Here is a 230,686-nt window from a genome sequence, read left to right on the forward strand (position 1 = left end):
GTGTATATCATGATTATTCATGCAACAATAATTGAAAGCATTGGTTTTCATTATTTACTACATCAGTGGAATCCAGTAATAGCATGGATTTTACTTATTTTAAATGTATACGCGATGATTTATTTTATAGCTGAAATACAAGCGATGCGCAAAAATCCCCTTGTCGTAACAGAAGAACAAGTAGTCATTCAAATCGGATTAGGAAAGAAAATTGTTATGCCATTTACACAAATTGATAATATTGCGTTCTACAAGGGTGAATTGCTAACGGCAAAAGAAAGGAAACAGGTATTGGATGCAACTGTTATGGAGTTCATAAAAGAACCTGCTACTTTTGAAATAACATTAAAAGAGCCAGTGAAAGCGTAGTTGTTATACGGCTTTTCTAAAACAGTAAGTCGTGTTTACTTAAATGTTGATGAAGAACGAAAATTTTATGATGCGGTTAAGGAAAAGTTAAAACATGAGTAATAGTGCTGTTAGTTACATAAAAACAAATGAGCTTCCGTTAGAAGTGAAAAAATATGAAACATGGATAGTGAAAAACTCTTTCTAAATAAGAAGGAGTTTTTATTATATACTTTTATAAATCATTATATAAAAAACTATACACTTCTTTATCACTACATAAATGGATATAATTGAGGATAGAACTAGCATAAGGGGAAACAAAATAATGAATAAGTTACTTACATCGAAAATTGAAATTATAGAAAGAAAAATCCGGTATAACTCAACAATAGTAGATCACAATTGCTTATTACTTGAAAAGCAATCACAAAGTATCGTTTTATTTCACGAGGTGCAGTATTCATTTACAATGACTGCAAATGATACTAAGTTAACAATCCCAAAAGGAAGTTATACAATCGCATATTACTGGAAAGATCGTCCGTACAATTTATACGTATGGAGAGATATAAAAGGAAAGTATTTAGGTTCCTATTTTAATATTGTAAAAAACACACAAATAAAAGATGAAGTGGTTTCCTTTGAAGATTTAATCATCGATATTATGGTACTTCCAAATGGAGAATACTTCATATTGGATGAAGATGAATTACCAGAACCATTAGGGAATTTCGAAGGTGGTTATGTGAGGAAAGCTCTTTATGGATTAAAAGAAATCATTCAAAAAGAGCTGCCACCAATAGTTTTGGAGACAGCCAGGGTGCAGAGGAAATAAAATTTAATTACATAAATATTTTGAATGGGAATGAGTAGTCTCAAGTTATATGATCTAACTTTTTTAATAAATCTAAGGTTAGTAGCATATTTCTTGAAATTACTCTTTTTTTTGTAGAAATTTCGTCGCTTAGTTATTAAATCCCATCAAATGCATTTAGCGTGTGAGTTTTCTTATTGGTTACAGTGGATTAAAAATCAGAAAAAATAGTAAGTAAATGATATCGTTCAAATAAACAACAGTAAAAATATTCAAACGAATCATATGTATGTTTTGATAAAACCTAGTTGACTTATCGGAAATATTTGTATAATATGTACTTAATTCCATAACGTATTGCTGATTGGAGAAACCAAAGGCATTTTATCTGTTGATAAAATGCCTTTGGTTTTTTTATTGCACAAATACTGAATCTGTTCATTTATATGAATCATTTTAAGGAGGAGAAGAAATGACTGTTTCAATTGATGGGGTATCAAAATATTTTTTGAAACAAACTGGTACTGTTCAAGTATTAGAGAATATTAATTTTCAATTAGAGAAAGGGGATTTTGTTACAGTAATTGGTCCGAGTGGGTGCGGAAAAAGTACATTACTAAAAATTGTTGCCGGTCTAGATAATGATTTTGAAGGTGAAGTTGTTATTGACGGGGAGCCTATCTTAAAAACGAGCAAGAAACAAGGTTTTATTTTTCAAGAACATAGGCTTTTTCCATGGTTAACAGTTGAAGAAAATATAGCGGCAGATTTATCGTTAAAAGATAAGTATGTGAAAGATAAGGTAAGAGAATGGGTTGAAATCGTTCGGTTAGATGGCTTTGAAAAATCGTATCCGAAAGAAATTTCAGGCGGGATGTCACAACGTGTTGCGATAGCGAGAGCGTTATTAAGAGATCCAAATGTATTATTACTTGATGAACCTTTTGGAGCGCTGGATGCTTTTACTCGAAGTCATTTACAAGAAGTATTGCTAAATATTTGGGAGCAGAAGAAAACAACAATGATATTCGTTACACATGATATAGACGAAGCGATATATCTTTCAAACCGAATCATCATTATGAGTGCAAAACCAGGGAAAATACATAAAGTGATTGAAAATAATTTGCCTTATCCGCGAAATAAAACTTCTCAATCGTTCCAACAACTTCGAACGAAAGTATTACAGCAGTTTGAATATGGAGGGTTGATTCAAACAAGTATATAGGAAAAGGGTGATTTTATATGTATAAAAAATTAAAAATTCTTTCTTTTGCTTTAGCTATATCAGTATGTTTGTTAGGATGTGAAAAAAGTACAGCAAGTAGTAAGAAAGAAGATGTAACAATACAAATTGGTATACAACAAGGATTAAGCCCGCTATTACTATCAAAGAAAAAGGGATGGTTTGAAGAGGAGTTTAAAAAAGAAGGAGTTAAAGTGAAATGGACAGAGTTCCAAAGTGGACCTCCTTATTTTGAAGCAATCGCATCAAACCGGTTAGACTTTGGTGAAGTAGGGAATTCTCCAGTCATTTCAGCGCAAGCAGCAGGTATTGGATTTACCGAAATCGCCAATACAAGTTATGCGAGAAAAGGAACTGGAATTCTCGTTCAAAAAGATAGTAAGATTGCGAGTGTAAAAGATTTAAAAGGTAAAAAAATTGCAGTAGCAAAAGGAAGTAGTGCCTTTAATTTATTATATCGAGCACTTGATAAAGAAGGTATTGATGCAAAAGATGTAAATGTCATTCAATTACAACCAGATGAAGCGCAGCCTGCATTCGAATCAGGATCAGTAGATGCATGGGCGATTTGGGACCCTTTCATATCATTACATACGTTAAATAAAGGTGCGAAGGTGATTGCAGACGGTGAAACATTAAATGTCTCTTCACCAGAATTTTTAATTACGAGGACAAAATTTGCGAAAGAACATCCAGAATTAGTTGAGAAATTCCTCAAAGTTTATGAGAAAGCACGTGTATGGCAAGATGCTAACTTAGATGAAGCAATAAAAGTATACACTTCTGTAAAAAAGATAGATGCAGAGATTGTAAAAGAAGTGTTTAATCACGACAAACCAATTTTAGTTCCGGTAACTAAGGAAATAATAGCAGAACAACAAAAGACTGCGGATTTTCAATATAAGCTCGGTTCTATAAAGAAAGAAATTAAGACGGAAAAAGTTGTAGATAATTCTTTCGTAGAAAAAGCATTGAAAACGAAGTGAAAAGAGGTTTTGTAAAGTGGAAAATACGAAAGCTGTTATGAAACCAGCGAGTATAACGATTAAGAAAAATGGCATAAAGAAGGTACGAAAGTTAAATGTAAAAGTTTTAGTAAGGGCGATTACTATACCGGTTATTATATTAATAATTTGGCAGTTGGCTGGCGTATTCGGTCTTGTTTCTAAAACAGTTTTACCAACACCATTAGATATTTTTCTAGCTTTCCAAGAGCTTATTAAAACAGGAGAGTTATTCGGCCATTTAAGTATTAGTGTATTCAGGGCTGCGGCTGGTTTCTTTATTGGTGGGGGCTTAGGAATCATTTTAGGAACGATTGTTGGATTTTCAACGAGAAGTGAGCAATATTTAGACCCATCTGTGCAAATGTTAAGAACTGTACCTCATTTAGCTGTTGCGCCGCTTTTCGTATTATGGTTCGGTTTTGGTGAAACATCAAAAGTGTTATTAATTGCAGATGGTGCATTTTTTCCTTTATACGTAAACGCATTTTTAGGTATTAGAGGTGTGGATTCAAAGTTATTTGATGTTGCGAGAGTGTTAGAGTTTAGTAAAAGAAAATTAATCACGAAACTAATTTTACCAGCTGCATTGCCTAACCTTTTACTAGGAGCAAGGTTATCGTTAGGTGTTGCGTGGGTGAGTTTAGTAGTAGCAGAACTTATGGGATCTACAGAAGGTATTGGCTATATGATTATGGATGCAAGGCAATTTTCAAATACAGATATCGTATTTGTCGGCATAATTATATTTGCATTTGTTGGGAAGTTTTCTGACTCTCTAGTACGTTTACTAGAAGTGAAGTTTTTAAGATGGCGAGATAACTTTAAAGGTGAGACAGGGAATTAACATATAAATTATTAGGGGTAATTTATATAGAATGGGTTAGTATACGATTCAAAATAAATAAGGGGTGTGTAAAGGTATGGAATTATTATGGTTTATTCCGGCTTATGGAGATGGTCGATATTTAGGAACGACAAAACGAGGGAGAGCAGCTGAATATGGTTATTATAAGCAAGTTGCTGCGGCAGCTGATTATTTAGGATATACGGGTGTTTTACTTCCAACTGGTCAAGGATGTGAAGACCCTTGGGTGTTAGCTTCAGCTCTTGCTGCTGAAACAGAAAAACTAAAATTTTTAGTAGCAGTGAGACCAGGACTAATGTCCCCTACAGTTGCAGCGAGGATGGCATCTACATTTGATAGAATTTCACATGGGAGGCTGCTTATTAATGTAGTAGCTGGAGGAGATCCAGTTGAACTACAAGGAGATGGATTATATCTTGATCATGATGAAAGATATGAAGCAGCGGATGAATTTTTAAAAGTTTGGAAATCGACATTGCAAGGTGAAACGATCTCTTTAGAAGGAAAACATATTAAAGTTACAGATAGTAAAGTTGTATTCCCACCAGTTCAAACGCCATATCCTCCTATATATTTCGGAGGATCGTCAGCTGCTGGAAAAGAAGTAGCAGCTGAACATAGTGATGTATATTTAACGTGGGGAGAGCCGCCAGAGCAAGTGAAAGAGAAAATAGAAGAAGTAAGAAAACTTGCAGAAGAGAAGGGGCGTACAGTGCGATTTGGCATTAGATTACACGTAATTGTAAGAGAAACAGAAGAAGAAGCATGGGAAGAGGCAGAACGTTTAATTCAATATGTGGATAATGAAACAATTGAGCTTGCTCAAAAGACATTTGCAAGATATGATTCAGTTGGTCAAAAACGGATGACCCATTTAAATAAAGGTACGAGAGAGTCGTTAGAGATAAGCCCTAATTTATGGGCTGGAATCGGACTTGTAAGAGGTGGGGCAGGTACTGCACTTGTAGGCGATCCGCATACAGTAGCAGAAAGGATAAAAGAATATGAATCGTTAGGAATTGATACGTTTGTTTTATCAGGATATCCGCATTTAGAAGAAGCGTATGAAGTGGCAGAATTGTTATTCCCATTATTGAAAGACGAGAAGAAAGAAGAAAATAAAATTGTTGGTGAAATGATTGCTGATGCATATGCATTAAAAAAATAGTGAGAAATAAAGTTTCACTTATTTATTGCTTCATTTTGTTTACTGCCTGTTAACACGAGATAAAAAACCCGCAAGTTATTCGCTTGCGGGTTTTCATCGTAAATTATTAGAAAATATGGTAAAATTAAAGGGTAACTTAAGGTGCGGTTGGTTGTTCAATTATCACTTCTCCGAGTAGGAGGGGGGTGATAATACGTGAGTGAAATAGCGTTGCTACTGCAGGGTGGACTGTTTCTCGTTGCATTGTTAACGTTCGTCGTCGTTTTAATAGACAAGCTCAAAAAATAACAACCCACCTATGCCTATAGAATGTGGGTTGTTTTGTTTGTAAGAAACAAATAGGATAAATGAACAATCCAATCTGCTAAGTTACGTGGACTAGTGTGTAGCCGCACACTAGTTTTTTTTATTTATATACAATTTATAATTGGTTTATGTGATTGTATTGTTCTTTTCATACTCATTATAACACAGTGTCTTTTCATCAAGAAAGGAGACCGTATGTTCTGGTCTCTGTTATATAGTAGGTGCTTTTTCTTTAAACAGCCCATCCATATACTGTTTTAAACTTTGGACATAAAATTTTTGTGTATTCACATTATTTACACCGACAATGGGTGATGGAAGGTCAAATCTTTTTTCTGATAAATGAACGACAACATCAAAAATGTCAAACAAACGAATGAAGCAAAACAGACCGTCTTTATCGCTAAGTAAAATAAAGTAATGATTTTCACTACTTGTATTTAGCGTATTCCATAAAGAACTTTTGCTTAAATCACGTACAATGCTTTTTTCTTTTAGTTCCACGAAATCTGCATTTGAGAGAATGGTAGAGATATCAATCGCATCTTGATCTTCAAAGTAGCCATCAACTGTTTGTACAGCGAATGTATAAGCCATTTTTAATATACTCATTTTATATTTACGGTTATCCAAGAGCAATTCACGTTGAATAGAACTGGCTACTTTCGTTACACGTTCCTCTTTCCAAATTTCATTATGTAAGGAAATATCGTGCTTTTTACATAGTTTCATAATTAATGCATTAGAATAAAGAATTTCGTCGCTTACTTCGACAACATCAGTCTCAGCAGCCGCAAGTTCCTCACCGTGCTCATTCGTATAGAGTGGGGAATCAATTTGTCTTTTCATTTGTTCAATCTTAAATTGACTCAATTTATGCCTAATTAAAGGACGATCAATATTTGTTGTCATTTGTTCATGACAAGTATCACAAATTGAGTTTGTGAAATAATATCCACATAATATTTCTGGAATGACATATTGTTCACTAAGTTCTTTCGTATCTTTTCTGCAAATGATGCATTGTGTCATTTTTATCACCTTTACCTGCAAATTTGTATGTAATCTCATTGTAGTGTATTTATTGGTATTTTGGAATATTGTAAAGGAAAATATTATGTGAAATTCATACTTATTTTGGTACAATGAAGAGAAGTGCTAGTTTAAAGGAGGCCATTTTTTTGAAATCAAAAGTGCACTTTTGGACATTAGAAGTGCTAATGGTTGTAGGAATCATATTTATTTGCACAAAAATATCATTTTTATTTCAACCGATTGGTATCTTCATATCAACATTATTTTTCCCAATCTTAATCGCGCTTTTTTTATACTTCATATTTAATCCTGTATTAATCTTTTTGGAGAATAAAAAAGTACCTAGAAATTTAGCGATATTGCTGTTATATCTTTTTATCATAACATTAACTGCGGTTGGCGTTGGAGTAGTTGTTCCTACGATTTCACAACAGCTAATGGACTTGGTTAAAAATATGCCAGGCTACATAAAAGAGGGAAAAGTATACATACAAGAATTATCACATCATAGGTTGTTTGAATGGTTATCTACACAAAACTACGTTTCCATTGAAACAATTGAAAAAAATGCGATTGAATACTTAAAAGATATACCAAATACAATTACGTCGAGTGCAACGGCTTTATTTGGTATTATCACGAACGTTGCATTAGTTGTATTTACTGTACCGTTCATTTTATTTTACATGTTTAAAGATGGACATGCCTTTCCAGGAAAAGCGGTAAGTTTATTACCAGAGTCTTACCGTGAAGAGGGGCTTCGTATCATTAAGGAAACGAACGAAACATTATCTGCATATATTCAAGGGCAAGCGCTCGTTTGTATATTTGTAGGTGCGTTTACTTTTATCGGTTATTTAATTATCGATTTACCGTACGCTTTCGTTTTAGGAATTATTGCAGCATTTACAAACATCATTCCTAACTTAGGTCCATTTATCGGAGCAGCACCAGCTGTTATTGTAGGACTGTTCGTATCTCCGATGCAAGCCTTATACGTAATTATTATCGTAACAATTGTACAACAGTTTGAAAGTAATATTATTTCACCACGTATTATGAGCTCGAAATTAAACATCCACCCATTAACAATTATTATCCTAATTTTAGGGGTAGGTAACTTTGCTGGAATCATCGGAATGATTTTAGCAGTACCAGTTTATGCAGTAACAAAAACAGTTGTTTCGAACTTAGTGAGATTGTTTAAGACGAAGAGAAGTAATCGGAAATAGTAAAACCTGAGAAAGATACACCTCTTTTTAAGTGGTGTATCTTTTGTTTATAAAAAATAATTAAAAGCGGGTTGATTTGATTTTATTATATATTTTTTATACATCAAATTCAGTGATGAACTTGTGTGATATAAGCTCTATAAAGCTATGTGGAATCCCTCTGAACTATCCAAATCATTTCCTTACAGCGTGCTACCATCATCATAATCGACTCCTTTCAATTCTATATAGTTAAACGATTAAAGGTGAGTGTAGTACTTGCTTCTACGATCTCGAATTTCATCAATAACTTGTTTATATTGTCTTTCTTGTTTTAATTCATTTTGAGATATTGTTTCTTTTTGAATCGTAATCGTTAAAAAGAATAGGTGAAACTTCATATGTGAATTCCTCCTTTCGAATTGGAATTACAGATGACTACAGTAATGACTTTGTCTTTCTTTTACAGAATCCATAGCCTGATTAATTTGTCGTTCATGAAGCATTTCAGACTCAGAAAATTTATTTTTTTGAATGGTAATGGTTAAAAAGAATACTTTAAATTTCATAAAATAATTGCCCCTTTATAAGTGATTTAGAAAAAACGAGTGTAATAAGAAATTACAGGTGACTACAGTAATGACTTTGTCTTTCTTTTACAGAATCCATAGCCTGATTAATTTGTCGCTCATGAAGCATTTCAGACTCGGAAAATTTATTTTTTTGAATGGTAATGGTTAAAAAGAATACTTTAAATTTCATAAAATAATTGCCCCTTTATAAGTGTTTTAGAAAAGACGAGTGTAATAAGAAGATTGGCGTTCTTTTACTTCGTCCATAATATTTTGGATGTGTTGCTCACGTAAAATCTCTTTCTGTGAAAGTTTACGTTTTTGAATGGTGATTGTTAAAAAGAATGCTTTAAATTTCATGAATATATTACCCCTTTAAAATATATTTTTAATACATTTGAGTGTAGTATGAACTTTTAATGTCAGTTATTTTATCAGTCAGTTGTTTTAACTGTTGTTTACGATTGATTTCATTTTCAGATAAAGTATTTTTTTGAAGTACAGTCGTAAAAAAGAAAATATGAAAAGTCATAAATGAATTCCTCCTTTCGAAAAGGAATTACAGGTGATCACAGTAAAGTGCTTGGCGCTCCTTAACATCATTCATAGCTTTTTCAATTTGCTCATTATGAAGAATTTCATCTTTGGAAATTATATTTCTTTGAATCGTAATACTTAAAAACAATACGCTAATAGTCATTGAATGTTGCTCCTTTCTTAGAAAAATAATGTAAGAGACTAAAAAATCGCGCAAAAAAACCACAGGAAGATACAGTTCTCCTATGGCTGGGCGTGAAAAAGCCACAGGAAAGTATACGGCCTCCTGTGGCGAATTTATGAATTAAATGAAATAAAGTACGATTTTCAATTCTCCATTAGGGTGGTCGAATTCATATTTAATTGTCCAGAAAACACAGGTGCAGTTAACGCTAAAGTTAATGCATGTAATTGTAATTTCATCATTTCCTTCGACCTCCTTTTAGAATTTTTTTCTTACGTTAGTAAGTATATACAATTAATGGATAATTGTAAACATAAAAAATGAAAATTTTTAATTTTGATTAAAATGCGTATATTTAAAAGGGATTTGAAAGTAAATATTGTAATTAACGAAATATCGATAAAAATGGGGGATGCTAAATGAAATATATGCATCATAACATGATCGTTATGCTAACAATTTTTTTATTCATTGCGGCTTGTTCTAATGGAGAAAGAATAAAAGATATATATGATATTAGGTCAGATGATTTTAAGAAATATACTGGGACATACGTTGGTAATAATTCAGATGTGGTTGCAATTGTTAATCATTTACCCGGTGGTGGAACAGTTCAAAGTATAAGTTTAGAAAATGAAAATATAAAAGTGAACTATGGCGCAAAAGAAAGTGGGGCTCTTACAGAAGAAATGATTGAGACGTATTGGTTTGATGAGAAGGATACGATGAAGAAGAATTTTTTCTTTAATGCTATATATTTAGTGATTTTAGTGCCAAATGCAAAAAGTTATGAGTTTCAGGTAGAGAATAAAAACTTTAAGATAACGAGGGAAGAAATGTTATCAATTTTGCATAGAATATTCGATGATTTTCCAAAAGAAAAAGATATATGGGATAAAAATAAAGTTATAAAGTTCTTTAACGGCAATGAAGAAAAAATTAAAATGCTTGTGGAAGATAAAGATTTTCGGAAATCTTTATTTGCTAAATATCCAGTGAGCCAGTTGAAATAATGGAGGGGAGAAGATGGAGTTAGTATACAAAATTTCTTATCATAGAATACAGGACCTTTATTACAATTTTTGAAAGAAGACATTCCGTACATCCCGCATGTAACAGTCGGAAGAAAAGAAAGTGCCAAATTAGCTGCTGAAGTAGTGAAGGAGATTCCTAGTTTTCATGGGAAGTTAAATTGTGTGATTGATAGAATAAGCGTGGAGCGAATTGAAGAGAACGGGGAATCAATTATTGAATTTGAAGTGCCATTTTTAAAAAGCTGACAAAAGTCAGCTTTTTATTTCGTAGCATGAAGTAATGCACCAATTGCACCGCTATTACCACCATCTTGTAAAAAGATTGGTGTTTTATTTTGATATTCGGTGTAGCTACTTATAATATGTTGAAGTTGTACGTTATTACATAAAGTCGAACCAATATAAATAATATGTTTAATGTTTTTTGTTTCAGCGAATTGAAGGCTTAATGCAGTAACGACTTCACCGACAAGTCCTTGTACAGTAGCTAGTATATCGGAGCTACTATTATTTGATTCTGTAATGGCTGCTTTTCCGAAGTTGCTAGCAGTTAAGTTATTATCGATAGGGGAAAGAATACCACCATAAATATCTCCAACCGTAATATCTAGTTCTTTTCTAGATCCTACTTTTGTTAGAGGGATTACATCTTCAAAATGATCTATATTTGTTAACAAGTTTGAAAGTCCCATAATAGTCCCACCGCCAACTCCGGTTCCACCAGCGCGAATATATTGTTCATTATAAACATAATGGATAGAAGTACCTGTACCGATATTGGTTAAAATAAAATTGCGTATAGCATGTTTTTCTTCTTTTAATATGTATTGGACGCCTGCAAGAGTAGCCTCAAATTCGTTTAGCTCTATTATTTTATATGAACCTGTAAGCAGATGCTGTAATAATTTCGATTTACCACCCGTAATACATATTTGTTTTATACCATTGTTGTTTTTAATCCAATCTATTATTTTATGTTGTTCATGAGAATAAAATTTTTCAAAAGTTAATAGCTTTTTTTCGTTAAAATAAGCTATTTTCGTTAATGTGCCTCCAGCATCGATACCGATAGTACGTTCCATTTTCCTGCTCCTAACTACGTAATATGTTTTCCTATTTACTTAATTGGTTGAGAATAGATATTTCCAACTGATATAAGGAACACTTTAATCTGCTTGATATATTAATAGTTTTTCTATAGTTACAATAGGCTGGTCGTTTACAGTTGCAATACCTTTACCAAGAACAAAACCTCGGCGATTGCGCGTTAGCTCATAATGTAAATCAAGTTTATCACCGGGATATGCTTTTCCGTGGAATTCAACTCCATCTAAAGAGGAGAGAAATCCTAGTCCTTCAGAATCACTTGTATGTACAAATGCACTAAGCTGGGCAAGTGATTCTACAATTAACATATGAGGCATATGTTTTTGACTATCATTTATAAACCATTCGTTATTTGTAATGAGTTTATATCCTGTAACGGATTCACCTTGTTTTACATTTGTTACTTTATCAATCATTAAAAATGGATAACGATGGGGAAGCGTGTCTTTAATATGCATATGAAAGTACCTCCAATTAATAATACCCCTGCTAAAGTTAAGCAGGGGAGTGGGAACTAATTTTTAACTAATTCATCTACTTTTTCAAGGACGAAAATGCCGCTATTTCTAATATTTTCAACAACTTGTTGCAACACTTCTTTATCTTGAACGAGTGCAATACGTACGAAGCCTTCTCCATGAGGTCCAAATGCATGACCAGGTGTAACAACGACATTCGCACGATCCATTAATGCATAAGCGAAGTCTAGAGAAGTCCATCCTTGTGGAATTTCAGCCCAGACAAACATACTACCAGCTGGCTTATCGACATTCCAGCCAAATGTTCGGAATCCATCGACTAAAGTATCTCTCCGTTCTTGATAAATATCGCGGTTTTTCTCACAAAATGCAGCGCCATTTCTTAGTGCTGCAGATGCCGCTTTTTGAATTGGTAAAAATACACCGTAATCGGTATTAGATTTAAATTGAGTAAGTGCACGAACAATTTCTTCGTTTCCAATCATATATCCAATACGGCTACCTGCTAAACTATAACTTTTTGACAAAGAATTGATTTCTACACCAACTTCTTTAGCACCAGGTACAGAGAGAAAGCTAATTGGCTTATTACCATCGAAATAAAATTCAGCATAAGCAAAATCATGGACAACGATAATATTATGCTTTTTCGCGAATGCGATTACTTCTTTAAAGAAATCTTCATGAGCCATTGCTGGAACGGGATTCCCTGGGAAGTTTAAAATCATCATCTTCGCTTGATCGGCAATTTCTTCAGGGATGACTTCTAAGTCTGGTAAGAAATCATTCTCTTTCTTTAAAGGCATGTAGTAAGATGTTGCACCAGCCATTTGAATACCTGTTTCATAAGCTGTATATCCTGGATCAGGAACTAATATAATATCACCTGGATTTGCATAAACCATAGGTAAATGAACGAGCCCGTCTTGTGAACCCATTAATAATAAAACTTCTTTATCCGCATTTAATAAAACGTTATGAGTGTTGTTGTAATATTCAGTTACAGCTTCGTGAAATTCTTGAATACCTGATAATGTATACCCATAGCTCTCTTTTTCACTCGCTGTATGTACCATTGTTTTTCTTACAAAATCAGCGGGCGGCATATCAGGATTTCCGATGCTCAAATCAATCATGTTATGACCTGCTGCAATTTTTTCTTTTTTATAGGCTCCTAATTCACTAAATATAGAAGATTGGAATGCTTTCATTCTAGTTGCTAACGTGTAAGTCATCAAAACCCCTCCTAAAAACAGTGCTTTCATTCTGCGTTTTTAATTATTCTGAAAACACATGTTTACATTTTATCATTTTTTTATGAAAATTAAAACGATTGACAAATTTAGAGGGAGGATTAGCCTATTTTGAAAAGTAACGATGTAAATAGCGTAGATATATTAATTGAAATGTGTATTATATGATTCATTTTATATAACTTAAGGTATTTTCTAGCTTTTATTAAGTATATTTCTCATGTTTTGAATGAAAAAGAATACGAAAACAAGGGCTATTTTTGCGGACGATTTCTAAAGTGAAATAACGCAGAAAATATTTTCTGCGTCTCCTCTGAAATGTAATCATTTCTTTTTATATGTGCATAATTTTTCGGCTGTCAAAAAGTATACATTTAATGTACCGTCGGCAACTTTTAAAGTTTGGTCCGATGTAAATGAATTACCATAATCAATGTGATATACATTAGAATTTTTGACAAATGAGCCTTTATATAAATCGTCTTTATTCTTTGTTGTTTGCATTTCTACTAAATTTTGCACAATTTCCTCTTTATTTTCTTTTTTGACAACTGTTTCAAATTTATAATATACAGGGCATTCACCTTTTTTATTGTCAACGACTTCCCAAGAACCGTATATATCGTTATTACTGCATCCACTAAGTAGGATGATTAGTATAGGAATTGTAAGTAGAACCTTTTTCATTTTGTGCTCCTTTCTTTTAAATTTGAATAAACGTGCGAATACGATAGGGATATTATAATAAATAAAGTTTAAATTTTTTTAAAGAATTATTTAATTTCATATAAAAATTTAGGAGAAATTAAATAAGCATGAATCTAGTGTAAAGTCAGATTCATGCTAGTACTATAGCCTATGTTATGTCTTTTTTGAGGATAAATAAAGAGGAAAGCAGAATTACTATTCCATTTAATATATATACGCTTGCGATCATAAAGGCTAACGTACCTGCGCCAAATCCTGCTTTATCGAATATAGAAGCAAATGTTGCGATAGTCAAAAAGATAATGGGAGTCAGTAGTAAAAATATGAAACCTGCCACGATTCTTTTTTTAAAACTATGTCCAGATAAGGAAATGGCTAAAAAGTTTAGGATGCTAAACAGAGCAATTGCAAAGAGCAGGACAATAAATACTTCGATGCCATCAGACATTTTACCACTCCTTTTATAAAGAGTACTTTTTATAATCTATTCGAAATAAAAGGGGGATACTCCTTTAGGTAATTTCAATAAACGTAATAAATAGGCGTATTATAAAACAAAGAAGTATGGATTCAATATTAGACCCATACTTCTTTGTTTATTTTATAAATTTGCAGATTGCGAATGCTGTTTTTCATAATGTTTCTGCTTAGAAAGGGAAATAGAAATAATCAATAATGAAACGACTCCAAAGATGAGAACCATATATTGTAACCCAATTGTATCTAAGAAGAAGCCTGTGCCAAGTAAGATGATTTGGAACATAACCCTCTCAAACATATTACGGAATGAGAAGAGGCGACCGTGATAACTTTTTTCCACTTTCGTTTGGAAAATCGTCGACATAATAGGGAAGAAGCAGCCAACACTAAACCCAAACAAACCAAATGATGTAAGAGCCATCCATTTTATATCGCTAAAGAACAATGACAGATGTGCAAAAGCAGTACAAACTGCGAAGAAATATAGTAATTTTTCAGGTTTGAAATGATCAGATAGACGTTTAATTACGAAGGCACCTAACATAAATGCGACACCTTCAATTGTATATATGAACCCTTTAATCGTAGGATCATGTTGCATTTCGCTAATGTTAATAACCATTAAATTAAACCCAGCTATAAATAATAGAGGGATGATACTTAATATAAGTGCTGTAAAAGCAATAGGAATTCCTTTTAAAATACGAAATACTTCCATAAAGCTATTATCTTTTGCAGCTTGTTTACTTGGTGTTGTTGATTTCTTGTCTTCGAATTGTAGGAAGAAAGTCGAGAGGAATAATAAGGCGTATGCTGCCATTGAGAAGGCATACATGTACTGTAAACTCATCACAACTAAAAGAATTCCACCTAGTGAAGTGCCTGCAATACGAGCAATTGTACCAACATTCATATGTACACCGTTCATTTGTAATAACTCATGCTCACGTACGATGAGTGGAATTACAGATTGTAATGCAGGGAAATAAAATGCTGCTGAAATTTGAAGAGCAACCATAAATGCGATCATAAATGCGATACTTTCAAATTGAATAGCAAAAAACATGAAAATAACACTTAAAACTCGACCAAACCCAGCGTAAAGAAGAACTTTTTTCTTTTCATACTGATCGATGACACGGCCAGCCATAGGTCCAACTAGAACACCGGCTAATAGTCCGATAAATAATATAACTGATTTCATGAAATCAGAAGGGACATATTTTTGCATAAATTCAAGGTTGCCAAGAATACCAAGCCATAATCCTAGACCTGCAATAAACTCCCCAATTAGAACAATCCAAACATTTTTATTACGCCACATAACATAAAACCTCTCCGTCTTTTAAAAATGAAAAACTCGTATATAAAACCTCCTTATTTATGCACTATTTTCATACGAACTTTTTTAGAGTCAGAGTCTATATTACGTGTTTCATAATTGGATTTCAATCTTTTTGATTTGTCAAAAATTTGATGTGTTAATTGATGAAATAAGTGAATCAAAACGTAAAAAATTTATGATTAAAGCTAATAGAAAGTAAGGATACATATAAAAAAGCAAGAACGTATAACTACGCCTCGCTTTTCTCAAGTACAAAATTAAATATTAGATTCACTTAGCAACATTTACGCTCTTGTCCAATAGCTAAAGCGCTAAAAGATAATGGGCCAACAACTTCTGCGCTTGCACCACTAGTAAGGTTTTCTACAGTTAATGAATATTCGTGTGTTCCACTGCCAACGTTTTGATCTATAGCTTGAAATGTTTGTACGTAAAATTGTTCAGAACCTGTTGATTCAATACCTACTTGTGCATTAAAAATTTCAATGTTATCACGGAAAATTCGGAATAAAACTTGGGAAATCTCAGTTATACCTTCTACACCAACTGTAGCGATTAATTCTACTCGATTATTTCGTGAATCTCTACTTGAAATTCTCAATTTTAAATTTGCTAAAATTGCTTTATTTGGAGAAGCTGGGATTGCAAAAGTTGTTTCACCAGTTTTACTTATAGGCTGAGTAGCTTGGTAATCAATGATATGAGTCATATTCTTCACCTCCTCATATACTAGAATATGAAAATAGTGAAGAATTAGCTTGGACAAATACTGGATTATTTAATAGAGTCAACAATAATTATTGAAAAGAAGAAATTCACATAAAAGCATTAAGAATATATCACAATAAGATGATATTTTTCTTAATGCTTTTTGTAATTAAGCAGAATATTCTTCTTTACGTACTTCAAAAAATTCATTACGTCGCAAGTAATTATAAATTTTCTCTGAAACCTCTTCTTCTTCAGACACTAAGAAACGATGATCAAAAGCGTAGAAAGATTGACCTTTAATTAATTTTACGTAATACATATTAAACGCCTCCTGACACTAGATTATTACTTGCTTCATATTATGATGGCCTATATGTCTGCTAAAAATACTTGGAGTTTCAAAGGGGATAAGTAAAGGGATAAAAGAGCTTACAATTCTGTAAGGTTTATGTCACCTTTTTCGATAGTTTGTATTTACCAATTTCTTCTATAATGCAAATAGGTTACATAAAATAAGGGGGTAAAAAGATGGATGAAATACTTGGAGAAGTTGTAGCTGGTATTTGTGAATTTGTAGTGGAAGTAACAGCGGATGCTATAGGAAATTTAGTTTCTGGAAATGATGAGGAAAAAGAAACATTATAATAATTTGTAAAAGAATAAAGTTGATCAAATTATAAAGGCTGATTTCTAAAGGGAAATCAGCTTTTTTATTTTTTACATTATATTAACTTAATTTGAATATTCATTTGTTATCATATTTAAGAAGCCTATATAAGGAGGTGAATAAACAAATATGTCGAATTCAGGGCCTGATTTATCTGTTTCTCGTTTGATTGTGGTAAATATAGAAGAAAAAGAATATCATTTTATTGTTCGTGAACATCCGATTGTAGGGAAATTTATATCGCTATTTGAAAATGGGAAAGAATACGGTTTAATAGATAAACAAATCGCTAATAAAGATAAATTTATTACATCGGAGCTTACTAAGTTAGATTATTTTAATATAGATGTTTTATATCTTACACCTGGGTGGATATGGATTGGTATGGATCAATTTGGTTTACATGCTCGTGAGGCTACTTATAACGAAGTAGATGTTATTATGAAGTTGAAAGAGGATTTATATTATATAGATATATACGAAGAAATAAAAATGTAGTAAATATTTATTCAGGTTAGGGGGGAAGTTCCCATAGCCTCTTTTTTGTTTAATAATAAAATGCAAAATTATATTATTTTAATGAAAGGTAAATATGATAAGAAGTGAGATGAAAAGAGGATTTGAAAATACATTAAGAGAATTGTAATAATTATATGAGTCGTATATGTAAATAACAATAGAAAGAAGATGATAATATGAGTAAAGAAGAGCTTGTGAAAAAACAGTTTGGCAGCAATGCAGATAAATATATAAATAGTAAAATACATGCTAAAGGACTGGATTTACAATATGTAGTTCAACAAGTTGAGTCTCGTCATAATAATCGTCTTCTTGATGTTGCTACTGGTGGCGGGCATGTGGCAAATATGTTAGCACCTATGTTTGAAGAAGTAGTTGCACTTGATTTAACAGAACAGATGTTAGAAAAAGCAAAAGTTTTTATAAAGCAGAATGGTCATGAAAATGTATCTTTTGTAGCAGGAAATGCAGAGAATTTACCATTTGCAGACCATTTTTTTGATACAATTACATGCCGGATTGCAGCCCATCATTTTACGAGTCCGGCTCAATTTATTTATGAAGTAAATCGTACGTTGGAGAATAATGGATTATTCATCTTAATAGATAATGTTTCGCCAGAAAATAATGAATATGATACATTTTATAATTTTATAGAAAAAAAGCGTGACCCAAGTCATGAACGAGCTCTAAAAAAGACAGAATGGCTTACTTTATTAGAAAAAAACGGTTTGCAAATGCAGTCATGTCTTACTTTTGATAAGAAGTTTGATTTTGACTGGTGGTGTAATATGATGGATGTCCCTTTACAAAAGCGTGAAAAATTAACAGAATGTATGATGAAAGCACCAAACGAAATGAAGGGATATTTTAATATTCAATTTAAAAATAATAAAGTAGAATCGTTCTATACTGAAATGGCTATGTTTATATGTAAAAAAAGTACAACGTTAAAAAGATAAAGATAAATGTGTTGCAGTCTTTCTGAAGTACGATATACTTAGTACAGAGAAACTGAGAATTGAGGAATAGTTATAATGATTCGTGTACGCATTGAAGGTACTGAGGAAGAAATGCTTGAATTTATGGGGAAAATGCCAGACATTCCTGGATTTGAAAAGACACATATGAGAGAGCCGAGAAAAGGAAATAACCCGAAATACGATTCAAGTAAAAATGTACTTGCATATTTGTCTTATAAAAAGATTGAAGTCGCCAATAAATAGGCGGCTCTTTTAGTTTGCGCTGTTTCACCGCCTTGTCTTTTTCACATAATAATAATAGTAGATTATGCTCAAGAGGGGTGAGAATAGTTAATAAGAAAATTATCTTTTTTGGAGACTTTGGTATTGATGACGCCGTAGCGTTAATTTATGCAAATAAAACATGTAAATTAGATATTTTAGGTATTGTTGCTGAGTATGGGAATGTATCACGAGATATCGTTACGGAAAATGTTTATTTTTTAGAAAGGTATTATGCTACACAAGTGAAAATTATTGAAGGTGCGAGTAGACCGATGACAGCTGAAGAGCCTTTGTTTTTCCCTGAAATCCACGGGGATCACGGTTTAGGTCCTATTATTCCACCTGAGATGAGAATTTGTAAACGAGAAAATTTTTGTGAATTAATCAAATTAATCGAACCTTGTCCAGAAGATATTATAATTGTGGCGACAGGGAGACTAACGACGCTTGCTACGTTATTTTTATTGTATCCAAATATAATGGATCGTATTTGTTCGTATTATATAATGGGCGGCGCTTTCCTATTTCCAGGTAATGTTACACCAGTATCTGAAGCGAATTTTTATGGTGATCCAATTGCAGCAAATATTGTTATGAAATATGCGAAAAACGCTAGCATATACCCGTTAAATGTAACACAGGGCGCGCTTATAACACCTGAAATGGCCAATATAATAGATAAACAAGGAACTGGACAGGCGAAACTCATTAAACCAATGATTGATTTTTATTATGAGAACTTTTATAAAAAAGAATATCCGGGTATTGGTGGGAGTCCTATACACGATTTATTACCGTTTATCTCGTTTATAAATGACAGTATTTTCGAATATAAAAAATCGGCAGTGTGGATTAGTACGACAAATGATGTGACTAGGGGCCAAAGTGTAGCAGACTTTAGAAAAATAGCTGAGCCAACAAGGTTTGATGATCGGCCGATTCAAAGAATTGCTGTTGGTTTTAACTATGCAGCTTTTAAAGAAGAGTTTATGCGAACAATATTGAAGCCAGATTGTCCTTAATGTGTGTAATAACAAGTCGGATAAATCGTTAGTTCAAAAAAAGGTTTAATCTGTGTGTATTATTCTCAAAAATCTTAAAGTTGAACAACATGAATAACTTATGAAAAATGTCACATAACTAATGGTAAGCAATTGTTTCTAATTATATTTTGATTGGTGAAATGTAAAGGAGGTTATTATATGATTTGGTCTTTAATCGTCGGTGGTATATTAGGGTGGCTTGCGAGCTTAATTACTGGAAAGGACGTACCTGGTGGTGTAATAGGTAATATTATTGCTGGTATTATCGGTTCTTGGGTTGGTTCGAAATTACTTGGTAGTTTTGGTCCAGTCATTGGCGGATATGCAATTATTCCAGCTTTAATCGGTGCGATCATTTTAATTTTCATCGTAAGCTTCTTATTACGAGCAATGCGAAAATGAATGTAAGGACTGTTTACATTTGTAAGCAGTCCTTTTTATATGTTATGCTAGTATTATACAATCAGGAGGTGTCAGCATTGAAAACATTCACAGTAAATTTCCATCAAGAAGATAATGCTAAAGCGACAACAGTACATAAATTAAGTGAAGAGGACTTTAACAAAGCAACAGAAAAAGGCACTCGTCATCTATTTGATTTAGATACAAACGTTGGATTCTTCGTATTCTTTGACGCAGAAGATGCAGAAGGAAACGATCAATACTTAATGTTACAATACGAAGGTGATCATGAAGAGCCAACTGCGTGCTACGGATTTGATTTAAAACTATACTATCAATTTTTAGCACTGTACTTAAACGATCTTGAGTTCCAAGGTGAAACAGATGAGGAAGAGGAAGAATACGGTCCAATTCATCATTTAGCGCATTTACTTTATCATATTGTTGAAGATGGTAAATCAATCGAAGTGTAATATACATATTTGAAGCTGCCCTTTTTGGGCAGCTTTTTTATATGACATTGGAATGGTGTACTGTGAGCTAAATAAAGTGAAACTTTAATCAGTGGGGGGTGTTCATCCCCACTGATTATCAGCCCTCACCAATCGGGCTTTTACGGACAGTAGGGCCCCCACCTAACTTCTTTGTTTCCGCTGAATTTTGAGGTGGGGATCTTACTGCCCGGCAAATAGCGGGATAAATTAATAATAGAAATTTATTTATTACTTTCATGTTAGCATCGTAAAACACCTGTTATAATGATTGTAATTAAATTCATGGAGGCTAATTCTATGCTTGTAGATGTAAAAGCTTTTATTAAAGCTGCAGGTTTAACATGTATTTCATTATTAAGTGGAGATAACACGTTTGCTTATAATTTTGAAACTGTAAAAAATACTATCGCTACATTTTTTAAGAAGCTAAGATTTACCGTATAATTTTATTTCAATCAGTAGGAAAAGAGTAATCACTTCCTACTGTTTTTTTTCTGTTTCAAGGAGCTGTTGTGAGAGCATGTTTTAAGTTATAGATAGAGGATATTATCATTGAGAAGAGAAGGTTTAAATAAGGAGATGAAAATGGTTTCGTTTATCAAGAGGTAGTTACTTCGGATATAACAGACTTGGTTACTTTTTAGAAACAGCTTTTGTAATATGTTTTGTACAAGCTTTTGGAGAGAGTGAAGCACTGACTTTTTGGAACAAACATAATTTGAAAAGTAATGTAATGGGTTGGTTAACGAAATGAATAAGATGCAATAGGGGGTAAAAATGATGAAAATATATTTAAAAATAGTTATGTTATTTTTGGTGTTTACATGTATGTTTGCGCTAGTCGCATGTAAAGGGACAGACGAAAAAAAGGAAACAAATCCAACCTCGGAAAATAATAAAAATGAACAAAGTAATTTTTCAGAAGAACAGAAAAATCCTGAAGCAAAACCAAGCAATGAAAAAACAACAAAACCATCGCCTGACCCAGATTCGAAAAATAGAACACTTAATCAAAAATCAATTAACCACGTTAAAGATTTGTTTGAACTCGCAAAAGAAGGAAAAGTACCTAATGTACCATTTGGAGCCCATACAGGGGATATTGAAGAAATTGAAAAAGCGTGGGGGAAAGCAAATAAAACCGAATATGCAGGGAACGGAATGTACGCAACTTTTACAAATAAAAATATTGTTTTCGGATTTAATAAAGGGTCACAAGTTTTTGATGTACGCTCATATCATGCAGAACTAAAATTGATTACATTACAAGAAATTGAAAAAGCATTAGGAAAACCATCTTCAGTTAAAGAGAATGGTGAAGATAAAATATATGTATACAAAGTAAATAACCAGTATGAGCTGAAATTTGTCATTCCAAAATCGACTGGTAAGGTAGATCATATTTCTGTATTTTCACCAGAGGATAGTATTAATAAAATGGCAGGATAAGAAATTAAGTGATTTCAAAAACACCTCACTTTCCTTAAGTGAGGTGTTTTTAGTTGTAAATAAGGAACGTCTCCTGCCATATAAAACATACTTTCATACGCGAAATACTTCACTTTTGTTTTTTAATATTCATCCAATAAGAAATATTGATCTACTGAAAAAGTAGTAACCTATAAATTATGTGTAGGCTGGTTCATGATTTTTTTACGTTCTAAATTTTGAACAAACAGTGCTTGAACAATACCTCCAATTAATAAGAAACTAGCACAAATATAAAACAGCATACTTCCATTTAACTTACTTAATAAAACTGCACCCATAACTGGTCCGCACGTTCGAGATATATCCCAGTGTATACCGTAAATTGAAAAATATAAACCACGTTTATTGTGAGGTGCAATTTCTGAAACGAATCGTAATAAGTGGTTTAGAGCAATACTTTCTCCAATGACTAAAAAGAGTAAGGTGAAGAATAACGACAATATCGTCGTTGAAGAACTAAAGCCAACTGCAGCTATTGTATAGCAGGCGTAAGAAATAAGGATGATTTTCGCCATAGAAAATCGTTCAGACCATTTTACGAGGAAGATTTGTAGTATGATTTCCAAAATGGCTTTGCATGTTGAAATAAATGCGAGTATGAATAAGAGATTAGGAAATACATGTTCTGCAAAAATACGATAATTCGTCTCAGTTTGTGCATAAAAAAAGCTAATAGGAAGTGTAGAAACCATAAGACCGAATATGGCATAATGTTTAAAAATAAATTGCTTTGGTGAACTTGCCTCAACTGTTTGTTTCGACTTACTCATAGGTGGAACGGTTTCTGGGAGCTGGGTCCAAACAACAACGGCATATATCGTAAGGGTTACACTTTGCACGATAAATAAATATTCTGGGTGAGTATTATAAAAACATGCACCGATTAAAGGGCCGATTACGGATCCAATTGCTCCCATCGTTTGTAGGAGAGCAAAAATTTCTGCTTGCTGCTCTTGTTTTGTTAAATCAGCAATTTGTGCACGCTGAGCTGGAATGTATAAGGAACGGCCAATACCATTAATGACATATAACAGTGCAAATATAAAAACAGATTGAGCGAAAACGAAACTGCCGATTGCAACACCTTGTAGTAATAATCCGAGTAACATAATCTTTTTTCGGCCATATTTATCAGTAATTCCTCCAGCAATAAGTGTAAATAAAATGTCTGAAAGTGGCTGTAATCCGAAAATTAGCATAGTTATTATTACATTGCCGTTTAACATTTTATTGACGTAAATAATCATAATGAGAGCTAACATAGATTCAGTCGTTCGGGTTAATAATTCACCACACAATCTAATAAAAATAGGTTTATTGTAACGAAGTAAGAGATAATTCAATATTAATTCCTCCTTTCTATATTGAAATGATAAGATGAAAGGAGAGTTGGAAAAAGGGTAGAGACTATAGGGAGGATTTTTCACCTTTTAGGGGGAGTATGATGTTTATTTTAGATCAATACATTGAACTATGGATTGCTTATGGAAAAGGAAAAAAAGAGGGAGAACGATTGGAAGTAACAGTGCAAAATATATCTGGTACATTATTTTGTACAGAGCGCAATAGTAAATTAATTATAAAAAAATTAGATGAGTTAAATTGGATTAAGTGGTTTCCAGGTCGCGGCAGAGGAAATCGGTCTAAGTTAATATTTCAAAAGCACCCGATGTCTTTAATTTTAGATAGAGGAAAAGAAATAATGAAAAAAGGGGATGTGAAAAGCGGAAGTATATTTGTGGAACGCTATAGCTCACATTTTCCATCAGTAAAGGGAGAATATCATTCCTGGGTGGATTCAATATTTGGTCATAAGGTTGAAATGACATCTGAAGGGAGAAGAGATGTACTCCGGTTGCAAGTACAAATGAATTTAGATATCACATTAGATCCTGTATACGCTACAATGCGCTCAGAATGCCATATGGTAAAACATATATTCGACACACTCGTGTATGTAGACGGTAATACAAACATTATAGAGCCAAGACTTGCATTTCACTGGGAATATAATGACGCTGAAAAAATATGGACGTTTTACTTACGAAAAGGAGTTCACTTTCATAATGGAAAACAACTTACTGCACATGATGTTATATACTCGTTGAATAGATTTATAAAGCTGGAAAATAATGCACACGCATGGATGTTACAACACGTTGAAAGTATCCGTTCAGTGGATGACTACGTTTTCGAAATTCAATTACATACAGAAAATCGAATGTTTTTACATATGCTAAGTGCAGAACAGTGTTCTATCGTGAATGAAGTTGAAGCAGGAGGGCTAATTGGAACCGGGCCTTTTCAATTATATAAAAGTAATGAAAATCTGTTCATTTTAGAAGGACATCCTTTATATTTTCGTGAAAGACCTTTTTTAGATCGTGTTGAGTTGTGGAATGTAGAACAAGGTGTAGGTACATACGATGTTTTAGTAAAGGCGCAGTATAAAGATAAAGAAAAACATAATAAAGAATTGTCTCGGCTTGAGTCGAACGTGACATATATAACATGTAATCTTACGAAAGAAGGACCAATGCAAGATGAGTTATTTCGGAAAGCGTTATATAACATCATTCATGGTTATACAATCGTTCAAGAACTCGGCGGAGAACGTGGAGAAGTGGCAAAAAAACTAATATTAGCAGGTGAAAGCATTGTAGAGATTGAGGAAGATGTAGAAAGTTTAATTAAAAGGAGTACTTATCATAATGAAGTGCTACAACTCTACACATTTACAGGACGAGATCATGTTGAAGATGCACAGTGGATACAAAAAGAGTGTGCGAAATATGGGATTCGTGTAGAAAATAATTTTCTTGATATAGAAGAGCTATTGGAAGTAAGTACGATACAAAAGGCCGATATGATGCATGATAGTGCCACAATCAGTGAACGAATAGAAGATAGTCTATTATATATGTTTCTTACAAAAAATAGTTTTATTCATGGACAAAGCAGCATGGACTTTCATGAAAAGTTGTCTCCTTATTTTAGACAAGAAGAATTAGAGAAAAGAGTTGCACTGTTACGCGATATCGAGGATACTTTGTTACGTCAAATTCATATTATTCCTTTATATCGTAATAAACAAGAGGTAAGTACACATGAAAAAGTTCAAAATATAATGATTAATTCACAAGGTTGGATTGATTTTTATAATATTTGGTTTAAGTCTTGATATATAAGGGCTTTTGCACATTTTCATAAGGTGTGTAAGAGCCTTTTTTGTATGTAGGAATAGGTTTGTTTTACACATTGTTACGCTACTTGTGATAAAAGTCTATTTACAGCGTAACAGTGTTATGTTACATTGTTATCAGGAAGGAGTGTTATAGAGTTGAGTACAGATTTAATTTCAAAAAAAGATTTATTAGAACTAACTGGTATTTCATACGGACAGTTATATAGGTGGAAAAGAAAAAATTTAATTCCGGAAGATTGGTTTGTACGAAAATCAACGTTTACAGGTCAAGAGACATTTTTTCCGAAAGAAAAGATATTAGAGCGTATCGATAAAATCCAAACGATGAAAGAGGATTTATCACTTGATGAACTAGCGAACATGTTTTCGCCGAGTGTGAGAGAAATTCTTTTAACAAAGGAAGACATTTTATGCAAGGGGATTGCATCAGAACCAGTTTTACAATTTTTCATAGAACAAACGAATAAAAGAGCAGAGTTTCAATTTGTAGATATTCTTTATGTGTACATGTTAGAAGAATTACTGCAATCAGGAGAGATTAGTTTAGAAGAAGGAAAAATGGTCTTGCAAGTTTTACGTGAAAATTATGAAGCAATTAAACATAAAACTTGTGACTTAATTATTGTCCGAAAGTTAGGGATTTCTACATGTTTATTAGTCTCAAACGTGGACGATTTAATTTTTGAAAAAGGCACCAAAATCGTTTTACGCGAAGCGATTATGAAATATACCGAAGCATTAAAAACTAAATTGTTGTAGTGGAGGAGAAAGTATGCGTACAGATAATTTGATTATAAATGGTTACGGTTCATCGAATGGTGGCGAGTTTCATAAAGTGCAATTAAACGGAAAAGGAACTGTGAATGGAAATGTTGAATGTGAGCAATTTGAATGTAACGGTTACGGTGCAGTTACTGGCGATTTGAAAAGTAGCAGTGCACGAATTAGCGGATCTGGTAAAGTTGATGGCACAGTTCAAGCTGAAACGATGCGAATTGATGGAAAAGCAACAATTACGCAAAATGTAAAAGCAAACAGTTTGAAAATTGCAGGAAAAGGTACGATAGGTGGAAATGTCACTGGTGAAGAATTTAAAGTCAATGGTCAAGCTACAATTGACGGTAATTGTGAAGTGGATACTTTTTCTTCAGAAGGACAATTTACAATCGGTGGTTTATTAAGCGCAGATGAAATTAATATAAATATTCACGGTACATGTCGAGCGAAAGAAATTGGTGGTCAAACGATTAAAGTAAGACATAGATCAGGTACATTTAGTAGACTATTTAAAACAGTGTTTGGCTTGCAGTTAGAAGCTGAACTATTAGAAGGTGACAATATCGATATTGATTATGCTCACATAAGAACGGTAAGAGGAAACAATGTTACAGTAGGAGCAAACTGTGAGATTGAACTGATTGAATATACCGGTGTTCTTACTGTTGATAAAAATGCAAATGTAAAAGAAATTAAGCAGGTTTAACGGAAGGGAGAAATCAGTATGGAACATCCACATAGTCTCACAGTAAATGGTTCTGGTAATTCAGCAGGCGGAGATTATAATAAAGTGAAGATTCGCGGTGAAGGAACAATTACGAATGATATGAGTTGCAATGAGTTTAAAACGTACGGAACGAGTGATGTACGCGGTAATGTGAAAGTGAAAAACTATGTCGTGTATGGAGATAACGAAGTACAAGGAAATGTAGATGCGGAATATGTAAAAGTATATGGTAATACACAAATTCATGGTGATGCTCATATTGAAAAAACAAAAGTTAGAGGTATGATAGATATTGAAGGAAAGTTTTCAGGTGATTTCGTAGATGTAAAAGGTGCTTTAAATGTAAAGGGAGATATTGAAGTAGAAGATTTATCATTAACTGGTGGTCTTGAAAGTGATGGATTACTTAATGCTGAAAATATTCAAATCTCACTTCGTTATGAAGGCAGTAAGGTAAGAGAAATTGGTGGTAAAAAAATTACCGTTCGTAAAAAAGCGAGATTTATTCCTTTTACTAGTCATGCTGGAAACCTCCAAACTTCAATTGTTGAAGGAGATGATATCTATTTAGAACATACGATTGCTGAAGTTGTAAGAGGCAACAACGTCACAATTGGTCCTGGATGTGAAATTAGTGTTGTAGAATATCATACTAGTTTTAATCAAAAAGGTAATGCAGTCGTAAAAGAACATAAACAAATATAAGTAGTATGAGGGAGAGCAAGAGATATGGTTGAGAAGAATAATAAGCTCGGCTTTGTTGTGGCGGGCTTATTGCTAGGTATTTTAATGGCATCGATGGATAATACCATTGTCGTAACGGCGATGGGAACAATCGTTGGTGACTTAGGAGGCCTCGAAAACTTTGTATGGGTCGTTTCTGCCTATATGGTCGCAGAAATGGCAGGCATGCCTATTTTCGGTAAGCTATCAGATATGTATGGTAGAAAGAGATTCTTTATTTTCGGTTTAATTGTCTTTATGATTGGTTCGGCACTTTGTGGTACTGCTGAAAATATTACACAGTTAGGTATTTATCGTGCCATTCAAGGTATTGGCGGCGGGGCATTAGTGCCGATCGCGTTTACTATCGTTTTTGATATTTTTCCACCTGAAAAACGCGGGAAAATGGGTGGTTTATTCGGAGCTGTATTTGGATTATCTAGTATTTTCGGGCCATTACTTGGCGCATATATTACCGATTATATTAGCTGGCACTGGGTATTTTATATTAACTTACCACTTGGCATTTTAGCACTTATTTTTATTACATTCTTTTATAAAGAATCACGCGTTCATAGAAAGCAAAAGATTGATTGGTTTGGCGCAATTACTTTAGTTGGTGCAGTAGTTTCTTTAATGTTTGCGCTTGAACTAGGCGGACAAAAATATGATTGGGATTCTAGCTTTATTTTAAGTTTATTTGGTGGATTCGCTATTTTAATCATCGCATTCATTTTTATTGAACGAAAAGTAGAAGAACCAATTATTTCATTTGAGATGTTTAAGCAGCGCTTATTCGGAATGAGTACAATTATTGCATTATGTTACGGTGCTGCATTTATGTCAGCAACTGTTTACATTCCGTTATTCATTCAAGGTGTATACGGCGGGACTGCAACAAACTCAGGATTATTACTTTTACCTATGATGCTAGGATCAGTCGTAACAGCGCAGTTAGGTGGATTTTTAACGACTAAGCTGAGCTACCGAAACATTATGATTATTTCTGCTGTTATTATGTTAATCGGATTATTCTTATTAAGTACATTAACGCCAGAAACAAGTCGTGCATTATTAACGGTTTATATGATTATTATCGGATTTGGAGTAGGTTTCTCATTCTCTGTACTAAGTATGGCTTCAATTCATAACTTCGGTATGGAACAGCGTGGATCTGCGACTTCAACGAGTAACTTCATTCGTTCATTAGGAATGACACTAGGTATTACAATCTTCGGAATGATCCAAAGAACAGGTTTCCAAGATCAATTAGAAGAAGCATTTAAAGGGATGAGCGGGGGAATGAATACAAAATTAGGGGATTCAAGAGCCATTTTATCAGAATCGGCAAGATCTCAAATCCCTCCGCAAATATTAGATAAGATTATTGACGCTCTTTCTAGTTCAATTGTTCAAACATTCATGTGGGCATTGGTACCAGCTGGATTAGCATTCATATTCATTTTCTTTATGGGAAATGAGCGTATGGTAATTAAGAAAGAACAAATGAATAAAAAGAGTGAAACATCAAAAGCGTAATGAAAAATCTCCTTTCCAATTGGAAAGGAGATTTTTCGTATGTACGGTGTTAGATTAGCCTTCGATAATTTCGTATTCTTCGTCTGCAAGTAATAAAATTTGCGTTTTCTTGCCTTTGTTTTGAACTTCGATTACATCGTATGCGCCTAAGTCTCTTACTTTGCTTTGAGAAGCGTTAACCATAACTTCAATAGAATCAATTAAGATATCTTCTTCAATATATGATTCAGGCAATGCCATATCTTCAGTATCTAATACACACGCATATAGATTTTGTAAATTTTCAGTAGTTGGGTTTTGTTCCTCAACATCAATGATATTTTTTACTGCATCCATATTTTCTTCTTTTGCTTGGTACACTTTAATTTTAGCCATAATTTTAATCTCCTTTATAACGTAATCGTAGAGGCTACACCTCATTATAACGTTTTTTTTATGAAAGATGAAATTGTTATATGTATTTATAGTAAAAATTATGTGTCCTTACTCAAAATTGGTGTGATTTCCATATAAATGTACGAGTAGGTAACGATAATGTTACGTTAAAGTTATATTGTCCAAGCTTTTCTTATTTTCTTCCTATATATATGTAGTAGCAATTCTATATAGAGAAGGGATGGAGTGTAAGTGGGTTGTGAACCGAGAGTTTCTAGAGATTTTGTTCAAGTACCTGAACTGGTAGGTTTTCGATTACTTTTATCACATCCAGCTGGAGACCCTTTAAACTACGGATTATTATTTATTAATTTTCCTGATACGATTTTTATTTTTATATTGGCATCAAGCGGATACCTTGCCATTTCGAACTGTTTAAAAATAGAGGGCGGAACTGGTGATGCCGAAATAGAAGAGATGAAAAAATGATAGAGGATGACGATAATACGTACAAGTCAGTTGTTAAATTGACTAAAGTATATAAGAACGGTGAGACGGAATCTTTTATTTATAAAAATGAGTTATAATACATGTATTTAAATGAACCCTCAAACTATTGTTGAGGGTTGTTACATAATTAATTATGTTGATCCTTTAAGCCATTTGTTAACGAGTAAGAAATATATTTATTGTTGACTTATTTTATAGGTTGATCATTTCATAGTTAGTAGATGTTATAATCATTTTATGTTTACTGATATTTTATAAATATTCGAAGTTTCAATTTAATAGTCAATTGCTTTTATGATGAACAGGTGGGTGTGTATATGAATACGAATTATGGAGCGCTCATGAAAATGTTAAGAGTGGTTGATTCTAAAGAAGGCGGGAATGTAAATGATATATGAAGCGAATATACATACAAGAAAAAAACTAGTTTCTATGTTTGAGGATTTCAATAACGTTGTTTTACTTTCTTATTTACAAGGGCATATGGGTACTGCTTGGGTAAATGATCTTGAAAATCCAACAGTAGCACAAGTTACGGTAGGAATTTTTACATTTTACGCTGGAGACCCAAATACGAAAGAAACAGAAGAGTTATTACGTAATATTCCAGAAAGAATTTTAGTTATCGTAAATAGTGAAGAGTGGAAACAACGCTTAGAAACATTCCATGAAAGAAAAATAGATAAGTTTTTACGTTATAAATTCAAACGAAATCCAGAAGTTTTTAATCGTTCAAAATTACAATCTTTTATATCAGCACTTCCAAAAGAATATGAGTTAAGAAGAATAGATGAGCATATCGCAAATAGCCCCAAATTACATAAGATATCTGAAGATTTTACAAGTCAATTTCATTCGATAGAAGATTATATAAACCGTGGTATAGGTTATAGCATTTTATATAATGGAGAAGTTGTATGCGGTGCATCCTCCTATAGTATTTATAATGATGGGATTGAAATTGAAGTTGCGACTGATCACAATCATAGAAGAGAGGGCTTGGCAACTGTAGTTAGTGCAGCTATTATATTGGATTGCTTAGAAAATGGAAAGTATCCAAACTGGGACGCAGCGAATACTACATCTGCTAAACTAGCAGAAAAGTTAGGATATGAATTTGATAAGGCATATGATACTTATTTTGTAGATAATAGATGAGTGAAGGAGTTACATACTAAAAAATACATGCGCCCTAGTACGTAAGTCTAGGGCGCATGTATTAGTTGGTAAATATCTTCATAACAATTTTATCACATTTTATCTTTTGAATGTTTGGAATTAAAGATATTTATGTGACTTTTTGAAAAAATAAAAGAGCAGTTAGCAAAAGCTAACTGCTCTTCTCCAAGGGGGAATGGAGAAATACAATCATGTTACCTATAGTATTGACAGAACATTGAGTTTTAATCAGCCATTTATAAAAGGAGAGATAAAATATCTTTGATTAATCTTTAGCTCCCATTAGGAGTACTGATAGAAAAACGATTGAGAATATATTTTTTTATTACATTTACAATTTGAAGAGTAGAACGTGTTTATCGTAATTCTCCAAACACCAATTATATTTTTTTAGAATGATTGGATGGACTGCTTCTTTCGTAGTATCGACTTCAGTATATCCATATTTCTTATAAAAGTTTTCTAATTCCTCAAAAGGAAGACAATATACATTTTGTATTTGTGATTTTTTTGCAGTTTCTACTAAAAATGAAACAAGCTCACCAGCTAATTGTAGCCCTCTAAATTGAGGCAGAATAAAAATTCCGCCCATTTCTAAAGTATCTTCATCTATTTGGACTAATCGGCCAACGCCTGCATACTCGTTGTTATATGTAATAATTGCAACTTTATCTCTCTTTAAATCACTCCGTACAAATCCTATTGAGTCATATTGATTATTAACCCATTCTAAATCGTTAGATGTAGCCAATTGAATACTCATATACATCCTCCTTGGAAATACTAGCGCTCTCTTCATTATATAGAACATAAGATACTATATCAAAAGAACCTTGAGATAGCACATTTGTTTAAGTTATTAGTTAAAAGTGTGGGATTGCTGGCATTGAAATGATGGCTTCACCAAACATAGGATAATAATCTTGTGAATTTAGTGTTACATAGTCAAAATAAAAATTAGTTTATGTGTTCGGTAACGCAAGATTGTTTAAGTGTAGAGAAAATCATAGGGTTATTTTAATTAGTAGCTACTGTATTCATTGAAGCTATTAAGGAAACGTGGTAATCGCCAGCCCTAGTGATACAAATCATATTAGGATTTAGTAAAAAAAATTCTTCCTGAAAAAGAGGGGGATTAAAGATAAGAGCACTTCGAAAAGTGCCCTTCAGTAACGACTACTTATTCTAAAAAGAAAGGATGCAATATATCATATGAAGTTTAGTGTATTTAAGTATGGGTCTTTTATATAAATGTGAAATAAAAGAGGGTTGTCTTCTTATTAGAAGGCAGCTTTTTGTTATTACAAAAAAGAATTAGAAATAAAATATAAATTCAGTTACTTGTCCAAACAATTTTTTTGAAAATACATAAAATGCTAGTAGTTAGCCAATATTTTTATATTGTTAATTTTTTAGACTAAAAGGGGTGATTTTATGTGTGATTGTGAAGTTTGTAGAAGAAAGAAAAAACGTGATCCATTAAATCGGGGTTCTGAACCAAAAAAACAGGATTCCGAATCAGTAAATTCTTATTCATTTAGTAAAAATGCAAATTTTTTAGAAGAAGCTATACAAACAGATGAAATCGATCAAGTTTCTGAGGAATATATTGAAATAGTAGATTCAGCAGATGTACAAGTTACTACTACAGATACAAAAGCTGCACTATCTATCCAAGCCGCGTTACAAGCAGCTATTGTGGTTGTAGTAAGTATTTCTATAGCAGATAGTGAAAAGGCAGATAAAATAGCACAAGAATTGTTTCAAAAATCATCTATTAAACAAATTAATAAACAAGAAACTGTTATTAGAAATTCTAGAAATGTTACAGTTACGACTACAGATACAGACATAGCAGTAAATGTTCAAATTCTTCTCCAAATTTTATTAGCTTTACTAGTAAAATTAAATATTTTATAAAATGTTTAACCTTCTTTAGATATAGTGCATCTTACAGGTAAATATTCACTGTTTTAATTATAGTACAGGCTATAAATATTTATCATAACTGGATTAATATTCAACATCACCAAAGTATGAATGTAAACAAACAATGTGATGGAAAATAAAGTTTGGTTATTTTATGAAAATTGAAAAGCCATTTCCTTTATTGGATTTGGCTTTTCAATTTTAAACAGTATGAATTTGAAAAGATAATATTAAGCTAAAGAAGTAAAATATACTGATACAAAATACTTATAAAATTACTCGTGTTATAGAAAAATAATAAGAAAAAGGTGTTTAAAATAGAATCATTTTCATAAATAGTTCAAGTTTTGAAGAATAGTGCATACAATATAAAGTGTTTTCCTTTCTTCATTTAAGTTTTACGTATATAATTTAAAAGTACTATTTTTATTTTATTATTTTATATTTATAACAGAATAGAGGTTTAAAAATGAGTGTTAAAATCATTACGGATAGTGCGGCGGATTTACCAGTAGAATTGCTGCAAGCATATGATATTGATTTAATTCCACTCCGTGTATATGATGAAGCAGAAACAGAGTATTTAGATGGAGTAACATTAGAGTCAGTTACATTATTACAAAAAATGAGAGAAGGCGCTGTTTATAGAACATCATTGCCTTCACTTGAAACTTTCCAAGAAAAATTTGTTTCTTATGCAAAAGAAGGTAATCCTTGTATATATTTAGCTTTTTCATCTGAACTGTCTGGTACATATCAATCATCAGTTGTCATTAAAGAGGAAGTAAAAGAAACATATGCAGATTTAGATTTAGAAATTATTGATACAAAATGTGCTTCGCTTGGTCAAGGTCTTGTCGTTTTAGAAGCTGCTAAAATGGCAAAAGACGGCGCACCAAAAGAAGATATTTTAAACCGTGTCGCTTTTCTAATGAACCATATGGAGCACATCTTCACTGTAGCTGACTTACAGTACCTTGTTAGAGGTGGACGTTTAAGTAAAGTAGCTGGTTTTATCGGTGGTTTACTAAACATTAAGCCTATCTTAAACGTGGAAGAAGGAAAACTTGTACCACTTGAAAAGGTAAGAGGGAAAAAGAAAGTATTAAGCCGAATTGTTGATATTATGGAAGAGCGTGGTAAAGACCTTAAAGGTCAAACAATCGGTATCACTCATGGTGATGACTTAGAAACAGCGGAAGCATTAAAATCATTAATTACGGAAAGATTCGGTTGTGAAGTATTTATCGTAAATACAATTGGTGCAGCAATCGGAGCACATACAGGACCTGGCGTTATAACGTTATTTTTCTTAAATGAAGTAGAGTAAAGGATTGATCATTTGATCAATCCTTTTTTCTTTAATCTGTGATTACCGGTCGATATGGTATTGGTGAAGATAAAATCTTTGAAGTTTTCCTATATGAATTGCTCTCTTGTAGAGGGAGTATTTTTTATATGTGGAATGATACTTAATGGTAGAAGAAAAGAGTATAAATAAGAATGTATTTGTAGGAATTTAAATATTTGAAGATATCAAAATTTTGCCATTTCATATATAATTGTGTGGGGAGAAATATCTGTAACTATTTGTAAAAATAGGAGGCGACTATAAAAATGCAAGAAATTGCTAGATGGGATTTAAATCGCTTGTATTTGAATGAGGATATTCTATTTCCAATTTTGGAGTTGAAAGAGAAATATTTTGTAACAAAAGATGTAGAGGTTCTTTCAAAGCTAATACAAGCTATTGAGAAAACAGAATACTATTTGTACTGTAGATCAGTTGAAGAAAGTGTACCATCTGACCTTACTAAATTGACCGTGAAAGTGAAGGAACTAAAAAATGAATTACAGCAAGTAATAAAACATAATGAAGTGGAAACTTCAGATAATACTAAGTTAATAAAAGATGAGCTTAATGCTTGGGAAAATATGTACATACAATTACGGGATAGGATAGAAATAGAGCACAATAATAAACAATTATCCTTTGGACAAGCAAATACTATTGCAATGAATAGTGATAATGAAAAGGAAAGATTAGAAGTATTCGAGTTACTTACAAGTACTTTACATAAGGAAAAAGAAATCTTTGCTACTGTATTAAATCAAATAGGGAGATTGCGTAATGCAAAGAGTAATGAAATAGAAGATAGAGAGATTTTAACACAATCTTTTCATGCGAATGGCATTTCAGAAACTGTATTATTCCAAATGTGGAATGCGACAGAAGAAAACCTTGATAAATTAGTAAGTGCTTTAAACGTGTATAAGAAAGGAAAAGCTTCAATTACATGGCATGAACTTATGACGGTAAAGGAAAGTAATGAGATCATGATTCCTTTTTCAGTAGCAATACAAAACGTTTATGATGCATGTAAGAATATTGATGAAGAATTAGCAGAATTTGCACGTAATGCGATAGAAAGTGGTTGGGTAGATGCTGAACCGAGAGAGAATAAACCACCAGGTGGGTTTTGTGCTCCATTTTTCAGTGAGAAAGAATCGCGAATTTCCATTCGTTATGATGGGAGTATAGATAGTGTAAGAGTGCTCGCTCATGAATTAGGACATGCTTGGCATTTTTATAATATGAGTTTTGAACAATCTACATCTTTTTTAGATGATTATTTGCCAATGAGTACGGCTGAATCAGCATCTATTTTCTTTGAAACGGTACTCTTAAATTATCTAATTGAAACAACGGATAGTAAAGATATGAAAAAGTCATTACTTAGCTGGAAAATAAGAAATAGTTTTAATTATGTAATGGCAATACGAGCATCGTATCAGTTTGAAAAAACATTTTATGAAAAATGTAAAGAGGGTCCTTTAAGTGCTGATGAAATTGAGAAATTATCTATAATTGCACAAAAAGAAGCTTATGGAAAAGCTTTAAGTGAATACCAGCCGTTTGTATGGATGAAATATATTCAATTTTATATAGCAGATGTTCCTTTTTACAATTATCCATACACATTTGGATATTTAGTAAGTTTTAGCTTATTAGAAATAGCTCAAGAAGGTAAAAGTACTTTTCATTCGAAATATAAAGAGTTCTTACGAGAAACAGGAAAGGCTCCAGTAGAGGAGCTTATGAAAAAACATTTTGAAATAGATATAAGAAATTATGAATTTTGGAATAAAGCTTTTATTCAAATTTCTAAAGACATTGATGAATATTTGCAGCTTATGTAAGGGGAGAGTACAGTGGATCAGCAGTTTATAAAAGGTATACCTTTTTCAACTTTAGAATATGCAAAAGCTATAAGTTTATTAAAAGGTTGGCTACATGAACAACAAGAGAAACCAAGGTTTGTAGTAACTGCAAATCCTGAAATTGTTATGTCTGCAAAGGAAAATACGGAAAAATCAAAGGAGTTTAAAAAGATGTTACTATCTGCGGATTTAATAACAGCGGATGGGATTGGTGTCATAATTGGCTCGAAAATATTAAAAGGAACTTTGAAAGAACGTGTTACTGGGGCGGATTTAACTCACGATTTAATAAAATATTGTAACGACAATGAATATCGTGTCTTTCTTTTTGGAGCTGCGCCAGAAAGTAATAAAAAGGCATTAGAAAAATTAAATGAGCAGTTCCCAGGAGCACAATTTAAAGGACAGCATGGATTTGTAAATGGTGAAGAAATAGAAGAAATAAAAATGAAAATTAAGCAGTTCAAGCCGCATTTACTACTCGTAGGACTAGGTTCACCAAAACAAGAAGAGTTCATCTATGAAAACATACAAACATTAAACGTTCCGCTATCTATTGGTATCGGAGGCATGATTGATATAATATCTGGTACTGTAAAAAGAGCACCAAAAATAATGAGGGATACTGGAACTGAATGGCTGTATAGGTTACTCTCACAGCCGAAAAGATTAAAGAGACAACTTGTACTTCCGAAATTTTTATTATCGGTTATGTCTGAGCGGATTAAAGGGATTAATTAATAAAGGGGACTACATACATAAACAGAATCGGCATTATCGGAGCAATGCAAATTGAAATAGATTTACTTTTAAAAAAGCTAGTAATACAAGAAGAACAGACAATTGCGGGAATGCCATTTTATATTGGAGAATTCATGGGAACAGAAGTAATTATTACACGTTCTGGTGTAGGGAAAGTAAATGCTGCTGCATGTGTGCAAACATTAATTCATAAATTTAATGTAGACTCTATCATCAATACGGGCGTTGCTGGTGGATTACATCCAGGTGTAAAAGTTGGCGATTTAGTTATTTCAACTAACGTTACCCATCATGATTTTACATATATAAAAGAAAATAATTGTTCCATTTACATTGCTAGTAATGGTTTGAAAGAATATTTACGAGCAATCGTAACTTATTATGCTTTAGACAAGTGGGTGACAGAAACGTTTAGTATTGAACAAATACAATCGCTAAATAAAGGTGACTTAGTTAAAAGTATTATGAACCAATATGATATAAAAGAGGCAGCGGTAGTTGGTGACCGGCTATGTGATATAAATGCAGCGAAAGACAACGGTTTACTTGCAATTGGGTGCAATTTTGATTTTGCGCAAGAAGATGAACTTGCTCAGGCTGATGTAGTAATAGATGATTTAATGGAGTTGAAGGGGATATTACCTGCTGTACAGAGGTAAATAAAGTGTGTGCGTTTTTTGCCAAGTCCTATATGTCTTAGTTTATGGAGGGAATATGATTAAAAATAATTTTAAAATTAGTAATATTCCTGCGGTTTTATGGGGAGATAAGAGTGATAAAATTTTTATTGCAGTACATGGAAATATGTCAAATAAGGAAGATACAATTATTCAAATATTAGCTGAAGAAGCCAAACAAAAAGGTTATCAAGTATTAAGCTTTGATTTACCTGAGCATGGAGAAAGAAAAGATGATAATACGCCTTGCAAAGTACAGATTTGTGTTAGTGAATTATCTATAATTATGAATTATGCAAAAGAACATTGGAAAGAAATAAACGTGTTTGCATGTAGTATGGGAGCGTATTTTAGCCTTTTAGCTTATCAAAATGATGTGGTAGAAAAGGCATTATTTTTATCACCAGTAGTTAATATGGAACGAATTATCGAAAATATGATGAAATGGTTTAATGTAACACCAGAGCTTTTGCAAAAAGAAATGACTATAGAGACACCTATTGGTCAAAAGTTACATTGGGATTATTTATGCTATGTAAAAGAACATCCGATTAATACATGGAATATAGATACATATATTTTGTACGGAGCCAAGGATGAACTGTGTGAACTTGAAACTATTAACTATTTTACAGAAAAACATCGTTGTGAATTAGAAGTTATGGAGACGGGTGAACATTACTTTCATACCGAAGAACAGTTAAAGATATTTGAACAGTGGTTACACAAGCATATCGATTAACAAATTACAATTTATTTTGAACCTGTTAGAGAAGAATGAGAAATATATAAACTTATAGTATATTTGAGAGAATTTATAAATGGTGAATGTATACACTTAAACAAACACATGCTTTAATTCGATAAGAATTAAACAACTTTAAAGAGCCTTATCACACACTAGATTGTAGCAAGGCTCTTATATTTTCATAATAAAATTAATCAACTGTATTATCGATTTACATATGAAGTGAAGAATACGCACGCTATAAATTACATAAAGTAACAACCATAAAAATGCTCAGAATAAAAGATTCTCGAGCATTTTTATGTATTTTCATACTTAGGGGGAATGGACTTGAAAGATATACATATTCAACAAATAGAAAATTTAATGGAATATGAATTCAGTCATCTCGTTCAAGACAGTGAAGAAGAAGGTTTTAATTTCCTTATAAGGCTAATAAATGAATATAAAAACAAAATAAATGTATTCAATAAAACTGGAGAATGTTTATATGGTGTTTTCCAAGGTGATATGTTAATTGGAGTTGGAGGTTTAAATGAGGATCCGTACACAAAAGACAATAAGATTGGGCGGTTAAGGAGATTTTATATTTCAAGGGATTATCGGCGTATAGGGTTAGGGAACTTATTATTAAACCAACTATTATGTCATGCGGAAAAATATTTTGAAGTGATTGTTTTACATACTGACACGAAGCAAGGGGATGTGTTTTATACTGCGAATGGATTTGTAAAAGGGGGATTATATAAGGGATCGAGTCACTACAAACTATTATAGAGATTGCTATCCAAATAATAGCTACGAACAGGTTTTTTGTTGGTAAATCGATATATCTTAAAAATCGCTGATATATGAAGTTGCGATCCTTATATTAAAAGACAACTTTTATAATTTCATTTACTAAATTGTTATTATAAAAAAGAGCACCTTAGCTTTTAAAATTTAGCTTATAAGGTGACTCCTTTTCAGTCAATTACGTTTTAACGTTCATTTGTTTCAATAATAATCCTGGTTTACCTTTTACATAATAAAAATGCGGGTTATTTTCATCATCATAAAGCATAATATAAGGCTTTTCATTTAGTGGGAGCAGTATAAGTACTTCGTCTATTGTAGTGTGTAACCATTGATTAGTAATAGAAACCGGCTTAGATAATGGGATTTTTATCATATAGCCATCTTTTGGAACGACATTTAAGTTTTTAAATGGACCAGTAATTGCTTTAGCGTATTGAACTGCTTCTTTTTGGACTATTGGATCTAAAGATTGTTTTTGAATGACCATTTCTTTTTGACAATCAAATACTTCAATTTGTTGATTTGTATTTGCGAACGCATTTGTTGATAATAGAAATAGAAGAAGAGAAATGACCCCGATTTTTTTTATCATAGTACAACACCTCACCATTACTATCCCCTCAAAAGCTTTAAATATTTTTCTGTCACATTCATGTAACAAAGATGTTGTATGATACAATTGGTTTTTGTTTAAAAGCAATGGAGGAAAAAATATGAAAGTTTTAATTGCAGATGACGAACAAGATATGTTAAGGATTTTAAAAGCTTATTTTGAAAAAGAAGGCTTTGAAGTATTATTAGCGAAAGACGGAGAGGAAGCACTTCAAATATTTTATGATGAAAAAATTGATTTAGCTATTTTGGATTGGATGATGCCGAAACATAGTGGTATTACTGTCTGTCAGGAAATAAAAAAGAATTCAAGCGTAAAAGTATTAATGCTTACGGCGAAAAGTGAAAGTGAAGATGAATTAGCAGCGCTTCAAAGTGGGGCAGATGAGTACGTAAAAAAACCATTTCATCCAGGAGTACTAATTACACGAGCGAAAAAACTTATTCAGCATGATGATATTATTCAAGTACAAGATGTAAAGATAAATTTCGCCAAAAATAAAGTATATAAAAATGATATAGAGTTAGAAATTACAAAAACAGAGCTCGAATTAATAAAATGCTTTTTAAATCATAAAGGAACTATTTTAACTCGTAAAAAATTGTTAGACATTGTATGGGGATTTGACTATTTTGGAGAAGAGAGAACGGTTGATACACATGTAAGAAGGCTGCGTAAAAAAATTGGAGAAAATATTATTAAGACGCATCGTGGGCTGGGTTATAGTTTGGAGGAACAAAGTGAATAAACTTGGGAAAAAGCTATTTCTCAGCATTTCTTTAACCGTTATTCTTATATTTACAATTTCTTTATTATTAATTAACTTTCTCTTGCCGAAATATAATATTTATAAAACACGTGAAAACTTAAATGAATTTACAACTCAAATACAAAATGCGCCAGTCAATGATTTAGAAGATATTATTCATACAATTGAAAGTGAAAATAATGTTACAATTGCGTATACGCCAATTAATCAGTCAGAAGATGCTATGAACGACGCGTTACGCATGCAACTTACGAAAAAGAAAGTGACGTTAAATAAGCTTTGGATTACGAAAGACGAAGTTATGAAAGTGAAGACGGAAGGGCAATCGAATAAACTGTACGATCAAGGAAAGGTAAAAGCGAGTTTTTTTGCTAAATATATTGCGAAAGATGATACGATAATTTTAATTGGAACTTCCATTGCGAATTCAAATGAAATTATAAATACGTTAAATACATTTTACTTATACATCGTATGTTTCTCGCTGCTTCTTATTATTTTACTTGTGTGGATACTTTCAAAAATAATAACGACGCCACTGAAAGAGCTAAGTGATGTGGCTCAGGATATTTCACATTTGCAGTTTAAAAGAACGAAAGTGAAAACGAATGATGAAATAGGAGAGTTGGCCAATAGTATTAATATCATGAGTGAAAAACTACATGAAGCACATCAAGACTTAACTGATCGTAATGAACATTTAAAACGATTTATGGGTGATGTAACGCATGAATTAAAGACACCGATCGCATTAGTAAAAGCATACTCTATGGGGATTAAAGATGGATTAGATGATGGGACTTATGTAGATACAATTATTAAACAAACAGATCAAATATCAAACTTAATTGAAGAACTATTACGATTTTCTAAACTAGAAAGAGATATTTTACAAAAAGAAGAATTCCCCATTGAACCACTGGTCCAGAGTATATTAGATAAGCATCAGATTGAACTGGATTCGAAAGAAATTAACTTGCAAGTAAATTGTAATGCGGGCGATACAATCGTTTATGCAGATTTAAATAAAATGAGAATGGTGTTTCAAAATTTAATTTCTAATGCGATAAAATATACAGCAAATCAAAACATAATAATTACATTAGAAGATAGAAATAAAAGTATATATTTCCAAATAAAAAATGGCATTCCTACGGATAAAATTAAGGATATCGAGAAAATTTGGGAGCCTTTTTATGTACTAGAATCTTCTCGTAGTAAAGAAAAATCAGGTACAGGATTAGGTCTAGCGATAGTGAAAAGTATTTTAGAAAGGCATGGTTTTGAATATGGAGTTTCCTCTATAGATGGAGAAATTCAATTTTATATAAATGTGAAAAAGGACTAATGAAAATATTAGTCCTTTTTGCAGCTTTAGAGATTAGCGATACAGGATGAATCACCATAATTTTCAAAATTGATGTATTAAATGGAGAATTAGCAAATGTTCTACTTTCATTAAATTCACGTGAAGTTCACAGGGAAACGTTATATTTACATAGTTATATTTGAATTTAATGAAGTGAGGTATTCAGATTTGAAAAGAAAGAAATTAGTAATTGGTAGCATTTTAATGGGTATGACGTTATCTTTATCTGCATGTGGTTCATCAGATAATATTGTAACGACAAAATCAGGAAGCATTTCAGAAAGTGATTTTAACAAAAAATTAAAAGAAAACTACGGTAAACAGAATTTATCTGAAATGGTAGTAGAAAAAGTATTAAATGATAAATATAAAGTTACGGATGAAGAGGTAACGAAACAACTAAAAGAATTAAAAGACAAGATGGGCGATAATTTTAATACATATATGGAATCTAATGGTGTGAAAAATGAAGATCAGTTGAAAGAGAAATTAAAGCTTACTTTTGCTTTTGAAAAAGCTATTAAAGCAACCGTAACGGAAAAAGATATTAAAGATCATTATAAGCCAAAGCTTCAAGTTAGCCATATTTTAGTAAAAGATGAAAAGACAGCAAAAGAAATTAAAGAAAAATTAAATAGTGGCGAAGATTTCGCGGCATTGGCTAAACAATATTCAGAGGATCCAGGTTCTAAAGAAAAAGGTGGGGAACTATCTGAATTTGGACCTGGTATGATGGTGAAAGAATTTGAGGATGCTGCGTATAAGTTAGAAGTTGGTCAATTGAGTGAACCTGTTAAATCTTCTTTCGGATATCATATTATTAAGCTAACGGATAAAAAAGAGCTTAAACCGTATGAGGAAGAGAAAGAGAATATTCGTAAAGAATTAGAACAGCAACGTATACAAGATCCTCAATTCCATCAACAAGTTACTAGAGAACTGCTTAAAAATGCAGATATAAAGGTATCTGATAAAGACTTGAAAGATACCTTTAAAGAGTTAGAAAAATAATAAATGGAATGTAAGGCAAGCGATAGAAATATCGGTTGTCTTTTTCTCTATTTATCCCGCTATTTGCCGGGCAGTAAGACCCCACCTCAAAATTCAGCGAAAGCAAAGAAGTGGCCCTGCTGATCGTAAACGCCCAATTGGTGAGGGCTGATTAAAGTTTCACTTTATAAAGAAGGAGGAAGTGGGAAAATACTTTCATACCTGCATTAAATTTTACTTAATAAGAAATCTTTGAGTTTCTCAACTTTTATATAAAATAAAACTGAATTTTCAGTTATTTTGTTATATAGTAAAAGAGAACGAATAAGGGGAGGGAACATTTTGAGTAAAAAGAAAATGGCAATTACACTGTCAGCAATGCTATCTGCAACAATTATACCTAGCTTTACTATGGATGTGCATGCAGAGAAGAAGCAAGAGACTAAAAGTACGAAAATTGAATTAGAAAATGGGATGACAAAACCGATTTATTCTCTCGATGAAGCTATTATCGAAAATTTATATGTAGAGACAGAAGTTGATAGTGATCGAGACGGTAAGAAAGACAGAGTATCGATAAAAGTTATGCGTCCAAAGACAGATCCGAATGTGAAAGTTCCTGTTATTTATGAAATGAGTCCATATCGATCTGGATTAAAAGATGTTCCTGTATATAATGTAGATGAAGAATTGTATGCGTATGAAGGAAAACCGTATGGAGCGGTTAATCTTGGTTCGTATGGGAACTATTACGTGCCAAGAGGTTATGCAGTTATTCTAGGCGAAAGTATCGGTACTGGAAAATCAGATGGATGCCCTACAACTGGAGATGAACAAGAGATACTCGGGACAAAATCTGTTATTGATTGGGTAAACGGTCGCGCGAAAGCATTTACAGAACAGGGTGAGGAAGTTCAGGCAAATTGGTCTACAGGAAATGTAGGTATGACTGGAGTTTCCTATAATGGTACTTTACCAAATGCTGTTGCGACTACTGGAGTCGAAGGTTTAAAAACAATTATTCCAATCGCAGCAATTAGTAGTTGGTATGATTATTATCGTGCAAATGGTGCGGTCATTGCTCCAGGCGGATATCAAGGGGAAGATACAGATAATATGGCAGAAGCAGTACTGACAAGGGAAAACCCTGAAGTTTGCGGACAAGTTATAAAAGAGTTAACGGCTGGACAAGACCGAAAAACAGGTAATTATAATGATTTTTGGGATAAACGTAACTATGTAAAAGATGCTAAAAATGTAAAAGCGAGTGTATTTGTTGTTCATGGTTTAAACGATTGGAATGTTAAAACAAAACAGTTCGCGCAATGGTGGGAAGCACTTGGAGAAAATAATGTTCCGCGTAAAATGTGGCTACACCAAGGTGGTCATGGTGGGACATCAAGTAATAACTGGCAGCAAACACAAAATAAATGGTTAGATTATTGGTTATACGGAATTGAAAATGGAATTATGGATGAACCAATGGTTGATGTGCAAAGAGAAAATAAAACGTGGCAAAAGATAAAAAATTGGCCAGATCCATCAGCTGTACCTTCAAAAATCCGTATGTATTTAAGTAATAAATTAGTCAATTTGCCATTAAGTATGGGATCGGCTAATAAAGTTTTCTCATTCTTAGATGATGCACAAATGAAATCAAACCAATTAGTAGCAAACCCAGAATTAGAAGTAGCAAATCGATTAGTATATACAATGCCTGTACTGCAAAAAGATACGCGTATAAGTGGTACACCAAAGATTTCAATTACAGGAAATATTGATCGATCTGTATCAAATTTAACAGCATTACTTGTTGACTATGGAGGAGCGAAGCCGGAAATCGTAACGAGAGGCTGGATGGATCCACAAAACTTAAAGAGTATAGAAAATTCAACAGCGATTCAACCGGGCAAAGATTATACATTTACATGGGACATGCAGCCAGATGATTATGTATTTAAAGCGGGGCATCAAATCGGAGTTGTTTTAATTGCAAGTGATTATGATTATACAATTAGACCGAAAGCTGGCACGAAACTTACAGTGAAATTAAGTGAAGTGACATTGCCGATTGTGAAATAAATATTTTTTCTAAAGAGCTTACTAAAGTAAGCTCTTTAATTTGTAGTCTGAATTTTTAATTTTTATATTTCAAATTGGAAGGTTATGTAATACAATATCATTATATTCTATGGAAAGTGAGTGATATATTATGACAGTCAGCTCTTTCGAAATATCATTAAAATCAGAGGTGCAGGAAGATTAGTTGAATTGAAATCTTCCGTACGTAAAAACGGAGGAGAAAATAAATGTTTAGCTTTTATAGTACACTTTGTACAGAACTGTATGATTACACAAAACCAGTCGGTTATTCTTTAAATGGTGATATTGAGTATTACAAAAAACGTTTAAAAGATTGTAGAGGAAGAATCCTCGAAGCCGCAGTAGGTTCAGGACGTGTCATCATTCCGCTTCTAGAGGCTGGTTTTAAAGTGGATGGGATAGATTATTCACCTGAAATGCTAGATTCTTGCCGTAAGCGCTGTAAAGAGAGAGGCTTACATCCTAATTTATATGAAGGAAGCTTGCAACAATTTTCACTTCCGCATAAATATGACGCAATTATCATTCCTACTGGATCTTTTTGTTTAATTGAAAATCGTGTGGATTCTATAAATGCATTGAAATGTTTTTATGAACATCTTAATCCAGATGGACGATTAATCGTAGATATTATGCTTCCGCATGACTGGAAGACTGGGGAAATTCATACATCGACTTTCTCTTTGCCGAGTGGAGACGGAATCACATTAGAAAATAAATCAATTGAAATAGATTGGCTGAACCAAGTTACTGTATCATATTTGAAATATGAAAAGTGGAGTAAAGGACAGTTAGTACAAACAGAACTACAACGCTTTGCGCTGCGCTGGTATGGAATAGAAGAGTTTAAACTTCTTTTAGAAAGTATAGGTTTCTCTAATATTACGTGCTCTGCTGAATATGATTATGAAAAAGAACCGTCAAATGCAAATCAAATGATTACTTTTGAAGCTGTGCGAAAAGAATAGAACTAAAACTATGAATAAAAAATAAGGCAATTGATTTAAAATCGGCTGCCTTATTTTTTATTTTATGTAATGGTTTATAGAGAAAGATTGGAGGGAAATAAATGAAACTTATATTAATATTTGGCCCACAAGCAGTTGGAAAAATGACAGTGGGGCAAGAATTAGCAACATTAACCGGTTTAAAACTTTTTCATAACCACATGACAATTGATTTAGTAAGTCCAATTTTTGATTACAGTACGAAAGAAGCAAAAAGACTAGTAAGTTTATTTCGTAATGAAATATTTGAAGAAGTATCTAAAAGTGATTTATCTGGAATGATTTTTACGTATATATGGGCATTTGACCTCCAAGCGGATTGGGATTATATACATCATGTAGAAAGTATTTTTGAATCAAAAGGTGGGACAGTGTATTTTGTAGAGCTGGAAGCGGAATTAGATGAAAGATTAGAACGAAATAAAAGCCCGAATAGATTAGAACATAAACCGAAAAAAAGAGATATTGAGTGGTCTGAAAATAATTTGAAAGAAACGATGAAAAAGCATAGATTAAACTCTCTTCATGGTGAAATTGAAAAAGAAGAGTATATAAAAATTAATAACACGTATTTGAGTGCAAAAGAAGTAGCGGAAATGATTAAAGAGAAGTTTCAATTGTGAAATTTTTGAAGTCTATTTCGTTTTCGTTGTCCAAGCATTCTCCTACTAATTACATATACTATTTATGTTAAAGTCGGCTACTATTTTATATAGGGCTGTTATTTTCCTATAAATGCTATTTTAGTGAAGTGGGAGGAATCAATTTGGAAAACGTAGAACAAGATAGAATTGAAAATCAAGTGTATTCAAATCGTGTAGTAAGATCAGAATTTGATTCGAATTGGGAAACTTGTATATCAAAGAGTGGTTATGTAATTTATGTAGCAACAAGTAATAATGCTGAAGTAATGGTGCTTCTTGCAGATGGTTCAAGTAAATTATTAATTTTCGAAAAAGGCGGTAAAGTAGTAGTTGGTGGCGGTGGAACAAGTCATTACAGTAAGCCGCATATTGCAAGAAATATTTAAGATAGAACATGTTAATTAAGAAGAAGCTGGAAAACGGTTGTCATTCATGTTTAGGGCATGATAGACGAACCGTTTTTTATTTGTTTATAAATTTAGAAGAACTTCATTGATTACAAATACATCAGGATGAGCAGCGAAATTAGAAGAAAACTTGGCGGGTAATGGTACAAAATATTATGTAGGTTTGCAAGAATCTTATAAGCGATATAAAAAAGCATTTCCTATTTGGGGAAACACTACTTCTATGTTATAGTATAATAGTGTTTTTAGATGGTGCTATTTTAATATATTTATAATTTTGTTATGTATTATTTTTATATTAAATAAGCGTCTAAAGTATTTTTTTATATAAGGAGTAATAATTAGAGAAATGAAAAATATAGACTTTATACTAGAAAGTGATGAGGCATTAAAACCGTCTGAACGATTAGTACTATTATTATTAGAGAAGCATAGAATGCTATATACGAACGATCTATTGGCATTATCAAATTTATCATATAAAACATTAACAGATTCATTAACGGCGCTAGTTTTAAAATCGTATGTGTTAAAGGAAACAGGTAAGGGAAGAAGACAGAATTGCTATAGATTAGTATGATAAGGCAGCTGTTTTAGAGACTTTTACATATGTTTTTTCAATCGTAAGGTGGAAGTGTGTTTTTGTTTTCAAACGAAAAATTTACTATAAGAGGGTTTAAGATAGTATCGTTTCATTTTTGTGAATGTAATTATTTCATCATTGAAAATACAAAAATAAAATAAATAGTATAAAAAAGAAATAAAAAAACAATCCATTTTAAAAAGGGATTGTTTTTTTATTGGAATAATATTATTTGATATGTTGAAAGCATAAATAGCAGAATAAACATTACCTGTTTTAGTTCATGAAACTGAACAAATATGATGAAAACTATGTGTATAGTTTTTTGCTTGCTTTTTCAGTAACTCTAATGAAATCATGGTCTTCATTGTTTAAAGGCAGTATTTTTAACATTATTGCTATTCAGCCATTAAGCACAAAAAAGTAATATATATAATATTATTATGTAAACTTAAGATTTTAAAAGGAAAATATAATAATTAATAGAACATGTAGAAGGAGATGCTTAAATATTTTGAAGGATGGGAGATTATTATGGAGCATTTACAATCAATAGCACAAGCTGTTATAAGTGGTAATAAGGAAAAAGTAGTGAAGTTTATAAAGGCGAGTCCAAGTATTGTTAGCGAATGTAGTGAAGATGGCTGGACACCACTTCATTTAGCAGCTTATTTTGGACAGAAAGAAATAGCGAGTTTTCTTTTAGAAAGCGGTGCAGATATACATAGTAGAGCGAAAAACGAAAATGAAAATACACCTTTGCAAGCGGCAATTGCGAACAAGCAAAGTGAACTTGTCGCTTTCTTAATTGAAAAAGAATCAGATGTAAATATTATGCAAAGTGGTGGCTGGACAGGACTCCACGAAGCAGCATTATTAGGAAATGAAGAAATAATTATGTTGCTCCTTAAAAATGGAGCTAATAAGATGATTAAGAAAAATGATGGGAAAACAGCGTATGATATTGCATTAGAAAAAGGATATAATCACCTTTTACATCATTTGAAACAGGAAGTGAACTTATGATGAATAAATGGAGTGTTGGTATATTTTTATTTAATGAAGTAGAAGTGTTAGACTTTGCAGGGCCATTTGAAGTTTTTTCTGTAACTGAGGTGAATGAAGAAAAAACATTTACTGTTTATACAGTTAGCGAGAATGGGGAAATGATTACAGCAAGGAATGGATTGAAGGTACAGCCAGATTATAGTATTGAAAATTTACCACCAGTGGATATTTTAATAATTCCGGGTGGGCTAGGTGCTAGAAAATATGAAATAAAAAATGAAATAGTAATAAAATGGATTCGCCAACAAATGAAAGAAGTAAAGCTGATGACTTCAGTTTGTACAGGAGCGCTATTACTGGCGAAAGCAGGTTTACTGGAAGGTTTAAAAGCAACAACACATTGGGCTAGTATTGAAAAGTTTAAAAATGAGTTTCAAAATGTTGAAGTTATAGAAAATGTAAAGTTTGTAGATGAAGGACATATTATAACATCTGCCGGAATTTCAGCTGGAATTAATATGGCATTTCATATTGTGAAAAACTTGTTAGGTGTGCATGTTGCGGAGGACACAGCGAAGCGAATGGAGTATGATATTAGTTTGCCAAATTAAAAAGCCCGGATTGGGCTTTTTATATTGAATGAATATAGTTAAGCTCTTCATCACTCAAAATAGGGCGAACAGATGCATTTGCATTTTCTTGTGCTTGTGTTCCTGTTTTTGCACCAGGAATTACAACACTTACTGCCGGATGAGAGAGTACATAGCGAAGTGCAAGTTGCCCTAGGGTCTGATTTTTATTTGAGAGCAGCCGAAGTTTCTCTACGGTTTGTAAGTCTTCTTGAAACCAAGTTTCATTTGGCCAATCTTTGCGTAAATCTCCATCTGGAAAAATTGTTTTATTTGTGAATTTTCCAGTTAAAATGCCCATTTTTAATGGACCACGAATAACAGCTCCTAGATTTTTCTCTTGTAAGAATGGTAATATATCTTTTTCTGGTTTTCGATTTAATATATTGTAATCAAGTTGTACGATATCAATTTCGTTGTTGTTATTGAAATGATGAATGTATTGTAAATCATGAGTCGAAACACCGACTGCTCTTACTTTGCCATCACGTTTTAATATGTCAAATGCACGTAGAAATGCTTCTGTTTCTCTACGATTATGCCACCAAATATGACAAAAATAAAGATCAATATAATCTGTTTGAAGACGTTGTAAACTTGTTTCGAATACGGCGATGATTTTTTCGGGAGTATCATATACAGGAACTCCATTAGGGTCGTAGTGATGTCCGATTAAACCACCTTTCGTTGATAGGATAATATCATTACGATGTCCTTTAATCGCGGTAGCTACCAACTTTTCACTATGTCCTAAACCATACACATCCGCAGTATCAATAAAATTCACACCACACTCAATTGCTTTTTTTATAGCGGTTATAGATTGTTTATCGTTAACAGGTCCCCATTCATCACCACCGATTGCCCATGCGCCAAAACCTATTTCAGAAACAGTTATTCCAGTTTTACCTAATGTGCGGTAATGCATATTCCCCCTCCTTGTAAGCATGTTATAACATGGATATGTGGGGAAGGAATTTTGTGTGTGAAAAAACTCTTCTACAATAGTAGAAAAAGAATTACAGAAACTACTATTTTATAGCAGCATGTATAAAAAAAATCGGTGTAAATATGGAAATGTCGTCGAATGCTATCTTTAATTGGTTAATTTATGGGATATTTTTGTGAAGGAGTTTATTTTATAAGAATAGAATTTAGTTTAGTAAGAAAACGTGCCGATGGTAGTGAAAAATATGGGTTAGGGGGATTTGAATGAGGAAACTCGAGCGAGTAAATGTTCCTAATATACCAGAGCAATTATCACAACCTAGTGACAAGCGTAGGATAAATAAAAAGAAGTTAAGGCGACTTATTTTAATGGTCCTTTTTATTGCGGCAACTACTCTATATGTTCAATATATTTTAACGAAACAACAAGAAGTAATTGATAAAAAGAAAGATACGATTACGGATCAAAAGAAGCAATTAGTATCTTTAAAGAAAGATAAAGATTCTTTAAAGACTAACATAGAAAATTTAACAGACGATGAGGAAGAAATTTTGAAGTTAGCGAGAAAAGAGTATCAATTTTCTAAGTCAAATGAAACTATATTTGTGATGCCAAAGTAATAAAAACAGTTAGCCATTGAACTGCACCCCCAATTGTTAGACACCGTCTAACAATTGGGGGTGCAGTTTTTTTTGTATGAATGTCATGGTACAAGGAACAATCACATATTGTAGAAATGAAGAGTTTAAGCTATTTTCATAAATATGGAATATGCACTAAAATAAATGTTGTTAAAATTCTGTCAATTATATTATAATACAAGGTAAGCGGATACATTTTTTAATCAACGTTGAGTTCCTCGCTCATACGACTATTAAGAAACCCGTTATCCTCGTATAAGAAAGGAAGATAGCTGTGTACGCTTCAAATACAATTTATATCGTAGGGGATGCGAAAGCACCTCAAAATAATCCCATTACTGAAAAGTTTAAAAGCTATTTCGTAGCATTTATACTTGTTAAGGATACAGGGGAAATTGTAGATGCAGACTGCTCAGCGACAATTGCATTAACATCTCAATTTGTTAAATATTTATTTCTACATAAAAATATAAATGACCCGGCGTTAGTAATGGAAGTAAAGAACCGATATTTCGGTTCTTCTCAAAAAGCGTTACTTGTAGCGCTAAAAGATGCACAGAAAAAATATAATCAGATTGCTGCTTTGTCTACTCAATCATAGACAAAATCCAGCCGTAAGAATCATTCTTATGGCTGGATTTTTTTATTTCACATTATCGTCCTACATCAAAAGTGAACGAAAACAAAGTAGAGAGATAGAAGAGTAAATGCCCAATAGGTTTACCTAATAATCCGTGGGTATAAATCTCCGGTGGATTAAAATTTCACTTCATTGGAGAATGAAAGGATGAACAAAATGAAAATTACAGATGTAAAAGTAAATCGTAGACGTGTAAAACTGCATACACCGTTTAAAACCGCGCTTCGTACTGTAACAGAAATTGAAAGTATAGATGTTTATATTCATACAGACGAAGGAGTGATTGGTAAGGGGGCTGCAGCCGCAACGCCAGTTATTACGGGGGATTTCACCAGCGGAATGGAAGAAGCGATTTTAGGACCGATGCGTTCATGTTTAATTGGTCAAAATATCATTCAGTTTCAGCAGTTACTACAGGGCATTCAAATGAGTTGTATTGGAAATTCAAGTGCCAAAGCAGCGGTAGATATCGCTTTATATGATGTATATTGCCAATATCAAAATGTGCCGTTATATGCCTTGTTAGGCGGGAAGAAAGAAATTCATACCGATATTACAGTGAGTGTGGATGAGCCTGTATTAATGGCAAAAGAAGCGAAGAAACATATAGAAAAAGGATTTCAAACATTAAAGATTAAAGTGGGTAAAGAGGCGCATTTAGATTTGGAACGTATTGAGGCAATTCGAAATGTGGTACCAAGAAATACGATATTACGTTTAGATGCGAATCAAGGTTGGAGTCCAAAAGAAGCGGTCTCTATTATTCAAGAAATGGAAAATCGTAATTTAAATATAGAATTTATTGAACAACCAGTACATGCGAAAGATTGGGATGGGTTAAAGTATGTCAAAGATCGTGTGCAAACGCCAATTATGGCCGATGAAAGTATATTTTCAGCAAGTGACGCATTAAAGCTCGTTCAAGGAAGATATGCAGACTTCATTAATATTAAATTAATGAAATGTGGTGGTATACGTGAAGCATGGCGTATTGCAGATATTGCAGAAACAGCTGGTGTGAAGTGTATGGTGGGCAGCATGATGGAATCTTCACTTTCCGTTAGTGTTGTTGCGCATTTAGCGGCAGCGCATCCTAATATTCATTATTTTGATCTTGATGCACCGCTTTGGTTAATGGAAGAGCCAGAAGGAATGACTTATTCTGGATCAAAGGTAAACCTTCAATCGACAGTGAATAGTAAGTCTTAGGAGAAGAGACTAGTAAACTATCTTTTAAGGGGGATAAATATGAAAAAAGTAGGAACTGCATTTTTAACAACTTTATTTATATTTTCATCGTTTACATCGGCAAATGCTGAAGAAAAGAAGGATAATAAAGCATTTATAGATGTATCTGCTGCAACGTTATGGACAGTACCTGATTCATTAAGGCCAATCGATACACCGAGTACAACAAATCCAGTGGATCTATGGAAATGGACGAAATCAATGACACTTGACGAGAAACTATGGTTAACAAATGCAAATAAATTAGAAACACAAGCGTTACTCGGTCAAGAAGTAACTGTTATTGATAAGAAAGGCGAATGGGTGAAGGTATTAGTGCATGGACAGCCAACACCCCGAAATGAAGAAGGTTATCCGGGCTGGATGCCTGAAAAACAATTAACATATAATCAAGAATTTGCAGATAAAACAAATGAACCTTTTGTCTTAATAACCAAACCAACAGCGATTTTATATATAAACCCTTCTGAAAAACATAAATCACTTGAAGTCAGTTATAATACAAGACTGCCGCTATTAAGTGAAGACACAATTTCATACCGTGTATTGTTGCCAAATGGGCAAAAAGCATGGATACGTAAAAATGATGGAACAGTTTACCAATCTCAAACTGATATTCCAACTCCGGCGGCCGATGATTTAATTAACACAGGGAAAATGTTTTTAGGATTACCGTATATATGGGCTGGTACAAGTGGTTTTGGATTTGATTGCTCTGGCTTCACGCATACGATCTATAAATCGCACGGCATTACAATTCCGCGAGATTCTGGACCGCAATCAAGAGCAGGAGTTGCAGTTGATAAAGAAAATCTACAAAAAGGAGATTTAATTTTCTTTGCACATGATCAAGGGAAAGGTAGTGTCCATCACGTCGCAATGTATATTGGTGATGGCAATATGATTCACTCACCAAGAGCTGAAAGATCGGTAGAGATTATACCGCTAAATACACCAGGATATATAGAAGAATACGCTGGTGCTCGTCGTTACTTACCTTAAAAATAGAGGGGGTTTTTAAATGAAAAAAGTTGTTCGTTACTCATTAGTTAGTACTCTATTAGTTTCTTCATTTTTAGTTGGCTGCGCAAAAGAAAAAACTGCAACAAAGCCCAAAGATGAGAAGAAAGTATTACAGTTACTAGAAACGGGTGAAATTCCGTCGTTAAATTCAGGGAAAGTAACAGATGCAGTCTCGTTTAACGTTTTAAATAACGTAATGGAAGGACTATTTCGTCTATCGAAAAATGATGAAGAAATTGAAGCCGGCGCACAAAAATATGAAGTGAGTAAAGATGGAAAGACATATACATTCCAATTGCGTGATGCGAAATGGTCTAACGGAGATCCAGTAACCGCCCATGATTACGTATACGCTTGGAAGCAATTGATTAATCCAGATACAGCTTCTCAATATGCATACATTGCGTACGATGTAAAAAATGCTGAGAAGATAAATAAAAAACAACTAGGTCTAGATGAATTAGGAGTAAAAGCGAAGGATGATAAAACATTCGTCGTAGAGCTAGAACATCCTGTACCGTATTTTACGAAATTATTAATTTTACCATCCTTCTATCCAATTAACGAAAAATATGCGAAAGAGCAAGGTGATAAATATGGATTAGAAGCAAATAAAGCGGTATATAATGGACCGTTTACATTATCAGAGTGGAAGCATGAAGCTAGCTTTACAATGAAGAAAAACGATAAGTATTGGGATAAAAAAGAAGTGAAGTTAGATGAAGTAAACTATCAAATTGTAAAAGAAATTTCAACTGCGGTAAATTTATATGAAACAGATAAAGTTGATAGAGCTGTTATTTCTACAGAATTCGTAGATAAATATAAAAATAATAAAGAGCTAAAACAATATACAGATCCAGTTATGTACTTCTTCCGATTTAATGAAAATGTACCGATTCTTAAAAATAAAAATGCACGTCTTGCGCTAAGTACAGTTTTTGATAAGAAGGGACTCGCAGATTCATTTTTAAATGATGGATCGGTTGCAGCGAACTATTACGTACCAAAAGGATTTTTAAAGGGCCCAGATAAGAAAGATTTTAGAAGTACGTCTGGTGAGTTTAATAAGACAAATGTAAAACAGGCGAAGGAATATTGGGAGAAAGCAAAACAAGAGACAGGTACAAATGAAGTGACTTTAGAATTATTAAATTATGACTTAGAAAACTTTAAAAAAGTTGGAGAGTACATTAAAGAGCAGCTTGAGAAAAACTTACCAGGATTAAAAGTGAATGTGAAATTACAGCCGCATACGCAAAAATTAGCACTTGAGAAGAAGAAAGAATATGAAATGTCGTTATCACGCTGGTTACCAGATTATCCAGATCCAATGACTTACTTAGAAGTATTCCTTTCTGGAAGCAGTGTTAATAATACAGAATATGCAAATCCAGAATATGATGCATTAATTAAGAAGATTAAAACAGAATTAGGTAATGATGAAAAGGCTCGCTGGAAAGCAATGCAAGATGCTGAAAAAATGCTACTTGATGATGCAGTAATTGCACCGGTATTCCAGCGTGGATTATCTTACTTACAAAAACCATATGTGAAAGATTTATATGTACATCAATTTGGTCCAGCTACAAGTTTAAAATGGGCAGATTTACAAAAATAAAAGAATGGGGAAACAGACTTCACGTATGTGATAGTCTGTTTTTTCTTATTTAAAGTTAGAAAAATAGTTCATGGTATAATTTATTAGTCTGTAAACAGTATTTGGAGGGAAAATGATGTCTATGTTTGAAGAAGAGAAAGTAATTTATACAAAAAGATTATTTATGAGGAAACCAATTGTAGAAGATATTGATCAGTTTTATAACATATTAAAAAAAGATACTGTTGGCAAATGGCTGGCTAAATCAAGAGGAATGTCGAAGGAAGAAACAAATGATTATATTGGGCAACTTATCTTACATTGGGAACAGTATGACTTCGGGGTATGGTTGTTATTTAATAGTGAAACAGGAAAGCTTTTAGGACATTGTGGTTTAAGAAAGGTAGATGAAACAGGTGAAATAGAAATTATGTATCTTCTTGAGCCAGAACATTGGAGGAATGGGTATGCATTAGAAGCAGCAGAGGCTTCCATTAAATATGCAATAGAGACTTTGAATGTAACAAGAATAATTGCTAGAGTTAAAGTAGCAAATGAGAGCTCGAAAAAACTTTTACGAAAGCTCGGGTTTATATATACTCATGAAGTTGATCATAGCGGGCGCTTATTATCATATTTTGAACTCCATACATCATCCAAAGAATTCTAGACATTTCATATATTTTTTCATTGTTAAAAAATAAAATTATTACTAAAATTCCAGTGTGAAATTTATGTAGAATCTTGTATAATTAACATGTTTCTATGGAAACATTTTCTTGCGCTATTTATATAGGGCTTAATAGAACAAGGAAGGAAATACATACATGTATATAATAGATAAATAGAATGGAACATGTATAGAGACAAAGGAGAGAAAAGATGACGTGTCAAAAACAAGGGTTACAATTTAATAACGATAGAAAGAGGGACAGAAGATGAAAATGAAGCATGCTTTTGGTCCTATAATTTTAGCGTGTGTGCTTTTTTTCATTATCATTCTAATCCCATCGAAAAGTTTAGTATCGCTTATTAGTGATAAGAAGGTAGAAGATGCGGCAACTTCTTTACAAAAAGAGAAATTACAAAGTGTTTTCTTACAGCAAAAAATGTTAGAGAATTCACAGTATTTACCGATGTACGGTTCATCAGAATTTTTACGAATGGATGCATATCATCCGTCTAATTATTTCAAAGTAAATCCAGCTGGTTTTACACCGTTTTTAATTGGAACTGGTGGTACACAAAGTTTAGCTCATATTTTAAATATGACATCTACTATGGATGAATTAGAAGGTAAAAAAGTAGTGTTTGTTCTTTCACCACAATGGTTTACAAAGACTGGTGTATCACAAGGGGATTTCACTAATAATTTCTCCAAACAACAAGCATATCATTTTATTTTTAATGATGAGATAAATCCAGGAATGAAGAAGCAAATCGCGAAACGGCTATTAGATTATAAAGTTGTTCAAGAAGATGATATATTAAAAAATTCATTAGAAGGTATTGTATATAATGATACGAAACATAACATAAAAGCAGGTTTAGTTAAACCACTTGCTTATATGCATCGAAATATTTTAGATCATAGAGATTTATTTAACTCTTTATTTAAAATCGAACCGATGAAAGAGAAAACAAATATCGGACTTCGTTCAATTTCTTGGGAAGACGCACGTAAACACGCAGAACAAGAAGGGAAAGCAGAGTCTACTACAAATACATTCGGAATTGAAAATCCGTATTATCATAAGAATAATCTGAAGAAAAAACTAAAAGGTTTAAAAAACTTTAGAGCAAATGAAACATATGATGAATCACCAGAATACGATGATTTACAAATTATTTTAGATTTATTTAAAGAGAAAAATGTCAAACCACTCTTTATTTCTGTACCCGTAAATGGGCCTTGGTATGATTATACTGGCTTCCCGAAAGAACGCCGTGAAGTGTATTATAAAAAAGTTCGAGAACAGGTTGAGAAAGCAGGATATCCAGTAGTTGATTTCTCTGGTCATGAATATGATAAGTATTTCTTAAAAGATACGATTCATTTGGGCTGGAAAGGTTGGATTTATTTTGATGAAGCAGTGCATAAATTTAATTCTGAGAAATAAAGTATAGAAATCGGAATGGCTATGAGCCGTTCCGATTTTTTTAGTATAGAGGATTTTGGTGAGGACAATTTGGGAATGCATGTATATCTTGAATCTGTCTATAATCATAATGTTTCATTGCGAACTGGGCTTGATAAGGTATTCATACACATATAATTGACCATCATGAGCTGAACATAATACACCAGAAGTTCCTTGCCCATTTATGAAGGAAATACCGATAGGGCGTCCGATTAAGTATGGTATTTTTTGCTGCCAATGCATAGGGGAATCACTCCTTTTTGAGATAATATACGAAAGAAATGATTGAATGGTTGCTTATCCATGTAAATGTAGATGGAAAGGTGTTATATAATTCCTGAAGATTAATATAAATAAAAAACCGCTATAATTCTGAATTTATAGCGGCTTTTTTATATTCTTAAGCAAGATTTTTACGCTTTTTTGTCCATTTTTTTATAACGAAGTATAAAAGTATAAGTACGACGCCACCAATTGCGAATGATTTCACATACGGACCAGCAATATCGTTAATATTTTCCCAATTTTCACCTAGCTTTTCACCTAAATAAATGAAAATAATAGACCAAGGGATAATCGCAAGTGCTGTTAGTGTAGTGAAACGTAGTAAAGGCATTTTTGTAATACCAGCAGGAATTGAAATCGCATGACGCACTACTGGAATGAAGCGTGCTGTAAAAATGACACCAGTTCCGTAACGATTAAACCAATCTTCTGCAGCGTCTATTTGCTTTTTATGTATGAAAATATATTTTCCATAACGTTCTAATATAGGGCGTCCACCATATCGTCCAAGCCAATAAATAAAGATTTGGGCAATAACACCGCCAATTGTACCGAATACAACTGCGCCTATAAATGAGATACTTCCATTGAATACTAAGTATCCTGCATAAGCAAGGACAATTTCACTTGGGATAATCTCAATCATAAGTCCAAGCATAATGCCCCAATAACCTAATCCTTCAAAAAACGTTAATACTGAATGAATAAAACTACTTAACATTGTTGCACCTTCTAGTTTATGAATTTTTGATTATAAGAACCTTTTATTTAATTGCATAAAAGGTTCACCATATGTAGATTATACCTTATTTACATAGGGGATTGCTATTTCAATTCTTTTATGTCTCTCATAAGTATTATAGTAAAGTATATAAGCCACGTTTTCATGAAGGGTTAATGAAAAGATTATTAAAAATTTCTCATATATCAATGATAATAGACTGAAAATTAAGTATAATGATATAGGTCTTTCATTTACAAAAATAGGAGGAGAACGTATGTATATTACAGATCCGATTTATGGACCAATCTCTATTCGTGATAGAGATATCCTTCGATTGATAGATACAAAAGCATTTCAAAGGTTGGCGAATATTAAACAACAAGGACATACTTATTTTTTACATGAGAACGCAATACATACGAGGAAAGAACATTCGATAGGTGTATATGTGCTAGTAAATAAAGTGATAGAACATCTGACTGAGATTGGTGACATACATTTATCGAAATATGAACGAAAGCTAGTATCTACTGTAGCCCTTCTACATGATGTTGGACATGGGCCATATTCACATTGTTTTCAGCAAATATCGGGTGAAGATCATAGTGAGTGGACGGTACGAATCATTCAAGAGGACGAAGAAATACGTACGATTTTAAATCAAACACCTAGATTATTAGATGATGTAACGAAAGCTTTAACAGAAGATGGAGTTTTTCCAATTATAGATGAGCTCTTATTTAATTCATTAGGAATGGATCAATTAGATTTTTGGAATAGAGATTTATATTACTCGTCGCTTGAATTAGAAGGTTTACAGATAGAAGAATTGATTGCTAACATGCGTTTCATTGACGGTAAACTTGTTATTGAAGAATCGGGAATCCCCTTCATCGAACAATTAATGAAAATGAAAGAAGGGCTTTACAATAATGGATTTGGCCACCCGTTTGTGATAGGAAAAGACATATTGCTGCAAATAATTTTTAAAATGATAGAGGAGAAAAATCTTTCGTTCTATACTCCTGAACTTCAAAACTTCTTTCATAAAGGAGAGAAGTTAGAAGTAGAAGACTTTCTTCCGTTACAAGATGAAATGATTTTAAATGAAATACAGTGCTTTGCAAAACCAGATGATGTTGAAAGAGTATCTTTAATTCAACTTTATGTTTCACCAACTAAAAGTTTATCATTTCAAAAAGGAGTGGAGGGTGATTTTAAAAAGGAAAATAACAATTTAGCGATAATAACTGAGAAAAAGGCGTACAGTTCATATGCAGGTGGTATTTACGTCCATAGTGAGGGGCAGTTAGAGGACATTTTAGAGAAATCAAATTTCATTCAAGAGATAGTAAAATTGCCTAAAAAAGAATATGCCTACTCAATTTGATTTGGTTCGAAAATAAAAAATGAATGAGATGGAAACGTAAATTTAGAGGAGGGAATAAAATACATGAAACATAAAATTGCTGTACTGGCAGATGTACATGGAAATGCAACTGCTTTAAAAGCAGTTATCGAAGATTCTATGAAAGAAGGTGTGACTGATTATTGGTTTTTAGGAGATTTAATTATGCCTGGTCCTGGATCGAATGATTTATTTGAAATATTAGAAAGTATTAACGTTGATACTTATGTACAAGGAAACTGGGAAGATAGTTTTCTTGACGTTCTTAATAAAAATATTGATATTGATAACGTAACTGATATTTATGTTTCTAGATTAGTTCAGTATCAATGTGAAAACCTGGATGAAAACTATATTAAGCATGTTAAAAATTTACCATTACATATAACAAAACAGGTTAATGATTTATCAATCAGTATTAGTCATAATCTACAAAATAAAAATTATGGAGGAGATTTGTGGCCCACTAATAATCAGGAACAGTTTGATCGGCTATTTGATCGTGATTATGATATTGCGATTTACGCTCATACCCACCATCAATTGTTGCGCTATAGTAGCAATGATCAATTAATTATTAACCCAGGAACAGTTGGACAACCTTTTTACAAGTGGAATAAGCTAAACTCTGACTTGCGTGCTCAGTATGCAATTCTTGAAATTGATGAGGCAGGGATTACTGATGTGAGGTTTAAAAAGGTTTTTTACGATGTAGAAAAGGAATATAAAAATGCCATGAATAAAAATCTTCCTTACATTGATTTATATCGTGAGCTGTTAGAGACAGGAAAAACTCATACGCATGATATTGAATTATTACAAGAAATTAATGACAAATATAATTATAAAGATGAAGTAATTAAGTTTATCGAGAAAATCAGATAGGAATTTAATGGAAATAAATGAACGTTGTTGAATGTTAGGTTAGTAATGATTTTTACATAATCAAGAGCTATTGTAGAATGAAACTTAGATGAAAAATGATTTTTGTATTTTATATTGATTGAAAACAAGCATCCCCCTGTCCTACGTATATGACAGGGGGATGCTTGTTTTTTTTACGGCTTCACATCTAAGTTCTGTAAAAATAAAGTTGCTGTTACGTAACGCTTTGCTAACATTTGTACATAAGCGGTATGTACAGAAAGGGTCGCAATAATAATAGCGTTACGAATTGCTTCGCGTTGTTCGTTATTAATTTGATCGAACTTGCTTGCGATTTTATCAGCTTTTTCTTTTACGATGTTTTCAATTGTATGAACGGTATCTGTTGCATTTAATTGTAAGCAATTCCCTTGATTGAGTTCTTCAAATAGAGAAGAGTATGCTACATATAAATGAACAGGATTGATTAAATCATCACTTCGATCAGCTGGGTCATTTACAATAAGGCGTAATAGCTTACGAATGGATTCAAAATCAAGTGCTGTTTTTAAATCTTCGACAATAAATAGTAAGGCTGCTTGTTCAATTGAATATTTTTTTCCTTTTTGAGGAGAGCCAATCATTTCTTTTATATCTCGTTTCACCCAGTTTTGCATAGCAGTTACAGAGAAACTTGTGTTTTCAATCTGATTGCCAAGCGCAACTATTTCATTTAAAGAAAAACCGACATCAGTATCGTCAATTTTAATCAGCTTTTCAAAAATAGGTGAAAGTGCGGTAGTAATAAAAGCTGTAACGCTTTGTCCGCTTTCAATATCTTTTTTATGTGACTTTGCCCAAGCTTCTTGTAAAATACCGAGAGGCTTTTTCGTATTCCATCCTCTTAGTGATAGAAGAAGGGTAGCCATTTCGTTTCGTGTGAGATGAAATGTTTCCATCTTTTCACCTCCAAAATAATAAAAAGTTCTTATGAACTTATAATATGTTTTGTTTCATTTAAAGTCAATTCTGTTTTGCTTAATTTTTCCTTTGTGACCAAACTGTTGAAAGTAAATAATACTTGCATATTTCGACAAAAGTTCATATAATAAGTTCATAAGAACTTTTAAAATGTTCTTAAAAACAAATCTATCATTCTGAATTTACTAGAAAGATAGATTTCACATATATCTATATAAAAGGAGAATGGATATAATATGTTGAAAAAACTTGTAGCAGTAATGACAGCATTCATGGTTATCTTTGGGGCTAGCAGCTTTATGTTCGTAGATCATGCAGCAGCGAAAAGTTACAAATCTGGTAAAAAATCATTTACACCAAGTTCAGGTCAAAAGTCAAAAGTTGATTTAAACAAAAAAGACTCAAATGTAAATTCTCAAAAAACGACTCCAGATTCAAAAACGAAAGCAACAAACACGGCACCAAAAAGTAATAAAGGAAGCTTTATGAAAGGTTTATTACTAGGTGGTCTTGGTGGTTTACTAATGGGTAGCTTATTTGCAAATATGGGAGCTCTTGGTTCTGTATTAGCATTTATGGTAAATATGTTAGTAATGGCTGGTATCGTAATGTTAGCAGTTCGTGCATTTAAATACTTCAAAGACCAACGTAAGAAGAAGGCAGATGAAGTAGCATGGAAACAATAAAAATTTCTGAACAAGAGCTTATAAATGCGCTTTGTATATATATCGCTGAAAAAAGACAAGTGGGTCCAGAAGAAGTATTAGTTGAACTCATGTATGATGACGACTACGGTTTCTCTGCGGAAGTAGAGGTAAATGGTCGCCAGCAAATTTTAATTCAAGCAAACTTAATCGAAGCTTTACGCTTATTGCTTGACAGAGAATATAATGTCAATCCATTCGCAGCGAGATTACAACTTGAATTAGATGATGAAGAAGGCATTTACGCATTAGCGAAATTTAATAACTCAGATGAGTAGAGAAGAGAGCTGTTGAGAATAATCTCAGCAGCTCTTTTTAGTATGTGCATATGTAGATGAGTAATCACGCCAAATTTCATTCATCTTTCGTCTACCGATATCTACCATCGGATTAAACTGAATTGCAGATTTCTGACGAACAAAGTGAACGTTTTGAATGGCGTGAGATAATTGTTGGTCGACTATATCACGTTTTTTGCTTGCATATTTAGCAATAGATAGACCTGCAACTGTTCCTTGCGCCATCGCAATTTTTCCGCTTTCAATGCCTGTAATATTGCCAGCTACAAATAAACCAGGAAGAGGAGTTTCCATTGTTTCGGAATGGAGAGGAACGTGTCCACCTAATTCTGAAATGTAATGGAAGGGACAACCAGCTACAGCTGCAAGTTCGGCAAGTGGGTATAATCCCCCGGCAATACAAACAAAATCTGCTTCATATATTTTCTCTGATCCATTAATAACATTTCCTTTAGAGTCAATATTAGCAACACGTACACCTTCAACTTGATCTGTTCCGATAATTTCAAGAGCTGCTTTCCGAAGGTGAAGTGGCGTTCCGTTTATTTTCATTCCGCTGTTTGGATAGAATGTTAATCCAGCTTTTCGAACCCAATCATATTTCATAAAGTGGCTACCTATTCGCAAAATAGCAGAAGGAGCGAGATGTGCTGCATTTAAAAGAGAGTTTAAAACTTCTTCAGGTTCACCAGCTTTTTGACTTAACTCGCTTTTCTCAGGGAGTACAATATGATCCACTGTAATTCCCGCTAATTGCAATTCACTTAAAATGGCGAAAGACAAAATGTTAGCACCAATAATAATTCCTTTTTTTCCAACTTGCACGCGATGAACATTTGTCATAACTTGAGCTGCTCCAATTGACATCACTCCTGGAAGTGTCCAGCCAGGAAGGGGAATAGAATATTCCGCAGCTCCAGTAGCAAGTAGTACGAAAGGCGCTTCTAACGTACCGATATTAGTATGTACAAACCAATTGTTTTCATCTCTATCTAAATTATAGACCGAAACACCGCACCTGATATGTACTGAAAGTGATTCTGCTTCTTCATGAAGTCGCTTCGATTCTTTTATTCCGTTCCACCATTCTCCAGTAGGCTCTTGATGCAACTGTCCTAACAATCTCCCGCCCGGCTTCATAAATTCATCAATAACGAGCACTTTTAGTCCGAAACGAGCACAAGAAATAGAAGCAGATAATCCCGCTGGCCCTGCGCCAATAATAATTACATCACTCATCGTTTTTTCACCATCTCTCTCACGATATTCGGATGCTGTTTCCTGCTTTCAACAACCATGTTTTCTTCTACAACAGTTAAGCATGCGCGTACATTTGTTTGATTATTTACTGTCATGCGGCATTCGGAACAGTGTCCGATATTACAATAAATACCTCGCGGTGTTCCGCTATCTTCATGAACTCTTAATGTCCTAATCCCATTTGCTAACAGGGCAGCAGCTATCGTTTCATGTTCATATGCTCCGTATTGATGACCGTTAAATTGAAAGGTAATACGCTCACTACTTTGTAAAGTACCTAAAATAGGGTGATGTGTAATTCTACTCATTTACTTTCACCTACCGATCCAAAAGTAACTGCACGTATTGGTGGTTGATATTTTAACGGTAGTTCATTAAGAGTTACGTCAGGATTCGCATTTTCAATCATTCGATCTATCATTATTCTGCATGTGCGACCACCGCAAAATCCCATGCCAGCACGTGTTCTTAGTTTTAATTCTCTTGCCGAGCAGTTATATTCAGCAATTGTCGATTGAAGTTGCCCATATGTAACCTCTTCACAACGACAAACGATTAAGTTGTTTTTATTTGTCATGTGTATTCCTCCTCTAGTTCGGTTTTCACAAATTATATATGCAAAAATCATGCCAATATAGAGGAGGGAGAGAGGGCTACCTGTAAACGCCTGATCGGTGCATACTGATTCTTTATTGAAGTCCAAGTTTCTTTAAACGGTTATATAAAGTAGCCCTTGTTACACCAAGTTGTTTTGCGCATTCTAATTTATTCCCATTTAAAATTCGTAAAGCCCTTTCAATAACTTTTTTCTCATGCTCATCCATCTCTTCTTGTAAAGAAAGGATTGTATTATTGTTGCTGAGTAATAGGGAATGGGCTGTATGGTTGTCTAAAGTTTCAGTCGTATGAAATGGTAAATATTCTTGTTTTATAATTCCGTCTGTTGCGAATACCACAAGCCGTTCAACAACGTTTCGAAGTTCGCGAATATTACCTGGCCAATTGTAATGAAGCAGTTCATGCATAATGCTTGAAGGTAAGTCACGAATTGGTCTGTTATAGTTGATTGAAAAATCGTTTAAGAAAGAATAGGTTAATTCAATAATATCCTCGCGTCTTTCGCGCAGCGGTGGAATCTGCAAGCTAACTACATTTAAGCGGTAATATAAATCTTCTCGGAAAGTTCCTTTTCTCATTTCTTCTTGTAAATCACGATTTGTAGCAGCGATAATACGGAAATCAATATTAATTTCTTTTTCACCACCAACTCGGTAATACTTTCGCTCTTGCAGTACACGTAACAGTTTTACTTGCATATCAAGTGGCATTTCACCTATTTCATCAAGAAATAAAGTACCGCCTTGCGCGAGTTCAATTTTACCTTTTTTTCCTTTACTATTTGCTCCAGAAAACGCCCCACGCTCGTAACCGAATAATTCACTTTCAAATAATGCTTCTGGAATTGCCCCGCAGTTAATCGAAATGAAAGGCGCCTTCGCTGCTTCACTTGCTTCATGAATTGCTTTCGCAAATACTTCTTTTCCAACTCCGCTTTCCCCAAGTATTAAAACAGTTGATTTCACCGAACAAACTTTTCTAGCTAATTGTATCGTTCTTTGTATAACAGGACTTTTTCCATTCATCGCAAGGAATGGATCGGATTCATCTTTATACTTTGCCACTTCTTGTTCTAAACGGTGCATTTCATGTGACATATTAAATAGTTTTTCATTTAAAGCGACTTGATTTGTAACATCTGTTTCTGAAACGACTGCTCCTATAATTTCATCATTACAATAAACTGGATTTGAATTAATTAATACGAATAAATCGGGGCGAGGCTGATGGAACTGAGCGACTATGCTTTTTCCATCATGTAAAGATTGTAAAATTTCCAAGTCTTTATAATCAAAAAAACGAGTAATCGGTTGCCCAATAATCTCATTATGGTTGACTGAAAATATTTTTTCAGCACCATCTGTCCAAGTTCGAACGCATTCTTTACTATCAATTACTGTAACAGAAGAGTCAGTTGTTTGTATTACAGTGTCATAAAATGACTGTAGTTCATTGTAGGACTTATAAAGAAATGGAATCATTTGCTGAGAAGTTATACAGCATATCGGCTCATCGTTTTCGTTAAGGATGATAACAGCTAATTCATAAGAAAAAGCGTCAATTAATGCAGTGAATGAGTCATCTACATAAATAATTGCGCAATTATATTCTTCTGTAGTAGAAGGGAGGTAATAAAACCTTTCGTTTATTTTCTTAATGCGATCAAGGCTACATGTATGATTGATTAAAACGCTTTCCAAAAATTCTTGTATAGTCGGAAATGAGAATTCCATAATGTCCTCCTGTTATGTATAAAAATTTTGACAGTGATAAAAAAATAATACACCTATTTACTATGAATTTAAAATATTTTTACAAATAAAAATATTTTTTATAAAAATTGTATATGTACAGAATTGGCACGTCAATTGCATAAAAAGAAAGTGAGAGGGCTAGGAAAGGAGGAGTATATTGTGAGGCACTGCGACGTTTTAATTATAGGTGGTGGAATAATAGGGTGTTCTATCGCTTATTACACTTCAAAATACGGAAGAGACGTAACAATCATTGAAAAAGGGGAATTTGTCAGCGGGACGTCTTCACGGTGTGATGGGAATATTTTGGCCATTGATAAAGACCCGGGATTTGATAGTCAAATGTCTTTAGTAAGTCAAAAATTAGTAACTGATTTAAGTGAAGAATTAGAGCATTCATTTGAATATAGGGCACCAGGAAGTATTCTCGTATGTGAGTCAGACGAAGAGATGGAAGCTGCGCAGCAATGGGTAAATCGGCAAAAAGAAGCTGGATTACCGTTTCGAATGCTTGATAGGCAAGATATAAGGGAAGAGTCGCCTTTTTTTGCTGATGATTTATTAGGCGGTTTAGAATGTGCGACGGATTCAACTGTGAATCCATATCTCCTTGCTTTCTCGCTTCTGTCAGAGGCACAAAAGTTTGGCGCAAAAGCTTTTAAGCAGACGGAAGTAAAGAGTATGGAAATAGAGACGGATGGTTCATTTGTTGTAGAAACTACGAATGGAACTTTTACAGCAAAACAAGTTGTAAATGCAGCCGGTGTGTGGGCTCCTAAGATTGGTCAGATGTTAAATATAAATATACCAATTGAACCGAGAAAAGGGCATATTATTGTAGCTTCAAGGCAACAACACGTAGGATGCCGTAAAGTAATGGAATTCGGTTATTTAATTTCTAAATTTGGCGGAAAACGAAAAGTGGATGCTTTAACTGAAAAATACGGGGTTGCGCTCGTATTTGAGCCTACTGAAAGTCAAAATTTCTTAATTGGTAGTAGTCGTGAATTTGTAGGATTTCATACGAGGATAAATAATGAAGTCATTAAATGTATCGCAAATAGAGCAATTCGCTTTTATCCGAAAATGGCAGATATGATGGTAATTCGTTCTTACGCTGGTTTACGTCCGTGGACAGAAGATCATTTACCGATTATTTCACGAGTGGAACATATTCCGAATTATTTCATTGCCGCTGGACATGAAGGTGATGGGATTAGTCTTGCAGCAGTTACTGGAAAAGTAATTGAAGAGTTATTAAATGAAAAAGAGACAATTATTCCTATTGAACCACTTCGTTTGAGTCGTTTTACAGAAAGGGTGTTAAACGGATGAGGTCACAAAGAGTCTTTACGACGATTGATACACACACAGGTGGGAATCCAACGAGGACATTAATTAGTGGACTTCCAAAGTTGATTGGAGAGACGATGGCAGAGAAGATGTTACATATGAAAAAGGAGTATGATTGGATTCGAAAATTGTTAATGAATGAACCGCGTGGTCATGATGTAATGTCAGGAGCATTATTAACAGACCCATGTCATCCTGAGGCTGATATAGGTGTTATATACATAGAGACAGGTGGATATTTACCGATGTGTGGTCACGATACAATCGGTGTATGTACAGCGTTAGTTGAATCAGGTTTAATTCCGGTAGTTGAACCGATTACTTCTTTAAAACTAGATACACCGGCTGGCTTAGTTGAAGTAGATATTGCTGTTCAAGATGGAAAAGCAAAAGAAGTATCTTTCTGTAACATACCAGCTTTTTTATTGAAAAATATTACTGTACAAGTGAAAGACATTGGGACTATAGAGGCTGATATTGCGTATGGAGGGAATTTTTATGCCATTATTGATGCGAAATCAGTAGATCTAGAATTAGTACCAGAAAATGCATCTACAATCATCGATAAGGCGATTCATATAAGAAACACAATTAATGAGAAGTTTGAAATCACTCATCCAGAGTATTCGTTTATAAGAGGATTAACACATGTTGAATTTTATACAGATCCTACTCATGAATGTGCGCATGTGAAAAATACAGTTGTTGTACCACCAGGCGGAATAGATCGATCTCCATGCGGTACAGGAACATCTGCGAAGCTAGCTGTATTATACGCTCAGAAAGAAATCGAAATTGGTGAAGAGTTCATTCATGAGAGTATCGTTGGTTCTTTATTTAAAGGATATGTCATGAATACGACACATGTTGAAAATATTGAAGCTGTCATAACGAAAATTACGGGATCAGCTTGGCTTATGGGTATGCATAGATTTTTTTACAATGAAATGGATCCACTTAAAGAAGGATTTTTGCTAATTCCGCCGATGGAACATGAAACGGAGGATATAAAATGAACATTCAAAAAATGTATACAGCAGTAGACGTACATGTAAATGGCGAGGCATTTCGTGTAATGAAAGACGTACCATGCAAATACTACTACAGTTTGGAGCAATTAAATGAACAATTTTCAGGTGAATTAGCAGAAGAGATGAAGCTTTTATTAAATGAACCACGTGGTTTTATCGGTTTGAATGGGTGTATTGTCGTTCCATCTATCTATAACGAAGTGGATGCAGCTGTATTATTTTTTAATCATGAAGGTTCGGTTCCGCTTCATTATGGAGGCATTGTTGCAGTAATAACGATGTTACTCGAAAGTGGGTATTTAAAAAAGAGAGAGTCCAATCAATACAAAATTGAAACGTTATCTGGAATATTTTTAGTTCATGCGTATGTAGAGAATGATGAAGTTATATCGGTTTCGTTTGAAAGCAAACTATGCTATATGATTGAGGAAAATTTACAGGTTGGTAATGTAAGTTATTCTCTCATACAAGCAGATAAAGTATATGCAGTTGTAGAGAAAGGTGCGTATTCGCCAGAAATTCGCATGGAAAACATTTCTGAATTGAAAAGATGGGGAGAAGCTACACTACAGACTATACAAAAACAGTCGCTAATAAAAAGGCTTATTTTAGTAGATCCTTCGCAAAAAGAAAAGAACCATATAAAATCGATTACATTTCATGAAGATAACTTTATCGTACATTCGCCAGGTTTTGTTTCTACTATTGTTTCCTATGTTCATGCGTTATTTAAAAATGATTATATAGCGGATAAACCTTTTAAAAATGAAAGTATATTTAATAGTTTTATAACTGTGGAGAAAGTGAAGAAGGAGGAACTAGGATACATTTTCCGTTTTGAAAGTAGAGGGTTTATTACAGGGATGCAGACGTTTCTATTAGACCCTACGGATCCGTTTCCGGCAGGTTTCTTATTAAAATAAAATGTGATAAGGAGAGATAAATATGCAAAAAATTAAAGGGGCATTTCCAGTATTAATAACACCGATGGATGAATTTCAGGAAATTAATTGGGATGGGGTAAAGCAAAATGTAAATTACTTTATCGAACAAAACGTTGCAGGTATCATCATTAATGGAAGTACAGGAGAATTTGTAAGTTTATCAAAAGAAGAACGATTTAAAATGGTAGCAACCGTGTTGAAAGAAATTGATGGCCGTATTCCAGTTATTGTTGGAACTGCAGCAGAGACGACGAAAGAAACAATTGAATATACGAAACATGCAGAAGCGCACGGAGCGGATTGTGCATTAATTATAAACTCTTACTATTGTAAACCGAAGGAAGAGGAGATTTATTTTCATTTTAAAGAAATCTCAAACTCTGTAAATATACCAATTATGTTATACAATAATCCATTTACTTCTGGTGTTGATATGAGTACAGAGCTAATGCTCCGTATTGGAAAAGAGTGTGAAAATGTTACACATATTAAAGAATCTAGCGGAGATATTCGAAAAGCGAGAGATTTAGTAAGACAAAGTGAAGGGGCTTTCCAAGTCTTCTGTGGTTCTGAAGATTTAGTTATGGAATCATATTTAGTTGGTGCCTCGGGATGGGTTTCAGTAGCAGGAAATATCGTTCCCGGTCTCGTTACAAAAATGTATGAGCATTTTCAAAATGGTGAATTAGAAAAGGCGTGGGAAATAAACGATGCTATTTTACCACTTTGTGAGTTTCTTGAAGGATCAGGGAAATATGTTCAAATCGTTAAACGTTCTATGGAATTACATGGGCAAGCGGGAGGACCTTCTCGCTATCCAAGACTAGGGTTAACTGTAGAAGAAGATCAAAAGCTTCAAACGATTTTATCAAATATTGCAGCTCATGCAGCTGTTTAAATAAGGAGGAGAACATAATGTTAAAGACAAATATTGAGCTGAAACCAAAAGTGGAAGCGTTTTTAAATGAAGAAATTAAAATGTTTATTAATGGCGAATTTGTTTCTGCTATTGGCGGAAAGACGTTTGAAACGTACAATCCAGCAACAGAAGAGGTTCTAGCAGTCGTATGTGAAGCGCAAGAAGAGGATATTGATGCTGCAGTAAAAGCGGCAAGATCTGCATTTGAATCTGGCCCGTGGGCAGAAATGGCTACTGCTGAAAGAGCGCATCTTATTTATAAATTAGCAGATTTAATTGAAGAACATAGAGAAGAATTAGCGCAACTAGAAGCTTTAGATAATGGAAAGCCATATCAAGTAGCACTTGATGATGATATTTCAGCGACTGTAGAAAATTATCGTTATTACGCAGGATGGGCTACAAAAATTATTGGGCAAACAATCCCGATTTCAAAAGATTACTTGAATTATACGAGACATGAACCTGTTGGTGTTGTAGGACAAATTATTCCGTGGAATTTTCCGCTTGTTATGTCTTCTTGGAAAATGGGAGCTGCACTGGCGACAGGTTGTACGATTGTATTAAAGCCAGCAGAGCAAACGCCTTTATCTTTACTATATACAGCGAAACTCTTTAAAGAGGCTGGATTTCCAAACGGCGTTGTAAACTTTGTATCAGGCTTTGGTCCTGAAGCAGGGGCTGCAATTGTAAATCATCATGACATTGATAAAGTTGCTTTTACAGGATCTACTGTTACAGGAAAGTATATTATGCGTCAATCTGCAGAAATGATTAAGCATGTAACGTTAGAGCTTGGCGGAAAATCACCAAATATCATTTTAGAAGATGCGGACTTGGAAGAAGCGATAAATGGTGCATTCCAAGGTATTATGTATAATCACGGTCAAAATTGTAGCGCAGGATCACGTGTATTTGTTCATCGTAAACATTATGAAACTGTAGTAGATGCACTTGTGAAAATGGCGAACAACGTAAAACTTGGAGCAGGTATGGAGAAAGGAACGGAAATGGGTCCACTCGTATCTAAGAAACAACAAGAGCGTGTGTTAAATTACATTGAGCAAGGGAAGAAAGAAGGTGCTACAGTTGCGGCTGGTGGCGAACGTGCGCTTGAAAAAGGTTATTTCGTTAAGCCAACTATATTCACAGATGTTACAGACGATATGACAATCGTTAAGGAAGAAATATTTGGACCAGTTGTTGTCGTACTTCCATTTGATTCGACAGAAGAAGTAATTGAACGAGCGAACAACTCATCCTATGGCCTTGCTGCGGGTGTATGGACGCAAAATATCAAAACGGGTCATCAAGTAGCAAATAAATTAAAAGCAGGAACAGTGTGGATTAATGATTATAACTTAGAAAATGCAGCTACACCATTTGGTGGATATAAACAATCTGGTATTGGCCGCGAATTAGGTTCATATGCGCTTGATAATTATACAGAAGTGAAAAGTGTTTGGGTAAATATAAAGTAATAGGGCGTTTTACTGATAAAAATTGAGGGATGAAATAATGAAAGATGCGGACAACTAGAAAGTTTGATAATAGTTGTCCGTTTTTTTTATATACAAAATTGCTTTTCCAAAGAATGATAAGGGGGATTTGGATGGAGAATTTAGTAGAATGGTTAGTAGGGCAAGTGTGGAGTATCGGTTTAGTTGTTTTTGCATTAGGGGCAGGCGTATATTTCACGATTGCAACACGCTTTTTGCAAATCCGTTATTTTAAAGAGATGATTAAACTATTATTTGAAGGAAAGAGTTCAGAGACGGGAATATCATCTTTTCAGGCATTTTGTTTAGCCTTATCAGGAAGAGTTGGAATTGGTAATATTGCAGGGGTAGCGACAGCAATTGCTTTCGGCGGTCCTGGAGCTGTATTTTGGATGTGGGTAATGGCTTTGTTAGGGGCAGCGAGCGCGTTTGTAGAATCAACATTATCTCAAGTATACAAAAGTAAAGTAGGGAATGAATATCGCGGCGGTACTCCATATTTCATTGAGAAAGGTTTGAAAATGAAATGGTTTGCAGTCATTGTAGCAGTAGTTGTAACACTTTCATATGGCGTGTTATTACCAGGTATTCAATCTAGTAGTATCGCAGTTGGATTTGAAAACTCTAATGGTATTAGCAAATATATAACTGGTATATTTTTAGTCGTGTTACTAGCAGCAATTATTTTTGGTGGTGTAAAGAGAATTGCTGGCGTTTCTCAAATGCTTGTTCCATTTATGGCAATTGGTTATGTAATTGTTACATGTATCATATTAATTGCGAATGTAACGGAGATTCCAAGTATGTTTGCTTTAATTTTCTCTAGCGCATTTGGTGTAAATGAAATGTTTGGTGGAATTGTTGGTGCAGCTATTGCATGGGGCGTAAAACGCGCTGTATTTTCAAACGTTGCTGGTGTCGGAGAAGCGACGTATAGTTCGGCGGCTGCTGAAGTATCGCATCCCGCAAAACAAGGATTAGTTCAAGCGTTTTCCGTATATATCGATACAATTGTCGTATGTACAGCGACAGCTCTTATGATTTTAATAACAGGTATGTATAATGTTATACCTGAAGGGAAAACCGCCATTGTACAAAACATAGGAAATGTGGAAGCTGGTCCAATTTATACACAACAAGCAGTTGAAACTGTGATAACAGGGTTTGGTCCAATATTTATTTCAATTGCGATTTTCTTTTTTGCATTTACAACGTTACTCGCTTATTACTATATCGCTGAAACGACACTTACTTATTTAGATCGTCAACTGAAGTATGGCTGGTTAAAACCAGTTTTGAAATTTGGATTTTTAATTATGGTTTACATCGGTAGCGTTGAATCAGCGTCGCTTTTATGGAATCTTGGAGATTTAGGAATCGGTAGTATGGCATGGTTAAACTTAATCGCAATCTTACTTTTAAGTAAAACCGCATTAAAAGTGTTAAAAGATTATGAAACGCAGAAAAAAGAAGGGAAAGATCCAGTATTTAATCCTAAAAATGTGGGGATTGAAGGATTAACATTTTGGGAAGAAAGAAGTAAAGAGGTTGAAAGAAAAAGTTCTAGAGAAAAAGTTATTGTCGATGATAATTTAAAATTATAACTCAAATTAATTGAAAATTCTTAATTTAAAAGAAGGTATATTGCCTCCATTTCATCACATACTACAATAAGTATGGATAATATGACTGGAGGGAATAAGATGGAACATGAGCAACATAGTTCGATAAATGATATTCTACATCATTATAAAGAAGGTATAGGTAGTTTTACAAATCAAATTCCTGAAATCGCTGAGACATATAATGCGTTCACGCAAGCTTGTTTTCAAGAGGGTTCTTTAACAAAAAGAGAAAAACAACTTATTGCATTAGGAATTAGTTTAGCAACGCAAGATGAGTATTGTACAATTTATCATACAAAAGGTTGTCTTGATCAAGGATGTTCGGATAAAGAGATTCTGGAAGCATGTGGTGTTTCAGCAGCATTTGCTGGCGGAGCTGCGATGAGTCAAGCGGTAACTTTAGTGCAAGAGTGTTTAACAGAATTGAAAAATCAAAAGCATTGAATAAAAAAACGTTTTAAACTTTATGTTTAAAACGTTTTTTATGTGAAATTAAATTTGAGTATAAAAATTATCTAGGATGGGTTCAATTTATGGTTATACAATAATGGGAGAATTTTAAATTTAGTAGGAATGAGAAATAACAACTATTTATTTAATTTTAAGGTTTTGTAAAAAGCTTCAATTGCTTCATATAATCAATGGCTTTTGTTTTATTTTTCTGTTTAGAAACATAATGTGCCTCATTAAAATCTCTATAGTAACTGTTAACTACTTCTTCAGAAAGAGCACCGTCAGAGATAGCTCTTTTAACCGCGCAGTTTGGTTCGTTTGTATGTGAACAGTTAGAAAATTTACATCTCATAGAAATCTTTTTTATATCTTCATATCCAAATTCAAAATTCCCCTCAAGGTTTATCAAGTCAAATCCTATTTTACTAATAAGAAATCCCTCCATTTTTGAAAGAGTCTTTTAGAAACATAAATACAAATTTTATCGCTTTCAATTTGTATTTACTTTAATATTCTATATCTTCATAAATAGATTTTTCTACATCAGGAAGAACTGTGTATATACTCTTACCGATTAAAGCTTCTAATTCTTTCTTAATCGCATAAAACCCTTTCCAATGTAAAGATGTATGAGATGTTGTACCATGACGCAAACCAACAGAAATTAATCTTCTTTCCAGCGTAGTAAAGCCATCCGCATCAGCAAGAGCGTCACAAAGAGTAATTACTTTATTGTATAAGTCGTAGTTACAATGTTCATTTAATATTTCAACTAATCGGCTTCTCATATGGTCAGGAACGAGACTCCATTCTGCTGCGATATCTATATGTTCATTTTTGCATGGGAATGAGTGTGTCACACAAATAACAGCGTTTCCTGTATACCCTAAATCATTCATATACATATAACCATCATAGGAATGAATGACCGATTTGGTAAAACCTTTGTATCTTCCGATATCATGCAAAAGGGCAGCGTTATATGCTATGTCAGCATCTAGCTTGTACCCTTTTTTTATAAGTTCTATAATTATGTTTTCAGTTGCATGAGCAACATGTAGTGAATGTTCAAACCAAGGGCCCGGGTTTTGTTCATATGCCCATTCGAGTAATTCTTTTGCGTACATTCTATCTAATATATATTTCATATCGTTATCCTTTCACAAAAAATCATATCTTAACTATAAATTCCTCTTATTATTTCATTATTCCTTCTTTAAAAATTGTTACAATGAAACAAAAGGGGGAAAAGTAATGCGAAATTTAGTAATTGAAGAAATTAAGAAACTAGAAAATGATATAGAAGAACTTTCGAAACTTTTGAAAATGGTTGTAAATGATGGGGCATCAATTGGTTTTTTGCCTCCACTGGAACAAAAAGATGCAACAAAGTATTGGCAAACAGTATTAGCGCCAGAAGTGATATTGTATGTGGCTAAAATAAACAACGAAGTAGCAGGGAGTATTCAATTACAATTAGTTACTAAGCCTAACGGAATTCATAGAGCTGAGATTTGCAAATTAATGACTCATCCAAACTTTAGACGAAACGGTATTGGACGATCGCTTATGCAAAAAGCAGAGGAACGAGCAAAGCAAGAAAACAGGTCTCTTTTAGTATTAGATACTAGAGAAGGAGATCCTTCCAATAAATTGTACAAATCACTAGACTACCAAGAAGTTGGAACAATACCAGGGTATGCAATTTCTCCGAATGGAAAGTTAGATGCTACGGTTCTTTATTATAAAAACATTTAAGTTATAATCAAACGGGGAGAGTGCTTAATTATTAGTAAGTGAATAATAAACGACTATTTTTAACACCGTCTATATTTTTCTGGCAGTGTTAAAATAGTTAATTATAATCTAATTAACGCACTAAATGAATTTGAGAAAGTTTTTAGAGGGTTCTTTTAGTAATGATTCTCGTCTTATAATAAATGTAGAGAAGATGACTAGCCGACTATAGTTATTTTCGCTTTATTATGGGAAGGGGATGAAAGAATGAAAAAGAATAGTTTACAAAAGATGAAGAAAGTTATTTTAAGTGGTGGCGTATTACTTACGGGATTATTAACATTTGGGTTTTCAGAAAAGGCTTCAGCTCATGGATATGTAGAATCACCAGCGAGCCGATCTTATTTATGTAAGCAAGGTGTAAATGTAAATTGTGGACCAATTCAATATGAACCACAAAGTGTAGAAGGGATAGGTGGATTTCCACAACTAGGACCTTCTGATGGACAAATTGCAGGGGCTGGTCATTTTCCCGCTTTAGATGTTCAAACTGTAGATAGGTGGAAGAAAGTTACGTTAAATGGCGGGACGAATACATTCAAGTGGAAACTAACGGCTCCTCATAGTACGAAAGAGTGGAAATATTATATTACGAAAAAAGGTTGGAATCCAAATAAACCTTTGACGCGATCAGATTTAGATTTAGTGCCATTCTATGTAAAAAATGACGGTGGAGCTAGACCAGGGACAACAGTAACGCACGAAGCAAATGTACCAACTGACCGTAGTGGATACCATCTTATTTTAGCTGTTTGGGAAATTGCAGACACTGGAAATGCGTTTTATCAAGTTATAGATGTAAACCTTTTGAATAATGGCTTATCCTCAAATTTCGCTTTTAACAATGTAGTGCAAGCTCCTACACTATTTTAATTCAAACATACATTTCGATCATCTAATTCATTTTAGATGATTTTTTTTATGAAAATGATGAAAAATATAGAAGAAAGTGCAATTATTTATAAAAAAATATGCTTTAAATATTGTCATATTTGCTTCTTTAAGATATCCTTTTCATGAAGAGGTGGAAAACATGGAAAAAGTACTAGTTTTCGGGCATAAAAACCCAGATACAGATGCAATTTGTTCTGCAATTGCTTATGCAGAATTGAAAAAAGAATTAGGAATGAATGCTGAGCCTGTACGTTTAGGCGAAATCAGCGGTGAAACTCAATTTGCGTTAGACTATTTTAAAGTAGAAGGACCGCGTTTTGTTGAGACAGTAGCAAGCGAAGTGGACAACGTTATTTTAGTTGACCATAACGAGCGTCAACAAAGTGCTAACGATATCGAATCAGTTCGTGTGTTAGAAGTTATTGACCATCACCGTATTGCTAACTTTGAAACAAGCGATCCTATATACTATCGTTGTGAGCCAGTTGGCTGTACAGCTACAATCTTAAACAAAATGTACAAAGAAAATGGCGTAACAATTCGTAAAGAAGTTGCAGGTTTAATGTTATCTGCAATCATTTCAGATTCTTTACTATTCAAATCTCCAACTTGCACAGAACAAGATGTAGCAGCTGCTCGTGAATTAGCGGAAATCGCTGGTGTAGATGCAGATAACTACGGCTTAGAAATGTTAAAAGCTGGTGCTGACTTAAGCGGAAAAACAATGGAGCAATTAATCTCTCTTGATGCTAAAGAATTCCAAATGGGTAATGCGAAAGTTGAAATCGCACAAGTAAACGCTGTTGATACAAACGACGTTCTTGTACACCAAGCGGAACTTGAAAAAGTAATTTCTGCAGTAGTAGAAGAAAAAGGTTTAGACCTATTCTTATTCGTTGTAACTGATATCTTAACTAACGATTCTGTCGGTCTTGCGATCGGTAAAGCAGTAAACGTTGTTGAGAAAGCATACAACGTATCACTAGAAAACAATACAGCTACTTTAAAAGGTGTTGTATCTCGTAAAAAACAAATCGTACCAGTATTAACAGAAGCATTCCAAGCTTAATCGTATTGCGTACAGATGAACAGTAAGGACAAATAGTCAGATTGGCTATTTGTCCTTTTTTATTTATAATAAGCAGAAATTTTTAACTTTTAAACAGTCGCATTGTGTATGCTTAATGATATGGAAGTATTGAAAAGTAAATTACAGGGGCTTTTTGAAAAAATATTGCATCTGTTTCAAAATTAGAGAGCTGGATTTCGGAGGAACTGCGTTTAAACGCTGAAATACAGATGTTGCGTTTAACTTTTTAGAAGAAAGGATATAAAGTTTTGATTAACGAATTAAAATAAGGATAGCGTTAGCTATCCTTATAATCGTTTATTCGTAAGATTTTTTCTTGTTTATATAAAATGTGATTATCGTAGTAATGAAGAAAATAGGTATCGCATACACTTGCCCAACAAATAACTTCCAGCCGACATAATTATAGCCTTCAGATGCTGGGATGATAACGGAAATAACGCAAACGATAAAATAGACTAATAGTGCAGGAATAATATTTTTCATTTTTATGAACCTCCTTTATTGTTTTATTAATACATACTTGCATTATAATTTAGTTTCATTATTTTGAAGAAAAAATGAAAAATTTTTTATGGTATTATAATATTTGCAATGAGAGTAATCTATAGTACGCATATGGTAAAATGTGTAATTTTAACTTTCAGAATTATTATATAGTATCTCGAGAAAAAAATGTACAAAATAACGAATTTTATTTACCAAAGTAAAGGGAGTAGAAATATATATGAAAAGGCTATGTATAATTCCATGCGGAAAAAAGAAAATTTGGGATAAACATTCAGACTACGGACCGATGGAAGCAAAAGATGTATATATTAGTCCGTTCGGAAAAGCATGTCAGGCGTACGCAACTATGTTTTTCGAAAACTGGGTTATATTATCAGCGAAACATGGATTTTTAAGACCAAGTGATATTGTATTAGAAAACTATGATCTTGCATTTGATTCAAAAAGCGATGAGGTAATAAGTATAGAGCAATTACAAAAACAGATGGTAGATAAAAGTTTACTACAGTTTGACGAAATCGTCTTACTAGCAGGGAAGAAGCATAAAAAAGTAGTGACAAAGTTATATCCAGAAGAAATGATTACATATCCGCTAGAGGGGTGTAAAGGAATTGGGTATATGTTGCAGAGGTTGAAAGAAGCTGTGAAGGAAAGGGAGGAAATATAGGTGTAGTTTCAGTGATTTTAAACTCTATTTATTTAGGGAGCTGAAAAGTAAAATAGAGTTTTTAGGCATCGCCGAAAGGGTGATGCTTTTTTGTTCGTGTCGTCATTCATGTAAAAGTAATTTAGAGAATAAATCATTCGATTTATGAAGCGATAGCTTTTTTATATCGAAAACAAATTGCATCACTTTTAGAAAATATAGGACGTATGGGCACAGTTAAGATTGTAAGTGGGAATAGCAATAAGACAAGTTTTGAATAAGATATTAAGAAAGGAGATGTTGATGAATAATGGCTAGATATAGTTTGCACGGAGGACACAATAGTATTGTTCAAGGTGCTAATTTCGGGAATCGGAAAGAACACGTTCTAGATAGGCAAGTTAAAGATGCCGTGGCGGCTAAGTTAAGAGCCCTAGGACACACGGTTTATGACGATACGGACGAGGTAGGGGCAACTCAATCACAAAATTTAAATAATATCATTCGGAATAGCAATTCCCATGCTGTGGATTTAGTTATTTCTTTTCATCTTAATGCAAGTGATGGAAATGGACAGGGTGTTGAGGTTTTATATTATGATCAGAAAGATTTGGCGGCTAAAATCTCAGCTCAACTAGCAAAAGATATTGGATGGCGTGATCGAGGTGCGAAACAACGTACAGATTTAGCGGTATTAAATGGAACGAAGGCACCGGCTATTCTTATTGAATTAGGGTTTATTGATAATGAATCCGACATGGCAAAATGGAATGTTGATAAAATCGCTAATTCTATTGTATTTGCTCTTACAGGACAAACTGGAGGAGGTGCAGCGAATTTGCTCAAAGTAAAAACTGGTGGTGTAGCATTTAGTAATTTACAAGATTTGGCTCAAGCTATGGTTGATGCGGGTATTGATGGACAAATTGTCGTTCAAAAAGATGGCATTGGTTATGCTATAACGAATGGCTATCCGTCCGGGAATATCGATAAATTTACAGCTTGGTTAGATGCACGTAAATGGTACTATGAGTACGTGAGATAAAACGAAAATTGGTTTGATTAAAAACTAAAAATTGTCTTATTTTTAGTTAACAAGTATATTAAGTAACTATAAAAATATGGACAATTTATATGTAAATTAGTACACAAAACCACCTGTCAGAAAGGTGGTTTTATTTATCAAGCTATTTGCGGGAAGTAAAATTCTCACCTCAAAATTCGGATGAAGCTAAGAAATTAGGTGGGAATTACACTGCTCGTAGCCTCCTACTAATTATCGTTTCACTTTATATAGTTTAGAGTTTTGTAAATCTTTACTTATTAAACCCGTAATAATATTTTGTTTTCTCAATACATAAGCCGAATTTTAAATTATTACCCAATAATATAATACCTCTCATACTATTTATTAGTTGATAATAACAAAAAAACAAGCTTTGAATATAATAATGAAAAAGGAGATGTTAAATAATGGGTTATATTGTAGATATTTCGAAATGGAATGGCGACATTAACTGGGATATCGCAGCACCACAATTAGATTTCGTAATTGCACGTGTGCAAGATGGTTCAAACTATGTAGATCCTTTATATAAAAATTATGTACAAGCAATGAAAGCAAGGAATATTCCGTTTGGTAATTATGCGTTCTGTCGTTTCGTTTCAGTAGAGGATGCACGGATAGAAGCAAGAGACTTTTGGAACCGTGGTGATAAAAATGCAACAGTTTGGGTAGCTGACGTAGAAGTAAGAACAATGAACGATATGAGAGCGGGTGCACAAGCTTTTATTGATGAATTACGCAGATTAGGAGCTAAGAAAGTCGGTTTATATATTGCTCATCATATGTATGCTCCATTTGGAATGGAAAATGTCAATTGTGATTTTGTATGGATTCCTCGTTATGGTGGTAACAAACCGGCGTATCCATGTGATATTTGGCAATACACAGAGACAGGAAATGTGGCTGGTATCGGCAAGTGTGATTTAAATAAGCTGATTGGAAATAAGCCGTTAGCTTGGTTTACAAATCAAATTGTTGAGCCGATAAAAAAACAAGAAGGGGTTGGAATTATAGTGAATAAATATAGCAAAGTAGTTACTTATGAATTTGGTGTAAATTTAATTTCTGACATGATTCAAATGATGGATAAGCTTGGATATACTTCTAAAATAATATCTCGTGGAGATAACCAAGGGCTTGTGTATTTCGAAACAGATTATCGTCAAGGGAACGAACTGGACAAAGCAACTGCTTGGTTAGATATGAAAGGAATTAAATATTTTTATACAAAAGAGTAGTTTGCAAAAATAAGAGCCGTCATGTGACGGTTTTTATTTTTATTTAATCTTTTAACTCTACTTATAATATGGAGAAAATAGACTAATAAACAAGCCTTTGTATACTTTCAAACATAGAATATGATGAATTCTATCAAGGAGGAAGCATATTTATGAGAAATACTTGTCATTGTGGACATTTTCAAGATTGTAATAAATTTTGGGATGATTTAATGTTTGGGAGATGTAGATGTAAGCGCAATGATTTTCACGAGTGTTGTTGCAAAGAGAAACCGAAGTGTGAGTGTGAAAAATGTCATTGTAAAACAAAAGCGAAATGCCATTGTAGGCATGAAGAGGAAGGGTATTAATAATAAAAAAGAGTACGATTGGTCATCTCCCTGTCAAGTAGACAGAAATAAAAAGAGTATTATGCCACGGCCTTTTCCCGATATTCTATCGGGGAAAGGCCGTGAAGTTTTTCTTGGAATCTTTCTGTATTATAAAATTGAATATATTCTTGAATTGCTCGGTAGGCCATTTCATATGTTTTTGGGCACACTAAATACAACTTCTCTGTTTTTAAATGTGAGAAGAATGATTCGATACACGCATTATCAAAACAGTTTCCACGTCTAGAATGACTACCGACAAATCCTAATTTCTCTAACTGTTTTGCGTAGGATTTAGATGTATATTGAAACCCTTGATCTGAATGGAAAAGGGGCTTAGTAGTTAATGACTTCCCTTCTAATTGACGTAATGTAGTTAAAACCAAATCTAAATCATTTCTTGAAGATAGCTTCCAGGCAACAATTTCATTGTTGTATAAATCTAACACAGCCGACAAATAGGCAAATTGTTCTCCGATTCGTACATAAGTAATATCTGTTACGAATTTTTGATTTTGCTTTTCAGCTTGAAACTCTCGATTCAAATGATTTTTAAATACCACAGATGTTTTTCTTCCATAAAACGGACGTTTTTTTCGAATGATAGATTGAATACCCAGCTCTCTCATAAGACGACGAACACGTTTATGATTCATTACCATTCCTTCTCGAGCCAAAGCACGAGTCATACGTTTATACCCATAGTAAGGGTGCTGACGATGAATAGATAAAATATGTTCTTTATGCCACATATCCCTTTTCTGACGTAAACGCTGCACGTTATGATATTTCCGCCATTTATAGTAGCCAGCCTTAGAAACTTCCGCGATTTGAAGCAACCATCGGAGTGGATAGGCTTGGCGTAATGAATCGATAAGAGAAAATCGTTCTTTCTTTAGGACCATTCCTTCCCGTGTAGATTTGGATTGCGCTTTTTTAAATACTCAACCTGTGCCTTCAAATAAGCATTTTCTTCTTCTAGACTATTAAAATTCTTTCGATTCCAGACACCACGTTGATCATCAAAGGACTCCCCTTGTTGCGCACGTTTTACCCACTCAATAATCTGGGCATCGCTCTTCACACCGAGTTGTTCACGAATTTCTCGCAATGATTTTCTCTCTTCTAATCGAAGACGAACTGCTTCTCGCTTTAGTTCTTCTGTATATTTTTGAAATGATTGTCCTTTTCTTGCCATAAAAAAATCCCCTCCAGATAAAACAGTATTGAGTCCATCATATCAGATGGACTCTTTTTTTACTGTCTACCTATAGGGGATAATACCAGATGCGTACTCTTTTTTTGGATGATTATATTCCATCTTGAACAGATTTCTTTACAATTACCCATGTGTCTTTCTTTTTAACCGTTATAGCTACATTAGTTCCATTAGATTCCTTATAAAAGATATATCCATTGTTTGAGTTTACATATGTAACTGGTTCACCTATGCAATCTCGCGAGCAGGATTTGTTGACTAGTTCAATTAAGGATAGTTCACTTGGATCGGTTTTACTGGCTTCTATAACAGCATCAAGGCTTGTTTTTCGATAACCTTGCAAGTTTATATGAAAAAGCTGCTCTATTTCTCCTGTAATGCTAGTGTTCATTACTTCTACTGAATTCTTTTTTTCTTGAAGAAAGCCGTTTTCATAAAGTAATTTTGTATAGCCAATCCATGCTATTAACACTAGCATGAAAAACATACCCGTCATTTTAAGTATTCGAAGTCGTTTGCTTATAATTGTTTCTGAGTATTTCATTCACTCTAATCCTCCAATGTTTTTAATTTAAAATATGCTTGGATACATACTTTTAGAAGAGGATGAAAGTTAATGAGTTTTTAATAAAAAAGAAAACATCCAGGGTTAGATGCTTTCTTTTTTTGGTATTTTTGGCTATCTGTTAGTTACTTGTTTCATAAGTGGTCTTATTTCTTTAACTGGTGGTTTCTTATCATAGGCATCAACGTAAGAAAAGTAATAGTTTAAGTTTCTTAGAAGACCTTTTCCTATTTTTGCACTTAAGAAAGGAAAGACTTGTCCGGTATAATCATCGAGAGATTTACAGTAATATTTTTCATCTAAATATATACTGTATTTACATGTTAGTTCTACTAAAGGATTCCCTTCATCATCAAATACTTCTTTAGAATCAATAATATCTATTAGTGCAAATTTTTCATTTAAGTAAACTTTCTTTTTTTTCTCGTGTTTATTTGTAAGTATAAAAACGAGACCAATCGCGTTAATCAAACTATTTCCTCCTATAAAAAACGGATATTAATAAAATATATCGATATAAGCTAAATGTAAAGAGGAGAGGTGAAATATCATGGAGAGAAAACTAAATAAGCCGATTGGTGAGAGCTGATAATCAGTGGGGGATGAACAACCCCCTCACTGATTAAAGTTTCACTTTATTGAAATACTTGCGGGAATTGTTTTACGATTGCGTTTGTTATCATGTCAGCCATTTCTAATGCTTCTTTTTCAATTTTATCGTAAAGTTTTACTCCTGCTTCATAATCTTTATTTAGGAAGGCAAGTGCTTCTGCTTTCGTTAGTGCTAAATGTTCATAAAACATTTTTCTAAATTCTTCTTTATCTATATATGGGTTGATCCTGTTAAGGAATTCAATAATTGCGTCACCATTAGCGTACCATTTTTTCTCTATAGCGGCCGCTGCATTTTGATTACCAGCTTTTGCGGCTTTAACAAGATCCGCTGCAATTACTAAGTGATCTTTAATTAATGCACTATATTTTTTCACTGCATCCTCACCGTAAAATGGTTCAAGTGATAGTCCCATATGTGTTGCGTTTTGTAGAAGTCGTCCAACAGTAACATTAACATCTGGTAAATTAAATACTATACTTATAATAGCCAATCTCGTCCAAGCGACGTGTTGTTCCCATAAAGAACGCATATACCCTTTTAAAAAATTCTCATTTTTACTAATTCGGTAGTTCCGTACGGATAAATCATAGTTTACATAAGGGTTATGGTAGGGGGAGTAATACGATTGCCAATAAGAATACATAAATAGTAACACTCCTTTGAACATGTATAACTCAAAGTATGATGAAGATTTATTTTTAGTTACGTGTCCTAGATTATTTTTAGGGAATTTGAAATGGAGAAATTCAATGAATGGTGTTGTGGTATATATGAATAAATTGAATATAAAGTAAAAGAGGGTCTGTAAGGGAAGTTGCAGACCCTCAAAAGGGTATTGCCGAGATGTCGGACTCGACTACGTAATGTTATCATAAAATTCTTTTGAAAAAACCTGGTAAATGTGTCCAAATGAAATTGGGACCTTAATACAGTCAAAGGGACCTGCTTCCCGCGGCAGGCCCCAATAACTAGATAATGTCGATGAGCAAAAAACTCATCTGGAGTACTTTTATAGTAACAAGTAAAATGTGTTTTGTGTATTGAGAAAGAAGAATTGCATAATTATATGTGAACAATTTAAATCCCAACAATTTATGATTATCATTAATTGTTGGGATCTAAATATGGTTATAAAATGGAGAAAAGACTTGGAAGTGAGATCGAGGTACACAGAAGTATGTAATCATGAAAAAGACCTGCTAATATAAGCAGGTCAACTTAAGGGGTTTATCCAACAGATTATTATATATGGTAACAACTGAATTGTAGTAAGTCTATACATTTAATATTGAGAAAAATTCTGTGAATGATATATTTTTTGCACATATATTAACGTCTAAAAAGTTGAGAAAGAAAATTAAAAAGCTTTTTATAAGAGAATAATGGCTGGTACTTATAGTATAATTCATATTTCCACGCATCATTATTAGAGAATTGGAGTTTTTGTGTTTTCGTTTTTGCCTTGATGGAACTCATATTACGATGTTTCATATAGTAACCTCCTGAATTTATATGTATACGATTAGTAGTATTCAAGAAAGGGAAATAAAATGAACATTTAAATTGAAACTCTTTCTTCTTGTGTACTGGATTTACGTTATAAATGTTGTAAAACATATAAAATAATGATGCTAATTCATATTAAATAAGTGAAGAAACATAGAATAATGAAAAAACAATAAGCATCTAATCATCCCTTTCAAGTCGCATAAGTGATTGATATAATAGAAGTAGATGAAAGATAAAGAAAAGCGGGTGACTCTTTTTTGTTTACTAAAGCACAAGAACTTTTAGCGTCCTACTTTGGTTATTCTTCGTTTCGAAGAGGACAAGATGAAACAATTAAAAATGTACTAGATGGGAAAGATACGGTTTGTATTATGCCAACGGGTGGCGGTAAGTCGATTTGTTATCAAATTCCGGCATTAGTATTTGAAGGAACGACGTTGGTTATATCGCCTCTAATATCACTTATGAAGGATCAAGTAGATACATTGGTACAGAATGGCATTTCAGCTACATATATTAATAGTTCTATATCTATTGCAGAAGCAAATCAGCGAATTCAATTAGCGAAACAAGGACATTACAAGTTACTTTATGTGGCGCCTGAGCGTCTTGATTCGATGGAGTTTGTTGATCAACTTATTGATATGAAAATCCCTATGATTGCGATTGATGAAGCACACTGTATTTCACAGTGGGGACATGATTTCCGTCCAAGTTATTTACATATACATCGCATATTAGATTATCTTCCAGAAAAGCCGCTCGTATTAGCATTAACAGCAACAGCAACACCGCAAGTACGTGATGATATTTGTAACACACTTGAAATTAATCAAGAAAATACAATTATGACAACGTTTGAGCGTGAGAACTTATCGTTTTCTGTCATTAAAGGGCAAGATCGAAATGCATATTTGGCGGATTATATTCGTCAAAATCAAAAGGAATCCGGGATTATATATGCAGCTACTAGAAAAGTAGTCGATCAGTTATATGAAGATTTGATGAAGGCAGGTGTTTCTGTATCAAAATATCATGCTGGTATGAGTGATAGTGATCGAAATGAGCAACAAGAACTCTTTTTACGAGATGAAGTAAGTGTAATGGTAGCAACATCTGCATTCGGGATGGGTATTGATAAATCGAATATTCGTTACGTAATTCATTATCAGCTTCCAAAAAATATGGAAAGTTACTATCAAGAAGCAGGACGTGCTGGTCGTGACGGATTAGATAGTACATGTATATTGTTATATTCTTCTCAAGATGTACAAGTACAGCGTTTTTTAATTGATCAATCAACTGGAGAATCACGTTTTTCAAATGAACTTGAAAAATTGCAAAATATGACCGATTACTGTCATACAGAACAATGTTTACAATCATTCATTTTGCAATACTTTGGAGAAGAACCGAAAGAAGATTGTGGACGCTGTGGTAATTGTACAGACAATCGCGAGAGCATCGATGTGACAAGAGAATCACAAATGGTTTTATCATGCATGATTAGAACGAACCAACGCTTTGGAAAGCAAATGATAGCGCAAGTATTAACTGGGTCGAAGAATAAGAAAGTTATTGAATTTAATTTTCATACTTTACCAACGTATGGGCTTTTATCGAACCGTAGTGTAAAAGAGGTCAGTGAGTTTATTGAGTTTTTAATTTCAGACGAGTTAATTGCAGTTGAACATGGCACTTATCCGACGTTAAAAGTAACTGAAAAAGGGAAAGAAGTATTACTTGGCAAAGAGAATGTTTTACGAAAAGAACGAGTAGAGACAAGACAAATTGTTCAAGACCATCCTTTATTTGAAGTGCTTCGTGAAGTACGTAAAGAAATTGCACAAGGAGAAGGTGTACCTCCGTTCGTTATTTTCTCTGACCAAACATTAAAAGATATGTGTGTGAAAATGCCGCAAAATGATTCTGAATTGTTGACGGTAAAAGGTATCGGAGAACACAAACTTGTGAAATATGGCTCGCACTTCTTACAAGCAGTTCAGCATTTTATTGAGGAAAATCCAAATTATGCTGAAACGATTAAGACAGAAGTAGTTTCAGAGCGTAAAAAGTCAGGAAAAGCGTCCGCAAATTCTCATTTAGAAACATATGAAATGTATAAACAAGGTATTGATTTGAATGAGATTGCAAAAGAACGTAACTTATCAAGACAAACAATTGAAAACCATTTAATTCGCTGCTATGAGGATGGAATGGAAGTAGATTGGCAAAGCTTTGTTCCAGCAGAGTATGAATCTCTTATTGAAACTGCCGTTCAAAATGCAGAGGGTGGGCTGAAATCTATTAAAGAACAGCTTCCGAATGAAGTGAGTTACTTTATGATTCGTGCTTATTTACAAATAAGAAAGTAGAGACATATAAAGGGGATAAGAATTTATGTATCATGTGTTCGTTTATGGCACATTAAGAAGAGGACAAACGAATGCTCATTATATGCAAGGTGCAACATGCATCGCAGACAGAGCTTGGACATATGGAAAATTATTTGATACGAATGAAGGATATCCGGCCATGACTTATTCGATTGAAGAACAGGTGTATGGAGAAGTTTATGTAGTAAATGATAAGATATTGTGTAAGTTAGATGAACTAGAAGAATATACAGGTAATGCGGAGACTGATTTATATGATCGAATCACGCAAACAGTATATGTTGCTGATAGGGAAATTGAGGCATATGTGTATATCGCTCAGAATAAAAAGATGTTAAAGAAAGTGATAGACTCTGGTGACTGGCTTATGTATCAAAAAATATAATAAGGTAGTTTTAAAAATTGGAAAGCAGATAATGACGAATTCATTATCTGCTTTTTATTGTGTGAATAATTGTCGTTCTCTTTTTATTCTTATAGTTCTTAGTACGATTCCAATTCCGAGAAATAAAACAGTAGCAGCGACCCCGCTAGTAGGATTTAACCAAAAATCACTACTGTTTGTAAGAGTAATAATCCCTGTTATTGTAACTAAAACAGTAGGAACAGCATCCTTGATTGCATGCATGATAACACATGGCCAGACTGATTTTGTAAGTCTATATATTTCAACATACATAATTGACCAACAAAGCATAAGGATACAGCCAGATAGAAGCATATTTAATCTTGAGATAGATTCAAAATATTCATTTGAAGAGCCTCCTTTACTTTTATTTATCCTATTATTTGTGGGCAGTAAAACGCCCATTGATTAAAGTCTTTAATTTTTACAATATTTGTTAATGGATAAATTAAATAGGAGACAAATAGAAAGTAGTATCTTTTGTATGCATCACTATACTATATGTGTATTTGTGTGATTTTGATGTTGCATATTCTTTTTAAATTAGAAAGATGAAAAGTAAGTTTTTTCGGAAAATTTAAACGGAAACTATTGACTTTATGATTGGGTTTTTAATACAATGATACTTCGACTGAAAAATTAGAACGGACAGGAGGGAATCGTCGAAATGAGCAACATATTTGAAGATGAGTTACAAAAAATGAAGGATACTTTACATACGATGGATGAGCAATTGGATAAGCTTGAAAAAACCCCGGTTTATTATGGAGAAGATTTTAAAGAGCAAATTCTTGAAAGTATGAGGGAGTCTAATAGACAAAACTTACGTATTGGTGTGCAAGAGCCGTACTTTGGAAGGTTAGATTTTCAGGAAGATGGAAAAGAAGAAGTTATGCCGATTTATATCGGAAAAGTAGGGGTTTCGGATATGGACACGATGAAGCCAATCATTATTGATTGGCGGGCGCCTGTCGCCAGTATGTTTTATTCATTTACCGGTGGAGAAGAATTAGCATTTTATCAATCACCAGATGGGTTAGTAGAAGGTGATGTGTATTTAAAACGAAACATTTCCATTCGAAAAAGAGAACTTGAACGTGTTGTTGATACATATGTAAAAGGAAATGAAGATGTATCGCATGCCGATGATTTTCTTCTATATCGATTAGGTGAGAATAAAGATAATAAGCTAAAGGATATTGTTTCAACGATTCAATCGGAACAAAATGATATTATTCGAGCGGAAAGAAATTTACCATTACTTATTCAAGGGGTTGCAGGGAGCGGAAAGACAACAATTGCTTTACATCGCCTTGCTTTTTTAATTTATGAATATCGTGAACAACTAGAAGCAGAAAGAATGATCGTATTTGCGCCGAATAGTCTGTTTTTAGACTACATTTCGAGTGTACTTCCTGAATTAGGTGTAGGGAATATTAGTCAAACAACGTTTCTGGATTGGGCATTACGTACGTTAGATGATTCAGTGAAACTAAAGCAGACAGAAGAAAAATTGAAAGAAGCATTTTCAATTAATCGTGATGAAAAGAAGATAATGCTAGGTAAATTAAAGGGTACGTTGGAATTTAAGACGTTTATTGAAGAGAGAATGATCCAATTTGAAAATGAGTTAGTTCCGACAAAAGATTTTGAGGCGTGGGATAGAGCGATTATTCCAGTAGAAGATATTAAAAAATGGATGCAAGTTGAATATAAACATTATCCTTTACAGAAAAGAAGAGAACGATTAGTAGGACGAATGAAGCGCTGGATTGAAATTGAACTTAAAAAATTCGGGGAAACAAACGAGAAAAAATTACTTAAAAAAGAAGCGACTAAGAGACTGAACGCATATATGAAGTTTTGGCCGAAAATGAGTGCTCTTTCACTGTATAGTTCAATAGTAAAAAGTAAAGAAATACTCGAGGTATTACCTGAAGAACTTGTTAAAGAAACAGAAAAGAGTTGTCGTAAAAAAGAAGTGTATGTAGAAGATTTACCAGCTTTAATATACATACATCATCGTATAACAGGGATTGAAATCGGGCAGAAGTTTCATCACGTTGTTATTGATGAAGCGCAAGATTTTTCGCCTTTCCAAGTTTATGTATTAAAAGAAATTACATTAGGTAATTCTTTCACTATATTAGGTGATTTATCGCAAGCGATTTATGATTACCAAGGAATTGAAGATTGGAATGCTTTTAAGGAAGTATTCCAAGAAACCGGTTATTATGAATTGACAAGAAGTTATCGTTCTACAAAAGAAATTATTGAATTTGCAAATGAAATAATTAAAAATGCAGAAATCCCAGTAGGACTCGCAACACCAGTCTTCCGCAGTGGAGAAGATGTGAAAGTAATTCATGCGGAAAATCAATTTACTGAAATTGTGAAGACGGTAAAACATTTGCAAAATGCAGATGTGAAAACAATTGCGGTAATCGGAAGAACAGAAGATGAATGCCGTGATATATATGTGGAATTAACAAATGCAGGATTAACGGTAAACGTAATTGAAGCAAACCAAAGTAAATATGAAGGTGGTATATCAGTAGTACCTGTCTATTTAGCGAAAGGTTTAGAATTTGATGCGGTGCTTTTAATTGATGTGGATGAAGAACATTACAAAGACACAAAACATGATGCAAAGTTACTATATGTTGGATGTACGAGATCACTTCATGACCTATGGATTTTCCATAGTGGGGAAGCGTCACCTTTAATTAAAGGATTAAAATAAAGTGAAACTATAATCAGTGGGGAGTTTTACTGCAAGCTAATGTGAGATAAATATAAAAAGAGGGTTTCTATTACTGTCTACTTAACAGGGAGATGACTATGAAGACCCTCTTTTTATATTGAAATTAATGTTCAATTTTAAACGAATAAAGCTATTAATATTAAATCTTGATAGCTACCATCCAATTTTACACCCTTTGCTTTTCTACCCTCTTCAAAGAAGCCTAGATTCTTATATAATTGGATTGCACCTAGATTATCTTCCATTACCTCAAGACAAACTTTTTCAATCTTACTGTTATTTTTAGCCCAATTGATTAACGTTTCTAGAAGAGCTCTTCCAATACCATAATTTCGATATTCGGGTAGTATGGTCATCGCAAAAGCCCCTTGATGACTAATTTTTTCTTTGTTTCCGTTCTTAAAATCTATTGCACCGACTAACTTACCATCAACTTCAGCAATAAACTGTACATAATTTGGATTTTCATGATAAGCTTTTAACGTTTTTTGAATAGCATCGATACGCACCTTTTTTACATCCTCAACCGTACTTAGCATGTATGGAGCGTTTATTAAAGCTTTTGAAGCAGAATCTAGTATTCTTTCTGCATCCCGTTCTTTAGCTTCTCTAATTATTATTGTTTTTCCATCCTTAGATTTATAAGTAAAAACATTAGTTGATAAGATACTACACACACCCTTTCGGAATATAATTAGTTGAATTTTTTAACTATCATGCAATTATTAAGTAAGAAAAAGTCGTATCACCTTTTTCTGCAATCGCTCTACTTCAACTTAATGACGATTATTTCAAATATTTTTAATTTTTACAAGGATTTATTCCGTTATATAGCCCGATTGTTGAATAACATGACTGGCGTTTTTTAAACAACTTTATTATCTCTGTACACGATGAATTAACGACTTGAGCTGTTGTGTAAATAATATACAATGACCTTTTCTAATTCCTTAGTTTGTTCTTTTTCCCGTACACGAACGGCATCTACTGGAATTTGTGTATGTTTTAACCAATCTAGAATAAGGTGTAGTTGTTCTTGTATTTGCCCAATGTTTTGCTCCTTTATGTTCTTATTCTGAATTCTATCAATTAATTGAAGCATATAGGGAAGTTTTTCTATACATTCACTTAAATCTCCGCAATAACCTGAAGGGAATTCATGTGTACCAAATTCTAAAGTATTGATGTAATTAGAAACTAGGTATATCATGGCTTCTTGTTCGGTATCACCACCTAATTCAATCGCTTTTCGAAGGGATTTTTCTAAATCGTCTTCTTTATTGCTAGAGTCCATATAAATTCCTATCCATCTAAAAGGTCTTGAATCAAATGGGTTGTTTTCTGTCCATCTATATAGAATGTCAATTAGAAAACTATTTAGTGAGAAAGTTAAGACCTCATCTTTTTCGTTTAATACATCTAAAATAGTAAACAGCGAAATGGCAAACTCTTCTTGATCTTTTGATTCCCATTTCTTTGCATTTGTAATAAATGTCTCTAAATGTTTAAAAGCTAATTTTCGAAGTCCCGCTTCGCGATGCTGACAGTAACAAATAAAATCATGCCAATGCTCAGTTGTATTCATATGTATAATAATAGTTTGTAATGCAGTGAGAGGTTTATCCATTATAAGTCCCCAATCTATTAAGCACGTGTTGAAAATTTAGTGTTATTATATCATTACATAAATTAAAGTGGGAAGAATTTAAGGTGGATTTTATTGGTCACGGGATCCAATCGATTGGTAATGTAGCGGTTCTAACAGGAGTCATTATTGACTTTGAAGATGAAACGTAAAAAAGTTATTATGTTTATCTGAATATTGAGGGAATACAAGAATTTTATTTATTTAATTTTCAGAAAAAATAGACTAAAACATTAATAAATGGTATAATTTCCTTGTTATTGGAATTAAAATGAAAATATTAGAAGAAAAAGGATAGGGTTGGTTTTAATGGGGGATTCTGATCACAAAGAAACAAAGGCAATATTAAAGTTATGGTTTATTTATATACCACTTGCATTTGGAGAATTTGTCTTTTCGAATATCATAGGTTATTTAAAAAAATAAAGATTTTGTATTTGAAAAACAATTAACCTAATTTAATTGTTTTTTTATTTGTCTCTAATAAACCAAACAAAAATAAAGATTTTGAACAAGATGAAGTTTATGAAGGAAATAACGTTGATTAGGTGCTGAAAACGGGAATTATTCAAGCATGGTAATTCACCGTTTTTATAGCTTCCTATAGTGAGATGTTATGTTCACATCATATGTATACGATATTTGTAACTTAATATAGCATTACTGGAACTTCAAAATTAGTAGTTAAGGTTGTTACCTTATAGAGTGTTATATATAACTTAGCTAAAAAAGCACAAATCATATAATTTGAGCTGTTCATTATCTGTTTTTTGGTAAAAAATTATAGTTTTTGTCACATTAATACTGTACGATACATAGTATAAAACACATACTGTATGACATATAGTAATGGAAATGAGGTGAGTGAATGGATACTTTATTAAATTCGTTAATTACTGAGTTAAGAAGAGGGACATTAACGTTAGCTGTTTTAAGTCAATTAAGAACGCCGCAGTACGGATATTCACTTGTCCACTTATTAGAGCAATCAGGGGTTACAATTGATCAAAGTACTTTATATCCACTACTTCGCCGATTAGAAAAGCAGGAATTAGTGACGAGTAGTTGGGATAAAACGGAGAGTAGACCTCGTAAGTATTATGTTTTAAGTGATTATGGATTAGAAATATTTTTGCAGTTGAAAAAAGAATGGATAAAGGATTCGAAAGAACTTTATAACTTATTAAAGGAGGAGGAAGAGAATGAATTTAATTGATCTCTATATCCAAGAGGTTGCGAAGAGATTACCTGAAAAAAATCGTGAAGATATTACACTTGAACTAAGGTCAACTATAGATGATATGTTACCTGAAGATTATAATGAGAAAGATGTAAAGAGCGTTCTCGAAAAATTGGGGAGTCCGGTTTCATTGGCTAATGGTTATTTGGATAGACCGATGCATTTAATTGGACCACGTTATTTTGATGTATATACAACGTTGTTAAAAATGATTATACCAATCGCAGCTGTCATTGCACTCATATCAATGGTTGCAGAAAATTTTATAGGCTATAGTGGTGATCAAGCGGTATTAAATGTTATTTTACAATTGATAGGTAAAGGCATTGGGGAAATTTTTGAAGTGAGCCTCCATGTATTTTTCTGGTTGACAGTTGTGTTTGTTATTTTAGAAAGAACAGATAAAGACAAAGGTATCGAGCCGTTGACGACAAGTTTAAAAAAATGGACACCAGATGATTTGAAAAACATCTCGTATATCCCAAAGAAAAAAGCAATCTCGAAGTTTGAAGTTTTTGGAGGTTTAATGTGGACAGCAGTTTGGGCTACACTTTACTTTTATGCGAATTATCTTGTTGGCGTATATAACGGTACGGCAAATGGACTGAAGTTTGTCTCGCCAACTTTTAATCAAGATGTTTTATTGCAGTACTGGCCAATCGTTGTAATTATGATCGTTTTTGAAATATGTATATCCCTTTATAAATTAGTGCAGGGACAATGGACGCAAAGATTGGCGATTGGGAATGCTATTCTTCAAATAGCTGGGACGATAGTATTCATTGTAATTGTAGTAAATCCACATGTATTTAACGCAGGGTTTATTACGTATTTGGCAAATGCATTTACTATTTCCTCAGAGGAGTTTAAAACGTGGCTCATTGGGGGAGGAATTTTCTTCTACATGTTATCTGCTGCAATAAATATATTTGATGGTTTCCGAAAAGCTAGTATTCGTATGTAGATAAAAATCGGAAATTTCGATAAAATAAAACTATTAAAAAGATAGTAAAATAAGGTGAACATGATGAAAGGAAGAAAATAATGATAAGGGAAGCAACGAAAAAAGATTTAGCATACATTTTAGATATTTATAACGATGCGATACTTTATACAACAGCTGTATATGCGTATAAACCTGTAACCCTTGAAAATAGAATAGATTGGTATGAACAAAAAAAGGCTGAAGAGTATCCAATTATCGTATATGAATTAGATAATAAAGTAGTAGGATTTGCGACATTCGGCCCATTTAGAGCGTGGCCTGCTTATAAATATTCAGTTGAACATTCTGTGTATGTAGATAAGGCATATAGAAAAAATGGCATTGGGTCTTCATTAATGAAAGAATTAATCAAAATTGCAAAGGAAAGAGAGTATATGACCTTAATTGCTGGAATTGATGCAGAGAATGAGAAAAGTATTGCCTTGCATCAAAACTATGGATTTGTTCATGCAGGAACAATAAAAAAAGCTGGTTATAAGTTTAATAAATGGCTAGATTTAGCTTTTTATCAGCTGGAACTTAACGGTCCTGAAAATCCTATAGAAGAATAAATATTTTTCGGTAGCAAGAAAAAATTCATGCTACCTTTTTCTTATTTTAATAGCTAATGAAAAGGTTTTTTACATTCAATGTTGAAATATTAGAAGTTAATATAACGATATAAAAAGAGGGATAGAAATGGAAACTGTTATAAATAAAATAAAAGAGGTACAATCTAATTATGTGGGAATGGCAATTTATTCTACAAAAAATAATCGTATAGTTGCTTCGTATAATAGTGAATTAAATATTCCGTTAGCATCAGCAGCAAAATTAGTCATTGGATTTGTAGTAACGCAAATGGTGAAGGAAAATAAACATAATTGGAATGATATACTTCATTACATTAAATTTAATCCACATGAAGATAGTGCGCAGTTATATCCGCATTTACAAGGAAGAACTTCTTTAACACTTAGTCAAGCGGTAGAGGTAATGATTGCTTGTCATGATAGTTACGTTGCACAGTCAGTTGTAATGCACTGTGGTGGATGGGATGCTGTGAAAATGTACGCACAAACGTACTTTTCAAAAATTCATATACAAGAGAATGCTAGAGATGAGAAGAATGTTGGAGAATTAAGTGAAGTTCTTGCCCTTTTCATACAAACCTTTCAAGGTTATAAATCAGAACCAGAATTATGGGAACCAATTATTAGCGGCATGGTAAGACAGCAAGGAGAGTATGAAGAAATTCCATATTATCATATAACTCATATGACAGGTGGATTACTCACAGCTACAATAAATATTGGTATAATAGGAATGTTTAACGAATTTCCACTTCTTTATGTGATTGGGGGAAAAGATTTACCGAATCGCCGTGAAAATAAAGAGGTAGATGAAGCTTTTGCAGTAGTTTTAAAGTACATATACAAAGAATATAGTGAAAGCATGCTAGGAGTGAGCGATTGAAAAGAAACTTAAAGACTTTAACAATCATTATTTTAATTTTAACGATTATTGCTCTTGAAGTTGGAATCGCCCTATATGATCACAATTTGTCATTAGATACAATTTACTTTGCAGCGATCCTTATTTGTATTGTATTGCTTTTTGGCACACGTGTTTCTGAAGAGAAAGAAAGTACATCGAAACGAGAGCGAAGAAAAATAGCTGTTATATTTTGGCCATCTATTTTATTGTCTATCGCTTGTTTTGCAGTTATAAATTACATAAGGGTAGGCTATGTCTCTGTACCAGGGATAATTGGCTTTTCATGCTTTGTTACATATGGTGGATTCGTTTTGATTAGTATTTTAAAGGGGAAAAATAAAATGTAGCTTACTAAGTTGAAAGGAAGCAATGTATATGAAACATATAGAGAACGGTACACGTATTGAAGGAGAATACATTAAAAATAAAGTCATTCAATATAATATGTCCATCTTAACAGATGAAGTAAAACAGCCGATGGAAAAAGTAAGCCTCGTAGTAAAAAATGAAGAAGGAAAAATATTTGGTGGTGTAACAGGTACGATGTATTTTTATCATCTTCATATCGACTTTTTATGGGTTGATAAATCAGTTCGTCATGACGGTTATGGTAGTCAACTGTTACATAAAATTGAAGAAATTGCGAAGGAAAAAGGGTGCAGATTAATATTGCTAGATTCATTTAGTTTTCAAGCGCCAGAATTTTATAAAAAGCACGGTTACCGAGAGTATGGTATCGTTGAAGATCATCCAAAAGGTCATAGTCAGCACTTTTTTGAAAAGAGATTATAATAATATTATGTATACTGATTGATGGGAGAAAGCATATGTACACGTATAAATTGCAACAAGAACAACCAATCTGTGCAGAAAAAATTAAGAAGCTTTATGATTCTGTCGGTTGGTGGCCAGAAAGAAAAGAAGTCGATATTGAAAAAATGTTAAAGAATAGTATAGCCATTGGAGTATGGGAAGAAAATGAATTAGTTGGATTTGCTAGAGTCGTTTCTGATGGTGTTTTTCGAGCATACATTGAAGATGTTGTCGTACATGAGAATGTAAGAAATAAAGGTATTGGAGAGAAAATGCTTACAATGTTACTTCGAGAAATATCTCATATTGATATTGTTAGTCTATTTTGCGGAGAGAAGCTAATAAAGTTTTACGGTGAGCAGCAATTTCAAGCAACGAAGCAAATTGTGATGCATCGTAATCAAACAGGGAAAGAATAAGAGGTGCCAATTAAAATGAATGCAACAAGAGCGTACTGTTTATCGAAAAGAAAAGCGACAGAAGATTCTCCAGATGGCTGGAGTGCAACATGTATGAGGCTTAATAATAAAATATTTGCGATAGTAAATCATGAAGAAGGTGAAAAGGCTGCGATTACATTGAAGTGTGATCCAGAAGTCGCATTAAGAATAAGAGAAGATTATCCAGAAACAATTATTCCAGGGTATCATATGAATAAAAAACATTGGAATACCGTTTATATTCATAAGGGTATAGAGCAGGAGCAAATTAATAAAATGATTGATTGGTCGTATGATTTAGTACTACAATCATTTTCAAAGAAAAAGCAGCAGGAGTTAATGGGTTAATATGTATTAGGAGTGTGTGTAATGAAAGATTCGATTAAAGATACGTATGATAAATTAGCGAGTACATATAAAGAAAATCTAGATTTCGCAAATCCATATAACAGTTATTATGAAAGACCGGCGATGATGGAGCTTATTCCAAAGGAACTAGAAGGAAAAAAGATATTAGATGCTGGATGTGCAGCTGGATGGTATACTTCTCAATTCATAGGAAGAGGAGCAAATGTTACAGCAATTGATGTAAGTCCTGAAATGGTAAAAGCAGCAAAAGAAAATATAGGAGAAGAAGCGACGTTCCTTTGTCATGATCTGCAAGAAACATTGCCATTTGAAGATAATACGTATGATGTGATTGTAAGTTCATTAACTCTTCATTATATAGAAAATTGGAATCAAGTATTTCAAGAATTTCGTCGTGTATTGAAGCCAGGTGGAGAACTTATTTATTCTATTCATCATCCTTTTATGGATTTCACAAAGTTTCCATGTGAAAATTATTTTGAAAAACAGTTATTAATAGATACTTGGGTTAAACCGAATATTACTATTGAAGTCAAGTTTTTTAGAAGATCATTACAAGACATACTAAATGAAACTACAAATTATTTTGTATTAGAAGAGATAGTGGAACCGAAGGCAATTGAAAAAATGAAAGAAGTAAGCGAAAAATCATATCATTATTTAAATATGAATCCACATTTTCTTATCATAAAAGCAATCAATAAATAGCTAGTAAAATAACTTTGTTTTACTAGCTATTTACAGTTTTACATTACATATTAGGAGACTTTAAAATGAATATGAAACGAAATAGAGTAGTATATGCACTATTTACTATAGTTGTTATTATTTTAGGTCTTAGCTCAAGAAAGTTTGCTTTTGCACTACCACATCTATTAAATGATTATTTAGGTGATGCATTATGGGCATTAATGATTTTCACTGGCTTTGGATTTTTGTTTCCTAAAACAGAGACGAAGAAGTTGGCTTTTATTAGTTTAATGTTTTGCTACGGGATTGAAGCGAGCCAATTGTATCATGCGGAATGGATAGATAGCATTCGTGCAACGACTTTGGGGGGACTCGTGTTGGGATACGGTTTTTTGTGGAGTGATGTAGTGGCTTATACAATTGGTGTTGGAGTGGGAATACTGTGTGAGGTTATTTTTCGGAAGAAATAAGAATTGTAAAAGGGGTATTTGTAAATGGAACAAGCACTGGAAATTGCAAAGCTTTGGTTTCGAAATGAACATGTCACAGCTACTGTAATGCAACCAAAAGTAGCGAAGGTTTTATGCAAGAATAAAGAGTACATTTTAAAGAGAACGGGATCGATAAAGCAACTTCTAGTTGAATTCGATGTTTTGAAGCAACTGTATGAAAAGGGAATTAAAGTACAGAGAGTAGTAAAGACAGAAAATGATGAACAATATGTATTATATAAAGAAAAATATTATTGCTTATATGAGTATGTTGCCGGAAGTGTTTTAGAAATAAAAGATACGAATAAGCTGGAAAGGCTAGCAAGTACAATTGGAGAAGAAATAGCTAATCTGCACAAAGCATTACATGCGGTGAATAGTGACCATGAGTTAATAAAAAGAGATTTATATAAGATGGTATTTGAATGGGCTATACCGATTTTAGAAAAGAATGAGTATGTTCATCGAGAGGTAATTCAAAAGATGGAGCGAATGCACGCAGCTTTCAAGGAAACGGTCCATTCATTACCGAGACAAATTATTCATCGTGATATGCATCTATCAAATGTAATCTTTAAAGATGATAAACTGGAAGGGTTTATAGATTTTGAGATTTTAGAAAATAATGTAAAAATATTCGATCTATGTTATTGCTGTACAAGTGTATTAAGCGAGCTATTTAGTAATGAAAGATTAAGAGGGAAATGGTTACATATCGTTAGCAAAGTCTTTGAAGGTTATTATAAACAAAATGATTTAACGAAAGAAGAACTAAAAGCTATTTGGTATGTTATGCTTTCAATTCAAATTATCTTTATTGCTTATTTTGTCCAGTTACCAGATTTATTAAAGTTAAATGAAGAAATGTTCTTCTGGATTTTTGCTAATAAGGAAGCTATTGAAGAAGTTATAGAATGTATCGTAAAGGTATGAAAAAAATAATATTAATTGGTTCTGGTGGTTCAGGAAAATCTACATTAGCAAGGCAGTTAGGAAATAAATTAAATATTAAGGTGCATCATCTTGATGCATTATTTTGGAAACCGAATTGGGAAGGTGTTCCGAGAGAAGAACAAATAGCAGTTCAAAATAACTTAATTAAAGATGAGAAGTGGATTATTGATGGGAATTATGGCGGGACGATGGATATCAGACTGAATGCAGCTGATACAATTATCTTCCTTGATATTCATAGAACAATTTGTATTTATCGTGCGTTTAAAAGAATTGTAAAATACCGGAATAAAACAAGACCAGATATGGGCGCGGGATGTGAAGAAAGATTTGATTTGCAATTTTTTAAATGGATATGGAAATATCCTAATGCTAAACGACCTACAATTTTAAAAGGGTTAGAGCAATTGTCCGAAGAGAAAAAGGTTATTGTTTTAAAATCTCCAAATGAGGTTCGGAAATTTTTAGAGCACATATAATAATACAATGTGACACAACAATTCTTTTTGGATCTTACCGATTAGTTTAATTAAACTAATCGTTTTTTATTATGAAAAATTTAACGCTTTTTGAAAATTGTATTTTGTAATGAGTATATGACTATAAATTCATATAAAATGAACGTTTGGAGGAATAGAAAATGACTAATGATTTAATTCAAACAATCGATTCATTAATGGTAAATATTCCAGCTGGAGAGGTAGTATTAAGAGATGATCGAATAAAAAAAGAATGGCTAGTGCAAATTCAACCATTTCTTCTTGCGAAGTATGCTGTAACAATGGAACTATATGATGCTATTACAAATAGTCCATTAAATAATTTTGATAAAAATCATAAACCAGTTGTCAATATTTCATGGAACGATGCCATTGCGTTTTGTAATGTACTTTCAAAAAAAGCGGGATTAAAAGAATATTATTCTATTAGTGATGGTGGTCAAATTGTGAAATGTAATTTAGATTCAAATGGCTACCGATTACCATGTGAGGCAGAGTGGCAATATGCATGTAAAGCAAGTACAACCGGATATACATACGGGAAACTTCATGATATAGCGTGGTATAATGAAAATTCAAATGGAGAGATTCATGACGTTGGCCAAAAAGAACCGAATGCATGGGGACTTTATGATATGCTAGGGAACGTTTGGGAATGGTGTTATGATTTGTATGATGAAACAGTGTACGGATCATATCGCATTTTTCGTGGTGGTAGTTGGGCTGAAACAGCGAGAGGGTGCGGCGCTACTTGTCGTCGTCGAAGCCATCCTACATTTCATATAGATGATCTCGGTTTTAGACTCGCTAGGTCAATTTAGTAGGAACATGCTACGAACAACTAAGAAAAGAGTATGGAGAAAATCCGTACTCTTGCCAACATAGAAACGATTTAACGTAAGGAGTGTTTATTATGGCGCGTGTTTTATTTATTAACGCTGGATCAGAAGGACATATAAATCCAACTTTACAAGTTGTAGAAGAATTGATTTCTCGTGGTGAAGAGGTCGTTTATTTTTCAATAGAAGCTTTCAGGGATCGGATTGAGAAGACAGGTGCTACTGTACGAACGATTGATGATCAAAAATTTATAAAAGCGTTTCTATCTGGAGGCAGAAATTATTTACAGGAAAGAATAAACGGCCTTCTACATACAGCGGATATTGTAATATCTAGCGTTCTAGAACAAATTGAAGGTGAACATTTTGATTACATGATTCATGATTCTATGTTTGGTTGTGGCCATTTAATTGCTCAAATTCTTAAACTTCCAGCCATAAATTCATGCACATCTTTTGCGCAGGATGAAAAATCCTTTGAGCAAATGTTAGGTCATCTGTCAAAAAATATCCCAGTAGAAATTCATGATAAAATACAGAATGATTTTCAAAACTTAACGAAGGGAATTGCTGAAAAATATGGTGTTGAAATAAAATCATCGTATGAAGTTTTCTGTAATCCTGCACCTCTTACTATTGTGTATACAATTAAGGAGTTTCAGCCTTTTGGTGATACGTTTGATGAAACATATAAATTTGTAGGACCATCTATCTCTGCACAAATGAAAAACAGAGACGTTGATTTTACTTCAATTGAAGAAAAAAGTCCGATTTATATTTCATTAGGTACTGTTTTTAATGAAGCGATTGACTTTTATAAACTGTGTATGAAGGCCTTTGAGAATAGTGAGCATACAATTGTTATGTCTATTGGTAATAAAACAAAAATAAGTGATCTAGGCGAAATCCCTAAAAACTTCATTGTGAAAAACTATGTGCCTCAAACCGAACTGCTTACTTATACGAAACTATTTATTACACACGGCGGGATGAACAGTACGCATGAAGGATTATATAACGGGGTTCCGCTCGTTGTAATACCGCAAAGTGCAGATCAGCCAGCAATTGCAAAGCAAGTGGAGAGTCTTGGAGCAGGAGTTCAATTACATATGAATGAATTAACCGTGGAGAAATTGCGTGAAAGTGTGGAGTTAATTTTAAATAACCCTTCATATAAAGAGGCTACTTTGAATTTGAAGGAATCATTCCGAACATCGGGTGGATATAAAGAAGCTGTTGATGAAATCTTTACATTTGTAGGTCAGTAATAAATATAAAGTTATACATGAAAAAAGTGTCTATATTAAATGATATAGACACTTTTCTGTTGTAAGAAGAGAAGAATTGTTTAAATGGAAAAAATGAAAATACTAAATGTGAATTTTGAGAACTAAGTCTACAATTTCTGCTGCACACTTTTATTTTATCCCGTATTAACCGACCGTAAAACCCCAACTAATTAAAGTTTTACTTTATGATTTCAGGATGTGGTTTTATATGTTAGTAATAATTTCACTGTTTCTGCACAACTTCTGCACATGCTTAGGCGAGTTCTATGTCATGATATATTCATAAAGTGAAATATTTCACAAGGAAAAAATATATTTTCACTGCGGTGTATGCATAATTAACACATACATCGGTACAAGTTTGTCTCTTGTTATTCTTTTACATCAAAGCCCACATTCCACTACAAAGTATAACAAGAAGGGGACATGAACATGAATAATCGATTTTTAAAACAACTACAAAATATGAAAATGAACAAAAAAAGTTTAGGAGTTGTAGCATTAACAGCTGGAATTATTAGTACGACACTTATTCCTCAAAATGCTTATGCGCACGGTTTTGTTGAAAAGCCCGGTAGCCGATCCGCTTTATGTAGTCCAACTTATGGTGCGCTAAATGTAAACTGTGGAAGTGTTATGTATGAACCACAAAGTTTAGAAGCTCCAAAAGGGTTCCCACAAGGTGGTCCAGTAGATGGACAAATTGCTTCAGCAGGCGGAAAATTTGGTGGTATTTTAGATCAACAAACAGAAAATCGTTGGTTTAAAAATACAATCACTGGTGGGGAAAATACATTTACTTGGAAGTATACTGCGCCTCACTTAACGAGTAAGTGGCATTACTATATTACTAAAAAAGGATGGAATCCAAATAAAGCGCTAACAAGAGCAGATTTCGAACCAATTGGAACTGTACAACATGATGGTTCTGCAGCTTCAAATAATTTAACTCATAAAATCAATGTACCTACTGATCGTAGTGGATATCATGTGATTTTAGCAGTATGGGATGTAGCTGATACAGCAAATGCATTCTATAATGTAATTGATGTTAATCTTATTAATGATGTGAAACCAGACATAGAAGCACCAAGTATTCCAAATGGACTTCAGACGCAAAAAGTAACAGCGAATAGTGTAGAACTAACATGGAACGCTTCTACGGATAATGTAGGGGTAAAAGGATATCAAATCTTCCGTAACGGAGAGATGATTGATACAGTACCAGGGACTCATTTTATTGATAAGAAGTTACAACCAAGTACAGAATACTCTTATACTGTAAAAGCAATTGACGCAGCTGGCAATGTATCGACAGAAAGTACAGCGCTTACAGTAAAAACGACAGTTGAGACTCCTGATACAGAAGCACCAACACAACCAAAAGGATTACATAGTATGGGAACGACAGCGTCAAGTGTGGATTTAATGTGGAGTCCATCTGACGATAATATTGGTGTAGACCATTATGATATTTATAGAGAAACAGAAGGATCAATGAAAAAGATTGCAACATCCAATACAACTTCTTATTTGGATAAAAATCTGCTCGCTAATACTACTTATAAATATGTAGTGAAAGCTGTTGATGTAGCTGGAAATGAATCCGTACAGAGTGATATATTCACAATTACTACAAAAACCGAAAGCGCTTCATATGAAGCGTGGGATGCAAAAAAAGCATATAAAAAGGGAGATAGAGTTCTACACGAAGGAAAAGTATATGAAGCAGTCCAGAGTTATCAAGGAAATGGTGATCCAAACTGGATTTATGCATTATCATTATGGAAAACAGTGTAAGCTTTACTTAGGTATGAACTAAGAGATGATGGGCTTTGATGCAAAAGGTAATCTTGAGAATTCACTTTTCTATTAATAAAAAAGGGTAGTGTATGAATACATAAGATTCATATACTACCCTTTTTATTATGATAACATTTTCGTCATAAGTATGTGCGGAATGCCATCTTCCATAAATATATCAGAAGAAGTTTCATAGTCTAATTTTTTATAAAATCCTTCAGCTTGTGTTTGACCGTGTAGTTTCACTTTCGTAACTTGTTCGTTACGAGCAAGTTCTTCTAACGTTTGAATGATGACTTTACCTAATCCGTATGTACGATAATCTTTTAAAATACAAATACGTTCTAATTTTCCGACACCATCAACAAATCGTATACGACCTGTGCCTACAGGAAGTTCATGATAATAAACTAAAATATGTTTACATTGCTCTCCGATTTCATCGAATGTATCGAATTCATCTGCAAGAGGGACACCTTGTTCTTTTACAAATACTTCTTTTCGAATATGAAAGGCAGTTTCTAAATCAGCAAGTTCTGTTATAAGTTTGGATTGCAAAATGTTCAGTCCTTTCTAGTGTAATCAGTTTGCGTTTTCCTAGTATATCATAATAAAGCACTATTAAGAGAAGAAGAACATACTAAAAAGCCAACTTTAAAAAGTTAGCTTTTATTACAATTTCTTTATCCCATTTTTAGTACCAATAATTGCTGTACTCGTCATACTTATAAACAACCCTGTTTCAACTACACCAGTAATCATTTTTAATTGGGTGTGTAAATGGGCAGGATTAGAAATATGATTAGGGAATATACAATCGATAATCAGGTTATTGTTATCGGTTATATAAGTTTCATCATTTTTCAAACGTAACGTTGTTTGACACCCTAAAGACTGAATTTTATTTTCGGTTTGTTTCCATGAAAAAGGGATGATTTCAACAGGTAATGGAAAATTACCTAAATGTGTTACAAATTTCGATTCATCAGCAATGATAATTAGTTCTTTAGAGGAAGAGGCAACGATTTTTTCACGAAGTAATGCACCACCACCGCCTTTTATAAGTTGTAAATTTGAATCAATTTCATCCGCTCCATCAATTGTAAGATCAAGGCTTTGTACGTCGTTTAACGAAATTAGGGGGATATTTAGTTGCTGTGCTAATGCTTCAGTTTCCTTTGATGTTGGTACAGCTTGAAATGATAATCCTTCTTTTACACGTTCACCTAATTTTTGTATTGTCCAATATACAGTAGAACCTGTACCAAGCCCAATTTTCATGCCATCATTTACAAAGTTAGCAGCATATTCGCCAGCGAGCTGTTTTAAATTCATCACTTTACTCCGCCGGGCGTGGCCCAGCATCAAGACCTGAATTTTCAACTGTAAGTACCGGACGAACGACTATATCTTTATGTACACGCATTTGACAAGATAATCGTAAATGATCTTCAATTCCTTTTTCCGTCATTGCATGTTTCTCATTCGCACTCGCTTCACAGAAATCACCTGCTAGTATTTCTACTCTACAAGTTGTACAACGTGCATTCCCGCCGCAACGATGAAGAATGTTGACACCGCTATCTTCAATTGCTAATACTAACTTTGTTCCTTCTTTCACATCAAAAGTTCCCGCACCTTCAATTGTTAATTTTGGCAAATTTGTTCCTTCTCACGTAAAATTGTACCTAACATATTTATGACCGCGAATTATTGAACATAAACATTATTTTTTTATATCCCCGTAACTTTTTTTAATGTTGAATCGTTTATTAAGTAAGCGCTGAAAAGGAGTGGTTATTTTGTGCACAAAAGTAACTCATGTTTTAAAGAATCATATCGATATGAATCATTCAAATATAAACTTTTTAATTGAACAATATGGAGAGTTAAAAAGATACTGTACTTTTTTAACGAAAAACAAATGGGATGGGGAAGATCTCGCCCAAGAAACAGTGTGTAAAGTGCTTCGAAAATATAGAAATAAAGATATTTGTATGACACTCGTCTATAAAATAGCAAGAAATCGTTGGTTAGATCAGATGAAGTCTAAGTCTGTTCATGAAAAAATAAGAGGACAAATCACTTTTGAAGAACCACATGAGAACATTGCAGATTTGCATGAAATGGTAGGGAAAGTATTGTCTTCATTAAATGTACAGCAATCCGCAATTTTATTATTAAAAGATGTTTTTCAATATAGTATCGCTGATATTGCTAAAGTGTGTTCTGTATCAGAAGGTGCAGTGAAAGCTTCTTTATTTCGGAGTAGAAATAGGCTGAAAACTGTAAGTGAAGAAGGGATTGAGATAGTCGAATTCACAGAGGATATTGAAGTTGTTGTAACATCTATTCGTGAGGAAAGACCAGAATTATTAACGAAGCTTCTTCCGGCAATAGATTTTACTAAATTACCATCTAAACAGCCAGTCTTATTATTTAATGTGAAAAAACCTTCTTCCTACAGTTATATGCTTTACGCAGCATAACAAGTATTGGAGGGATTTAAAATGAATGCAATTCCATATGTAGTAGAACAAACAAAATTAGGAGAACGTTCCTATGATATATATTCAAGGTTATTAAAAGACCGCATTATTATTATCGGCTCAGAAATTAATGATCAAGTAGCGAGTAGTGTCGTAGCGCAATTATTATTTTTAGAAGCAGAAGATGCAGAAAAAGATATATTCTTATACATCAATAGCCCTGGCGGTTCAACGACAGCAGGTTTTGCAATATTAGATACGATGAATTTAATTAAACCAGATGTGCAAACGCTATGCATGGGCTTTGCGGCATCATTCGGTGCATTGTTATTATTATCAGGAGCAAAAGGAAAACGGTTTGCTCTCCCTAACAGTGAAATTATGATTCATCAGCCGCTTGGTGGTGCACAAGGGCAAGCAACAGAAATTGAAATAACTGCGAAAAGAATATTAAAGTTAAAGCATGATATTAATAAAATGATTGCAGAAAAAACGGGGCAACCGATTGAAAGAGTAGCACATGATACAGAAAGAGATTATTTTATGACTGCAGAAGAAGCGAAGGCATATGGGATTGTAGATAACGTTGTTACGAAAAAATAAGTTAAAAACAGGCTAGAGGATATGCTAACCCTCTAGCCTATTTTTATTAATCTTTTATCCATTCATCAACTAGCGCTTGATTCTTCTTAATCCATTTTCGCGCCGCTTCTTCGGGATCTTTCGTTTTATTTAACTCGACCATTAATGTACCAAGCTGTTCATCGTTCATCTTCCATTTGTCAAAGTATTTTATGATATCCGGATGGTCTTTTTCGAAACCTTTACGAACAGAGTAATAAATGTCATCTTTTTCACCATATACTTTCTTAGGGTCTTTTAAATATTTTAAGTCAAATTCTGAAAAGCCCCAATGCGGATTCCAAAGCGTAACAGCGATTGGTTTCTTTTTCGTATATGCTTTCTTTAGTTCACTCATCATCGCAGCTTCAGAGGATTGGACAAGTTTTAGTTTTATATCATATTCTTTCATTGCTTTATTCGTTAAATTCATAAGACTACTACCGGGTTCGATACCGACAATTTTATTCTCTAGTTCATCTTTATGAGCATTTAAATCTTCGATACTGTTTATGTTTTTCATATAAGAAGGGACGACTAAACCTAGTCCAGTACCTTCGTACCATTTTGATTTTAAGACAATATCATCTTTATAACGATCGTTTAGCGGTTTATCTGTAACTGGTAGCCATACTTCTAAATTCGCATCAACATCACCACGAGCGACACCAGTCCAAATTGCGGCTTTTTCTAAATACATGAGCTCAACTTTGTAGCCTTTTTCTTCTAATAAAACTTTCCACATGTTTGCGGTTGCAATATTTTCTTTCCAACTTGTTACACCAAGTTTAATTTTTCCTTTCGAATTTGCATTTGTTGCATTACATGAAGTGAAAATCATAGTAATAAATAATGCAAGGCATATAAACCAAATTTTCTTTCGCATCGAAAACCTCCTAAGTAACGTTTGCCTTATAAAATAAATGTATAAGTAAGCATTCTTATTATGAACGGAAACGAGAATTTTAAAGAAATCTTATGAATGTCATTTTTATGTAATATTTCTTTGTAAAATCGCAACACTATGTGAATAGATGGGTAGAAAAGGAGTAGTGACATGGATAATACAAAGGTGCGTGTTGAAAACGTAACAAAAGTATTCGGGAAACATCCGCAAAGGGCCCTTTCCTTATTAAAAGAAGGAAAAAGTAAATCGGAAATTTTAAAAGAGACAGGAATGAACGTTGGGGTGAAAAAAGCAACGTTTGAAGTTTACTCTGGAGAGATTTTCGTTATTATGGGTTTGTCTGGTAGCGGGAAATCTACGCTAGTTCGTATGTTAAATCAATTGATTAAACCAACTGCAGGTCATATATACATAGATGGTGAAGACATCGCAACGATGGGAAAAGAAGAGTTACGGAGAGTAAGAAGAACGAAAATGAGTATGGTATTTCAGAAATTCGCTCTATTTCCGCATCGTACAGTTATACAAAATGTTGCATATGGTTTAGAAATACAAGGAGTTCCGGTTGAAGAGCGAGAGAAAAAAGCGTTAGAATCGCTACAGTTAGTAGGACTCGATCATCATAAAGATAATTACCCAAGTCAACTTAGTGGTGGTATGCAACAGCGCGTTGGAATCGCAAGGGCACTAACGAATAATCCAGATGTATTACTAATGGACGAGTCATTCAGTGCATTAGATCCACTTATTCGAAAAGAAATGCAAGATGAATTGTTAGAGTTACAAGATAAAATGGAAAAAACGATTATATTTATTACGCATGATTTAGATGAAGCGCTTCGAATTGGAGATCGTATCGCATTAATGAAAGATGGAGAAATCGTCCAAATTGGAACACCAGAAGAAATTATGATGAGCCCCGCTAATGAATTTGTAGAAAAGTTTGTTGCGGATGTGAATTTAGGAAAAGTAATTACGGCGGAGTCTATTTTAAAACGACCAGAAACTTTATTAATTGATCGTGGACCTCGTGTAGCCCTTCAAATTATGAGGAATGCAGGTGTTTCAACTGTATATGTTGTAAACAAAAAGTATGAGTTTTTAGGTATATTAACTGCGGATGATGCGAGTAAAGCAGTACAAAAACAGTGGCCGATTGCTGATTTATTACTTAATGATATTCCGCATGTGTATTTGGATACTTTACTGGAAGAGACATATGCAAAAATGGCAGAGATGAAATATCCGTTACCAGTAATCGATGAGAAGAAAAGGCTAAGAGGAATTATTAAACGTGAAAGTGTCATTCAAGCTCTTGCAGGAAACATTGAGGAAGAGGTGAAAGACGATGAATAGTATACCGCGGATTCCATTAGGGGAATGGGTCGACTCATTTGTTGCAAGTTTATATGAGCACTTTGAAGGCTTATTCCGAGGATTCTCTTATATTATTGGCGGATTTGTTGATTTACTCACTAATTTTTTAACAATAATACCCGCCATATTGATGATTATTATCTTATGTTTCCTCATTTGGTACACAACGAGGAAATTATCTTTAGTCATTTTTACGCTTATTGGATTATTATTTATTTTGAATATTAACTACTGGGCACAAACAATGCAAACATTAGCACTCGTACTTACGTCTGTTATTATTTCAATTATTGTCGGAATTCCAATTGGTATATTAGCATCTCAAAATGAACGTTTCTCAAAATTTTTAAAACCAACATTAGATTTTATGCAAACAATGCCTGCATTCGTATACCTTATTCCAGCGATTACATTTTTCGGAGTAGGTGTAGTACCTGGAATTATTGCATCAGTAATCTTTGCAATGCCACCGACAATTCGTTTTACTGACTTAGGAATTAGACAAGTTCCAGAAGATTTAATTGAAGCAGCGAATGCATTTGGATCCACAGCATCACAAAAACTATTTAAAGTACAATTACCACTTGCAACCGGAACGATTATGGCTGGTGTGAACCAAAGCATTATGCTTTCGTTATCGATGGTTGTAACAGCATCACTTGTAGGAGCTCCAGGACTTGGAGTTGATGTATATCGCTCTGTAACACAAGTTAATATCGGAATGGGATTTGAAGCTGGATTAGCTATCGTAGTAATCGCAATTATATTAGATCGAATTACACAAGGGTTCCATACGAAAAGAAAATAATGAATAAAAAACACACTTTTATAATACAAAGTGTGTTTTTTATTGCATCCAGATCACATACGAACGATAACAGAACCTCCAGCTGGCGCACAAACTTGGTTTTTTTGTTGTTCCATTGATTTAATTAATTGATTATTTTCCTCGATTAATGAGATTAATTTAGTTAATTGATTTTCAAGACTTGCAATACGCTGCATCATATATTGTGAATCATGATGCAATGTATTCCTTGCGGGATGAGGGGAATAAACATACTGTTGATTTATATTTGGATTCCAATGAGGATACATTTGAATCGTTCCTCCTTCAATAAATTACGAAGCTTTCTTATAGTAAATGCCTATGTATAATTAATAGTTACTTGAAAATTTTCCAATATAAAAGGAGTATGTACAGAAAATGGAAAATATTATATGTAAAGTTACAGTACATTTTTTGGAAATATTTAAGCGAGATAGTCCTTATATTAATACATTCAAGTAAATGTATGTTATTTAGGGAGAAATGATGGGAGGAGATGCAATTTTGGCTAAAAATAAAAAAAGAAATGATGCTTTGGCAATAGGTGTCGGTATAGGAGTTGTAATTGGTGTATTTCAAGGGCACTTTACAAATAATTTAGTAATCGGAATTGTGATTGGGATTATAATTGGGATTGCGTTTTTGAAGAAATAATGAGATGTAAATTCATTTCAAAAATTGTTGTATCAAAAGAATGAAAATTCGGAATACGAAACCTGTTTTTCCTTTTTTTGTGATATTATATATGAAAAGGAAGGTGATGGATATGTCAACAAACAATCAAATAGAACAAAACTGTTTCATTTGCAAAAAACATATAGGAAATATTATAGTTCCAGGTGGAGCTATTTACGAAGATGAACTCGTTTACGTTGGACATGTCCACTGGGATAGTGAAGAAACATACCTGGGTTATGTAATGATAGATATAAAAAGACATGTACCTGGCCTTGCTGAACTAACAGATGAAGAAGCGAAAGCGTTCGGACTTATAACAAGTAGAGTAAGTAAAGCGCTAAAAGAAAGCGAAGGTGCAGAGCATATTTACACTTTTGTTTCAGGAAATGGTGTACCACATATGCATATGCACATTATTCCGCGTTATCCGAATACACCAAAAGAGTTTTGGTCACCAACCGAGATAGCGAAATGGACTGGCGCACCATATGGTGACGAAGAGAAAATAAAAAAACTATGTGAAAGAATACGAAAGTATATGGTAAATGAGTATGCATACAACAAATAATACACAATATTCATGGGTTGGAAATATAGAAATGTGTTTAGGAGAAATTTCAGTTAAACAATATGGTGATATTGTACTTGGTAAATATGGCGGGAATAAAAGTGCTGGAGCGAAAAAGAATGAAGATGGTGCATTAGTTTGGTCAAATGGTGAATGGGAATTTGCAGCTATATTAGATGGACATAATAGTGCAGAAAGTGTTGATTTAGTAGTAAATACAATCGAAAAAGAATATGAAAATATAAAAGTAATTTTGAATGAACCAATTAATACAGTGTTTCAATCTGTTGAAAATCATATACTGACAATTTTTCAGGCATCTTCATTTAAGGAAAAGTGCAAAAAAATTAAAGGTGAAACAGCTTGCTTACTATGTGTAAGGAAAGAAAATTATATATGGTGGCTTTCTATCGGTGATTGTTTAGTGTATGTATTTCATGAAGAGTTACATAAGTTAGGACAATATGCATTAAATCAACGTCATTTTTACGAATGGATTGGAAATGTAAACACATTTGATTTACCTGTTCCTTGCTATTCATCAGGTATTCGTGAATTACGTACTGGAAAGAACCGAATTGTAATGGTGACAGATGGAGTATTAGAATGCGGGGAACGCCGATATGAAATACCTGTAAATTTGTATAATGCTATGAACAGAAATGATAAAACACTTAAAGAAAATATTCACAATGTTTTAGAACACGTGCATCATCAGTTGGGACGTGATAGTGCGACTATAATTAGTTGGGACGTTGAAAATAAAGAGAATGCTACGTATCCGAGTGATCAGCCGGAGAAAATGAAAGTAAGAAAATAAAAGGATAGTTTTTTTGTCAATTAGAAAAATAACTCTATTAATTTTATGAGTACTATCTGCATTCATTTTGAAAAAATAGCAAGAAAAAAGTTATACATCCCGAAGAAAAGGATGGGAAATAGATTGTTGTTGTACAATACATAAAACATGTCTTGATAAAACTACTACTAAAGAAGTAAGCATAAAGAAAATGAAGATATTATCGAAACATTAAAAAATTATATAGTCCACTTTGTTACGAAAACATAATTAATTTAATAGGAGGGAATGCAATGGGCAACTCTACTATTTGGATTATAGTTATTAGTATGATAATTGGAGGATATTTTTTAGAAAAGTTTTTAAGGAAAAAATTAAATATGCCAAAGGGGAATGTTTGGATATATAAACATATAAATGGTTTACATGTAAAATTAGAAATAGGTCTTTTTATCATATATCTTATAGTAAGTTTTATTTATCTGTTCAAAGTAGAAAATGCTAATATAGGAATTGCTGTACTTACTTATTTTGGAGCAATTTCCTTATTACGCGTATGGATGGAATGGAAGTATAACAGAGAAACAAAGGAATATATTCTTTCTATAATTGGATTCTTTGCATTTGTTTTTATGGTTTCAATGTTACTTTATTTTGATCCTCTTTCTACATATTAATATCGTTTTGTTTTTTTATGATGAATATTTAAAAAGAGTAGCTACCATTATTTATCTTGATAGTTACTCTTTTTATTTACAACTTCCTAAAACTCCTCAAAACAAGATATTCCCACAATCTCCAAGGAAGAATCTTCTTCGCAAAGATCATAAATTTCACACCTTTACCGATTGGATATCGTAAATTTGTACGCTTAGATTCAGCAATTTCTACAATTTTATTAGCAACATCTATCGGATTACCAAATGTATCACTGCCGCTATTAATATGTTTTTGTATTTTATCCATATACTCTTTGTAAGGAGATGTTGTATCAGATTGGTTTTCAGCGAGTTGTTTCCCAACCTCCCATATGTTTGTGTTATAAGAACCTGGTTCAATTAAAGCAACATCTATTCCGAAAGGTTTTACTTCTAAGCGAAGTGATTCACTCCAGCCTTCTAATGCATATTTTGAAGATACATAAGGAGATAAACCAGGGAATCCAACTTGGCCGCTAATGCTGCTAATATTAATGATTTTTCCACTTCTTTGTTTTCTCATATACGGTAAGACAAGCTGGGTAATTGATATAGCCCCAAATAGGTTCGTTTCAAATTGTTTGCGGTATTCCTCTACTGGAATTTCTTCTACAAAGCCCCCATTTGCATATCCTGCGTTATTAACAAGAAGGTCTACTTTTTGTATTTCTTTTAAAAATAATTGGAAGTTATGTATAGAATTTTGATCGGTTACATCTAATTGTTGAACTTTTATATTTTGCTGTAAGTTGAGTTCAGTAACTTGAGATAGTAAGGTTCCTTGTTTTTCTAGGTTTCGCATTGTAGCAATGACTAAATAGTCTTTTTTCGCAAGTTCAAGCGTTGCTAATAGGCCGAATCCACTTGAAGCCCCAGTAATAATTGCAATTTTTTTATTCATTGTCGGCTCGCTTTCTTTTTCTTTTATCATAACGAGATATAAAGGTAAAAGCTATTTATTGTATAAAGATATTTGTTATAATTGAAAATAATTATCAATTGATTGTAATTTGTATATAAAAGGAGTGTGGATTTCATGAAGACTAACAGTTTTCATGATATTTTTAGTAAATATTTTCATGGGTTACAAGTTGTAGAAGAAAGATATATGTATGTGCCAAAAACAATAGGTATGGGTGAAGTGCGAAGGTGGAGCTCGTTTTCTGGAATGGAAATAGTGCTATCAAATTACCAGTTTCATAAAAACCATCGCATTCAATTTGCATCGGATGCAGCAATGGTGGAACTTAATTTTTGTTTACAAGGATCCGGGGAAGTACAAGTTGGTTACTCTACAAATAAATTAATGGCTGGGAATAGCTATTTATATTTTATGAATGACTTTGAAGTTCTATTTGAATATGAAAAAGAAACTCCACTATATTCATTAGCAATTGGAATTCCTGTACAGTTGTTTAATCATTTCATGCTAAATTGTGCTATTGAAAAAAGTCATGATTTTCATACTATAATAGGAAATCAATCTTTTAAAAAGTTTCAAACCCCCATTGATGCCCTAACATCTAATATTATTAAGAGAATGTTAGAGAATCCCCAAAAGGATCGTATTAATCAACTCGAAATAGAAAGTAAAGCGCTCGAATTGCTTTCTATATACTTTGGGAAAGTATTACTGAATGATCGTGATGCAAATAAAAGGAGCCAATTATCCAAAAAGGATTTAAATAAAATAAAACAAGCTGAAGAAATTTTACTTCAAAGAATGGAGTCACCCCCATCATTATTAGAATTGGCTAAAATAGTAGGATTAAATGATTATAAATTAAAAATTGGTTTTAAAGAATTATTTGGCACGTCCACATTTGCATATTTAAGAGAACAGCGAATGGAAAGAGCAATGCTTTTATTGCGTTCGGGAACTAGTAATGTGACCGAAACGGCAGTTGCTGTTGGATACAATAATATTAGTCATTTTTCAGAGTCATTTAAAAAGAAATATGGAATGAAACCTTCTGAAATTTTGCGTATGTATTAAAAATCCGTTATACCGTAAACTCCTCCACCATTTGGTAGTTGTATTTTGTCATAATCATTATAATTACAATCAACATCCAATTGGAAATAATTTTTTATGGAGGAATTTAAATGAAAGAGCGGAATGAAAGTCATTTTTGGATATTTGTATTAATAGGAATCTTTCTTATTATAACAACAACTGGTTTCGCCCGTATGGCATATGGAATTATACTGCCATTTATGCAGGAAGGACTTCACTTATCTACGGCTCAATCAGGTATGCTAGGAACCATACTTTTTTTAGGTTATTTATTAACTGTAGGAACATCTGGAATATTTACTATCCGTTTTGGCGCAAAATCAGTTTTATTAATAGGCAGTTGGTTCGTCGTTATAAGCTTAATGGGATTAGCGTTTGTTTCTTCATTTTGGATAGTTGCTTTTTGTATGCTATGTGCTGGAGCTGGTAGTGCTCTTGTATATACACCACTCATGTCAATAACGGTAGGGTGGTTTCCAGACAAAAGAGGAACTGTAATGGGATTGTTATTAAGCGGTGCAGGTATAGGTATGCTATTTAGTGGAATAATTGTTCCTTATGTAGTGCGCACATTTCCTGAGTATAGTTGGCGTGGTGCATGGTTTTTGTTTGGAGTTATTACATGTATCATTGTATTTGCCGCTTCAGTTGTTTTGAAAAATCCAGAAGTTACTGAAGATGAGCAAAAAATGAGTAATAAATCGTTTTTATGGAAAACGAAAGAACTATATATCATTGCATGGATGTATTTTATTGTTGGTGTTGTATATTTAATTCCAAATTTATATCAAACTAGTTTTATGATTGATAGTGGTATCTCAGCATCAATTTCGGGGACTGTTTATGCAATTGCTGGCATCTTTTCAATCGTAGGAGCATCTGTCTGGGGATTTATTTCGGATCGAATTGGTATAAAGAAGAGTTTATGTAGTGCGCTTTTATTAGCTATTATAGGTGATATGGCTCCAATTATATTTGGAAATATAACTGGTTTTATCGTGTCGGCAATTATTTGGGGTTCTAGCCTCGGAGGTATACTATTATTAATTCAAGTTGCAGCTTCAAAGCAAGTATCTCCGAAATATGTCTCAATGGCAATTAGTTTTATATCTGTTTTCTATGCAGTTGGGCAAATGATTGGACCTGGAATTGCGGGCTGGGTTATTGGGAGAAGTGGTTATGCATTAGCTTATGTATTAGGTGCTTTCGGTTTCTTTATGTGCATATGTATGGGGTTATGCTTAAAAAGAGGAAATCTTACAAACTCAGCGTATTTAGAGAAGTGAGTATTGTCATGAAATGAATCTTTTTAACAGGAGGGAAGAAAAATGGTCCATGTGAAAGATGTATTAGCAGATCAGTTATTAGCAAATGCAAATGATCCCAGTTGGTATATGCCATTTTCAGATGCAGTTAAGGATTTATCTGAGAGGGAAGCTTTCTGGAAACCGAATGAAGAGAGTAATAGTATAGCTGAAATCGTACAACATTTACTGTATTGGAACTCTACGTGGCAAACTAGGTATAAAGAATCAAATGTTAATGCAGTACCCTCTATAGGAGATAATAACAAAAGTTTTATGCTTTCAGATAATCAAACTTTCGATGAATTACGGGAAAAACTACTAGAAAAACTGTTACAATGGCAAAATCTTATAAATGAAGAAAAGGTTGAAAGTGATGTAGTAGGATTTCCTGTTTCTGCAAAGCGGTGGGAAGTGTTAGCGAATGTAACAACTCATAATGCATATCATATTGGCCAAATTATTTACATCCGAAAATTACAGCAGAGCTTTGATAATGAATAAGATAATAGTTCTCAAATTAGGTGAACAAAAGTGGACAAAACGAGACAGATGTCTCATTTTGTCCACTTTTTTATTATGAAAGAAAAGAGAAAACCTATTAAATCAAGGATTAGAATTTGGCACGGTACTTGCAATATAAAAGATGATCAAGAAAATAGGAGGGCTGGACATGTTAAAAACAACTGAAAGTAAAGGGAATGAAATTACGAAAGAACAAGCTCGTTGGATGTATGAAAAAATGTTAGAGATTCGTAAGTTTGAAGATAAGGTACATGAATTGTTCGCGCAAGGCGTTTTGCCAGGTTTCGTTCATTTATACGCAGGTGAAGAAGCGGTAGCAGTTGGTGTATGTGCCCACTTAACGGATAGTGACAGTATTACAAGTACACATAGAGGTCATGGACATTGTATCGCAAAAGGTTGTGATTTAAATGGTATGATGGCTGAACTTTTCGGGAAAGCGACAGGATTATGTAAAGGTAAAGGCGGTTCCATGCATATTGCGGATTTAGATAAAGGAATGCTTGGTGCTAATGGCATTGTAGGCGGGGGTTTCCCACTTGCTTGCGGTTCAGCATTGACAGCTAAATATAAAGGAACAAAAGATGTAAGTGTTTGTTTCTTCGGTGACGGAGCAAATAATGAAGGAACATTCCATGAAGGGGTTAATTTAGCGGCGATTTGGAAGTTACCAGTTATTTTTATTGCAGAAAATAACGGTTACGGTGAAGCAACTACATTTGAATATGCTTCAAGTTGTGATTCTATTGCGGATCGTGCAAAAGCTTATAATATTCCAGGCGTTCAAGTAGATGGAAAAGATCTTCTAGCTGTATATAAAGCTGCTGCAGAAGCAGTGGAACGTGCGCGTAATGGTGATGGTCCAACAATTATTGAATGTATGACATATCGTAATTACGGTCATTTTGAAGGTGAAGCGCAAACATATAAAACATCAGAAGAAAAAGAAGAACATTTAAATGAAAAAGATGCGATTGTGAATTTCCGTAAGCATTTAATTCATGAAGGTTTATTAACGGAATCTGAACTTGTTGATATGGAAAAAGCAGTAGATGATGCAGTACAAAGATCCATTGAATTTAGTGAAAATAGTCCATACCCAGACGATGAAGAATTATTAAAAGATGTATACGTTTCTTACAAATAAGAGGAGGGTGAAAAATTATGACTAGAACAGTAAGTATGTCAACTGCAATTAATGAAGCGATGAAAATCTCAATGCGTCGTGATGAAAATGTAATTTTAATAGGTGAAGACGTTGCAGGCGGTGCACAAGTTGATCATCTGCAAGATGATGAAGCTTGGGGTGGTGTTCTTGGTGTTACGAAAGGACTTGTACAAGAGTTTGGCCGAAATCGTATATTGGATACACCAATTTCTGAAGCGGGTTATATGGGAGCTGCGATGGCAGCTGCTGCAACTGGGTTACGTCCGATAGCTGAATTAATGTTTAATGATTTTATTGGTAGTTGTCTTGATCAAGTATTAAACCAAGGTGCAAAATTCCGCTATATGTTTGGTGGTAAAGCGAAAGTGCCAGTTACGGTACGTACGATGCACGGTGCAGGTTTTAGCGCAGCTGCACAACATTCACAAAGTTTGTATGCCTTATTTACGAGCATTCCAGGTATAAAAGTTGTCGTTCCTTCTACTCCATATGACGCAAAAGGCTTATTATTAGCGGCAATTGAAGATGACGACCCGGTAATCTTCTTTGAAGATAAAACACTTTACATTATGAAAGGTGAAGTGCCGGAAGGGTATTATACAATTTCTTTAGGAAAAGCAGATATTAAACGAGAAGGTTCTGATGTAACAATTGTCGCAATCGGAAAACAAGTTCATACAGCACTTGCAGCTGCAAAGCAATTATCGAAAAAGGGGCTTGAAGTAGAAGTAATTGATCCACGATCTTTATCACCGCTTGATGAAGATACTATTTTATCATCTGTTGAAAAAACAAATCGTCTTATCGTTATTGACGAAGCGAATCCAAGATGTAGTATCGCAACAGATATTGCGGCAATTGTAGCGGATAAAGGTTTTGATTTGTTAGATGCACCTATTAAACGAATTACAGCACCACATACACCTGTTCCGTTCTCACCACCACTTGAAAAGTTGTATTTGCCAACGCCAGAAAAAGTAATTGAAACTGTATCAGAAATGATTGGAGACCAATCTTTATTACATGTGTAATAAAACGATGAGAAGGGAGAGAGACACATGGCTGTAGAAGTTGTAATGCCGAAGTTAGGTATGGCGATGAAAGAAGGTATTATTACGAGCTGGAATATTAAAGCAGGCGATAATGTAGCAAAAGGAGAACTAATTGCTAGTATTAATTCAGAAAAAATTGAAACGGAAATTGAAGCGCCAGCTGATGGTACGGTACTTGATATAGCTGTAAGTGAAGATGAAGGAGTGCCGCCTGGTACTGTAATTTGCTACATCGGTAAACCGAATGAAAAAGTAGAAATGCAGGAAAGCACACATGTGGTAGAAGAAAAAACATCTAATATAGAAGTACAAAATCAAGAACCAAATGGGAAAGAAGTAGCGAAGCAAAGAATTAAAATTTCACCTGTAGCGAAGAAAATTGCAGAGTCTGAAAATCTGGATATCAAGGCATTAGTTGGTACAGGTCCTGGCGGAAGGATTACAAAGGCAGATGTATTAAAGGCGCTAGAAGAAAGAGTAGCAAATCCAGAAGTACCTGAACAAGAAGAAAGTACAGTCGTTCCTGTTACTGGTATGAGAAAAGCAATTGCGAGTCGTATGCATGCAAGCTTACAAAATAGTGCGCAATTAACATTAACGATGAAAGTAGATGTTACAGATTTAGTTGCATTACATAAAGACATAGCGGAAGTTGTACAAAAACGATACGAAAACAAACTAACCATTACGGATTTCGTTTCTCGTGCTGTTGTATTAGCGCTTAGAGAGCATAAAGAAATGAACAGCGCTTATATAGATGATGCAATTCATCAATTTGAACATGTGCATTTAGGCATAGCAGTCGCATTAGAAAAAGGATTAGCCGTTCCAGCTATTCGCTTTGCAAATAATTTATCTTTAGTAGAGTTGTCTAAAGAGATTAAGGATATGGCACAAAAGGCGCGAGCAGGTAGCTTAAGTAGTGATGATATGCACGGAACGACATTTACAATTAGTAATTTAGGTAGCTTTGGTATTGAATATTTCACACCTGTATTAAATACACCTGAGACTGGTATTTTAGGTATTGGCGCAATTGAACATGTTCCTGTATATAAAGGGAAAAAATTAAAAAAAGGTAGTATGTTACCTTTAAGTTTAACATTCGATCATCGTGTACTAGACGGTGCACCAGCAGCAGCATTTTTACGCACAATTAAACATTATTTAGAAGAACCTATAACAATTCTTTTATAAAGAGAAGGTGAGAGAATGAGTAAATTAGTTATAATTGGAGGCGGACCAGCTGGATATGTAGCGGCAATTACCGCGGCTCAAAATGGAAAAGAGGTCACTCTTATTGATGAAGCTGACCTTGGCGGAACGTGTTTAAATGTTGGGTGTATGCCGACGAAATCATTGTTAGAAAGTGCAGAAGTGCATGACATTGTGAGAAAAGCGAATGATTATGGGGTTACGCTTAATACAGGATGTATATCAATTGATTGGGATCAAATACAGGCGAGGAAATCACAAATCGTAATGCAACTCGTCCAAGGAATACAATATTTAATGAAGAAAAATAAAATTAAAGTTATAAAAGGAAAAGCGAAATTCGAAACGGATCATCGTGTGCGAGTTGCACAAGGAAATAAAGAAGAAGTAGTGGATGGAGAGAGGTTTATTATCGCAGCTGGTTCCGAACCTACAGAATTACCATTCGCTCCGTTTGATGGAAAATGGATTTTAAATAGTAGCCATGTCATGTCTCTTGAGAGTGTACCATCTTCATTGTTAATCGTTGGCGGTGGTGTAATAGGATGCGAGTTTGCAAGTATTTATAGTCGCCTTGGGACAAAAGTTACGATTGTTGAAATGGCACCGCAATTATTACCAGGTGAAGATGAAGATATCGCACATATTTTAAGAGAGAAATTAGAAAGTGATGGCGTAGAAATATTTACAGGAGCTGCTTTAAAAGGATTAAATAATTATAAGAAGCAAGCTTCATTTGAATATGAAGGTAGTATCCAAGAAGCTAACCCGGAATATGTTCTCATTTCTGTCGGCCGAAAACCACGTGTACAACAATTAGATTTAGAAAAAGCAGGGGTTCAGTTTTCAAATAAAGGGATTGCTGTGAACGAACATATGCAAACGAACGTATCACATATTTACGCAGCTGGTGATGTGATCGGTGGAATCCAGCTTGCTCACGTTGCCTTCCATGAAGGAACTACGGCAGCATTACACGCGAGTGGAGAAGATGTAAAAGTAAACTACCATGCTGTACCTCGCTGTATTTATACAGCTCCAGAAATTGCTAGTGTCGGTTTAACAGAAAAAGATGCAAGAGAGCAGTACGGTGACATACAAATTGGAGAATTTCCTTTTACAGCAAACGGAAAAGCGCTTATTATTGGCGAACAAATGGGTAAAGTAAAAGTCATTGTGGAACCTAAATACCAAGAAATTGTAGGGATTTCTATTATTGGTCCTCATGCCACTGAACTGATTGGACAAGGAACTGTAATGATTCATACAGAAGTTACCGCTGATATAATGAGAGATTATATTGCAGCACATCCAACTTTATCTGAGGCGATTCATGAAGCGTTAATGCAAGCAGTAGGACATGCTGTACATGCTTAAATAGAAATATGATAAACCACTATTCTCTAAATGAAAGAGAGAATAGTGGTTTGAATTTTTATAGAAGAAATTAAATGTCTTATTACTATTTAATTTCAATCGCTGAAGTAATATCGTTCCAATCAGCAGCTAAATTAGCAGTTTTACCGTACCAATCAGCGTGTTTAAATAAAACGCCTTTTCCATATCCTTGTGTTGAAGTGTGCTCCCAAAGTGTCGTTGAATAACTTGCAGAAGGTGACGCTGTACTTACAGAAGAAATTCTGTCATTCCAGCTAGATGGTAAGTTTTTAAATCCGCTGCTCCAGTAAATATATTGGCCACCTTTATCTTTATGTTCATAAAAATCAGTACTACCAGCACCGCTACCTAAAGGATTAATTTTATTTTTAATTGCTTTTTTATCCTTTTCAATATACGCATCTAATGTTTCACGACTAGTAAAACCGTAAGCTAGCCAATCCCTATTTTCATTTTGCTCTGGTAATACCATAGTAATTTGGATATTTTTCTTATCCTGATCATTTAATTTTGCAAATGAATTAACATTTTGTTCATCCACTTTTAAATAATCAAATGACTTACTTGAAGTAACCTTTATAGGAGTAACAAAGTGTTCTATGCCGGAAAACTTTGAAAATGCTTGGTGGTTATATCATGAAATAGCTCTTACTGAAGATGGTTTTGAACTAGGTGTTTTATTTGACTCTCCATTTAGAGAAGTGACGATTTTCGCGGCAGATGTATTACTTGTGAAGAAATAATGTTGTATGGAGTATTACAAACGTTTGACATAATAAAAAAATAAAGTTATTGTAGATACATGAAGTCTACAATAGGAGCTGTATTATGAAATATTCTAAAGCTACAAATTATGCTCTTCATACAATGCTTTTTCTGGCAAAGGCTACACCAAATAAGTTAGTTAGTGTTCACCAATTAGCAGAAATGCAAAATGTTTCACCAACGTACTTGTCTAAAATACTAACTAAGTTGACGAAGGAAGGGATGATACATTCATCATCTGGTCCAAAGGGCGGTTACTCGCTTAGTAAGAATTGGGAAGATATTTCATTTTTAGATATTATACATGCAATTGAAGGTAAAACATCATTGTTTGAATGTTGTTTACATGACAAACCTGGATGTTTAATTAATGAAGTAATGCTTGCAGCAGAAGAGAAAATGGAAGAAAAGTTACGAAATCAAAAAATCGTAGATCTTGCGAAAAAAATAAAAGTGGATTTTTAATCTGCTTTTATTTTTAAATTAATTAAGGATAAAAAGACTCTTCGATATCTTTAATTGTAGTTAGAAAATGATATGAAGAAGGAGAGAAGATGATGACTAAATTTTGGAATGATCGATATAAATCAGATGAATATTTTTACGGGGAAGAACCTAATACATTTATTAAAGAACAAGCATTTCGTTTAGCAAATCACAATAAAGTAATAGCATTTGCGGAGGGAGAAGGTAGAAATGCTGTATTTCTAGCAAGACAAGGGAACGAAGTAACAGCTATTGATTATTCGGAAGATGGATTAGAGAAGACAAAAAAATTGGCAGAGAAGCATAACGTAAACGTGCATACAAAAAAAGTAGATTTATTAGCTGATAGTTTGCCAGAAAATGAATATGATGCAGCAATTATGGTATTTGGACATTTTCATGATAATTATAAAAAAATGATATTAGGTAAAATGATACAAACGATAAAGCCTGGTGGTTTAATTATGTTTGAAGTTTACTCAAAAAAACAAATAAACTATAGTACTGGTGGACCAAAAGATGTTGATATGCTGTATGATCCAATTGATATCCTTACTTGGTGTGAAGAACATAAGGTAATTCATTTCTTTAATGGCGAACAAGAGCGAATTGAAGGGAAAGGGCACACTGGTTTAGCTGATGTTATTCAAGTTGTTATTAGAAAATGAATATAAGTGTTAATGAAAGTTAAATGTATGAATGTAAAAGACCAGTCATGTAAGACTGGTCTTTCTATTTAGATACTAAATTATCAAGCTTCCAATATGTATCTGTTAACGGCGCTGCTTTGCTATCTATGTATAAATACATATTATTTAAATCTTTTGGTGAAGTTTTCAGTTCAAACACAACGTCAGTAGTTAAAGAGAATTCGTGTGGAACATTTTTATAGTGCTCGTCATCTATCGGATGAGCTTCACCTTCATATTTCTGACCAGTTTTTTCATCTTGTATGAAATATTTTATTTCCGAAAGATCAATAGTTTGTCCATCGTCCCGAACATTATTAATCATAACACGAGTAGTAAGGCGTCGCTCTTTGTCTATTTTTTCAAACTTTGCATTTTCAACTGTCGCTCTATAGTATTCGTTTTTAACTATTTCTCCATAGTGCATTGCATTCTTTTCGAGAGCGCTCTTTTCTTGTTTTGATGTAGTATTGCTATTACATCCTGTTAATACTCCAGTAAATAATAATGCTGTACATGTCGTTTTGATTAATGATTTCATAGTAATCCCTTTCTGTATTAAAAAGTAAAACATAGGAATAATTTTACATCAACAGGAAGGTAAATGAAAGTATTTTTGCGTAATATACAGATATACATTTATTCGGTTGGCAAATTAATGGGATAGAAAGCGGGAGAAGACTGTATAAAACAGAATAAATAAGAACTGAAAATATTGTAAAACAGAAGAGGCATACATATAATTAAAATAAAGTTTAAGTTTCTGAATCTTCAATAACGGTGGTGATAACATGTTTACTGAAGAACGTCGAGAGAGAATCTTAGAACTACTTAATACAGATGGAAGAGTAATCGCAAAGGAACTTGCGGAAAGATTTGAAATGTCTATTGATTCTATAAGAAGAGATTTGTCTATTATGGAAAAGGATGGTTTATTAAAAAGAACGCACGGAGGTGCAATTGAACTTACGCGAGTGAGGAACTTAGCTGCGGAACCAGCTAAACGTTATAGTGATAGCTCAATATATGAGAACACAATTGCAAAAGTTGCGACATCTTATATACAAGAAGATGATTCTATTTTTATTGGCGGGGCTCCCGTTCATAATGCGATGCTGAAATATTTACCGGAAGTATCATTTACGGTTATTACGAATTCTATAGAAATAGCTGGTCATCTAAGAGAATATAAGAACATCGATACATATTTAATTGGTGGAAAAGTAAAGCCTTCAGGAAATATTACTGATACATTTGCCTCTGAATTGATAAGTAGATTTTCTATTGATCTTTATTTCTCTACAGGTGGAGGCATTTCATTACAAGGTATTAGTACTGCAACACCTGAAGTTGCTTATTTTAGTAAAAGAGTAAGTGAAATTGCTAGAAGAAATATTTGTTTAGCTCCGCATAATAAACTTGGAATAGATTGTTTTATAAGAGGAGAGTCTCTAAAAGAAGTTGACCTTATTATAACTGACGAAGAGGCTAGTAAAGAAACTGTTCAGGAATTTGAGAAACAAGGTAAACAAGTTGTAATAGCGCCATTATATTGATTTGAAAGGAGTTTGACATGATTGTAAAAGAGCAAGAGTATCATATAAATGGATTAACTTATACAATTCGTTCTGCAGTTGAAAAAGATGCTGAGCAGTTATCGAAAATTAGAGTTCAGATTGATGGAGAAACTGAAAATATGGATAGAGATGCTGGAGAGGGATTTATAGATGACCTAGGGTTTCAAAAAATAATAAAAACAGATAGTGAAGAAACGAAGAATCTCTTTTTAGTTGTAGAAGTGCACAATCGAATTGTTGGATTTTCAAGATGTGAAGGATCAAATTTTAAGAGATTATCTCATAAAGTGGAGTTTGGCGTTTGTATTTTAAAAGAGTTTTGGGGATATAGAATGGGGAAGAGCCTATTACAACAATCTATTAAATGGGCTGACGAAAATGCAGTAAATAAAATATCTTTACAAGTATTAGAGACAAACGAGAAAGCTATTCATCTTTATAAAAAATTAGGTTTTGAAGTAGAAGGCATTTTGAAAAATGACAAAAGACTATCGGATGGAAAGTATTATAATACGGTAGTGATGGGAAGATTTACTAATACTTTTCATGAAAGAGGTGAAGAAGTATGTTTTACAGAAGGAAGTACTATGTAGTGAAAAATGAATTCATAGAAGTATTTAATGATCATTTCAATCACACGAACTTACCTAATCAATTAAAGCATGGTTCTAGGCTAATAGGACGCTGGATGAAAGATAATAAGAATGGTACGTCTGAAGTATTTGCCATATGGGAATATGATAGTTATGAACAGTATAATGAAATAGAATCGAAAATTAGAAGTGACGAGAGGCATATTAAAGGAATACATGAATGGTATGAAAACCATGGCGGGAAAGAATATGTTTTACAGGAGTACATAGTAGAGATGAAAAATGAAGAGTTAGTATGTACTGTAAAGTAACAGAGGGGTGAGGGATAAGAGAAATTAAAACAAAATTATATTTTAGTTTAGCATCCACTATTTTATTTGCAATAGCCGTGATTGTTTTCTTTATAAATGGTAATCCACAAAAGTGGTTTTGGTTATGTATTTTCTTTGCGTCCATTATACAAAATATAGTGCTACTAAAAAAGAATAAAGAAGTGCATTAAGATATTCAAATTATTAACATATTTGTGTCGTCTTGCTAGTTGTATTGAAAACGCTTTTATTCAGTTTTATAATAAAAGTATGTTTTATAAATCTCCAAAACAATTAAAAGGGAGATGATACAATGTTAGCTTCACCGTTTTACTTACATACATGGAAAAAGTTTGTTAATGAAGGTGTTCTTGATTCAAATCGCATAAATCAAAGAATTTCAGAATCGTGGCATCGATGTAAACAGGCTAATGTTAATCCTCACATGAATAAAGGTCAGAAAATTTTGTCTTCTAACATTTTTCAAGAACAAAAGAAAAAGAGTGAAATTTTCCTTGATATCGCATTACCTCAAATACAAAATATGAGAAAAACCATTGATGAACTACAAATGATGGCATTATTAATCGATCCAGATGGTTATGTTCTATCGTTAAGTGGAAATAAACAAACGTTAAAGCGAGCGAAACATATTAATTTTATTGAAGGTGTAAAATGGACGGAATCAGCTGTTGGCACAAATGCAATTGGAACAGCGCTAGAAATTGAAGAAGCTATTATGATAAGTGGTACTGAACATTACACCGTGGCATCTCATAGCTGGAGTTGTGCGGCTGCTCCCATTCATAATGATGATGGGAAATTAATTGGTGTTCTAGATTTCTCGTGTCCGATTGAATTTTCGCATCCATATATGCTCGGTATGGTAACTTCAATTGCACATGCGATAGAACGTGAATGTAGCATAAGAGTTCATCAAAATGAATTACACTTAATCCATCGTTTTTTAGATGTCATTGATAGTGATGAACAAGTAGTTATTTGTAATCATCGTGATGTTATCGTTTCTGCGAGTAAGAGCGTTCGTGAACGAATAAATAATTGGTCAAGAATGAAACTTGAAGAGTTAATGCACCATGGATTGGAAACTAAATTAGAGATACCAGTATATAGTAATGAAAGAATGATTGGGAAATGTATGTATTTAAAGGAAAATAAACAAATGAATACATATTCTGCTCTCACATTTATAAAAGGGATTACTTTTTCAGGAGTTACCGGGACAAGCAGAGCATTTCAACACACACTGGAAGAAATTAAGCTTGTTTCACCGACTGATGCTAGTGTGTATGTATGTGGTGAGACAGGAGTAGGAAAGGAATATGTCGCGAGAGCGATTCATGAAAATAGTCCAAGAAAAGACGGGCCCTTTATAGCTGTTAACTGCGGTTCTTTGCCTAAAGAATTAATGGAAAGTGAATTGTTCGGTTATGCTGAAGGTGCGTTTACAGGTGCGCGACGTCAAGGATATAAAGGGAAATTTGAACAAGCAAACGGAGGAACATTATTTTTAGATGAAATTGGTGAAGTACCACCAGAGATGCAAGTAGCATTATTGCGTGTTTTACAAGAACGCACAATAACTCCAATTGGGAGTTCAAAATTGGTACCAGTAAATATTCGTATTATTACTGCCACACATAAAGATTTACTACGGTTAGTAGAAGAAGGGAAATTCCGTCAAGATTTATATTATCGTTTGCACGTTTATCCGTTATATGTTCCATCGTTAATAGAAAGAAAAGAGGATATCCCATATTTTATACAACACTTTTGCGAACGGAAGAATTGGAATGTTGTATTTCCAAAGAGTATATACAATCAATTTTTACAACATACATGGCCCGGAAATATTCGGGAACTAGTAAATGTATTAGAACGCATTTACATTTTGTCGCAAGGACGGGAAATATGCGAAAAACAAGTAGATTTTTTGTTACAAACAATGAGGGGAAATCAACAACAACTTGAGTTACAAGTTGAAAATAAAACAGAACATACATTACATTTTCGCGAAAAAATACAGCGTGATAGCATGATTGAAGCATTACAAAAGACAAATGGAAATGTTTCGTTAGCTGCAAAACTATTAAATGTACCCCGTAGTACATTTTATAAACGAATGCAAAAATATAAGTTATAAAGTAGATTTTTGCAATCTACTTTTTCTTTGTGGGCTCATGTTCTGTCGGAATGTGCGCTTACCGGGGAAATAATAGAACAGTTAGAAATTAATTTCCGAAAGGGGGACTTATGTGAAGTATATTGAAATTGGCTTCGGAAATAGGTGGTTCGTTCGAACAGAAACTGAAAATAAAGATGGAACTGAATTTGAGGAACGAGGAATTATAAAACCTATTTATTTTGAGTCTTTATATGTACGAATTTGGTTTCGGAAAACGTGTTTTATTTTTGATACGAAAGAAGGGTTTAAAAAAACTAAGAAGAGGAGGATTGAATATAAATTTATAGTTGGAATTGTAAGTAGACTGAATAAAGAAAAAGTGTGCTGATATACGTTATTATATTGACCAGGAAATTCTTTGGACTTATATTAAATTCATAAAAAGCAATTTTACTAAGTATAAATTGTTAATAAAACCACTAAAAATTATTATCAAGACCTAAAAGCTAAAAATCCTAAAAAAATAAAGGTGAGCGCATATTAGTCATGTATAATATGTACTCACCTTTATTTTCTTGTTCAAAGCACCCGTTAGTCACTCATGGAACATGGAATAAAGTGTGGTATTGATTTAAAATAAAGTTTGATAATTTATAAAAAAGATTGATAAAACCCTGTATTAATATAAGATTTTTCTTTCGCCCCTTAAATTTCAGTTGTATTGTTCAATTAAAGGGCCAGATTGTTGAGGAAACAGGAATAATAAGAATACTCAAAAGATTGTTTGTGAAGTGCTACACTTAAACTAACGGGCAGTTTAGCTTAAGTACATTTTTTCACAAATTTAAAGGGGGATATTTCCCCATTTTTTATACCAGCTTAACGTTGATTCGGGAATGTTGAACTTCGCTACCTGCTAATTGAATTCTACTTCATCTGGAGACCTTTAAATTAAAATGTTTCCTTTCTTCTGACAGACTTATTAAATTTCGAAAACAATCAATTCAATCATCTTTTCGTATAGAAAAACTTATTAAGAAACATGCACTAGAAAAAATATAAATCATATATAGGAGATATCCCGTTTGAATGCTTGAGGAGGATATTATGAAACCTATGTTACCTAGTGAAAAATATTTCGGTAATTTAGAACTAGTTTATGCATTTTATGGGGCTATGCCTACAGGTGTTACTGTTTCAGAAACCGGTCGTATTTTCATTTGCTTTCCGAAATGGGGAGACGATGTTAAATTTACGGTGGCGGAAATTTTTGAGGATAAATTGCAGCCTTATCCTAATTTACAAACCAATTTGGTTAATCCCGAGAATATCCCAATGACTTTCATCAGTGTCCAAAGTGTAGTTGCTGATGGAAGGGGAACGCTTTGGATATTAGATACAGCGGCACCCAATTTTTCTGAACCTATTAAAGGGGGGGCAAAATTAGTCGCTGTTGATTTAGAAACCAATACAATAAGAAAAGTATATACCTTTACAGAAGATGTTGTCCTGCCTACAACTTATCTGAATGATGTCCGTTTTGATTTTCGTGTTGGAAAAGCAGGTTATGCCTATATAACGGATTCTTCTTCAAGAGGACCAGGAGCTATTATCGTCGTAGATTTATCAAATGGAAACGCGTTTAGACGGTTAAATGGAGCAAATTCAACTTCACCCGATCCCTATTTTTTACCGAAAGTAGAAGGTCAAATTTTAATGAATCGAAACAAAGACGGTTCAACTTCTCCATTTAGGTTGGCGTCTGATAGTCTTGCGATTTCTCCCGATGGAAAGATATTATTTTTTGCTCCACTAACCAGTCGGCATTTGTTCTCGATCTCAACAGAAGCCTTGAGAGACAGAACGATACCGGACATGAATTTACCTTATCATGTGGAGTATTGGGGAGAAAAAGGTGCGTCTGATGGAATGATCACCGATGCAAAGGGAGCTGTTTATGCTGGAGATTATGAAAACAACAGTATCCGTAAGATATTGCCAAATGGCATAATGGAAGCTATCGCACATGATCCGAGAATTTTGTGGCCGGATACTTTTTCAATTGGTCCGGATCAATATTTGTATGTCATTGTGAACCAATTACATCGACAGCCTAGATTTCATTATGGAAAAGACTTACGACAGAAACCTTATAGTTTACTTCGTATCAAAATTGATGAATTTCCTGCTCCGACCTCTTCATAATAAAAATAGTCAATTAATTGTTTTCATTGATAGAAAATGATCAAACTTTTTTATAAAACCAAAACATAAACCTGCTGGATAAGAATCCATTTTGATCAATCTTTTTCAAAATGGATTCTTTTTATTTACCATAGAATACGGGTTAAAACGATATTTTTAATCAAACTTTATTTTAAAATTACGAAGGAACTCATGAATGTTTTAAAAAATATGGTGAAGTAGTAATACCCCAACTTATGAGTGAAATTAATGAAAAGTTAAAATGGGATGTTATTTCAAATGTATAAATAAAGGTAAAGAAATAGGCGCTGAAGAAATTGAAAAACTATTAGCGGATTTATCACCAGAACAAGTAAAGATTGTTTTTTATCAAGAAAGTAAGGAATATGTAAAAATACTAAATCAAACTGATTATAATCAAAGAAGTAAATTAGAAGAAAGTGAATTAAAAGCAATTCTAAGTGAAATGAAAGAGGAGGAAATAATAGAGTTTTTAAAATTTGAAAAGAATTCATTGATGAGATGGACTTCAATTAGTATTGCTTGGGATATTATTGGAAATCGTGGTGAGATTTCTAAGGACATTGCTGAAGAATTTACTGAAATTATTTTAAGTAGATTAGAGAGTTATTCTTGGGAAAATTCGGGGGATAAGCATTGTTGGAAAAATTAAAAATATATTAAAAGAAGATTTTTTATGGGATTTGGCGGAATATAATATAAAAAATCTTGATGACGATGACAATTATTATACTTGTAGCTCGAATATGGAGTTTCTGTTGCAATACGCAGGAGATTTATTATTTATAGATATTGTGAAATATATGTTCGATGAAGAGTTGAAATGTCACTATATGTGGCTAACTGGATGTGGATATATAAGCTTTAATTTTGAAATTGCTCCTTCAACTAGCTATTTACCTCAGCCTAAAGATATTAAAGAACTTGTTTGTAATATTCTATTTGAAGATTTTTCATTGAAAATCTCAATAGCTCTTTCATATATTTCTTTATCAACACAAAATCTTTCTGTTATCCAATAATTAAGTTCAGAAGATGTAATGATTTGTTCTCTTTTCTTACCTTGGAAATATCGTTTTAAAACATTATCATTAATAGAAGTTGGAATACCATCGATATAACCGAAAATCTGAATTTTCTTTAATACAGGAGATGTATGCCAATCGTTAGACCTTGAAATAAGTTCTTTCATATTTGATAAGTGTATTGGTTCTTTTACTTTTTCTTGATGAGCTTTAATAAGCTCATTTAAAAACTTTAAGCTAGTAGGCTGTTTTGTCGTTCCTAAAAATGATAGGAAGCTATTTACTAGTTGTACTTGGGTCATTTTCTTATCCTTTCTATATAGAAATTGTTATTGGTATTATTATAGAATATATGTCAGAAAATACAGTTATTCATTAATGGAGTGGGAGAGAATTATATGTCGATGTCGCTATATTATAAAAAAATCCGGGAGCAATTAGGACATGAACTAATATTCATGCCAAGTGTAGCTGCAGTTATTAAAAACGAGCAGGGAGAACTCTTATTTCAATATCCTGGCGGAGAATATTGGAGTTTGCCGGCTGGAGCAATTGAACCTGGGGAAACTCCAGAAGAAGCAGTAATTCGGGAAGTATGGGAAGAAACAGGATTGAAAGTACAAGTGAAAAAACAAAAAGGGGTATTTGGAGGGAAAGAGTTTCGTTATACATATGCAAATGGCGATAAGGTAGAATATATTGTTGTTGTGTTTGAGTGTGAAATTACTAGTGGAAAACTGAAATCGATAGATGGTGAATCTTTAAAACTACAATATTTCTCATTTTCTGAAAAGCCTCCTTTAGCACTACCATACCCGGATAATATATTTTTATAGATATAAAATAGCACACCTTATTTATTGAAGGTGTGCTATTTATATAACCCGGTCGTATACATCTCCGTTAACGTATACACAATTTCCTCTAAGTTAATCTTTTTGTCATTTTGCATAATAGTCCAAAGAAACGATTCATTCATCGCGAACCAACCGCGTGCTACAATCTCTTTATTTAAATTAGGTTGTGCTAATCCACTTTCTTGAGAGTAAGTAATATCCTGTTTAATGCTTGTTATAAAACGTTCCCGAATCTCATCCCATTTTTGCCGTATTTCTCTTGATAATCCTATCGCTTCCTCTACAACTTGCAAAATAGCCCGTTCTTCATCTGCTAATTGCAGGAATGCTCTAACTTGATTTTGGATCATTATACGTGCTTCCTCTTTTGTTTGTGGAGAAAAAGAGCGTTCAGCGATATTATAAAAACGATTCATAACATCTTCCATTAAACTAATTAGGAGATCATCTTTGTTTTTGAAGTATACATATGCTGTACCATATCCGGTTTCTGCATGTTTAATAATTTGTGTAATTGTCGTTTTTTGAAATCCGTTACGTATAAAAATAGTGTAACCAGAGTGTAATAGTTTCTTCTTCGTTTCTAAGGAGCGGTGTTTTCTGGATGAAAGGGTACTGTTTTTCAAAGAATCACCTCTTTATACTGAAATATCTGAAAATATAATTGTATTGTAAAAGAAGTTCATATATAAAGTCAACTGACATAATATCATTGACGTTGTATCAATTAAGGTGATATATTTCAATTAGTTAGAATAAAAAGAAAATTAAGAGAAGGTGACACCATGTATAAAGAACCATTTCAACCAACTTATGAGTATGCGCTTGAATGTGATAAACATGATGAACTGAAAGATTTTCAAACTGAATTCTATAAAAAAGAAAGTACTATATATTTAGATGGAAACTCATTAGGGCTACTTTCAAAAAGAGCAGAGAAATCATTACTTACGTTGCTAGATTCGTGGAAAGAGTATGGTATTGACGGCTGGACAGAAGGTGAGCATCCATGGTTTTTCCTTTCAGAGAAATTAGGTAAACTTACAGCCCCTCTTATTGGAGCTTTACCGGAAGAAACTATTGTAACCGGTTCCACAACTGCGAATATACACCAAGTTATTGCGACGTTTTATGAGCCGAAAGGAATACGTACAAAAATACTTGCGGATGAATTGACTTTCCCATCAGATATTTATGCACTTCAAAGTCAAATTCGTTTAAAAGGATTAGATCCAGAGGAGCATTTAGTAAGAGTGAAAAGCCGAGATGGTAGAACACTTTCTGAAGAAGATATTATCCATGCGCTGGAAGATGATATCGCTTTAATTTTATTACCTTCTGTTTTATATAGAAGTGGTCAAATTCTTGATATGAAAAGTTTAACAACGGAAGCTCATAAACGCGGCATTCACATTGGATTTGATTTATGCCATTCAATAGGATCTATTCCGCATCATTTCAAAGATTGGGATGTCGATTTTGCTGTTTGGTGCAATTATAAATATTTAAATGCAGGACCGGGTAGTGTTGCAGGCCTTTATGTAAATAGTAAACATTTTAATAGACTGCCAGGATTGTCTGGATGGTTTAGTTCTAGAAAAGATAAACAGTTTGATATGGAGCATACATTAACAGCTTCCGATCATGCAGGTGCTTATCAAATTGGTACACCGCACGTATTAAGTACAGCACCTTTAATTGGTTCTCTTGAAATGTTTAAAGATGCTGGTATTGAACGTTTACGCGAAAAATCTTTACATATTACAAGATATATGCTGAATTTAATTGATCACGAATTAAAAGATTTCGGATTTACAATTGGAAATCCATTAGAGGATGAAAAACGTGGCGGGCACATATATTTAGAACATGCAGAAGCAGCACGTATTTGTAAAGCGCTAAAAGCAAATGGAGTTATCCCTGATTTCCGAGCACCTAATGGAGTAAGACTGGCGCCGGTCGCTTTATATAACACATATGAAGAAGTGTGGAAATCTGTACAAATATTAAAGAAAATTATGAAAGAAGAAGAGTATAAACAGTTTGAAAATAAGCGAGAGGTTGTGGCATAAGCATGAAAACATCAGAGTGGATTGATATTTCACAACCGCTAAATAATGATATTGCAACGTGGCCAGGAGACACACCGTTCTCATATGAAGTTTCATGGTCAAAAGAAGAAAGTGGCTCGGTAAATGTTGGAAAGTTAACGATGAGTATTCATACAGGCACTCATATTGATGCACCATTTCATTTTGATAATGATGGAAAGAAAGTATTGGATTTAGATGTTCAAGTTTATGTTGGCCCAGCACGGATTATTGACGTTTCTAATCTTGAAAGCATCGGGAAAAAGGAATTAGAAAGCTTTCATTTAGAAGGTGTAGAACGATTATTATTACGTACATCTTCACATGGAAAAGCTGAAGAATTTCCAGATGTGATCCCTCATTTACGTGCAGACATAGCACCTTTTCTTTCGGAGAAAGGTATTCGTTTAATCGGAGTAGATGTACCATCAGTTGATCCGCTAGATGATAAAGAATTAGCAGCGCATCATCAATTATTTAAACATGGAATTCATATTTTAGAAAATGTCGTACTAGATCATGTAGCAGACGGTGATTATGAATTGATTGCATTACCACTTGCATTAACTGATGCCGATGGAAGTCCAGTTCGAGCCGTTATTAGACCAATATAAGTAGAATCATATAAAAGGGGCGTTTGGCTAATATGAAAGAAAATGAAAAAGTAATTATGGAAAAAGGGATTCATACGGATTTTAAAGAGAATATGACGTATGGGGAATATTTACAATTAGATAGTTTACTATCTTCTCAAAAAAGATTATCAGACCATCATGATGAAATGTTATTTATCGTTATTCACCAAGCAAGTGAGCTTTGGATGAAGCTCATTTTACATGAGCTAAATGCGGCGATTGAATCTATTAAACAAGATAAATTACAACCAGCTTTTAAAATGTTAGCACGTGTATCAAAAATTCAGTCTCAAATTATTCAATCTTGGGATATTCTTGCGACATTAACACCATCAGAATATATTGAGTTTCGTGATTCACTCGGTCAAGCTTCAGGTTTTCAATCGTATCAATATCGTATGATTGAGTATGCACTTGGCTATAAAACGCCACATGCATTAAAAATTTATGAAAAGGATCCAGAATTACATGCACGACTTCATAAAGCGCTACATGCACCAAGTCTATATGATGTCGCGATTCAAGCATTAGTAAAAGAAGGATTCCCTATTCATAAAGATGTGTTAAACCGTGATATTACGCAGCCTTATGAAGAAGATGCAACAGTAGAAGCAGCATGGTTAGAAGTGTATGCGGATGTGAAAAAATATTGGAATTTATATCAGCTTGCTGAAAAATTGATTGATATTGAAGACTGGCTACAACAATGGCGTTTCCGTCATATGAAAACAGTAGAAAGAATTATTGGACATAAAATGGGTACAGGTGGATCCTCCGGTGTTTCTTATTTAAAGCGAGTACTTGATCAACAATTCTTCCCAGAGCTTTGGAATGTTCGTACGAAATTATAAAAATAAACCTGTCAGTTCATTATGGCTGACAGGTTTATTTTTATTTGAGCACAATTATGTTTAAAATGAAGGAACAAGATATAATAAATGGATTAACTATTTAAATGGAGGTAAAGTTTTTGGATTTCAAGCAACTAGAAAATAAATTCGAAAAGAAAAAAGTGAATACATTTCTTGTTTATCAAAAAGGACAATTAACAACTGAGTATTATAAAACACCCGAATGTGCAAATAACTTATATAAAATAAATTCGATTACAAAAAGTATCGTATCTTTATTAATTGGTATTGCAGTTGATAAGGGCTATATAAATGATATACATACACCGATCACAGAGTGGATTGAAAATGTACCTAGGGGAAAACATAATTTAACACTATATCACTTATTAACAATGACTACTGGTGAGGACTGGAAAGAGTTTGGGAATGGAGTAGTATTCCCAAATGACTTTGTAGAATCAGAGAACTGGGTACAGTACATATTAGAAAAGCCAATAATTGAAGAACCTGCTACAAAAATGAATTATAATTCAGGTTCTTCTCATTTACTGAGCTATATTATTCAAGAAGCTACTGGAATGTCGACAGAGCGGTTTGCAAAGAAATATTTATTTAATCCATTAGAAATTAACGAATACGAGTGGCAACAAGATCCGCAGGGTATATATGTCGGCGGCTTCGGTATGAAAATGAAATCTACCGATTTATTAAAATTAGGAAAATTATGTTTGCAAAATGGATATTGGAATGAAAAAGAAATTGTATCAGCGAAATGGTTAGAAGAGTCAAGTAGGGCGCATTTTGAAACATATGAACATGTCGGCGCATATGGATATCACTGGTGGGTATTACATACCGAAAGATTTCACATACCGTATTGTATATATTTCGCTATGGGATACGGCGGACAATACATCGTTATCATTCCTCAGTTAGAAGTAGTAGCTATTATAAGTAGTCATATGCCAAAACGTGGGCTCGTTCCATTAAAACTATTTATTGAGTATGTACAGGGAAATTCTAATTATATATAAGAAAAGGAGGGAATGTATGAAGGATGAAAAAATTTTATCTTTATTTAGATTCTGTTTAAGTCTTCTAGTATGTAGCGCTATTATTACGCAATTCATAATCAGGGCACAAGTGAAACCGTTCAATCCAGTTAACTTTTTTAGTTTCTTTACTATCGAAAGTAACATTTTAGTTGCATGTATTCTCCTTTTAAGTAGTATCGGAACAGCTACATTTGGTCGCTCAGAGCAGTTTAGTATACTTCGTGGTGCGGCGACGGTATATATACTTACGACAGGACTCGTTTATTTTTTGTTACTAAGAGGGTTAGAAGAGTCACTTCAAACGGCAATGCCATGGGTAAATACTGTGCTACATTATATCATGCCGATTACAATGCTTTTAGATTGGATTTTAAATCCACCTATTAAGAAAATCACTTGGAAACAAGCTGCAAGTTGGCTTTTATTCCCGTTTTTTTACGTTGTATATAGCTTAATACGTGGTCCAATCGTGAATTGGTATCCATATCCGTTTTTAGATCCGAGAATAGGTGGATATGGTAAAGTACTTTTATACAGTATAGGGATAGCAGTTGTAATTGGTGCTATTTGTATATTGGTAAGATTTTTAGGGAATCGAAACTTTAGAAAAGAATTTTAGAAATGCAAGAACCCCACTGTATCTGTTTTTAACAGTGGGGGTTTCACTTTATCCAGCTATTTGTCGGGCTGCCCGTAAAAGTCCGATTGGTGAGGGCTGATGATTAGTGGGAGATGAACAAAACCCCCACTGATTAAGGTTTCACTTTATCTACTCGTCTTCTGAAACGACAACTTTATAAATTTCTCCGTCTTTGTTTCAAATTCTACATCAACAAAAACACCGTATTCTTTTCCGTTCTCACGTAACCACAATTTAAATTTTTCAACAGTTATTTGAACTGTTTTTGGTTTTCTACCTATATGAAGATAGTCAATAATTTCTGCTTTTGGGTATTGTTCTTTCGTCTTTTCTACGGCAAGTTTACCCCATTTGGCATACGGCGGCTGCGCATGAACAATTGATGAGCCTGTATATATATTTGAACATGTTGTTAGGAACAGAATGACAAGTGCAACACGTTTTAACAATTTTTTCATGATGAACTCCTTTTATCCTTTTTTATATTGTTTACATATTTTTTCAACGATATTAGTTTGGATTTTTTTGTCTTCTTTACATAAAAGCGAGGCTTTTACAAAACATAACCAAGAAATCATTTCCGTAATTAAGGAGGGAAAATTATGCGCCAAAAAGCTATTTTTAAAATAGCAGTTTTACTTGCGTTCATAGGACTGTCTTTAATGGTCAGTAGTATACAATTAAAGAATGTAGAAGCTTTTTCTAATCAAGTTATTCAAAGAGGAGCATCTGGCGAAGATGTCATTGAACTGCAATCTCGTTTGAAATATAACGGGTTTTATACGGGAAAAGTGGATGGTGTTTTCGGATGGGGTACATATTGGGCACTTCGGAATTTTCAAGAGAAATTCGGATTACCCGTTGATGGTTTAGCTGGAGCTAAAACGAAGCAAATGCTCGTGAAGGCAACGAAGTATGACAAGTCAACTGCTAATAAAGGGACGACAACGAATAAAGGAAATAGCGGTGGCACTGCACAAGAGAATAAACCACCTCAAAATAAAGGGACAAATGTTCCGAACGGTTATTCTCAAAATGATATTCAGCTTATGGCAAACGCAGTATACGGAGAATCGCGTGGTGAACCGTATTTAGGACAAGTTGCAGTAGCTGCCGTTATTTTGAATCGTGTTACAAGTGCGTCATTCCCAAATACTGTTTCAGGTGTAATCTTTGAACCTAGAGCATTTACAGCGGTAGCCGATGGACAAATATATTTAACGCCAAATGAAACAGCAAAAAAAGCAGTTTTAGATGCGATTAACGGATGGGATCCAACAGGAAATGCTTTATATTATTTCAATCCAGATACTGCGACTAGTAAATGGATTTGGACTCGTCCACAAATTAAAAAAATCGGTAAACATATTTTCTGTAAATAGAGCGGAGGTGGGACAATGTTACGAGGTATTATCATTGTATTATTAACAGTCGGTGTAGTAGGAACAGGCTATTGGGGCTATAAAGAGCACCAAGAGAAAAATGCAGTTTTAATTCGAGCGGAAAATAGCTATCAACGTGCATTCCATGATTTAGCATACGAAGTCGATTTATTACACGATAAAATTGGCACAACACTTGCGATGAATTCACGATCATCTTTATCACCTGCATTAGCGGATGTATGGCGTTTAACATCTGAAGCTCGCTCGGATGTAGGGCAACTTCCTTTAACATTAATGCCATTTAATAAAACGGAAGAATTTTTAGCGAATATCGGTGATTTCAGTTACCGTGCAGCCATTCGTGATTTAGAAAAAGAGCCGTTAAATGAGCAAGAATATAAAACGCTACAAACTTTATATTCAAATGCAGGAAATATACAAGATGAACTAAGAAAAGTACAACATCTTGTTTTGAAAAATAATTTACGCTGGATGGATGTAGAAATGGCACTTGCATCAAATCGCGATCCAGCAGATAACACAATTATTGATGGATTGAAAACTGTAGAGAAAAACGTAACATCATATTCTTCTACAAACTTCGGACCGACCTTTACAAGTGCGCAAAAAAATAAAAAAGGCGGATTTGAAGCGGAAGGAAAGGCAATTTCTAAAGATGAAGCGGCGAAAATCGCAAAATCGTTTCTGAATTTAAAAGGAAATGAAAAAGTAGATGTAGAGAAAAGCGGAAAAGGTGCGAAAGAATCCTTCTATAGTGTGAAAATTAAAGATGAAGCAACGAATAATGAGTTCTATATGGATATTACCGGAAAAGGCGGATATCCAATTTGGGTTATGAATAACCGCGAAATTAAAGAACAGAAAGTTAGTTTAAACGATGCAGGTAGTAAAGGTTTGAAATTTTTAAAGGACCATAAGTTTAATAATATGGAGCTTTATGATAGCTCTCAATATGATAATGTTGGTGTATTTACGTATGTAGTAAATGAAAATGGAGTACGAATTTATCCAGAAGCAATCCAAATGAAAATTGCTTTAGATGATGGTTCTATCGTTGGGTTCTCCGCAAAAGAATATTTAGCGTCACATCAAAAGCGAACAGTTCCATCGGCAAAGCTAACTGCAGCAGAAGCAAGAAAGAAAATCAATCCGGATGTAAAAGTCATGGAAGAACGTAAAGCTTTAGTAGTCAATGATTTGCATAATGAAGTGCTTTGCTATGAATTTGTAGGCACTTTAGGAAAAGATACGTACCAAATATTCATTAATGCTAATAGCGGGGCCGAGGAAAAGGTAAAGAAAATGCAAGCTGTTGAAAAAATTTATGATTAAACCTTAATAGTGAAGTGGTGAAAATAATGAAAACTCTAATATATATATTGATGCTTTGCTTCGTTATAACTGGATGCAGTATTGGAAAAAAAGACAATCCAAACGAAAAACCGGAACAAAAAAATGTTTCAATGAAAAATGTTAATTATACGAATAAATCAAATAAGCCAAATGAAAAAGCAGCAGATCATTTAGCATCTTTAGCGGCAAGTGTGCCAGGTGTGAATGATGCAACCGCGGTCGTTGTTGGAAAATATGCTATTGTAGGTATTGATGTAAAAGCAAAACTTGATCGAACTCGAGTTGAATCAATTAAATACTCTGTTGCAGAAAGTTTAAAAAATGACCCTGACGGTGCTAATGCAGTCGTTGTAGCAGATGTTGATACGTATGAACGGCTCAAACAAATTGGAAAGCAAATTAAAAAAGGAAAAACAGGTGAAGGTATACTAGATGAATTAGCCGCTATTGTGGGCCGAGTAATGCCACAAGTTCCAAATGATATGATAGAAAATAGAGAAACGAATCCAATTAAGGATAATGATAAACAATTACCAAAAGATGAAGAACAAGAGTTAAGAAAAGAACAGAATGATCAATCAAATAATCATTTGAATAAATGAAATTAGCCTCGTACTTAATTGTACGAGGTTTTTAAATATAATATTAAATATTCAGTTTATTTTTAAGGGAAAATATGGTTTAATTATGATGGGAGGGACAACTGTTATGATGAAAAAAAGCGCATGTATATTGTTTGGTTTATGCTTAGGTTTCAGTATGACAGCGTGTGAACAGAGAAAAGAAGTGAAAAATCAAACAGCAACTTCTTCTACTGTGATGGAAAGGCAACAGAAAGAGTCTATCAATATAAATCATTTTTCGAGTATAAATGAAGGGATGACTTATACAGAAGTGAAAGATTTAATTGGTTTTGAAGGAGATTTACTTATAGAAGAAGGGGTAGAACATTCTACACAAATTAAACAAATTTTTGCTTGGAAAGGGAACAATCCAAATTCATTTGTTGAAATTACCTTTTTAGATGGAAGAGTGCATTCAAAAGCACAGCAAGGTATAAGTTAATAAGCTAAAAAATGGGAGAGTTTAGCATGAACATACACACAGGGGAAATTCAATTAGTTCCGTATAAGGAGAAATATAAAGAAGTTATACAAACATTTACTTTACCAAGTGAACAAGTTCAGTTTACATCAGATCCAAGCGCATTACTGGAGAAAGCAAAAAGTGATCGTACAAAAAATGTGATTGTTATTTTAGATTACAATGGGGTACCGGTGGGTCTTTTCGCATTGCAAACAGGCGATAGAGTACAGGAATTCACAGACAATAAAAACGCTTTACTTTTAACCTCATTTTCTATAAATCACAATAGACAAAGAAAGGGATACGCTAAAAAGTCATTGTTATTATTAGACGAGTTTGTAAAACGTTATTTTCCAATAAAAAATGAAGTTGTACTTGCTGTGAATGAAAGAAATATTCCTGCACAAAATTTATATGTAAAAGTCGGCTTCCAAGATAAAGGTTTTAGAAGAATGGGACCAATAGGCCAACAAATAATAATGCATTTGTCTATAATGAAATAATGAGATAGAAAACTTACTCTTGAATATTCATGTAGTAGGTTTTTTTATTTTAATAATATACAATATATGTATATAAAATGAAATAGAAATGAAGGATATAAAAAATAAATCAAGATAGAAAATGGAATATCGTTGGGGGAAGAGTGATTAAAACTGGGATTGCAGTTTTTCTTACAGTGTTAGTTTGTGAATTTTTTAATATCTCAACTTGGAGTTATAAAAATGATTTAAAAGATTATAAACCAAATCATTATCATCACCATTTTTCAAGTGAGTATATTATTTTATTTGAGGTATTATCTATTCATGATATGTTAGAAGAATTAAAACAAATATCCGAGAAATATGAGTGGGGAAATCGATTCAATTGATAAGTTCATTTTATTGTGGGGGGAATAGTATGACACTTTATATTGCATTACTAAGAGGAATCAATGTCGGTGGACATAAAGTAATCAAAATGGCTGAGTTAAAACGAGTGTTTGAATCAATAGGGTTAAAACAAGTGAAAACGTATATACAAAGTGGTAATATCGTGTTCGAATCTGAGGAAGATATAAACTTTCTAAAAGACCGAATACAAACGGAAATAAAAAATGAATTTGATTTCGATGTTCCATTCATGCTAAGAACACATGATGAATTTATAAATATTATTAAACAATGTCCGTATGAAGTTCATTCATTGTTAGAAGGAGAAAGTGTTCATATTGCTTTTTTAGCGAATGTACTTTCTGAAGAAGAGAGTAGTCAATTGCTTACATTTAAAAGTGAACTTGAAGATTGCTATATAGATGAGAAAGTCGTTTATTTGTTTTTCAAAAATAGCATTCGAAATTCTAAATTAATGAACCAGTTTCAGAAGTTACATACACCAGCTACAGTTAGGAATTGGCGGACTGTGAACAAATTAAAAGCAATTGTAGAGGGTATGTAAATATAAAAAGATGAGGTTTTCTACATGTAGAAAACCTCATCTTTTTATTTATATTGTTTTGCAACTACGAGTTCGACAATAGGATAAATAAAGAAGGAAGAGCAAATTGCGATGAACAGAGGGAGGTTTTTTACTCCATCTAAATTAGCCCCCATAGAAAATCCTTCAGAGAAGATTAATATAAGGAACATTACAATTACAAGCACAAAATATGCAATTTTAAAGCTTTTATATGTAATTTGTTGTCCCATTTCATCTTGACTTTCTTCTGATACACCGTGGGGATCTCCCCAAGTAATGTAATTAATTAAATTACTAAGTATTAACGAAATAGCAAAAATCGTACCGCCCAAAATAGAACCTTCAGTTATGTATTTATATGTGCCATGTACTAGTATTGCAATTAATGCTAAAACAATGATTATAAAAATAGTTTTTTTAGTATTCAATAAATAATTGCCCCCTCGATTGTAAAAAACTCTTTACAAATATAAGTATAAAATTGGAAAAGTATCATGTCAAATACTTTTTACACGAAATATGTAAGTATGTAATATTTTAGTTCTATGATAAATAAAAAATTACAATACATTTGAATGTAAAAGAATGGGCTCGCATATATTTGGAAGGGATGTCAGATTAATTTAGGGGGTAGTTATGTCTATACTTTTAAAAGCTGGTGCAGATGCAGGAAACAACGGTTTGAAGTTAATGGTGAAAGGGCAAGACCCTATTTTTATTCCGAGTATTTATTCTTTATATATAGGTGAGCCTACAGGACTCTTAGATGAGGTAGATGTTTCATTATCTGAATTAGAAAACCACATTGATGTGACTATAAGTTCGCCATCGTTAATGCTAAATAATGTACGATACATCGTTGGAGAAAAAGTCATTCAAGATCAATTAAAAGGTACTGAGGTAGAGAAGAAATCAAATAAGTCAACGGATGAGTTAATGGTTATTACAATACTATCAGGTTTGGCGGTAAGCGCTATGCGTCAAAGTCCAACTTCTAGCCATATTAATATTCGTTATGATTTATCTGTCGCTCTTCCTATGCAGCTTATTACACAAGAAATAGCTGCTGAAAATGCAAAACGTTATATGGGAAATCATAAGGTTATTTTCCATTATCCGAACGGACGCGATGTGACAATTAATGTTTCAATTGAGTATTGTAAATGCCTACCTGAGGGTGCTTCTGGGACGTGGGGCATTGTATACGATGAAGAAGGAAATGTTGTGAAACATAAAATAGAATGTGAGCAAAATCAAGTTTCTGAAATTGATTTTGTAGATAAAACTCTACTCTCTTTTGATATTGGCGCAGGGACGACAGAAGAAGTCGTTTCATTAGGGGTGAATTTCCGTCCGCAACTAAGTAAAGGTTTATCTTATGGTGTAAAAGAGACGTTACTACAAATCATTACGAGATGGAACCGGAAGTATCCAACTAAAACGATTGATAGCATTACAGAATTCAATCAAATTTATTTAAATGATAAGCATCCGAGAAATACATTATTAGTTGAGGAATCACAGCCAGCGCTATTAGGTTTAGCAGCGCGTGTTGCAACAGATATTATAAATAAAATTGATGATATGAAAGACGATCCATACGTGTTTATTTATGGCGGGGGTGCAGTAATTATTAAAAACAGTTTAAAAATGATTTTAAAGCAAAAAGGACGACTCAAAAATGTAATCTTTGTAGATAATCCGTTATTTACAAATGCACGAGGATTATTAGTCTATACTTGTTCGCCAAAATATAGAGAGCATAAGCAAAAAGAGTTAGGATTTACAAACTTAACGATAAGTTAGTTGGTGGAAGTATGCGATCTAGGCGATATAAACGTGGTGATCGAGTAAAAATCAATATTCATAAATCGGTATCACCTGAAATGCTTGCGTGGCTGAATAAACAATCAAATCCAACTAATTTCTTCTTCTTTGCTGCGCAGCAACTATTTAAACAAGTAGGAGATATTGATGTTTCTAAAGCTTTACCAAGCAGCCATGTTTTCTCATTATATGTGGAGCCTTCATCCTTATTAAAAGTCGAAGTAAACCCTTTTAAAAACATGACACTAGACACAAATACATCCACTGAAAATGCAAAAAAAAAATTATGGGAATCTGTTGATCAATTAGATTGTCCATTTTTTTAAACATAGAAAAATATAAGAAGTCCCCATCACTATACATACGAATACAGTGATGGGGTTTTGTTTGTAAATGGAAGGGGCACAATACAATTTGTGACCCTTCCATTAGTTATTTATCTAAATTTTAGATGTATGTTTAGAAACAGCATTAATTATGCTTTCCCAGTCATCTGGATGGTTTTCATGGCCTGCCCCTTTAAGGGTTAATAGTACTGAGTTTGGAATTTCATCAATTAGTGCGAGGCCATGTTCAAATGGTAGTGCTGTATCGTCTGTTCCGTGAATAACTAATGTAGGTGCTTGTATGGATTGAAGTACACCTTCATATGCATCATCACCTTGAAGTAAAGCGTGATTAAACATACTTAATAAATTGTTTGCGCGTTCTATTTCTTGTTTTACTTGTTTATAAACTCTATTTTCATCAAATATTCGTTCTGATCCACATAATAGACGAGATCCTGAAACTAAATACTCTGCCACATCATTTTTATTTGCCCAATCTATACTTGTGCCATTTACATGATGTGTTAAAATCCTTTCATCCATTGGAGGTAAATCGCGAGTATTGTCATCAGATCCTATTACACTAGTCGCTAGTAAAGTTAGCGTCAAAATTCTTTCGGGATGTTTTACAGCGGCAATTTGAGCAATCATACCACCTAATGACATGCCAAATAGGTGAGCTTTATCAATATGATAAGCATCTAGTACTCCAATTGCATCTTCAGCCATATCTGTTACTGTGTAATTGGAAGTTCTAGGTTCATAGGCAACAGAGCGCCCAACATCACGGTTATCAAAGCGAATAACAAACTTCCCCGTACTAGCCAACAGCTCACAAAACTCTTCATCCCAATAAACCATGGAACATGTAGCGCCCATAATTAATAAAATAGCAGGGTTCTTAGGGTTCCCAAAGCTTTCTGTACATATATCAATTCCGTTTATTTTAAATATCTTTTCACTCATATAGTTAGCCTCATTTCTTTTGAATTTAATTAATAAAACAATTTTGGATGATTCTAAGATGTGTGTAAGATTCGTGGTGGAATTCATCCCGCTATTTGCTGGACAGTAAGAGTCCCATCTTAAAATTCAGGGAAAGTAAAGAAGTTGGGAGGGGACCAACTTCCCGAAAAAGCCCGATTGGCGAGGGTTGATTAAAGTTTCACTTTATAATGCTTCTTGCATAATTACCCCCAAAAATAATTATATGTTAATTCAAGGCAAAAAATTTTGAGAAATAATTGTATGTTATTAAAATAAACAGCAAGGAGGAGAGGAAATGAAAGCAATTGTTATTGATCAATATGGTATTGTTGAAGAATTAAAAGAAAGACAAGTTTTAAAACCGGTTGTTCAGAATAACGAAAAAGCTCAACAATAAATAATATCCCATACTATACATTTTCATTTTCGAGTATTATTTATTGTTAGCTATTGTGATATTACTTCTAACAAATACTGTTTCGTATTGTATCGTGTAATTTTTCTAATCCAATTTCCATATCTTTCTCGTTTAACATTGAATAGCTAATTCTTAATTGGTTATCATTTGTTTCGTAATTTAATAGACAAGCTGTTCCTGGTAAAAAAGAGACATCTACTTCATTTGCTTTTTGTAATAAGGTAAAGGGATCTATCGAATCAGGCAGTGTCACCCATAAATTAAAACCTCCATTTGGTATTTCAAAGTGTAGTTCTTTTAATGGCGACAATATATCAATTGTTAAATCACGTCTCATTTGTAAAGCTGTACGTAATTTTTCTAAATGGTTTTTCATACGTTCTGCACGTAAAAATGGTAGAAGTGCCTTCTGTGTTAATAAAGGACTACCGATATCCATCGAACCTTTTACTGCATATAGCCATTCAAAAATAGGGCCATCGGCAATAAGTGCTGCGATACGCAGTCCTGGTGCTAACGTTTTACTAAATCCTTTTATATATATTACGTGGCCATCTTTATCAAAACTTTTGATTGGGGGCGGGACTATAGCATCCTCAAAATATATTTCTCCGAAAGAATCATCTTCAATAATAAAAAATTGATATAGCTCCGATAGTTCTATAAGTTCCATTCTTCGTTCTTTACTCATTACTGTACCTGTCGGATTCTGGAAGGTGGGATTCGTATACAATAAAACGGGATTTTTACTTTGACAAATATCATCAATTAAATCGGAGCGAACTCCATGATTATCAAGAGAAACGGGAATGATTTGAACACCTTTATTGATGAAAATATCAAGCGCAGCACTGTAACATGGACTTTCTACTAATACAATATCTCCAGGTTTTAATAATGTTTGAGCAATTAAATCAATTCCTTGTTGTGCGCCGCTTGTAATTAATAATTGAGATGGGTCTGTCACTAATTTCTGGTGTTCATTTAAGTAATTTGCTATTTCAACTCGCAATTCATAATCGCCTTGAACTGGCCCGTAAGTTGCTAACAACATCGGATTTTTATCCAGCAATTTATGCATTTCATCTGCCAAAAATGGATTTGGTAACAGACGAGGATACAGAATTGCTTGTGAAAAATTATAATATTTACGGTGCTTATTCATTGCATATTGAGAACGCATAACATTAATCGTTTTCATTTGTTGCCATTTATACGGAATTGGTTTGAAATCTTTCTTTACCCGTTTATATATGTAAGCACCTTTTCCTTGTTCGATGCGTATATACCCTTTCGTTTCTAACTGTTTATACGCTTTACGAACTGTTAATACATTGATTTGTAAATCTGTGGCCATACAACGTAAAGAAGGAAGAGATTCACCATGTGAAAGCATACCACTTTGTATTCTGTCAACAATTTGCATATATATTTGCTTGTAATACGGTATGTTTGTTTCTTTACGCAATACAATTTTCATAGGTTCACCTATTTTTCTTTTTAACTTAATTAAAGCGAAAAATATATAGGGAATCAACTACAACTTGAAGTAACTGTTATATGTACCGATACACTGTTATACACCATAGCCTCTATACTCATTCTAAGAGTAAAAAGGAGGAAGCAAAATGGTCATTTTTAATTACATTTTAGTATGTATTATTTTCGGGACAACATTTTTAACGATAAAAATTGGAATTGAAGCAGGGGCGCCACCGTTGTTTTCAGCAGGAATTCGCTTCTTTTTAGCGGGCATAATCCTTATGATTATTTTTAAATTAAAGCGAAAAGAAATTATGCCACATATATTTTCAAAACGCATTATGTATGCTGGATTTTGTTTAACATTTATGACATTCGCAAGTTTATATTGGTCAGAACAATATATTTCTTCGGGATTAGCTGCTGTTCTTTCTGCTACGGGACCAATGATGATTTTATTAATACAAGCAAAGAGGAATAGGGAGAAATTACAAAAGGAACAACTCGTTGCTTTAGTTATTGCACTAGCAGGTGTTATATTTGTTTCTTTACCAGGAATGCATCAACAAGTAAGTTTCATATGGAGTATTGCTTGTATTGTGTTAGTTATAGGGGAGTTATTTTACGGAATAGGCTCTATTCGTTCGAAAGAAATACTGTCAGATTTATCAAATGTATCACCATTTCTTATTAACGGTATTCAAATGTTTTATGGAGGGATTTTACTACTAATCGCATCTATTATTGTAGAACAACCAAATGTAACCGTATTAACTTCATGGAGTGTGCAATGGCCTATTTTATATCTCATATTTATCGGATCGATTGGTGGACACGGATTATATTACTGGCTCTTATCAAAAACAAATCCAGTATTTCCATCGACGTGGTTATATGTATCACCATTAATTGCAATAATTGTGGGATATATCATTTTAGGAGAACCTTTAAATCCTACAATGGGAATGGGGGCTTGTCTTATATTGATTGGTGTATTTTTGGCCAATCGTTCAACACTACGGACTTATTTCAAAAAAGGGCGGTTATTAGAGAAGGAGATGTAGTTTAATAAAGCAATAGCCCTGTATATTACAGGACTGATAAAATCAAAAACACAGTTGGAAAAATAACCAACTGTGTTTTTAATAATTAATTCACTTTTTTAATAAAGCCTTTATAATGACGTTTTACAAGCTGGCTTTCTAACGTCTTCATAGTTTCTAGTGCTACACCGACAATGATAAGTAAGCTTGTACCACCAATTTGAGCAGAAGGTGGTAACGTAGCAATTTTCGTGAATACGAGCGGTAATATAGAAATAGCACCTAAGAAAATTGCACCGATAAATGTTAAACGGTATAGAATTTTAGTTACATATTGTTCAGTTGCTTTACCAGGACGAATACCAGGAACATATCCATTTTGCTTTTTCAAATTCTCAGCCATTTGTTCAGGATTTACTTGAATAAATGCGTAGAAGTATGTGAAAGCAACGATAAGACCGACATAAAGTGTCATTCCAATTGGATGTGCGAAATCCAGATTTGCAACTAACCATTTTGATACGCTTGAATCAGGGAAGAGCTGCGCAATTGTACGCGGCGTCATTAAAAATGCAGAAGCAAAGATAACTGGTATAACACCAGCACTATTTACTTTAAGCGGTAAATGAGTGTTTTTTGCTCCTTGATATTGATTGTTTCCTGAAACAGCTTTTGCATATTGGATCGGTATTTTACGTACAGCTTGTTGAATGTAAATAACACCAACAACTATCGCTAAAATTACGAGTCCAATTAAAACAATTTTTATTATGTGCATAAATAGCTGATCGCCAGCATTTTGGAATTGTTGTAAATAAATTTGATTTGCAACATTTGGAATGGCGGCAACGAGACCTGCGAAGATAATCATCGAAATACCATTACCAACTCCGTTAGCGGTAATTTGTTCGCCTAACCAAAGTAAAAATGCAGTACCTGCAGTTAAAACTGTCGCAATAAATAAGTATGTAGTCCAGCTTTGATCTGTTATTAATTGTCCACCTGCTATATTATTAAAGCCATAAGACATTCCGATGGCCTGTATGAATGCGAGAATGATTGTAAAGTATCGAGTGAATTGAGCTGATTTCTTACGGCCCATTTCTCCTTGCTTTGCCCATTCCGAAAATTTAGGTATAACATCCATTTGTAGTAACTGTACTATGATGGAAGCTGTAATATATGGTGTAATACCTACAGCGAAGATTGAGAAGTGTTGCAATGCTCCTCCGCCAAATACGTTTAACATACCTAGAACGTTAGCTTGATCTTGTACTTTTAATACCTCTGCGTTAGTATGAGGAACTGGAATAAACGTGCCAATTCGAAAAACGATTAACATCGCTAGTGTAAAAAGGATTTTCCTTCTTATCTCAGCTACTCTCATGAAATTTGAAATCGTACGAAACATTATGTCGCCTCCTATATTTTTATCAGTAAAAAACTGATTATTATACCCTATGAAGTAACCACAAACCTCCTTCCGCACTAAATTCATTTGACAAATGGATTTTCATACACTTTGTAGTTTTCACGGATATAAAAATATAAGGTGTTATATAAGCGACCTATACACTTCACGTAATCATTCAATACCCATAATATATCGAATAAATTAACAAATGTACATACATACGCATTAAAAATGAATAAATAGGGTCATTTTTTACATTTATTTAATGATAAATTGATAGGACATTATACTGGTAAATGCGCTTCGTATATTCCTTTAATCAATTAAAATCCTCCACCTTTTTATTTTCTTACAATTAATATATCGATTTAAAAAGAATTTAAAATCAAATAAAAGTATGAAAGCACATACTACTTTAGTAGTAGTAATAGTAATCAATTGTATTTCAATTAAAATTCATGTGATTAGAGGATTCTTTTTATTTAAGAAGGAATAAATATTTAAAGAAAGCTAAATAAACAGTGTACATATTTATAGGGGAGAAGATGTAAATGAAAGTTTTTATAAAAAAATTTCCACCATTAGAAGTAGCATATATAAGACGAACTGGTAGCTACTTTGAACCACAAGATCACTGGGGAAAGTTACTGAATTGGTCAATTGAAAATAAACTTTATCCACCAGAGCAATCATTTATCGGAATATCATTAGATAATCCTGAACTTGTTGCAAGTCATAAGTGCCGGCATGATGCATGTGTTACGATTCCTGAAAACTTCGATAAAGAAAAGCATCATGATGTGCAATTTAAAAGATTAGATGGAGGTACATATGGTCTATACCAGTTCTATGATGAACCTCATAAATTAAGTGAAGCGTATCAATACATGTATGCAGAGTGGCTACCAAATAGTGAGTATGATGCAGATTATGATAGAGATAATTTAGAGTTTTGCTTAAATAATGTTGCTGAAGATCTAGACGGAAAGTTAAAGGTTAATTTATTTGTGCCAATTAAAAAGATATAAAAAACAAATAATTTCATTTGTAGCTTTAAAATGAAATTGGAATAGTAGTGAAAGAAAAACTTTTTTTGAAGATAATATTTCTAGCGTAGGAATTTAAGTATGTAGGTTGCAATGAAAGGAGAATCCACATGGATACATTTGTAAATGACAAGTTTTATGAAACGAGAGATCAATTAGTTGAGGAAATTAATTTGTTGAGTGATGCTCAATTTAATAGGAAACCAGATAAGGATAAATGGAGTATTGCACAAGTTTGTCATCATTTAGTTTTATTAGATGAGAGAGTTATAACAGTTATTTCATCAGGATTAAAAAAGTTAGATAGTACCCAAAATGAGCGTAAAGAAATTCACACTATTTTATTAGATAGAACGAAAAAGTTTATAGCTCCAGAAATGATTGAACCAAGTATAGAACCATTTGAAGTGGAGCAAATGCTCAATATGCTAAACGAATCAAGAAAAGAATTGATGCGTTTCCTGAGTACAATAGAAGATGAGTCTATATTAGCGAAAAAAGCAGTGATGCATCCAGCTCTTGGAGAATTATCCCTTGATCAGTGGATAGAACTGATTTATTTACATGAACAGCGTCATATTTCACAAATAAAAGAGATAAAATTACTTTGTGAAATTGAAAAGTAAAAATCATTCCCTATTTATTGATGCGTATTATAAACAGGGAAAACGGTTGATTCATATTGATTCAGAAGAAAACAAAAATAGAATGAAATTAGTTGAAAGTAACCAATAAGCTTAAGAAAATATGAAACTATCCGATTTTCTGTATAAGTGTAACCCCGTCTTAAATGAAGAGCGGGGTTATTTTTTTGGAAGTATTTTCATTGAGAAGGAAATACTTCGACAATGAAATTCAAAAAAATAATCATCATAACATATTTTATATGCGAATTTTAGTAAATTGAAATAATGATTTTATGATGATGAATGATATGTCCTTATTTTGAAAGTACTCTTCACACGCTTAAGGAAGGGGTATTCTGTCAGGAAACGATAAAATACAATTCTGTTAGGGGATGTATGCAATTTATTCTCTTTATTTTGCAACAGAACCACCTTCAAAATTATCTTTTGTAGTTGAAGTTTCCTGAATAATAAGTTACATTTTTAAAGTTCAAGCAACTTTATGAAAGTACAAAAAGGGGAGAAATATTATTATTATGCAAAAAATGAAATGGAAGAACTATGTATGTTACTTTGTAATTCTATTACTGCTTGGAACAGCAGTAATAGTCAAACCACCTATCTCTAAGGCTGAGGAATCTGAAGTTAATATCACATTGTTAGGTACTGCAGATATTCATGGTAGATTTATGCCTTGGGATTATGCGCTTGATGGAGCAAATATGAGTGGAAGTTTGACGCAGCTTTATACGGTTATAAAGAAGGTCCGTCAAGAAAATCCAAATACCATATTAGTAGATGCTGGGGATACAATTCAAGGAAACTCAGTAGAATTATTCAACGATAAACCACAATCGCCAATGATGGTAGCGATGAATACAATGGGATATGACGCCTGGGCATTTGGAAATCATGAATTCAATTTTGGATTAGATACATTGAAAAAAGTTAGTGAGCAATATAAGGGAAAAACGTTAGCAGGAAATATTTATAAGGAAAATGGAGAGCGCTTTCTTCCTGCATATACAATTGTAGAAAAAGGTGGAATTAAAGTTGGGATTATTGGTATGAATACACCAATGATTAGTGATTTTGAAAAAGGGACAGATCACTTAGATGGTTTAGTGGTGAAAAATTCGGTAGAAGAGACGAAAAAGGCAATTAAGGAATTAGAAGGTAAAGTAGATGTAATGGTAGGAGTTATGCATATGGGATTAGAAAATGAGAATGGTATCCCTGGTACTGGTGTTCAAGATATTGCAAATGCTTGTCCGGAACTAAGCGCTATTTTTGCGGCTCACATGCATAAACTTGTAAAAAAAGAAGTTGTAAATGGCGTAATTATTACAGAACCAGATAAATATGGAACACATATTTCACGTATTGACCTTACTTTTACAAAGCAAGATGGGAAGTTGACTTTTAAAAATAAAACTGCTACCGCTATACCTGTAAAAAATGCTGATGGAACAACGATATTATCTGATCCTACACTTGAAGAAACATTAACACCTTTTCACGAATATGCGAGAGGAGATGCAAATGTTGTAGTCGCTCAATTAAAGGGTAGAAATCTTGTTCCTGAAAATGAAATAAAGGGTATTCCAAGTGTTCAGATTCAAGAAACACCTTTATCAGATTTCTTTCATGAAGTCATGCTCTACTACAGTAAAGCAGATGTAGTAGCCCATCAAATTGATAATGATTATGCCCGTTTAGATACAGGTCCTATTAAGAAAAAAGATATTGCGTACAATTACCAATATGCCTTGGGAGAAATTACAGTATATAAGATTTCTGGAAAAGATTTAAAAGACTATATGGAATGGGCAGCAGGATATTTTAACTCATCTCGTGCCGGAGATGTAACCGTTAGCTTTGATAAAACCCGCCGTGCATCTAAATACAGTACGAACGATTTCTTTGGAGGCGTAAAATACGAAATTGACTTAACAAAACCATATGGAAGCAGAATTACAAATTTACGCTCTATTCGTACAAACAAACCAATCAAAATGAGCGATGTTATGACGCTAGGAATGAATGCATATAGAATGGAGGCTCTTCAGGCAAAAGGGGGAGCTTTAGAGGGGCGTAAGTTTGAACAAATTTGGTCATCTAAACAAGAGAATGCATTTGGAGAAACAGGCGGAACCATTCGTAACCTTGCTATTACATATTTAAAAGAGGTAAAGAATGGTGTATACACTCCAAAAGTTATGCGTAATTGGAAAATTACTGGTGTAGATTTACATTCTTCAGAGCATAAGGCTGTAGTTGATCTCGTGAATAAAGGGATTTTAGAAATTCCAAAAACAGAAGACGGAAAATACACAAATATAGCATCTATAAATACGAAAGACTCAATTTCAAAAGAAGAAATTGTAGCACTCTCACAAAAAGCAAATATTAATCCAAATGAGTTTAATCATGCAAAGACAAAAGGTGAATTTTATAAAAAACTTAATAGGATTACTAAAAAAATATAAATTATAAGGTTTCTTATAGTAATTGTTATTTTAATAGCATTAAACCCACTCTTACAATAGTAAAGAGTGGGTTTTTATGTTGTTATTTAGATGTAAGTATACTTTTATTAGAATGAATATAGATAATTAATAACTAACCAATTGGATGAGCGTCTATAAGGATTCTCTTTTATTCGAATTAATGTACATATGTGTTCCGTTCATTATTTATAATATTGACCACAATTTATGTAATTTTGCATAATGTTACATAAATTTAGTATTTTCTCTTTTTTCCGACAGAAATAGACAGTATACTTTGTACAAGCTTTCTATTTCAAAAATTATACGAGGTGAAATAATGAAAAACAAAAAGACATTAACTAAGGTAGCATTAACAACAGGATTAGCTTTAACAGCTGTGGCACCATATGGCGTAGGTCATGCAGAGGAAACAGATCAACTACAAGTCCAAATTCAAGAGGAATCGTTCCGTTCGGGTGAACTTACACAACCGTCACAAAAGGCACCAGAAAATGTAGTAAAGGATGCACTTAAGGAGAAAACAGAACAAGCTCTGTCCCAAAAACAAGTCAATGGAGAAGCAGGAGTAGATTATAAAGTTCTTCAAAAACGTGGTTCGTATGATGGAACTACACTTGTGCGTATGCAACAAACATACGAAGGAAAAGAAGTATATGGCCATCAATTAACTGCACACGTAGATAATAATGGTGTTATTAAAAGTGTTTCAGGTGATAGCGCGCAAAATTTAAAACAAGAAGAATTGAAAAAACCTATTAATCTATCAAAAGATGAAGCAAAACAATTTATTTATACGAAGTACGGGAACGATCTCAAGTTTATTTCTGAGCCAGAAGTTAAAGAGGTTATTTTTGTTGATGAAAATAATGGACAAGCTAAAAATGCATACCAAGTTACCTTTGAAGCTGCAACACCAAACTATGTTTCTGGTACTTATTTAGTAAATGCACAAAATGGTGATATGTTAAAAAATATGGTACAAGAATCTAACTTAAAAGCCAGTGACAAACTAGTTGGAGCTTTAAAGAAAAGTAAACAAAGCAGTCTTACATCATTAACTGGAACAGGAAAAGATGATTTAGGTATTTCTCGTTCATTTGGTATCTCTAAACAAAGTAATGGCAAATATGCTCTTGCTGATTATACAAGAGGGCAAGGCATTGAAACATATGATGTGAATTACAGAGATATTACTAAAGAAGAAAGCTATTATCCTGGTACATTAGCGACTAGTACTTCGGCAACATTTAACGATCCGAAAGCAGTAAGTGCTCATTACTTAGCAACAAAAGTATTTGATTTTTATAAAGATAAATACAAGCGTAATAGCTTTGATAATAAAGGACAAAAAGTAGTTTCAGTTGTACACGCTTGGGATTCTGAAGAGACGAATGATCCGAAAAATTGGCAGAATGCATTAAGTGCTAATAATGGAAGTATGCTTGTATATGGCGATCCTATTGTTAAAGCATATGACGTAGCTGGACATGAATTTACACACGCTGTTACTTCTAGCGAATCTAATCTTGAATATTACGGAGAATCCGGTGCGATTAATGAGGCATTATCTGATATTATGGGAACATCTATTGAGAAATACGTAAATAATGGAAAATTCAACTGGACAATGGGAGAACAAACGGGATCTGTTTTCCGTGATATGGAAAACCCAGCTTCTGTTCCATCTTCACTTGGAGTACCTTATCCAGATGATTACAGTGAATTTAACGATTTTAATGGATGGGATCAAGGCGGTGTTCATTTTAATTCAAGTATTATTAATAAAGTTGCGTATCTCATTGCGAAAGGCGGAACTCATAACGGAGTAACTGTTAAAGGAATTGGTGAAGATAAAATGTTTGATATTTTCTATTATGCAAATACAGATGAGTTAAACATGACTTCTAATTTCAAAGAATTGAGATCAGCATGTATTCGAGTGGCAACTAATAAATATGGTGCGAATACAGCTGAAGTTCAAGCAGTTCAAAAAGCATTTGATGCAGCAAAAATTAAGTAATTTAGAAATATAGTTCTCATTCATATATTAATACATTATGAAAAACAGCTAATGTCATTTTAAGGATATTAGCTGTTTTTTTACGTAGCAATGTATTATTGAAAATAAACTGACTAAGCAATAATGAGGCGCTTTCTCTTTAAGAAGTAGTGACAAATCAATAAGGTTTAAAGTGTATAAAAACAGAAAATTAATAATATATTGACCTCTTGATAGAGAATCTATAAAATGAAAGCGATAACAAACGATTGCTTTAAAATGATTTCCCTGATCTTTTAGTATTTACAAATATATGAAGGCATAAACAAATCTATTTTTTTAAGCGTTAATGCAAACGCTTTCGTATTAAAAGGTCATTGAAATACATACGTGAAAATAGCCAATATGGAGGTGAAGTTAAAGAGATTTCTAGATAAATTTAAGCAGTTTTATTCAGTGAAAGCATAATAAATCGTTAGTAATATTTGAAGAAAGGGTGTATGTGGTGCAAATTACAAAAAGATTAATTAACAAAACAGTTTTATTACTTACTTTAATTATTATGTTATCATCTGTTTTCTCTTTTCAGAGTGTGAAGGCAGTTTCAAATTCGAAAACAACTGAAATTATCATTCATTACAAAGAAAAGCTTGGAAATACAAAAGACTGGAATCTTTGGTTATGGGGAGAAAATGCAAATGGTACATCTTATGAATTTACTGGTGAAGATGAATTTGGAAAATACGCTAAGATAAAAATAGACGGTGACTATAATCGTGTAGGATTTATAGTTCGAACAAATGAATGGGAAAAAGATGGTGGGGATCGTTGGATTGAAAATATAAAGGACGGTCGTGCTGAAGTATGGATTCTTTCGGGTGATGAAAAAGTATATAACTCTAAGCCTTCATCGGATCTCTCAATTCAAAAAGCAACTATTGATAGTTTCAATGAAATTACTGTAACGACTAATGTCCCGTTTCATATTAAGGAAAAGAAAATTGAAATTGAAGGCATTAAAATTAAAAATATTACTCCTTATGATACAAACAGTGGAGATATTACTAATAAGGTTAAAATAATTACGGAACAGAAAATTGATTTAAAACAAACATACAAAGTTAAAATTGAAAACTTAGCTGATACGAATACTGAAATTGGTAAAGTCATTCGTAGCGAAGAATTTGATAATTTATTTTATTATGGTGGCAACGATTTAGGAAATACATATACTCCGCAACATACAAAGTTCCGTTTATGGGCTCCTACTGCAAGCGAAGCGAAGTTAGTTACATATAAAAACTGGAACGATAAAATAGGTGCTGAAATAAACATGCAACAAGGTGAAAAGGGAACTTGGACAGCAGAACTAAAGGGGAACCAAAAAGGGCTCTTTTATACGTATAAGGTCAAAATTGGTGATAAGTGGGCTGAAGCGGTTGATCCATATGTGCGTGCTGCTTCTGTAAATGGCGATAAAGGTGCAGTCGTTAATTTAGAAGAAACAAATCCGAAAAAATGGAAAGCAAACAAAAAGCCAAAATTTAAAAATCCGGAAGATGCTATTATTTATGAGTTACATGTACGCGATCTTTCCATTCAACCTGAAAGTGGTATTAAACAGAAAGGGAAGTATTTAGGTGTAACAGAAAAAGGAACAAAAGGGCCAGGAGGTGTAAAAACAGGACTTGATCATATAAAGGACCTTGGTGTTACTCACGTTCAGTTTTTACCGATATTTGATTATGCTTCAGTAAATGAAGAGACTTTAAATGAACCGCAATATAACTGGGGATATGATCCTAAAAATTTCAACGTTCCAGAAGGCTCCTATTCTACAAATCCTTATGAGCCAACTGTTCGAATAACTGAATTAAAGCAAATGGTTCAAACACTACATGATAATAATCTTCGAGTAGTGATGGATGTAGTATATAACCATATGTATAATGCTGCTGAATCTAATTTTCATAAGTTAGTTCCAGGTTATTATTATCGTTACAATGAAGATGGAACATTTGCAAATGGAACTGGAGTAGGAAATGATACTGCTTCAGAAAGAAAAATGATGAGGAAATTTATGATAGATTCCGTAACATATTGGGCAAAAGAATACAATTTAGATGGATTCCGTTTTGATTTAATGGGTATTCATGATTATGAAACGATGAATGAAATACGTAAAGCTGTTAATCAAATTGACCCTTCTATTATACTACACGGAGAAGGATGGGATTTAAATACACCTCTTGCAGCTGAGTTGAAAGCAAATCAAAAAAATGCAGAGAAAATGAAAGGGATTGCTCATTTTAACGATAATATACGTGATGGGTTGAAAGGTAGTGTATTTGAGGAAAAGGAAAATGGTTTTGTAAATGGAAAGCAAAACATGGAAGATCGTATTAAAAAAGGCATTACAGCAGGTATTGACTATGATACAAATTCGTCTACCTATCAAGATCCTGAACAGGTATTAACTTATGTGGAAGCACATGACAATCATACATTATGGGATAAACTTGAGTTAACTAATCCAGGTGACAGTGAAGAAATGCGAAAACAAATGCACAAATTGTCTTCTTCAATTTTATTAACATCACAAGGGATTCCATTTTTACATGCAGGGCAAGAGTTTATGCGGACGAAATACGGTGATCATAATAGTTACAAATCTCCAGATTCAATTAACCAGATGGATTGGCTGCGCCGTGCAACGTTTAATAATGAAGTAGATTATATGAAGGGTTTAATAGAATTACGCAAAAAGTACTCAGCTTTTCGAATGACATCTGCAGAGCAAATAAAAACACATGTATCATTTATTGATGCTCCGAAAAACACTGTAGCTTATACAATAGAGGGGAATAAAAATGAATACTTTACAGTGGCTCACAATGCAAATAGAGAAGCTGTTGAAATAACACTTCCATCGAAAGGGCCTTGGAAAGTACTAGTAGACGGCAAGCAGGCGGGAAGTAAACCACTTTATGTTGTCCATGACAATAAAATTAAAGTTCCTGCATTAAGTTCATTTGTCTTAAAAACAGAGAAACCGATTAAATAAAAACGAAGAATGTGGAAATAAATACTGCATTGAGCAAATTTAATAAGGATTGCAAATGAAAAAAGCGAAGTGAAGATTATTCTCACTTCGCTTTTAAAGTTAATGTAATATAATTTCACATACTGTAATTATATTACAATTTAATAAAAGAAATAAGCAATAGATTATTTCTTTTGTGACAGTAGGAGGAGAAGATATCTTTGAGTTTATTTATAAAATTACCTGAAATACATTCGTAATTTATATAATGTTTATTATATATTCGAACATATAACGAACTAGATGTTAGAGTTGTATTAATTCCTACAAATCGTTTAAAAATAACAAAGGCGTAAAAAGTATATGGAATTAAAATAGAGAAAAGACACCATTCAAGGTGTCTTTTCTCTATTTTGAATATGAAATGTAAGTAACTCGATTGTATGTAATAGTATGTGATATTTTCACACTAACTGATTAAGAAAAATTTAAAACTCTTTTCTTAATCTATTTGTAATAAATTACATCATAAAATTTTATCGATATAATAAATAAAACTTTCTCAACATTATTTGATTTAATAACTATATTCAACCGCTCTCCAATCCATTACAATAATTTCACATTGGAAATACATGAATATTCTCAATGTTATAAATGGTTTATACCTTATAGGATTACTATGGGAAAGGATGTGAAATATCCAAAAAGAAATCATTTTTTATGATGAAATAAAAAATTTTAATGAAGAAAAAGTTATTTCATTATTTTCAAGTTTCGTTAAAGTGCATGTATTTATAATCACTATGAGACAAGGAGCAGAATCCGAAAAAATTTTTGTAAATTAGAAAATTGCATTTCAAAAATAAGTTAAACGTTTATGGAGGGTTATATGAGCGAGAAAATTTATTACTGGTCTCCGATTAAGCATTGGGAGAAGTTGCATAATGAAGTTTTGATCGGGGAAATGAGATTTACAGGTATTCTGTCTGAGTGGTTTCCTGATTTTTATTTTATGGCTCAAAAAGGTGTGAAAATCAGTGAACTAGTAGAGCGCTTTTCATTAGGAAATGTAGAAGAGACACACAAAAACATAGAGCTCATGATAAAAAATCGTGTGTTAGTAAGTAACATATTACACCCAAGAGAAGTATTTTCTTCACAAGAAAAGATTTTTTCAAATCCATATAGCAACCAGATTCGCTTTTCTAAAGAAAAGTTAGATAAGTATATGAGTGAACAATTAAATCGCACGCACGTTGCTGCACGGTCGACCGAAATTCAACTTGAAACAACAAATGAGCTACCTACTATAATCAAGGAACGTAGATCTTGTCGTCAATTTGATATGGAAAAACATATTAGTTTTTCGGAATTTTCCCGATTCTTATCAACTCTAAAACAGGTTAGGGAAGAAAAAATATACTATCATTACGCAAGTGCAGGCGGGCTCTATCCCATTGATATCTTTGTTTATGTAAAACCAAAACGTATAGAGGGTATGAAAGCTGGATTTTATTATTATAACCCATCAAAAAATAGTCTTGTGATTGTAAATAGCATTGATCAAGTAATCAAAAGTGATCATGAGTTAATTAATCAGGATTTATTTACTCAATCTGCCTTCTCAGTTTATTTGGTTTATAATGCGAACGCTTCCATCCCGAAATACGGTTCAGATGGATATTTATTTGCTTGTATTGAGTCAGGCATTATCACTGCTACCTTAAATATGGTTGCTGAGACATTAAATTTAGGGGTTTGTTCAGTTGGTCATATGAAATTTGAAGATATTCAGCAATTTTTATGTTTGGATAATCATCAAGTGTTTCTCCATGGGCTTGAAGTTGGCTTGAAAATTAACGAGTAGAAGAAATGAATATTAGGGGGATAAAGATAAAAATGCACATTAAAGATCGAAGTTCGATTCATGAAAATAAAGAAGTAGAAGCGTTTTGGAAGGAGCAATTATCTTCCGAGATTCTCGATTTTTCTGTATTTAAATTTAATAGCGATTACCAACTAAATAAAGAAACACCTTGTGAATACGTTCAAGTCATAGTGAATGTAGAATTTAGTAAAAGTATACAAAAAATAAGTAAGTCTCAAGATTTATTATTATTTAGCTGGTTTCAAGCCGCTTTAAGGGTTTGTTTGGCACATTATACAGATCAAGAAAGAATTACTATTGGTATTCCTATAATTGAAAAGAATCTTGAACAAAGTGAGAATCTTAATAAGTTGATTCCTTTAGGAAGTGAAATCCAGCCGCATCACACCTTTAAACAATTAGTAAATGAGATTGAACAAACGACTTTATTCGGGTATGAAAATCAGGAGTATCCGCTCTCTGAATTATTAGTTAAACACAATTTAACTCCTTTTCAAATTGTAATCGGGATGGAAGGATTACATAATGAAAATTCGCTAGAAGAATACGCAGAGAATAATTTAGCCCTATGGATACGAAGAAAATGGAATGAAATACATAATGAATTTGAATTTCAAATTTCTTGCAAGTCCCGTTCATTCTCTTCTTTGCAACAGTTTGCCAATTCGTATTGTTATGTTTTAAAGCAAGTTTCACAAAATCCGAATTTGGCATTGAAAGATATTTGTATTATTGCAGAAGAAGAAAAAGAGTTGTTAGAAGGATTGAATACTTTTCAAACGGGCATAGACTTGTTTCAATCATTTCAAGATTTGTTTGAAGCGCAAGTATTAAAAACTCCAGATCAAATTGCTGTTGTTTGTAATGATCAATCTTTGACATATAGAGAATTGAATAAGAAAGCGAATCAATTGGCTTCTATTCTTCAAAGTAAAGGTGTTTCAAAAGAAAGTATTATTGGCGTTATGGTAGATCGGTCATTAGAAATGATTATTGGTATGATGGGGATTTTAAAAGCAGGAGCAGCGTATTTACCAATCGACCCTAACTACCCAACTGAACGAATTGAATATATGTTACAAGATAGTCAAGCAAAATATTTACTTAGTAAGCGAACAGAGGAAGTATTGCCACAATTTGCAGGTGAAGTACTGTATCTTGATAAAGAATATCTTTTTCAAGGTGAAGAAAGTAATTTAGTTCGAGAACATAATCCTAATGATTTAGCTTATGTTATTTACACATCAGGATCGACAGGAAATCCAAAAGGGGTAATGATAGAACAAAAATCGCTAGTTCATTTTTTAAATGTAATGAGAGAAAAAGTAAAAGCTAATCAATCATTCTTGTTTCTTGCTAGTGTATCTTTTGATATTTCCTTGTTAGAAATATGTCTTCCTTTAACGCAAGGTTCAAAAGTAGTAATTGCTACAGAGGACCAGTTTGCAACAAAAGAATTGTCTCATTTGGTCAAAAAACATAAGGTGGATTTATGGGAATCAACGCCATCGCGAATGGAAATGATTTTGAGTGATCCAGAAGGGGCGATTTTTCTAAAAGATTTAAAATCTATTTTATTAGCAGGAGAATCATTTTCCATTGATTTGGTTGAAAAAATTCGTTGTATCAGTGAAGCAACAATTTTAAATATTTATGGTCCCACAGAAACAACCATTTGCGCAACAGTAAAAGACTTGAGCACTTCCAAAGAAGTTACGATTGGCAAACCTAACCCGAATTATCATTCCTATATATTGAATAAGTATGGCCAATTAAAGCCATTTGGAATTCCCGGTGAACTCTGCATTGCTGGCGTAGCGGTAGCACGAGGGTATCTTGGTAAAAATAAACTGACAGATGAAAAATTTGTACCGAGTCCTTTTGCGGCAGGGGAAATGATGTATCATACAGGTGATCTCGTTCGTTGGTTGCCTAATGGAGAACTTGAATATTTAGGTAGAATGGATCATCAAGTGAAAATTCGGGGGTATCGGATTGAATTAAGAGAAATCGAAACTCAATTAAGGGAATATCCAGAAATAAACCAGGCTATCGTTGTTGATCAAGTATATGGAAATAGGAAATTATTAGCTGCCTACTATGTATCGGATAACAAGGTGTCTTTTGGTGAAATCAGAAAATATTTAAGTGATAAATTACCTGAGTTTATGATTCCTGAAAAAATGATTCAGGTAGAAGAGATTCCATTGAATCCAAATGGAAAAGTGGATAGAAAAAGATTGTTGGATATAACACAAACGGATTATGTATCAATTCCATACGTTGCTCCGCGCAATGAAATTGAACAAAAATTAGTGCGTGCATGGGAAAAAGTTATGGAGATTGAGGGAATCGGTATTCATGATAATTTTTTTGCATTAAAAGGAGAATCTATTAAAGCACTTCAGGTAATTAATTTATTAAGAAAAGACTGCTTAAAAATAAGTACAACAGATTTTTTTAAGCACCCCACAATCGCTCAATTGAGTTCTTGTGTAAAGTTAGAGCATAAAGAGGAAAACCTTGAAAGTAGACCAACTCATGTTAAAGATTTGTCTAAGCCATTTTCCTTAACAGAAGTTCAGACAGCGTATATGATAGGACGGAATTCACAGTTTGAATTAAGCGGTATTTCACCTCAAACATATTTTGAATATGAAACAGCATTGGATATCAATCGTCTTTCAAAAAGTTTTCAAAAGGTAATTCATCGCCATCCAATGTTGCGAGCTGTAATTTTACCAGAGGGAAAACAGCAAATATTACAAAGCGTTCCTGATTACGAGATTGAAATAGTGAGTCTCATAGATTTAGATGATAGGAATCAACATGCTCGCTTACAAGAAGAGCGTTCTCGAATGACTAACCATGTATTCCCTTTGGGGCAATGGCCTTTGTTTGAATTGAAAGCTTTTCTTTTAAAAGAAGACACGTATTTATTATGTTTTCGATACGATGCTTTATTAATGGACGGAGCAAGCATGAACATTGTTGGACAGGATTTGTTGCATTATTATTATAAACCAAATCAAAAATTAGAATCTTTATCTTTTGATTTTCAAGATTATATGTTTATCTATGATGAAATGGAACAAAGCGAAGAATATAAAACAGCAAAAGATTATTGGACAAGTAAGCTTCCTGACTTTCCGTTTGCACCTTCTTTGCTGTTAAAAAAGGATCCAGCAGAGATTGCTACTCCTAAATTCCAATCACTTACAAAAATCCTGGATAATAAAAAATGGACAAAGCTACGAAAGTTAGCACAAGAGAAAGAGGTAACGCCTTCCGCTCTACTTTGTACAATATATGGTGATGTGTTGGCATATTGGAGTAATCAACGTCGATTAGCAATTAACTTGACTGTATTTAACCGTTATCCTGTTCATGATGAAGTAGAACAGATTGTTGGAGATTTCACATCACTTATTTTATTGGATGTTGATGTAAAACCAGAGCAAACTTTCTTTGCTAGAGTAAAAGAAACGCAAGCTACTTTATTAGATGGCCTTGAACATCGTCATTACGATGGAGTTAACTTTATTCGAGATTTTACTCGATATCATCAAATGACGCCAAAAGCAGTTATGCCAATCGTTTTCACCTCGATGTTAGCAGGTGCAGGTGCTTTCTCTTGGGAACAACTTGGTTCTCTTCGCTATATTCATGCTCGGACTCCACAAGTGTATTTGGATAATGTAGTAATTGAAAAAAATGGAGAGTTATTAATTAGCTGGAACTATGTTGAAGAGTTGTTTGATGTTGATGTAATAGAAGCAATGTTTTCCCAATTTGTTGACTTATTGGAACAATTGGTGAAACAAAGCGATATAACATCTTTGCATATGAAAGAATCGGATCAAACTCTAATTAAGCAATACAATGAAACAACAGAAAAAATACCTTCAACTACTCTGTATCAATTATTTACAGACCAAGTAAAACGTACGCCGGATGAAGTAGCAGTGGTATTTGAACAAGAATGGTTAACATACTCGGAACTTCATAAACGTTCTAATCAAATTGCCCACTTCTTAAAAGAGCAAGGTATTGGTCTAGGTGACAAAGTGGGTCTTTTAGCAAAAAGGCGAGTTGACACAATTGTTAATATGTTAGGTATTTTAAAATCAGGTGCCGCTTATGTTCCGATTGATCCCGATCATCCTTTAGATCGCCAAACATATATTTTAAAAAATAGCTCATGCAAGCTTTTATTAGAACCTAGTCTTTATGAAGAAAATCATTTGTCATTTTATACAACAGAAGATATGCCCGCTATTGCTGGTCCAGAAGATATTGCCTATATTATATACACTTCAGGAAGTACAGGAAAACCAAAAGGAGTAATTATTACTCACCAAGCGGTTACAAATACTATTCAAGACATAAATCAAAAATATGAGGTGAATGAAGATGATCGTATTATTGGTATCTCTTCCATGTGTTTTGACCTATCTGTATACGATATTTTCGGAGCTTTAAGCACAGGTGCAATGTTAGTAATGATTCGTGATCCGAGAGACATGCAAGAATTAATCCGCACTGTCGAACGTAGAGGGATTACAATTTGGAATACGGTGCCTGCAATCATGGATTTGGCATTGGATCAAGTAGGTTCTCATTTTGAATATCCTTCTTTACGTTTAGTTTTACATAGTGGAGATTGGATTCCGCTTTCTTTACCAGAAAAAATAAAAAGACATTTTCCAATTGCAGAAGTAGTTTCACTAGGAGGGGCAACAGAAGCATCGATTTGGTCAATTTATTATCCGGTCAAACAGGTGGAATCACATTGGAATAGTATTCCATACGGGATGCCCTTGGCAAACCAAACGTATTATGTGTTGAACTATGAAAAGAAAATGTGCCCTGTTGGTGTAATTGGAGATTTATATATCGGGGGAGTGGGCCTTGCTAAAGGATATGTAAATGATGAAAAGAAAACAAATGAAGCGTTTGTGTCACATCCTGATTTTGGTCTTATATATAAAACAGGAGATTGTGGAAAAATGCATTCTGAGGGATATATTGAATTTTTAGGCCGCCAAGATTACCAAGTGAAAATTCAGGGATATCGAGTAGAGTTAGAAGAAATCTCTCATTGTCTTCTAACTTATAAACAAGTCGAACATGCTGTCGTAATTGATCAAACAGATGAGAACGGAATAAAATTTTTAGTTGCATATGTGGTAACTGAGCAAAATATTAGTACAACAGAACTACGAAAGCATTTGCGAGATCACTTGCCAGATTATATGATTCCTTCTTATTTTGTTTATTTGGACCAATTACCCTTGACTCCAAACGGGAAATTAGATAGAAAAGCGCTCCCTACTCCGGAGAAACAAAAAAATGAAGTATTTATTGCCCCAAAAACTGAAATGGAAAAAATATTAATTAGTATTTGGCAAGAAGTACTCAAAATAGATCAAGTTGGAGTAAATGATCATTTCTTCGCCTTAGGTGGAGATTCGATAAAAGCGATTCAAGTGTCCGTCAGACTGTATCGACAAGGATTCGAGCTTGAACCAAAAAATATATTTTCATTTCCTATATTAAGGGACATGGTTCAATTTGTTAAAAAGCTAGACCAGTTTTCAAGTTCACAAACAAATGATGTAAACATAATGAACGATAATAAAGCTACATTACTAAATGTTAAAGATAAACAACTTAATCAACATACACTTAACAAAATACAAGAAAAAATGCCGGATATAAAAATAGAACGTATTTACCCGTTAGCACCTTTCCAGGAAGTTATTTATGAGCATGCTACGAATGAACCTGATACAAATGCATATTTTGAACAAACAATTTGGGCACTTGAGGGGGAGCTGGATATTAAACTCTTTATTCAGTGTTTCCAACGATTAGTTGATCGTCATGATTCTTTAAGAACAATAATTGTGCAAGATGAACAAGCAAAACCTTGGCAAGCTGTTCTATATGATGTTCAAATAAATTCAGAAATAAAAAACTTGATCGAGATGACGAAACAAGAACAGCAAGAATTCCTAAAACAGTGGATGAATGAAAATTTAAGTCGAGGATTTAAAAATGATGAACTTATGACACGTCTCTGTATATTCCAACTAGGTAATAACGAGCATAAAGTAATTTGGAGTTCCCATCATCTATTATGTGATGGTTGGAGCGTCAGCATTTTGATAGACGAATTATTCCAGCTCTACGAAACTACAAATGCCGGAACTACGGCGGGGTTACCCATGGTAAAACCTTTTGAAACATTTATAGATTGGACTTTGGCACAAGATCATGAGAAAGCACGTCATTTTTGGCGAGATTATTTATCAGGATACAATCAGAAAATTAGTATTCCTAAAAAGAAAGTCCCATCTAAAAGTGAAGGGTTAAACTTCACTTTTATGGATTTAACATTAGACAAGGATTTGACTGATCAGTTACAGACATTTGTAACTAAAAATAATATAACTATGAATACGGCATTACTAGCTGTATGGGGAATATTGCTTGGCAAATTCAACGGAACGAGAGAAGTAGTATTGCCTAATCTAGTATCAGTCAGACCTCCCGAAGTAGAAGGAATTGAAAATATGTTCGGTCTGTTCACAAATGTTTTGCCTATCCGATTAGCATGGACAGAAACGCAATCTTTTGTGGACTTCCTGCAAAAGGTACAACTAGAGACATTGAAATGTAATGAGTATGCATACTATTCATTTGTTGATATACAAAAGCAAAGTGAATTAAAAACTGAGTTGACTGACCATCTTTGGGTTTTTGAAAACTATCCAACTAATCCAGCAATCTTTTCTTCAAATGAAAACAGACATTTTGCTATCACGGATTACGAAGTTGTTGATGAGCCACATGTAAAGTATGGAATTATGTGCTTCCCTGAAGAAAGACTTACAATAAAGTTTGGATATGATCAAACCGTATATGAAGCAGAGAAAATACAGGAAATATTAAATCACATCCATGGGTTAATCAACACGATTCTTCAAAATCCAATACAAACAATTTGTGATTACAAATTATAAAAAATGAAAAGGCGAGCAAGAACTCGCCTTTTTAAATAGAATAGGAGTAAATCAAATGACAAAAAAATTACAGTTATCAGCCGAAGAAATGCGTCAGTTAGGATATCAAGCGGTTGACTTGATTGTTGATCATATGAATCATTTAAAAAGTAAACCAGTTTCAGAAACGATTGATAGTAATATTTTTAGAGACAAGCTAATTGAAACGATTCCGGAAAACGGATCTAATCCAAAAGAATTACTTCATTTTCTTAATAACAATGTGTTTAATCAAATTACTCATGTGGATCATCCTCATTTTATGGCTTTTGTGCCAGGTCCTAATAATTATGTTGGTGTATTAGCAGATTTTTTAGCAAGTGGGTTTAATGTATTTCCTACAGCTTGGATAGTAGGTGCAGGTGCCGAACAAATTGAATTAACGACAATTAACTGGTTAAAATCAATGCTAGGATTCCCTGATTCAGCTGAAGGACTATTTGTCAGTGGTGGTTCCATGGCTAATTTGACTGCACTTACTGTAGCGAGACAGGTCAAGCTGAATAATGACATAGAAAATGCGATTGTTTATTTTTCTAACCAAACTCATTTTTCTGTAGATCGAGCACTTAAAGTATTAGGTTTTAAACAGCATCAAATTTGCCGAATTGAGACAGATGAAGACTTAAAAATTTCAGTTAGTACTTTAAGAAAACAAATAAAAGAAGATCGATTAAAAGGGAAAAAACCATTCTGTGTTATTGCTAATGCAGGGACAACGAATTGCGGAGCGGTGGACTCCCTCGATGAATTGGCTGATGTATGTGGTGATGAAGATATATGGCTACACGTGGATGGGGCTTATGGGGCTGCAGCAATTCTCAGTGAAAAAGGGAGGGAGTTATTAAGTGGAATTCATCGTGCCGATTCTTTAACGTTAGACCCGCATAAATGGCTTTTTCAGCCTTATGATGTTGGTTGTGTACTTATTCGAAATAGCCAATATTTAAGTGAAACATTCCGTATGATCCCAGAGTATATTAAGGATACAGAAACTAATATAGAAGAAAAAGTGAATTTTGGGGAGCGTGGAATTGAACTTTCTCGTAGATTTAGAGCATTAAAGGTATGGCTTTCTTTTAAAGCATTCGGAGTTACAGCTTTTCGTGAGGCAATTGATCATGGCATTATGCTAGCTGAACAAGTTGAAGAGTTTTTAAGGAAAGAAAAAGATTGGGAAGTAGTAACACCTGCCCAATTAGGAATTGTTACTTTTCGTTATATTCCATGTGAGCTAACATCTACAGATACAATTCATGAAATAAACAAAAAATTGGTGGAAGAAATTAATCAAAGAGGATTTGCTATGCTAAGTACGACTAAATTAAAAGAAAAAGTAGTAATTCGACTTTGCTCTATCAACCCAAGAACAACAAAAGAAGAAATACTTCAAATCATGATGAACATAAAAGCATTAGCAGAGGAAATAAACACATCGCCTAAACATCTTATATCTGTTTCTCAACCTTGATATATTAGGCGGATTTTACATATTAATAGCCGATTCTTATTTAGAATCGGCTATTATATTTAAATGATAAATACATATATACTATTTATAAGTGTTTCTCTTGTAATGGGATTAAGCCTCAACCTTGGATACTCGTTTGAAACCAGTCTTTATTGCTTGTACTATTTCGTTCACAGCATAAATAGATACATCGGCATTTGGATTTAACCCTTCAAACCAGTGATAGGCATTTGGATATAAATGAAACTCCACATCAACACCAGCTTGTGCTAGTTTGCTTACATAGGTTAATGTTTCGCTGCGGAATGGATCTAATTGACCAACAAATGTGTAAGTATACGGTAAGTCACTATAATCCTCAGCTCGAGAAGGTGCTGCATAGGCAGGGATTTGATCCGTTCCATACATTTCTCCTAAATACATTTTCCAGCCAGCCTCATTTGCCTTTTGGTTCCAAACAAATCCCTCATTAATTTCATTCGCTGAAGGTGTATCATTTCTGTCATCAATCATTGGATATAGTGGCATTTGTAAACAAATTGAAGGATATTTTCGATCTCGTGCTAATAATGATAATGCTGCTGTTAGTCCACCGCCAGCGCTTACTCCTGCAACCCCAATTCGATTCGAATCAATGTTTAATGAATTTGCATTATCAGCAATCCATTTTAAAGCTGAATAACAATCCTCAATTGGTGCTGGGTAAGGGTGTTCAGGTGCTAAGCGGTAGTCTACAGACACGACCACACAGCTAGCTTCTTTTGCAAACCTCATACAAGTATCATCGTTATCATCTATAGACCCTAAGATATAACCTCCACCATGTATCCATAATAAGACAGGTAAAGATTCATGATTTGATTTTGGACGATAAATTCGTAATGGTAACGGATTATCATCAGGCCCAACAATGACTTTATCTGTTAAAGAAAGAGAGTCATCACCAACGGTAGGTGGTCTCATTTGAGCTATTCCTTCTCTGATTGATTGCAAATTTTCTGGGCGTAAATCGAGATCCGGAAACATCTCTAACCCTTGTAATAATTCTGGATTTACTCTAGTTTTCATTTTAGCACCTCTATTTGTAATTGTTTTCAAATAAATGAAGTGTATTCTAAGTAGTTTAATTGTGAAAGAACACCACAATTAAATTGTAAATTGGATATGTTATAACGGTCAACAGAATATTCGGAAACTAAAACCTTTCTCAAGAAGGAGTTTCATGCAATCAATAATACAAGTAGTGGATTTAAGAGCAAAGTGGTTTAATGTCGTTGTAATTATGTACATTAGAAAAATTTCTTTTTGAGTCTAGAAAAGGATTAGATTCTTTTCTAGACTCATGAAGAATTATGAAAAGCAAAATTTTATAGATAGTTATCTTAAAAATAAACAAAGAGAGAAGAACTAACCAATGTTCTTCTCTCTTTTTCATATGTAATTAGGGTATCCATAACTGTAAATACGGATGGTATAGATTTATGGATGAATAATTTATTTTTAAATTAATAACGTAATACATAAAGATTTTTGTATGTAATATTGCATATACAGGGACCACTGGTGAAAATGCTGAGCAATGTTTTTCCATATGGTAAATTAGTTCCTTAGTTATTTATTTTATTTCATTTTCAATCGTGTAAGGCTTGGGGCTAAGATTTACAAAGGTGACTAGTAAAAAATATAACAATATAAGTATAAGATTTTGTACTTAGTAATCTCACAATTTAAGGCATGACATTGGATAAGTGTGAGGAGTTCAATCGATTTTGAATAAAATCAATAGTATCAGTTGCAATTTTTTTACGTTTAAGAACGATCCCGGCATGCCCACATTTATAAATATATCGTGTAGGTCTTTCCCAAGATTCCCACAAGTAGTCTGTATCCTCAGAATGCACATATAGATCATGCTTACCTGAAATTAATAAAATATTTTCTTTTTTTACTTTTGGCAATGCTTGACTCGGTTCAGTGATTTTCCAATAATCTATTAAATCATCATACGTAACACCATGATGTTCCAAGTCTTCTCTAATAAATTTACCTGGAGTTGTATTCCAAATAGAATAAGAAAGTCGATTTGCATAGAAAATGGATGCTAACACATCAATTTCTTCTTCAACAAGAGAGGTTAAGTTAGTAATAAATCCGCCTAAACTAATTCCTATTAGAATCAGGGTCCCCTTTTTATTTGCTTTAATCCATTTAATCAAAGCTCGTAAATCAGCTACCGCTTGTCTAGTTGCTTGTAATGTTCGTTCAATATTTGCACTTACCATATACTCTCCACTGAATAAGGATTGATCGGGTTTTCTTTCAAAATGATAGGGTAGAGTGAAATAATACATATTCCACTTCAGGCTGGTCATATGATCGTGGAATATTTTTTTCACACGTTCGTTAGAATCCATTCTCCAACCGTGAACAAAGATAACATGAGGTGCATTTTCATTTTCATGTAAGAATAATTCCCCAGTTACAGAGTCGTTGCGTGAATCACCGGATTGAACCGAACTTTTATAGTTGAATTGCCCAACCATGTATTCATTTTCCTGCTTTGAATGCTTAATGTCAAAATGAAAATGTGATGGTTTTACTTTATAAAAAGATTCTATGTTCTTTATATTTAATGAAGTGTTAGAAAGGGAAGTAAACTGAAATGCTACACTTCTTTTTTTGTGTAAATCATATAAGGCGTACCGATCAATGAGTTTTGAAAAAATCAAATTAACCTCCTCCAAAATACATATTGTTTAAAACATAGACAAAATTTATGTTTTAAATTAATTAGGAAATATTCTCTTTTCCTAATAGTAGGTGCTTGAATTATAAAAATAGGTGATAAATTTGTATATTATATTATAAATCGTGCAATAAAATAAAACTATAAATAATTTATATTAAAATTTAAGAAGAATGTTAACTTGTTTCTTTTCTTATTAAAAGATGTAATTTCTATGAGGAACTTAACAATTCCCATCTAGATATTCACAAATAGCTTCTCTATATTTATTGTATAATTTCTATACAATAAATATATTTTTTATATTATATACATTAAATTAAGCTTAACCTCTTTTTCTATAAGTCTCTTAAATTGACTAACTCCTTACCAATATTCAAAAACGACTGCATTTTTGAATTTGTGTTCTAGTTTTTCTTGAACAGGTAAATGAATAACTACACATAAACTCCTTATATCTTTAGTTAAACTACCGATTAGCTCCATATAAACTCTAGATAACCAATATAGAATACAAGTTATCAAGGAGGTAAGAAAAATGAATTTTATGAAACGAGCAATTCTCAGTATGAAAAAAAGGATAGGAACATCATTAATTTTGATGGCAGTTTTTCTGATTGTTACAAATTTGGTTCTTTCAGGTTACACAATCCAAAATGCATCAAAAAAAGCAGCGGATGCTGCAAGAAAAAAACTTGGTGCAGATGTTACTTTAGGTCTTGATTTCGACAAAATAGGTCAAAAAGCTAAGGAAACTGGAGAAATGCCAAATCCGCCGCAGCTCGATGCAAAAGAAACAAATCAATTAGCGAAGTCCAAGTATGTAAAAGATTATAATTACATAGCTAACACTTTCGGTATTTCTGATGGGCTTAAACTAGTAGGAGCTTCAGAAGGAGAAGAAGAAGGAAAAGGTAAAGTGGGAATGACGGCTGCGCGAGGCGGTTCAAGTTCTGGTACAGAAATAGATATGAATGCTTCTTTTATGATTGAGGGAGTTCGCAAGACTGCATTACAAGAAAGCTTTAAAAACGGAAAAAGTAAAATCATTGATGGAAAACCAATAACAGAGCAAATGAAAGATCAGAATGTAGCTTTAATGGAAAAACGATTAGCGGAATTAAACAATTTGAAAGTAGGAGACAAAGTTAAAGTACAATCAGGGGATAAGAAGGAAACTCTTGAGGTTGAAATTATCGGCATTTACGAAACAAATGAGCAAGCAATGGGTCAACAGGCTCCTCCTATTATGGATCCAGCTAATAAACTATATATGCCGCATTCAACTATGAAAAAATTAGAAGTAGACCAAGGTATAAGTAGTGGTCAAGTCGTGTATTTCTTGAATGATCCACAATATATTGATGCATTTAAAAAAGAAGCAAAAAAATCTAACATTGATTTTAATTATTATAAATTAGATGCGCATGATTCATTGTACAAGCAAATGATTGGTCCTATCGAAAATATCTCTTCGACTTCTCAAATGATTATTTATATTGTATCGATTGCAGGTGCAATTATTTTAGGATTAATCATTATGCTATCAATTAAAGGACGTCGTAAAGAAATGGGAATTCTATTGTCTATTGGAGAGAAAAAGTGGAAATTGATAGCGCAATTCGTAGTAGAAGTAGTGTGTGTCGCTATTTTAGCATTTGGATTATCCATAACAACAGGAGCTAAAGTTTCTCAATATATCGGAGATAATTTACTTTCGAATGAAATTGCTACTGCAAGCGAAGAAACAGATACTTCGCAACATGGTACTGTAATGATGGCTGGATCTGGTGGTACTCTACAAAATCAAAAAGAAGATCCAATTGATAAAATTGATGTAAGTGTAACAGGAGAAGATGTAGGGAAAATGGGTGGAATTGGACTAGCTATTGCTATAATAGCAACGCTTCTTCCAGCATTATCTATTCTACGTTTAAACCCAAAACAAATTCTTTTAAAAGATGAATGAGGAGGCTTAATATGGAGACGATTTTACAGTTTAAAAATTTGGATTATTATTATGAAAGTAATGGGAAAAATGTAGCGATACTAGATAATGTTAACTTTTCTTTTCAAAAAGGACATTTCTACACGATTTTAGGACCATCTGGATCTGGTAAAACCACAACTCTGAGCTTAGGTTGTGGACTGGACGTCCCTAAAAATGGTTATGTACTGTATAATGGCAAAGATATTAGAAAAATTGGTTTGGATCGATACCGTAATCAAAATGTATCTGTAATTTTCCAATCTTATAATTTGATAACCTATATGACAGCTCTTCAAAATGTCTTAACAGCAATGGAAATTACGGGTGTTAAAGTGCAAAATAAAACAGCAAGAGCATTAGAATTGTTAGAAAGGGTAGGACTCACAGAAGTTGAAGCGAAACGAAACGTCCTGCAACTAAGCGGTGGACAACAACAGCGTGTAGCAATTGCTCGAGCACTATCTTGTAATGTTGATTTACTGATTGCAGATGAGCCGACAGGAAACCTCGACGAGGAAACTGCAATGGATATAATAGAACTATTTCAAGAACTTGCACATAAAGAGAATAAATGCATTATTGTTGTGACGCACTCACAGGAGGTTGCTAAAAAATCAGATCGTGCAGTGTATTTAAGTAAGAAGAAGTTGGTCGTAAATGAAATCTAATATAAACATCGTAGCTTTTTAATTCACATAATTTTCAAAATCTAGACCTTTCAAAAGCTTATATTTGATTTATAATAAAATCAAGCCATAATCAAAATGGTCTCCCTGTACTGAATGTTAAAATAGTTTGTTGTTCCCGTTTTAATAATATAATAAAAAGAACTTGTAGGATATTCTACAGGTTCTTTTTATTATAATTGGTTACCTATATCATGGGATAATCACACATAAAAAACGGGACATTACCTAGATGTATGACCTAAATATCGTCCCGTTTACCTACTCTGTATAGTTATTGCAGAATTAAACCTACAATCATAATTAAACTAAATACTATTATCCAACCAAACGCACAATAGCCAAAAATTCTAATCCATTTAGGTAATTGATGCATGTTAATTTTATTTGTGGGAACTCCTTGCATAGAAAACATCATTTTTTGATCTCTATCTCTATTATTTTGTTGTTCATACATACTATCATCACCTTTCCAGAACTATTGCGTTTATAGTATATCAGCCTAAAGAAAATTATGTACAGAATAAGAAGGGATAGCATAAATATTATGTGGTGAATTTTATAAATAAATGCATTTAATTGCCATGGTTCTAAGCGCTAATAGAGCACTACATAAATAGGACTCATTTTCTTCAAATATTAAGTTGCTGGATATAGATCAGGACCAAGGTAACGTTCTTTTATAATTTGAAGATGATGAAGCTCATGACCAGCAATAATGTATGCTAATGCATGAACTGTAACTTCAGAATTATTCGCATTTCCTCTTTGTGACCAAGCTTCTTTATCTAAGCTTCTAAGTAAATGCAGGGTAGATTGGCGAACAACTATTAAATTCCCAAGAAGATCTTGCATAGATTGCTTATCAAAAGCAGCTCTAAGAACATACATATCATCAAATGAAAAACCTGTTAATAAGTTTATACTTACTACAAAAACAAACAAACTCGTCCTATTTAAAGGAGAGTTTGTTTGTTTTTATGTTTAGATAATGGAATACTCATGCAAAATTGCACACTATGTTCCATATTTTTCATTGAATACTTTATATCTAGTGTTTCAAGAATTTGTTTAACAATATATAGCCCCAAACCATTTCCTCCAGTATTTCGATTTCTTGATTTTTCAATTCGATAAAATGGTTTGAAAATTTGTTGTAAATCTTCATCTTTAATATTGACACCTGTATTTATAATTTGCATTTTGATTTGACCTTGTTTCGAATCCTCATTTAACTTTATATAGACTTTTTCATTATGTGGTGAATACATAACCGCATTGTGTATAATATTTTTACATGCTTTTTCTAAAAGAGCACAATCTGTATAAATAGAAAGGTCAAAATCAATTTCTTTTATTATTTCGATGTTTTTTTGAGAAGCAAAAAATTCGAGATCTTTTGTAATTGTACCTATTAATTTTGAAAGATTAACTTTCTCTACTTTTAGTTTGAAGGTGTGTTGTTCTAATTTCGATACGCTTAAAATTTCACGAACTAATTGTTCCATACTTTCAATAATTTGATGATTTTTCTTTAAATATTGATCGCGATTTTGATAAGGGCCAATATTGTATATCATTCCTTCTAAGTATCCTTTCATTACAGTAAGAGGGGACTTTAATTCATGTGCTACAATCGCAAAAAACTCTCTGCGTTTTGTTTCTATTTCTCTTTCTTTTTCAATATCATTTTTTAATTGTTCATTTGCTTTTTTTAAATCAAACATAGCTTGTTGCAAGTTAATAGACATGTCATTCAAACTATTAGATAATTCTCCTAACTCATCTGTAGAGCGAACCTCAATTTTTTCGGAGAAATCTAAATTTGCCATCTTTTGTGCACCTTCATTAATATAAATAAGTGGCTTTGTAATAAACCTGGAATAAAAATAAGCACTTCCTATACCAATAACGAGCACAATGATACTAATATAAGGGAGAAAGCGTACTAAAACCTGTGAAGCTTCATCAATCGGTTGAAATGTAGCAAACACTATAAGCGTTAAACTACCATCTTGAAATTGAATTGGTTTCGTAACATTATATGAATTGCTGAGGGTACTTGCATTCTCGAATCGTGTTGCTTTAGTAACTACTGTTTTTTGCGTACCACTTTGAATAAAAGAAAATGAAGGAGAGTAAATAATTACTCCTTCTTTATTTTGAAGATAAAGCATCGCATTATTTTTTTTTGCGTATTCATCAAAAAGTGGTATCGCATCTTGAAACGTAAGATTTTTAGACTTATCAATGATTTCGTTTATCCCTGTTTGAAGTTGATCTGTTTTATATTGCTCATAAAACGTAGGGAGAAAGAAGTATAAAGTTAAATAAATCAATACTGCAAAGGATAATAAAATGAGAGATGTAGTCATAAAGAGTTTATAAGTAATTTGCTTCATTTTCATGAGTTTCACAATACTATTCATCAATTTTATAACCAATACCCTTTATTGTTTTAATATAAGGGATAGCTAATTTTTTGCGTAGGTTTTTAATATGTGTATCAATTATTCGTGTTTCTCCAAAATAATCGTAACCCCAGACTTTCTCTACGATATTTTCTCTTGTGAGTACTTTTCTCTCATTTTGAAATAGTAGTTGTAGAATTTCAAACTCTTTTGTCGTTAATATAATTTCAACGTCATTTACATATACTCTATATGCATCCACATCAATACGCACTTCTTTAAATATCAAATGATTATTTACATTTTTATCATAACTTCTTCTAAGTACAGCTTCGACTCGTCTAATCAAAACATGAAATGAAAAGGGCTTTGTTATATAATCATCGATCCCAAGGTCGAATCCTTTCATTTGATCTTCCTCTTCTTCCAACGCAGTTAGCATAATAATTGGTACGTTTGACTGACTTCGAATCATTTTAGAAACTTCAAACCCATTAAGATTGGGCATCATGACATCTAGAAGAATTAAATCAAATGATTGCTTATTAAATTGTGTCATACCCTCTAGTCCATCTGAAGCGACTATCACTGTATAATGCTGCGTCATTAAAAATTGTTTAATTAATTCCTGAATTTCTTGATCGTCCTCTACCACGAGAATATGATAGTTTTTCATAATATCACCTCTGGTAGTCATTATAGCCGTACTATCTGGAGTTTATGTGGAGATACAATAGGAACTTCATAGGACGTTTAACGTATTAGCTTCATTTTCAAGAATGTGTATTCTCCAAAAAAATATGATTAGCCATATTCCTTTTTATGAAAAAATAATTGTATGCTTGAAAAAACTTATCGTATGAAAAGCTGAACGATTTATATTTCTAAAAAACCAATGTATAATATTGGGAACTGCATGTGATTTCTTAAACTGTGTGAACATATACTTTCGCTACTTACTAGAAGGGGAAACGGAAATGAATTTCAATATAAAAAAAGCTAGCGAAATTATAGAGTGTACTTCACAAACTTTAGAGTTTTTTGCTAATTTAGTAAACGATTAAGGTGTGAACTAAGGATTATTTAAATCATGCGAGAAAGGTTGTGAAATTATTTGATGGGTTATAAAGCGATGCTGTTTGATTTAGATGATACATTACTTGATAGGGATAAAGCAGTAGAGGCATTATTTTTAATTGTTTTAGAAAAGTGTTATGAAAATGTAGATGGTGCGGCTAAAAGCAACATGTTACAGAAATTCAAAGAATACGATAAAAGAGAATATGGCATAAGTAATAAAACGACAGTTTTAGAATCATTGTTTGATGAATTCACGCCAAGGTATAGATTGCCACGCAATTACATCCAAGATTTTTGGAATAATAATTTCCCTAGATGTTTTTCAATTGACCAAAATACTATTCATTTCTTAAATCAAATAAAGAAGCGCTTTAAAGTTGGAATTATAACAAATGGCTCAACTCAGAGGCAAAAAGCTAAAATATTTAACACGAATTTAAATAGGTATTTTGAAACAATCATTATTTCTGAAGAAGTGGGATTTAGTAAACCTGATAAACGTATATTCGAACTAGCATTAGATAAGCTAAATTTACAACCGGAAAATACTTTATTTGTTGGGGATGACTTAGAAAAGGATATTGCTGGTCCTCAAAATGCAAATATAAAAGGTGTGTGGTTTAACCCTCAGAAAATCAAGAATACTACCAAAATACAACCATATGCCGAGATTAACACTTTGGATAGTTTGTTAAGTTATGTTACTCCACAATATTTTTATAACAAGTAAAAGTAATTCCATATATATATTCAAAAATATAAAAAAAGAGAAACTATCATTAATTTCATTGACCGTATTAGTAATAAAAAATATGTATTTACAACAAAAAATAGAGGCTATTTTAATAGCTGAGGCTAATTTAATCTATGATTAATACGAAGTTTTGTAAAACAATTTTACTCATACTGTATAAATTATAAAGGGGTGGGACTATGGAAATAAAGAAAGTAGTAATCGATGGAATCAATATTGCGGTCATTAGGAACGATAAGGTATTAATATCGGATGTTCAGTCTGCATTAGATACTATGGCAACAGTTCAATATGAGGTAGATGCGAAACATATTATTATCCATAAATCTTTAATAAGTGAAGATTTCTTTGATCTAAAAACACGGCTTGCGGGCGATATCCTTCAAAAGTTTATAAACTACAAGGTAAAGATTGCTATTGTTGGAGATTTCTCTATGTATACTAGTAAAAGCTTAAAGGATTTTATTTATGAATGTAATAAAGGAAAAGATATTTTTTACTTAGCAACTGAACAACAAGCAATTGAAAAACTAAGTACATTAAAGTAATAATTATATCCTGCTAAATTCCCCCATTTCACTTAGTTCATGATTATATACGATATAGAAGAACTGATGTTTGTGGTAAACTAAGAGATGAATAAAGGGGGCGTTTTCTTGAACAATTTTAATGATACGATCCGAGATTTAAACAATATAGTTTACAAACCTAACAATTTAATGATTACGAATCTAAAAGAAGAAAAGCAAAACGCAGAATATGCAGGATGTTTATTCCACTTAAATAACAAAACCATTCGTTTTAGAAAATCAAAAGTTACTCCTAATAAAATTGGTCAATTTGTTTCTTTTTGGGAGAAAGATGAAAATATGCGAAATAGAGCTTTCTCTTATGAAGCTGCTCCTGATTTATTAGTAATCACTTGTATTGCTGATAATAAACTAGGACAATTTATTTTTCCTAAAGAGGTTCTTCTTAAAGAAAAAATATTGAGAACACAAAGTCAAACAGGGAAAATGGCAATGAGAATTTATCCTGTTTGGGATACCACTGTTAGCAATCAAGCTAAAAGGAGCCAAACGTGGCAACTTCACTATTTTGTTGATTTAAGTGATAGTAATAATTTGCCTATAGATAAACTATTAAATTTATATTCGTAGCTTTTGATTTGCCTCAAAAAGAAGTAATTACAGAAAAGACATTTGTAATGACGCTTTCTATTAATTTACCTCGTGAATCGTAATTTTTGTACCGGTACAGTTAAATGAAATGTACATTGTTACAGTGCCCCTTAAAATTTACAATCAGCATATATTATTTAAACTTATAAATTTTTAAGGGGTGCTAATTATGACAAGTTTACAAAATCAGCTTTTCACAAGATTAAATCTTAAAAAACGTAATGAAGTAACGTTTGAAGAATTACCTACTATACTCTTTTCATTTGCACACACTATACCATTTGAGAATTTAGATGTTATAGCACGAAATACGAATCAAATCTCTCTGGAAAACTTACGAGAGAAAATTTTAACTAGTTCCCGTGGTGGACTTTGCTACGAATTAAATACTCTTTTTTACTATTTCTTAAGAGACTGTGGCTATGATGTACAACTGGCATTAGGTACGGTTTATAAAAACGATATAAATGCATGGGCACTTGAGGATGGCCATATAACAATTATTTTAACTTATGATAATGTACAGTATTTAATTGATGTAGGTATAGCTTCGTTAGTACCTCTTGTTCCTGTACCTTTTACTGGTAAGTCTGTTTCTTCAAAAAATGGTTCGTACCGGGTGAGACGAAAAGATACGAGTAAGGGAAATTATGTTTTAGAAAGAATAGATACTGATGGAGAATGGAAAGTTTGTCATGCTTTTTATAAACATAATATTGATGAGATAATAGTAAACGATGTTCAAAGAAGAGTGATAGAAGATGAGAAGTCTATTTTTAATAAAGGACCAATTGCAGTAAAGTTGACGAACTCCGGTCATATTTCATTAACGAATACAAGTTTAACTGAAGCTATTCGTGGGAAAAAAACTAAGCATGAAATTACAGAAGATCAATATAAAGAGTTTTTATATACTTTATTTGCTATTAAGTTATGAATAATAAAGATAGCCGGTTCTTATTCAGAAGCGGCTATCTTTATTATTTTTGGTGTAAATGGTTTTCTTCTAATATGTTTCGGAAACTGCGGTATAGTTAGTGTTTTTAATGTTTTCTCAGCTTCTTCATATGTATGAAAAATTGGTTCTTTTCCATCATCCCCTTGTAAAACTAGCCCTTCATCTCGAATTACATATGGCATAAAACCACCCCATCTAGTAAAGAATTATGTTCTTTTGCAGCAGAATAATACGATTTAAAGTTTGATTTTCTTAATACATATAATACACTAGAACAGTACGAAAAAGTATGTACAATGAATTTTGAATGTAAAGGAAGATTATTATGTCAGTTATTGATAAATTGAAACTTAATAAGTATACAAATATGGTCGTTATTAACGAACCAAGTGATTATGACATTTTTACAGGTAAAGAAACTGCATTCTCAAAAGAACACGATGCTATCTTTATATTTGTAGAAACGCTTGATGAAATGGTGAAACAAACGAATTTTATTATTAGTAATGAAGAATTACTAATTGAAAAGGGTTACGTATTCTTCGCATATCCGAAAAAAGGTAATGCTCGTTATAGTACGTTTATTCACCGTGATGAGATGTTTCCGGCATTAAACGTTGGAGAAGATGGTTATGTGGGAGAAAGCGACATTAAATTTGCACGAATGGTAAGTATGGATGAAGTCTTTACTGTTGTAGGTTTAAAACGCGAGAAGAAAAAAACAACGAAAACATCTGCTATGAGTCAATGTGTTGCCGATTATGCAGATCGAATTAAAGATGTTGAAGCATTATTAGCTAATCATCCGAATGAACTTAAGTTTTATCAAAGTTTAACGCCTGGATATCAGAAAGATTGGGCACGTAATCTTTTTTCTGTAAAACAAGAAAAAACACGTGAAAAACGTCTAGAGAAAATGATAGAGATCCTTTCACAAGGCTATAAAACAATTGAATTATTCCGTAAGAAGAAAAAATAATGATTAAGAAAGTCACAATGCTGCAACAATTAATTGTGATGAGTACATTGAAAAAAGCATTCCTTCCATTATACTAAGGAATGTTCTTATATTTATATAATTAGTAAAAGAGAAAAGGTGTTTGAAATGAAATCGTATATTGTAGTTGGATCTGGAATTTTAGGAGCGTCTACTGCTTATCATCTTGCTAAGGCAGGTGCGAATGTTACTATCGTGGATCGCCAACAATTAGGACAAGCAACTGATGCAGGAGCAGGTATTGTATGTCCATGGCTATCGCAGCGTCGTAATAAAGCATGGTATAAAATTGTTAAAGGCGGTGCACGTTACTATTCTTCGTTAATTCAGCAATTAGAAGAAGACGGTGAAACTGACACAGGATATAATCGTGTAGGTGCAATTAGTTTACATACTGACGAGAAAAAGTTAGATCAAATGGAAGAGCGAGCTTATAAACGACGTGAAGATGCCCCAGAGATTGGTGAAATCACTCGCTTATCAGCTGAAGAAACAAAAAAATTATTCCCAGCATTATCAGACGAATATAGTTCTGTTCATATTAGTGGTGCTGCACGAGTAAATGGAAGATTATTACGTAATGCATTAATAAGTGCTGCGAAAAAACATGGTGCAACTTTCATAAAAGGCGATGCCATATTAGTCCGTGAAGGAAATCATGTTACGGGAGTTACAGTAAACGATGAAACAATCTTAGCGGAAAAGGTTATTGTAACTGCAGGCGCATGGGCGAATGAAATCTTGAATCCATTAGGAATTAATTTCTTAGTTACATTCCAAAAAGGACAAATTGTTCATCTGCAAATCGAGAATACAGCAACAGAAAATATGCCAGTTGTTATGCCACCGAACGATCAATATATTTTAACGTTTGACAATGGGCATGTCGTAATTGGTGCAACACATGAGAATGATACTGGTTTCGATCATCGTGTAACAGCAGGTGGTTTACATGAAGTATTCCATAAGGCATTAGCAGTTGCACCTGGCTTAGAAAATGCTACAATGCTTGAAACGAGAGTTGGATTCAGACCATTCACACCAGGATTCTTACCTGTTATCGGACCACTACCTAACTTTGAAGGAATTCTCGTTGCGAATGGATTAGGAGCTTCGGGTTTAACAGCTGGTCCATACTTAGGAGCGGAACTTGCTAAATTAGCGCTGGGACAACCAATTGAGTTAGATTTAAATGATTATGATGTTGCTGGCGCAATTGAATAATATAGGGTACTGCTAACATTTAGGAAGAACCATGCTAAACAAATTCGACAAGGAATAAGCAGTTTTCCCTCTGTTAAGAGTAAGCCTGTTTATGAAAAATAAAATTCTTTAAAAATAGAAGGCCGACATTATAAACCTGCATTAATAATGTAGAATTGTGATGTCGGCTCTTTATTTATATTTATTTAAAACTTATTTTTGAGAGGAGCTTAAGCAATGAGAGCGCCATATCAAGTATTGATATTTCCTTATATAAAAACTACTGATTCCATTCAATATGCTATTTTCAACCAAAGTGATTATAGTTATTGGCAAGGAATAGCTGGTGGCGGAGAAGTCGGTGAGATTCCTATTGAATCAGCAAAACGGGAAGCGTTTGAAGAGGCTGGTATTACAAGAGAATGTCCATATATACAATTAGATTCTGTGTCTTCACTACCAGTAGAGGATGTAGTTAGAGGATTCCTTTGGGGAGAAGAGGTTTATGTAATAAAAGAATTTTCTTTTGGAGTTAAAGTCCCTACAAAAAACATATCATTATCTAAAGAACACTTTAATTATAAATGGTTATGCTTTGAGGAAGCAGTAACGCTTTTGAAATGGGATAGCAACAAAACAGCATTGTGGGAATTAAACAAAAGACTATTAAAACAATAAAAGTTTTTGCTAACAAAAATAGTTGTGGAAGAAGAATTGAACCATTAACAAACCCTTGCTACACTTCTAAACAATATTTTATAGATTTGGCATGGGTAATGAACGAAGAGAACTTGCACTAAGAAAAGCCCTATACAGTTGCCTCTGAAAAAATGAAAATAGTTAGAAATATTTTTATATCGTACGGTTTTTGGCTATGAATAACGAAATAAATATTAAGTATTCAACAGTTCAAATAAAACGAGCCAGCTTTTTATTTTAGGAAGAAAGATGACTCGTTTTATGCTAAAATTCGCTTAGTGTATATTTTCGTTAAAATGTGGGTGGGCCCCCTTTTAGCAAAACCGGAGTGGGAATGATGAGTATAAATAGTTTTGTGGGATTGATAAATGACGAATTATTAAAAGAGGTAAGTATAAGAAGTGAGGATGAATTCGAGCCTGTAGTAGTTAAAGATATTCCTAGACTTTGGAAGTGTTTAGGAACAGGTAATTATGCCGCAGTATTCATGCACAAAGAATACAAAGATTGGGTAGTGAAAGTTTACGTGCGAGAAGGAGAAGGAATTGAAAAAGAGTCAGAAGTATACCGAAGAATTGGAGGTCATCCTTCTTATTCAAAGCTTATATATAAAGGGGAAAATTTCATAGTATTGAAACGTTTAAAAGAAATTACCTTATACGATGCTATTCATAAGGGTATTAAAATTCCTAAGCAAGTAATACTTGATATTAATGAGGCTTTAGAGTATGCGAGGGAACAAGGGTTAACTCCTTGTGATGTTCACGGGAAAAATGTGATGATGGAAAAAGGAAGGGGATATGTAGTCGATGTATCTGATTTCTTAAAAACAAAAGAAGATAGTAAGTGGAGAGATCTAGAAAAGGCATATTTCACCTTTTATTTTCCTTTCATATATAAATTGCCTTTCCCGGTTAAAATACCGTATTTTATGTTAAACATTGTTAGGCGTTCGTATAGAAAATATAAGAAGCTTAAAAAGAACTTCAAATTATAAAAGGACCATATATGTTCCTGAAAACGAGTTAAATTCACATAAATAACTTTAGAAAAATTTCAAATTTTGTTTAGGGGCTATTTCAAGACCTTAGCTTGCTGGGCATATGGTGTTACCTCAAAAAATAAAAAGATTAGGAGTAAATCCTAATCTTTTTATTTATACATATTTTTGTTAGTTATATCACTATCAATTCCAAAACGGGACATTTTGAATAAATGAAACCGTCAAAATAAGTGTTGATGCGGAACCAGCAGTTACTAAAGTTACTATTTTTCGTCCATTCTGTTCTTTTGAAGGTTTTATAAGTTCTGTAATTAACACAATCCATATTATGATAGATACTATTGAAATAATATTTATAGACATATGTAACACATCCCTTCGTGTTTTTACATAAATATTTCTTCTTTTATAAAATAAAAGCAATTTAACAAGAAAATATGTAACGCATTAAAAATCAATATTTTCCTGTTAAACCACCTTTTTTAAATAGAAATACGACTGATAAAACGATAACAACAGCCTTCAAACTGCCCCAATATGGATAAATAGCATGATCTGTTAGACTAGCATGCTGAAAAATATTCTCTAAACCGAAAATTCCTATCATGACTGCTAAAAGAAATGAAGCTGATCCATACGTCCCTTTACGATAGAGGATAAATAAATAGACTGTGAAAATTAGTGGTAAGATGATTTGTAGTACGATTATCATAGTTCGTCCCCCAGATTATTTATAATTATATTATATACAAAATTGTAATAAAAAGGAATGCGACTTATTTGATACTAACAGAACTACTCTAATCATATTCTTCTATAAAAAAGAAGAAAAAGGGGTGTACAGTTAATTGACAAAAGTTAAAGTTAGTTTACGACCCATTGTTCATAACGTAAATTTACCAACTGTATTGAAAACAACGATACTTCCAGGTGAATCGACCGAAAGACTATTTATCGCAACTCAATTAGGGGAGATTTTTTACATAGGGGACGGAGTTATAAAGACATTTTTAGATATTCGTCACCTAATTATTAAATTAGGTACATTTGAAGAAGGTGTTTCTAGTAGCGGTTATGATGAACGCGGATTGCTTGGACTTGCGTTCCATCCACAATTTTATCAAAATGGGTTATTTTATCTTCATTATTCAGTAGCTGGAACTCAAGGGCCAGGTGCATTTTCTGAGCAATTTAAACCGAATCCTTGTGACCCTAAAACGTTAAATTTAAAGTGGTTTAATAGAAATACGCAATATGATCACATTGATACAGTGGAAGAATGGACTTTACAATCTAATGGTCAAGCTCAAAAACGACGAACATTACTGAATGTAAGAAGACCATTTTTTAATCATAACGGAGTCAATAGTTTAAACTTTTCACCTGAGACTGGAAAACTTGTTTTTACAAATGGAGATGGCGGATCAGGTTATGATCCATTTAATTTAAGCCAAGATGATTTAGAAATAGCAGGAAAAATAATTGAAATCGATGTAAGTAAAAATACATTTATAAATAACCCTCCTGTAGTTACACGCTTTAATGAACTTCCTTTATCTATACAAGAAACACTTACAGTAATTGCAAAAGGAGTACGTAATATAACCGGCATTTCATTTCAAAGGTTTTATAATCAATATATCAAATACGCCGGAAATGTCGGACAAGATATTGTAGAGTCTATTTTTTCATTTGTTCAATATAAACCTATACCGGTTACAAAACTTGTTCAAATGCATTTTATGAGGTTAACTCCCAAACAAGATGGGTTTATCAATTTTGGGTGGCGAGGATGGGAAGGGGATTTACCTACTTCTTTTATACGACATTGTTCTGAGAATCAGACTTTGGATGAGAGAACAATGGTTTATTATGATGAAACAATACAAACTTCAGTGAAGCGTATTCTGCCTCTACTTAGTTATTTTCATAAAGATTCTAGAACAGATAAGTTTGGAGGAACTTCACTTACAGGAGTTCAGCCATATATGGGAAATGCAATTCCAAATTTAACAGGTAGCGTTGTTTTTACTGACCTTGCCAAGAAAGGAGAATCTCAGTCTCCAATTAAGGGTGTTTTAGCCTATACTAGAGCAGGTACAGACGGTAAACATGCTGACTTTTATGCTATTGAAACCAATTATGATTTTGGTACGCAACCAGCTTATTATATGAGTTTAGGAACAAATTCGGATCAAACTAAATTATATTTAGGAGTTTACAGTTCTATGAAAGTAACTGATTTTAACAAAGGTACCATTTTTGAAATTATTCCTTGATACGATATAAATTCTCAGTTTAAAAACATAAAGAGTTTATTCTGCTTCAAAAACGCACAACTTGACTTGTCCCCCTAAAAATCTTCAATCTATAAGTATCTATTATATAGTGATTTATAACTAGTAGAAAGCAACTCATAAACCATAAGTGTATGAATAATATAGAAAGTAATGAATGTGGTATCTTTAGGGGGTATTTTAATGAATTGGTTTGTACGTTATTGGTATCAACTGATGATAGAACATGATGCGAGCTTTGTTCATAAAAGAAAATTGTCTCTTGCGAATAAGTTAGTACTTACAGCTTTGATGAGTGCATTGGCCACCATGTTTCAAGCAGCTGGAAACTTAGTTCCTGGTATAGGTTTGCTCATTAGTCCATTTTCGACATTACCGATTTTTTTTGCTATTTTCTATTCTATTCGTGAGGGAATACTTTCTTATATTCTTACTATTTTTCTATTATTTATTATTGAGCCCAGTGAACTAATTGTCTTTCCTTTTACTACAGGCTTATTAGGTCTAGCCTTAGGAGTATCCTTTTTAAAATTAAAGAGGAGAATTTGGATTGTTTCTTTTTCAGCAACTTGTCTACTTATAGGTATTATGATCGTTCTCGATGTTTTCCACTTTCCGGTACTTGGTCCTGCTGTTCATACAACTATGGATATAAAAATTATTTTATCAATATTTATAATGAGCTTTCTATACTGTTGGATTTATGCAGGTTTTTGCAGAATAATGATGAATAGATTATATAAAGTGTTGTATTGACAATGGCATAATGAGGATTGGAGATTGAATTCATGACTAACGTTGCAGTTAGAAGACCGAATTTGAATGATGTAGATGAACTATATTTATTTTTCCGTATAGTTATTACGAATACATACAAAGATGAAGGATTGTCACAATTATTAGATGACATAGAAAATGAAATTAACTCAAAAAATCAGTATTTGAAAAGTGACTTTGATAGTAACGGAGAAAGTCGTTACTTTTTATTAGCAATTGATACAAGTAACGATAAAATCATTGGAACAATCGAAATCGGTCCAGCAAGTACATTGATTAATAGTTGTACAGGTGGTGTACTTAAAAATTTGTATGAAATAGGAACTGTATTCATACTTCCGGAGTATCAGAGAAAGGGAATAGGGAGTTTATTACTACATACAATGTTTCTTACATTACTTAGCAGAGGGATAACAGAATATTGTTTAGATAGTGGATATAAAAATGCGCAAAGTATATGGATGAAAAAGTTTGGAAAACCTAGCTATGTATTGAAAGATTACTGGGGAGAATCCAGTGATCATATGATTTGGAAGAAAAGTTTACATGATACACCTATAATATTTGAATTATAAAATGAAATATGCCTCTGAACATAGCTTTTCTTACTTATGTATGCTATTATTTATCTTTATAATAAAAGAGGACGTGAATGAACTTGATTAAAATTAATATTCCTGAAGCTGATGTTTCAATTACTGAACGTAAACAAGTTATTAAAGGAGACGAGCCAATCATTACTCCAATTAATGGATTTATCGATTTCCACTTGTTCCCTAGAGATAAAGGCGGCATTTTTATGTTTTACAATATTAATGACGAACTTCTTTTCGTAGGTAAAGCTCGTAAAATTAGACAACGTATTAAGAAGCATTTTGAAGATAATGTTTCACCAATTAAAAATCACCGTGATGAGGTATACCGCATTGATGCATGTATCGTAGAAGATCCAACAGAAAGAGAAATTTACGAAACATATATCATTAATGAATACAAAGCGAAATATAACGTTGATAAAGTATTCTACAAATAATCAACATTAATAAAAAACAATCCTAGCTAATATGCAAGGATTGTTTTTTATTTAGATTTATTCTTCATATCTTTCTCCTTTTTTCAAATGATTAGCAGCAACAAAACAGATTACACCTATAAATATAAGTACAATACCAACCGTTTTATGTTTTCCCTCAAAGAAAGGAATATCTGAAATAACATTTGTCATACATAGTCCTAAAAATACAAGGATAGGGCCCACCCAAAGTAATACATTACCGAATTTTGTGTGCTTCCACATAATAACCCTCCTTAACCCTCTTTACATATATATCCATAAATAAAAAGTAAATTCATAGAGAAATATAGTTTTTTTCATATCGGAAATTTAACCCTCATATATTGGTACAAGCAAAAGAGAAAGGAGACCATCATGAATTGGTTAGAAGCTTTCATACTAGGTATAATTCAAGGTTTAACAGAATTTTTACCAATCAGTAGTACCGGACATCTTTATTTAGGAAGGCATTTGTTCCGATTAGATGAGGCTGGCTTATTTTTAGATACGATGCTGCATATTGGGACTTTACTTGCGGTTTTTATTTATTACAAAAAAGAATTTATATATTTAATTAAAAACCCATTTTCAAAGCTCATGTTATTACTTATCGTTGGGACAATACCCGCAGTTGTAATTGGTTTATTGTTTAAAGACTTCTTTGAAGATATTTCAAAAACAGGAATCACGATCGGTTGGGAGTTTTTAGTGACCGGATTCTTTCTCTACATGGCAGATAAACAAAAGAATGGTCGTAAAAAAATGGATGACATAACATATAAAGACGCATTAATTATCGGTTCATTTCAAGCTGCTGCTATTTTTCCAGCCATTTCCCGTTCTGGAATGACAATTGTCGCTGCATTATGGAGAAAATTAGACCGTGAAACTGCTGCGTACTTTTCTTTTTTACTATCGACACCAGCCATCGTTGGAGCTATCATTTTGCAATTTGTAGACGTTTTTCAAGGGAAAGCAGAATCTATTTCTAGTACATCTTTAATTGTCGGAACGTTATCAGCAGCGTTTTTTGGATACATAGCCGTTTCATGGATGATTCAATATTTAAAACGTCACTCCTTAAAAGTATTCGCGTATTACGTATGGGGATTAGGTATTTTAATTTTAATGTTGCAATTTACTGATGTATTTTAAGTATAATGATAAAGCAGTTAATTAGTTTAAGATCCTGTTTCATTCATACAAGGCAGGATCTCTTTTTATTAAGGGGGAAAATATGTTTAATAAGGCTATCGTTATTGGTGGAAGTATGGCAGGAAAGTTTGCAGCAAAAGCATTATCAACTTCTTTTAAAGAAGTAATCATTATAGAAGCTGGTGAAAGATGGGATGGAAAGTCTTTGAGAAAAAGAGTTCCACAAAGTAATCATCCTCACGTGTTATTAAAAGGTGGAGAAAACGCAATTGAAGAATTGTTTCCTAATATTACGAACGAATTAATAGAAGCGGGTAGTATTATAAACAACTTTACGCGTGATTTGAAATGGCATCAATTCGGTCTATGGAAACAACCGTTCATAGGGGAAGTACATATGATTCAACAAAGTCGTCCTTTGCTAGAATGGCATATTCAAAAACGAATACATCAAATTTCAAATATTACTATTAAATATGAAACATTGGTTAAAGGGTTATTGGTAGATGCAAAGCTTAACAAAGTGTGTGGAGTAAAAGTTAAATATTTAGAGACAAACACACAAGAAGAAGTTCATGCGGATCTTGTAGTTGATGCGAGTGGATTTGGCTCAAAAAGTATAGAGTGGCTACGAGAATACGAAATTAAAGTACAAGAAGAGAAAGTTCGTATTGATTTATTTTACGCAACGAAAATGTTCAAACTTAAAGAAAATGAGGAGTTAGACTGTTGTAATATGCTAATGTCTCCTAGTTTCCCTGATAACCCTTATGGCGTTCTTATTCAAACGATAGAAGATAATCGTTATTTTGTTACTTTTAGTGGATACGCAAATGAGAAAGCACCACAAACAGATGATGAGTTTTATGATTTTGCTGAAAATCTATCAATTTCTAATGTTACAGACTTCTTAAATAAGGCTGAGGGAATTACTGATATAAAGACATACAAAATTCCTTATCAAGTACGCCGGCGATTTGATTTAGTGAATAATGTACCAGAAGGATTATTAGTTATTGGAGATGCGCAATGTCGTTTTGATCCCGTTTTCGGCCAAGGCGTATCAGTTGCTGCTATGGAGGCTCACCAATTGCAATTACTTTTGCAAGATAGAAAACAACTTGATAAAACATTTACACAACAATTTTATAAAAAGGCAGCTACTATAATAGAAACCCCTTGGGATATGACAACAACAGAAATATCACGTCACCCGCAACTAAAGAGAGAATTAACTACAAAACAAAAATTTCAACTATGGTATACGAAGCAAATATATCGACTATCCGCAAGTAATTCTGATGTTTATATTCGGTTAGTACGAGTGATGAATTTAATTCGTAGTCCATTTCATCTCTTTCATCCGAAAGTGCTACTATCTGTATTACTTAATCGAAAGAAATAGCAGGAATATAATTGATTAAAAAAGAATGTATAACAGTTAGTAAATCAAGAAGGAGAATACGGGATGGAAATATACATAGAGCAACTAAAGAAACAAGATGCTAAGGATTTATTTACGTTTGAACTTACAAATAAATCTTTTTTTGAAACAATGGTACCAAATCGTGGCTCGAAATATTTTGAATTTGAATATTTCCAAAAACTACTAGACGATTTATTAATAGAACAGGCAGATGGAGATTCTTATTTTTATTTAATTCGTAATGAAGAAAAAGAAATTGTAGGGCGAATCAATTTAGTAGATATAGATACGGAAACTCGAATTAGTTCGCTCGGGTATCGTGTCGGAGAAAAATTCACTAAAAAAGGAGTTGCAACAGCAGCCGTAAAATTAATTTTAGATGTAGCGAAAAATAATGAAATTACTGAAGTTCATGCTAAAACAACGACTAATAATCTCGCATCACAAATTGTACTAGAAAAAAGCGGATTTTCTTCTTATCAAAACGAATCAGATATAACATCTGTAGAATTAAATGGAGAACATGTGAAGTTTGTACACTATATTTGGAGAAATACTTCGCACTTATAATAAGGAGGACTTATTCATGAATGATTTACGTTATCCAATTGGCCAATTTACATACAAACGTCCTATAACTGAAGAAATGATTGATACATGGATTCAAGAAATTGAAGATTTACCTAATGAACTAACAAAGGCAATTAAAGATTTAGATCAGAAGCAGTTAGATACACCATATCGCGTTGGAGGTTGGACTGTACGTCAAGTAGTTCATCACGTCGTTGATAGCCATATGAATAGCTACATACGCTTTAAATTAGCACTGACAGAAAAGAATCCAACTATTAAGCCGTATAAAGAAGAGAAGTGGGCAGAGTTACCTGATTCAAAATTACCGGTAGATGTTTCACTAGTAATGCTAGATTCATTACATAAAAGATGGGTTAATCTTTTATATTCTCTAGAAATTGAAGATTTAGAAAAGACATTTAACCATCCTGAAACTGGTGAAACAAAACTTGCTGTTGCAATAGGACTATATGCATGGCATGGTCGTCACCATACCGCTCATATTACTTCTTTAAGAAAGCGTCTAAATTGGTAACATGGAGATTATATTAGAAAAGGTGACAGAAACTGATGCAGAAGTTATATTTCAAATGCAAATAGACTCATTTAGCTCTTTATTACATAAATATAAAGACTATGAAACAAATCCAGCAAATGAAACTATTGAAAAAACTATTTTTAGAATAAATAATCCCAGCAGTAATTTTTATAAGGTGATAATAGATTCGAAACTTGTTGGAGCGATATGTATATCCGCAAAAGAACTACCTTATAAATTTTGGATTAGTCCAATGTTTATTCATCCAATCTATCAAGGGAAAGGAATTGCTCAGAAGGTACTTATTTTAATTGAAGAAATGTTTCCAGAAGCACGAAGTTTTGAACTTGCTACGATTTTAGAAGAAGAAAGAAATTGTTTTCTATACGAGAAAATGGGGTATAAAAGAACAGAAGTAATAAAGAAATTAAATGATAAAACTACACTTGTTTATTACAAAAAAGAAAGGTAAAGCATTTAAAATACGCTTTACCTTTTTATGTTATTTTAGATTAAATATACAAAAATAATGTATGTTCTTCCAAAATAATCGGGTTAGTAATTTCGAAAATGAATAAAGATACAAAAAACACTACTTTGTCGTAAAGGTTACTAGCGCTTTTTGAATGCTTAAAATACTATCGTCACCTTTAAATTCTTTCGTAATTGGTTCGTCCATACTAGACACCCAAATTTTAAGTTCTGCATCTAAATCAAAATGCCCAGCCGTTTCGATGCTATATTGTGTAATACTTTTATAAGGAATAGAATGGTATTCTGTTTTTTTGCCAGTTACTCCTTGTTTATCTACTAATATAAGACGACGATTTGTAAATACGATTAGATCACGAATTAATTTATAAGCATGCTCTACTTTTTCATCGTCTAGCATAATCTTCTCTAAATCACGTTCTACGCTTTCAGAACTCGTATTTGATGCATTTCCTAAAATACCGCTAAATAAACCCATATTAAATTCCTCCTTTAATATATGTGGAATGAATTACTTATATTGTAACATGTTACTCACAAAGATATTATCACATTACTTTAGTAGTTTCTGGTTATTGTTGTAATTAGTTTATATAACCTCATCTTAAAATCTTATGCTAATATGAAATTAAGAAAAAAGAAGCAGAGGGATATAGAATGAAGAATATCGGTTTAGTATTAGAGGGCGGAGGAATGAAAGGTTTATATACTGCAGGTGTACTCGAATATTTCATGGAAAAGAACTTATTCTTTCCATATGTAGTCGGCGTATCAGCTGGAGCCTGTATGGGAGCAACCTATTTGTCGCGTCAACAAGGGAGAAATAAGAAAGTAAATACAGAGCTAGTATCAGATTACAGGTATATATCTTATCGAAATTTAATTCGAAAACGTGAATTATTTGGAATGGACTTTTTATTTGATGAAGTACCTAATAAAATTGTTCCATTTGATTTTCAAACTTTCTTAAACTGTAATGAACAATTTGTTATAGGGACGACTGATTGCGAATCAGGACAAGCTGTTTATTATAATAAAACAGAACATGGAAATGATATTTTAAAAATCATCCGTGCATCCAGCTCTGTGCCGTTTATAGCACCTGCTGTAGAATATGATAATCGAAAATTACTAGATGGAGGAATTATAGATCCTATACCAGTTTTAAAAGCTCAAACTGATGGTTATGAAAAGAACGTTGTAATTATGACAAAGCCAGAAGGATACGAGAAGCAGCGAAATAAATTTTCTGGTCTAGCTAAAATTCTATATAGAAAATATCCGAAAATCGCAGAGAATTTAGTAGACCATTATCGTTTTTATAATGAGACGATATCTTATATGAATCAAGAAGAACAAAAAGATAATTTTTATGTAATTCAACCAAGTGTACAGCTTCCTATAAGCGGAATAGAAAGAAATAAGGAAAAGCTCGTTAATTTATATAATCTTGGGTATATCGATGCTCAATATCATTATGAAAACTTATTAAATTGGCTAGAGAAATAAAGGAGTGGTAGGTAAAAAGGTTATTTTTAATGAATTGCAGAACATGCCTAGTCTACTGTATAAACCGTTTCCGAATTGTGACATTCGAAAAATAAGAAAAGATTTTAATAATACGTTTACAGAAGATGATTGTATAAGCGCTGATTTAAATTATTATTGGATGCATACAGCAGGTACTTTAAGTTACGTGCTTAATAATAATGAACAGGAGATTGTGTTTAATCAAATTAAGTGGCTAAGAAAATCGTTTTTTGAGTGGTTTCCGCAATATCGTTTTCTAGAAACAGAGATTATGAATTATCCCATTTTATATAGAGATTTCATGAATTATGAAAAGACCCGTAAGCTATTACTTTATTATCTTACTGAATAAAAATTAAAACGTACAAGTGATGCTGCTTGTACGTTTTTTGTTCATAAAATATACAATATTAACACCTTGTCCATGTAGGTATTTTAACGAGAAAAAAGAAGTACATATAGAATATGTAAGAGGGAGGAGATAGAAGCTTGTTAGCTGTTTTCCTTTCAATTCATGTCCAACTCAAATATTTCAAGTAAAATTCGCTTCTAAATGGTATTATCAAATATCAAGAAAACTAATTTAGAAACGAAGAAGGGACAGGTTTAATATGGAAAACGTATCAAATGTAGATAAAGTAGAATCTATACAGTCTTTACAGTCAACAATCCGTAAACTTGAAAATGCACTATCTCAGATGACTCAAAAAGGTGCAAATACTACATTAGTGAAAAAAAGACTCAAAGCAGCTAGTATCGGCTTAGCTATGTTAGAAAGTATTTGGAATCAAGAAACCCATCATTACACCCAAGAGGATTTAGCAGACGCTCGAAATGTTCTAATTGGTTTGTTGCCATCAATTGAAAAGATTTATGTTAAGTCAAAGCTTGGGAGTCCTCAAAGAACACTGTTAGAAAGAAGAATAAAATCATTGGAACTTTCTATTCAAGCAATTGATCATCTTTCTAATCAATAACTTCTCTAAACACATAACTTACGACTACTTTTATATAGGTATTCTAATGAAAAAACTACATATAGAATACTACAAAGGAGAAAGAGAGGTGATGGAGAAGGTACCAATAAAGCGTCTGTGTTAAAAATAGGTATGGACGTGCAGTATAGCAGTCGTTTTCCTTCAAATGATTATCCATCCGGAAAGATTGAAACATATTCTTTTTATAGTTCGATTTTAAATAACACACGTAAAATTCATATTTATACGCCTCATGATTATTCTCACACTTCACATCTTCAAGAACTTCTCATTGTATTTGATGGGAATTCATTCATAACCTTCCAATCGCAAAAACACTTAATTATTTAATTTACAAAAATGAAATCCCATCTTGTATTGCTGTTGCTATAGATCCTGTCGATCGATTAGAAGAGCTAACTTATAATGATAAAATGAATGCATTTTTCAAGGAGGAATTACTTCCGTGGTGTGCATCAAGAAGCAAAACATACAACAATTGCTGGTTTCAGTCTTGGTGGCTTAGCAGCTTTTTATGCAACACTTCAAAATCCACATGTTTTCGGAAATGTGTTGTCAATGTCTGGATCCGTACATTGGAAAAAAGATGATTATGAAAATGCAATTCCTTGGATTGAAAATCAAATTTAATCAATAGATTCTAATGCGACTCATCTCTATTCTTACATAGCAGTAGGAGAACTTGAAAACAAACCTCTTTTAACGGCTAATAGACGTCTGTATAAAGCTTTAAAAGAAAAGGAATACCAAATTACTTATGAAGAGTTTCAAGGCGGTCATGATAGCGTGTGGTGGCGAGAAAAGCTATTCGAAGGATTAAGGGCATTGAATTTTACAAAAACGACACTAAAAAATAAAAAGGAGAGAGAAGCTATGAATCAAGAAGAACTAGATAAAAAACTAAAAAAGCAAGAGATTTTAGTAAAAGATGAGAAAGTTTGGTCGTATACGTATGAGGATCATATTAGTTCTATCGTTAAACAAGCAGAACAGAAAGGAGCTTTTGATAATTTACCTGGTAAAGGTAAACCTCTTAATCTCGATAAAGATCTTTCTTACAATCCTGAAAAACAACTTTATAGAACTTTAGCAAATAATCATGTTTTGCCTAGGTGGATTGAGCTTTCAAAAGAAATTGACGATTTAAAAGAAAGACTAAAAGAAAATACAAATACGGCAGAAGCAGCGGATTTAATTCGAACTATTAATAAAAAGGTTTTAGAACATAATTTACTTTGTCCACCAAGTGCGCAAAAAACGAGGGTGAAAACGGACTTTTAACAATTTTTCACGAAGCTATTTCTTGCTATATAATTAAGTAAGGCATTTTCAATTCATTACTAAAGGGAGGCAAATGTGATGAAGAATACGTATCAACTTCAAATTCCGAAAGAGCTAGAACAGTATCGTAGTATTTTAGAAGAAAGTGTAAAACCGTATATTAATGTGTCTGGAACATTAGCAGAGACAACGCTTTTTGAAAGTAAGTTTGGTGGTTATCCGTATTTACCTATAGATCAAGAGCATCCTAAAGATTCAAACGGACTACCTATGATGTTACTTGCACAGTTAAACTTTGAAGAAATTCCGCATGTTGAATATATGCCTCAAAAGGGAATGTTACAGTTTTTCGTAAGTGCTGATGATGAGCTTTACGGAGCAGATTTTGATCATCCAACAATCCAAAAAGACTTTCGAATTATTTATCATTCTACAATTATAGAAGATTTAAATAAGGTAATTACTGATTTTAGTTATTTAAACACTTTAGAATTAGAAGACTTTATCATACCTGAAGCAGCAAAACTGAATTTTGAGTTAGCTTATCAACCAGTAACACCAAGAGATTATCGATTTGAAATGATTTTTAGTGATAACATTGATTGGGAAGAAATTGTTGATGAAGAAAATAATACAGAATTAGGCGAACTGTATGATGATTTATGTAAAGATCAAGGACATAAAATTGGTGGATATCCATTTTTCACACAGACAGATCCGAGAGAATGGGAAGAAAAATACCAGCAACATGACATATTATTGCTGCAAATTGATACAGACGATTCATTAAATATTATGTGGGGCGATTCTGGGGTTGCTAATTTCTTTATACGTAAGGAAGAGCTGTTAAATCTAGATTTTTCCAATGTCATTTACAATTGGGATTGTTACTAGAGGATATAAATAAAATAATAGCTAACAAAAAATCTTCCTGAAGGTGAGGAGGATTTTTTTATGTTAAAAATAAGCGTTATGTTAACTAGAATAAAAAAACAATGGGTGTAATGAAAGTCAAGCCTAAATAACAGAAATAACAACAAATAATCTAAAGTTATAAAACGTGTGTAAATAGCAACAAATTCATAAAGTAAAACATAAAATGAATATAATAATTTATATTTTGTATAGAAATAATTTTTCTGTATAAAAAATTTCTTGTCGATCAAAAATGTTTTTGATTCGATAATTCTTAATTGATTATTGATTTGAATTTGCTGTGATGGATTTATAGCAAAATAAATGATAAAAACTGTAGAAATTCGTTTAGATAAGATTTTGTGTAAATCTCACTAAAAATCTCTGTTTCGTCTCATTAAGTATAGTTTACTTGGTTTTTGATACCCGATATCGCTTTGTTTCTATAACTGCCTATAATATATATTATGTTAACTGTAAAAAAGTAATAAACTTACTAAGTTTTAGTTGTGCTTATTATGATCCCCTTTTCCACCGAATTAGTAATGTGTGATTGGTTATGTATTTATTCGCTTTATTAGCTATTGATAATAATATTTTCGGATATAAATTAGATTTTAAATAATAAAAATACAATTCGTTTAATCTGTTCATTTTAAACGAATTGTATTATGATGACGAATATTTTTTTATAACTAGTTTGCTACAGCGATTGCTTCGATTTCAATTAATAAGTTATCGTTAATTAACTTTCTAACTTCTACAGCTGAACTTGCTGGTGGATTATTAGTGTCAATGTATTGATCTCGAATATTTCTCACAATGGCCATTTGAGAAATATCTGTTAAAAAAAATGTTAATTTGACTACATCATTAAATTTTAATTCCGAAGTTTCCAATGCACTTTTAATATTTTCGAATACTTGTCGCGTTTGTGTAGCTAAATCGTCAATTCCAACTATTTGACCGTCAGTGTTAATCGCTACTTGTCCAGATATGTAAATTGTTCGTTTAGCGTTTGTAACTTCGACTACATGCGAGTATCCAAAAGTTGGTGGCATCGTTTCTGGATTGATAAATTTCTTTTGCAAGGCTCTTCTCCCCTTTAAACATTTCATTTTCTTAATGTTAGGTTTTGATTTCAGATTATCCTCTATTTACTAATAATTATTTATCGATTTAGCTGCTACATTTGTAAAAGTGTATTAGCACTTTAATTTAAAGTTATTGATGGATTATGTACGTTTGATTTTTTTTGTGCTTGTTATAGCTTGTTATAATTACACCTTGTTTTATTAATTCTTCAGTTACTTTTGTATAGAAAAAGTGATACCACCAGATAAAAAACTCTTCATAAGTAATTTCTTTTGAGTATCTGCTGCTGGCAAAGTATTCTTTTAAAGATTTATCGTTTTCATTAAACAATAAGACTAAATCTTTACTGATCCAAGATGAAGCATTACAAGTAAATATTGAAGTTTCGTTCCTTTTATTTTTATAGATGGCGAATTATCTCCAGAGAAAATCATTTTAGCTTCATAAGCTGTATGTAATATATTCTCCGGAATATTATTAGTAAACACTTCATAACCCCTCCCTTACTAGTAAATTCATTGTAAGATTTATGTATTTACTAACTTCTATAAACGAAAATAAGTATCCTCTAATAATCTCAAATTAAAAACCTTAGCATAGATATACTAAGGTTTTTTGTATTTTTATAATGAATGAATTCTTTCATAGTCTTTTTTAAATTGATTATCATTTTTTAACCAACTTTTAAAAGTTGGTTCCTTTATTTCTAAAATGGAACAAGTTTTAGCGATACATTTATTTTTCATATATTCCTTAAGGAAATTTTGTTTTCTCTGCTTAACAGCAGATTGGGTTCTTTTTAGGTTTCGATCTTTTAATTGATCTAGACTTAGACTTTCTTTCTGAAATTCTTCATATTTTCTATGCAAATAAATATCTTTGTCTTTATAAATCCAATTTGAAAATAGTTGTATTGATTTTCTCCCGGTTAAAATGACGCGATAATGTTTATTTTGATTTAGTAAATCGGCTGGTAAATTGTGATTTTGTAGTACCTGATTTAAAGAATTCATAAAGCTATATGATCCTCCTACAAAGCTTACTGTATACGTTTCATACTTGACGTAACCATCCCCATCAAAATATCCACGAACAAAATGATGTAAATATTCTTCAGGCACGAATGGAAATTTAATATTTAATGATTTACATGGCATGATTCCATGTATGTTCATAAGGTCGTCTTTTATTGTTTTGCTATTAATGTTTAGCATATATACGTCTGTTTTTTTGTTTTGATAAAGTGGCTGGTTGGTGTTTAATTCTTTTTTTATATCTTCTAAAATATAACTTTCTTTTTGTGATATACTGACGCATTGATTTTCTTTTTGTATAACGCCGTCAGCTGCTATAAATCCTAAAATATAAGCCATATTATTTGACCAAGTTTTAAAATAATTTTCTTTTATGTCATACTTTCTCTTCCAACTCCCTATAGCGCGCCTTGGGACGTTGCTGTCTGATAAAACCATACGAATATACCTTGCAGACACATTAGCAAGTGTAGCAATCTCTGAGGTGCTTTTCCCCTCTGCATATAGCTGCGTTATCTCAGATTTTGATAGTTTACATTTTGATTTCTTTTTTCGCTCTATGTGCACTTACATCCTCTCCTTCCTTTCTTTTATTAGAGACATATTTTCTTCTATAACATACAATGAAACATATGTTCTCTGTCGCGTATAAGAAGGAATTTACTAAATAAAAACAATTTACATGTACTTAATATTTGTCTTAGCTGCTGCTATGCGATTTGTACTTTATAGATACAAATAATGAATTTGACGGATTTATGAAATACAAGGCATTTTAGATGAAAGGTAAAATAATATAGTTTAAACTACAAATAGCTACAATAACAACATACGTAAATTGTTAATCGTAAAAAGGAGAACGAATGAATAAGAAATATACAAATCAAATTCATACTGATATGAGTTTTAAACCGAAAGATATTATAAGTTTAATGACGGATTACTTTAAAATAAAATCAAAGCTGCGTCCTATAAAGGATTTGCCTGTTGTTTTATCAAATAAAGATAATGAAGCGTTAGAGAGTGTTACATGGTTTGGCCATTCTGCTTCTCTTTTGAAAATAGAAGGTAAAAAACTGTTATTAGACCCGATGTTTGGAGATGCCTCTTCCCCATTTCCCTTGTTTAATAGTAAGCGTTATAGTGGTGCTTTTTCTTTAGAACGTGATGACCTTCAAGAAATTGATGCGATTATCATTTCTCATAATCACTATGATCATTTGAATTACAAAAGTATTATGCAGTTAAAAAATCGCGCAAAACACTTTTATGTTCCAACTGGAGTTGCACAATATCTTATTAAATGGGGTGTTTCACCTAGTAAAATTAGTGAGCATAATTGGTGGGACGAAATTACGTTTGATAATATTAAGTTAGTATGTGCGCCTGCAAGGCATTTCTCTGGACGTGGTATGACAGATAGAGATCGTTCATTATGGTGTTCATGGCTTATTCTTGGTCAAGAGACTAAAATTTTCTTTAGTGGTGATAGCGGTTATGCCCCTCACTTTAAGGAAATTGGTGATAAATACGTTCCATTCGATCTTACATTAATGGAATGCGGGCAATATGATCCGAGGTGGTCTGCTATTCATATGTTGCCTGAAGAAACGGTACAAGCTCATATTGATGTTAAAGGAGAATTACTTCTTCCGATTCATTGGGGTGCTTTTACGTTAGCATTACACGAATGGAGTGACCCGATAGAACGTGTTACGAAAGAAGCTAACCGTTTAGGAGTTAAAATTACAACGCCACAAATTGGCGAATCTATTACGTTAAAATCTACAGACTATCCTTTATCCGCTTGGTGGAAGGAAATTTAATTTTAAAATATAAAAAGAGCGAATCCTCTTATAAAGAATTCGCTCTTTTTTCTGTATTTAAACTTATTTCACTATATTGGATCTCCCACTATCTAATACTCTATTTGCTGGTACACTGGACATTTCAACCACTGTATTCATACTCTTATCAGTCAGTTCAATGAGTTCGTTTTCATGTTTTATTTTATTTAAATCCCACACCATCCCATGAAATTCATTATGTTGACCACTTACCTGTATAATGCTTTTTGTTTTATTTGAAGGCTGTATTTGAAGGTTTGTAAATTGATTCCCACTAATTTCATTTGGCGTAGTTACTTGACTATCCATATAAATCATATTTACACAGTCTTCTAAAGAAAAGTTCATAAAACGATTGGCATTTATCCAAGCTTGTCCGGTGCTCGGTTTTTTCGCTACTAATTTCAGTCCAGTTTCCATTCCTACAACTTTAATATTTTCGAAGTTAACAAACGAAATTTCATTTTCTTTTCCAGCAGAGTATAAAGAAATTCCGGTACCTTTATTTGTTTCCGTCCAATTGATAATATTTATATCTTTAATTTGTGTTTTGTTCCAAGTGTTATAATATTTATTTTTACCGTCTAAATAAATAACTTCAGAGTTAAATTTAGGATCGTCAATAGTTATATACGCTCCTTCAATGGATGCGTTTTTCTCTAGTTCTAAAACTCTAAAGTTTCCCTCAACTACAAATTGGGATCCATAACCAAATAATAATTTCACACCTTTTTTAACAATGATTGGTGACGTGATTTTATACTTTTTATCATCAAGCAATACAGTTTTAATTTTACTAGACTCTGCTTTATTAATAGCAGATTGTATTTTTATTGAATCATTTTCCCCTTTAAAGTTTTCTACATACAAGTTAGTACTTTTAGCTGCATAGTCTTTTTTGTTGTATTGATAAAAAGCAAAAATAATTAAAACTATACCAATGAGTAAAACAATTATTTTCTTCATCGTACTCACCCCATATCGATTAGTCTATGGCTTTTATATTCAGGTTATTATTATTTTGCTTTGTATTTCAGATTACCATTGCTGCTTTGTCTATTAATCCCTTCCTCTATCCTTAATAAGCTCTTACTGGCGATATAAGATGTACTGCTGCAGATTGCTCTCCTGCTTCAATCAATATCGGTCGCATAGAACCTCCAAAACTTAAAGTAATCGTTTCTTCTTTTATTGCTCTTAAAGCATCAACCATAAAACGCCCATCGAAAGATATATTTAATTGTTTTTCACCTTGAATCGCATCTATTTGTTGCGTTTCAGATATTTTCCCAATTTGAGAAGCGTTTGAAGAAATTTTAATTGTGGATTCGTTTATGATTTCTAAGTTAACATTGTTATTAGCCCATTCACTTGCTAATAAACTTGATCGGTCTACACCTTGTAATATCTTTTTTCTATCTACGTTAATAATCGTTTTAAAATCATTTGGAATAAGGTTAGAAATATTAGGATATTTCCCTTCAATTAGTCTTGAATATAATGTAGTTGTTCCGAGCGTAAATATAATATGACTCTCTGAAAGGTAGATATATACGAATTCCGAATTGCTGTTCATTAATTTTAGAAGTTCACTAATGGTTGCGCTTGGTACAATACAATTTGCTTTTACATCTGAGGAAAGTAATGTTTCGCGTATCGCTAGTCTATGTGAGTCAGTTGCAGCGCAAATTAACTTATTATTAGATAACTCTATATGCACCCCAGTAAGAACAGGTCTAGATTCATTTTTTGCTACCGCAAAGACTGTTTGTTTAAATACTTCAATCAATTGCTCTGTCTCTACCTTGATTTCTGCATGATTGTCTATAAGCGGTACATTCGGAAACTCATCTGCAGGAAATCCATTTAAACTTAATGTGATTTCTTCTGATTGTATCTTAATAGTTTGCTCATTCTTACTTTTTATTGCGATATCACTTGGCATTTTCTTTATTATTTCAATGAAATACTTTGCAGGTACAACAATAGTTCCTACCTTTAAAATAGTTGCAATCTTTTCGTCTTCAATTGAAACAGGAATGAATTTTTCAATAAAAATATTTGAGTTACTTGCAATTAAAGTAATTCCAGATTGATCTGCAGTTATTTTTATACCAGATAATATAGGAATTAAAGATTTTGTTGATATTGCTTTGTTGACTTCTGAAAGTGCTTGAGTGAATTGTTTGTGATTAACGATAAACTCCATGTTTCCCCCGCCTTACATGAGATAATATTTTTATGAAGATTGATGAACGATTGTTCCGTTAAAAAAATAAGGTACTGTTTCTTTCTTTTGTAATAAATATAGTAAATGTTCTGGTATGCGTAAATACGGTGCTGCTATATGTAATTCCATCCAAGTAATCTCTTCGATTTCTTTTGGCCTTGATATATATGTCTCCCCGCCGATTATTTCGCCTAGAAAATTAAAGAAAATTGCATGATGATCTCTTTCCTCGAAAAAGGCTTCACTGATAGAACAAATCCCGTTTACGTTTATATGTAACCCTGTTTCTTCTTTTACTTCTCGAATTACTGCTTCTTCTAATGTTTCTCCTAATTTAACTGCGCCACCTGGTAATGTATAATAAGAACCATTTTCCCCTTTGTTTTTTACCATTAAGATCTTTTCATTAGTTTTATCGTACAAAATCGCGTATGTAACATTAACTTTTTTCATATGTACCTCCTCTATTTTAAATAAAAGGAATTTTCTGTCTTCTATTCATTCTACCATTAACTCCTTTTAATATATATAAGTTAGTTAAATCTTGCCTTTACCGCTATTGTTGGAGTTAATAAGAATAGGCTACTGATATAAAAAAAGAACGTACCTTAGGAAGATTATCCAAAGTACGTTCTTGCAGTTTTAGTATAAAAATTGATTCAATTAATACTGAAATTAATAATAACCTCGCCCTTATTGCATTTGTATTTCAAATACTAACGTTAACAAATTCTATATACTTTTTAACCGTTTTTCTAAATAATAATGATTATGTCCTTTCGGATGATCTTCACTTACTCCAATTACTTTATATCCATGTTTCTTATAAAAATCAGGAGCTTGGAAACTAAAAGTATCTAAATTAATTAACCTACACCCTTTTTCAATTGCAAATTCTTCAATAAGCTTTATTAACTTGCTTCCGTAACCTTCATGCCTATATTCTTCAGAAACCCATAGAAAGTCAATGTGTACATGGTGCCAAAAAGTTATTGCCGTTACCCCACCTACTATTTCTTCTTTTTCATTTCTTACTATGAAACTAACCTTTTCTGAAGGTGTTTTTTCTTCATCTGCAAGATATTTTTGATTGTATTCAATTACTTTCTCTCTTATGTAATCACTATCTTCTTGTACCCACTGCTGTACTATTTTCATTTTAAGTGTCACGCTCCTTTTTACTTATCTATTCAATTTTATAATGAAATTGTTCTGTCTTTAATAAGTTCGTAAAGAAGCAAAGTTAATGGAATAAAAAAGAGCCCTAGCATGAGGACTCTTTTTAAAATTAAGCTACTTTCCGATGTAAATGTTTTAGTTCCTTTTTCTTCTCTGCATTTGGTGGGCGGATTAATATTGAAATAATGAAGGAAATAACACTTAAAACACCGATTATAATAAAAGTTGGTTGAAATCCCCCGAGTATCGCTCCAATAAATGATCCTGCAAGCGCACCAAATCCGAAACCTTGGTAGACAATCCCGTAATTTGTACTATGGTTTTTTAATCCAAAGAAATCTCCGACAATAGCTGGGAATATAGTTATATTACCGCCGAAGCAAAAGGCGACACTTGCTACACAAGCAAAATAGATTCCGTAATTTAGCGGAATAAAACTTAAAGTAAAGACTGACAAACCTATAATAATAAAAGTTGCAGAGACAATTTTCATTCGGCCGATTTTATCTGATAACGTCCCAAGAATGATTCTACCTACTGTATTAAAGATTGCAATCATAGCAACGGCGTTTGCAGCGGTTGCTGCGCTAAGTCCGACGAGTTGTACACCGATATCTTTTACCATACTTATTAAATACAAACCACCCATACACGAGGTGAATAACATAAAAAATAGTAGATATACTTGTTTCGTTTGCATCATTTCACGCGGAGTATAGTCATTGTGTAATGTTTCAGTTACAGCATTACTTACGATTGCCTCACGTAAGAAGAACGATCCAATTAATACTAAAAGTAACACGATAATGCCCCAATATAAGAATGCTTGTGATACACCAAGATTATCGATAAGATTTCCGTTTATATATCTAAAGATTAAGCTGCCCATTCCATAAGCTGATACAGATATACCTGAAATAAGCCCTTTCCGATTTGGAAACCATTTAATTAAATTAGATAGTGATGTAATATAAGCTGTTCCATCCGCATAACCAACAACAACACCAGCTAATAAATATAATAGTGGTAAGGAAGAAACTTGTGAACTAAGTATTAAGCCGAGTCCTAAAACAATTCCTGCAGTAGCAATAAGTTTCCGAAGTCCTAATTTTTTCTGCAATTTTGCTGCAAATAAAGTTGAGAATGATAAAGAAAAACTTGTTATAGAGAAAGTTATCGCTACTGAATTAAGATTCCATCCAAACTTACTTACAAGGGGTTGATTAAATAAACTCCATGTATAAATTGTTCCAAGGCCAATTTGAACAATGATTGTACCTAGAACAATTAGTAACGGATTTATAGAAGTTTGTTTCATACTAACTGTCCCCTTCTTTTATCTTGACATAGATTTTCACAGTTAGTATATCCATCGTAAATTGCAAGATACTGTACGGAAAATGGTAATTAAGTTCATATACACAAAAAGACACTTCATAAAGAAGTGTCTTTTGCAGGTTATATCAGATGTTTCTAAAGAAAGCTTTGTTAAGATAAGCCATTTTCGAATGCTTATGTATATATGTTATCAAATAATTTCTTATATGTGATGAGACTTAAGACGTATTTTTCATTCATCATATAGTCGGATGAAAAATTAATATTCGATTTCATCAAAATCCTTCGGCTGCGGTACAGTTTGCATATTAGCTGCATCTTTAGGATCGCTATAAATTGCATTTTTCTCTGTATTTACATCTTTTATATTTTGTTTTTTATTTTTGTTCACTTTATCTTTCACTTACAATCACTCCTTTTTGTTATAGGAGTAATTATGCCCTATTACCGTTACTAAATGTATCAGCGACTAAATTACTAAATTCACGTAAATAATATAAGTAATTATCACCGCCGTAGTTATATCTTTTGTTATACATTTTTGCAACAACTACATTATATTCAGGTATTACTAAAATAGTCGGTCCAGTAATCCCTAATATTTGATATGACCCTTTTGGAACACGTTCACCAAGTTCGCTTAATTGTGCAGGTTCATTTTGAACGAACCAAAACAAGCCATTTTGTGGTAGCTCTTTATTTACATATGTTGGACTCTGCAAACTCGTAGCGATTTTTATAACTTCTTTTGGAACAATTTGCTTACCGTTTATCACACCTTGATTTAAATGAAGATTGCCCCAATAAGCAAATTCTCTAGCTGAGACAAACAGATTTTTTTCAGTACCGTCATCTACCGTACCAATTTCACTAGTCGCGTCTTCATTTGGATTATTAACAACGTCAACTAAATTTTCATCTCGCTGAACTCTCCAACCTGTTTCTTGAAAATTAGCAGGCTTAAAAACACGCTCCTTTAACAATTCAGGAAAACTTTTGTTATATAGCTGATAAATAAGACGTGTCATCATTCTTACATTAATATCTCTATATGCCCATGCTTGTCCCGGTTCAAATTCACGAAAAATTGTCCCGTCATTCATTTCTTCTAATCCGTGCGAATGTGTTACCAAATGTCTTATCGTTGTTTTACCAAGCAATGCAGGATTAAAGTCTTTAAAATATTTTATCGCTTCATCATCAATAGAGTTTATTTTCCCCTCGTAAAGCGCATACGCTATCATTAATCCTAAATAACTTTTTCTAGCAGAAGCAACGTTGAACTGCGAAGATGCGGTTACTTTTTTATTAGTCGATGTATTTGAGTGATAACCGCTATAATGCTCTAATACGACTTTATTATTTTTTATAATACAAATTGCTGTAGCAGAACTATGATTTTTTTCTTTTATATTCTCTACCCAAGAAATCAACTTATCATATGTATACAAATAAATCCCCCTTAATACACATCAAAATTACAGTATGAAAGAAAAGTATAAACAGTATTTACACCTTTCTTTCATATAAAATATTAATGATGTACTATATTTAAATAATCCACCAGTTCCAGCAATTAAAGCAACCAAAACATCCGGCACAACCTACGCAACCACCACATCTGCCACCGCCGCAACCGCCACAGCGTCCACCACAACCTCCGCATCCGCCACAACGACGTGCATCGCCTTGGATGTAATAATATGGATATTGGCTTTGTTGTTGATCCCAATACACAACATTACCAGTTTGATAATCATTAAGGTTTAATGTTTGTAATTCATGTTGAAACTGATTCATTACGAACCCCTCCATTTATAAATATAAATTTCGCCCAAACGTTAAAGTTTATATATTTTTGTAAACAAAATAGAAACAAGACTATAGACTAAATGCGTACATCAACAAAATATGAACTTACACTAGGTGATGTACCTTGTTTTTCAGCCTATTTTCTTTATATTTATTCGATGGACGTATTTACTATAAATAAAGTGATTTAAAAATTACTAATCCAACAATTTAGTAGTTCATCACTTAACTTTCTTTCTAGTAATTCCTTCACTAAAGGCATTGGCATGATTTCATAATGATTTAAGGCTTCTTTATTATAATCTATCCAGTGAAATGCTAAATGAGACTCGCTCGATTTCGGTGTTAAGTCCGTATGTAAATCTTGTGACTCTACTTCAAAAATGTGATTAATTTCATGATGGAGCACTTCTTTATCTTGCCATTGATTTTCTATGACTCCTAAAAATTGTTGTATACTACAGTTTACTCCAAGTTCTTCTCTTAACTCTCTTATTAATGCATTCTCTACTGATTCTCCAATTTCAACATGGCCACCAGGTAAAAAATAATGATGGCCAATATATTCAGCAACTAATAATTTTTCATCTTTTATCATGACTGCTCGTACAATATGATGGAATTTACTTTTCAATTGATATTCCTCCTAGTTATTCAATGTATAGTTGCTCAAAATAGTCATTTAGTATTGGTATAATATAAATCATAGGTGTTTCATACGGATGCATATCATTAATAATTTCAAGAGCATCTTTTACAAGTTCTCGTTTACACTTTATTTCAACTTTACATTCTTGCCCTTCGCATATTCGACCAATTTCTCCATTAAAAGGAGATGCCTCGTCTAAAGGTCTCCAATATCCTTTCACTGAACTATAGGAAAGACAATGGTCATATTCGCCCGTTTTACATGCTCCAATTTTATTTAATTCATCCCTTAATGTTTCAATATATTCTTCAGGAATGAATACTTCAATTTTCAATTCAGTAAATTGCATATTTCATTTCACACCTTTACTTCATAATAGTTAAACAAATAAACGATATACTTGCTCACCATCATACTCCTGTCCTAATGATATGAAACCATATCGTTCATATAGTTTCTTTGCAGAGATATTATCTTTATGTACTGTTAATCTAATTTCTTTACACGATTTAAAAGTATTTTTTATTATATTAATACTTTCTTGTAATGCTGCTTTTCCATAACCATTACCTTGCTGCGATTGATCAATAATAAATCCGTTAATCCAATACATATCTGATGTCTCTCTTACAACAGCATGCATAACAAAACCAACCATAAGGTCACCATCGTATATAGCGAGTGGTATGTACTCTACATTGTCACCATCTGGTTTTATATATACTTTAGCAAGCGAAACTGCTACGGATGGAACAAATTTCAACTGATTTTCTTTAACTTGTAGTTTTAATGCTTCTTCCCAATTTTCTCTCGTAACAACCTTTAACTGGACATTCAATATTGTAAGCTCCCTTATATAGAGGATGTATGTTTATATTCAACGTAGCGAAATAATTCCCTTTTTCGACAACGACTTATAACATAATTTTTATAAAATCTTGAATGAATTTTTCTGCATCTATTTCTAAAGCTATACGGGCTCCTTCAGATTTAGAGTTAGGGCGAAAATCAGCAAATGTTTGTCCTTTCGTATCTCCGTATGTATCTACATTCACTGTACGATGCGCAAATTCAAAAAAACTTTGGTTAACTAATCCACTTATAGCAACCACATCATGAAGCAATGGCCCTTCGATAGATGGATTAAGTTTTTGGTATGCAGAAAAATAGTAATCATACATTGGTTTCATTATCGTATGGAATGGATTCTTTGAATTAGCTTGAATATAGTCAAACACATTTGGTGTTAACACAGCTTTGTTTGTTACATTTAAAGGGAATATGAATAAATTCTTTGCTTGATGGAAAACAATTTTACTTGCTATAGGATCTCCATACACATTTGCCTCTGCTAACGGCGTAACGTTTCCTACTTCTAAAAAAACACCACCCATGAAATAGATTCCTTTTACATTTAGCATTAAATCATTCCATAAATTAAAAGCAATTGCTAACGAGGTAGATCTTCCTACATCAACAATTGTCAAATCTTTTCCGTACTTTATAAGAATCGCAGCAATACTGCCGAAATTATATATTGGAATAGATAATACATTTTCTGGAACATGGATAGGCCCTAATCCTTCTGCTCCGTGAATTTCAGGATAGTACGTAGTAATTTCTTCTGTAAGTGGTTTTGTTGCACCACTAATGACAGGAATGTCTTGTCTATTTGCTAACTGCAAAATATACGCTGCATTATGTGCAGCATGTATATGCTCAACATTTCCGTATCCAGTTACAATACCGACAATTTCAATTTCGGGATGCAGTAAGCCATACATAATGGCAAATGAGTCATCAATACCTGGGTCTCCGAAAAATAATACTTTTTCCAAGAAATACGCTCCTCTCACGAAAAAATTGAGTCATTAGTAACTATGTATATGAAAAAAGCAAGTATATCTATGCAAATTTTAGAATGGATAATGTTTTACAAAATATTAAAAAGGAACTAGCGTATGCTAATTCCTTTCTTGAGTAACCATTCTCAAATTTAATTAATTATCGTATCCTTCATAAATTGCATCATTTATTTGATTTTGTATTTTTGTATCATCAGGTACAGGTTTCCACCAATTTCCTGTAATAAATAACATAGTTAATAAATTATAACTATCACTAAAATAACTTTCTCTCTTATTCTTCATCCAATCCCAACCGCTATTTACCCACTTTTGATTATTGCTACTTGTTATACTTGCAGCAATAAACGGTGAAACAAATACAGCAGTTGAATAACTACCAATATTAGATCCATTTAATTGATAACCATCCACAATTTTAGAAGGATTTCCATTCGTTTTATTTTGAATCCACGAAGAAACTTTATCAGAAATGACTTTACTTCTTTTCTCGCCGTACATCGCATAGTCCATTACAATTCTCAATGGTACCCGACTAGCATTGTAATAATATGCATTTGTATATTCTGACTCATCTAAGAAGTCTTTAGGTGCGGGTTGTGGTGGGTTTTTTACAACGAAATCTGAAATAAGTCCTGTATTTGGAGAGTATGTATTACTAAATTGCGTATAAACATCGTACAAATTATTAATAACAGTAAGCCAAGTTTTATCACCTGTAAATTCATAAAATGCTCTAAGGTGTGACATCATCCAATCAGATGGTCTCGTATCAAGTGAACTTTTAGAATCCCAATCTCCTAAATTTAGTCGGTTATTATTTGTAACATTACTAGCTTTAATACCTTTTGTAATCATGTCTTGTGCTTCTTTCAAATAATTAACTGTTCCATTAGATCCCCACTGCTTATGAGCAAGAAGAAGAGAATACGCAATATCTAAATCTCCATCAGTAGCAGAATCAAAATGACCTTGTGCTTTTTTACTATCTGCGACAACCCATCCCATTAAATTAGGATTTTGAGAACTTTTAAAAGTTCTTGCTGTTTTAAATAAACCGTCATAGATTTTTTGAGCATTCGAATCATAACCAGCCATTAATACTGTAATTATCATCCCATACCCTTGACCTTCTGAAGTTCCAAGTGGCTTAAACCCATCTGCATCACCTGTAATCTCTCCTTTTACGTAATAACCACCAGGTAAAGAAGATAAATCATTTTTCAAATATTTCTTTTTCCAATTATCGTAGTAACTTCTTACAGAAGCATTTAAACTTTCCTGTGTAACATGATTCGGTTTTATAACACCTGCATAATTAACTTGCTGGGGAAATGGTTTCATTTCCTTTGCAGCAGCTACTTGTTGATTAACTACAGGAATAGAATTTTGTACTGAATTGTCCGTTACACTTGCTGCGAAACTAGAATTAGAAAAACTAGCTAGTCCGATTCCTACAATAGAAATACATGTGAAAATTTTTCTTTTTCCATTCATTATGTTGTCAGCTCCTTTTAAAATGCTTACTACATAAAATGTAACATACAATATTTAACTGAAATACAAAATATTATATTTATCAACATAAGAAAGAAACTATATAAAAAAGTATCATAAAATCATTATTGAATTACATTATACGGATTGATTATTTACTAAATTCCTATGTTTTTCTTTTCTTAATACTGGTATATGAGCAATCACAATTCCAAGTATAGTAATTCCGCCGCCAATTATTGAAACTAAAGTTGGCACTTCTCCTAACCATATCCAAGCAATGAAACACGCGGTTATTGGCGTTAAATATAGAGAACTTGTTGCTTCAGAAGCACCAGCACGAGATATAATATAGGCCAATGCAATATACGGGAGTACTGTTGGAAAGACACCTAAATATATAACACTCAAGTTAACTTCAAGAGGAGCTGCTAATATTTCTTGATAAACTCCGGGTAAGAAAATAAGCATACATACAGTACTAGAAAAAATTGTATATATGGTAAATGGTAAGAAACCGTATTTTTTTAAGTAAGATGTTTGGAAAACGAAAAATAGACTTTCTGAAATCGCCGCTAATAATATAAATAATCCCCCGCTATTTAATTGAATAGCGTCGCCTTGGCTAAATGAAATTAAGGCAATTCCTGCAAAACTCATTACACCACCGATCCAGCCATTTAATTTCATTTTTTCATTCAAAAAAACAGAAGCAAAAATTGCCGTCACTATTGGAGTGACTGAAATTATTAAACTTGCAGATCCAGCATTGACTGTTTTTTCGCCGTAATTTAATGCGATGTGATAAATAGTAAACCCTAAAGCACCAAATATAAAAAATGCTGGGATATCCTTTAAATCCGGTAATCGTAGTTTGTATATAAATGAAAATAACAAAAGTATAAATGAGGCGATTAATAAGCGTAGTAAAGTAAGGTGTTCAGGCGTATAAGATTCAAGCCCCAGACGAATTGCTGGAAAAGCAGTTCCCCATATAAGAATTGTAAAAGCATGAGCACATATAATGCGTAAATCCCATTTTTTATTATGCATGTTTTCTCTCCCTCCTTAATAAACCAACCATTTTTAAATTACCAATTATTTCTTTTCATCATATTTAATAGTTGATACAATGTCTTCAACCAGTTATTTATCGGAAAAACCAACCACTTTGAATCTTTTAAATTAACGAAGGAGTTTTTTATATGACAACCGATAAAAAAGTGCCCAAATATCGGCAGATAATAGACTATATGAAAGAAAAAATTGAAAACGGAGAATGGCCAATTGGAAGTAAAATCCCTAGTCAGCGGCAGTTAGCAAAATTATTTCATGTAAATCGAAGTACTGTAATAACTGCGCTAGATGAACTTATGGCAGATGGTTTAATTCAAGGACAAATCGGAGCAGGAACAATTGTAACAAATAATACATGGTCATTATTAGCAACTAATCCCCCGCCTGATTGGAGTGAATATGTAAAGGCCGGTATTCATAAACCAAGTAAGTTAATGGTGCGAGAAATAAATGAAGCAGAAGCAAATAAAACGCTTATCCATCTTAGTAAAGGTGAACTTGCACCTCATCTTTTTCCGCTCGAAACTATGCAATCTATAATAAAAAACGTCAGTGAGGAATTAGATTATTTCGGATACGAAGAACAAAAAGGTTTTTATCCGTTACGTGAAGCAATAAGCAAATACGTAAAATCATTTGGAATACATGCATCACCGGGTTCTATATTAATAGTCTCGGGTGCACTCCAAGCATTACAATTAATATCAATTGGTCTTTTACATAGAAAATCAACTGTTTTACTTGAACAACCTTCTTACTTATATTCACTTCATGTTTTTCAATCAGCAAATATAAACTTATCCGGTATATCAATGGATCATCACGGTATTTTACCTAACGACTTGTTAAAACGAATTAAATATAGTCAAAAGAATAATATTTTATATTCAATCCCTTGTTTTCAAAATCCAACGGGGATATTGATGTCCAAAGAGCGAAGAAAAGAAATATTAAAAATATGTAAAAAAGAGCAGTTGCCTATCATCGAGGATGATATTTACCGAGAGTTATGGATTGATGAATCACCTCCAGCTCCTTTAAAGTCAATAGATAAACATGGACATGTATTATATATTGGTAGTCTCTCTAAAACACTTAGCCCTGGACTTAGAATTGGATGGATAATTGGACCAGAACCTGTTATTGATAGATTGTCAGATATAAAAATGCAAACAGACTATGGATCAAGCTCTTTATCTCAAAGAGTAGCTGCTGAATGGATAAATGAAGGTTTTTATGAAGAACATGTAGCAAACGTAAGAATGCACCTGAAAAAACGAAGACAAATAATGATACGAGCTTTAAATAAATATTGTGCAGATATTGCATCGTGGGATATTCCTAGTGGTGGAGTTTTTATATGGCTAAAGGTTGTACATAACATTCCGATGAAAAAACTATTTTCAGAGGCACTATCAAAAGGAATTCTTTTAAACCCGGGACGTATTTATGAAGAAGAATCAGATCAGTACATTCGTTTATCATATGGATATGCTTCTCCAGAACAAATGACTAACGGAATTAAATTGCTCAGTGAATTAATTCGGAAGTTAACGGCATAAAAAAATCCTCTTTTGTTTTTGGAGGATTTTTTTACGTATTTTATTTACCACAATTTCATTTCCTGCCCTAATAAAATAAGTTCTTCATAAGGATCTCCGTCAATATTTAATACTTGAGCAAAAGCAGGTTCTGTTTTTAAACCTTGTTCCTTTAAGTGAATAACTTCTTCCCTTATATGAGGATGCTGCATTAATAACATGTGCTCCACTATCATATGTCTATATGCATTTTGATTACGCACTGGCTTAGGTTGAGCAAATAATTCAAATTCAAAACCTTCGAATTCAAAATTCACCTTTATCGATTCAGTACCTTTCATTTTTTTCTTTTTTATGTTGAACCCTCTATAAGAACCATATAAAGATCTCATTTCTTGCTCAAAAACATCAAAGTTATATACTTCCATTACAATATCTAAGTCAGATTGAGGAGTATCAATTCTTATCGGGATTGTCCCGCAAAGAACGGGATTATATAAAGCTAAATCCTCCATAATATTTAGTTTGTTCAAAACATCATATACCTTTTGTTGCTTGTCATTCCCTGATTGTAAATATGTAATAGATGTAAACATGGAAGTCTCTCCTTCATTTCACGTAATACGTGTCTCACTAAACTCAAGAAAAATTTGTCCGTTTAAACTTGTTCTAGAAGTACCTTTATTTCAATATATTAAGGCGAATAAACAATATGTTTCAACTTTTCTCCTATACTGCAATACTATAAAAATAAAAAAAGGAGGAATTATTATGAGCATTTTCAACGTTCTTTTAGCCATCCACATATTATTTGGAACGATATGTTTAATCACCGGTATTGTAGCGATGGTTGCTCAAAAGAAGAAAGGAAAACATACGGAATGGGGTGAAATATATCATGCATCCTATGTTGTGATCACCGTTACTGCCATTATATTATCCGTTATAAACTGGGATAAAATCGCATATTTATTTTATGTAGCAATTTTCTCTTATTCATTTGCGATTTATGGATACCTCGCACGAAAAAAACGTTGGAAGAATTGGCTTCACCACCATATTAGAGGTATGTTAGGCTCTTATATCGGTGCTGTTACTGCACTTTTAGTAAATGTCGGTATTCATATTCCCTTAATTAATTTACTTCCGCCTATATGGTTTTGGTTTTTACCTACATTAATCGGTATTCCTCTCGTAGCCAGTGTATCAAAAAAATATAAAAAGCGTAGTTAAACTTCATTACATTTTCGTTACTTTCTGATGATTATTATGAAAAATCATACTCAATGTAATATTTTTTTTATAAATTCAAGATCGTATTGCTTTAAGTTAGTCACTTAGCGCTAAATAAGAAGAATCCAATAACAGTATTGGATTCTTTTTCAAATTTCATTTCAATATCGGCTTTATGCATTCAATGATGTTACCATTTGGACCAAAAACCATCTTTGTATACTTGTGGGTACTTGTTTTATTGGTTCAGTGATAATTACACCATTATAGTTTAAGATTGTAATAACGAATGTAAACGATCCGGGTAATTCGTAAACATCCCATCAACGCCCCATAAAAGTAACTTTTTCATATCTTTTTCATTATCTACAGTAAATGGATGAACTTCTAATCCGTGCTTCTTTATTCTCTTTACATAAGCGGAATCAATATATTTATAGTTCATCCCAAGACCGATGCAGTATGTTTTATACTTTTTTATCTCTAATTCAGTTAATTGAACTGACTTTTTGTAAGGTAGTAATTGTACTAGCGGTAAAGTAACATCTAAACTATGAATTTTTTGCAGACTTTCTTCACTAAATGATTGAATAATAACGTTATCACTTATTTCGTAGTGCTGTATAATTTCTAATAGCTTCTCTTCCATACCAGCGTATTCATCTGGTGATTTTGTTTCAATATAATAGTTTGCACCATTCCCGAACGTTTCAATAATTTCTTCTAGTGTTGGGACTTTAGCATCTTCAAAGTCTTTCTTTGCTAAACTTGGATGCTTTTCATTGAAAAAAGAACCTGCATTAAGTTTCTTTATTTCTTCTAATGTATGTTCCTTAACTAGACCCGTACCATTTGTAGTGCGGTTTACTGTTTCATCATGCATAGCTACTAAATGTCCGTCTTTTGTCATTTGAAGATCAATTTCTATATAATCTCCTTTTAATTGTTGTCCTAATTTATACGCTGCTATTGTATGTTCCGGCGCATACGCAGAAGCGCCTCTATGTGCAATGTTTTTTATATGATTTGCTTGATTAATAGCTTTCGTGTACTTACGTTCATCTACTTTATGTAAAACGAAAGTACCTAGTAATATAATGGTGCAAATGATTGTAATGATATATATCTTTTTCATAATGATGTATTAACTCCTACATGAAAGCAATTTGGATCGAATAATTTATTCAATTAAATGTCGATTTTCAAATACAGTCATTTGTCCAACAGATTGAAAACCAGCCTTTTTATAAATATTAATCCCATCAGGTGAAGCTTGTAATACGCATTGAGAAACTTTCAATTGTTTTGCTTCTTGCAGCAAGTAATTAAACATAGTGGAGCCAAATCCTTGCCCTCGCATTTTTTCTTTAGTTGCTATATCATAAATACCAATACTATCTTTTGTACATACTAATGAACCAACAGATACGACTTCATCTTTAAAAATCCCTAAATATAGTTTCATATTTTCACTATTCCATAAATCGAAAGAAGCAGTTTCATTATAAAATGTTTGCACATGTATACCTTCCTCTGATGTACCAAATAGATTAGCTAACGTTTCCCCAAACTTTTTAATTTGTCCTAACGAAGATGCTCTTTGTATCGTAAAACCTTCTGGCATTTTTATTGTTGGTTGAATTGTCTTTAAGTCTGCTACCATCGCAATATTTTGTTCTGCTTCTTTTAAGCCAAGTTTTATTAATTCGTTTTTTATAGCCTGTTCATAGCTATTATCCCAAAACCAAACACACATTGGAAACTTCTTTTTATTATAGTTGTTTATCACTTTATATAATTTCTCAATGTCTTCCGTTACATCATTGTTTAGTAAAGTAATGATATTAAATGTATCTGCAGGTAAACCACAATCTACAGCAATGTAGTCCTTCGTTTCTTTTACATTCATTCCATGTACATGACGCGCAATATATGACATTTTATATGTGAAGTTATCTATTAATAACTGTTTATAATTCATTCTTTTTTCTCCTTTCATAAAAATTCGTATTCAAATCGTTCAGTATTAAATATAACATATACGAAATGTAACTATTTCTATAAAAATATCTCTATAAATCACTCTATACGCTCTGAAAGAATTAAAAATGATATAACGTTGTCGGAATGAAAAAAGTGGTATATAATAAATATTAACATTACTAGTAATTATTTTAGGTATTCCTAGAATAAAGGAGCGATACATATGAAAATTACTATTTATTTCGGAAGTCATGAAGATCAAGATGTTCGTACTATGGACTGTCATTTAGATGTAGAAGATACAGAAGAGATTGTTTCTGTATCATAATATAAATTGTAGGGATGAACCCTCTTCCCTACAGCGTTTAAGGCACCCTTTACAGGTGTCTTTTTTGTTGTTTTTTTCGTCAAAAACCCTTTACTTTATAGCGTTTTAATAGTAAAATATAAATATACGAACAAACGTTCTTTTTATTTTAATTGTACATGAAGGGATGATTTTAACAATGGCTCCATTAAAGCGCAGAGGAAGAAAAAAGCAAGCACCTATTATTTCAAATACAGGCTTTATCGGCTCTGTCTTTATTGATACATTGGAGTTACAAAAGAAATCCTATTATTTCGCTCGTAAAAAACTTCAAATTGTTCATCACGTACTTGATGGCCTCTCTGGGGCAACAAGTTCTCTATTTAAAGAACATAACATTTCAGCATACATGTCATGTGTGTATTTACATAAACAAAAGAAAATCGGCTTTGTTCTTTCAACGAAACCATTTGAACAAAGTGATGGTATTGCTTATTTTGTAAATTATTTAATCGAAAAGAATTTTTACGGTAATGATGAAGAAGTAGAATATCAAGAAGTATTTAATACAGGTTTTATTGGTGTAGTATTCGCTGATTTATGTAGTATAGATCGCTTTAATTTCGAGTTTGAAATGGGTATGTTAACGAAATTAATGAAAGATATGATTATTCCGGTTAAAGAACTCTTTTTACGCCACAATGTACCGGCTTACATCTCCACTTCTCATTTAGAAGAACAAAACAAATTAGGTTTCGTTTTATCTGTAAAACCGTATGATGAACGTGCAGAAGCAGATTTATATTTTGAAGCGTATTTAAAAGAGCGCGGGTTATTTATTGGTGATGAAGAAGATGATATTGATAAGATTGTTATTAGAAAAACAGCTGAATTACGATAGAAAAGCGCAGGATGCTGATCCTGCGCTTTTTAAGTTACGTTAAACACTATAATCTTTTGAATGAATTTCTAAATTTAACTTATTTGCTAAAATTTTATTCAAAGTAAAAAATACAATACCTCCTGCAATGGGAAGCGTGTAGGCTGGAATGAAATTTAATAACAGTCCTGATATTGCAAGTGCTATTGGCTGCATTATTTTACCTAAGCTTAATCCAATACTAAGAACTCTTCCTCTATATTCTTCAGGAATCTCATTTTGCATGAAATACATTAAAGGAATATCAATTTGTGCTATCATAAATCCTAAAAAGAACATAATCATGCAATACGTAGTAACATATACCAAATTATTTACTACAATAGGTTTAAATAAAACAGGTATTCCTGAAACTATCATAAAAATTGCCAACATAAAACTTATTTTTTTCAATAGATAAGAATAAGAAAAACAATCAGTTATCTTTTTTACTAATATTGCACCAACTATCATACCTATCGGAAAAGCCCCTTGAATCATACCAAATTGCTTAGAATTAAGATTGAGAACTGTGTTAATAATGTATGGCAACGGAACGGTTACAGCAAAGCCTAAAAAGAAATTAAGAGAAATTAAAATACTAAAAGTATTTTTTAAGCTTTTCCGCTCCAATAAGTAAGAGTATCCCTCCTTTATATCTTCAATAAAATTAATTTCTCTAATTGACCATTCCTCATTTATGTTTTGCTCGCACAATTTAAAGTTTATAAACAATATGGATATAGCCGAAAGGATAAATGAAATACCGTTAATAATGATAAAAGTTTTTATATCCAAGATTGCAAAAACAATGCACCCTAACATAGGCCCTAAAATTAAAGATATAGAATCGATAATTTTACTTATAGAATTAATACTCATTAACCGTTCTTTAGTAACCATATTCGGTTTTACGGCCTCTAATCCTATTCCAAAAAACGTTGTAAATACTGTCATAAGAAGGGTAGTAGTATAAATAATGAATAAGTTTAATCCATAATAGTTGCTTAATATATAAACAGTTATTAATAAGCACCCGCTTAATACATCCATGCAAACGACGAGTTTCTTTTTATCAACCTTATCAGCAATGACACCGGCAAATGGATTCATAACAATCATTGGAATCGTTCCTAATATGAGCGTAATCGCAAAATGTAACGCAGATCCGGTTATTTGTAAAACATACAATCCTAATGCAAAACTATAAATTGAGCTACCGAATAGTGATACTGTTTTTGCAATTGAATATAAACAAATATTTCTTAGTTCTTGGTTTCTTTTTTTATTTTCTATATGTAATCGTAAACTTCCCATCACTTTTCCCCCACTTTTCTTTGTATTACATAAAGTGTAAATTCTCGGGTTAACCCAATATCAATACACTGTGTTTAAAAATTACTACAAAGAAATGAAAAAAGATGGGGTTAACCCTGTGCACATCAACTGAAGATATTAGTGCCTCCTACAACGATAAAAAATAAAATGATTAATAAGATCACATGTACAAATGCAAATTTTTTATTGAAATCTAAAAAATAATATGGTATCTTCTATTACGTTGATTAATTACATATGAGAATCATGTATAACTCCAAGAATATGGCTTGGGGGTCTCTACCAGGAACCAACAACTCCTGACTACAAAATGCGTCTTTTAGCGTTTGTAGTCAGGAGTTTTTTTGTTCTACGGTAAATAATGCAGAGAAGGGAATATAAAAAATGAATTTCAAAGTATTTATATTAGCTTTAGCAACGATAGCGGTAGGTCTTGTAGAACTTATCGTTGGAGGAATATTGCCAGACATCGCTAAAGATTTTAATGTTTCATTAAGTTCTGCTGGTCAATTAATTACAATTTTCGCCTTTACTTATGCAATAGCAGGTCCTGTATTATTGATTTTCACAAGTAAAGTGGAAAGAAAAAAATTATATATTATTTCACTTTACATTTTTCTAATTGGTAATCTACTTACTTATTTTAGTCCGAACTTTACTTTTATGATGATAGCAAGAATTTTAACTGCTATGAGTACTGCTTTAGTTGTAGTACTTTCCCTAACAATTGCAGCTAAAATTGTTAATCCCGCTTATCGAGCAAAAGCATTAGGATTAATTTATATGGGTATTAGCTCTTCACTTGTACTAGGAGTACCACTAGGCATATTAATTGCAAACACATTTGGCTGGAGAATTATTTTTTTATGTATAGCTATTTTATCATTGGGGTCTATTATCTTAATTTCAGTATTTTTAGATAAAATACCTGGAGAGGAAAACCGAACTCCTTTATCTATCCAATTAAAGGCCGTTTGTAGTCTTAAACTAGGATCTGCCCATCTAGCTACCATGTTTATGTTAGCAGGACACTATACTCTATATGCTTATTTTACTCCTTTTTTAGAAAATAAGTTTCACCTAAGCCCTTATTGGATTAGCATATTTTATTTAGTGTTTGGTATAGCTGCAGTAAGTGGCGGTGCGTTTGGCGGTGTATTATCAGATAAAATAGGCGCTCAAAAAAGTATTTTGATAGTTATTACTCTATTTGCTCTAATCTTATTTATATTACCGTTTACTGCAGTTTCTATTATCCTATTTATTCCTGTTATGATAGTTTGGGCTGCATTGAGTTGGGGGCTTGCACCACCTCAACAAAGTTATTTAATCCAAACTGCCCCGGATACGTCAGATATACAGCAAAGTTTTAATAATTCAGCCCTACAAATAGGAATTTCACTCGGCTCTGCAGTTGGAGGTATAGCTTTAAAACAAGTACATAATGTCGCCAATATGGCCTGGGTTGGTGGATCTTTAGTTTTATTATCTTTAGGTTTGGCTATCTTTTCTCTTACTAGACATACACCGACAAGAGACTGTCCAGTGAGTGCTAAATATGTAGATTAACATTCTCCTTTTCTTTAAATCACAAAAAGTATAAATCAACATAAAAAGTCCAGTTTTATAACCGGACTTTTTATGTTGAGGTTAACCCCATCTTTTTCCTAAAAATGAATATGTATAAATTTCTTCACCTTGAACAAAGAAATCCTCGTACTTTCCGCCTTGTTTCAAATAATTTGAAGTACTTTCATCAATCGATTGAAACTGTAGATTTTGGATTTCTTTCGTTACTTTTACAGATGTAAAATTCTCTCTGAGTCTAGGTGAAATTTGGCTATTTATACTAAATTTATTAAATAAAATAAACGAACTTAATAAATAACTATTGTGTTTAAAAAGAGAATTTAATTCGCACAATAAGAACTCCTCATGTTCAAAACTATAATTACTTGTACCTGATTGATCAATTACAATATCAATAGAATAATTCTGAATAGGTATGTTTAGAAAATCGGCACAGATAAATACAATATTTCTTTTCACATTTCTTCTCTCAATTACATCTTTTAAAAGTAAAAGTTTATTCAAATCTCGATCAACAGCAATATATAAACACTCTTCCGGTAGTTCTTCATAAATATTTCGTAAAAAGAATCCAATACCAGACCCTAAATCAAGTAGTATTTTTTCATTTAAATCTAATTGCATTAGTTTCTTTTTCGCCCATTCTCCTCCTCTTTGAACATTTTCCAAAAAAGCAGTATCAGTTTCATGAATATAATCCGAAATAGAATCTTCAAGTGATTTCTTTTCATACGCTTTCACTGAGTTACCAGCTGTTAAAACCCCTGAAATAATCGTGTATTCTTCACCACAATTACAAATTAACTTTCCCTCAATAATTTGATTCTTATTAATAATGCCATCTTCAAGAATTAAATTTCCGTTACACTTAACACATTTAAATAAATGAAGTACTTTTAAATCTATCCCTAAAATTGAACTCGAAATTTCAGTTTCTATAGATAAATTATGTAACGCTTCCTTTAATTTGCATTTTCGTTCCTCTAAAGTTTTTATTTCTTGTTCAATCTTTTCATATTTTACTTTAAATAAAGATTGATAAAAATTATCCTTTTCATAGCCTAAGGATTTCCCTAAATTTTTATAAAGAAACAGTTCTTTAATTTCATACAAGCTAAATCCTAGCCATTTGTACTCTAATATAAGTTCTATATCCTTTTGACAATACTCGTCAAAAAAATAGTGACTTCCTTTTTTCTCGGGAATAACGAGTCCGAGGTCCATATAATGTCTAATCGTATCTACACTTACATTATTTACTTCTGCAAACTTACTGATTTTCATCCTAATCACTACCATTTATATATTTGTTTATACATACTTCTTTATTATTTTAAAAAATCCTTTCATCTCCCTATACAAAATTATTTATGCTATGAAAAAGATGTAATTAATTTTAAAGTTCCGCCACATCCCCATTAAGCTAAGCTTATATAAGTTTAACTACTCCTTTTGTAATCTTGAATTTAAAAAAGAGTAGCAAGTAGTACGTTTATGTTTATATATCTAAAAAACTGTGAGTTCATGGATGAATTTAAAACTGCGGCGTAAGTACTGCAGTTTCTTCCTTTTTCATTGAGTTGAAATATGTAAAGTTACGTACTTTAACTGTAGCGGACTTGTACTACGCGTTCATATTAATTTTATAGACGTTTAAGGATTTTGTTTTATGGGAAGTATTCTTGCTGTGAAATTAGGATTGTAAATATAGATGAACGTGATTCAAATCAAAAAAAGGTACTCCTAGAAGTACCTTTTTTACTATTCTATATGTGCGAACGCTTTCAAAATTATTGGATATAAATCGATGTACGCATTGTATTAAATGGTGCATTTATAGATGTCTTTTGGTACTCAAAAGTTCCTTGTTGGTGTCCAGAAGCATCCCATTTATAATACCAGCCAACGATTGGTCTTCCGCCAATTATAGTGGAATCAATACTTTTTACATTAGAACCATTCATTTTAGCAAATGGGTTTTGGCCATAGCCCATTTCTTTCGTTGTAATATATAAATATTTTCCCCCGTGGTTACGCGATGTGCTGAAGCTGTTCTGATTAATTGTTTCTACCCCGCCTAGCTCAGACTCTACTTGTACGACGTTTAGTGAAGTAAGTGGTGCTGCTGGTCCAGCTGAAGCTTCTGTTGCCATCCCTAATCCGACGAACGCTGTGATTGCTAACGACGAAATCCCTAGTGCTGCTTTTTTTAACATAAAAACATCCCCTTCCATCTATTGTTTTCTCTTTCATTGTCAATATAATCCTAATAATCTTATATGTAAATAGATTGTAACTGCAGAAATAATAGAAAGAATATTCTGATTTATTAACATTGAAAAATATGACTTCAACTTTTTTCGTTAAAGATAGTCATCAATCTCTAACTACCTAATGACCTCAAATAAACGCTATTCAAGCCATTTTAAGAGGTACAAAAGACCTTATAGTATATAAGGTCTTTCCCGACACTCTGAAAAAACCCGTGAATCATTCACGGGTTTTACTTTAATAACTGATTGCTATTGTACCTTCACCTGCATGAACTGCAAATGAAATTGGTAATGGATATAATTTGAAATCCATTTCAGGGAATGCTTGTCTAATATCTGCAATCCATTCTTCAGCTCCAGCTTTATCGTTAGCATGGAACATGTGAAGTACTTTTGGTAATTCTTTTTCAAGTTCATTTTTAATATATTCTCGACATTTTTGGATTTTACGAACTTTCTTTTCAAGTAAAAGCTCTCCACCTTTTACTTCTAATATTAAGTTAACACTTAATAAACTTCCAAGTAAAAATTGCATGCCCTTTACACGGCCACTTGCATATAGACCTTTTAAACTCTTTGGGAATACATGAAAAGGTCTTCTTTTTTCATCTACTAATGTTTTGTGTATATCTTGTAAAGTCATACCATCATTGTATAACGATTTCGCTTTTCTAATTAGTTCATCCATTGGATAACTTGTTGTTTCACTGTCTAATACCGTTAATGGAAAACCTGCCATTTCTGCAGCTAACTTCATATTTTGATAGGTTCCACTTACTTTTCCGCTAATAGCAACTGCAAATCCTTCTTCATATTCTTCTTTGCATTTCGTAAATAACTCTACCATTTCCCCAATATTAGGTTGTGAAGTAGTGACTGTTTTACCTTCGTTTAACGCATTATAAACCCTTTCACGTACACCTTCTTCACAATCTTTGTACGAAATTCCATCAATAATAACTTCGATTGGGATAACAAAGTTATCTCCTTCTGTTTTAAAATTCGCAGTTGTACTATCAGTAATCCAAGCAACACGCTTCATGTTGTTCCTCCCTTAATTCAATTCCTCTTTTCTAATTTTTCTATATATTTATGTTATGAAAAGAGAATATCCCTGTAATAGTAACAGGACTTTATTGTTTTGGCTATAGTAGATGTATATTAAATGTGACTATTTCTTGTCTATTTCACAAATAAAAAAGAAAATCAAGGAATTTGCTCGATTTTCTTGTTATCATATACTATTTAAAAGTTTCATTATCTAAAATTACAACATAATCATTCGTTAATCGGCCAGCTTCTTTTGTATAACTAACAAGCCTTTGTATATTATCACAGCAAATTTTTGCTCCCCATACGAGTAACGGTACGCCAATAAAATCGATATGGAACCTTCTAGAAAACAGCCCACCGAAAGTCATTGGTAAAGGTACGGTTGGTGATGTATTAGAAAAAATAATCTTTTCATGACTTTGATAATGTTTTTGCAAGATTTCTCCTAAATGCTTCATCGCTGGTACAACAACTTTTGATGCGCCGCATCCAATCGTATATACAGGATGACCATGTTCATCTATGCCATGAAAAATAATTTTTCCCATATCTTCTGTTTTCAATTTATTAAAGTAATCTACATTCAAAATTTCTTCTTTCGTTAACTTGCGATCCGTTGGTAATTTATTTAAATGATACGCTGCAGCTAGTGAGGTAGTATGTGTTCCACCAAAATCTGTGTAAATGTATATCATATTATCATCCCTTGTTGTAAAAGTTCAATGTTAATTAGTATTACCGTTCTTAGCAATGTTAAACAAGGGATGAATGTATTTACGCTTTTTGTGTTAATTCATTATATTTTTTCCAAATATAATAACGTCTACTAATCACAGTGCCTAATGTAATACATAAAAAGGCATTTGTTACAACCATTAATGTCTGGTGCGTACTACCCGAAAACATACTTTGTTTAATCATAATTTTTGCTCCTAAAATAACAAGAAGGATTATTGTACTTACCCAATTTCCTTTTCGTAGTACATGACCTGTTTCACTATCTAATCGAAATGTTAAAGCTCTTCCCCGTATAATCCCAAGACATAAGCCAATTCCAAGCATTACAACAAACAGTAGTCCTTGCAGCAAAGTTATTTGTCCCATATGAATAATGGATTGAACTGTTACAAAACACAACAAAGCCGGAATGAGCCAAATACGGTTTATTTTCACTTTTCGTTCTTTACTTTGCATCAAAACAATAATAAGAATAACAAGCAAAATATCCATTTAGAATCCTCCTATAAACTTGTTTATCTTTAAAGATTATATTCTCCTCTTTTCATTCCATACTTGAAATACGATAGCTACTTTCAAGTGTAAGATGGAAAATGTGATTTCTCATCAGCCTTAAGCATTATTTATAAAAATAAAAAGACGTACTTTTTACTCGTACGCCTTTAATAACTCGTTTAAACTCCTATTTATCAACTAATTCCACACCTTTAGAATTAGCTTTACCCAACAATCGAATGTTAAATTTATTAATAGCTTTTAAAAAGATAATATAAATACAATACCCAACAATAGAACCTATAACATTACAGATCACATCATCAATATCAGTAATACGTCCCACTCCACTAAATAAAGACTCAATTAATTGTAGCAATTCAATACTAGCTGATATAGAAAATCCTAATAAAATTGTATTTTTGAATTTCTTATATTTATCCCATAGGATTGGTGCTAAAAATCCTAAAGGCATTAATAATAAAATATTCCCGCCTACATTTCTTACAATTAGACCAATCATAAATAGACTATCTCCATCATAAGCACTACCAATTTGATTGATGTCTTTAATAATTGATGCAAATGGTATTATATTGACCGAGCGATTCAGATTTTCAATATTAAAAGGAAAACCGATTGGTAAAGGGAATAAAGTTACTGCAACAACCATACAAATGTAGATCACAAATAAAAAACTTATTATTTCTTTCCACCAAATTACATGTTTTGTATTTTTGGTACCAATTAATATTCCACGTACAATTAAATAACAAATAACTCCTAAAATAATAAACACACTACCGTTAATCATATACAAATTGTTAACACATCCTTTCATATGAATTAATAATAAAAATTTACAACTATATAGTAATGTTTTCTAATTTAAAAATCCATATAATTATATATAATTGTACAGAATTACAAAAAACCCTTATTTAATAAATAAAGGGTTCCTCGTTAACTAAAATATTTTTCAAAACAGAAACAATCATGAACCCGTTTAAATTATTTTCGTATCTCTTCTTTTAAATCCATATAATTAAAAAGCTCTTTCTATTTCTGTCATTAATTTTTCAGGTCCTGCCCCTTTATTCGACGTAATAACTAAAGTTATTCCTAATTCTGGATATATAGCCGAGCGAAAACTGACGCCTGGATCATATCCCATTACATGATATTTGAATACCTTGTTTTCTCGTGTTTCAATCCATATTCCATAGCCGTAGGACTGTTTATCATTTACTTGAATGTGAGGAGTTAAAAGTAATTTTGTATACTTGTTTGTATCGTATTGTTTATACATTCACTTTGGTTTGCGTAACCCAAAGCTTTTTCATAGACTAAGTCTTTTTCTTTTTTTACTAAAACTACTCCAGAGAAATCTATTTTCTTTTGTATTTCTTTTACAATTTTATCAATTTCATCTTTTGTTTTTATCACGACAACGACCCTTATCTTTCGGTATTGTTCTTTCCCCTTATTGATTTTTCCATATAAAGGGGAAAGAACCCTTTTATTAAATACGATAAATTGTTAATGAGAACACAAAGTTCATTTCGAATTTATCCCGCTATTTGTGGACAGTAAGACCCCCATCTCAAAATTCAGCGAAA

Annotated in this window: 244 protein-coding genes, 14 pseudogenes and 1 riboswitch (1 of these 259 only partly in view); of the genes and pseudogenes, 165 read left to right on the forward strand and 93 right to left on the reverse strand. The window is 32.9% G+C overall.

Annotation, left to right across the window (positions count from 1 at the left end; translation table 11 throughout):
• The 7 genes and pseudogenes from B9A45_RS14985 to B9A45_RS32725 all read left to right on the forward strand — a co-directional run.
• Positions 1 to 471 (forward strand): annotated as a pseudogene (locus B9A45_RS14985) (hypothetical protein); it begins 585 nt to the left of the window's first position.
• 205 nt (positions 472 to 676) lie between these two features.
• Entirely contained in the window at positions 677 to 1,186 is a 510-nt protein-coding gene (locus B9A45_RS14990) for a ribonuclease FAU-1 family protein (RefSeq protein WP_001037878.1), read from the forward strand.
• Between the two features lie 451 nt (positions 1,187 to 1,637).
• Positions 1,638 to 2,393, forward strand: coding sequence for an ABC transporter ATP-binding protein (locus tag B9A45_RS14995; RefSeq protein ID WP_000218582.1), 756 nt, complete (start codon positions 1,638 to 1,640; stop codon positions 2,391 to 2,393).
• Positions 2,394 to 2,410: 17 nt separating this feature from the next.
• The gene (locus B9A45_RS15000) at positions 2,411 to 3,397 is read left to right on the forward strand and encodes an aliphatic sulfonate ABC transporter substrate-binding protein (RefSeq protein WP_084064210.1); all 987 of its coding nucleotides are present in this window, start codon (positions 2,411 to 2,413) and stop codon (positions 3,395 to 3,397) included.
• A gap of 16 nt (positions 3,398 to 3,413) precedes the next feature.
• Entirely contained in the window at positions 3,414 to 4,262 is an 849-nt protein-coding gene (locus B9A45_RS15005) for an ABC transporter permease (protein WP_000432134.1), read from the forward strand.
• A gap of 76 nt (positions 4,263 to 4,338) precedes the next feature.
• Positions 4,339 to 5,451, forward strand: coding sequence for an FMNH2-dependent alkanesulfonate monooxygenase (gene ssuD / locus B9A45_RS15010; RefSeq protein WP_000422260.1), 1,113 nt, complete (start codon positions 4,339 to 4,341; stop codon positions 5,449 to 5,451).
• A 195-nt stretch (positions 5,452 to 5,646) separates the two neighbouring features.
• Complete coding sequence (locus B9A45_RS32725; RefSeq protein ID WP_001289320.1) at positions 5,647 to 5,739, forward strand: putative holin-like toxin; 93 nt, start codon at positions 5,647 to 5,649, stop codon at positions 5,737 to 5,739.
• Between the two features lie 228 nt (positions 5,740 to 5,967).
• On the opposite strand, the gene B9A45_RS15020 is transcribed toward B9A45_RS32725, so the two are convergent.
• Entirely contained in the window at positions 5,968 to 6,789 is an 822-nt protein-coding gene (locus tag B9A45_RS15020) for an HNH endonuclease (RefSeq protein WP_000189710.1), read from the reverse strand.
• A gap of 149 nt (positions 6,790 to 6,938) precedes the next feature.
• On the opposite strand from B9A45_RS15020, the gene B9A45_RS15025 reads away from it, so the two are divergent.
• The gene (locus tag B9A45_RS15025; protein WP_000837892.1) at positions 6,939 to 8,024 is read left to right on the forward strand and encodes an AI-2E family transporter; all 1,086 of its coding nucleotides are present in this window, start codon (positions 6,939 to 6,941) and stop codon (positions 8,022 to 8,024) included.
• A 239-nt stretch (positions 8,025 to 8,263) separates the two neighbouring features.
• Here the strand turns inward: B9A45_RS15025 and B9A45_RS15030 are convergent, their stop codons facing one another.
• The 6 genes from B9A45_RS15030 to B9A45_RS15055 are packed head-to-tail and all read right to left on the reverse strand — an operon-like array spanning position 8,264 to position 9,275.
• A complete protein-coding gene (locus B9A45_RS15030; RefSeq protein WP_000668497.1) occupies positions 8,264 to 8,404 on the reverse strand; it encodes a YrzI family small protein in 141 nt (46 codons plus the stop codon).
• Between the two features lie 27 nt (positions 8,405 to 8,431).
• On the reverse strand, positions 8,432 to 8,572 hold the full coding sequence (locus B9A45_RS15035) for a YrzI family small protein (RefSeq protein WP_000669805.1): 141 nt from the start codon (positions 8,570 to 8,572) through the stop codon (positions 8,432 to 8,434).
• A gap of 52 nt (positions 8,573 to 8,624) precedes the next feature.
• Entirely contained in the window at positions 8,625 to 8,765 is a 141-nt protein-coding gene (locus B9A45_RS15040; protein ID WP_000669805.1) for a YrzI family small protein, read from the reverse strand.
• 26 nt (positions 8,766 to 8,791) lie between these two features.
• Positions 8,792 to 8,935, reverse strand: coding sequence for a YrzI family small protein (locus B9A45_RS15045; RefSeq protein ID WP_000668963.1), 144 nt, complete (start codon positions 8,933 to 8,935; stop codon positions 8,792 to 8,794).
• A 28-nt stretch (positions 8,936 to 8,963) separates the two neighbouring features.
• Positions 8,964 to 9,107: a YrzI family small protein gene (locus B9A45_RS15050; RefSeq protein WP_016110163.1), complete on the reverse strand. Its 144-nt coding sequence runs from the start codon at positions 9,105 to 9,107 to the stop codon at positions 8,964 to 8,966.
• 27 nt (positions 9,108 to 9,134) lie between these two features.
• Positions 9,135 to 9,275, reverse strand: coding sequence for a YrzI family small protein (locus B9A45_RS15055; RefSeq protein ID WP_000156176.1), 141 nt, complete (start codon positions 9,273 to 9,275; stop codon positions 9,135 to 9,137).
• A gap of 440 nt (positions 9,276 to 9,715) precedes the next feature.
• On the opposite strand from B9A45_RS15055, the gene B9A45_RS15065 reads away from it, so the two are divergent.
• Entirely contained in the window at positions 9,716 to 10,309 is a 594-nt protein-coding gene (locus tag B9A45_RS15065; protein ID WP_000876536.1) for a DUF4825 domain-containing protein, read from the forward strand.
• Between the two features lie 48 nt (positions 10,310 to 10,357).
• Positions 10,358 to 10,576: pseudogene (locus B9A45_RS15070) on the forward strand (2'-5' RNA ligase family protein); the annotation flags it as partial.
• A gap of 14 nt (positions 10,577 to 10,590) precedes the next feature.
• On the opposite strand, the gene coaW reads toward B9A45_RS15070, so the two are convergent.
• The 8 genes from coaW to B9A45_RS15110 all read right to left on the reverse strand — a co-directional run bounded on the left by coaW (position 10,591) and on the right by B9A45_RS15110 (position 16,732).
• Positions 10,591 to 11,412, reverse strand: a complete 822-nt coding sequence (gene coaW / locus B9A45_RS15075) for a type II pantothenate kinase (RefSeq protein ID WP_084064211.1) — start codon at positions 11,410 to 11,412, stop codon at positions 10,591 to 10,593.
• An 84-nt stretch (positions 11,413 to 11,496) separates the two neighbouring features.
• The gene (locus B9A45_RS15080; protein WP_025966110.1) at positions 11,497 to 11,895 is read right to left on the reverse strand and encodes a 3-hydroxyacyl-ACP dehydratase FabZ family protein; all 399 of its coding nucleotides are present in this window, start codon (positions 11,893 to 11,895) and stop codon (positions 11,497 to 11,499) included.
• A 56-nt stretch (positions 11,896 to 11,951) separates the two neighbouring features.
• A complete protein-coding gene (locus tag B9A45_RS15085) occupies positions 11,952 to 13,151 on the reverse strand; it encodes an LL-diaminopimelate aminotransferase (protein WP_142263064.1) in 1,200 nt (399 codons plus the stop codon).
• A gap of 342 nt (positions 13,152 to 13,493) precedes the next feature.
• Positions 13,494 to 13,856, reverse strand: a complete 363-nt coding sequence (locus B9A45_RS15090) for a hypothetical protein (RefSeq protein ID WP_000757017.1) — start codon at positions 13,854 to 13,856, stop codon at positions 13,494 to 13,496.
• A gap of 169 nt (positions 13,857 to 14,025) precedes the next feature.
• Positions 14,026 to 14,325, reverse strand: coding sequence for a hypothetical protein (locus B9A45_RS31680; RefSeq protein WP_001279462.1), 300 nt, complete (start codon positions 14,323 to 14,325; stop codon positions 14,026 to 14,028).
• A gap of 153 nt (positions 14,326 to 14,478) precedes the next feature.
• Entirely contained in the window at positions 14,479 to 15,681 is a 1,203-nt protein-coding gene (locus tag B9A45_RS15100; RefSeq protein ID WP_084064213.1) for an MFS transporter, read from the reverse strand.
• Between the two features lie 295 nt (positions 15,682 to 15,976).
• On the reverse strand, positions 15,977 to 16,411 hold the full coding sequence (gene exsC / locus B9A45_RS15105) for an exosporium protein ExsC (protein ID WP_084064214.1): 435 nt from the start codon (positions 16,409 to 16,411) through the stop codon (positions 15,977 to 15,979).
• Positions 16,412 to 16,579: 168 nt separating this feature from the next.
• Entirely contained in the window at positions 16,580 to 16,732 is a 153-nt protein-coding gene (locus B9A45_RS15110; protein ID WP_000291905.1) for a YqbF domain-containing protein, read from the reverse strand.
• 477 nt (positions 16,733 to 17,209) lie between these two features.
• Here B9A45_RS15110 and B9A45_RS15120 point away from each other — a divergent pair, with 477 nt between their 5' ends.
• The 9 genes and pseudogenes from B9A45_RS15120 to B9A45_RS15160 all read left to right on the forward strand — a co-directional run bounded on the left by B9A45_RS15120 (position 17,210) and on the right by B9A45_RS15160 (position 22,234).
• On the forward strand, positions 17,210 to 17,578 hold the full coding sequence (locus B9A45_RS15120) for a hypothetical protein (protein WP_000071478.1): 369 nt from the start codon (positions 17,210 to 17,212) through the stop codon (positions 17,576 to 17,578).
• Positions 17,579 to 17,775: 197 nt separating this feature from the next.
• Complete coding sequence (locus B9A45_RS15125; protein ID WP_000031298.1) at positions 17,776 to 18,561, forward strand: class I SAM-dependent methyltransferase; 786 nt, start codon at positions 17,776 to 17,778, stop codon at positions 18,559 to 18,561.
• Positions 18,562 to 18,636: 75 nt separating this feature from the next.
• The gene (locus B9A45_RS15130) at positions 18,637 to 18,825 is read left to right on the forward strand and encodes a DUF3970 family protein (RefSeq protein ID WP_000621885.1); all 189 of its coding nucleotides are present in this window, start codon (positions 18,637 to 18,639) and stop codon (positions 18,823 to 18,825) included.
• A gap of 77 nt (positions 18,826 to 18,902) precedes the next feature.
• Positions 18,903 to 19,868: a nucleoside hydrolase gene (locus B9A45_RS15135; RefSeq protein ID WP_001223681.1), complete on the forward strand. Its 966-nt coding sequence runs from the start codon at positions 18,903 to 18,905 to the stop codon at positions 19,866 to 19,868.
• A 180-nt stretch (positions 19,869 to 20,048) separates the two neighbouring features.
• Positions 20,049 to 20,291 (forward strand): GlsB/YeaQ/YmgE family stress response membrane protein, encoded by a 243-nt coding sequence (locus tag B9A45_RS15140; RefSeq protein WP_000638306.1) that lies wholly within the window; start codon positions 20,049 to 20,051, stop codon positions 20,289 to 20,291.
• 77 nt (positions 20,292 to 20,368) lie between these two features.
• Positions 20,369 to 20,764: a hypothetical protein gene (locus B9A45_RS15145; RefSeq protein WP_000847587.1), complete on the forward strand. Its 396-nt coding sequence runs from the start codon at positions 20,369 to 20,371 to the stop codon at positions 20,762 to 20,764.
• 318 nt (positions 20,765 to 21,082) lie between these two features.
• Positions 21,083 to 21,229, forward strand: coding sequence for a hypothetical protein (locus tag B9A45_RS15150; protein ID WP_000959545.1), 147 nt, complete (start codon positions 21,083 to 21,085; stop codon positions 21,227 to 21,229).
• 139 nt (positions 21,230 to 21,368) lie between these two features.
• Positions 21,369 to 21,539 (forward strand): annotated as a pseudogene (locus B9A45_RS15155) (aminopeptidase); the annotation flags it as partial.
• A 23-nt stretch (positions 21,540 to 21,562) separates the two neighbouring features.
• Positions 21,563 to 22,234, forward strand: a complete 672-nt coding sequence (locus B9A45_RS15160) for a YjgB family protein (protein ID WP_002098287.1) — start codon at positions 21,563 to 21,565, stop codon at positions 22,232 to 22,234.
• Positions 22,235 to 22,404: 170 nt separating this feature from the next.
• Here the strand turns inward: B9A45_RS15160 and B9A45_RS15165 are convergent, their stop codons facing one another.
• Positions 22,405 to 23,619, reverse strand: a complete 1,215-nt coding sequence (locus B9A45_RS15165) for an MDR family MFS transporter (RefSeq protein ID WP_001108456.1) — start codon at positions 23,617 to 23,619, stop codon at positions 22,405 to 22,407.
• Between the two features lie 101 nt (positions 23,620 to 23,720).
• Here B9A45_RS15165 and B9A45_RS15170 point away from each other — a divergent pair, with 101 nt between their 5' ends.
• The 5 genes from B9A45_RS15170 (at position 23,721) to B9A45_RS15190 (ending at position 29,247) form a co-directional block, all read left to right on the forward strand.
• Entirely contained in the window at positions 23,721 to 25,457 is a 1,737-nt protein-coding gene (locus tag B9A45_RS15170; RefSeq protein WP_084064215.1) for an ABC transporter substrate-binding protein, read from the forward strand.
• A 159-nt stretch (positions 25,458 to 25,616) separates the two neighbouring features.
• Positions 25,617 to 26,240: a YhbD family protein gene (locus tag B9A45_RS15175; RefSeq protein ID WP_000102238.1), complete on the forward strand. Its 624-nt coding sequence runs from the start codon at positions 25,617 to 25,619 to the stop codon at positions 26,238 to 26,240.
• Between the two features lie 13 nt (positions 26,241 to 26,253).
• The gene (locus tag B9A45_RS15180) at positions 26,254 to 26,964 is read left to right on the forward strand and encodes a bactofilin family protein (protein WP_001258385.1); all 711 of its coding nucleotides are present in this window, start codon (positions 26,254 to 26,256) and stop codon (positions 26,962 to 26,964) included.
• Positions 26,965 to 26,982: 18 nt separating this feature from the next.
• Entirely contained in the window at positions 26,983 to 27,690 is a 708-nt protein-coding gene (locus B9A45_RS15185; protein ID WP_000400908.1) for a polymer-forming cytoskeletal protein, read from the forward strand.
• Positions 27,691 to 27,714: 24 nt separating this feature from the next.
• Positions 27,715 to 29,247, forward strand: a complete 1,533-nt coding sequence (locus tag B9A45_RS15190) for an MDR family MFS transporter (RefSeq protein ID WP_000229618.1) — start codon at positions 27,715 to 27,717, stop codon at positions 29,245 to 29,247.
• Between the two features lie 54 nt (positions 29,248 to 29,301).
• On the opposite strand, the gene B9A45_RS15195 is transcribed toward B9A45_RS15190, so the two are convergent.
• The gene (locus tag B9A45_RS15195; protein ID WP_001062731.1) at positions 29,302 to 29,622 is read right to left on the reverse strand and encodes a hypothetical protein; all 321 of its coding nucleotides are present in this window, start codon (positions 29,620 to 29,622) and stop codon (positions 29,302 to 29,304) included.
• Between the two features lie 252 nt (positions 29,623 to 29,874).
• Between B9A45_RS15195 and B9A45_RS15200 the strand changes: the two are divergent.
• Both B9A45_RS15200 and B9A45_RS15205 read left to right on the forward strand, forming a co-directional pair.
• Positions 29,875 to 30,209: pseudogene (locus B9A45_RS15200) on the forward strand (BC_2878 family exosporium-associated protein); the annotation flags it as partial.
• A gap of 310 nt (positions 30,210 to 30,519) precedes the next feature.
• Positions 30,520 to 31,290, forward strand: a complete 771-nt coding sequence (locus B9A45_RS15205) for a GNAT family N-acetyltransferase (protein ID WP_000638734.1) — start codon at positions 30,520 to 30,522, stop codon at positions 31,288 to 31,290.
• Between the two features lie 352 nt (positions 31,291 to 31,642).
• Here B9A45_RS15205 and B9A45_RS15210 read toward each other — a convergent pair whose 3' ends face one another.
• Entirely contained in the window at positions 31,643 to 32,074 is a 432-nt protein-coding gene (locus B9A45_RS15210) for a GNAT family N-acetyltransferase (protein ID WP_000027162.1), read from the reverse strand.
• Between the two features lie 671 nt (positions 32,075 to 32,745).
• Here B9A45_RS15210 and B9A45_RS15215 point away from each other — a divergent pair.
• The 7 genes from B9A45_RS15215 to B9A45_RS15245 all read left to right on the forward strand — a co-directional run bounded on the left by B9A45_RS15215 (position 32,746) and on the right by B9A45_RS15245 (position 39,426).
• The gene (locus B9A45_RS15215; protein ID WP_084064216.1) at positions 32,746 to 33,231 is read left to right on the forward strand and encodes a spore coat protein; all 486 of its coding nucleotides are present in this window, start codon (positions 32,746 to 32,748) and stop codon (positions 33,229 to 33,231) included.
• Positions 33,232 to 33,709: 478 nt separating this feature from the next.
• On the forward strand, positions 33,710 to 34,570 hold the full coding sequence (locus tag B9A45_RS15220) for a DegV family protein (protein ID WP_000111642.1): 861 nt from the start codon (positions 33,710 to 33,712) through the stop codon (positions 34,568 to 34,570).
• A gap of 287 nt (positions 34,571 to 34,857) precedes the next feature.
• A complete protein-coding gene (locus tag B9A45_RS15225) occupies positions 34,858 to 36,441 on the forward strand; it encodes a M3 family metallopeptidase (protein WP_001155355.1) in 1,584 nt (527 codons plus the stop codon).
• 12 nt (positions 36,442 to 36,453) lie between these two features.
• Complete coding sequence (locus B9A45_RS15230) at positions 36,454 to 37,203, forward strand: WecB/TagA/CpsF family glycosyltransferase (RefSeq protein ID WP_000372655.1); 750 nt, start codon at positions 36,454 to 36,456, stop codon at positions 37,201 to 37,203.
• A 17-nt stretch (positions 37,204 to 37,220) separates the two neighbouring features.
• Complete coding sequence (gene mtnN, locus B9A45_RS15235) at positions 37,221 to 37,883, forward strand: 5'-methylthioadenosine/S-adenosylhomocysteine nucleosidase (protein WP_033676545.1); 663 nt, start codon at positions 37,221 to 37,223, stop codon at positions 37,881 to 37,883.
• 55 nt (positions 37,884 to 37,938) lie between these two features.
• A complete protein-coding gene (locus B9A45_RS15240) occupies positions 37,939 to 38,643 on the forward strand; it encodes an alpha/beta hydrolase (RefSeq protein WP_016110151.1) in 705 nt (234 codons plus the stop codon).
• A 330-nt stretch (positions 38,644 to 38,973) separates the two neighbouring features.
• The gene (locus tag B9A45_RS15245) at positions 38,974 to 39,426 is read left to right on the forward strand and encodes a GNAT family N-acetyltransferase (protein WP_003284535.1); all 453 of its coding nucleotides are present in this window, start codon (positions 38,974 to 38,976) and stop codon (positions 39,424 to 39,426) included.
• A 196-nt stretch (positions 39,427 to 39,622) separates the two neighbouring features.
• Here B9A45_RS15245 and B9A45_RS15250 read toward each other — a convergent pair whose 3' ends face one another.
• The gene (locus tag B9A45_RS15250) at positions 39,623 to 40,039 is read right to left on the reverse strand and encodes a hypothetical protein (RefSeq protein WP_000591761.1); all 417 of its coding nucleotides are present in this window, start codon (positions 40,037 to 40,039) and stop codon (positions 39,623 to 39,625) included.
• 121 nt (positions 40,040 to 40,160) lie between these two features.
• Here B9A45_RS15250 and B9A45_RS15255 point away from each other — a divergent pair, with 121 nt between their 5' ends.
• From B9A45_RS15255 to B9A45_RS15300, 10 genes are all read left to right on the forward strand, one after another.
• Positions 40,161 to 40,808, forward strand: coding sequence for a response regulator transcription factor (locus B9A45_RS15255; RefSeq protein ID WP_000865979.1), 648 nt, complete (start codon positions 40,161 to 40,163; stop codon positions 40,806 to 40,808).
• A complete protein-coding gene (locus tag B9A45_RS15260) occupies positions 40,801 to 42,177 on the forward strand; it encodes a sensor histidine kinase (RefSeq protein ID WP_016110149.1) in 1,377 nt (458 codons plus the stop codon). The genes B9A45_RS15255 and B9A45_RS15260 overlap by 8 nt, the downstream gene beginning before the upstream one ends.
• A 189-nt stretch (positions 42,178 to 42,366) precedes the next feature.
• On the forward strand, positions 42,367 to 43,209 hold the full coding sequence (locus B9A45_RS15265) for a peptidylprolyl isomerase PrsA (protein ID WP_002103226.1): 843 nt from the start codon (positions 42,367 to 42,369) through the stop codon (positions 43,207 to 43,209).
• 321 nt (positions 43,210 to 43,530) lie between these two features.
• Entirely contained in the window at positions 43,531 to 45,270 is a 1,740-nt protein-coding gene (locus B9A45_RS15270; RefSeq protein ID WP_084064217.1) for a Xaa-Pro dipeptidyl-peptidase, read from the forward strand.
• 227 nt (positions 45,271 to 45,497) lie between these two features.
• The gene (locus B9A45_RS15275; protein ID WP_000490927.1) at positions 45,498 to 46,259 is read left to right on the forward strand and encodes a class I SAM-dependent methyltransferase; all 762 of its coding nucleotides are present in this window, start codon (positions 45,498 to 45,500) and stop codon (positions 46,257 to 46,259) included.
• A 101-nt stretch (positions 46,260 to 46,360) separates the two neighbouring features.
• Entirely contained in the window at positions 46,361 to 46,921 is a 561-nt protein-coding gene (locus tag B9A45_RS15280; RefSeq protein ID WP_000767062.1) for an AAA family ATPase, read from the forward strand.
• A 143-nt stretch (positions 46,922 to 47,064) separates the two neighbouring features.
• Positions 47,065 to 47,328, forward strand: a complete 264-nt coding sequence (locus B9A45_RS15285; protein ID WP_084064218.1) for a hypothetical protein — start codon at positions 47,065 to 47,067, stop codon at positions 47,326 to 47,328.
• Between the two features lie 370 nt (positions 47,329 to 47,698).
• The gene (locus B9A45_RS15290) at positions 47,699 to 47,929 is read left to right on the forward strand and encodes a hypothetical protein (RefSeq protein ID WP_000789031.1); all 231 of its coding nucleotides are present in this window, start codon (positions 47,699 to 47,701) and stop codon (positions 47,927 to 47,929) included.
• A 537-nt stretch (positions 47,930 to 48,466) separates the two neighbouring features.
• A complete protein-coding gene (locus B9A45_RS15295; protein ID WP_142263065.1) occupies positions 48,467 to 48,958 on the forward strand; it encodes an ankyrin repeat domain-containing protein in 492 nt (163 codons plus the stop codon).
• A complete protein-coding gene (locus B9A45_RS15300) occupies positions 48,955 to 49,551 on the forward strand; it encodes a DJ-1/PfpI family protein (protein WP_000981432.1) in 597 nt (198 codons plus the stop codon). The genes B9A45_RS15295 and B9A45_RS15300 overlap by 4 nt, the downstream gene beginning before the upstream one ends.
• A gap of 19 nt (positions 49,552 to 49,570) precedes the next feature.
• On the opposite strand, the gene B9A45_RS15305 is transcribed toward B9A45_RS15300, so the two are convergent.
• Positions 49,571 to 50,497 (reverse strand): aldo/keto reductase, encoded by a 927-nt coding sequence (locus tag B9A45_RS15305; RefSeq protein ID WP_000559359.1) that lies wholly within the window; start codon positions 50,495 to 50,497, stop codon positions 49,571 to 49,573.
• A gap of 284 nt (positions 50,498 to 50,781) precedes the next feature.
• On the opposite strand from B9A45_RS15305, the gene B9A45_RS15310 reads away from it, so the two are divergent.
• The 7 genes from B9A45_RS15310 (at position 50,782) to dltD (ending at position 57,790) form a co-directional block, all read left to right on the forward strand.
• Positions 50,782 to 51,138 carry an FtsB family cell division protein gene (locus B9A45_RS15310; protein ID WP_001228371.1) on the forward strand — a complete coding sequence of 119 codons (357 nt, stop codon included), beginning with the start codon at positions 50,782 to 50,784 and terminating at the stop codon, positions 51,136 to 51,138.
• 295 nt (positions 51,139 to 51,433) lie between these two features.
• Positions 51,434 to 51,760 carry a DUF3870 domain-containing protein gene (locus B9A45_RS15315; protein ID WP_000271312.1) on the forward strand — a complete coding sequence of 109 codons (327 nt, stop codon included), beginning with the start codon at positions 51,434 to 51,436 and terminating at the stop codon, positions 51,758 to 51,760.
• Between the two features lie 186 nt (positions 51,761 to 51,946).
• Positions 51,947 to 53,008 carry a dipeptide epimerase gene (locus B9A45_RS15320; protein WP_142263066.1) on the forward strand — a complete coding sequence of 354 codons (1,062 nt, stop codon included), beginning with the start codon at positions 51,947 to 51,949 and terminating at the stop codon, positions 53,006 to 53,008.
• 39 nt (positions 53,009 to 53,047) lie between these two features.
• Entirely contained in the window at positions 53,048 to 54,049 is a 1,002-nt protein-coding gene (locus B9A45_RS15325; protein ID WP_000755430.1) for a C40 family peptidase, read from the forward strand.
• Between the two features lie 19 nt (positions 54,050 to 54,068).
• Entirely contained in the window at positions 54,069 to 55,691 is a 1,623-nt protein-coding gene (locus tag B9A45_RS15330) for a peptide ABC transporter substrate-binding protein (RefSeq protein WP_000758254.1), read from the forward strand.
• 115 nt (positions 55,692 to 55,806) lie between these two features.
• Positions 55,807 to 56,340: a GNAT family N-acetyltransferase gene (locus tag B9A45_RS15335; RefSeq protein ID WP_142263067.1), complete on the forward strand. Its 534-nt coding sequence runs from the start codon at positions 55,807 to 55,809 to the stop codon at positions 56,338 to 56,340.
• 268 nt (positions 56,341 to 56,608) lie between these two features.
• Complete coding sequence (gene dltD, locus B9A45_RS15340) at positions 56,609 to 57,790, forward strand: D-alanyl-lipoteichoic acid biosynthesis protein DltD (RefSeq protein WP_000782304.1); 1,182 nt, start codon at positions 56,609 to 56,611, stop codon at positions 57,788 to 57,790.
• A gap of 40 nt (positions 57,791 to 57,830) precedes the next feature.
• On the opposite strand, the pseudogene B9A45_RS15345 reads toward dltD, so the two are convergent.
• Positions 57,831 to 58,054, reverse strand: a pseudogene (locus B9A45_RS15345) (hypothetical protein).
• Positions 58,055 to 58,211: 157 nt separating this feature from the next.
• Positions 58,212 to 58,817, reverse strand: coding sequence for an undecaprenyl phosphate transporter UptA (locus B9A45_RS15350; protein ID WP_000952913.1), 606 nt, complete (start codon positions 58,815 to 58,817; stop codon positions 58,212 to 58,214).
• 277 nt (positions 58,818 to 59,094) lie between these two features.
• Between B9A45_RS15350 and B9A45_RS15355 the strand changes: the two genes are divergently transcribed.
• Complete coding sequence (locus tag B9A45_RS15355; RefSeq protein ID WP_084064220.1) at positions 59,095 to 60,210, forward strand: HD domain-containing protein; 1,116 nt, start codon at positions 59,095 to 59,097, stop codon at positions 60,208 to 60,210.
• A gap of 63 nt (positions 60,211 to 60,273) precedes the next feature.
• On the forward strand, positions 60,274 to 61,113 hold the full coding sequence (locus B9A45_RS15360; RefSeq protein ID WP_084064221.1) for a metallophosphoesterase family protein: 840 nt from the start codon (positions 60,274 to 60,276) through the stop codon (positions 61,111 to 61,113).
• A 173-nt stretch (positions 61,114 to 61,286) separates the two neighbouring features.
• Here B9A45_RS15360 and B9A45_RS15365 read toward each other — a convergent pair whose 3' ends face one another.
• Positions 61,287 to 62,051, reverse strand: coding sequence for a DUF1836 domain-containing protein (locus tag B9A45_RS15365; protein WP_000447231.1), 765 nt, complete (start codon positions 62,049 to 62,051; stop codon positions 61,287 to 61,289).
• Between the two features lie 258 nt (positions 62,052 to 62,309).
• On the opposite strand from B9A45_RS15365, the gene B9A45_RS15370 reads away from it, so the two are divergent.
• Positions 62,310 to 62,759, forward strand: coding sequence for a hypothetical protein (locus tag B9A45_RS15370; RefSeq protein WP_000914478.1), 450 nt, complete (start codon positions 62,310 to 62,312; stop codon positions 62,757 to 62,759).
• Positions 62,747 to 63,055 (forward strand): YxcD family protein, encoded by a 309-nt coding sequence (locus B9A45_RS15375; RefSeq protein WP_000447747.1) that lies wholly within the window; start codon positions 62,747 to 62,749, stop codon positions 63,053 to 63,055. The genes B9A45_RS15370 and B9A45_RS15375 overlap by 13 nt, the downstream gene beginning before the upstream one ends.
• A 24-nt stretch (positions 63,056 to 63,079) precedes the next feature.
• Here the strand turns inward: B9A45_RS15375 and B9A45_RS15380 are convergent, their stop codons facing one another.
• From B9A45_RS15380 to B9A45_RS15395, 4 genes are all read right to left on the reverse strand, one after another.
• On the reverse strand, positions 63,080 to 64,315 hold the full coding sequence (locus B9A45_RS15380; RefSeq protein ID WP_001286106.1) for an NAD(P)/FAD-dependent oxidoreductase: 1,236 nt from the start codon (positions 64,313 to 64,315) through the stop codon (positions 63,080 to 63,082).
• Positions 64,312 to 64,644 (reverse strand): (2Fe-2S)-binding protein, encoded by a 333-nt coding sequence (locus B9A45_RS15385; protein WP_084064222.1) that lies wholly within the window; start codon positions 64,642 to 64,644, stop codon positions 64,312 to 64,314. Before B9A45_RS15385 ends, B9A45_RS15380 begins: the two co-directional genes overlap by 4 nt.
• The gene (locus tag B9A45_RS15390) at positions 64,641 to 64,913 is read right to left on the reverse strand and encodes a (2Fe-2S)-binding protein (RefSeq protein WP_000182619.1); all 273 of its coding nucleotides are present in this window, start codon (positions 64,911 to 64,913) and stop codon (positions 64,641 to 64,643) included. Before B9A45_RS15390 ends, B9A45_RS15385 begins: the two co-directional genes overlap by 4 nt.
• A 112-nt stretch (positions 64,914 to 65,025) precedes the next feature.
• On the reverse strand, positions 65,026 to 66,687 hold the full coding sequence (locus B9A45_RS15395; RefSeq protein WP_000395824.1) for a sigma-54 interaction domain-containing protein: 1,662 nt from the start codon (positions 66,685 to 66,687) through the stop codon (positions 65,026 to 65,028).
• 180 nt (positions 66,688 to 66,867) lie between these two features.
• On the opposite strand from B9A45_RS15395, the gene B9A45_RS15400 reads away from it, so the two are divergent.
• The 7 genes from B9A45_RS15400 (at position 66,868) to B9A45_RS15430 (ending at position 74,523) form a co-directional block, all read left to right on the forward strand.
• Positions 66,868 to 68,043 (forward strand): NAD(P)/FAD-dependent oxidoreductase, encoded by a 1,176-nt coding sequence (locus B9A45_RS15400; protein ID WP_084064223.1) that lies wholly within the window; start codon positions 66,868 to 66,870, stop codon positions 68,041 to 68,043.
• Positions 68,040 to 69,077 carry a proline racemase family protein gene (locus B9A45_RS15405; protein ID WP_001257540.1) on the forward strand — a complete coding sequence of 346 codons (1,038 nt, stop codon included), beginning with the start codon at positions 68,040 to 68,042 and terminating at the stop codon, positions 69,075 to 69,077. The genes B9A45_RS15400 and B9A45_RS15405 overlap by 4 nt, the downstream gene beginning before the upstream one ends.
• Complete coding sequence (locus B9A45_RS15410; RefSeq protein WP_084064224.1) at positions 69,074 to 70,015, forward strand: proline racemase family protein; 942 nt, start codon at positions 69,074 to 69,076, stop codon at positions 70,013 to 70,015. The genes B9A45_RS15405 and B9A45_RS15410 overlap by 4 nt, the downstream gene beginning before the upstream one ends.
• A 22-nt stretch (positions 70,016 to 70,037) precedes the next feature.
• On the forward strand, positions 70,038 to 70,934 hold the full coding sequence (gene dapA / locus B9A45_RS15415; RefSeq protein WP_001169459.1) for a 4-hydroxy-tetrahydrodipicolinate synthase: 897 nt from the start codon (positions 70,038 to 70,040) through the stop codon (positions 70,932 to 70,934).
• 17 nt (positions 70,935 to 70,951) lie between these two features.
• A complete protein-coding gene (locus B9A45_RS15420; RefSeq protein WP_000920982.1) occupies positions 70,952 to 72,436 on the forward strand; it encodes an aldehyde dehydrogenase family protein in 1,485 nt (494 codons plus the stop codon).
• Between the two features lie 131 nt (positions 72,437 to 72,567).
• Complete coding sequence (locus B9A45_RS15425) at positions 72,568 to 74,058, forward strand: alanine/glycine:cation symporter family protein (protein WP_016110139.1); 1,491 nt, start codon at positions 72,568 to 72,570, stop codon at positions 74,056 to 74,058.
• A gap of 72 nt (positions 74,059 to 74,130) precedes the next feature.
• Positions 74,131 to 74,523, forward strand: a complete 393-nt coding sequence (locus B9A45_RS15430) for a carboxymuconolactone decarboxylase family protein (protein WP_002005224.1) — start codon at positions 74,131 to 74,133, stop codon at positions 74,521 to 74,523.
• Positions 74,524 to 74,680: 157 nt separating this feature from the next.
• Here B9A45_RS15430 and B9A45_RS15435 read toward each other — a convergent pair whose 3' ends face one another.
• Positions 74,681 to 74,977 carry a P-loop NTPase family protein gene (locus B9A45_RS15435; RefSeq protein WP_000398281.1) on the reverse strand — a complete coding sequence of 99 codons (297 nt, stop codon included), beginning with the start codon at positions 74,975 to 74,977 and terminating at the stop codon, positions 74,681 to 74,683.
• Positions 74,978 to 75,038: 61 nt separating this feature from the next.
• Entirely contained in the window at positions 75,039 to 75,680 is a 642-nt protein-coding gene (locus tag B9A45_RS15440) for an HD domain-containing protein (protein ID WP_000874102.1), read from the reverse strand.
• A 106-nt stretch (positions 75,681 to 75,786) separates the two neighbouring features.
• Here B9A45_RS15440 and B9A45_RS15445 point away from each other — a divergent pair, with 106 nt between their 5' ends.
• The 3 genes from B9A45_RS15445 (at position 75,787) to ppaC (ending at position 78,292) form a co-directional block, all read left to right on the forward strand.
• Entirely contained in the window at positions 75,787 to 76,290 is a 504-nt protein-coding gene (locus B9A45_RS15445; RefSeq protein WP_001245250.1) for a GNAT family N-acetyltransferase, read from the forward strand.
• A gap of 246 nt (positions 76,291 to 76,536) precedes the next feature.
• The gene (locus B9A45_RS15450) at positions 76,537 to 77,202 is read left to right on the forward strand and encodes a lytic polysaccharide monooxygenase (protein ID WP_000742279.1); all 666 of its coding nucleotides are present in this window, start codon (positions 76,537 to 76,539) and stop codon (positions 77,200 to 77,202) included.
• Positions 77,203 to 77,362: 160 nt separating this feature from the next.
• Positions 77,363 to 78,292, forward strand: a complete 930-nt coding sequence (ppaC, locus tag B9A45_RS15455) for a manganese-dependent inorganic pyrophosphatase (protein WP_084064225.1) — start codon at positions 77,363 to 77,365, stop codon at positions 78,290 to 78,292.
• A gap of 318 nt (positions 78,293 to 78,610) precedes the next feature.
• Here ppaC and B9A45_RS15460 read toward each other — a convergent pair whose 3' ends face one another.
• Complete coding sequence (locus tag B9A45_RS15460; protein WP_000789486.1) at positions 78,611 to 78,799, reverse strand: DUF4017 family protein; 189 nt, start codon at positions 78,797 to 78,799, stop codon at positions 78,611 to 78,613.
• Positions 78,800 to 79,040: 241 nt separating this feature from the next.
• On the opposite strand from B9A45_RS15460, the gene B9A45_RS15465 reads away from it, so the two are divergent.
• The 4 genes from B9A45_RS15465 to B9A45_RS32730 all read left to right on the forward strand — a co-directional run bounded on the left by B9A45_RS15465 (position 79,041) and on the right by B9A45_RS32730 (position 82,123).
• Complete coding sequence (locus B9A45_RS15465) at positions 79,041 to 79,490, forward strand: DUF6884 domain-containing protein (protein WP_000824873.1); 450 nt, start codon at positions 79,041 to 79,043, stop codon at positions 79,488 to 79,490.
• Between the two features lie 289 nt (positions 79,491 to 79,779).
• Positions 79,780 to 80,514: an N-acetylmuramoyl-L-alanine amidase gene (locus B9A45_RS15470; protein WP_000135280.1), complete on the forward strand. Its 735-nt coding sequence runs from the start codon at positions 79,780 to 79,782 to the stop codon at positions 80,512 to 80,514.
• A gap of 428 nt (positions 80,515 to 80,942) precedes the next feature.
• Entirely contained in the window at positions 80,943 to 81,773 is an 831-nt protein-coding gene (locus B9A45_RS15475; RefSeq protein WP_000540614.1) for a GH25 family lysozyme, read from the forward strand.
• A 152-nt stretch (positions 81,774 to 81,925) separates the two neighbouring features.
• The gene (locus B9A45_RS32730) at positions 81,926 to 82,123 is read left to right on the forward strand and encodes a hypothetical protein (RefSeq protein ID WP_001246231.1); all 198 of its coding nucleotides are present in this window, start codon (positions 81,926 to 81,928) and stop codon (positions 82,121 to 82,123) included.
• Between the two features lie 59 nt (positions 82,124 to 82,182).
• On the opposite strand, the gene B9A45_RS15480 is transcribed toward B9A45_RS32730, so the two are convergent.
• The 4 genes from B9A45_RS15480 to B9A45_RS15495 form a co-directional block, all read right to left on the reverse strand.
• Positions 82,183 to 83,342, reverse strand: a protein-coding gene (locus B9A45_RS15480) for an IS3-like element ISBth8 family transposase (RefSeq protein WP_087874946.1) whose coding sequence is annotated in 2 segments (ribosomal slippage) — positions 82,183 to 83,084 and positions 83,084 to 83,342 — 1,161 coding nt in all. Because the reading frame shifts where the segments join, the coding sequence is not laid out codon by codon here.
• 112 nt (positions 83,343 to 83,454) lie between these two features.
• The gene (locus tag B9A45_RS15485; protein ID WP_000877572.1) at positions 83,455 to 83,907 is read right to left on the reverse strand and encodes a hypothetical protein; all 453 of its coding nucleotides are present in this window, start codon (positions 83,905 to 83,907) and stop codon (positions 83,455 to 83,457) included.
• Between the two features lie 135 nt (positions 83,908 to 84,042).
• Complete coding sequence (locus tag B9A45_RS15490; protein WP_000606231.1) at positions 84,043 to 84,399, reverse strand: hypothetical protein; 357 nt, start codon at positions 84,397 to 84,399, stop codon at positions 84,043 to 84,045.
• A 164-nt stretch (positions 84,400 to 84,563) separates the two neighbouring features.
• Positions 84,564 to 85,187: a hypothetical protein gene (locus B9A45_RS15495; protein ID WP_000287725.1), complete on the reverse strand. Its 624-nt coding sequence runs from the start codon at positions 85,185 to 85,187 to the stop codon at positions 84,564 to 84,566.
• Positions 85,188 to 86,310: 1,123 nt separating this feature from the next.
• On the opposite strand from B9A45_RS15495, the gene recQ reads away from it, so the two are divergent.
• Both recQ and B9A45_RS15510 read left to right on the forward strand, forming a co-directional pair.
• Positions 86,311 to 88,428: a DNA helicase RecQ gene (gene recQ, locus B9A45_RS15505; RefSeq protein WP_000494270.1), complete on the forward strand. Its 2,118-nt coding sequence runs from the start codon at positions 86,311 to 86,313 to the stop codon at positions 88,426 to 88,428.
• Positions 88,429 to 88,453: 25 nt separating this feature from the next.
• The gene (locus tag B9A45_RS15510; protein WP_000274916.1) at positions 88,454 to 88,834 is read left to right on the forward strand and encodes a gamma-glutamylcyclotransferase family protein; all 381 of its coding nucleotides are present in this window, start codon (positions 88,454 to 88,456) and stop codon (positions 88,832 to 88,834) included.
• 54 nt (positions 88,835 to 88,888) lie between these two features.
• Here B9A45_RS15510 and B9A45_RS15515 read toward each other — a convergent pair.
• Positions 88,889 to 89,203 (reverse strand): annotated as a pseudogene (locus tag B9A45_RS15515) (CPBP family intramembrane glutamate endopeptidase); the annotation flags it as partial.
• A gap of 319 nt (positions 89,204 to 89,522) precedes the next feature.
• Between B9A45_RS15515 and B9A45_RS15520 the strand changes: the two are divergent.
• Entirely contained in the window at positions 89,523 to 91,598 is a 2,076-nt protein-coding gene (locus tag B9A45_RS15520; protein ID WP_000065177.1) for a HelD family protein, read from the forward strand.
• A gap of 137 nt (positions 91,599 to 91,735) precedes the next feature.
• Here B9A45_RS15520 and B9A45_RS15525 read toward each other — a convergent pair whose 3' ends face one another.
• Together B9A45_RS15525 and B9A45_RS15530 are read right to left on the reverse strand one after the other, a co-directional pair.
• Entirely contained in the window at positions 91,736 to 92,296 is a 561-nt protein-coding gene (locus B9A45_RS15525) for a GNAT family N-acetyltransferase (protein ID WP_179135400.1), read from the reverse strand.
• Positions 92,297 to 92,517: 221 nt separating this feature from the next.
• On the reverse strand, positions 92,518 to 93,246 hold the full coding sequence (locus tag B9A45_RS15530) for a hypothetical protein (RefSeq protein ID WP_000360495.1): 729 nt from the start codon (positions 93,244 to 93,246) through the stop codon (positions 92,518 to 92,520).
• A gap of 886 nt (positions 93,247 to 94,132) precedes the next feature.
• Here B9A45_RS15530 and B9A45_RS15535 point away from each other — a divergent pair.
• The 15 genes from B9A45_RS15535 (at position 94,133) to B9A45_RS15605 (ending at position 105,171) form a co-directional block, all read left to right on the forward strand.
• Positions 94,133 to 94,480 (forward strand): PadR family transcriptional regulator, encoded by a 348-nt coding sequence (locus tag B9A45_RS15535; RefSeq protein ID WP_084064226.1) that lies wholly within the window; start codon positions 94,133 to 94,135, stop codon positions 94,478 to 94,480.
• Entirely contained in the window at positions 94,467 to 95,468 is a 1,002-nt protein-coding gene (locus B9A45_RS15540) for an HAAS signaling domain-containing protein (protein ID WP_001048878.1), read from the forward strand. The genes B9A45_RS15535 and B9A45_RS15540 overlap by 14 nt, the downstream gene beginning before the upstream one ends.
• Positions 95,469 to 95,548: 80 nt before the next feature.
• The gene (locus tag B9A45_RS15545; RefSeq protein WP_000617511.1) at positions 95,549 to 96,061 is read left to right on the forward strand and encodes a GNAT family N-acetyltransferase; all 513 of its coding nucleotides are present in this window, start codon (positions 95,549 to 95,551) and stop codon (positions 96,059 to 96,061) included.
• Between the two features lie 127 nt (positions 96,062 to 96,188).
• The gene (locus tag B9A45_RS15550; RefSeq protein ID WP_000450752.1) at positions 96,189 to 96,965 is read left to right on the forward strand and encodes a serine hydrolase; all 777 of its coding nucleotides are present in this window, start codon (positions 96,189 to 96,191) and stop codon (positions 96,963 to 96,965) included.
• Entirely contained in the window at positions 96,962 to 97,333 is a 372-nt protein-coding gene (locus tag B9A45_RS15555) for a hypothetical protein (protein WP_000827980.1), read from the forward strand. The genes B9A45_RS15550 and B9A45_RS15555 overlap by 4 nt, the downstream gene beginning before the upstream one ends.
• 28 nt (positions 97,334 to 97,361) lie before the next feature.
• The gene (locus B9A45_RS15560) at positions 97,362 to 97,778 is read left to right on the forward strand and encodes a GNAT family N-acetyltransferase (RefSeq protein WP_000680418.1); all 417 of its coding nucleotides are present in this window, start codon (positions 97,362 to 97,364) and stop codon (positions 97,776 to 97,778) included.
• Positions 97,779 to 97,813: 35 nt separating this feature from the next.
• Positions 97,814 to 98,218, forward strand: a complete 405-nt coding sequence (locus tag B9A45_RS15565) for a GNAT family N-acetyltransferase (RefSeq protein ID WP_000288971.1) — start codon at positions 97,814 to 97,816, stop codon at positions 98,216 to 98,218.
• Between the two features lie 15 nt (positions 98,219 to 98,233).
• Complete coding sequence (locus B9A45_RS15570) at positions 98,234 to 98,587, forward strand: MmcQ/YjbR family DNA-binding protein (protein ID WP_000994623.1); 354 nt, start codon at positions 98,234 to 98,236, stop codon at positions 98,585 to 98,587.
• Between the two features lie 21 nt (positions 98,588 to 98,608).
• The gene (locus tag B9A45_RS15575; protein ID WP_000655256.1) at positions 98,609 to 99,316 is read left to right on the forward strand and encodes a class I SAM-dependent methyltransferase; all 708 of its coding nucleotides are present in this window, start codon (positions 98,609 to 98,611) and stop codon (positions 99,314 to 99,316) included.
• Between the two features lie 65 nt (positions 99,317 to 99,381).
• Entirely contained in the window at positions 99,382 to 99,768 is a 387-nt protein-coding gene (locus B9A45_RS15580; RefSeq protein ID WP_001056436.1) for a ribosomal maturation YjgA family protein, read from the forward strand.
• A 24-nt stretch (positions 99,769 to 99,792) separates the two neighbouring features.
• Positions 99,793 to 100,722, forward strand: a complete 930-nt coding sequence (locus B9A45_RS15585) for a phosphotransferase enzyme family protein (RefSeq protein ID WP_084064227.1) — start codon at positions 99,793 to 99,795, stop codon at positions 100,720 to 100,722.
• On the forward strand, positions 100,719 to 101,222 hold the full coding sequence (locus B9A45_RS15590; protein ID WP_000720552.1) for a DNA topology modulation protein: 504 nt from the start codon (positions 100,719 to 100,721) through the stop codon (positions 101,220 to 101,222). Before B9A45_RS15585 ends, B9A45_RS15590 begins: the two co-directional genes overlap by 4 nt.
• 161 nt (positions 101,223 to 101,383) lie before the next feature.
• Complete coding sequence (locus B9A45_RS15595; protein ID WP_000180359.1) at positions 101,384 to 102,064, forward strand: formylglycine-generating enzyme family protein; 681 nt, start codon at positions 101,384 to 101,386, stop codon at positions 102,062 to 102,064.
• A 92-nt stretch (positions 102,065 to 102,156) separates the two neighbouring features.
• Positions 102,157 to 103,350: a macrolide family glycosyltransferase gene (locus B9A45_RS15600; protein ID WP_084064228.1), complete on the forward strand. Its 1,194-nt coding sequence runs from the start codon at positions 102,157 to 102,159 to the stop codon at positions 103,348 to 103,350.
• 453 nt (positions 103,351 to 103,803) lie between these two features.
• A complete protein-coding gene (locus B9A45_RS15605; RefSeq protein ID WP_001065165.1) occupies positions 103,804 to 105,171 on the forward strand; it encodes a lytic polysaccharide monooxygenase in 1,368 nt (455 codons plus the stop codon).
• Positions 105,172 to 105,297: 126 nt separating this feature from the next.
• Here the strand turns inward: B9A45_RS15605 and B9A45_RS15610 are convergent, their stop codons facing one another.
• The 3 genes from B9A45_RS15610 to B9A45_RS15620 all read right to left on the reverse strand — a co-directional run bounded on the left by B9A45_RS15610 (position 105,298) and on the right by B9A45_RS15620 (position 106,834).
• The gene (locus B9A45_RS15610) at positions 105,298 to 105,732 is read right to left on the reverse strand and encodes a GNAT family N-acetyltransferase (RefSeq protein WP_001190864.1); all 435 of its coding nucleotides are present in this window, start codon (positions 105,730 to 105,732) and stop codon (positions 105,298 to 105,300) included.
• Positions 105,733 to 105,846: 114 nt separating this feature from the next.
• Positions 105,847 to 106,509 (reverse strand): ribose 5-phosphate isomerase A, encoded by a 663-nt coding sequence (gene rpiA / locus B9A45_RS15615; RefSeq protein WP_001049986.1) that lies wholly within the window; start codon positions 106,507 to 106,509, stop codon positions 105,847 to 105,849.
• Between the two features lie 4 nt (positions 106,510 to 106,513).
• Complete coding sequence (locus B9A45_RS15620) at positions 106,514 to 106,834, reverse strand: 2Fe-2S iron-sulfur cluster-binding protein (RefSeq protein ID WP_001125388.1); 321 nt, start codon at positions 106,832 to 106,834, stop codon at positions 106,514 to 106,516.
• Between the two features lie 142 nt (positions 106,835 to 106,976).
• On the opposite strand from B9A45_RS15620, the gene B9A45_RS15625 reads away from it, so the two are divergent.
• Together B9A45_RS15625 and clpP are read left to right on the forward strand one after the other, a co-directional pair.
• On the forward strand, positions 106,977 to 107,663 hold the full coding sequence (locus tag B9A45_RS15625) for an RNA polymerase subunit sigma-70 (RefSeq protein WP_084064229.1): 687 nt from the start codon (positions 106,977 to 106,979) through the stop codon (positions 107,661 to 107,663).
• Positions 107,664 to 107,684: 21 nt separating this feature from the next.
• Positions 107,685 to 108,266 carry an ATP-dependent Clp endopeptidase proteolytic subunit ClpP gene (gene clpP, locus B9A45_RS15630; protein ID WP_000991611.1) on the forward strand — a complete coding sequence of 194 codons (582 nt, stop codon included), beginning with the start codon at positions 107,685 to 107,687 and terminating at the stop codon, positions 108,264 to 108,266.
• Positions 108,267 to 108,312: 46 nt separating this feature from the next.
• Here clpP and B9A45_RS15635 read toward each other — a convergent pair whose 3' ends face one another.
• The gene (locus tag B9A45_RS15635) at positions 108,313 to 109,170 is read right to left on the reverse strand and encodes a glycine betaine ABC transporter substrate-binding protein (RefSeq protein WP_001227619.1); all 858 of its coding nucleotides are present in this window, start codon (positions 109,168 to 109,170) and stop codon (positions 108,313 to 108,315) included.
• 171 nt (positions 109,171 to 109,341) lie between these two features.
• Between B9A45_RS15635 and B9A45_RS15640 the strand changes: the two genes are divergently transcribed.
• Both B9A45_RS15640 and B9A45_RS15645 read left to right on the forward strand, forming a co-directional pair.
• A complete protein-coding gene (locus tag B9A45_RS15640) occupies positions 109,342 to 110,547 on the forward strand; it encodes a quaternary amine ABC transporter ATP-binding protein (RefSeq protein ID WP_000370606.1) in 1,206 nt (401 codons plus the stop codon).
• A complete protein-coding gene (locus B9A45_RS15645) occupies positions 110,540 to 111,376 on the forward strand; it encodes an ABC transporter permease (RefSeq protein ID WP_001084760.1) in 837 nt (278 codons plus the stop codon). Before B9A45_RS15640 ends, B9A45_RS15645 begins: the two co-directional genes overlap by 8 nt.
• 53 nt (positions 111,377 to 111,429) lie before the next feature.
• Here the strand turns inward: B9A45_RS15645 and B9A45_RS31685 are convergent, their stop codons facing one another.
• On the reverse strand, positions 111,430 to 111,666 hold the full coding sequence (locus B9A45_RS31685) for a hypothetical protein (protein ID WP_000283222.1): 237 nt from the start codon (positions 111,664 to 111,666) through the stop codon (positions 111,430 to 111,432).
• Positions 111,667 to 111,883: 217 nt separating this feature from the next.
• On the opposite strand from B9A45_RS31685, the gene B9A45_RS15655 reads away from it, so the two are divergent.
• The 4 genes from B9A45_RS15655 to B9A45_RS15670 all read left to right on the forward strand — a co-directional run bounded on the left by B9A45_RS15655 (position 111,884) and on the right by B9A45_RS15670 (position 114,119).
• The gene (locus B9A45_RS15655) at positions 111,884 to 112,051 is read left to right on the forward strand and encodes a hypothetical protein (RefSeq protein ID WP_000508401.1); all 168 of its coding nucleotides are present in this window, start codon (positions 111,884 to 111,886) and stop codon (positions 112,049 to 112,051) included.
• 91 nt (positions 112,052 to 112,142) lie between these two features.
• The gene (locus tag B9A45_RS15660) at positions 112,143 to 112,643 is read left to right on the forward strand and encodes an HIT family protein (RefSeq protein ID WP_002005170.1); all 501 of its coding nucleotides are present in this window, start codon (positions 112,143 to 112,145) and stop codon (positions 112,641 to 112,643) included.
• Positions 112,627 to 113,463 (forward strand): PP2C family serine/threonine-protein phosphatase, encoded by an 837-nt coding sequence (locus B9A45_RS15665; protein ID WP_000557602.1) that lies wholly within the window; start codon positions 112,627 to 112,629, stop codon positions 113,461 to 113,463. Before B9A45_RS15660 ends, B9A45_RS15665 begins: the two co-directional genes overlap by 17 nt.
• 272 nt (positions 113,464 to 113,735) lie before the next feature.
• Positions 113,736 to 114,119 (forward strand): DUF4181 domain-containing protein, encoded by a 384-nt coding sequence (locus tag B9A45_RS15670; RefSeq protein ID WP_000528450.1) that lies wholly within the window; start codon positions 113,736 to 113,738, stop codon positions 114,117 to 114,119.
• Positions 114,120 to 114,195: 76 nt separating this feature from the next.
• Here the strand turns inward: B9A45_RS15670 and B9A45_RS15675 are convergent, their stop codons facing one another.
• Positions 114,196 to 115,041 (reverse strand): oxidoreductase, encoded by an 846-nt coding sequence (locus B9A45_RS15675; protein WP_016110126.1) that lies wholly within the window; start codon positions 115,039 to 115,041, stop codon positions 114,196 to 114,198.
• 135 nt (positions 115,042 to 115,176) lie between these two features.
• On the opposite strand from B9A45_RS15675, the gene B9A45_RS15680 reads away from it, so the two are divergent.
• From B9A45_RS15680 to lpdA, 7 genes are all read left to right on the forward strand, one after another.
• On the forward strand, positions 115,177 to 116,136 hold the full coding sequence (locus B9A45_RS15680) for a helix-turn-helix transcriptional regulator (RefSeq protein ID WP_000856359.1): 960 nt from the start codon (positions 115,177 to 115,179) through the stop codon (positions 116,134 to 116,136).
• Positions 116,137 to 116,246: 110 nt separating this feature from the next.
• Positions 116,247 to 117,443, forward strand: a complete 1,197-nt coding sequence (locus tag B9A45_RS15685; protein ID WP_000664567.1) for an MFS transporter — start codon at positions 116,247 to 116,249, stop codon at positions 117,441 to 117,443.
• Between the two features lie 42 nt (positions 117,444 to 117,485).
• Positions 117,486 to 117,965, forward strand: coding sequence for a DinB family protein (locus B9A45_RS15690; protein ID WP_084064230.1), 480 nt, complete (start codon positions 117,486 to 117,488; stop codon positions 117,963 to 117,965).
• A 169-nt stretch (positions 117,966 to 118,134) separates the two neighbouring features.
• Positions 118,135 to 119,133 (forward strand): acetoin:2,6-dichlorophenolindophenol oxidoreductase subunit alpha, encoded by a 999-nt coding sequence (acoA, locus tag B9A45_RS15695; protein WP_000921275.1) that lies wholly within the window; start codon positions 118,135 to 118,137, stop codon positions 119,131 to 119,133.
• Positions 119,134 to 119,150: 17 nt separating this feature from the next.
• Complete coding sequence (gene acoB, locus B9A45_RS15700; protein ID WP_084064231.1) at positions 119,151 to 120,185, forward strand: acetoin:2,6-dichlorophenolindophenol oxidoreductase subunit beta; 1,035 nt, start codon at positions 119,151 to 119,153, stop codon at positions 120,183 to 120,185.
• 27 nt (positions 120,186 to 120,212) lie between these two features.
• On the forward strand, positions 120,213 to 121,403 hold the full coding sequence (locus tag B9A45_RS15705) for a dihydrolipoamide acetyltransferase family protein (RefSeq protein ID WP_084064232.1): 1,191 nt from the start codon (positions 120,213 to 120,215) through the stop codon (positions 121,401 to 121,403).
• A 15-nt stretch (positions 121,404 to 121,418) separates the two neighbouring features.
• Positions 121,419 to 122,798: a dihydrolipoyl dehydrogenase gene (lpdA, locus tag B9A45_RS15710; RefSeq protein ID WP_016110124.1), complete on the forward strand. Its 1,380-nt coding sequence runs from the start codon at positions 121,419 to 121,421 to the stop codon at positions 122,796 to 122,798.
• 85 nt (positions 122,799 to 122,883) lie between these two features.
• On the opposite strand, the pseudogene B9A45_RS15715 reads toward lpdA, so the two are convergent.
• Positions 122,884 to 123,381: pseudogene (locus B9A45_RS15715) on the reverse strand (hypothetical protein); the annotation flags it as partial.
• A gap of 1 nt (position 123,382) precedes the next feature.
• On the opposite strand from B9A45_RS15715, the pseudogene B9A45_RS15720 reads away from it, so the two are divergent.
• The 3 genes and pseudogenes from B9A45_RS15720 to B9A45_RS15730 all read left to right on the forward strand — a co-directional run.
• Positions 123,383 to 123,562: pseudogene (locus tag B9A45_RS15720) on the forward strand (DUF4085 family protein); the annotation flags it as partial.
• 85 nt (positions 123,563 to 123,647) lie between these two features.
• On the forward strand, positions 123,648 to 124,049 hold the full coding sequence (locus B9A45_RS15725; protein ID WP_000877651.1) for an Rrf2 family transcriptional regulator: 402 nt from the start codon (positions 123,648 to 123,650) through the stop codon (positions 124,047 to 124,049).
• A gap of 89 nt (positions 124,050 to 124,138) precedes the next feature.
• Complete coding sequence (locus B9A45_RS15730; protein WP_002196577.1) at positions 124,139 to 124,738, forward strand: class I SAM-dependent methyltransferase; 600 nt, start codon at positions 124,139 to 124,141, stop codon at positions 124,736 to 124,738.
• A 64-nt stretch (positions 124,739 to 124,802) separates the two neighbouring features.
• On the opposite strand, the gene B9A45_RS15735 is transcribed toward B9A45_RS15730, so the two are convergent.
• The gene (locus B9A45_RS15735) at positions 124,803 to 125,300 is read right to left on the reverse strand and encodes a hypothetical protein (protein WP_016110122.1); all 498 of its coding nucleotides are present in this window, start codon (positions 125,298 to 125,300) and stop codon (positions 124,803 to 124,805) included.
• Between the two features lie 250 nt (positions 125,301 to 125,550).
• On the opposite strand from B9A45_RS15735, the gene B9A45_RS15745 reads away from it, so the two are divergent.
• The 7 genes from B9A45_RS15745 (at position 125,551) to B9A45_RS15785 (ending at position 132,264) form a co-directional block, all read left to right on the forward strand.
• A complete protein-coding gene (locus tag B9A45_RS15745; RefSeq protein WP_000493660.1) occupies positions 125,551 to 126,315 on the forward strand; it encodes a DeoR/GlpR family DNA-binding transcription regulator in 765 nt (254 codons plus the stop codon).
• Between the two features lie 17 nt (positions 126,316 to 126,332).
• On the forward strand, positions 126,333 to 126,929 hold the full coding sequence (locus B9A45_RS15750; RefSeq protein ID WP_016110121.1) for a GNAT family N-acetyltransferase: 597 nt from the start codon (positions 126,333 to 126,335) through the stop codon (positions 126,927 to 126,929).
• A complete protein-coding gene (locus tag B9A45_RS15755) occupies positions 126,902 to 127,240 on the forward strand; it encodes an NIPSNAP family protein (protein WP_000499983.1) in 339 nt (112 codons plus the stop codon). The genes B9A45_RS15750 and B9A45_RS15755 overlap by 28 nt, the downstream gene beginning before the upstream one ends.
• 313 nt (positions 127,241 to 127,553) lie before the next feature.
• Complete coding sequence (locus tag B9A45_RS15765) at positions 127,554 to 129,404, forward strand: sigma-54-dependent Fis family transcriptional regulator (RefSeq protein WP_000881432.1); 1,851 nt, start codon at positions 127,554 to 127,556, stop codon at positions 129,402 to 129,404.
• A gap of 112 nt (positions 129,405 to 129,516) precedes the next feature.
• Positions 129,517 to 129,774 (forward strand): DUF3977 family protein, encoded by a 258-nt coding sequence (locus B9A45_RS15770; RefSeq protein WP_000873827.1) that lies wholly within the window; start codon positions 129,517 to 129,519, stop codon positions 129,772 to 129,774.
• Between the two features lie 719 nt (positions 129,775 to 130,493).
• On the forward strand, positions 130,494 to 131,591 hold the full coding sequence (locus B9A45_RS15780; RefSeq protein WP_015382380.1) for an L-dopachrome tautomerase-related protein: 1,098 nt from the start codon (positions 130,494 to 130,496) through the stop codon (positions 131,589 to 131,591).
• A 262-nt stretch (positions 131,592 to 131,853) separates the two neighbouring features.
• Positions 131,854 to 132,264 carry a hypothetical protein gene (locus B9A45_RS15785; protein ID WP_000501981.1) on the forward strand — a complete coding sequence of 137 codons (411 nt, stop codon included), beginning with the start codon at positions 131,854 to 131,856 and terminating at the stop codon, positions 132,262 to 132,264.
• Between the two features lie 249 nt (positions 132,265 to 132,513).
• Here B9A45_RS15785 and B9A45_RS15790 read toward each other — a convergent pair whose 3' ends face one another.
• The gene (locus B9A45_RS15790; protein ID WP_000195532.1) at positions 132,514 to 132,939 is read right to left on the reverse strand and encodes a hypothetical protein; all 426 of its coding nucleotides are present in this window, start codon (positions 132,937 to 132,939) and stop codon (positions 132,514 to 132,516) included.
• 96 nt (positions 132,940 to 133,035) lie between these two features.
• Between B9A45_RS15790 and B9A45_RS15800 the strand changes: the two genes are divergently transcribed.
• Positions 133,036 to 133,473: an NUDIX hydrolase gene (locus B9A45_RS15800; RefSeq protein ID WP_000062928.1), complete on the forward strand. Its 438-nt coding sequence runs from the start codon at positions 133,036 to 133,038 to the stop codon at positions 133,471 to 133,473.
• A gap of 35 nt (positions 133,474 to 133,508) precedes the next feature.
• On the opposite strand, the gene B9A45_RS15805 is transcribed toward B9A45_RS15800, so the two are convergent.
• The gene (locus tag B9A45_RS15805; RefSeq protein ID WP_000798551.1) at positions 133,509 to 134,120 is read right to left on the reverse strand and encodes a TetR/AcrR family transcriptional regulator; all 612 of its coding nucleotides are present in this window, start codon (positions 134,118 to 134,120) and stop codon (positions 133,509 to 133,511) included.
• A 159-nt stretch (positions 134,121 to 134,279) separates the two neighbouring features.
• On the opposite strand from B9A45_RS15805, the gene kynU reads away from it, so the two are divergent.
• From kynU to B9A45_RS15830, 5 genes are all read left to right on the forward strand, one after another.
• Positions 134,280 to 135,566: a kynureninase gene (kynU, locus tag B9A45_RS15810; RefSeq protein ID WP_084064233.1), complete on the forward strand. Its 1,287-nt coding sequence runs from the start codon at positions 134,280 to 134,282 to the stop codon at positions 135,564 to 135,566.
• 2 nt (positions 135,567 to 135,568) lie between these two features.
• A complete protein-coding gene (gene kynB / locus B9A45_RS15815) occupies positions 135,569 to 136,198 on the forward strand; it encodes an arylformamidase (protein WP_000858061.1) in 630 nt (209 codons plus the stop codon).
• 32 nt (positions 136,199 to 136,230) lie between these two features.
• Entirely contained in the window at positions 136,231 to 137,070 is an 840-nt protein-coding gene (gene kynA, locus B9A45_RS15820; RefSeq protein WP_000661957.1) for a tryptophan 2,3-dioxygenase, read from the forward strand.
• Between the two features lie 119 nt (positions 137,071 to 137,189).
• Positions 137,190 to 138,107, forward strand: coding sequence for a serine hydrolase domain-containing protein (locus tag B9A45_RS15825; protein ID WP_016110117.1), 918 nt, complete (start codon positions 137,190 to 137,192; stop codon positions 138,105 to 138,107).
• 16 nt (positions 138,108 to 138,123) lie between these two features.
• Positions 138,124 to 138,747, forward strand: coding sequence for a Pr6Pr family membrane protein (locus B9A45_RS15830; protein WP_084064234.1), 624 nt, complete (start codon positions 138,124 to 138,126; stop codon positions 138,745 to 138,747).
• Between the two features lie 146 nt (positions 138,748 to 138,893).
• Here B9A45_RS15830 and B9A45_RS15835 read toward each other — a convergent pair whose 3' ends face one another.
• Entirely contained in the window at positions 138,894 to 139,226 is a 333-nt protein-coding gene (locus B9A45_RS15835) for a DUF3889 domain-containing protein (RefSeq protein WP_000734903.1), read from the reverse strand.
• 144 nt (positions 139,227 to 139,370) lie between these two features.
• Here B9A45_RS15835 and sleB point away from each other — a divergent pair, with 144 nt between their 5' ends.
• From sleB to B9A45_RS15870, 7 genes and pseudogenes are all read left to right on the forward strand, one after another.
• Positions 139,371 to 140,150: a spore cortex-lytic enzyme gene (gene sleB / locus B9A45_RS15840; protein ID WP_001249053.1), complete on the forward strand. Its 780-nt coding sequence runs from the start codon at positions 139,371 to 139,373 to the stop codon at positions 140,148 to 140,150.
• Between the two features lie 15 nt (positions 140,151 to 140,165).
• Complete coding sequence (gene ypeB / locus B9A45_RS15845; RefSeq protein ID WP_000943727.1) at positions 140,166 to 141,506, forward strand: germination protein YpeB; 1,341 nt, start codon at positions 140,166 to 140,168, stop codon at positions 141,504 to 141,506.
• A gap of 26 nt (positions 141,507 to 141,532) precedes the next feature.
• Positions 141,533 to 142,129 (forward strand): YhcN/YlaJ family sporulation lipoprotein, encoded by a 597-nt coding sequence (locus B9A45_RS15850; RefSeq protein ID WP_000854054.1) that lies wholly within the window; start codon positions 141,533 to 141,535, stop codon positions 142,127 to 142,129.
• Positions 142,130 to 142,235: 106 nt separating this feature from the next.
• The gene (locus B9A45_RS15855) at positions 142,236 to 142,592 is read left to right on the forward strand and encodes a hypothetical protein (RefSeq protein ID WP_000976435.1); all 357 of its coding nucleotides are present in this window, start codon (positions 142,236 to 142,238) and stop codon (positions 142,590 to 142,592) included.
• An 11-nt stretch (positions 142,593 to 142,603) separates the two neighbouring features.
• Positions 142,604 to 143,116: a GNAT family N-acetyltransferase gene (locus B9A45_RS15860; protein ID WP_140159906.1), complete on the forward strand. Its 513-nt coding sequence runs from the start codon at positions 142,604 to 142,606 to the stop codon at positions 143,114 to 143,116.
• Between the two features lie 46 nt (positions 143,117 to 143,162).
• A pseudogene (locus B9A45_RS15865) lies at positions 143,163 to 143,487 on the forward strand (hypothetical protein); the annotation flags it as partial.
• Positions 143,488 to 143,516: 29 nt separating this feature from the next.
• The gene (locus B9A45_RS15870) at positions 143,517 to 144,053 is read left to right on the forward strand and encodes a DUF1697 domain-containing protein (RefSeq protein WP_084064235.1); all 537 of its coding nucleotides are present in this window, start codon (positions 143,517 to 143,519) and stop codon (positions 144,051 to 144,053) included.
• Positions 144,054 to 144,097: 44 nt separating this feature from the next.
• Here the strand turns inward: B9A45_RS15870 and B9A45_RS15875 are convergent, their stop codons facing one another.
• Positions 144,098 to 144,502 (reverse strand): hypothetical protein, encoded by a 405-nt coding sequence (locus B9A45_RS15875; RefSeq protein ID WP_001093143.1) that lies wholly within the window; start codon positions 144,500 to 144,502, stop codon positions 144,098 to 144,100.
• Between the two features lie 208 nt (positions 144,503 to 144,710).
• On the opposite strand from B9A45_RS15875, the gene B9A45_RS15880 reads away from it, so the two are divergent.
• On the forward strand, positions 144,711 to 145,880 hold the full coding sequence (locus B9A45_RS15880) for a ParM/StbA family protein (protein ID WP_000025622.1): 1,170 nt from the start codon (positions 144,711 to 144,713) through the stop codon (positions 145,878 to 145,880).
• Between the two features lie 11 nt (positions 145,881 to 145,891).
• Entirely contained in the window at positions 145,892 to 146,227 is a 336-nt protein-coding gene (locus B9A45_RS15885; protein WP_001257760.1) for a hypothetical protein, read from the forward strand.
• Between the two features lie 114 nt (positions 146,228 to 146,341).
• On the opposite strand, the gene B9A45_RS15890 is transcribed toward B9A45_RS15885, so the two are convergent.
• Together B9A45_RS15890 and B9A45_RS15895 are read right to left on the reverse strand one after the other, a co-directional pair.
• Entirely contained in the window at positions 146,342 to 147,196 is an 855-nt protein-coding gene (locus tag B9A45_RS15890) for an alpha/beta fold macrolide esterase (protein WP_001290770.1), read from the reverse strand.
• Positions 147,197 to 147,681: 485 nt separating this feature from the next.
• Complete coding sequence (locus tag B9A45_RS15895) at positions 147,682 to 149,115, reverse strand: MocR-like pyridoxine biosynthesis transcription factor PdxR (RefSeq protein WP_000706793.1); 1,434 nt, start codon at positions 149,113 to 149,115, stop codon at positions 147,682 to 147,684.
• Between the two features lie 148 nt (positions 149,116 to 149,263).
• On the opposite strand from B9A45_RS15895, the gene B9A45_RS15900 reads away from it, so the two are divergent.
• On the forward strand, positions 149,264 to 150,181 hold the full coding sequence (locus B9A45_RS15900) for a DMT family transporter (RefSeq protein ID WP_000234333.1): 918 nt from the start codon (positions 149,264 to 149,266) through the stop codon (positions 150,179 to 150,181).
• 85 nt (positions 150,182 to 150,266) lie between these two features.
• On the opposite strand, the gene secY is transcribed toward B9A45_RS15900, so the two are convergent.
• Positions 150,267 to 151,571 carry a preprotein translocase subunit SecY gene (secY, locus tag B9A45_RS15905; RefSeq protein ID WP_000490135.1) on the reverse strand — a complete coding sequence of 435 codons (1,305 nt, stop codon included), beginning with the start codon at positions 151,569 to 151,571 and terminating at the stop codon, positions 150,267 to 150,269.
• A gap of 554 nt (positions 151,572 to 152,125) precedes the next feature.
• On the opposite strand from secY, the gene B9A45_RS15910 reads away from it, so the two are divergent.
• The 8 genes from B9A45_RS15910 (at position 152,126) to B9A45_RS15945 (ending at position 171,230) form a co-directional block, all read left to right on the forward strand.
• The gene (locus B9A45_RS15910; RefSeq protein WP_000862353.1) at positions 152,126 to 152,602 is read left to right on the forward strand and encodes an AraC family transcriptional regulator; all 477 of its coding nucleotides are present in this window, start codon (positions 152,126 to 152,128) and stop codon (positions 152,600 to 152,602) included.
• A gap of 128 nt (positions 152,603 to 152,730) precedes the next feature.
• Complete coding sequence (locus tag B9A45_RS15915; RefSeq protein WP_000379370.1) at positions 152,731 to 153,246, forward strand: DinB family protein; 516 nt, start codon at positions 152,731 to 152,733, stop codon at positions 153,244 to 153,246.
• A gap of 536 nt (positions 153,247 to 153,782) precedes the next feature.
• Complete coding sequence (locus tag B9A45_RS15920) at positions 153,783 to 155,735, forward strand: bifunctional metallophosphatase/5'-nucleotidase (protein ID WP_084064236.1); 1,953 nt, start codon at positions 153,783 to 153,785, stop codon at positions 155,733 to 155,735.
• 340 nt (positions 155,736 to 156,075) lie between these two features.
• Positions 156,076 to 157,779: a M4 family metallopeptidase gene (locus B9A45_RS15925; protein WP_000791453.1), complete on the forward strand. Its 1,704-nt coding sequence runs from the start codon at positions 156,076 to 156,078 to the stop codon at positions 157,777 to 157,779.
• A 484-nt stretch (positions 157,780 to 158,263) separates the two neighbouring features.
• Complete coding sequence (gene pulA / locus B9A45_RS15930) at positions 158,264 to 160,822, forward strand: type I pullulanase (protein ID WP_084064237.1); 2,559 nt, start codon at positions 158,264 to 158,266, stop codon at positions 160,820 to 160,822.
• 871 nt (positions 160,823 to 161,693) lie between these two features.
• Complete coding sequence (locus B9A45_RS15935; protein ID WP_016110111.1) at positions 161,694 to 162,671, forward strand: SagB/ThcOx family dehydrogenase; 978 nt, start codon at positions 161,694 to 161,696, stop codon at positions 162,669 to 162,671.
• Between the two features lie 32 nt (positions 162,672 to 162,703).
• Positions 162,704 to 169,720 (forward strand): non-ribosomal peptide synthetase, encoded by a 7,017-nt coding sequence (locus tag B9A45_RS15940; protein ID WP_142263068.1) that lies wholly within the window; start codon positions 162,704 to 162,706, stop codon positions 169,718 to 169,720.
• Between the two features lie 55 nt (positions 169,721 to 169,775).
• A complete protein-coding gene (locus tag B9A45_RS15945; protein ID WP_000162820.1) occupies positions 169,776 to 171,230 on the forward strand; it encodes a pyridoxal phosphate-dependent decarboxylase family protein in 1,455 nt (484 codons plus the stop codon).
• Positions 171,231 to 171,341: 111 nt separating this feature from the next.
• On the opposite strand, the gene B9A45_RS15950 is transcribed toward B9A45_RS15945, so the two are convergent.
• Both B9A45_RS15950 and B9A45_RS15955 read right to left on the reverse strand, forming a co-directional pair.
• Entirely contained in the window at positions 171,342 to 172,298 is a 957-nt protein-coding gene (locus tag B9A45_RS15950; RefSeq protein ID WP_084064239.1) for an alpha/beta hydrolase, read from the reverse strand.
• 659 nt (positions 172,299 to 172,957) lie between these two features.
• Complete coding sequence (locus B9A45_RS15955; protein ID WP_000577705.1) at positions 172,958 to 173,959, reverse strand: alpha/beta hydrolase; 1,002 nt, start codon at positions 173,957 to 173,959, stop codon at positions 172,958 to 172,960.
• Positions 173,960 to 174,514: 555 nt separating this feature from the next.
• Here B9A45_RS15955 and B9A45_RS15960 point away from each other — a divergent pair.
• Together B9A45_RS15960 and B9A45_RS15965 are read left to right on the forward strand one after the other, a co-directional pair.
• Positions 174,515 to 175,945: an ABC transporter permease gene (locus B9A45_RS15960; protein WP_001010232.1), complete on the forward strand. Its 1,431-nt coding sequence runs from the start codon at positions 174,515 to 174,517 to the stop codon at positions 175,943 to 175,945.
• Positions 175,946 to 175,956: 11 nt separating this feature from the next.
• Positions 175,957 to 176,634, forward strand: coding sequence for an ABC transporter ATP-binding protein (locus tag B9A45_RS15965; RefSeq protein ID WP_000447855.1), 678 nt, complete (start codon positions 175,957 to 175,959; stop codon positions 176,632 to 176,634).
• Between the two features lie 292 nt (positions 176,635 to 176,926).
• Here B9A45_RS15965 and B9A45_RS15970 read toward each other — a convergent pair whose 3' ends face one another.
• The 4 genes and pseudogenes from B9A45_RS15970 to B9A45_RS15985 all read right to left on the reverse strand — a co-directional run bounded on the left by B9A45_RS15970 (position 176,927) and on the right by B9A45_RS15985 (position 179,739).
• On the reverse strand, positions 176,927 to 177,109 hold the full coding sequence (locus tag B9A45_RS15970; RefSeq protein WP_000273232.1) for a hypothetical protein: 183 nt from the start codon (positions 177,107 to 177,109) through the stop codon (positions 176,927 to 176,929).
• A 182-nt stretch (positions 177,110 to 177,291) separates the two neighbouring features.
• A pseudogene (locus tag B9A45_RS15975) lies at positions 177,292 to 177,561 on the reverse strand (DinB family protein); the annotation flags it as partial.
• A 47-nt stretch (positions 177,562 to 177,608) separates the two neighbouring features.
• Positions 177,609 to 179,060, reverse strand: a complete 1,452-nt coding sequence (locus B9A45_RS15980; protein ID WP_003284409.1) for a sensor histidine kinase — start codon at positions 179,058 to 179,060, stop codon at positions 177,609 to 177,611.
• 13 nt (positions 179,061 to 179,073) lie between these two features.
• Positions 179,074 to 179,739 (reverse strand): response regulator transcription factor, encoded by a 666-nt coding sequence (locus B9A45_RS15985; RefSeq protein WP_000800726.1) that lies wholly within the window; start codon positions 179,737 to 179,739, stop codon positions 179,074 to 179,076.
• A gap of 441 nt (positions 179,740 to 180,180) precedes the next feature.
• Here B9A45_RS15985 and B9A45_RS15990 point away from each other — a divergent pair, with 441 nt between their 5' ends.
• The 4 genes from B9A45_RS15990 to B9A45_RS16005 all read left to right on the forward strand — a co-directional run bounded on the left by B9A45_RS15990 (position 180,181) and on the right by B9A45_RS16005 (position 183,015).
• Positions 180,181 to 180,873 carry an HAD family hydrolase gene (locus B9A45_RS15990; RefSeq protein WP_000540717.1) on the forward strand — a complete coding sequence of 231 codons (693 nt, stop codon included), beginning with the start codon at positions 180,181 to 180,183 and terminating at the stop codon, positions 180,871 to 180,873.
• Between the two features lie 203 nt (positions 180,874 to 181,076).
• Positions 181,077 to 181,445, forward strand: a complete 369-nt coding sequence (locus tag B9A45_RS15995; RefSeq protein WP_000403462.1) for a DUF4180 domain-containing protein — start codon at positions 181,077 to 181,079, stop codon at positions 181,443 to 181,445.
• A 108-nt stretch (positions 181,446 to 181,553) separates the two neighbouring features.
• A complete protein-coding gene (locus B9A45_RS16000) occupies positions 181,554 to 182,057 on the forward strand; it encodes a MepB family protein (protein ID WP_001058768.1) in 504 nt (167 codons plus the stop codon).
• A 190-nt stretch (positions 182,058 to 182,247) separates the two neighbouring features.
• A complete protein-coding gene (locus B9A45_RS16005) occupies positions 182,248 to 183,015 on the forward strand; it encodes an arylamine N-acetyltransferase family protein (RefSeq protein ID WP_016110105.1) in 768 nt (255 codons plus the stop codon).
• Positions 183,016 to 183,035: 20 nt separating this feature from the next.
• Here B9A45_RS16005 and B9A45_RS16010 read toward each other — a convergent pair whose 3' ends face one another.
• Positions 183,036 to 183,218, reverse strand: a complete 183-nt coding sequence (locus B9A45_RS16010; RefSeq protein ID WP_001147161.1) for a hypothetical protein — start codon at positions 183,216 to 183,218, stop codon at positions 183,036 to 183,038.
• Positions 183,219 to 183,361: 143 nt separating this feature from the next.
• Here B9A45_RS16010 and B9A45_RS16015 point away from each other — a divergent pair, with 143 nt between their 5' ends.
• The 4 genes from B9A45_RS16015 to B9A45_RS16030 all read left to right on the forward strand — a co-directional run bounded on the left by B9A45_RS16015 (position 183,362) and on the right by B9A45_RS16030 (position 186,932).
• Positions 183,362 to 184,015 (forward strand): YdeI/OmpD-associated family protein, encoded by a 654-nt coding sequence (locus B9A45_RS16015; RefSeq protein WP_000110844.1) that lies wholly within the window; start codon positions 183,362 to 183,364, stop codon positions 184,013 to 184,015.
• Between the two features lie 126 nt (positions 184,016 to 184,141).
• On the forward strand, positions 184,142 to 185,257 hold the full coding sequence (locus tag B9A45_RS16020; RefSeq protein WP_000844386.1) for an NAD(P)/FAD-dependent oxidoreductase: 1,116 nt from the start codon (positions 184,142 to 184,144) through the stop codon (positions 185,255 to 185,257).
• 216 nt (positions 185,258 to 185,473) lie between these two features.
• On the forward strand, positions 185,474 to 185,914 hold the full coding sequence (locus B9A45_RS16025) for an NUDIX hydrolase (RefSeq protein WP_016110103.1): 441 nt from the start codon (positions 185,474 to 185,476) through the stop codon (positions 185,912 to 185,914).
• A gap of 358 nt (positions 185,915 to 186,272) precedes the next feature.
• Positions 186,273 to 186,932 (forward strand): protein kinase family protein, encoded by a 660-nt coding sequence (locus B9A45_RS16030; RefSeq protein ID WP_053513124.1) that lies wholly within the window; start codon positions 186,273 to 186,275, stop codon positions 186,930 to 186,932.
• Between the two features lie 189 nt (positions 186,933 to 187,121).
• Here B9A45_RS16030 and B9A45_RS16035 read toward each other — a convergent pair whose 3' ends face one another.
• Complete coding sequence (locus tag B9A45_RS16035; RefSeq protein ID WP_000026326.1) at positions 187,122 to 187,301, reverse strand: hypothetical protein; 180 nt, start codon at positions 187,299 to 187,301, stop codon at positions 187,122 to 187,124.
• Positions 187,302 to 187,392: 91 nt separating this feature from the next.
• On the reverse strand, positions 187,393 to 187,650 hold the full coding sequence (locus tag B9A45_RS16040) for a hypothetical protein (RefSeq protein WP_084064240.1): 258 nt from the start codon (positions 187,648 to 187,650) through the stop codon (positions 187,393 to 187,395).
• 136 nt (positions 187,651 to 187,786) lie between these two features.
• Between B9A45_RS16040 and B9A45_RS16045 the strand changes: the two genes are divergently transcribed.
• The 4 genes from B9A45_RS16045 to B9A45_RS16060 all read left to right on the forward strand — a co-directional run bounded on the left by B9A45_RS16045 (position 187,787) and on the right by B9A45_RS16060 (position 191,045).
• Complete coding sequence (locus B9A45_RS16045; protein WP_053513122.1) at positions 187,787 to 189,217, forward strand: PQQ-dependent sugar dehydrogenase; 1,431 nt, start codon at positions 187,787 to 187,789, stop codon at positions 189,215 to 189,217.
• A gap of 201 nt (positions 189,218 to 189,418) precedes the next feature.
• Entirely contained in the window at positions 189,419 to 189,991 is a 573-nt protein-coding gene (locus tag B9A45_RS16050) for a YybS family protein (protein WP_016110101.1), read from the forward strand.
• Positions 189,992 to 190,023: 32 nt separating this feature from the next.
• Positions 190,024 to 190,587: a GNAT family N-acetyltransferase gene (locus B9A45_RS16055; protein WP_084064241.1), complete on the forward strand. Its 564-nt coding sequence runs from the start codon at positions 190,024 to 190,026 to the stop codon at positions 190,585 to 190,587.
• Positions 190,588 to 190,664: 77 nt separating this feature from the next.
• Positions 190,665 to 191,045: a nucleotide excision repair endonuclease gene (locus tag B9A45_RS16060; RefSeq protein WP_001048941.1), complete on the forward strand. Its 381-nt coding sequence runs from the start codon at positions 190,665 to 190,667 to the stop codon at positions 191,043 to 191,045.
• A gap of 57 nt (positions 191,046 to 191,102) precedes the next feature.
• Here B9A45_RS16060 and B9A45_RS16065 read toward each other — a convergent pair whose 3' ends face one another.
• Positions 191,103 to 191,309, reverse strand: coding sequence for a hypothetical protein (locus B9A45_RS16065; protein ID WP_000265477.1), 207 nt, complete (start codon positions 191,307 to 191,309; stop codon positions 191,103 to 191,105).
• A gap of 132 nt (positions 191,310 to 191,441) precedes the next feature.
• Here B9A45_RS16065 and B9A45_RS16070 point away from each other — a divergent pair, with 132 nt between their 5' ends.
• From B9A45_RS16070 to B9A45_RS16090, 5 genes are all read left to right on the forward strand, one after another.
• Complete coding sequence (locus B9A45_RS16070; RefSeq protein WP_001104298.1) at positions 191,442 to 192,221, forward strand: undecaprenyl-diphosphate phosphatase; 780 nt, start codon at positions 191,442 to 191,444, stop codon at positions 192,219 to 192,221.
• Between the two features lie 82 nt (positions 192,222 to 192,303).
• A complete protein-coding gene (locus tag B9A45_RS16075) occupies positions 192,304 to 193,626 on the forward strand; it encodes an FAD-dependent oxidoreductase (RefSeq protein WP_016110100.1) in 1,323 nt (440 codons plus the stop codon).
• Between the two features lie 63 nt (positions 193,627 to 193,689).
• Positions 193,690 to 194,217, forward strand: a complete 528-nt coding sequence (locus tag B9A45_RS16080; RefSeq protein WP_000409242.1) for a GNAT family N-acetyltransferase — start codon at positions 193,690 to 193,692, stop codon at positions 194,215 to 194,217.
• A 16-nt stretch (positions 194,218 to 194,233) separates the two neighbouring features.
• On the forward strand, positions 194,234 to 194,755 hold the full coding sequence (locus B9A45_RS16085) for a YfiT family bacillithiol transferase (RefSeq protein WP_000999070.1): 522 nt from the start codon (positions 194,234 to 194,236) through the stop codon (positions 194,753 to 194,755).
• A 1-nt stretch (position 194,756) separates the two neighbouring features.
• Positions 194,757 to 195,230, forward strand: a complete 474-nt coding sequence (locus tag B9A45_RS16090) for a GNAT family N-acetyltransferase (protein ID WP_002005126.1) — start codon at positions 194,757 to 194,759, stop codon at positions 195,228 to 195,230.
• Between the two features lie 120 nt (positions 195,231 to 195,350).
• On the opposite strand, the gene B9A45_RS16095 is transcribed toward B9A45_RS16090, so the two are convergent.
• A complete protein-coding gene (locus tag B9A45_RS16095) occupies positions 195,351 to 195,728 on the reverse strand; it encodes a PH domain-containing protein (RefSeq protein ID WP_084064242.1) in 378 nt (125 codons plus the stop codon).
• Between the two features lie 179 nt (positions 195,729 to 195,907).
• Between B9A45_RS16095 and B9A45_RS16100 the strand changes: the two genes are divergently transcribed.
• The 6 genes and pseudogenes from B9A45_RS16100 (at position 195,908) to B9A45_RS16130 (ending at position 199,953) form a co-directional block, all read left to right on the forward strand.
• Entirely contained in the window at positions 195,908 to 196,759 is an 852-nt protein-coding gene (locus B9A45_RS16100; RefSeq protein ID WP_000789291.1) for a patatin-like phospholipase family protein, read from the forward strand.
• A gap of 4 nt (positions 196,760 to 196,763) precedes the next feature.
• A complete protein-coding gene (locus tag B9A45_RS16105; protein ID WP_016110097.1) occupies positions 196,764 to 197,132 on the forward strand; it encodes a YxiJ-like family protein in 369 nt (122 codons plus the stop codon).
• 259 nt (positions 197,133 to 197,391) lie between these two features.
• Positions 197,392 to 197,757 (forward strand): hypothetical protein, encoded by a 366-nt coding sequence (locus tag B9A45_RS16110; protein WP_000432685.1) that lies wholly within the window; start codon positions 197,392 to 197,394, stop codon positions 197,755 to 197,757.
• Positions 197,758 to 197,850: 93 nt separating this feature from the next.
• Positions 197,851 to 198,627 (forward strand): annotated as a pseudogene (locus B9A45_RS32735) (alpha/beta hydrolase-fold protein); the annotation flags it as partial.
• A 24-nt stretch (positions 198,628 to 198,651) separates the two neighbouring features.
• Positions 198,652 to 199,059: a DnaJ family domain-containing protein gene (locus B9A45_RS32740; protein ID WP_033683881.1), complete on the forward strand. Its 408-nt coding sequence runs from the start codon at positions 198,652 to 198,654 to the stop codon at positions 199,057 to 199,059.
• Positions 199,060 to 199,137: 78 nt separating this feature from the next.
• A complete protein-coding gene (locus tag B9A45_RS16130) occupies positions 199,138 to 199,953 on the forward strand; it encodes a YwqG family protein (protein ID WP_084064244.1) in 816 nt (271 codons plus the stop codon).
• A 716-nt stretch (positions 199,954 to 200,669) separates the two neighbouring features.
• On the opposite strand, the gene B9A45_RS16135 is transcribed toward B9A45_RS16130, so the two are convergent.
• The 4 genes and pseudogenes from B9A45_RS16135 to B9A45_RS16145 form a co-directional block, all read right to left on the reverse strand.
• Entirely contained in the window at positions 200,670 to 201,065 is a 396-nt protein-coding gene (locus B9A45_RS16135) for a RidA family protein (protein WP_001169714.1), read from the reverse strand.
• Between the two features lie 133 nt (positions 201,066 to 201,198).
• Positions 201,199 to 201,429: pseudogene (locus tag B9A45_RS16140) on the reverse strand (hypothetical protein); the annotation flags it as partial.
• A complete protein-coding gene (locus tag B9A45_RS32195; protein WP_002005131.1) occupies positions 201,405 to 201,557 on the reverse strand; it encodes a hypothetical protein in 153 nt (50 codons plus the stop codon). The pseudogene B9A45_RS16140 and the gene B9A45_RS32195, both read right to left, overlap by 25 nt.
• A gap of 135 nt (positions 201,558 to 201,692) precedes the next feature.
• A complete protein-coding gene (locus tag B9A45_RS16145; RefSeq protein ID WP_084064245.1) occupies positions 201,693 to 202,670 on the reverse strand; it encodes an LAGLIDADG family homing endonuclease in 978 nt (325 codons plus the stop codon).
• 296 nt (positions 202,671 to 202,966) lie between these two features.
• Here B9A45_RS16145 and B9A45_RS16150 point away from each other — a divergent pair, with 296 nt between their 5' ends.
• Positions 202,967 to 203,929 (forward strand): MBL fold metallo-hydrolase, encoded by a 963-nt coding sequence (locus B9A45_RS16150; protein ID WP_084064246.1) that lies wholly within the window; start codon positions 202,967 to 202,969, stop codon positions 203,927 to 203,929.
• A gap of 63 nt (positions 203,930 to 203,992) precedes the next feature.
• Here the strand turns inward: B9A45_RS16150 and B9A45_RS16155 are convergent, their stop codons facing one another.
• The 14 genes from B9A45_RS16155 to B9A45_RS16220 all read right to left on the reverse strand — a co-directional run bounded on the left by B9A45_RS16155 (position 203,993) and on the right by B9A45_RS16220 (position 215,573).
• Positions 203,993 to 204,916: a hypothetical protein gene (locus B9A45_RS16155; protein WP_000721076.1), complete on the reverse strand. Its 924-nt coding sequence runs from the start codon at positions 204,914 to 204,916 to the stop codon at positions 203,993 to 203,995.
• Positions 204,917 to 205,028: 112 nt separating this feature from the next.
• Complete coding sequence (gene dnaN / locus B9A45_RS16160; RefSeq protein WP_000394482.1) at positions 205,029 to 206,159, reverse strand: DNA polymerase III subunit beta; 1,131 nt, start codon at positions 206,157 to 206,159, stop codon at positions 205,029 to 205,031.
• Between the two features lie 30 nt (positions 206,160 to 206,189).
• A complete protein-coding gene (locus B9A45_RS16165) occupies positions 206,190 to 206,633 on the reverse strand; it encodes an NUDIX hydrolase (RefSeq protein WP_000757608.1) in 444 nt (147 codons plus the stop codon).
• A gap of 279 nt (positions 206,634 to 206,912) precedes the next feature.
• Positions 206,913 to 207,338, reverse strand: a complete 426-nt coding sequence (locus B9A45_RS16170) for a GNAT family N-acetyltransferase (RefSeq protein WP_084064247.1) — start codon at positions 207,336 to 207,338, stop codon at positions 206,913 to 206,915.
• 130 nt (positions 207,339 to 207,468) lie between these two features.
• Positions 207,469 to 208,677, reverse strand: coding sequence for an L-lactate MFS transporter (locus tag B9A45_RS16175; protein WP_084064248.1), 1,209 nt, complete (start codon positions 208,675 to 208,677; stop codon positions 207,469 to 207,471).
• A gap of 279 nt (positions 208,678 to 208,956) precedes the next feature.
• The gene (locus B9A45_RS32200; RefSeq protein WP_000653676.1) at positions 208,957 to 209,100 is read right to left on the reverse strand and encodes a hypothetical protein; all 144 of its coding nucleotides are present in this window, start codon (positions 209,098 to 209,100) and stop codon (positions 208,957 to 208,959) included.
• Between the two features lie 31 nt (positions 209,101 to 209,131).
• Complete coding sequence (locus tag B9A45_RS16185) at positions 209,132 to 210,148, reverse strand: serine hydrolase domain-containing protein (protein WP_000288900.1); 1,017 nt, start codon at positions 210,146 to 210,148, stop codon at positions 209,132 to 209,134.
• Positions 210,149 to 210,248: 100 nt separating this feature from the next.
• Positions 210,249 to 210,497, reverse strand: coding sequence for a heterocycloanthracin/sonorensin family bacteriocin (locus B9A45_RS16190; protein WP_001071345.1), 249 nt, complete (start codon positions 210,495 to 210,497; stop codon positions 210,249 to 210,251).
• Positions 210,498 to 210,696: 199 nt separating this feature from the next.
• Positions 210,697 to 211,143 carry an NUDIX domain-containing protein gene (locus B9A45_RS16195; RefSeq protein ID WP_000836836.1) on the reverse strand — a complete coding sequence of 149 codons (447 nt, stop codon included), beginning with the start codon at positions 211,141 to 211,143 and terminating at the stop codon, positions 210,697 to 210,699.
• Between the two features lie 16 nt (positions 211,144 to 211,159).
• Entirely contained in the window at positions 211,160 to 211,507 is a 348-nt protein-coding gene (gene cutA, locus B9A45_RS16200; protein ID WP_084064249.1) for a divalent cation tolerance protein CutA, read from the reverse strand.
• A gap of 30 nt (positions 211,508 to 211,537) precedes the next feature.
• Positions 211,538 to 211,996: a GNAT family N-acetyltransferase gene (locus tag B9A45_RS16205; RefSeq protein WP_001102682.1), complete on the reverse strand. Its 459-nt coding sequence runs from the start codon at positions 211,994 to 211,996 to the stop codon at positions 211,538 to 211,540.
• 76 nt (positions 211,997 to 212,072) lie between these two features.
• Positions 212,073 to 212,996 (reverse strand): nucleoside hydrolase, encoded by a 924-nt coding sequence (locus tag B9A45_RS16210; RefSeq protein WP_053513072.1) that lies wholly within the window; start codon positions 212,994 to 212,996, stop codon positions 212,073 to 212,075.
• Between the two features lie 162 nt (positions 212,997 to 213,158).
• Entirely contained in the window at positions 213,159 to 214,520 is a 1,362-nt protein-coding gene (locus B9A45_RS16215) for a glycosyl hydrolase family 8 (RefSeq protein ID WP_053513066.1), read from the reverse strand.
• 138 nt (positions 214,521 to 214,658) lie between these two features.
• Positions 214,659 to 215,573, reverse strand: coding sequence for a DMT family transporter (locus tag B9A45_RS16220; protein ID WP_000551608.1), 915 nt, complete (start codon positions 215,571 to 215,573; stop codon positions 214,659 to 214,661).
• Positions 215,574 to 215,725: 152 nt separating this feature from the next.
• Here B9A45_RS16220 and B9A45_RS16225 point away from each other — a divergent pair, with 152 nt between their 5' ends.
• Positions 215,726 to 217,159, forward strand: coding sequence for an efflux pump transcription regulator NorG (locus tag B9A45_RS16225; protein ID WP_000205600.1), 1,434 nt, complete (start codon positions 215,726 to 215,728; stop codon positions 217,157 to 217,159).
• Between the two features lie 44 nt (positions 217,160 to 217,203).
• On the opposite strand, the gene B9A45_RS16230 is transcribed toward B9A45_RS16225, so the two are convergent.
• On the reverse strand, positions 217,204 to 217,734 hold the full coding sequence (locus B9A45_RS16230; protein WP_000495176.1) for a DUF4269 domain-containing protein: 531 nt from the start codon (positions 217,732 to 217,734) through the stop codon (positions 217,204 to 217,206).
• A 175-nt stretch (positions 217,735 to 217,909) separates the two neighbouring features.
• Between B9A45_RS16230 and B9A45_RS16235 the strand changes: the two genes are divergently transcribed.
• Positions 217,910 to 218,371: a DUF2306 domain-containing protein gene (locus B9A45_RS16235; protein ID WP_000021774.1), complete on the forward strand. Its 462-nt coding sequence runs from the start codon at positions 217,910 to 217,912 to the stop codon at positions 218,369 to 218,371.
• A gap of 271 nt (positions 218,372 to 218,642) precedes the next feature.
• Here B9A45_RS16235 and B9A45_RS16240 read toward each other — a convergent pair whose 3' ends face one another.
• Positions 218,643 to 219,506 (reverse strand): glycerophosphodiester phosphodiesterase, encoded by an 864-nt coding sequence (locus B9A45_RS16240; RefSeq protein WP_000725523.1) that lies wholly within the window; start codon positions 219,504 to 219,506, stop codon positions 218,643 to 218,645.
• Positions 219,507 to 219,551: 45 nt separating this feature from the next.
• Positions 219,552 to 220,352, reverse strand: a complete 801-nt coding sequence (locus tag B9A45_RS16245) for a GNAT family N-acetyltransferase (protein WP_084064250.1) — start codon at positions 220,350 to 220,352, stop codon at positions 219,552 to 219,554.
• 496 nt (positions 220,353 to 220,848) lie between these two features.
• Here B9A45_RS16245 and B9A45_RS16255 point away from each other — a divergent pair, with 496 nt between their 5' ends.
• Positions 220,849 to 221,562, forward strand: a complete 714-nt coding sequence (locus B9A45_RS16255; protein ID WP_058839778.1) for a hypothetical protein — start codon at positions 220,849 to 220,851, stop codon at positions 221,560 to 221,562.
• Between the two features lie 39 nt (positions 221,563 to 221,601).
• Here B9A45_RS16255 and B9A45_RS16260 read toward each other — a convergent pair whose 3' ends face one another.
• Positions 221,602 to 222,897: an MFS transporter gene (locus tag B9A45_RS16260; RefSeq protein WP_084064251.1), complete on the reverse strand. Its 1,296-nt coding sequence runs from the start codon at positions 222,895 to 222,897 to the stop codon at positions 221,602 to 221,604.
• Positions 222,898 to 223,144: 247 nt separating this feature from the next.
• Positions 223,145 to 223,244, forward strand: a riboswitch (purine riboswitch).
• Between the two features lie 58 nt (positions 223,245 to 223,302).
• On the opposite strand from B9A45_RS16260, the gene B9A45_RS16265 reads away from it, so the two are divergent.
• Positions 223,303 to 224,487, forward strand: a complete 1,185-nt coding sequence (locus B9A45_RS16265; protein WP_084064252.1) for an MFS transporter — start codon at positions 223,303 to 223,305, stop codon at positions 224,485 to 224,487.
• Between the two features lie 81 nt (positions 224,488 to 224,568).
• Here B9A45_RS16265 and B9A45_RS16270 read toward each other — a convergent pair whose 3' ends face one another.
• The 8 genes and pseudogenes from B9A45_RS16270 to B9A45_RS16305 all read right to left on the reverse strand — a co-directional run bounded on the left by B9A45_RS16270 (position 224,569) and on the right by B9A45_RS16305 (position 230,513).
• On the reverse strand, positions 224,569 to 225,792 hold the full coding sequence (locus B9A45_RS16270) for a MerR family transcriptional regulator (RefSeq protein WP_084064253.1): 1,224 nt from the start codon (positions 225,790 to 225,792) through the stop codon (positions 224,569 to 224,571).
• A 506-nt stretch (positions 225,793 to 226,298) separates the two neighbouring features.
• On the reverse strand, positions 226,299 to 226,724 hold the full coding sequence (locus B9A45_RS16275; RefSeq protein WP_015382392.1) for a DUF4879 domain-containing protein: 426 nt from the start codon (positions 226,722 to 226,724) through the stop codon (positions 226,299 to 226,301).
• Between the two features lie 292 nt (positions 226,725 to 227,016).
• Positions 227,017 to 227,823 carry a DegV family protein gene (locus tag B9A45_RS16280; protein WP_000831921.1) on the reverse strand — a complete coding sequence of 269 codons (807 nt, stop codon included), beginning with the start codon at positions 227,821 to 227,823 and terminating at the stop codon, positions 227,017 to 227,019.
• A gap of 199 nt (positions 227,824 to 228,022) precedes the next feature.
• Positions 228,023 to 228,529 carry a DUF3189 family protein gene (locus B9A45_RS16285; protein ID WP_000639421.1) on the reverse strand — a complete coding sequence of 169 codons (507 nt, stop codon included), beginning with the start codon at positions 228,527 to 228,529 and terminating at the stop codon, positions 228,023 to 228,025.
• Positions 228,530 to 228,608: 79 nt separating this feature from the next.
• Positions 228,609 to 229,064: a DUF1453 family protein gene (locus B9A45_RS16290; RefSeq protein WP_000353706.1), complete on the reverse strand. Its 456-nt coding sequence runs from the start codon at positions 229,062 to 229,064 to the stop codon at positions 228,609 to 228,611.
• A 190-nt stretch (positions 229,065 to 229,254) separates the two neighbouring features.
• Positions 229,255 to 229,887 carry a VanZ family protein gene (locus B9A45_RS16295; RefSeq protein WP_142263069.1) on the reverse strand — a complete coding sequence of 211 codons (633 nt, stop codon included), beginning with the start codon at positions 229,885 to 229,887 and terminating at the stop codon, positions 229,255 to 229,257.
• Between the two features lie 143 nt (positions 229,888 to 230,030).
• Positions 230,031 to 230,099 (reverse strand): annotated as a pseudogene (locus B9A45_RS33225) (GNAT family N-acetyltransferase); the annotation flags it as partial.
• A gap of 13 nt (positions 230,100 to 230,112) precedes the next feature.
• A pseudogene (locus B9A45_RS16305) lies at positions 230,113 to 230,513 on the reverse strand (hypothetical protein).
• Between the last annotated feature and the right edge of the window lie 173 nt (positions 230,514 to 230,686).

This window comes from Bacillus sp. JKS001846 (genome assembly GCF_900176455.1).
GTDB lineage: Bacteria > Bacillota > Bacilli > Bacillales > Bacillaceae_G > Bacillus_A > Bacillus_A cereus.

Coding starts and splice junctions, on each gene's coding strand:
- B9A45_RS16150 (WP_084064246.1), top strand. CDS start 202,967: ATGAATAAGAAATATACAAATCAAATTCATACTGATATGAGTTTTAAA.
- B9A45_RS16085 (WP_000999070.1), top strand. CDS start 194,234: ATGAATGATTTACGTTATCCAATTGGCCAATTTACATACAAACGTCCT.
- B9A45_RS15485 (WP_000877572.1), bottom strand. CDS start 83,907: ATGAAATACTCAGAAACAATTATAAGCAAACGACTTCGAATACTTAAA.
- B9A45_RS15725 (WP_000877651.1), top strand. CDS start 123,648: ATGAAATATTCTAAAGCTACAAATTATGCTCTTCATACAATGCTTTTT.
- B9A45_RS15465 (WP_000824873.1), top strand. CDS start 79,041: ATGAAAAGGCTATGTATAATTCCATGCGGAAAAAAGAAAATTTGGGAT.
- B9A45_RS15360 (WP_084064221.1), top strand. CDS start 60,274: ATGAAACATAAAATTGCTGTACTGGCAGATGTACATGGAAATGCAACT.
- B9A45_RS15130 (WP_000621885.1), top strand. CDS start 18,637: ATGATTCGTGTACGCATTGAAGGTACTGAGGAAGAAATGCTTGAATTT.
- B9A45_RS15460 (WP_000789486.1), bottom strand. CDS start 78,799: ATGAAAAATATTATTCCTGCACTATTAGTCTATTTTATCGTTTGCGTT.
- B9A45_RS15510 (WP_000274916.1), top strand. CDS start 88,454: ATGTATCATGTGTTCGTTTATGGCACATTAAGAAGAGGACAAACGAAT.
- B9A45_RS16005 (WP_016110105.1), top strand. CDS start 182,248: ATGACAAGTTTACAAAATCAGCTTTTCACAAGATTAAATCTTAAAAAA.
- B9A45_RS15940 (WP_142263068.1), top strand. CDS start 162,704: ATGCACATTAAAGATCGAAGTTCGATTCATGAAAATAAAGAAGTAGAA.
- B9A45_RS15635 (WP_001227619.1), bottom strand. CDS start 109,170: ATGCGAAAGAAAATTTGGTTTATATGCCTTGCATTATTTATTACTATG.
- B9A45_RS15750 (WP_016110121.1), top strand. CDS start 126,333: ATGATTGTAAAAGAGCAAGAGTATCATATAAATGGATTAACTTATACA.
- B9A45_RS15675 (WP_016110126.1), bottom strand. CDS start 115,041: ATGAATAAAAAAATTGCAATTATTACTGGGGCTTCAAGTGGATTCGGC.
- B9A45_RS16020 (WP_000844386.1), top strand. CDS start 184,142: ATGAAATCGTATATTGTAGTTGGATCTGGAATTTTAGGAGCGTCTACT.
- kynU (WP_084064233.1), top strand. CDS start 134,280: ATGTATAAAGAACCATTTCAACCAACTTATGAGTATGCGCTTGAATGT.
- B9A45_RS15445 (WP_001245250.1), top strand. CDS start 75,787: ATGCGAAATTTAGTAATTGAAGAAATTAAGAAACTAGAAAATGATATA.
- B9A45_RS15780 (WP_015382380.1), top strand. CDS start 130,494: ATGAAACCTATGTTACCTAGTGAAAAATATTTCGGTAATTTAGAACTA.
- dltD (WP_000782304.1), top strand. CDS start 56,609: ATGAAAATGAAGCATGCTTTTGGTCCTATAATTTTAGCGTGTGTGCTT.
- B9A45_RS15585 (WP_084064227.1), top strand. CDS start 99,793: ATGGAACAAGCACTGGAAATTGCAAAGCTTTGGTTTCGAAATGAACAT.
- B9A45_RS15205 (WP_000638734.1), top strand. CDS start 30,520: ATGATATATGAAGCGAATATACATACAAGAAAAAAACTAGTTTCTATG.
- B9A45_RS15690 (WP_084064230.1), top strand. CDS start 117,486: ATGGTCCATGTGAAAGATGTATTAGCAGATCAGTTATTAGCAAATGCA.
- B9A45_RS15830 (WP_084064234.1), top strand. CDS start 138,124: ATGAAGGATGAAAAAATTTTATCTTTATTTAGATTCTGTTTAAGTCTT.
- B9A45_RS15580 (WP_001056436.1), top strand. CDS start 99,382: ATGAATATGAAACGAAATAGAGTAGTATATGCACTATTTACTATAGTT.
- B9A45_RS15355 (WP_084064220.1), top strand. CDS start 59,095: ATGTATATTACAGATCCGATTTATGGACCAATCTCTATTCGTGATAGA.
- B9A45_RS16100 (WP_000789291.1), top strand. CDS start 195,908: ATGAAGAATATCGGTTTAGTATTAGAGGGCGGAGGAATGAAAGGTTTA.
- B9A45_RS16130 (WP_084064244.1), top strand. CDS start 199,138: ATGAAGAATACGTATCAACTTCAAATTCCGAAAGAGCTAGAACAGTAT.
- dapA (WP_001169459.1), top strand. CDS start 70,038: ATGCAAAAAATTAAAGGGGCATTTCCAGTATTAATAACACCGATGGAT.
- B9A45_RS15990 (WP_000540717.1), top strand. CDS start 180,181: ATGGGTTATAAAGCGATGCTGTTTGATTTAGATGATACATTACTTGAT.
- B9A45_RS15945 (WP_000162820.1), top strand. CDS start 169,776: ATGACAAAAAAATTACAGTTATCAGCCGAAGAAATGCGTCAGTTAGGA.
- B9A45_RS15395 (WP_000395824.1), bottom strand. CDS start 66,687: ATGGAATTCTCATTTCCGACTATACAAGAATTTTTGGAAAGCGTTTTA.
- B9A45_RS15080 (WP_025966110.1), bottom strand. CDS start 11,895: ATGCATATTAAAGACACGCTTCCCCATCGTTATCCATTTTTAATGATT.
- B9A45_RS15390 (WP_000182619.1), bottom strand. CDS start 64,913: ATGACAAATAAAAACAACTTAATCGTTTGTCGTTGTGAAGAGGTTACA.
- B9A45_RS15860 (WP_140159906.1), top strand. CDS start 142,604: ATGGGAGAGTTTAGCATGAACATACACACAGGGGAAATTCAATTAGTT.
- B9A45_RS15790 (WP_000195532.1), bottom strand. CDS start 132,939: ATGACCCAAGTACAACTAGTAAATAGCTTCCTATCATTTTTAGGAACG.
- B9A45_RS15000 (WP_084064210.1), top strand. CDS start 2,411: ATGTATAAAAAATTAAAAATTCTTTCTTTTGCTTTAGCTATATCAGTA.
- B9A45_RS15870 (WP_084064235.1), top strand. CDS start 143,517: ATGACACTTTATATTGCATTACTAAGAGGAATCAATGTCGGTGGACAT.
- B9A45_RS15045 (WP_000668963.1), bottom strand. CDS start 8,935: ATGAAATTTAAAGCATTCTTTTTAACAATCACCATTCAAAAACGTAAA.
- B9A45_RS16245 (WP_084064250.1), bottom strand. CDS start 220,352: ATGAATTATAAACAGTTATTAATAGATAACTTCACATATAAAATGTCA.
- rpiA (WP_001049986.1), bottom strand. CDS start 106,509: ATGAATTTAAAACAGCTCGCTGGCGAATATGCTGCTAACTTTGTAAAT.
- B9A45_RS16220 (WP_000551608.1), bottom strand. CDS start 215,573: ATGCATAATAAAAAATGGGATTTACGCATTATATGTGCTCATGCTTTT.
- B9A45_RS15190 (WP_000229618.1), top strand. CDS start 27,715: ATGGTTGAGAAGAATAATAAGCTCGGCTTTGTTGTGGCGGGCTTATTG.
- B9A45_RS15640 (WP_000370606.1), top strand. CDS start 109,342: ATGGATAATACAAAGGTGCGTGTTGAAAACGTAACAAAAGTATTCGGG.
- B9A45_RS15215 (WP_084064216.1), top strand. CDS start 32,746: ATGTGTGATTGTGAAGTTTGTAGAAGAAAGAAAAAACGTGATCCATTA.
- B9A45_RS15440 (WP_000874102.1), bottom strand. CDS start 75,680: ATGAAATATATATTAGATAGAATGTACGCAAAAGAATTACTCGAATGG.
- B9A45_RS32730 (WP_001246231.1), top strand. CDS start 81,926: ATGAGAAATACTTGTCATTGTGGACATTTTCAAGATTGTAATAAATTT.
- coaW (WP_084064211.1), bottom strand. CDS start 11,412: ATGGAACGTACTATCGGTATCGATGCTGGAGGCACATTAACGAAAATA.
- B9A45_RS16230 (WP_000495176.1), bottom strand. CDS start 217,734: ATGTTTACATCTATTACATATTTACAATCAGGGAATGACAAGCAACAA.
- B9A45_RS16215 (WP_053513066.1), bottom strand. CDS start 214,520: ATGAATGGAAAAAGAAAAATTTTCACATGTATTTCTATTGTAGGAATC.
- B9A45_RS15430 (WP_002005224.1), top strand. CDS start 74,131: ATGGATAATATGACTGGAGGGAATAAGATGGAACATGAGCAACATAGT.
- B9A45_RS15980 (WP_003284409.1), bottom strand. CDS start 179,060: ATGAAAATGAAGCAAATTACTTATAAACTCTTTATGACTACATCTCTC.
- B9A45_RS31680 (WP_001279462.1), bottom strand. CDS start 14,325: ATGTCTGATGGCATCGAAGTATTTATTGTCCTGCTCTTTGCAATTGCT.
- B9A45_RS16255 (WP_058839778.1), top strand. CDS start 220,849: ATGATTTTAACAATGGCTCCATTAAAGCGCAGAGGAAGAAAAAAGCAA.
- B9A45_RS32740 (WP_033683881.1), top strand. CDS start 198,652: ATGAATCAAGAAGAACTAGATAAAAAACTAAAAAAGCAAGAGATTTTA.
- kynA (WP_000661957.1), top strand. CDS start 136,231: ATGAAAGAAAATGAAAAAGTAATTATGGAAAAAGGGATTCATACGGAT.
- B9A45_RS16075 (WP_016110100.1), top strand. CDS start 192,304: ATGTTTAATAAGGCTATCGTTATTGGTGGAAGTATGGCAGGAAAGTTT.
- B9A45_RS16015 (WP_000110844.1), top strand. CDS start 183,362: ATGTCAGTTATTGATAAATTGAAACTTAATAAGTATACAAATATGGTC.
- B9A45_RS16280 (WP_000831921.1), bottom strand. CDS start 227,823: ATGAAGCGTGTTGCTTGGATTACTGATAGTACAACTGCGAATTTTAAA.
- B9A45_RS31685 (WP_000283222.1), bottom strand. CDS start 111,666: ATGTATCCTCATTGGAATCCAAATATAAATCAACAGTATGTTTATTCC.
- B9A45_RS15965 (WP_000447855.1), top strand. CDS start 175,957: ATGGAGACGATTTTACAGTTTAAAAATTTGGATTATTATTATGAAAGT.
- B9A45_RS15765 (WP_000881432.1), top strand. CDS start 127,554: ATGTTAGCTTCACCGTTTTACTTACATACATGGAAAAAGTTTGTTAAT.
- B9A45_RS15250 (WP_000591761.1), bottom strand. CDS start 40,039: ATGATAAAAAAAATCGGGGTCATTTCTCTTCTTCTATTTCTATTATCA.
- B9A45_RS15985 (WP_000800726.1), bottom strand. CDS start 179,739: ATGAAAAACTATCATATTCTCGTGGTAGAGGACGATCAAGAAATTCAG.
- B9A45_RS15475 (WP_000540614.1), top strand. CDS start 80,943: ATGGGTTATATTGTAGATATTTCGAAATGGAATGGCGACATTAACTGG.
- B9A45_RS16055 (WP_084064241.1), top strand. CDS start 190,024: ATGACTAACGTTGCAGTTAGAAGACCGAATTTGAATGATGTAGATGAA.
- B9A45_RS15170 (WP_084064215.1), top strand. CDS start 23,721: ATGTTTATTTTAGATCAATACATTGAACTATGGATTGCTTATGGAAAA.
- B9A45_RS16080 (WP_000409242.1), top strand. CDS start 193,690: ATGGAAATATACATAGAGCAACTAAAGAAACAAGATGCTAAGGATTTA.
- B9A45_RS15410 (WP_084064224.1), top strand. CDS start 69,074: ATGAACATTCAAAAAATGTATACAGCAGTAGACGTACATGTAAATGGC.
- B9A45_RS15470 (WP_000135280.1), top strand. CDS start 79,780: ATGGCTAGATATAGTTTGCACGGAGGACACAATAGTATTGTTCAAGGT.
- B9A45_RS14990 (WP_001037878.1), top strand. CDS start 677: ATGAATAAGTTACTTACATCGAAAATTGAAATTATAGAAAGAAAAATC.
- B9A45_RS15020 (WP_000189710.1), bottom strand. CDS start 6,789: ATGACACAATGCATCATTTGCAGAAAAGATACGAAAGAACTTAGTGAA.
- B9A45_RS16050 (WP_016110101.1), top strand. CDS start 189,419: ATGAATTGGTTTGTACGTTATTGGTATCAACTGATGATAGAACATGAT.
- B9A45_RS15730 (WP_002196577.1), top strand. CDS start 124,139: ATGATGACTAAATTTTGGAATGATCGATATAAATCAGATGAATATTTT.
- B9A45_RS16010 (WP_001147161.1), bottom strand. CDS start 183,218: ATGCCATATGTAATTCGAGATGAAGGGCTAGTTTTACAAGGGGATGAT.
- exsC (WP_084064214.1), bottom strand. CDS start 16,411: ATGACTCATATCATTGATTACCAAGCTACTCAGCCTATAAGTAAAACT.
- B9A45_RS15375 (WP_000447747.1), top strand. CDS start 62,747: ATGGAAACAATAAAAATTTCTGAACAAGAGCTTATAAATGCGCTTTGT.
- B9A45_RS15995 (WP_000403462.1), top strand. CDS start 181,077: ATGGAAATAAAGAAAGTAGTAATCGATGGAATCAATATTGCGGTCATT.
- B9A45_RS16110 (WP_000432685.1), top strand. CDS start 197,392: ATGGAAAACGTATCAAATGTAGATAAAGTAGAATCTATACAGTCTTTA.
- clpP (WP_000991611.1), top strand. CDS start 107,685: ATGAATGCAATTCCATATGTAGTAGAACAAACAAAATTAGGAGAACGT.
- B9A45_RS15385 (WP_084064222.1), bottom strand. CDS start 64,644: ATGAGTAGAATTACACATCACCCTATTTTAGGTACTTTACAAAGTAGT.
- B9A45_RS15185 (WP_000400908.1), top strand. CDS start 26,983: ATGGAACATCCACATAGTCTCACAGTAAATGGTTCTGGTAATTCAGCA.
- B9A45_RS15310 (WP_001228371.1), top strand. CDS start 50,782: ATGAGGAAACTCGAGCGAGTAAATGTTCCTAATATACCAGAGCAATTA.
- B9A45_RS15665 (WP_000557602.1), top strand. CDS start 112,627: ATGCATACAACAAATAATACACAATATTCATGGGTTGGAAATATAGAA.
- B9A45_RS15960 (WP_001010232.1), top strand. CDS start 174,515: ATGAATTTTATGAAACGAGCAATTCTCAGTATGAAAAAAAGGATAGGA.
- B9A45_RS15575 (WP_000655256.1), top strand. CDS start 98,609: ATGAAAGATTCGATTAAAGATACGTATGATAAATTAGCGAGTACATAT.
- B9A45_RS16190 (WP_001071345.1), bottom strand. CDS start 210,497: ATGAATCAGTTTCAACATGAATTACAAACATTAAACCTTAATGATTAT.
- B9A45_RS15540 (WP_001048878.1), top strand. CDS start 94,467: ATGAATTTAATTGATCTCTATATCCAAGAGGTTGCGAAGAGATTACCT.
- B9A45_RS15885 (WP_001257760.1), top strand. CDS start 145,892: ATGCGATCTAGGCGATATAAACGTGGTGATCGAGTAAAAATCAATATT.
- B9A45_RS15150 (WP_000959545.1), top strand. CDS start 21,083: ATGCTTGTAGATGTAAAAGCTTTTATTAAAGCTGCAGGTTTAACATGT.
- secY (WP_000490135.1), bottom strand. CDS start 151,571: ATGTTTCGTACGATTTCAAATTTCATGAGAGTAGCTGAGATAAGAAGG.
- B9A45_RS15420 (WP_000920982.1), top strand. CDS start 70,952: ATGTTAAAGACAAATATTGAGCTGAAACCAAAAGTGGAAGCGTTTTTA.
- B9A45_RS16235 (WP_000021774.1), top strand. CDS start 217,910: ATGAGCATTTTCAACGTTCTTTTAGCCATCCACATATTATTTGGAACG.
- B9A45_RS15320 (WP_142263066.1), top strand. CDS start 51,947: ATGAACAAAATGAAAATTACAGATGTAAAAGTAAATCGTAGACGTGTA.
- B9A45_RS16035 (WP_000026326.1), bottom strand. CDS start 187,301: ATGTCTATAAATATTATTTCAATAGTATCTATCATAATATGGATTGTG.
- B9A45_RS15900 (WP_000234333.1), top strand. CDS start 149,264: ATGGTCATTTTTAATTACATTTTAGTATGTATTATTTTCGGGACAACA.
- B9A45_RS15950 (WP_084064239.1), bottom strand. CDS start 172,298: ATGAAAACTAGAGTAAATCCAGAATTATTACAAGGGTTAGAGATGTTT.
- B9A45_RS15530 (WP_000360495.1), bottom strand. CDS start 93,246: ATGGATAAACCTCTCACTGCATTACAAACTATTATTATACATATGAAT.
- B9A45_RS15660 (WP_002005170.1), top strand. CDS start 112,143: ATGAAAAGGAAGGTGATGGATATGTCAACAAACAATCAAATAGAACAA.
- lpdA (WP_016110124.1), top strand. CDS start 121,419: ATGAGTAAATTAGTTATAATTGGAGGCGGACCAGCTGGATATGTAGCG.
- B9A45_RS15685 (WP_000664567.1), top strand. CDS start 116,247: ATGAAAGAGCGGAATGAAAGTCATTTTTGGATATTTGTATTAATAGGA.
- B9A45_RS15125 (WP_000031298.1), top strand. CDS start 17,776: ATGAGTAAAGAAGAGCTTGTGAAAAAACAGTTTGGCAGCAATGCAGAT.
- acoB (WP_084064231.1), top strand. CDS start 119,151: ATGACTAGAACAGTAAGTATGTCAACTGCAATTAATGAAGCGATGAAA.
- B9A45_RS15225 (WP_001155355.1), top strand. CDS start 34,858: ATGCAAGAAATTGCTAGATGGGATTTAAATCGCTTGTATTTGAATGAG.
- B9A45_RS15335 (WP_142263067.1), top strand. CDS start 55,807: ATGTCTATGTTTGAAGAAGAGAAAGTAATTTATACAAAAAGATTATTT.
- B9A45_RS15365 (WP_000447231.1), bottom strand. CDS start 62,051: ATGGAAACATTTCATCTCACACGAAACGAAATGGCTACCCTTCTTCTA.
- B9A45_RS15120 (WP_000071478.1), top strand. CDS start 17,210: ATGTCGAATTCAGGGCCTGATTTATCTGTTTCTCGTTTGATTGTGGTA.
- B9A45_RS15545 (WP_000617511.1), top strand. CDS start 95,549: ATGATAAGGGAAGCAACGAAAAAAGATTTAGCATACATTTTAGATATT.
- B9A45_RS16070 (WP_001104298.1), top strand. CDS start 191,442: ATGAATTGGTTAGAAGCTTTCATACTAGGTATAATTCAAGGTTTAACA.
- B9A45_RS16175 (WP_084064248.1), bottom strand. CDS start 208,677: ATGAAACAAACTTCTATAAATCCGTTACTAATTGTTCTAGGTACAATC.
- B9A45_RS16285 (WP_000639421.1), bottom strand. CDS start 228,529: ATGATATACATTTACACAGATTTTGGTGGAACACATACTACCTCACTA.
- B9A45_RS16165 (WP_000757608.1), bottom strand. CDS start 206,633: ATGAAAAAAGTTAATGTTACATACGCGATTTTGTACGATAAAACTAAT.
- B9A45_RS15035 (WP_000669805.1), bottom strand. CDS start 8,572: ATGAAATTTAAAGTATTCTTTTTAACCATTACCATTCAAAAAAATAAA.
- B9A45_RS15800 (WP_000062928.1), top strand. CDS start 133,036: ATGTCGATGTCGCTATATTATAAAAAAATCCGGGAGCAATTAGGACAT.
- B9A45_RS15380 (WP_001286106.1), bottom strand. CDS start 64,315: ATGAGTGATGTAATTATTATTGGCGCAGGGCCAGCGGGATTATCTGCT.
- B9A45_RS15895 (WP_000706793.1), bottom strand. CDS start 149,115: ATGAAAATTGTATTGCGTAAAGAAACAAACATACCGTATTACAAGCAA.
- B9A45_RS15735 (WP_016110122.1), bottom strand. CDS start 125,300: ATGAAATCATTAATCAAAACGACATGTACAGCATTATTATTTACTGGA.
- B9A45_RS15195 (WP_001062731.1), bottom strand. CDS start 29,622: ATGGCTAAAATTAAAGTGTACCAAGCAAAAGAAGAAAATATGGATGCA.
- B9A45_RS15030 (WP_000668497.1), bottom strand. CDS start 8,404: ATGAAGTTTCACCTATTCTTTTTAACGATTACGATTCAAAAAGAAACA.
- B9A45_RS15450 (WP_000742279.1), top strand. CDS start 76,537: ATGAAAAAGAATAGTTTACAAAAGATGAAGAAAGTTATTTTAAGTGGT.
- B9A45_RS15495 (WP_000287725.1), bottom strand. CDS start 85,187: ATGTATTCTTATTGGCAATCGTATTACTCCCCCTACCATAACCCTTAT.
- B9A45_RS15920 (WP_084064236.1), top strand. CDS start 153,783: ATGCAAAAAATGAAATGGAAGAACTATGTATGTTACTTTGTAATTCTA.
- B9A45_RS15220 (WP_000111642.1), top strand. CDS start 33,710: ATGAGTGTTAAAATCATTACGGATAGTGCGGCGGATTTACCAGTAGAA.
- B9A45_RS15240 (WP_016110151.1), top strand. CDS start 37,939: ATGATTAAAAATAATTTTAAAATTAGTAATATTCCTGCGGTTTTATGG.
- sleB (WP_001249053.1), top strand. CDS start 139,371: ATGCGCCAAAAAGCTATTTTTAAAATAGCAGTTTTACTTGCGTTCATA.
- B9A45_RS15915 (WP_000379370.1), top strand. CDS start 152,731: ATGGATACATTTGTAAATGACAAGTTTTATGAAACGAGAGATCAATTA.
- B9A45_RS15550 (WP_000450752.1), top strand. CDS start 96,189: ATGGAAACTGTTATAAATAAAATAAAAGAGGTACAATCTAATTATGTG.
- B9A45_RS15180 (WP_001258385.1), top strand. CDS start 26,254: ATGCGTACAGATAATTTGATTATAAATGGTTACGGTTCATCGAATGGT.
- B9A45_RS16090 (WP_002005126.1), top strand. CDS start 194,757: ATGGAGATTATATTAGAAAAGGTGACAGAAACTGATGCAGAAGTTATA.
- B9A45_RS15605 (WP_001065165.1), top strand. CDS start 103,804: ATGAATAATCGATTTTTAAAACAACTACAAAATATGAAAATGAACAAA.
- B9A45_RS15435 (WP_000398281.1), bottom strand. CDS start 74,977: ATGGAGGGATTTCTTATTAGTAAAATAGGATTTGACTTGATAAACCTT.
- B9A45_RS16060 (WP_001048941.1), top strand. CDS start 190,665: ATGAACTTGATTAAAATTAATATTCCTGAAGCTGATGTTTCAATTACT.
- B9A45_RS15785 (WP_000501981.1), top strand. CDS start 131,854: ATGGGATGTTATTTCAAATGTATAAATAAAGGTAAAGAAATAGGCGCT.
- ppaC (WP_084064225.1), top strand. CDS start 77,363: ATGGAAAAAGTACTAGTTTTCGGGCATAAAAACCCAGATACAGATGCA.
- B9A45_RS15535 (WP_084064226.1), top strand. CDS start 94,133: ATGGATACTTTATTAAATTCGTTAATTACTGAGTTAAGAAGAGGGACA.
- B9A45_RS15055 (WP_000156176.1), bottom strand. CDS start 9,275: ATGACTATTAGCGTATTGTTTTTAAGTATTACGATTCAAAGAAATATA.
- B9A45_RS15085 (WP_142263064.1), bottom strand. CDS start 13,151: ATGACTTACACGTTAGCAACTAGAATGAAAGCATTCCAATCTTCTATA.
- B9A45_RS15140 (WP_000638306.1), top strand. CDS start 20,049: ATGATTTGGTCTTTAATCGTCGGTGGTATATTAGGGTGGCTTGCGAGC.
- B9A45_RS16095 (WP_084064242.1), bottom strand. CDS start 195,728: ATGGGTTTATTTAGCGGTATTTTAGGAAATGCATCAAATACGAGTTCT.
- dnaN (WP_000394482.1), bottom strand. CDS start 206,159: ATGGAGTTTATCGTTAATCACAAACAATTCACTCAAGCACTTTCAGAA.
- B9A45_RS15090 (WP_000757017.1), bottom strand. CDS start 13,856: ATGAAAAAGGTTCTACTTACAATTCCTATACTAATCATCCTACTTAGT.
- B9A45_RS15050 (WP_016110163.1), bottom strand. CDS start 9,107: ATGACTTTTCATATTTTCTTTTTTACGACTGTACTTCAAAAAAATACT.
- B9A45_RS15655 (WP_000508401.1), top strand. CDS start 111,884: ATGGGAGGAGATGCAATTTTGGCTAAAAATAAAAAAAGAAATGATGCT.
- B9A45_RS16240 (WP_000725523.1), bottom strand. CDS start 219,506: ATGAAAAAGATATATATCATTACAATCATTTGCACCATTATATTACTA.
- B9A45_RS15680 (WP_000856359.1), top strand. CDS start 115,177: ATGAAGACTAACAGTTTTCATGATATTTTTAGTAAATATTTTCATGGG.
- B9A45_RS15705 (WP_084064232.1), top strand. CDS start 120,213: ATGGCTGTAGAAGTTGTAATGCCGAAGTTAGGTATGGCGATGAAAGAA.
- B9A45_RS15835 (WP_000734903.1), bottom strand. CDS start 139,226: ATGAAAAAATTGTTAAAACGTGTTGCACTTGTCATTCTGTTCCTAACA.
- B9A45_RS15590 (WP_000720552.1), top strand. CDS start 100,719: ATGAAAAAAATAATATTAATTGGTTCTGGTGGTTCAGGAAAATCTACA.
- B9A45_RS16225 (WP_000205600.1), top strand. CDS start 215,726: ATGACAACCGATAAAAAAGTGCCCAAATATCGGCAGATAATAGACTAT.
- B9A45_RS16265 (WP_084064252.1), top strand. CDS start 223,303: ATGAATTTCAAAGTATTTATATTAGCTTTAGCAACGATAGCGGTAGGT.
- B9A45_RS16155 (WP_000721076.1), bottom strand. CDS start 204,916: ATGAAGAAAATAATTGTTTTACTCATTGGTATAGTTTTAATTATTTTT.
- B9A45_RS15935 (WP_016110111.1), top strand. CDS start 161,694: ATGAGCGAGAAAATTTATTACTGGTCTCCGATTAAGCATTGGGAGAAG.
- B9A45_RS16040 (WP_084064240.1), bottom strand. CDS start 187,650: ATGATAATCGTACTACAAATCATCTTACCACTAATTTTCACAGTCTAT.
- ypeB (WP_000943727.1), top strand. CDS start 140,166: ATGTTACGAGGTATTATCATTGTATTATTAACAGTCGGTGTAGTAGGA.
- B9A45_RS16260 (WP_084064251.1), bottom strand. CDS start 222,897: ATGGGAAGTTTACGATTACATATAGAAAATAAAAAAAGAAACCAAGAA.
- B9A45_RS15290 (WP_000789031.1), top strand. CDS start 47,699: ATGAAAAATATAGACTTTATACTAGAAAGTGATGAGGCATTAAAACCG.
- B9A45_RS15970 (WP_000273232.1), bottom strand. CDS start 177,109: ATGTATGAACAACAAAATAATAGAGATAGAGATCAAAAAATGATGTTT.
- B9A45_RS15065 (WP_000876536.1), top strand. CDS start 9,716: ATGAAATATATGCATCATAACATGATCGTTATGCTAACAATTTTTTTA.
- B9A45_RS15100 (WP_084064213.1), bottom strand. CDS start 15,681: ATGTGGCGTAATAAAAATGTTTGGATTGTTCTAATTGGGGAGTTTATT.
- B9A45_RS15350 (WP_000952913.1), bottom strand. CDS start 58,817: ATGTTAAGTAGTTTTATTCATTCAGTATTAACGTTTTTTGAAGGATTA.
- B9A45_RS15850 (WP_000854054.1), top strand. CDS start 141,533: ATGAAAACTCTAATATATATATTGATGCTTTGCTTCGTTATAACTGGA.
- B9A45_RS15370 (WP_000914478.1), top strand. CDS start 62,310: ATGTTGAAAAAACTTGTAGCAGTAATGACAGCATTCATGGTTATCTTT.
- B9A45_RS15330 (WP_000758254.1), top strand. CDS start 54,069: ATGAAAAAAGTTGTTCGTTACTCATTAGTTAGTACTCTATTAGTTTCT.
- B9A45_RS15275 (WP_000490927.1), top strand. CDS start 45,498: ATGTTTAGCTTTTATAGTACACTTTGTACAGAACTGTATGATTACACA.
- B9A45_RS15425 (WP_016110139.1), top strand. CDS start 72,568: ATGGAGAATTTAGTAGAATGGTTAGTAGGGCAAGTGTGGAGTATCGGT.
- B9A45_RS15520 (WP_000065177.1), top strand. CDS start 89,523: ATGAGCAACATATTTGAAGATGAGTTACAAAAAATGAAGGATACTTTA.
- B9A45_RS15295 (WP_142263065.1), top strand. CDS start 48,467: ATGGAGCATTTACAATCAATAGCACAAGCTGTTATAAGTGGTAATAAG.
- B9A45_RS15245 (WP_003284535.1), top strand. CDS start 38,974: ATGGACTTGAAAGATATACATATTCAACAAATAGAAAATTTAATGGAA.
- B9A45_RS15570 (WP_000994623.1), top strand. CDS start 98,234: ATGAATGCAACAAGAGCGTACTGTTTATCGAAAAGAAAAGCGACAGAA.
- B9A45_RS16275 (WP_015382392.1), bottom strand. CDS start 226,724: ATGTTAAAAAAAGCAGCACTAGGGATTTCGTCGTTAGCAATCACAGCG.
- cutA (WP_084064249.1), bottom strand. CDS start 211,507: ATGCAATTTACTGAATTGAAAATTGAAGTATTCATTCCTGAAGAATAT.
- B9A45_RS15565 (WP_000288971.1), top strand. CDS start 97,814: ATGTACACGTATAAATTGCAACAAGAACAACCAATCTGTGCAGAAAAA.
- B9A45_RS15255 (WP_000865979.1), top strand. CDS start 40,161: ATGAAAGTTTTAATTGCAGATGACGAACAAGATATGTTAAGGATTTTA.
- B9A45_RS15595 (WP_000180359.1), top strand. CDS start 101,384: ATGACTAATGATTTAATTCAAACAATCGATTCATTAATGGTAAATATT.
- B9A45_RS15755 (WP_000499983.1), top strand. CDS start 126,902: ATGTTTTACAGAAGGAAGTACTATGTAGTGAAAAATGAATTCATAGAA.
- B9A45_RS15560 (WP_000680418.1), top strand. CDS start 97,362: ATGAAACATATAGAGAACGGTACACGTATTGAAGGAGAATACATTAAA.
- B9A45_RS15890 (WP_001290770.1), bottom strand. CDS start 147,196: ATGAGTGAAAAGATATTTAAAATAAACGGAATTGATATATGTACAGAA.
- acoA (WP_000921275.1), top strand. CDS start 118,135: ATGTTAAAAACAACTGAAAGTAAAGGGAATGAAATTACGAAAGAACAA.
- B9A45_RS15210 (WP_000027162.1), bottom strand. CDS start 32,074: ATGAGTATTCAATTGGCTACATCTAACGATTTAGAATGGGTTAATAAT.
- B9A45_RS15110 (WP_000291905.1), bottom strand. CDS start 16,732: ATGTATTACGTAAAATTAATTAAAGGTCAATCTTTCTACGCTTTTGAT.
- B9A45_RS15880 (WP_000025622.1), top strand. CDS start 144,711: ATGTCTATACTTTTAAAAGCTGGTGCAGATGCAGGAAACAACGGTTTG.
- B9A45_RS15745 (WP_000493660.1), top strand. CDS start 125,551: ATGTTTACTGAAGAACGTCGAGAGAGAATCTTAGAACTACTTAATACA.
- B9A45_RS14995 (WP_000218582.1), top strand. CDS start 1,638: ATGACTGTTTCAATTGATGGGGTATCAAAATATTTTTTGAAACAAACT.
- B9A45_RS15925 (WP_000791453.1), top strand. CDS start 156,076: ATGAAAAACAAAAAGACATTAACTAAGGTAGCATTAACAACAGGATTA.
- B9A45_RS16170 (WP_084064247.1), bottom strand. CDS start 207,338: ATGAAAATAGTACAGCAGTGGGTACAAGAAGATAGTGATTACATAAGA.
- B9A45_RS15305 (WP_000559359.1), bottom strand. CDS start 50,497: ATGCATTACCGCACATTAGGTAAAACTGGAATAACTGTTTCTGAAATA.
- B9A45_RS15325 (WP_000755430.1), top strand. CDS start 53,048: ATGAAAAAAGTAGGAACTGCATTTTTAACAACTTTATTTATATTTTCA.
- B9A45_RS15280 (WP_000767062.1), top strand. CDS start 46,361: ATGAAACTTATATTAATATTTGGCCCACAAGCAGTTGGAAAAATGACA.
- B9A45_RS15405 (WP_001257540.1), top strand. CDS start 68,040: ATGAGGTCACAAAGAGTCTTTACGACGATTGATACACACACAGGTGGG.
- B9A45_RS16290 (WP_000353706.1), bottom strand. CDS start 229,064: ATGGATATTTTGCTTGTTATTCTTATTATTGTTTTGATGCAAAGTAAA.
- B9A45_RS15600 (WP_084064228.1), top strand. CDS start 102,157: ATGGCGCGTGTTTTATTTATTAACGCTGGATCAGAAGGACATATAAAT.
- B9A45_RS15855 (WP_000976435.1), top strand. CDS start 142,236: ATGATGAAAAAAAGCGCATGTATATTGTTTGGTTTATGCTTAGGTTTC.
- B9A45_RS15040 (WP_000669805.1), bottom strand. CDS start 8,765: ATGAAATTTAAAGTATTCTTTTTAACCATTACCATTCAAAAAAATAAA.
- B9A45_RS15300 (WP_000981432.1), top strand. CDS start 48,955: ATGATGAATAAATGGAGTGTTGGTATATTTTTATTTAATGAAGTAGAA.
- B9A45_RS16030 (WP_053513124.1), top strand. CDS start 186,273: ATGAGTATAAATAGTTTTGTGGGATTGATAAATGACGAATTATTAAAA.
- B9A45_RS15670 (WP_000528450.1), top strand. CDS start 113,736: ATGGGCAACTCTACTATTTGGATTATAGTTATTAGTATGATAATTGGA.
- B9A45_RS15160 (WP_002098287.1), top strand. CDS start 21,563: ATGATGAAAATATATTTAAAAATAGTTATGTTATTTTTGGTGTTTACA.
- ssuD (WP_000422260.1), top strand. CDS start 4,339: ATGGAATTATTATGGTTTATTCCGGCTTATGGAGATGGTCGATATTTA.
- B9A45_RS15645 (WP_001084760.1), top strand. CDS start 110,540: ATGAATAGTATACCGCGGATTCCATTAGGGGAATGGGTCGACTCATTT.
- B9A45_RS16065 (WP_000265477.1), bottom strand. CDS start 191,309: ATGTGGAAGCACACAAAATTCGGTAATGTATTACTTTGGGTGGGCCCT.
- kynB (WP_000858061.1), top strand. CDS start 135,569: ATGAAAACATCAGAGTGGATTGATATTTCACAACCGCTAAATAATGAT.
- B9A45_RS16270 (WP_084064253.1), bottom strand. CDS start 225,792: ATGAAAATCAGTAAGTTTGCAGAAGTAAATAATGTAAGTGTAGATACG.
- B9A45_RS16025 (WP_016110103.1), top strand. CDS start 185,474: ATGAGAGCGCCATATCAAGTATTGATATTTCCTTATATAAAAACTACT.
- B9A45_RS15910 (WP_000862353.1), top strand. CDS start 152,126: ATGAAAGTTTTTATAAAAAAATTTCCACCATTAGAAGTAGCATATATA.